This is a genomic window from Glutamicibacter sp. NPDC087831 (assembly GCF_044742845.1).
Taxonomy (GTDB): domain Bacteria; phylum Actinomycetota; class Actinomycetes; order Actinomycetales; family Micrococcaceae; genus Glutamicibacter.
Map to the genome: position 1 here is coordinate 510232 of NZ_JBIUVH010000002.1, position 225823 is coordinate 736054.

Consider the following 225823-nt stretch of genomic DNA (forward strand, 5'->3'; position numbering starts at 1 on the left):
CAAGACGCGGGATGACCAAGCCAGCAGCATCAGTGCCGACCAGTACCACCGTTTGCTCATCCAACACATCCATGATGGCGCCGGTCCACGCGATGTGCCGGCGGGCAGAGTGCTTCCTGAGTTTTGCAGCGATCCGGGCTTTGCCCGCATGCTTCAGCGCTGCTGGACTAGGCCAGGTTGCGAGGACTTCCAACACCGCATCATACGCCAGCCAAGGACCGAGGATTCGTTCCAGTGGTGGGTGGATCTGAGTGAATAGCCTGCGGATCCTATTGCTGGTCTGGGTGCCGAATAGCCCGAAATGGTACTTCTGTTCCTACGAAATGGTGTGTAATCTCGCAACATCGTGGACACCTAATCTCATCACATCGTTGACAACCGATCTCATGACTTTGTGTGTCCTGTCTCATCACTTTGTGGACACATGAACTCATGACTTCGTGGACACTATGTCTCAACAGTTCGAGAACATGACAAGTGCCCTTCCACCACACGTACGATCCATGCTCATCAACTTCGCCTCCACACAACCAGATGCCCTGAGCATCAGCGAATTCTGCAAGACTCAGAAAATCTCCCGGAGTATTTTCTATCGACTTCGACAAAGGGCAATCAACGAATCGGTTGCAGCACTCCACCCCCAATCCAGAGCACCGAGAGAGCCAGCCATGAAATACGGTCCAGAGGTGATCAACGAGTTGGTGAAGATCCGCCAGAAACTCAAAAAGGATGGTTGGGACTACGGTCCCAAAACCATTCATTACGAAGCAACGATTAACGAAGACAATTTCCCAGGCGGCAAGATTCCGTCAATTGCTACGATAGGCCGCTTGCTGGCCGGTGTCGGCCACGTGGACCGTAACCCTCGCAAGCGACCAAAATCTTCCTATGTTCCCTTCGCTAGGTCAACGGCCATGGCCCTGTGGCAGCTCGACGCTCTTGAATACCGAACCACCAAAAATCAGCTCATCACCGTGTATCAACTCATCGATGATGTCAGCAGATTCGATGTTGACTCCCGAGCTTTCCAACGTCACGAAAACAGCCAGGACGCTCACGAAGTTCTCGTGTGAGCCATCGCTGAATGCGGTGCACCACAAGAGGTGCTCAGTGATAATTCCAAAGCGTTCAACCAGTTGCGTAGAGGGACGTTCGGTGCGGTAGAAATGTTTCTCGCATCCAAGGGCAGCATGCCGATCACTGGGCTACCTGGAAGGCCTACTACTCAGGGAAAGAACGAACGGTCACACCGCACTTTGTAAGGTTCTTGATAGAGAACAAGCCACAGGATCTGGCCGATGTGCAGAGGTTGCTGAAACGGTATAGGGAACATTACAACAAACGCAGACCGCATCAATCCTTGAACCAGGTTACCCCACAGGCTGCCTGGGAACTGCTGGAGCATACACCTGCCACAGAACCGATTCACTTATCAGTATTAGAAGCAAAAGCTGCCCAATATCTTAGTAAGCATCGCTTGGTCCAACCTACGGCCAGCAGGTTGGACGTTGTCGTGTCGAAGTCGGGTGAAATCATGAAAAGAGCTCATGATGAATCGGATCCAGTGCCCTTGTTGGAATCAAACCAGATGATTGTGGAAGTCACTAAGGAAAACCGCAGAACGTTCTATCAAGGGTTCTATATTTCGTTGCCCACATCGTTCGCTCGCCGTCAGTTCATCAGGACGATTACCGACACAGATTATTGGTGTCTGACCCTGAGACTAGTGAAATTGTCATGTCGTTCCCGTTACCGATGGTGGCCTTGAAAGTTGAGGGCAAGTTCGTATCGTTGTATTCAATCAGAGGAATTCAAATGACTCTGACGACACGTCAATGGGAGAAGAAAGCTGAACAGTACCGTGCCATGATCCAGGCTCGTGAGGATCAATTGCCGACGTTCTTCGAGCATAACTAGGTGGTTTAAAGTTACCAACTGCTCAACTCGGTTGGTAGTTGGTAACTGTGTACAAAGTATTGAGGTCCAGTGTCCACGAAGTGATGAGTTTCGGTGTCTACGAAGTCCCCAGATTTCACACCAGGTAGTCGGACGTCCGGTACCAACAAACCCTATTCAGCAGCCGAGCTTCTATGTAAATGACAATCAGTAGCCTCGATTATCGGCCCCGTTAGAATCTCTAGAAATTTTCATGATCTTAAGGTCTTATGCAGAGACAATTCATCGAACCACGTGCTCCCAGTATGGACTAGGGCTTGTGAGTTGCCAAATATTGCACAATGTCTTGCTGTATATCTAGTGGCGTCTCTGGGCGCTTGGCCAATTTTGGAGCCCACGAACGACCAGGATGGAGCGTATCCCAACGCGGTCGCATACCTTTATAACGGCCTGCCCCGGGATCGTGATTGCCCAAGCCATCCACGATTACATTCCAAACTGGATTATGCATTCGAATAGCTACGACTTCGGCAAGGGGAATCCAAGTCGGGGCAACAGCCAAAGCCCTTACCTGGAAGTCCCGAACGTCTAAGTTTTCAGCGGCATCGATGGACGCGAAATGTTTTTTGATTCTCAAAAACAGTTTCGAACCTACGGGTTTGTTGGTTTGTTCAGGGTCGCCTTTCCTAGCATTTTCCGCATCAGCTTTTCCGATGTAGATTGCCCATGTGCCGGGGGCAGTAGAATTTGCGGCAGCCAGAAGCTTGTAGGCGGGATGGTCGCCGGTGTAGTAAAGCGCGTAAATGCCCGCACCATCGAATCTTTGTAATTGTTCAAGGGGTTCTACGGGACGCTCGTCGAGGGCTCGGGCGATTGATGCTCCGAGATTGTCGTAATCAAGAGGGTCAAAATGTTTGATCATATTGATAAAAACTCACGTGCGATTTTACGCTGCGCTGATTCTGCAGCGCTTTTCTTGGCGTTGTCCAACTCCAGATGTTCGACAACGCTACCCATTACGGTTTCAGCTAGCTTTACGGGCACTGCATTCCCTATCTGACGCATGGCTTCTGACCAGGCGCCGTGTAGCGCGTAGCGATCGGGGAAAGTTTGAATGCGCGCTGCTTCACGAGTCGAGTAATAGCGAACTGTTCCATCAGGAAAACGAATCATATTCTCACCACCAGGCACACCGTGCACGCCGGCTTTGAGCGCCTTACTTGGTTCGTCCAGAGGAGAGCCTGTGTGACCAGCGTAGGCACGTGCACCTAGCTGAAGACGATGATCTAACCATCCACGCGCAGTCCCCTTAGATCCCGGATGTGGAAGACCTCGTAGCGCATCTCTGACCGTGAGCCACGGTTTCTTACCATCTTCTGCTCTAAGCGCCGCTCGGACTGGGATACGGTCCATTTCGCGTACGCCATGACGCTCCCAGTAAGTACCTGAATTCTGGGCACGAAGAAGAGAAGACGCTGAATGAGTGGGTTGTGGGAAGGCCCATTCCGCGTCTACATCAGATCGGAACCCAACCATGAATATTCGATGTCGACGCTGAGGAACGCCGAAATCAGCGGCGTCTACTAACGCGGTCACCAAATGGTAGCGTAGGTCCGATCGAACTGCAGTGTGTTCTCGTTGAAGCCTCGTAAAATGTTCGATCCAGCTCTCGCCATCACGTGAACGGAGTTCAGGATGCTGGAGGCGGAGTTTGGTGAATTCAAAATAGTCTGAGAAGGATGACCGGGTTAGTCCTTTGACGTTTTCGATGACAAACGCTCGCGGGCGTAGTTTCTCAATGACTGCCGTAGTCGCCGGAAACATGTCGCGCGGGTCGTCAGCGTTACGAGCTACGCCACCGAGGGAAAATGGTTGGCATGGCGGGCCGCCGGTGACGACGTCAACTTGATCAGCACCGGGAATTGTCGACCAGTCTATGGATCGGACGTCGCCTTCGAATACCTCGATACCCCTTGTGAGGGGGTAATCGTTTGCAGCATTCTCTCGAATGGTTGTACAAGCCCAGCGGTTCCACTCCGCGGCGGCAATATGCTTAACACCTGCTAGTGAAGATCCGAGCAGCAGTCCGCCACCGCCGGCAAATAGCTCAACGCCTGTGACTGTCAAAAAAACTCCTCATTAGGTTAGAACTAACGGACAATTATACCTCCCGAACCATCCGTCGACTCCGTGCTCAAGGTCGCATCTGAAAATCGTGATGCTTTGGACCAATGTGAGATTTCTATGCTATGGCTCTTCACTCTCGTCTTGGTCGGGTAAGTGTCCATCATTGATGTTTTCGATGCCCCCAAGCGGAGTTACTACGTCGTAGCCTGACACATACGCATGGAGGATTTCGGTACGCCTCTTGAGCGCTTGACCGTCGTTGCTCGATTGTACGAGTCCGTTATATTCGCGCAATCGCACATTGTGTGGGGCAACGTAAAGAGGATCATCTTCGTTTATTTTCGCAGCTTCTCGTCTGAGATCTTCAAACTGTACAAGAATATTTCGGTTCACATTGTTTGCGAACATTTCATCCCTGAAAGCAATGTAATAGACGACCACCGTTCCAATGGATGCCAGAAGAGGATCGTCCTCCTTAAAAATTGTCGCCATTCGATCAAGGGTTTTGGTGGCATTAATCGTCAATTGCCGCATGGTTGACTCGCTAATGCGCGCTGGTTTATTGTTTTGGGGGCGTGTAGCGATAAAAAGGTCATACAGAGTCGCAGATTTAGTGTCTTGGATCTTATTCTTTGTTGAGATCTGGTGTTCTATGGCAAGGAATTTAGCGCCCAGTTCTCTGTATTTGTAGCGCGCGCTGCGAATCGGTGAGCAATTTACGAGTAGTCTATGTTCCGCTAATATATTTGCCGCATCCCTAGTCGGTACATTGAGTGAATTACGTCGTTCAGCGGCATTTAGCGATGAAGAGGCATTGAGACGCTGGAACATCTCTTCAATGAGATCTCCGCTGTCCGTAACAACTCGAACTATGGGAAGTTCGAAGTCGCGGAATTTACGAGCTAGAGAAGGATAATTCGTCTCCAACTGGCTAATGGTCATGCCCTTTGCATTGACGCCATCATCTTCGAAATAGATAAAGTCTTGCGGCAGTGCAAGGTCGCCGTGGAGGAATGCAGAGATGGCACCTAGTCGCTGTTTCCCATCGATGACTGCATATTGATATGCAAGACCCTCATCGTTTAATCGTCGTGAATTTTGCGCTTCAAAATAGAGCTTTGGAACGTCGAGACCGTTGATAATCGAATCAATTAGTAAAGCCTGGGTGCTGACTTTCCAAACGTTGCCTTCACGTTGGTATGCCGGGTTCATGTCTATCACACTCTCCATGCGGCGAAAACGCGAAATACTAATCTCTGGGAGGAGTTGCGTTTGAATTTTCACAGTGCACCCCTTTCACTCCGAATGCGTTTAGCGATACGATCTAGATCGCGGTAAATGGATACCTCATTGAAACCAAGTATGTCCAGCTGTTCGCGGAGACCTTCTTTGGCATTTCCTGGAACGATGAATGATTGCAATGCTCGAGAAGCTCTAAGCGGTTCCGCTACGTCGTCATTAGGCGATGGTAATTGAGAAACGGTAAATGTTCCGCTCTGAAACCGAATACGATCAAAAACCATTGGAGCTACTACAGACATTGGATTTCCACGATTTTCCGCGTCTTTTCCTGGTAGGTAATCGGCTAGTTTGGAGTCAGCATTCGTAAGAAGACGCGGGTGCCCGCCACCACTATCTCCTGCATCCTTATTTAGCTGATTAGGGTCAAGTGCGAAGATTTCTCCGTCTTCTTCCATATCTTGCTCACTGGCACTCGCATTTTTCTCGCACGCGAAATATAGGGCCACCAAAGGTGTTTGAGACCAGTCTAGAAGCCGGGTGGGAAGAGAATGGTGTTGAGCGAACGTGATCCACCCCCAGTCATCGAAAGCGAATTGTAAGCCTGCCGCGGCAGCTTCCTGGCGAAAGCGCGCAAGCATCGGCCTTTCTTGGCCTCTGTGACGTGGGCTGCGAAAGACAGATGGCTCTAAAGTCCAGGAGTGATCTCGATGCCCGCGGTACCACATTTCTCTTCCATCGGCAGTTATTGGAGAGAGGATATTAATTAAGTCTCCGACGGACTTGATTTGCGGCTTCGACTCTATCGACGTGGCTTCGTTCATGGAGAGAGTGTATCAATCTTGAGTCGATTTGCGTTTCATAGGATGGTTTGATTTTCTTTATTACGCGCCAAGAGTTTCTTGACAGTTTTAAAGTGTTCGGAAAACGTTCTTAAATAATCCTGCGTCCGACCATTTTCTAATTCGCGTTTAAATAATTACTGGCAAACAACTTTGAAGCGAGTCCCGTCACTTTTGTCGGCCTTAGAAGGTTCGCAATAAAATTAGATTTAATCGGTTGAATAGAGCTGTAAGTCCAAGGTGTTTCAATAAGTAATGCGCAAGCATGGGGTCTCGATATTACGGTGATTCTATAGGTTTTATCGAATGAGGGATAGTAGTTGCGGATGACATCCGGTAGCGTTGTTTGCATGGTTGGATGGGATATTTCGAGGCATCCTGAGTGGGATCTTATGTATGCTGCCGGGTGGACGGCGAGAGAAATCGCTGACCGCTGCCACAAGAATCTAGCCACGGTTCATCTGCATGTTCGAAAACGGGAAAAATACGAGCCAGGCTTCGAAGCCAAGCACAAGGCCGCGCTGGCGGCTAGGGGAATGAACCGCCCATCTACCGCATGGCGCAGACGAGCTAACGAGGCTATAGCATTTCAAACGGAACACGGGAGGCTCCCGGGTAGTAGCGGGGGTCCCGCCGAACGGTCCTTATATACGTGGATTGCGGAGCAGCGTAGGTTGTTCGAGAAAGGTCTGCTTCCCGCCAGCAAGGTTTTCCTGCTGGAAGCGATAGAGGGCTGGGAGGTGAATCTTAGACAACGAGAGATAAACGAAACTTGGCGCGGAAATCTGGCGGCTGTCGTTGAATTCCATGTCCTTTATGGCCGTCTTCCTCGATATAGAACCTATTTATCTGAGCCAGAACGTTCGATTGGGGTCTGGCTGCACAATCAACATCAACGTAGATCCAAGGATAAACTTTTGAGCTGGCGCCTTGAAGCACTAAATGAGGCTTTGCCTGGGTGGCGTAGCCGAAGATAACGGTTCAGGGGCAGTTTCTTCGAGGTGAGTGGCACCAAGTACCGTCTATAAGAGGCTGCAGGGGGCCACGGTGTAGGTCAAAGTTCAAGGACTCTCTTCGTCTCTTTTTGAACTCAATTCCAATCCGGCTCGCACTTTCAAGAGGAAACTGGATTCAGGACACAGGTTCAAGCGTTCCAGTCGTGTCTATCGGAACATTTATGATCTCTCCGTTTGCTTAGATAATTTAGTTTTATGCCAAACTCGACGGTAGCCATAATAAGCCCTGATGAGTAGCGCTGGAAAAGAACGGGGTGTGAATGTGGGCTCAACTGAGAATGCTTCACGGAAAATAGTGGAGAGGCAACAAGTACGTCTCCTGGCCGACAACGACACTGGGATCGACGACGCACTCGCCTTGGCGTACCTTAGCTCTCTCGACCATGTGCAGATAGTAGCTGTCACAAGCACCCCAGGCAATGTCGGTGTCGAGCAGGTCGCTGCGAACAATCGGGCGCTGCTCAAGCTCTGCGGAAGATCGAATGTTCCTGTCCTTAACGGTGCACATGAGCCACTCGAGATTCCTCTGGTGACTACACCAGAAACTCATGGTCCTCAAGGAGTCGGATACGCGACGCTGCCCGATTTCGAACCGGCTTCATTTGCTGCCATGGACGGCGTCAATTACTGGATTGAAGCAGCGCGTGCCAGCCCGGGGGGATTGACGGTGCTGCTCAGCGCGCCGCTGACAAACTTCGCTCTGGCACTTCGCCGTGAACCGAAGCTACCCTGGCTGCTTCGCAAAGTAGTGATCATGGGCGGTGCCTTCTACTACCAAGGCAACACCACTCCTACCGCAGAGTGGAACACTCACGTGGACCCGCACGCCGCAAAGGAAGTCTTTGCTGCCTACACTGCTGCCGCTGAACAAGGGTTGGATTCCTCGAAGCTGCCGATTGTCTGCTCTCTGGACACCACGGAACGCTTCGAAATGCAGCCCGACTTTCTGACCAAGCTCTCCATTGAAGCTGGATGCGATGAACCGGAAATAGTCCAGGCCAGCGACCCGGAAGGGAGCTTGAGCAAGTCGTCGAATCCGCTGGTGCGTTATCTCTCCGATGCCCTACGGTTCTACTTCGAATTCCATCGGCAATACGACCAGGGGTACATTGCCCACGTGCACGACTACTTTGCCGCCGGTGTTGCCGCAGGGACTCTGGACTACGAGACCCGTCCTGCAACGGTGGACGTTGAGACAGAATCACAATTGCTCTTTGGCACTACCGTGGCCGATTTCCGCAGGTTGTGGGGCAAACCCGCGAATGCCCAGGTGGTCGTGGCAAATGATCCCGAGGCAGGGTTTGCCGAGCTGGTCCAACGCCTTGGTGCGCTGGCAAGGAAACTCAACGAAAATTCCTGAGCGCAGGCAGGTGGGCTAGAATCGTCTACCGGGTCGAGGTGACATAGACCCGCCATTCGCGCGTTGCGGGAGCAATCCTGCGCGCAGCCAAACTCGTATCCCCAGGATTGCCTCATCATGTCACCGAACCTTCTCTTGCCCGAAGCATCAGCGACCCAGCTCCTGCGCCGCAGGGTGCTCGGCGCAGCTGGAACCCTGCTGCTCGTTGGAACCTACCTGTTCCTGGTCGCCACCCAACCCGCGGGAATCGTCGAAGGACTGGGCCAGGGAGTTGCCTTGGCAACTTTCGCTGCCTACCTGATTGCAGCCGTCCTGCTGCTGCTCGCTGTGCTGCCGGATCTGCCGGTCTCCGCCCTGACACTGATCCCGGTCGCGCTGGCACTGAACATCATCCTGGGCCAATTCGTCGGGTCCGTCATGGTCCCGCTCTACCTGGATTCCATCGGTACTGTTCTCGTTGGCTTTTTGGCCGGCCGCCGTGCTGGTGCCGCCACCGGTGTGCTCAGCACGCTGATCTGGTCGCTGTTTGCCCCCACCGTCTTGCCATTCGCTGCCGGAGCCGCACTGGTCGGTTTCCTTGCGGGAACCGCCGCTCGCTACGGCGCTTTGCGCCGGCCATACCTTGCCCCAATCGCGGGCCTGGTTGCCGGTGTACTGGTTGGCGTAGTCTCCTCCCCGGTGGCTGCCTTCGTCTACGGCGGCACCTCGGGTGTCGGTACCGGCGCAGTGGTTGCGGCCTTCCGCTCCATGGGCGATTCACTGCTCTCCGCGGTCACCAAGCAGGCCCTGATCTCCGACCCGGGAGACAAAGCAATTGTCTTCCTCATCGCGGCGTTGCTGGTCTTCGCCTTGCCGAAGCGCTTGAGCGGTTCTTTCGAATTCATCCGCCGCTACAAGGTGCTGGGCAAGAGCGGAAACAAGTAGGCCACCTATGAAGCGCCGCATCGCTGAGTTGCATCCTTTTACCGTGCTTTGCCTAGCCGTGTTCACCATTGCGGTAGCCACGGCTGCGAGCCGATGGTGGCTGAGCTGTGCGGTGATAGCACTTTGCTTGGCCATTGGCGCGGTTGCGGGCAAGGCCCGCAAACTCGCGACGCTCAGCGGTGCCATCATGCTCCCGACTCTCCTGTCCTTGCTGATGATCCATGGACTGGCTTCACAGGATTCCTCGGCGGTGATCGCCGCATGGGGACCAGTCAGACTGACGCTTGGGGGGATGGAGATCGCCATGGCCCTGGCCTTGCGCACCGCCGTGCTGGTGGTGGCGGGTTTGCTTTGCGGTTTGCTGATCGACAAGCACCAGCTGGTGGCAGCTATCGACTTGTCTCCGGCTCCGCCGCAGGCGGGATACCTGTTGGCATCCACGCTGTTTCTTCTTCCGCAGATGATGGAAAAGCAGCATGCCATTGGCCAAGCCCAGGCCTTGCGGAAAGCAGGAACCGGCCGGGGCTTGGCCGGCTGGCTGCAGCGCCTGAGGCTGCGAGCAGTACCGCTGGTGCTCTCCTCGGTGCAAGATGCCCATGACCGTTCGGTGCATCTGGCCGCGCGCGGTTTCCCCGCCCGCGGTGAGCACAGCAGATTGCGCCACGTCGCGGACTCGCAGATCCAAAGGGGCGTCCGCTGGGTTGCCCTGCTGTGTTCCGTGCTGGTGCCGGTAGCGATTCTGTTGCCACTCGGGGGAGCCTCATGATGGATATGGAACACCGTGCACCTGCCGGAACCACCGCGGCGCTGCACCTCAGGCTGGGAAGCTTCCGCTACTCCGAGGCGCACGCCGAGGCCTTGCGCGAGATCGAGTTGGAATTCTCCCCGGGTTCCCTGACTGTCATTGCCGGCGACTCTGGATCCGGAAAGTCCACGCTGGGCGGAGTACTCGCTGGCATGCTTCCGCGGCCAGGAGCGGACCAATGCGAGGGAACGGTCACCCTGGCGGGGCAACGGATCGATTATTCTCCGGAGCATTCGCCACGAATCGACGTCGCAGGCTGGGCCAAGCACGTGGGACTGCTGCCCCAAGATGCCGGGCTCTACCTCTCGGGGATTCGCCAGACGGTTGCAGAAGAGCTGGTCTTCGCGCGGGAGAACGAAGGAATGCCCCGTGAAGAGATGGCAGAGCTCATCGCCGAGCTATCCACGCGGCTGTCCCTGGAACATCTGCTTGAACGCGATCCCGCCAAGCTTTCAGGAGGCCAAGAACGCCTGGTCGCACTGGCCGCGTTGTCCGCAGCCAAACCTTCCATCATTGTGCTCGATGAACCGTTGGCCGGGTTGGATTCCAAGGCAACTCAGGCCGTGACCTCGATGATCACCAGGTTGCGTGCCGAGGGCACTGCACTTGTGGTGCTGAGCCGGACGGCAGAAGCATGGGACGCAGAAGCGGATTCACTGTGGAACTTGGCGGACGGTACTTTGCAGCGGGCAACTGCAGGCGCTGCAACCACTGCGTTGCTTTCCAAGTCAAAAAGACCATCTGTCCCCGCTGCATCTGCAAAGCCCTTGGTGGGCTTTTCCGGCGTGCAACTCGGATACAAAGGCGCCAGCGCCCCGGTCCTCTCCAGCCTTGACCTCGAAGTCAGTGCCGGAGAATGCGTGGGGCTGGCCGGCGCTAACGGAACGGGCAAGACGACACTGCTCAAAGCCGCCGCAGGGCTAATCAAGCCAGCTGCCGGAAAAGTGCGGGTGGCAGGTGATGCTGGGATGCTCCTGCAGAACCCTTCGGACCAGCTCTTCGAACGTACCGTAGCCCGGGAGGTCGCCTTCGGCCTTCCCAAGAAGAGCATCCAACGTGTCCGCGTGCCGTTGGTGCTTGCACAGCTGGGCCTGGAATCCTACGCGCAGACCCACCCTTATGAGCTGCCGGCTTCGGCCCGCCGGCTCGTTGCCTTGGCCACCGTGCTGGTGCGCGAACCGCAGCTGCTCCTCCTCGACGAACCAACCGAGGCGCTGGATTCGGCTGGGCTTCATTGCCTGCACGGGGCCATCGATTCGGTACTCGAACGCGGGGGAGCGGTGCTGTTCTCCTCCCACGATGAGCGGTTCATGTCGTCCACCGCGCACAGGGTGCGCCAGCTGTCGTAGCAATTTTTCTGCTGCGGGATAGGCGCCCGCGTCTGGGCCAAGCCTATTCCCGGTGCGCTCCAAGGTAATCAAGTCTCTGCGCCATGCACGCCGTACGGTGAATTCACACCCTTCTGCCCCGGTGGATTGTGGGTACTCGTCTATTCGGTCAGCCATTATTGCACCTCGCGAGCTGAGTCATCATTCCGGCCGTGCAAGGAATTGGTCCCCAAACCAAGGTAAAAACGCAGTCGTAGGTCAGCTCATCGAGAGAACTGCGCCGGCTGCTCCGCTGGTTCCTCCTCGCACCAACATTCTCTTGGCGTCACCAGATTTCATGCCTTCAACCCACGCGTACGCGAAGTGACGTGGAGGAATCGGAAGCGGCTGGCTGTTGCCGCAAAGCCCGCCTGCCCGCTTGCTTGTCACAATTGCCGACCCATGTGAAATAGAACTCCTTTACCGCTTGACGGTGTGGCCTTCGACACCCTAGTCTGTGATCACTGAATAAACACATAGTTCACCTAGTGAACGCATTGAAGGGATTCAACATGACAAAGGAGATGCGCGTTTTCGCGTTCGACTTCAACGGCCCGGCGCATCTTTCCGCTGGCACTTGGCGCCACCCGAAGGACCGGGGTGGTGAATACAAGTCGCTTGGCTACTGGGTCGAGTATGCGAAGCTCCTCGAAGCTGCCTGCTTTGACGGGATTTTCTTTGCCGACAACGATGGCTACCACGAGACCTACAAGGGCTCGGTGAACGATTCCCTGAAGGACGCCGCGCAGATCCCGGCCAATGATCCTTCGTACTTGATCCCGGCCATGGCCGCGGTAACCAAGCACCTGAGCTTCGGCGTCACCTCCTCTACCGCCTACGACGCCCCGTACAAGCTGGCCCGCAAGTTCTCCACGCTGGATCACCTGACCGATGGCCGGGTGGGATGGAACGTAGTCACCTCTTACACCAACAGCGCAGCGCGGAACATCGCCGGGCTCGAAGCCGCCGAAGCCCACGACGACCGCTACGCCCGCGCCGAGGAATTCATCACCGTGGCCATGAAGCTCTGGGAGACTTCGTGGGACGAGGACGCAGTGCTGCGCGACGCTTCGACCTCCACCTACGTGGACCCCAGCCGCGTGCACAATATCGAGCACCAGGGCGAGCACTTCAGCGTTCCGGGCATCCACTTGTGCGAACCCTCGCCGCAGCGCACCCCGGTAATCTTCCAGGCCGGCGGATCCCCGCGCGGCGTGGCCTTGGCCGCCAAGACGGCCGAGGCTGTCTTCCTGAACGCGATGACCAAGGAAACGCTGAAGAAGCAGGTCGACGGGCTGAAGGCCAAGGCGCTGGAATTCGGGCGCAACCCGGAGAACATCGCCACCTTGCAGATGATCACCGTCATCAGCGCTGCCACCGATGAAGAAGCGCAGGCCAAATACGAGGAGTACCTCAAGCTGGTCTCCTACGACGGGGCCATGGCCCGCTACAGCAGCTGGGCCGGGGTGGACCTGTCGGCCTTCGACCCGGATGTCCCGCTGAAGGAAATCGATACGAACGCCGGGCAGACCATGCTGAACTTCTTCCTGAAGATGGACCCGTCCAAGGACTGGACCACCCGCGACATCGCCGAGTACATCGGCATCGGCGGCACCTCGCCGGTCATCGTGGGCGGACCGGAAACCTGCGCGGATGAGCTGATTTCCTGGATGGACCAGACCGGAGCCAGCGGCTTCAACCTGGCCAATGCCATCAAGTTCCAGGACATCAAGGACTTCGCCGAATTCGTCGTTCCCGAGCTGCAACGCCGAGGCGCCATGCGCACCTCCTTCGAAGGATCCACCCTGCGCGAGACGCTCTTCGGAGAAGGCAACGCCCGGCTGCCCCTGGACCACCCAGGCGCAGCACTGAACCAGCAGACCACCGCACAAGCCAGCTAGGAGTTCCCCATGTCCATCATTGTGACCCCGCAGAACACGGGGATTGATCCGGCCGAATACCGCAAGGTCTTCGGCGCCCTGCCCACCGGCGTCACCGCCATCACCGGCATGACCGCCGCCGGCAAGCCCATGGGCTTCGTCGTGGGAACCTTCATGTCCCTGTCGCTGGAACCGCCACTGGTCACCTTCTGCGTCGACAAGGGCTCGAGCACCTGGCCGACTCTGCGCTCCCTGGGCCGCTTCACCGCGAACATCCTGTCCACCGAGCAGCTTCCGGTCAGCCGGGCGCTTTCCCGCAAGGGCGTGGACAAGTTCGAGGGCATCGACTACGAGATCGGTGCCAACGGCACCCCGCGCATCGCCGGCGCCTCGGCCTGGATCGACTGCGAAGTGCTCTCGGAAGTCGTTGCCGGAGACCACTACATGATTGTCGGTGGAGTGGAAACCATGGAAGCCACAGAGCGCGAAGCGCTGCTCTTCCGCGGCGGAAAATTCGGAGATTTCAACCTTTGGCCGGCACCGGCCCCAACTGCAAAGGCCTAGCATCATGGCATCAATCCTGGAACGCATCACCTCCGCCTGGACCGAGGCGTGGAGCAAGGGCAATACCGCGGCTTTCGCGGATCTGGTATCCGAAGACTACGTGCGCTACTCCAAGACCGGCGAAGAGCGCATCGATGACCTGTTGAACCAGATCACCGAATCCCACCAGGCCTTCAGCGACTTCAACATGGAAATCCTGCGGGCTATCGAGGATGACAACCTGGCAGCAATCCACTGGCGCAGCACCGGGGTGCACACCGGCGAATTCATGGGCGTCCCGCCGACCGGCCGCACGGTGACCGTGACCGGCGCGACCTTCATCAGCCACTGCGATGGCAAGGTCACCGAAGAATCGGTGGTCTGGGATCCACGCGAAATGCTTTCGGCCATGAGCATCTGGCACCTGGGCGACCAGCGGATCAAGAAGTAGCAAGCAGCAGCGACGGGGCGGCAGGCAAGCCGCCGCCCCGTCTGCCCAAGACATTCCGGCGGCCCGTGCCGCCCGAGGTGAGGATGGAGATCCCTTTGCCAATCAACATTACCCAGACTGCCCAGCGCCTGATTTCCGCCAAGGAATCACGCCAGCCATTGGAAAGCCTGATCGATCATTCCGCAGGCCCCACGGTGGCCGATGCCTTCCGCGTGCAGCAGGAGATCATCCGGCTGAATGTCGAAGCGGGAGACAGCATCTCCGGCTTCAAGCTGGGCAACATCGCCAAGGCCATGCAGAGCAAGTTCGGGGTGGATGAACCGGACTACGGCTACCTGCTGGCCAGCCAGTTCTACCCGGAGAACCTGCCGATCAGCGCCGCCGACTTCATCGAGCCTTTCATTGAGCTTGAACCTGGCTTCGTGCTGAAGAAGGACCTGGGCGGCAAGCATGTCACCGCAGCGGACGTCATGGCCGCCACCGACTTCGTGGTGCCCGCACTGGAAATCATCGACTCCCGGATTAAGGACTGGAAGATTGGCCTGTTCGACACCCTGGCCGATAACGGTTCGGTGGGAGGGGTGATTCTCGGCGGGCAGCCGCGCAAGCTCTCCGAGGTCAATCTCGCGAACCAGCCCGGTTGCATTGAATTCGACGGCCAAGAAGTGGCCCGCGGGAACACCAACGCCATCCACGGCAATCCTGTATCGGCCATCGCCTGGCTATGCCGGCGCATCGCCGAATACGGCGTGACCCTGAAGGCCGGCCAATTCATCCTGCCCGGCAGCTGCCTGGCCGCCGAGAAGATGGTCCCCGGCACGGCGGTCACCGGCCGCTTCGAAGGCTGGGGAGAAATCTCCTTCGACTACACGCCGGAACCTAGTTCCGCCACGCATTCCTGAACCGCTCCACAGAGCAGAAAAGAGCTTGAAAATGTCCCTGAGCATTGCGCCAACTACCGAAAACACCACCACCGGGCAGCTGGAAGCCTATCTTGCCGCCGCGCAGGACAGCTTCGGCACCTGGGCCGCTACCAGCCCGGCCCAGCGAGCCGGAATCCTGGACGTCGTGGGCGATGCGCTGGATGCCGCCGCGGACCAGCTGGTTCCGGTAGCCATGGCCGAGACCAACCTGCCCGAGCTGCGCCTTCGCGGGGAACTGAAGCGCACCACCTTCCAGCTGCGCTTCTTCGGGGAACTGCTGCGCGATGGCGGATACCTCGACGCGCGCATCGACCATGCCGATGCGCAGTGGCCCATGGGAGCCGCCCGCCCGGATCTGCGGCGCACCCGCATTCCGCTCGGTCCGGTCGTGGTCTTCGCGGCCAGCAACTTCCCCTTCGCCTTCTCGGTGGCCGGCGGCGACAGCGCCTCGGCGCTGGCGGCGGGCAACCCGGTCATCGTCAAGGCGCACCATGGGCATCTGGAACTCTCGCGGCTCACCGCCCAGGTGGTCAACGATGCCTTGGCTGGGGCTGGCGCGCCAGACGGGCTATTCCAGGTCGTCTTCGGAACCGAAGCCGGGCGCACCGTCCTGCTGGATCCGCGGATCAAGGCCGCAGGATTCACCGGTTCCATCCCCGGGGGCCGGGCCCTGATGGACCTGGCTGTTTCCCGCGATGAACCAATTCCCTTCTACGGGGAGCTGGGCAGCAACAACCCGGTGTTCGTCACCGAGCAGGCTGCCAGCGTGCGCGGCGAGCAGATCGTCGCCGATTTCATCGGCTCCTTCACCACCAGCGCCGGGCAGCTGTGCACCAAGCCCGGAACGCTGTTCATCCCGCGCGGCTCGGGCTTGCGCCCGTTGCTGTCAGCGGCCGTGCTCCCGGCCGGGGCCGGGCTGCTGAACCAGCGTATCCACGAAGGCTACGGGCAGGTGCTGGACCAGCTGTCCGCGCACCCCGGTGTCGAGGTGCTCTCGCAGGGCGGCGAACCGCTGGGCGAGCAGCCATCGCCCACCTTGCTGATCACCGGCATCGACGAGCTGCTGGCAGATCCGCGGGCCTTGCAGGCCGAGTGCTTCGGACCGACCGCACTGGTCGTGGAATACGACTCCGAGCAGCAGCTGGTGGCTGCGGCGCGCACCTTCGAGGGCCAGCTGACCGCAACCATCCACGGCGAAGAAGGCGACCGCGTCCAAGAGCTGGTCGCGGTGCTGGCGAACAAGGCCGGACGCGTGCTGTGGAACCAGTGGCCCACCGGGGTTTCGGTGACCTACGCCCAGCAGCATGGCGGCCCCTACCCGGCCACCACCGCGGTGGGGACCACCTCGGTCGGTGCCGCCGCCATCGAGCGGTTCGTGCGCCCGGTGGCCTACCAGAACTTCCCGCAGCATCTGCTCCCGGCACAGCTGCAGGATGCCAACCCGGATAGCGTTCCGCAGCTGGTCAACGGCCAGCCGCGCGGCCGCTGAGCGGAACCGCGAAGTACCAACACGAGGGAATAGCCCATGCATGCCATTGAAGGAATCGTCGAGCACGGAGACGCCCGCGGGCGAGAACTCGGCTTCCGCACCGCGAATATCCCCATGCTGCAAGATGACCAGCTCGATGGCGTGTGGGGTGCCGAAGTGCTGCTGCCCGATGGGCGCCAGGTGCCTGCCTGCGTGTCCATCGGCCGGCGCGCCACGTTCTACCGCACCGGCGGGCAGGTGCTGCTCGAAGCGCATCTGCTCGACTTCTCCGGGGACCTCTACGGCCAGCACCTGGTGGTGCGCCTACTGGAATTCCAGCGCCCGCAAGTTGAATATGCGGATGCTGGAACCCTGGTGGAGCAGCTGCATCGGGATGTGGCCGAGACGCGACGCGCGGCACAGCTGCGGGAAAGCGTCCTTGCATGAGCGGGATCGCAATGGCGCCCCCGGCTGCGCCGCCGTCCTGGGCGGTGCAGCGGGTGGCGACCGTCATTGAACGCCAGGGCATCCCGGTGCCGATCCGCGATGCCAAGCGCATCGCGCAAAAAGCCGGGGTGAGCAAGAGCCTGGCCCGCCGTTGCATCCACTACATGGACAGCGGGAAGTAGCTTCCTGCAGCGACCGGGCGTGCTGGAGTGGGCCCCTGGCTCCCGGGCGCTGGACGCCGCGGGCCTGAGGCGCCACCGGTAAAATTCCTGGTACCTTCTCCAACTAAGCCGCGCGAATCTCCGCGGGATCATCCCGCTATCTCGCGCGGCTTTGTGGCGCTGCCTTGGTGCCCTCGTGCCGCTATGGGCCCGGTCATATGGGCAATGCTCCTGCGCCGTCGCGGGTTTAATCCGGGACATTTCTGCGCAACGCCCAGGGCGGCAAAAATCACCTCAGTCTCCTTGTCAGCTCCATTCGTGCAGCTGAACTCCTTGAATTTCCGGGCCCCGGAGCTGGGTCCGACGATGAAATGTTTTGCTGAATGTGTTGTGCATCACCGGAGTGTCGTGTTCACTAGATAACTAGCATGATCATCTGGTGAACGTTATGAAGTTCTTGTTTCGCTATTGCAAGTGAAAATTCCACAGCAGTTCATGCGCAGCGAGAGCATCAGATCTCGAAACCAATTCCCGGCAGGAAAGAGAATACGATGAGCGAATCATCGAGAATGCAGCGTCCCGCGTTGCCCAAGGTATCGCGCAGGCTCCGCGCCGATGACTGCATTGTCGTCGACAAGAAGGAATTGCGCCGCGCACAGATCGGCGCGGGCATTGGCAATTTCATCGAATGGTATGACATCGGGGTCTACGGCTATCTGGCAGTGACCATGACCGCGGTCTTCACCGAAGGCATGGACCAGAGCATGGGCCTGCTGGTGACGCTGTTCGGTTTCGCCGTGTCCTTCATCGTCCGCCCGCTGGGCGGAATGATCCTGGGCCCGCTCGGGGACAAGATCGGCCGGCGCAAGGTCATGTTCTTCACCATCGCCCTGATGGCCGGAGCCACCACGCTGATTGGCTTGCTTCCCACCGCTGGGCAGGTCGGCCTGTGGGTGATCGTCCCGCTGTACCTGCTCAAGATGCTGCAGGGCTTCTCCACCGGCGGCGAATACTCCGGCGCCGCAACCTACGTGGCCGAGTTCTCCCCGGATGACCGCCGCGGATTCATGACCTCCCTGCTGAACTCGGGATCGATGCTCGGCTTCGCTGCCGGTGCGGCAGTTGTCGCTGCCACCTCCGCGATCACCACCTCGGCGTGGGGCGAGAATGCGATGCTCGCCGGCGGCTGGCGCATTCCGTTCCTGGTGGCACTGCCGCTGGGCATCGTGGCGATTTCGCTGCGCAGCAAGATCCCGGAATCCCCGACCTTCGAAGCGGCCCGCGAGGCTGCCGAGGTCGGCGAGGTCCATCCAATGTTCGTCCGCCACAATCTGCCGAACATCTTCCGCCACTACTGGCCGCAGATCCTCATCGGCTGCGCCTTGATCGCCGCGGACGGCACCTCCGGATATATGCTCACCAGCTACATGCCCACCTATCTCGAAGCGGAGATCGGCTCGCCAGCGGTGCATACCGCGGTGGCAGCTGTGGTGGTGCTGGTCCTCCAGGCGGTGCTGATCCCCGTGATAGCCAACTGGTCGGACAAGATCGGTCGGCGGCCGATCTACATGATGGCTACCATCGGCAACCTGGTCCTGCTGGTGCCCGCCTTTGCGCTGATGCACGTGGGAACCATGTGGTCGCTGTACCTCTCGCTGTTCATGGTGGCCCTGCCCAGCGCCTTCTTCCTGGCCCTGACCGGCTCGGTCATGTCCGAGCTGTTCCCCACCGCTTCGCGGTACGGCGGAATGGGAGTCACACACAACCTGTCGATCTCCATTTTCGGCGGAACCACGCCGCTGGTCAGCCAGATCCTGGTGAACACCACCGGCAACCACTTCGCACCGGCCTACTACATCATGTTCTTCTCGGTTATTGCGCTCTGTGCCACCTTCAAGCTGCGCGAGACGGCATCCCGTCCGCTGCTCGGTTCGGCGCCCGTGGTGCGCACGCGCGAAGAAGCGCTCGCCTTGGCCAAGGGGCAGGATGAAAATGAGCTGCTGGATACCTCCACCATGCTTCTCGCCCCAGTGCCAGCGCGTGCTCCGGAAACAAGTAGCTAGCTTCGATATGCCTCGCAGCAACCGCCCGGTGGGCGTTCCCGACGGAGGGAACGCGTATCGGGCGGTTCGCGTTGCGGGGGCCTATCCGCTGTAGTTGGTGCGTGCTGATCCGGTCTGTGTGATGGGCCAGGCCTTGCGCGCGAGGTAGAAGTCCGAGATATCCACTACTTTGCGTACGCTGCGCCCGGTCAGCAATTCGGCCTGCTTGATCCGGTAGGCCAAGGTCTGCCGGTGGATGCCCAAGAAATTCGCGGTGTGCTGCCATTGCAGGTCGCGGTCCAGCAAGGCGAAAAGGGAATCCCGGTACACGGCTACCTGGTTGCTGGAGCCTGCCAGCGGGCCGAGCACCATGCTGACGATTCGCTCGGCTTCCGAGGCGGATCGGGCCAGCAGTGACACCTGCAGTCCGGAGAATTCAACGAGTTCTCCGGGCCGGGGTTCAGAAGGAATCGCCCCCTGCGCTTCTTGCGCCGCGCCTTCGAGGTCCGCGAAGCGCTGCTGCGGTGAGCTTAGTCCGAAAGTGGCCTGCAATTCGCTGGCGATCGTCCGTAGCACCGGAAGATCCTTCTCGCGCACTACGGCGATGGAGTTGTTCTTCCACGACGTGGCTAGCGGCATCAACCCGTGCAAGGACAGGGACATCGCCACGGCATCGAGCAGCTTTCCCGGGGCGCAGGCGACCCGGAATCCGGGCTCCCCAGCGATCCATGCACCGCCATCGATATCGTGTTCGCCCAGCTTGCCGGCCAGGCCCAGTCGCAGGGAAGTTTCGGCCGCGGCGACGGCATTGCCGGCATCCTGGAGCAGCGAATTGGCATCGACCGCGAGGATCTGCTTGAGGTGCACCAGCAGCAGGGCATCCAGTTGCGCGTCGGCCGGGACGAGCAATTGGGTGGGGCGGATGGTGGACAGGGAGTGGCGGCGATGCGCATTCGTGGGCAGTGTGCCGATCACTGGGCATCCGGTCATCGTGTCCTGGACAGCAATGTCCACCGAGCACAGCTTTTCCACCCAGTCGCCGCTGCGCTTGCCCTTCCGGTTCTGCGATCCGGCTTCCTGGTACATCCGGGAAAGCAGCAGGACCGAGCGGTTCAGCTGGTTGGTGGTCACGGCGGCCACTGTCCGGGCGATCACCACGAAGGGGGTTTGCGGTCCGGTGGACAGCACCGGGAAGGTCAGTTCATCGGCCGCCTGCAGCATCTCGCGTGTGAGCTCGGGTGCGAGCCCATCCTGGCCAATGATCAGCCCTGCAATCCCCGCAGCATCCGCCTTGCGGACGAAATCGGCCTGCTCTTGGGCTTCCGCGGGGATATTCAGGCCCAGGGACATCAATAGTTCCTCGTTACCCAGCCAGCGCCACGGCTCAGCGGATTCGCTGGTCTGCGCCCAGCGCACGATGCGTCCAAGGCCTGACTGGCCGGCGATCACCTTGGTATCCAAGGCCGGATCAGAAATGAGTTTGGCGATCGTGAGCAGTTCCGCCATCTTTTCTCCAGGGTTTTGTGCGCAGTGATGAAAATAGTATGAATATCATACATCCGCATAAGTGATCTCCGGGATGCCGCACCATACAGTGGCTACCAGTACACGACTGGCACATGAAAAGGACCGGAAAACCATGGACAACACTTACGACTCAGATGTCATCATCATCGGCGCCGGCCTGGCCGGACTGACCGCCGCCCGCGAACTGGGCGCAGCCGACTACTCGGTCACCGTGCTCGAAGCGCGCGACCGCATGGGCGGCCGCCTCTACACCGAGGACCGCCTGGGCAAGCACCTGGAGCTGGGCGGAAACTGGCTGCACTGGACCCAGCCGCACGTGTGGGCCGAGGTCACCCGCTACGGACTGCGCGCGGGCCGCGGCCCGAAGTCCGAGGAGACCTTCTGGTATGCCGATGGCAAGGTGCAGCGCGGGGACCTGGCCGGCTTCATGGACCTGATCGACCACGGCATGCACGCCCTGGTAGGCGAAAGCGGAAAGCTCCTGCCGCGCCCCGACTTGGTCTCCAATGACGATCATTTCGCGCAGGCCGATCAGCTGACCTTGCAGCAGGCCCTTGACCGCCTGGATCTGAGCGATGACGAGCGGCAGGCCAATGAAGCGGCCTGGGTGGGGCATTGCAATGGGCCGCTGGACCAGGTCGGCTTCAGCGCAGCGATCCGCTGGACCGCGGCCACCTCCGGAGCATGGCGCGTCATGCATGAGGCCAGCGCCGTTTACCGGCTGGAAGATGGCAATGACCAGCTGGTCAAGGCCATTGCATCCGACGTTCCCGGAGAGATCCGCCTGAATGCGCCAGTGGCCTCGATTGCCCACGATGAGCAGGGCGCCACCGTGGTACTGGCAAGCGGCGAGAGCTTGCGCGCTCGCCGGGTCATTGTCACCGTTCCGCTGAACATCCTGCACGAGCTGGATATCCAGCCTGCGCTGTCGCCGGTCAAGCGCGAGGTGAGCCAGGCAGGTACCGCATCACAGGGGCTCAAGCTCTGGATCCGGGTGAAGGGTCCGATCAAGCCATTCTTCGCGTACTCCACCCAGGAGCACCCGCTCTCGGTGGTACGCACGGAATTCGTGGGCGAAGAGGATGCAGTACTGGTCTCCTTCGGCGCCGACGCCTCACGCTTGGACATCACCAGTATCGAGGACGTGCAGGAAGCGCTGCGTGCCTGGCGCGATGACCTGGAAGTCCTGGAAATCGCGGCCCACGACTGGAACGCGGATCCCTACGCCAAGGAAACCTGGCTCATCCACCGGCCGCAGGCCTACACCACAGGCCAAGCCGAGCTGCAGCGTGCCGAAGGGGCAGTGCACCTGGCCGGCAGCGACCTGGCCAACCTTTGGGCCGGCTTCTTCGACGGTGCCATCGAGAGCGGGTTGCGGGTATCCCGCGAGGTGCGCGCCGCACTCGAAGGGTAATCGGGCCTTGGCTCGATTTATGGGCAGAGTGTTCACCCTGCGGTCAACCGGCTAGGCTGAATAGAAGACTATTCGAAAGGCTGGTTCCCCTCCATGGGAGAAACAAGTGGAAAATCCTCTGGCGGCATGGCGGCAAACCGGTCGGTTTCACGGGCAATCGCGGTGCTGCGCGCCCTTGCCGCCAGGGGGGAACCCCTGACGGTCACGGAGATCGCCAAGCAGATCGGCTTGGCCCGGGCCACGGTCTTCCGCCTGCTGCTGACCCTGGAAGAAGAAGGGTTCGTCGACCGCCAGGACACGCACTACACCCTTGGGTGGGATCTGGCCCGCATTTCCCAGGACGTTGATCCCACCCCTGGACTGCTATCCCGAGTCAGCGACGTGGTGGTGGAGATCGCCGAGATGCTCAACGAAACGGTAACGCTGAGCGTGCGCCACGGGAAGTACGACCTGGATCTCGTGCAGCAAGCGTCTCCGCGCGCCATTGGCATGTCGATGACCGAGCTGCAGGGCCAGCGCTGGCCATTGCACGCCTCGGCTACCGGAAAGCTGCTCCTCTCCGAATTGGATAAGGAATCGATCCGCATTGCTACCGGCAGCAAGCTGGAAAAGCTGACGAGCCAAACGATCACCACATGGAAAGCCTTGGACGCCGAGCTGGATCAGATTCGCGAACGCGGCTGGGCAAGCACCATTGATGAATTGGAAGTGGGAATCATTTCCGTGGCCGTCCCGATCCGCGGCGCTGGCAACGATCTCATCGGAATGCTCGCCTACATGGCGCCGCGCCACCGCGTGGACACTGAAAAGCTGGAAGTGCAGAAGATCGAGGGCCTGCTCGAAGGCGCCAAGATGGTGCGCCGGCGCATCGTTTCGATGACCGGGGAATAGGTCCGGGCAATGCTGGCGTGCAGCAACCTGAGTCGCCTGGTTGGCTCTGCGGAGCAGTGACTGAGCTCATAGACCTTTGATTGACACGTCATCGACTTTCGAGATGGTTCGGAGTAGCGTCCAAGGTATGAGGCCAACGGAAATCCCGTGACCATCTTGAAACGGAAAGTGGGTCCATCATGGCTCAGTATGATGTAGCAGATCGTTCGGCAGTAGTCACCGGCGCCGGTTCGGGCATCGGCCAGGCTATCGCCATCCTCTTAGCCGCCAACGGAACCAAAGTGGTGGTCCAGGACCTCAATGCACAGGCCGCTGGCGCTACCGTGGAAACCATCAAGGCCGCAGGCGGAGAAGCAGTAGCTGTTGCAGGAGATGCCAGCTCTTCGGCTGTCATCGACGAAACCATCAAGGCCGCCAACGCCATGGCTCCATTGAAGATCGGCGTCAACAACGCAGGCATCGGCGGCCGCGCCGCCAAGGTGGGTGAGCTGACCGACGAGGACTGGGACAAGGTCATCTCCGTGAACCTCAACGCCGTCTTCCGCGGAACCCGCGCCCAGGCCAACGCCATGAGCGAGAACGGGGGAGGGTCCATCGTGAACATGGCCTCGATCCTCGGCTCGGTGGGCTTCGCCGGCAGCTCCGCCTACGTTTCCACGAAGCATGCCGTGGTGGGCCTGAGCAAGACGGCCGCCGTGGAGTATGCCACCTCAGGGGTACGCGTGAACAGCGTGGCCCCGGGCTTCATCGACACCCCGCTGCTGCAGCAGATGCCCAAGAAAGCCTATGACGCGCTGGTCGACAAGCACCCGATTGCCCGCTTGGGCAAGCCGGAAGAAGTGGCGGCGCTCGTGGCCTTCCTGGCCAGCGATGCCGCGTCCTTCGTGACCGGCAGCTACCACCTGGTCGACGGCGGCTACACCGCCGTATAGCCCGTCGGATCAAGCGGATGCGGTGCGGAGCTGTGCCGCATCCGCTGGTTTATTGCTCCTGGCGAGCCCGCGAATCCAAGCAATGAGCCTCAGGCGATTCCAATGCCTTGGAGCCGTTAGCCAGCTCATGTTCTTAGCCGAAACGGAATAAGTTGCTTGCGGAGGTAGTTACGCTGTGCAACTACAATTTCCAATTCAGGAGTCCCGCCCCATGGATCTGTTTTCCCCTCTCGCCCTCGGCGACCTCAAGCTCTCCAACCGCCTGGTCATGGCACCGCTCACCCGCTCCCGCTCTGGCAAGGACGGCGTGCCCAACGCAGATGTCGTCGAGTACTACCGCCAGCGCGCGTCCCTGGGCCTGATCGTCAGCGAGGGCACCTACCCGAGCTTCGCCGGCCAGGGCTTCGTCCGCCAGCCGGGCCTGGTTACCGAGGAGCAGATTGCCGGCTGGAAGAAGGTCACCGACGCGGTGCACGCCGAAGGTGGCCTCATCGTTGCCCAGGTCATGCACGCCGGACGGGTCACCCACCCGGAAACCACCGGTGCAGACTACGTCGAGGCACCAAGCGCCATCGCGGTTGAAGGCGAGTCACGCACCTATACCGGAAAGCATGCGTACCCGGTTCCGCATGCCCTGGACACCGAAGAACTCCCAAGGATCATCGAGGAATTTGTTGCCGCTTCGCGCAACGCCATCGCCGCCGGATTCGACGGCGTGGAGCTTCACGGGGCCAACGGCTACCTGCTGCACGAGTTCCTGGCGCCTTCGGCCAACACCCGCAACGACAACTACGGTGGTTCCCCGGAGAACCGGGCCAGCTTTGTCATCGAAGTCGTGACCGCAGTAGCCAACGCCATTGGCGCTGGCAAGACCGGCCTGCGCATTTCGCCGGAACACAATGTCCAGGGTGCGGTAGAAAATGATCGTGCGGATGTGCTGGCTACCTACACCGCGCTGGTCCAGGGCATCGCCCCACTGTCACTGGCCAACCTGAGCATCCTGCACCATGACCCAGCTGGCGAGCTGGTCCAGTCGCTGCGTCAGGCCTTTGGCGGACCGGTGCTGCTGAACACCGGCTTCGCGGAGATCACCACCTATGAGGAAGCCGCACGCGTGGCTGCCGAAGGCTGGGGCGAAGCGGTAGTCGTGGGACGCCCTGCGATTGCCAACCCGGACCTGGTGCGCCGGTGGAAGGAACAGCTGCCGCTGAATGAACCAGATTTTGCGACCTTCTACACTGAAGGTCCAAAGGGCTACATCGACTACCCATTCTGGGAGAACTAGCCTCTAAAACTTCTGACTTAGTTTAGATGAAGCCACCGCTTCCGTTCGTAAACGGAAGCGGTGGCTTCTCCAGATCCAGCGAGCTACACGTCATGCTCTAGAAGAGTTTGAGTTGTCGCACAGAGATGTTCGACCTTTGGATAAAGCTTGCTCGGTAGTTCGCTGTTGCCTATGGCCTCGGATTCGTTTTCGAAAACTTCTGCCATGGCGATAGGCAGAGCGTACGTCATCGCACTCACTGTCATCCGCAACCACTCTTCATCTATTTTTGCTTCACGAGCAAATCTTGACCAATGCTTTGATGAGACTCTCCCGAACTGTCGCTCGCCCCCGATGGACATGGCGGCCTTCCGCAATCCATCGTTTTTCTTCGGAAAACCGTCGTTACTAACGTGTTCGTAGGGCAAGCCAGATGCGATGTCATAAAATGGCGCAAGCTGCACACGGCCATCAGGGAGATGGAGTATCGAGTAGTTCTTGCCGTGTGCGTCGGGAGCTCCCAAAAGGTAATTTCCTATTAGGCCTTCAATGAATTTTTGAACTTCAGTTTCAGGAGCACGAGCTTCTCGAAGGGTCTTAATGATCTTGAGTGCGCTGGGTCCTCGGTTCGACTCGTACTTGTTTGTAGGTAAGGTCGAAGTGGCCTGGCAGAAGTCTTCTTGATGGACCCGATAGACGTTGTTTCCCTCAATAAGCCGATCGTACCGTTTCACCACGATTGTCGATTGCCCGTCAAACTGCGTGAAGTTGGTTTCGGCAACTTGTAATCCCATGCGTCCCAAAGTCTTCAGGCATAGGTGCTCATTGAGTGCTTGATCTCGAAAATCTTGGATGCCGGGCTTGAAAATGTGGGTTGTCGGTTCGCTGCCAGTGGCTTCATGCCATCCGTCCTGCCATCTCAAAGCGAATTTGCTTTGAGCTCCAGCTAGTGACCAGCGTTCACGACCGACAGTCCACGATCCTTTCGGAGACGAAGATAAAACCCTGATGCGTTGACCGATTTCATTGTCGTTGCAAGCCACGAGTTCACCTGCGGAACGCGTTAACTCGTCAATTTCATCCGGCCGTACGAACTGCACTGCTCCTGCACATTCAAACCCAATATGCTCAAGTAAGGCGAAGGGATTCTTTGCCGAAATGCCAAAGTCATCAGCGAACGACTGGCGGACAGCTTCGCCTTCCGGAATTAGCCCCTCGATGAACGGATCAGTAATAGAGCGCTGGTAAGGGGTCTCTCGATAGGGCATTGCCAGGGATAATCTGGCTTGTCTAGAATCTTGTGGGACGAATTGAAATTTTCTGTTACCGGAATGATCTTGTTGAAGGATTCCGACAGGCTGCCCGTATAAAAAGGTCACGAGTTCTTTCATCGCGGGCCCTGTTCGTTGTTCTCATCTTTATTGTCCGGTTCATTGCATTCGTCATTATCAAGAAGTGCTTGATCCTGCTCGCTTTCTACGTCGTTCGCGGTGCTTGAGTTGCGATCGAAAGTCGAAGCATCTGAACTAGGCAACCCTTTTCTAAGGGACTGTTGCAACGCCGATTGACCGAGATCGGAGGCGGCTAGGTTTCGGATGCCTGTTTGGTTGCGCAGTTCTTTGGCGAACTTTTGGAATGAGGATTCGCCGAGCCCCGATGCGGCTAGTTTTCGGAAGGCCGATTGACCTATGTTCGAGGGTGCCAATCTTGGGAAAGAGGACTGATCCAAACTCGAGGCTTTTCTAATTGCTTCCGACGCGGCCGGAGAGATACGAGCTATCGAATGGTAGCGGTCTTCATCTGATGACTCGATTTCGGGTTCAGCATTGAAAGAAAGATTTATTGATATCCCGAGTGCTTCAAAGGTATCTAACACCTTGCCGAGTTCAGCTCTCGTGCGTACACCCTGCTCCAGGCCTATAAGCCATTTGCGCGAAACGCCTGCGCGGTCGGCTAGGGCTTCTTGAGTGAGGCCGAGTTTCATCCGGGCATCATGCACGAATGCTCCGAGTTCCTTTTGGGTCGAAACGTCGCGATTCATGAAACCTCCTGTTGTGCACGTATATACACATTATTATAAGTGAACGTACGTGCACAATCAAGAAGGTGAATATACGTACACTTTTACGAAAGTATACGTTTGTTCACATTGATTAATGTGAATGAACGTGCGCGTAGGCTTAGGTCACTGGGCAACAGGGAGGTTTCAATAGCGAAAGCTTTTGCGTCAAATCGATCTTGATGAGCTTTTTCATTTGCGCAAAGTCCAGGTCATCTCGATCGCCGAACTTCAGCACCGGAAAAGAGTATGAGGATTTTCGGCAGTCAGAAGTGCTCTTGGTACCTCAAAATAGGGGAGCTGAACGCAGGCCAGGCGTAAAGGGAGCCGGCTATGGGTCCCTCCAAAGCGATGGTATGAATTCCCCTTACTATCACTTTCTTAGAAAATGATAGTAAGGATCCGTGTTGCTATCACTATCCGCTTGGTGGTTCGTGGTGGCGACGTAACCAGTCGAGGAGCAGCACGTGGAAAAAGGAGCGGATCAACGATCCCGTCCGGCACCATTGTCAGGGGCGACTGAACGCTTTGTTCGATGAACGTCCGGCTTTCCAGACCGTATTACCGTAACCGGTACAAGTCCGGTTGGGCCCCGCCGCATCGAGGCATAGCACAAACACCTCGAGGAGCGAGATGGGCAGACCGCAGAAGAGTCCTATGAGCCCATCAGGGTTTCGGCGGCAATGCGCATATGCTCGGAGATTTCCGCGCTGACCGCGGCCCTGTCGCCAGCTTCGATGGTGTCCACCAGCTTGAAATGCCGTGCGACATCCATATTGCGCACCCCGCGTTCGTAGCCGCCGAACATGATGGACATGCGGATGGAGCCCTCAAGCTGCTCCCAGGCATGCAGCAAGGTGTCATTCTCGGACAGCCGGCACAGAGTGCGGTGGAACTCGAGATCCGCTTCGATCCGCTCCTCGATTTCATGGCCCTCGAGTTGCTCCATGGTGCTGACCGCGGAGCGCAGTTGCGCGAGAGCGTCTGAAAGGTCTTCGCGCTGCAGCAACGTCGTTGCCGCCAGGGTTTCCAGCGAGGCACGCACCGCGAAGATGTCCTGGATTTCCTTGTTGTCCAGGTGGCGAACTGACAACCGGCCGCGTTCGCCTGCGGAGACCAAGCCTTCCTGCTCCAGCTGGCGCAAGGCTTCGCGCAAGGTGCCGCGGCTGATCTGCATGGAGGCAGACAGCTCTGTTTCCACCAGATGGGTGCCTTGCTCCAGTTCACCGGTCGTGATGGCGCGGCGCAGGGCGATCAGAGCCTGCTCGCGCAGGCTCTTTTTCCGAAGCCCCACCAAGGAAGAATCGGCCATAGCCATAAAGCGCCCCTCAATCTTGGAGATCAACTGTTGATTGTTAACTGTTGATTTTAGCGCCTTTGGCGGGTGCGTCGAGAGCAACGCACCCGCCAAAGGCGATCGTTCTGGTGGATTACCCGGCGAGCTAGCCGAGTTCGGAGAGGACCTTGGACACAATCGCGCTGATCGACAACCCATAGCGGTCATGGAGTGTTGGCAATGCGCCCGCATCCAAGAACTCATCGGGCAGGCCGATGGGAACGACCTTAGAGGAAACACCGCCGCGGATCATGGTGGAAGCCAGAGTTTCGAACAACCCGCCGATGACCGAGTGGTTTTCCAGCGTGACTACCAGACGGTCCCCGGCCACCTCCTTCAGAACTGTTTCCGAGTCGAAGGGCTTGATGGTGGGGGAGTGGACCACGGAAACGTCCACGTTGTGCTTGGCCAGTTCCTTCGCGGCATCCAGTGCGCGCATGGTCATCAGGCCGCTGGAGACGAAGACGACGTCACGTCCACCGCGTAGTACTTTTGCCTTGCCCAATTCGAAGCTGTAGTCGTATTCATCCAGGACAGTAGGCACCTTGCCGCGCAGCAGGCGCAGGTAGGTTGGCCCTTCAGAAGCCGCTAGCTGCGGCACCGATTGCTCGATGTCCACCGAATCGCAGGGATCCACGATGGTCAGGTTCGGCATCCCGCGGAAGATGGCAATGTCCTCGGTGGCCTGGTGGCTCGGGCCATAGCCGGTGGTCAGCCCGGGCAGGCCGCCCACGATATTCACATTGAGGTTCGGCTCGGCGATATCCAGGCACAGGAAGTCATAGGCCCGCCGGGCCGCGAACACCGAATAGGTGGAAGCAAAGGGGATCATGCCGGTTTCGGCGAAGCCCGCGGCGGCCCCGAACAGCAGCTGCTCGGCCATGCCCATCTGGAAGAAGCGCTCGGGATGCTGCTGGGCGAAGATGTGCATATCCGTGTACTTGCCCAGATCGGCAGTCAGGCCCACAATGCGCGGATCCTGCTCGGCCGCCTTGGCCAGGGCATGGCCGAAAGGCGCTGGCGCGGTCTTCTGGCCGGGCTCCGCGAAGGAGGCAATCATGGCCGAGGTTTTCAGTCGTGGTTTAGCGGTGGCAGACATTTAGGAGTTGCTCCCTTCGAAGCCTTCGGTGAGTTGGTCGCGGCAGATCTGCCATTCGTTGTCTTCAATGCGCATGAAGTGGGCTTTCTCGCGGTTTTCCAGCAGCGGAACGCCGCGGCCTACCTTGGTGTCGCACAGGATGACCGAGGGGCGCGAGGCGAGGGCCGCTTGGGCCGCGATGTTGTCGAAGGCCTGCAGCAGCGCTCGCGGGTCATTGCCGTTGATCCGCTGGGCATACCAGCCGAAGGCTTCCCATTTCTCGGTGACCGGTTCGGTGCGCAGCACGCCGGCGGTCGCGCCATCGGCTTGCAGGGCATTGATGTCCACCATGGCCGTCAGATGGCCCAGCTGGTGGTGTGCGGCACCCATGGCCGCTTCCCAAGTGGAGCCTTCATCGAGTTCGCCGTCGGAGAGGAAATTGATCACCCGCTGGGTCCTGTTCTGGTGGCGCAGGCCCAGGGCCATGCCCACCGCGATGGACAGGCCGTGCCCCAGCGAGCCGCCGGAGATTTCCATGCCCGGGGTGTAGGTGGACATCCCGGACATCGGAAGCCTCGAATCGTCCGACCCGTAGGTTTCCAGCTCTTCCACCGGGATGATGCCCGCTTCGGCCAATGCGGCATAGAAGCCGATGGCGTAGTGGCCGGTGGAAAGCAGGAAGCGGTCGCGGTCTTCCCAGTCCGGTTCTGCCGGACGGAAGTCCAGCTGGTCCGCGTAGACGGCCGCGAACATGTCCGCGGCGCCCAATGCTTGACCTACATATCCTTGGCCCTGCACCTCGCCCATGTTCAGCGAGTGGTGGCGGATGCGGTAGGCGGCGTCGCGGACCCTTTCGGTGCGCTGGCCCAAATTCAGCGTCTGGTTGTCGGTGGCTGCAATTGCCATGGGAAGTCCTTTCAGGTATTCAACGGGTCGGGGTTCGGGTTGGCTCACGGGGTCAGACGCAACTTGCCTGCGGATTCTCGGCGATGGCTTGGTCAGCAAGGTGGCGTTCGCGAGGGCCCCAGGTTTCCTTGGTCACCAGAGCCGCCCACAGGCCGATTAGCGCGTAGCCGATGAAGAGCGCGGCCGGGCCCATCCAGCCGAACTGCATGAAAAGCAAAGTGGTGATGAACGGGGTGAAACCGGAAACCATGGCCGAAATCTGGTAAGCCAGTGAGGCGCCGGAGGAGCGGGTCTTGGCCTGGAAGAGCTCCGGGAACCAGGCCCCCTGGGCACCTGCCATGGAGTTCTGGCAGATGGCATAGGAGATCACGATCGTGGCAATGATCATCAGGAACGAGCCGGTGTTGACCATGAGGAACATCGGAATGCCGAAGAGCGCGGCAAAGGCGCAAGCGAAGAGGTAGACGGAGCGACGTCCAACGCGGTCGGTGAGCCGGCCCCAGCGGTAGGTCGCGTAGATGCCGATGGCCGAGGCGATGCTCAAGGCGGTCAGCGTCTGCCAGTTCGCGGCCAAGCCAGTGGTGTGCAGGTAGGAAATCATGTAGGTGATGGAGACCGCGTAGCCCGCGGTCTCGGCAATGCGAAGCCCGATGCCGCGCAGGATATTGCGCCAGTCGGTGCGAATGACATCCTTGATCGGCGACTTGACGATCTGCCCTGATTTCTTCACATCATCGAAGACCGGGGACTCCGGGACCTTCGAACGGATGACCAGTCCCACGATCACCAGCAGCAGGCTGGCCAGGAACGGAACACGCCATCCCCAGTCGCCAGGCAACTGCACGCTGACCAGGAACACCAGATTGGCCAGCAGCAGCCCTACCGGGAATCCGGACTGGACAATCCCGGTGAACCTGCCCTTTTGCTTCCATGGCGCGTGTTCGTAGGTCATCAGGATTGCCCCGCCCCATTCGGCGCCGAAGGCCAGGCCCTGGACGATGCGCACGAAGACCAGAAGCGCTGGAGCCAGCACGCCGACCTGCTCGTAGGTGGGCAGCACGCCGATGAAGAATGTGGCAAGACCCATGACGATCAGCGAAGTGACAAGCACCGGCTTGCGCCCGATCTTGTCACCGAGATGGCCGCCGATGATCCCGCCCAAGGGACGGGCAGCGAAACCTACGCCCAAGGTGGCGAAGGATGCAAGCGTTCCCGTGAGCGGGTCAGCGCCGGGGAAGAATACGTGTCCGAAATACAGGGCGGCCGCGGTGCCGAAGCCGATGAAATCGTAGGTTTCAATGGTGGCTCCAACGCTGGAGCCTATCGCGACGCGCTTGGCGTCCTTGGTGCCGTGGATCGGGCCACGCATTTCTAGAGCTTCGCTGCTCATGAGTGGCTCCCTTCGTGAGTTGTGGGATGCGGGCAATTTTCATTGTTGACAGTCAACACTAATAGAAGTGTGAGCGACGGCACAAGTTCTGTCAAGAGAAAATTTAACAGTTGACTGTCAACAGTAAACAAAACTATCGTGGTGTGCACCACAAACTTCTGGTGCGTTTGTCCAGAGCAGAGCACCGCAACCACCAAGTTCGCCTCATCGTTGTTCGGGCGGGCCGTATTGAAAGCAGGAATCCGATGAATCAAACCCAGCGCACTGCAGTACTAACCGGTGCCACCTCGCCACAGGGGATCGGCATCGAAACCGCCCGGCACCTGGCCCGGGAAGGCTGGGGCATAGCGATTCTGGATCTGGACCACTCCGCATCCGAGCGCGTAGCCACGGAGATTGCAGAGGAATTTGGCGTGCCGGCATTCGGCCACCAGATCGACGTTGCCGACGAATCCTCGGTCGCCGCGGCCCAGGCGGCGGTGGCAGCCCGCGTCGCCGCGGGGGAACTGCCTCCTACCGGTGCCGTCGTGAACATCGCGGGGATTACCTCCCCGGTGGATTTCCTGGATACGACTTTGGAGATCTGGAACAAGATCATGAACGTCAACGCCACGGGCACGTACCTGGTGACTAAGGCATTCCTGCCGGAAATGATCGAGAGCGGATGGGGACGTGTGATCAACATGTCCTCTGTCTCTGCCCAGCGGGGCGGCGGAGTCTTCGGCAAAGTCCCCTATTCCTCGGCGAAAGCGGCAATCCTCGGGTTCACCAAGGCGCTGGCCCGCGAAATCTCGGCCAGCGGCGTCACCGTCAATGCGATTGCGCCGGGCGCTGTGGATACCAACATCCGTGTTGGCAGCACCGACGAGCAGGAGGCGGCCATTGCCGCGGGCATCCCCATTGGGCGCACCGCAGCCACTGGGGAAGTCGCATCGGTCATTGGCTTCTTAGCCTCAGAAGGTGCTTCCTACCTGACCGGCACCACCATTGACATCAACGGTGGCAGCCACATGCATTAGCAGTTCCTGGCTTGTGCCAGTACAAGGAAAAGAAGAAGCCAGCGGCCACGCCCCGAGAAAGTTCGGGGCGTGGCCGCTGGCCTATTGTCATGTTCTGGCGGCGGCTATCCGAACCAGGGCTTCTCGGCAGCCGCGAGAGTCCCATCGTTCTTGGCCATGTTCAGCCACTGGTTCACGTATTCCTGGAACTCGTCATCGCCCAGCGGCAGCAGGTACGCCTTCTGGGAGAAATTGAATGGCTGATCCGGGTGCACCGCGCACAGCTCGGGGTGCTCGTTGGCCACCCAGCGGGTCTCCGAGGCGTCGGTGGTCATCACGTCGGCACGCCCGGCAATGATCTCATCGAAGATCTTGTTGTTGTCCTCGAAACGGATGATCTCGCCCTTCGGGTAGTTCGCGTCGGCGAACTTCTCGTTGGTCCCGCCAATCGGAGTGATGGAACGGACCCCGGGCTGGTTGATTTCCTTGACCGTGTCGTACTTCTGCACGTTCTCGCACAAGGTGATGGGCGTCTTGCCCTCGTCCAGGGTGGCTTCGCTGTAGTAGGCCTGCTGGGCGCGTTCCATAGAAATGGATACCCCGCCCACGGCGATATCGCATTCGGAGAGGAAGTCCGGCATCAAGTCCTTCCAGGAGGTCTGGATGAACTCGGGCTCTGCGCCCATCGACTCGGCAAGATTCTTGGCCATCGTGATGTCGATTCCCGACCATTGCCCGGTGTCCGGGTCAAGATAGGTGAACGGCCGGTAGTCCCCGGTGGTGCAGACCTTCAGCGTTCCGGCTTCAGCTACGCTGGCCAGCCGGGTGCTCTCGGAAGCTGGCTCCTGGGCGTCGCCGGAATCCGGGGCTGGAGCGGAACAGCCTGCAAGGAACAAGGCTGCGCATAGGGCCAGCAATGGCAAGCGGCGGGTGATGGACGGATTCTTCTGCGAACTGTCGGTCATAGTCCATCAATCTATAAGCGGTCCAAGTCAGGGCACAAGAGTTCCGGGTTTTCTTACGCGAGCAGAAATCAGCCGGCGGAAGGAACCGCTGCGGTGAGGTCCAGCGCGGCCACGAGATCCTTGCTGTGCTGATGTTCCGCATTGCCCAGGAACTCGTTGAGCGGACGATGCTCCACCAGCTTGCCCTCGTAGAACACTGCCACGTCGTCACTCACGTAGCGGATCACGTCCATGTCGTGGGAGATGACCACCAGGCTCAGCCCCATGTGCTCGCGCAAATCAAGCAGCAGGTCTAGGACGTGGCGCTGGGCTACCGAATCCAGTGCCGAGGTGGACTCATCGCAGATCAATACCTGGGGTTCGGTCAGCAGCGCCCGCGCGATAGCCAGGCGCTGGAGCTGGCCGCCGGAGCACTGGCCGGGCCGGCGATCCAGTAATTGCTCGGCCAATCCCACCTGGGCCATGGCTTGCGTCATGCGTTCGCCGGCCTGGATTGCCGGCAGCCGGTGCACCGCCGCGCTCATCGACGTGCGGATCGAAAGCCGGGGATCGAAGGACGAGTACGGTTCCTGGGCGATCACCTGCACCCGCGTCGCTTCGCCATTGTGGTGCGTATCGATGATCTGTCCGGTCGTCGGCTCTTCCAACCCGGCCAGCAGCCTGGCGAAGGTGCTCTTGCCCGAACCGGAGCGGCCCACCACTCCCAGGACCTGGCCGCCGTGCAGGCGCAAGCTTGTGGGCTTCAATGCTGCCGGTCCCTTCGCGCGGCGCGTGTAGTTCTTGCCCGCATCCACCGCTTCCAGCAAGCATGCGGAATCCATAACGCGTGGCGTGCGCAGGGGAGGCAAGCTGGCTTCCACCAGCTCGCGTGTCTTGGCGTGACGGTCCCTGGAAAAGATCTGCGCGGTGGGGCACTGGTCCACAATTTGCCCGTCGCTGACTACTACGACGCGGTCGGCGATGTGCTGGATGCTGGCGATGTCGTGGGTGATGAACAGGACGCCCACGCCACGTTCCTGCTGCTTGCGGCGCAACAATTGCAGCACTTCGGCCTTGAGAATCGAGTCCAAGGATGACGTTGGTTCATCAGCCAAAATGAACTCCGGGTCAGCGGCCAAGGCGATGGCCAGCATGGCGCGTTGGGCCATCCCGCCGGAAAGCTGGTCCGGGCGCTGGCCGGCAATCTGCTGGGCAGGGGACAGGCCTACTTCTTCGAGCAAGGACAGCACCTGCTGCTCGTGCTGGCGGGCTTTGCCCCAGCCGTGGGCTCCCAGGGCTTCAAGCAGATGCGCGCGGATGGTCAGCCGCGGGTTCATCACGCGCTTGGGCTGCTGGAACAGCATGCTGATGCGCCGTCCGCGCACCGAGTCCATGGCCTTCTCGCCCAGCTGGTCAAGGCGCTGGCCGTCAAGCAGGATCTGGCCCTCTGCACGCAGCTGCTGGGGCAGCAGGCCGATGATCGCCTTGGTGAGCAGCGTCTTGCCGGAACCGGAACGTCCGACAACCGCCACCAATTCGCCGGCTCGCAGGGCGCCGCGTGCTTCGGAAAGCAATCGCTGATCGCCGGAGCTGACCGAAAGATCAATGAATTCAAGTTCTCTAGTCATGGGCTTCCGCCTTGGCTTCGGTGGCCAGCACGTCCTGCCCGCCCAGCACGTGGGTGATTCGATTGCCCAGCAAGGTGACGCAGAAGCTGACCAGGAAGATGGCCGCGCCCGGCGCAATCAGGCCCCAAGGGGAGCGGATGGCATGAGGCTGGGCTTCGGCCAGCATTGAACCCCAGTCGGACTGCGGCGGTTGGACGCCGATGCCCAGATAGGACAATGAGCCGAGCAATACCAGCAGCAGCCCGAAGCGCAATGCCGCCTGGGCCAGCACCGGTCCAGCCACGAAGGGCAGGACGTGGTGGCGCAGGATGAACCAGCGCGAAGCGCCGACATGCCTGGAGGCTTCGACATGGTGGGTGGATAACGCCTGGGCCGCCATGGAACGCACCAACCGTGCGGTGGGAGTCCATGCCACGACGCCCACGGAAAGCACCATGGTGAAGAATCCGGGACCCATGACCGCGATGATCAGCAGCGCAATCACGATTTCGGGCAGCGCGAGCAGCAAGTCGTTCACGCGCAGGAAGAGCTCATCCAGCCACCCGCCGCGCACCGCGCTGAGCAGGCCCAGTGCGGTGCCAACCAGCAGTGCGAACAGCGTGGTGATCAGTGCTACCGATAGCGAGAACCGGCCACCGTGCAGCACCCTGCTCAAGGTGTCGCGGCCCAGGGCATCGGTGCCCAGCAGGTGGGACAGGCTGGGACCTTGCAACCGGTCCGCCAGGTTCTGGGCGTCGGGGTTGTAGGGGGAAATCCACGGAGCGGCGATGGTCAGGACGACCACCGCCAGCAAGATGAACGCGGGAGGGAAAAGCAGGATTTCCCTGGAATGATTCCTAGCCATGTCGTACACCAATCCTCACATTGGGATCACTGATCTTGTGCACCAAGTCAACGATTCCGGTCACCACCACGGCACAGGTCACTACCACCACCACGCCGCCCTGGGCTACCGGGATATCGGCATCAACAATGGAGTCGAAGATCAGCCGGCCCATTCCGGGAATGGCAAAGATGACTTCCACGATGACCGACCCGCCCAGCAACCCGGCAAACCAGACACCCACCATGGTCCACAACGGCAGCAATCCATGGGGAACCACATGGCGAACCAAAGCTTGGGTGCTGCTCAGCCCGCGGGCACGGGCCGCCAGCACATGCTCGGAGTCCAAAGCTTGGCACACCCCCGAACGCACCGCTACGGTGAAGAAGCTGATGGGGCGCAAGGCCAGAATGAAGACCGGGAGCACCAACGAGGCAGGGGAATCGAAACCGGCAGAGGGAAGCAATGACCAACGCACCGCGAAGAGCAGGACTAACAGGGGAGCCAGCGCGTATTCGGGGATCGCGATCAGTGCATGGGTCGCAGAGGTGATCAGCCTATCGGGCCACCTCCCGGCACGGGTGGCCGAAAGCACTCCCAGGACAATGGACACGGCGATGGCCACCACCAGGGCGCTGCCGGCCAAGGACAGGGTGACGCCAATAGCCGGCAGCACCTGGTCGGCTACCGGGGTGCCGCTGATATGCGAGATGCCCATGTCTCCAGTGGCGAAGCGGCCCAGCCACCGTCCGAACTGCACCAGCATCGGGTCGTGCAGGCCGAATTGCTGTGCGTAGGCCTGCACCGTTGCCTCGTCGGCGGCCCCGATGTCCATGCGGGCGCGCAGCAAGGACCGCACGGGGTCCCCGGGGGAAACGAAGGGGACCAGGAATACCGCGAAGGATGAGAGCAGAACTGCTGCGCCGAGTCCAATGGCCCGGCGCAGCATGATGGCTAGAGGAGACACGCTAGCTGGTCTTCGCCAGATCCTTGGTCAGCACGTAGCGGGTCAGCGGGTCCTGGACATAGCCCTGGACCTTGGCTCCCACGCCGTCGATAGCCTGCTCGTTGACCAGCCAGAGGTTCGCGGCGTCGTCGGCGAGCAGATCCCCTGCCTGGCGGTACAGGTCGTGGCGCTGGGCCTCGTCCTTCTCTGCCAGTGCCTGGCCGATCAGCTGGTCGTAGTCCTTGTTGCAGTAGTGGCTCAGGTTGTAGCCGCCCTCGCAGGTGTAGTCGGACTGCAGGAAACCGATCGGATCGGCAATGTCGATCATCCGGTTGCGCTGGCTGAGGATCATGTCGTAGTTGCCGGCCAGCACATCGGGTTCTGCGGCGCCGTAGGACTTGGTCACCACATTGGCCTGCAAGCCGATCTGCTTGAGCTGCTCCTGGATGATGGCCCCCACGCCGGCGAACTCCGCGCGTTCGGTGATCGCAATGATTTCCAGCGGCTTGTCCTGCTGGTATCCGGAAGCTTCCACCAGCTTCTTGGCTTCTTCGATATTCACCTGCGGTACGGCCAGATCCGGGTTGGCCCAGGGCTCGCTCGGGGCGAAGGGGCCGGTGGCAGGCTGCGCTGCGCCTTCGTAGATGCTGGCGGCCATGGCCGGCAGATCCAGGGCCATGGTGGCGGCCTTGCGTAGCTCCCTGCTCTCGAATGGAGCGCGCGAGTTGTTCAGGTACAAGGTCGAGGTGCGAGGCGAGTCGGCCTTGAGCACGCTGATCTTGCTATCGGCTTCCAGCGCCGCCAGGCTGGTGGTCGGGATGGACATGGAAATGTCCGCTTCTCCGGTCTGGACCTGGGTGGCGCGGGTGGCGCCTTCGGTGATGTAGCGGATTTCGCCGCCGGCCAGCTTCACCTCTCCGTCCCAGTAATTCGCGTTGCGGTCCAAGGTCAGGGACTGCCCGGCTTTTTCGGAGACCGGGGCAAATGGTCCGGTGCAGTGCTTCATCGGGTCGATGCCCTTGCCGGTGTACGCGGCAGGGGAAAGCACTCCGGCGTTCACGCTGGCCATGCGGTAGGGCAGCAACGGATCCGCGGCGGGTGTGGTGACGCGCACGGTATCAGCGTCGAGGGCCTGGACCTTCTTGATGGTCTTGGGGTTCACCGCACGGGCTGGAGCGGTGGCCTCAAGGACGTGGTTCAGCGAGCCGGCAACGGCCTTGGCATCCATGGCGGTGCCATCCTGGAACAGTACGTTCTTGCGCAGCTCGAAATCCCATTCGGTATCCGAGGACTGCTTCCAGGAAGCAGCGAGCATCGGTTCAACGGTTTTGGTGCTCTGGTTGTATTTGGCCAGGGTTTCCAAGCAACCGGCGATGGAGAGCACATAGGCGTCGTCGCTTTCCAACGCCCAGTTGGATACCGGGGCGCGGAAATTGGCCACGACCACGCGGGCTTCCGAGTCCGCGGCTTGTTCCGGGGCGGAGCTCGCAGAGGTGGAGCTGCAGGCGGTCAGCGCCAGGGCAATGGCCGCAAAACCTGCGGCAACGCTCAATCGTCCAAGTTTCATGGAAATCCTTCGGTATTACGTGATGGATTGGCATCTAATGCAATAGAGCCTCGGTAAGCGTACCCTAATTAGTTGCCTCGTTTTGCTGATTATGACCCGGCAGGGAAAGCGGAGGAAAAGCCCCCGCAGAGAGCCTGGAAAGAGTGGAAGCTGAGTAGTGCAAACTTGGGGTGCCCCGTGGAAATTCTGCGAGGGCAGCGCGTCATGTGTCGCAGTTCACGCACCCTGGGTCTGCAGGCCTGAGCGCCTCACGAGCGATGCGCCAAGCCAAGAAGCAACGACCAGCGGAATGATGAGAACCAGCCACGGCAGGAATCCGGGGACGTGGCCCTGGCCGGCCTGGGACAAGAGCCAGCCCACCAGCAAATTCCCCAGTAGCACCGCCAGGCCGCCGCAACTGGACAGCAAGCCGAAGTAGGATCCGGTACCCCGGTGTCCGGCGAATCCGGGAACGAGCGAAAGAGCTGCAGGGTGCACGCTCATATGCCCCAAGGCCAGCAGGGTGACCGCGCACAAGATGCGTACCGCCGCGGTATTCTCGCCAAAAGCCGTGGCGGGGAGAAAGGCGAGTACGCCGAAACCCAGGGCGCTGGAGACATATCCGCAACGCAGGGTCGCTGCCGCGCCGATCCGTGCGGCGAGCCATGCGATGGGCAATTGCAAGCCCAGGGTCAGCACGGAGATCCACGCGAAAACCAGTCCCAGCCACTGGGTGGGCAGACCCGTGCGTTCCAATTCCAGGGGAATGGCCAAATAGAGCTGGTTGTATGCCAGCAGGTCAGAGGCATGCAAGGCGCAGAAGGCCACGAATTTCCGGTCCGCCAGGCATCGGCGCAGGCTGCCAGGCCGGGCCTGCCGCTTGGCTCGTGGCCCGGCATGATCCGGTGAAGTGCCTTCCGGAGCGTAGCGGCGCAATGCCGCAGCCAGGAACAGTCCGATGGCGATGAAGAAGATTGCCCCGAAACCTGCAACGGCCGCGAACCCCCAGTCCCACAGTGCCGCTCCCACCAACGGTCCGGCCACCGCGCCGATTTCTCCGGTGACGCTCAGCCAGGCAAAGAGCGTGGCCCGCTTGGCTCCCGTGGGTTGGCCCCTGTCGCGCGCGCTCTGGGCAGCGCCCACCAGAATGCTCAGGCCCGGAGAGAAAAGCGCCCCGCCGAATCCGGTGAGCAATGTACCAAGGATGAACAACCAGAGCTTCGGGTCGCCCAAGGACAGCGAGGCGGCCAGCGTGAGGAACCCGGCGGCGCGCACTGCGCAGCCAATAAGGATCATGCGCCGGGCACCGAAGCGATCGGCCAGGCTGCCTCCGGCCAGGAAGAGGCCCTGCTGGGCGAAGGTCCGGATGCCCAGGATCAGGCCCACCGCGGCGCCTGCCAACAGGAAGTCGTTGGCCAGCACTACGGCAAGAAAGGGAACCACGGCGTAGAAGCCGATATTGAACAGCGTCTGGGTTCCCAGCAGTACCGGGACTTCGAAGCGGGACGTGCTGGTTTTCATGGACCTCGGGGAACGGGCAGGTGCGCTGCGGGCAGATCGGGCGGACTCTTTGATCTTAGCCAACTCCGGTGCCCTGGGACGGGTCCTGCCCGCCGGGGCTGCCCGGCAGGATCCGTACCGGTCCGAGGAAACTTGCTGCCCTGTCCAAGACGCCATCCATCGCCTTCAGCTCGCATTCCCAGAGCGTCAGCGATTCCCAGCCAAGTGCCGCCAGGCTATCGCGATTGCGCTGGTCCCGGGCGATGTTGGCATCCAGCTTGGGGTTCCAGTACCCGGTATTGGATGCGGGGCGCCGCTGGCCCACCGGGCAGTCGTGGCCGTGCCAGAAGCAGCCGTTGACGAAGATGGCCTTGCGCCGGGCGCTGAAGACTAGATCCGGGGATCCGGGAAGCTTTCCGCCCCGCAGCGGGATGCCGGGATGCGCAGCACGCAGCTGGGCAACTTGCCGTGCGGGCAGGACGCCGTGCACGCTGTAGCGGTACCCGGCGGCATGCAGCAACCGGCGCAGGACCAGTTCCGGTCCGGTGTTCTTGCTGGAGATGCGCGACATGAGCGCCGAACGCTGCTCCGCCGACATGATGTCCATAGTCCATTGTGCGCCGCGAACAGGCCGCGCACTGCTGGCTGGGCTTTGGCTGGATGGCTTGCCGGTGCCATCGGATGAAACCTCTTGCAACGGTTCCCAAACCTTGGCTGCCGCAGTAGCTTGGAGCTGGAATGGCCGGCCGGGATCGGTCCGGTCAACAACAGGCAGAAGAATCGAGGGGGAGCCATGCGCGCAGCACGGTACTACGGCCAGAAGGACATCCGGATCGAGGACATCGATGAGCCGGTGCTGAAGCCCGGAACGGTGGCCATCGACGTGGCCTGGTGCGGCATCTGCGGCACCGATCTGCACGAATACCTGGAGGGCCCGATCTTCATCCCGCCGGCCGGGCATCCGCACCCGATCTCGGGAGAGAGCGCGCCGGTGACCATGGGCCATGAGTTCTCCGGAACCATTACCGCCCTGGGCGAGGGCGTCACCGGACTTGAAGTCGGCGAGCACGTCGTGGTGGAACCGTACATCATCCATGAAGATGTGGACACCGGCAAGGGCCAGCAGTACCAGCTCTCCGAGGACATGAACTTCATCGGCCTGGGCGGTCGCGGCGGAGGGCTATCGGAGAAAATTGTCGTGGAACGCCGCTGGGTGCATCCGATCGGCAAGATTCCCCTGGATGAGGCCGCGCTGATCGAGCCGCTGTCGGTGGCCCACCACGCCTTCGTCCGCTCCGGCGTCCAGGCAGGGCAGATAGCCATCGTGGGCGGTGCCGGCCCGATCGGCCTCCTGACCGCAGCGGTGCTTAAGGCCAAAGGGCTGACGGTCTACATCTCGGAACTCTCCGAGGCCCGCAAGGCCAAGGCGCGGGAAACCGGGGTTGCCGACGAGGTCTTTGATCCGAGGGACGGGGACGTGGCGGACAAGGTGCGCGAGGCGACCGGAGGACGCGGGGCCGATGCCGGATTCGAGTGCTCCTCGGTCCCGGTGGTGCTGGATATGCTCCTGGACGCGGTGGCTCCCGGCGGGGTGATCGTCAACGTTTCGATTTGGGGGCATAAGCCGCAAGTGGACATGCCCAAGCTGGTCTTGAAGGAAATCGACCTGCGCGGCACCATCGGCTACGCCAATGACCATCCGGACACCATTGCCCTGGTGCAAAGCGGCAAACTGGACCTGGCCCCGTTCATCACCGGGCGCATCGGGCTCGACGAGCTGGTTTCCGAAGGGTTCGACCAGCTGATCAACAACAATGAGGAACACGTGAAGATCATTGTTGATCCGCGGGCCTAGCCTGCAGCTATCGGGGCCAGTTGGATCACTGGCACTGGCCCCCTGGCTGCGGCTAGTGGTGGTGTTCTGCCTGTTTCATTTTCCCAATGATTCCCGGGTCGATGTCTCCCGAATGATGAGTGCCGTGCTCGGAATGCGGTACCGCCAGTTCTCCGGCGGACGAAGCTGCCAACCCCAAACTGGCAACCGCCGCAACCGCAACTGAACCGGCAAACATGCTCCCGAGGACAACTAGGCTGCTGGAACGCACTGCCCGGTGCGGATAGTTCTTCCGCCGCTTGCGCTGCCACACGAAGACCGCCAGCACCGACAGTTCAAGCAGCAGCAAGGAAGCAATAGTGAGATCCAGATTCTTCGCTCCCTCCGGGAACCCCCAAAGACCGGCAACAATGCTGGCTAAATGCACGGAGGAGACGAGCGCCAGGCAGGGGACCGCAAGCTTCACGGCAGGGGCCGCTGCCTTCAGCAGGCTGGCAACGGCGTACACCAGCGCCACCCCGGCCCAGGCCGCGGATGCTATCGCGCCGAGCCACGCCCACCACGGTGCTGAGGCGGACCCGTCGCCGAATGCCGATGCCAGGCTGGCGGAGGAGGCCGCGGCCAGCGCCGCGACTCCCAGTCCAGCGATCCCGGCATAGAGGCCGCCGAAGGTAACGGAGCCCGCAACTGCATCTCGCCCTTGCGTGGCAGGTTCGGTGGCAGGCTCCATGGCCTCGTGGGAAATCATGACCGTGCAGTATGGGCTGCTGACGTCCGGTCCTGGGACAGGCCTACCGACAGCAGGACAATCGCGCTGGCTAGGTGCAGGACGTTATCCGCACCGTTCAGGGCAATGATGTTCAGTGCTGTAGAGGCCAAGAAGAGGCCGAGGATGCCAACCAGGAGGTAGACGGCGCCCACCGTGGTGTTGGCGAGCTTGGAAGCACGCACGGATCCGAGCCCAGCGATGAGCAGTGCTGCGCCGATGGCCAGGTGGATGACGTTGTGAAGTGGATTGACCTCGAAAATGATCAGCTTCCCGCCCTCTGTTGCGAAGAAATCCACGCCGGCAGTGACAAGGAACCCGAGCAGGCCGACAAGGAGGTACACGGCCCCGAAAATCGTTGCGAGCAAGCGGTTAGGCGATGTGCGCATGGCAATCAGTCCTTCCTGGGACACGGATTCTAGTCCGTGTCGAGTTCTGCGGGTTCCGGAAGGAACCCTGTAGAAGTTCTTCGGAGAAGGACGGAAGGCGGATTGGTCTTGATTGGACTTATTTGCCGGCACCGGAGGCACCCAAGGATGCGGTAGGCGTTTTCGCATTGGTGTTCGGTTGGGGAGGCTCTGGATCCCTCGGCAAGGAAGCTGATGCGTTGAGAGAGCGAGCCGAAGATGCGTTGGGCCGAAACAGCGAATAGCAGGTCATCGTGGATCTGCGGGCTTCATCTTCGCGCTGCCAGACGCTTCGCGACTATGAGCTGAGTTTCATCTGCTCGTAAGCATCCAATGCAGCCTGCCGCGATTGCTTCAGGTCCACAATGGGCTCCGCGGCCAGCGGCGCGAATCGAGCCGTGTAGCTTCCCTGGGGATCGAATTTCTTGGCCTGCAGTTCCGGGTTGAACACCCTGAAGTACGGTGCCGCGTCGGCGCCGCTTCCAGCGACCCACTGCCAATTGGCAGTATTGCTGGCGAGATCCGCATCTACCAAGGTGTCCCAGAACCAGCGCTCGCCGACCTTCCAATGCACTTGCAGGTTCTTGACCAGCAGGCTGGCTGCCACCATCCGCACCCGGTTATGCATCCATCCGGTCTGCCAAAGCTGCTGCATGCCGGCGTCCACTAGACCGAAACCGGTGCGTCCTTGTTGCCAACAGCTCATATATTCCGCGGCCTGCGGGTCTGCCTCAGGCCAGGCCCAGTCGAAATGATCGAACTGCGCACGCAGATTCCGCTCCGGAAGCTGCGGGTGATGGTAGTACAGGTGCCAGCAGAAATCCCGCCAGGCGAGCTGGCGGCGCATCGCGGTGGCACCGTCGGAAGCCTCGGGATTTACGGCGGCCAGACGGCCCAGCGCCTCCCACATCTGGCTTGCGCTGACATGCCCCCAGCGCAAGGCGGGGGAGAGGGCAGACGTTCCGTCCAGATCGGGGCGGTCATGGTGCTCCGGGTAGTCTTCGGCGATCGATTCCAGCACCTGCTCCAGGCGCTGGCGCGCAGATGCTTCTCCGGGTTCCCATTGCGCGGCGAGCCCGTCAATCCAGTCCAAAGCCGGCAATAATTCCAAGCTCTCCAACTCGTCGCTGGCGGGAAGATTAGTGTCCGGGAGGGGTTCTTGTGCCTGTGGCGCGGGCAACGGAGGCCGGATCTCGCTGTCGCGCAACGCGTTGTAGAAGGGCGTGAAGACCTTGTAGCCGGTGTTGTTCTTGGTCAGCAGCTCCCAGGGCTCATGTAGGAGCGTCCCGCTGTAGCTGTGGGCGTGGACGCCTCGCGCGTGGAGGTCCTGCTTGATCTGCATGTCGACGGCGCGTTCGGCGTGGCCGTAGCGGCGGTTCCAGTGCACGGTCTCCACGTTGCCATCGTGCACGAGTTCGCTGATGATCCCGGCGGATGGGCCTTGGCGCAGGATGAGCGGGATTCCCAGTTTTTCCAGCGATCTGCGAAGGTCCTCCAGCGCCTGATGCAGCCACCATTTGGCCGCGCCGCCCAGCGGGCGGATGCCGGCAGATTCCTGGTCCAGGACATAGACCGCGATCACCGGACCGGAAGAAAGCGCGGCATCCAACGCGGGGTGATCGCTGGTGCGCAGATCATCGCGGAACCATACCAGATGCGTAGGCAAAGCAGACTGAGTCATTTGGGATTCTCCATGGACTCATCCTAGTGGTTATTTAGCTTAGCTAGCTAAATCACGGTGGATTCCCCGACTGGTTCAGCGCCTACCGGGCAGAGCAAGAGGCTGGTGGTTCCAATCAGAGATTGCACGCACCAGCCTCTTGCCGCGCCTAGGGATCAGGAGCCGTGATCCATCTCCTTGGCCGTGTCCTTCGCTTCGCCGTGCAGATGCTCGGCTTCGGAGTTGGCTTCGGATTTCACGGTCTGCACGGATTCCTGGGCGGAATCCCGCAGGTCCTCGGCGGCCTGCCGCGCAGGCTCCCGCAGGTCTTCGGCAATCTGCTTCGCCGCATCCTTGGCCTCTTCGGCCAGCGGTTCTGCCTTGTCCTTGACCCGCTGGACCAGCTCGGCTTCTTTCTGGGTCCCCGGAAGCAGCGACGAGGCCAGCAGTCCTGCCCCGAAGGCGATGATTCCGGCGGCCAGCGGATTGCCCTTGGTCTGCTCCACCACCCTGTGCGGTGCGTCCCTGACGGCTTCCGCGGCATCTTCACTGTAGTGGTGCAGCTGGTCACTTGTTGATTCACTGGTTCCCATGACGGAGTCCTTCACCTTCCTGAATGAGTCCTTGACCTTTTCGGATTGTCGGTGGGCAATGTGGCTGGGACTGACCCTGTCGGCAATCGCATCCACATCCTGTTGCATGTCGCCTCGTGTCTGGGCGATTTCCGCGCGGAGTTCTTCTGAATTCTTGCTCATGGTGCATCATCCTTCGGAGTAAAAGCTGATGGAATCCTCTTGACTGTCTCGGCCGTATTAGGCAGTCCCTTGATCTCTTGCATCTTCTTCTTGGCTGCGCTTGCCAAGACCAGACCGATCACCGCCCAGAGGGCGGCGACCACCAAGGCCGAGAAGCCGTAGCCAATCCAGAGCGACAATCCGAAGAAAGCCGCAACGGAAAGAAATAGCAAGACGAAATGGCCGGCAACACCGGCACCGGCATACATGCCTGCACCCTTGCCGGCGGAGCTGGCCGACTCCTTCAACTCCGTCTTTGCCAGCTCGATCTCTTGGCGAACCAGCAGCGATACGTTCTGGGTCAGGTCATTGAACAGGGCGCCGAGGGAACTGCGTTCATGTTCTGCGGAATCGGGATCTGGCGTCGTGTGAGTCATCGAATGCTCCTAGCGGTAGTCGGTGCTGCGCGGATCCCCAGGAGGGTAGGAGCGCAGCGGGTCAACATCCACCGAATCGTCATGCAGCGGGTTGCCTGCCGAATCCACGCGGGTGGTTCCCTGGAAGGACGGGGCAACCCGAACCGGACCTGGCCCGTCAACGCCCGAGGCGTTCGGTGCGCTGGTGGTGCCGGGGCGTGGTTCCTGGTCGCGGTGCCCTGTGGTGTTTTTCGGCTCGCTGGCATTCCGGGTCATACGTCCTGCCAGCAGCCCAGCGCCCAGCGCCAGCCCCAAGAAGGCGGCAGGGCGTTTGCGTGCAAATCCCTTGACCTCATCCAGCAAGTCGTGCGGCTCGCGCTGTTCGAGCCAATCGGCGGCCTGTCCGCTGTGATGCGAAGCCTGGTCCACCAGCATGGAGGCGGTTCCGCTCGCGCTGGACTGGTCGAGCATGGCGCGGAACTCATCGCTGATGTCGCGCAGGTTGGCCGCGACCTTCCGCTGCTGCGCGGAGGTCTGCTCCTTCAGGTCGGAGCCGAGTTCATCCCACAGGTGGGTGGCCTGGTCCTTGGCCTGCTCAGCGAGCATCGAGGCTTCCTGCTTGGCGCTGTCAAGCACGTGGGTGGCGGATTCCTGGCCCTCGCGCGCCAGATCCTGGGCTGCCTGCGCTTTGCCCGACGTACTGCCGCTTCCTGCGGACTGCCGGTCATCGGAATCATGCGCGTCGGCCGGTACCGGTTCGACAGTGCCCGACGGGAACAGGTCGGTTTGCGGCTCGGTCAACGGATCCGGATCTTTCAAGCCGTGGCGGACGGTTCCGGGTTGCGGGGTGCTGCGCGGGTCATCGGGGAATGGATTCGAACTGGTGTGATCGTTGGTGCTCATGTCTTCCCTTCCTCTGCTGCTGTCGTCAGCTGCGGGTGGCGCGGCAGGTGGCCGCGCATCCGGCTCCGCAGTCCGTGCGGAGCGCTGCTGGTTGCCTACGACGCTAGGCAAGAGCGCGCCGCAGGTCACAGATCGCGGCCAATCCGCAGGAAGCATTCAGGTTCGATGGCGATAGCTCGGAGCTTCCAGGAAAGCAGGAGGCAAGCGAGTAGGATCGAGCCGGATCCCGAGCGTCCAGCGCACCACCCGGCGCAGCTGCGAGGAGTCCAGCAGTACTGCAATCCCTGCTGCGGCCCAGTTCGCAGCTTTGGAGGAGCAGCGGCAGTTTCCGTGGCGAACACGCCAATACCCGACGAGTCCGGGGCATTGGCGACGGGAGCTGGAAGACTGGGCGCTAAGTGTCCAACAAGCGAATCTTCGAAGGAGCACCATGTCCACTTATGCCGTTACCAATCCCGCCACCGGCGTAGTCGAAGCAACCTACCCGACTGCCACCGATGCGCAGATCCAGGATGCCATCGCCGAGGCGCACAACGCCTACACCCAGTGGTCGGTCTCCGCACTGGAGGAACGCGTCGCCCTGCTGGAGCGGGTGGCTGACATCTACGAGGCACGCGCCGATCAGCTGGCCGCGATCATCACCCGCGAGATGGGCAAGCCCATCAAGCAGTCGCTGGGGGAAATCGGCATCGTGGCGGCGATCTACCGCTACTATGCCAAGAACGGTCCGGGGTACCTGGCCGACGAGGAGCTGGAGATCGCTTCGGGCGGCAAGGCGCTGGTGCGCAAGGAAGCGGTCGGCGCGCTGCTGGGCATCATGCCGTGGAATTTCCCGTACTACCAGGTGGCACGCTTCGCCGGGCCGAACCTGATGAACGGCAACACCATCCTGCTCAAGCACGCGCCGCAGTGCCCGGAGTCGGCGCTGGCCATGGAAGAGATCTTCAAGGAAGCAGGAGCCCCGCAAGGCGCGTATGTGAACATCTTCGCCACCAATGACCAGGTCGCGGACATCATCGCCGACCGCCGGGTGCAGGGAGTATCCCTGACCGGTTCCGAGCGCGCCGGAGCGGCCGTGGCAGAGATTGCCGGGCGCAACCTGAAGAAGGTGGTGCTGGAACTGGGCGGCTCGGATCCATTCGTGGTCTTCGACGACGCGGACGTGGCGCGCACTGCCAAGCTGGGCATGCGCGCCCGCTTCGGGAACACCGGCCAAGCCTGCAACGCGGCCAAGCGCTTCATCATCGATTCCTCGGTCTACGAGGACTTCTCCCAGGCGCTAGTGGAGCAGGTGGCCGGAATCAAGGTGGGCGACCCGGCCCAGCCGGAGAACTTCCTCGGCCCGCTGTCCTCGGCCGCGGCCCGCGACGGCTTGGCCGCACAGGTGCAGGACGCCATCGACAAGGGTGCCCAGGTCCTGGCCGGAGGCAAGCCGATCCAGGGCGAGGGCGCATTCTACGAGCCGACCATCCTTGCCGGGGTGACCCCCGAGATGCGTGCCTTCTCCGAGGAGCTCTTCGGCCCGGTCGCCGTGCTCTACAAGGTAGATGGCGAAGAAGAAGCCGTGGCCCTGGCCAACAACACCGACTACGGGCTGGGAGCTTCCATCCACACCCAGGACATGGAACGCGCAGAGCGCGTTTCCGTGCAGCTGCAAAGCGGCATGGTGGCCGTCAACGAGCCTTCGGCTTCCTACCCTGAGCTGCCATTTGGCGGCGTGAAGCGCTCGGGCATCGGCCGCGAGCTGGGCAAGTACGGCATGGACGAATTCATCAACCACAAGCTGGTGAAGATCGCTGGGCGCTAAGACAGGGGATTGCGGCAGCGGTCCTGGCTTCCCCGGAGAATTCCGGGTAAGCCAGGACCGTCAGTCGAAAATGGCCTATATGCGGTTAGCAGCGAGCCGTTGAATCAGCGGCACCTGGGCGGGGCCTCCAGTGCCCCGGCAGCTAGCTGCGCGTCATCGCCAGCGGCCACTGTTCTTCCGGGGTGAAGACTGGCAGGGCGTTGGCAATTGCCGTGTGGGTCCAATACCGAACTCGGAAGGCCAGCATGCCGCTTTCCTCCGCTTGCTCGAAGAGCGTGCAGATCCGGGTATTCGCAGGAGTCTCATCGACGATCCGGAGAGCACCGTTGGGAGGCGAGACATGGATGAAACGAAGCTGCTCGCCCTGGGCGTCCAGTATCGCCACGAGAACAGCGCAATTGTGAACGGAAGCGAGGCCCATGACGTCGTCTACCGGCTCGTTGAGTTGTGCAATGATCACGGGCATTCCTTGGATCCACCCGTACTCGCTCAGATGGGAGCGTCCTTCGCGCGACCCCAGGAGTTCGGCGACACGTTCAGCAGTCTTGGACCTGACTATACGTCCTGGCATTAGTACTACCTCCACTTTGTTCGTAACTCTCGAGTGCACCCCATAAGTCACGCCACTTCGCAGATTGCGGATTAGCCTGCCGGCAGGCAAGGCTCGCCGTCGTTGAGAAGCGGAGTGTGTTTCAAACCTAGGCCACTTGATCTGCGACCGGGAGGGGTGGCCCTGGGTTCTCAGCTAATTTTCAGGCTCAGAGGAGAGCTTTTTGAACTTAGCTTCCGGCCTAGTCAGTAGTTTGTTTGGTCTGCCGCGGACTGCCCGTCGCTAGGCTTCGTATGTACGCCGGAACGGACCGCATTTCCAACGTCCACAGCCGTGCTTGCTGTTCGCCGCAGCTGCGGGCAGATCGTTGCCGCTTCCAGAGCCAGTTGTGATGTCCAGGGACAGTGTTCTGCCCCCGCGCGCAACGACGTCGTGCCGATTAGGGACGTTTCTATCCACGCCACGCGCAGTCGAGCGCTGTAGAGTTCGGGATATGTCGAGTCCCGAGTCAGACAAGTCCGGGGTTGTCGGTCACACCGCCAGCCCCTTCAACCAGTAGTTACGACGCCCACGATCTGTGTTGGCGTATGTCTGGCGTACCCGGGGTGCTGGCCGTGGTGACAAGAAGAACCATTTCTTGATTTCTCACCTCGGAGTACTCGATGCCTTTTGCTCTCTACATGCTTGCCTTGGCGGTTTTCGTCATGGGCACTTCAGAATTCATGCTCGCGGGATTGCTCCCCGCGATCGCGACCGAGCTTGACGTCTCGGTCGGCACGGCGGGCCTGCTGACTTCGGCCTTCGCGATCGGTATGGTCATCGGCGCGCCAGTGATGGCGGCATTCGCTCGCCGTTGGCCACCGCGGCTCACGTTGATCGTCTGCCTTCTCGTGTTCGCGGGAAGCCACGTCATCGGAGCGATGACACCCGTGTTCGCTCTCCTCCTCATCACCCGGGTGCTCAGCGCTCTTGCAAACGCAGGATTCCTCGCGGTAGCACTGAGCACGGCCACTACTCTCGTGCCAGCGAACCAGAAGGGGCGTGCACTGTCGATCCTGCTCTCCGGCACGACGATCGCAACCGTCGCGGGTGTCCCCGCTGGGTCTCTGCTCGGCACAGCGTTGGGCTGGCGAACGACGTTCTGGGCAGTCGCCATCCTCTGTATTCCGGCGGTCTTCGGAGTCGTTCGAGGGATCACGAACAATGCCGGTCAGACCGCAACTGCCGGGTCCTCGCCAAGGCTTCGTGCCGAGCTCAGCCAGTTGGCGACGCCGCGGCTCATCCTGGCCATGGCACTTGGAGCGCTGATCAACGGAGGGACCTTTGCGGCGTTCACCTTCCTCGCCCCCGTAGTGACCGAGACTGCGGGGATGGCTGATGGGTGGGTGTCCTTCGCACTGGTGATGTTCGGCGTCGGATCATTCCTTGGCGTCACGATCGCTGGGCGACTGTCAGATCAACGCCCCGGCGTCGTGCTTGCAGTCGGCGGCCCGCTGCTGCTGACAGGATGGATCGGATTGGCATTGGTCGCGTCGCATCCCGTTGCGCTTATCGTCCTCGTCTTCGTTCAGGGCTTCCTGTCGTTCGGCATTGGCAGCACCTTGATCACGCGTGTGCTGTATGCAGCGTCGGCTGCTCCAACGATGGGCGGTTCGTACGCAACCGCGGCATTGAACCTCGGTGCCGCGGCGGGTCCTGTGCTTGGCGCGTTCGGGCTCGCGGCAGGGTTGGGGGTGCTCGCGCCGGTCTGGGTGGCCGCGGCATTGGCGGCGGCCGCGCTCTTGACCATGGTGCTGAGCCGGCGCACGCTTTTGGAAACCACTGCGGAGGCCAATCGATGACTGATCCAAATGCGCTGCTCACGCCTCGTACCCGTCTCCGGATAGCCCGTCTGATCGTTGAAGACGGCTATCCGGCCACGATGGCAGCGAAGATGTATATGCTCTCTCCGATCACTGCCCGGAAGGGGGCCGGTCGTTGACGGGAAGAGGGTGGGCATGGGATGCAGCATCGCTCCAGCAGGCCGCATTGCAATCCAGGCAGGACGCCCGAGCATGCCAAGAAGAAGCAGATCATCAATCTGCGCTTGCGACTTCGGCTGGTCCAGCCCAGATCGCTGCGTGACTTGGTCTCCCGGCGTCCAGGGTTCACGCGGTCCTCGCCCGTTGCCGCGTGAACCGCCTCTCCCGTATCGATCGTGTCACTGGTGAGCCCTTGCGGCGACATGGGCACCCTTATCCGGGATCGTTGATCCATGTCGATGTCACGAAGTTCGGGAATATCCCCGTCGGTGGTGGACATCGTTACGTTGGTCGGCAGCAAGGCGCACGGAACAGAACCGCCACTCCGGGACTGCCCAGAGGCAAAGACCACAAGCCGCGGACCGGAACGGCGTTCGTTCACACAGTGATCGACGACCACCCCCGAGCCGCTTATGCAGAGATCTGCATGGACGAGCGGGCAAGCACAGCGGTGGGAGTTCTCGAACGCGCTGTGGCCTGGTTCGCTGAACGGGGCGTGACCGTCGAGCGAGTCCTATCCGGCAACGGGTCGGCCTACAGATCCCACCTTTGGAGGGACTTCTGCGCTCGGCTTGGCATCAGACACAAGCGAGCACCTCCCTACCAGCCGCAGACGAACGGGACGATCGAGCGGTTCCACCGCACACTCGGGGGCGGGTGGGCTTATGCCAAGTTTTACGGTTCAAACGCCGAGCGATGCCTGGCTCTGCCCGGCTGGCTCCACTTCTACAACCACCACCGACACCACTCAGCGATTGGCTGCGCACCCTTCGCCCGACTAAACAATGTCCCTGGACCTCACAGCTAGTTCAGATTTCATGTCCGATTCATTCTGGGTTGATGGGAAAACCATGAGAATCCATCGGGCAAGCAGATGCAGCCAGGCTACGGGATCTACTGTTTCAGAATCCGCTTACGCAGAACGCAAGCCGCCGAGGCGGATGAAGCTGCGGCCATCCGGATATTCGCAGCCTAGCTGAAAGGGGATTGATCATGCGGCAATCCGTTCCGCGCAAGAAGAAAGATGAGCAGTTCCCCGCTAGTTCGCATCAGGCAGACCAGGTTAGCCAGCAGTAAGTCAACACAGGCCGGTTGCTGGTCCGACGCCCTAGCAGCCATGTTCCGGGAGGCACGAAATGAGCACCTTTGGCATTGAAGAAGAATTCTTCATGTTCGACGCAGAAACAGGGTTGCCGGCCAGCACGGATAAAGAAGCGTTACGGCAAGCGCTGGATTCGCAACGCAATGGCGAAGTGCAGAACGAACTGCTTGCTTGCCAAATAGAACATGCCAGCGCCATCTGCGAAGACCGGGATCAGGCCCTGCATGAGCTGGGAAGTTTCCGCAGTGCTCTGGCAAGCGAAGCGGCCTCCCGCGGCCTGCTGGTCGCGGGTTTGGGCGCGGCGCCGATGATTGCCCAGCAGGCTCCGGAGCTGACCGATAATGCAAGGTATCGGGAAATCGGCAACTTCGTTTCCGGAATAGCGTCAGAGCATTACATGTGCGGTTTGCACGTCCATGTGTCCATCCCTGATTCCGAAGCGGGAATTCGTGCGCTGAACTTCTTGCGCGGATGGCTGCCATTTCTTTGCGCCCTGGGCGCCAATTCTCCGTATTGGAAAGGGGGCGACAGCAACTTTTCATCGTGGAGAACCATTCACTATCGAAAGTGGTCCGTCCAGGGAATTCCGCCGTACTTCAAGGATTCGAAAGACTATGGGACTCGGCTTGCGCGAATCAATGGAACCGATGCAGTTCCCGACCCAGGCCACATCGGATGGTCCGCCCGGTTGTCGGAAAAGTACCCGACACTCGAAATTCGGGTCGCGGACTCGCAGTTGAGAGCGCAGGATTCGGTATTGCTGGCCGTGCTCATGCGAGGGCTGGTCGAGACTGCGGTGGCCGGCGAATTCGATGCGATCGAGTATCTGCCCGAAGTCCTGGACCTCTCATTGTGGCAAGCGGCCAAGAACGGAATCACCGGAGTGCACGTGGACACGCGAACCGGAGAGCAGGTCGCTGTGGAGGAACTGGCCCGCAGAATGCTCCGACTCATTGAGGGCGCACTGAAGGAACATGGAGATTACGACTATGCTGTGATTTCACTCAGGAACATGCTGGAGACAGGCAATGGAGCGGTCCGCCAGCGGGCTGCATTCGAGCGCGGTGCTTTCACGCATCTGTTGGCCAATGCCCATTCCGAGATGCAGATGTAGCTTGCCGTCCAGAGATCCTCAACGCAGTCTGCAGGATGTGGCCGGGGCCGGTTAAAGTTGGCCCCGGCTCGAAGCGTCCGGGCTGGCACCGGAAAGATCCGGGTGCGGAATCCTCTAGACTCCGAGGGAATCGCGAAGTCGCGCCACATGCCCTTGGGCGTCCACAGAATATTCAATTTGGCGGATGCTGCCGTCTTCATCGATGACTGCGGTGGAGCGCAGCGTGCCCACGACGGTCTTTCCACCGATGTTCTTTTCACCGTAGGAGCCGTAGGCTTTGGCAACTTCGTTGCCCGGGTCGGAAAGCAGCGGGAAATTCAGCGATTCATCGCTAGCGAAGGCAGCCAGCTCTTCCGGAGCGTCCGGAGAAATGCCCAGAACGGAGAATCCTGCGGCCTGCAGCGAATTGAGGTTGTCGCGGAAATCGCAGGCCTCGGTGGTGCAGCCGGGAGTCGCGGCCTTGGGGTAGAAATACACGATCACTTTCTGCCCTGAATAATCCGAAAGCGAGATGGTCTCTCCCTTGGCATCTTGCAGGGAGAAGGCTGGCGCTGGCTGGCCGGCGGTGAGCGGAGAAGAATGGGCGGTCATCGATTCAACTTTCATATAGTGATATTTTGTTTTCATTCTAATTCAGTGGATGCACTCAATGCCAGAGACTTCTGGGATATATTTCCGACGGACTTCTGGAAGGCAATAACCTCGCCATGGACCGTGTCGCACACTTCCAAGGCATCAAGGAAGGCTTGAATGCTGCAAAAGCCTGCAATCCCGTTGGCAGTTCTGCCTGCTGGAGAAGCTGTCGACCGGCCAATTGGTCACCATGCGATTCCCGCAGGCCGTCAGCCATCCGCGATGCACCAGGGCAGTGCACACCGGGCAGAAAGCTGCCCGGCACCAACGAAAACACCGAGCCGTGCAACTGGGCAGCAGCTGCGCGACCCGGTGCATCCGGTTACCGGCCAGAATGCGGCCTGCTAGCGGTTGGCGGCCTTGGCTTCGAGGGAACGCGTCCACCGTTTGGCCATGGCCTGGATGGCAGAAGCGCTTGCCCCCGAGATCACGGCGAACGCCAGCACCTTGCCTACGGCGGCCTGCTGCTGCTTTTCGGGGTTGGCCAGGGATGGCGGTTCTTCACCCATGGCTTTATGCCAGACCCCGGAGACGAGCTTGGCTCCGAGCCAGCCTGCGCCGAGCGAAATCAGGGTTCCGAAGATCTTTACCAGCAATTTCATGTTCTGCTCCTCTGTTAGTGGTTAGTTGGAGTTTGGTTCCCGGCCGGATCTGCCGGTTCCCAGCGGACCTCATCCGGTTGCTTCTCTTCGCGCCAGCCGCGCCACACCGGATGGCGCAGAAGGCGGTCCGAGGTCAGTTCGCTGTATCGGACTTCTGCCACGTATTTCGGACTCACCCAGTGGGCATCGCTTTGATGCGCTGCCGGGATGTTCTTGGCCGGGGGAGTCTTGCGTTCGATCTTTTCAAGCCGCTCGCGGATTTCGGCCAGTTGCGCGTCGCTGAATCCGGTGCCCACCCGGCCGGCGTATTCCAAGCCGCCATTTCCCGGAATGGCCAGCAGCAGCGAGGCCAGGCTGCGGCTACGCGACCCCTGTCCAGACCGCCAGCCAATCACCACAGCTTCCTGGTGCCGCTGGTGCTTGAGCTTCACCCAGCTGGTGCTGCGCCGGCCCAGCTCGTAGACGGAGTCGCGTTCCTTGGCCACCACGCCTTCCAGGCCCAGCGCACGGCTGGTCTCGATGGCCTGCTCCAAGGTCCCGGTGTGGGCCGGTGGCACCTGCACGTACTGGTGGTCGAGATCCAGGCCCGCAAGCCGTTGGCGGCGTTGCTCGTAGGGCAGAGCCGTCAGATCCACCAGTCCTGCATCCTTGTCATATGGCAGCTGCAGCACGTCGAAGACCAGGTACTGGATCCTGATGGCCGAGGCCTGCTTCGTGCGTTTCTTCCGCTGGTGGGCCACCCGTTGCTGGAGCAGCGAGAAGTCAGGGCGGCCCGAAGAATCCAGGGCGACGATTTCCCCGTCCACCACACAGCGTTCCGGCAGCAGCGAACCGAGGATTTCGAGTTCCGGGAAGTCTCCGGTCAGGTCGTGGCCGTTGCGGCTGATCAGCTTGGTTTTGGCGCCATCGACTACTGCCAACGCGCGGTAGCCGTCCCATTTCATTTCAAAGCTCCAACCCCGCTCGCCGGAGATCTCCCGAGCAGTGCCGGCAGTGGCCAGCATGGGGCGCAACGCTTGGCCCGACAGATCAGCCACGGCCTGCTTGGCGCTAGGCTCGCGAGCAGCCTCCGGTTCTCCGCCACCGGAATCAGCGGACGTTCCCGCCTCGCCTCCGCCCGGCTGTTCCTTGGCCAGCTGCAGCAGCCAATTGTCCTTGCCGCCCATCCCTGCGGCCTGGATCAGCACGAACCGCCGGTCCACTCCACCCAGCCCGCCCTCGCGGGAGCCGGTGAGCACTGCGATGACTTCTTTGCCTTCGCGCCACTTCTCGATGGTGCAACTTCCCGAATCCCAGATCGATACTTCCCCGGCACCGTATTGGCCCTTGGGGATGCTGCCTTCGAAGCTTGCGTAGGAGAGCGGATGGTCTTCGGTCATGACCGCCAAGCGCTGGATTCCTGGTTCCAGGGGTGGACCTTTGGGCACCGCCCAGGAGACCAGCACTCCGTCGTGCTCCAGGCGAAAATCCCAATGCAGCGCGCGGGCATGATGTTCCTGGATGACAAAGGAGAGGCCGGTGCCGTCCTTTCCGCCCGGCTGCATGGACTGGGAATTCCCGGATTGCTCCGGCACCGGTTCAGGTGTCAGCGCCGCATCGCGCTTGGAGCGGTAGACCGCCAGGCGATCGGGATCCTGCTGTTGTCCCGAGGCCAGCTGCGCCAGCGGATCGATTCCATCAGCAATGCGGTCCAGCACCTCGTGGAAGTCCAGCTGCTCCAACCCCGGCGCTTCGATTTCCTCCCAGGTCCGCGGGGCCGCGACAGTGGGCCGTGCGCGGCCGCGCAGAGAATACGGGCACACGGTAGTCTTCGAGGCGTTGTTCTGGCTCCAGTCCACGAACACCTTGTTCTCGCGCAGCGAGCGCTTCATGCTGGCGAGAACCAGTTGCGGATGCTCCTTCTGCAAGGTGGAGGCCAATTCCTTGGCCACCTCGTTGACTTGCTCCGAGGTGTATTTGCCATCCAGTCCGGCATAGAGGTGGATGCCCTTGGAACCGGAGGTCACTGGAAAGCTGGGCAGGTCCATGCCGTCGAGAATCTCCCGGCAGATCAAGGCGACTTCAGCGCACTGCTCCAAGCCGGCGCCCGGACCGGGATCCAGGTCCAGCACCAGCCGGTCCGGATTGGCAGGTTCCAGCGAGGAATCGAAGCGCCACTGGGGAACATGGATTTCCAGCGCAGCCACCTGGGCCATCCAGGCCAGCACCGCCTCGTTGTTGACTAGCGGATAGATATTGGAGTGGGTCTTGTGCTGCAGCTTGGCCGAGGGAATCCAGCCTGGGGCAGAGTCCTCGAGATCCTTGCGGAAAAACACCTTGCCCGGTTCTTCGGGGGTCCCCACGCCGTCCACCCAGCGCTTGCGGGTGGCCGGGCGCCACGCGGCATGCGGAATCAGCACCGGGGCCACCTGCTGGAAGTAGTCCATGACTTCGCCCTTGGTGGTCCCGGTCTGCGGGTACAGGACCTTATCCAGATTGCTGACCTTCAGCGTGTTCCCCGCGACGGTGACGGTTTGCTCCCTGCGTGCCATGCGCTGTCCTTTGCTTTGCCTTATGAGGACCAATCTTCCCGAGCGGCGCCGGGGAATCCAGCGTTCCAAGCAAGCTTTGCGTTTCGCGCTGCCGAACCTCAGCGCCGCCTGCCAGAATCACTAGGGCAGTGACACACTGGCTGGAAAGATGCTTCACTATGCCCATGCGAGCTATCTGGACTGGATCAATTGCCTTCGGCCTGGTGAACGTGCCGGTCAAGGCCTACGGCGCCACCGAGGACCACGACATCGACCTGCACCAGGTCCATGACAAGGACGGCGGACGGATCCGCTACGAGCGCCGATGCGAAGTGTGCGGGAAGAAAATCGCCTACAAGGATCTGGACAAGGCCTATGAGGACGGAGAACGGACCATTGTGCTCACCGATGAGGACATGGACGCGTTGCCTGCGGAGAAGAGCCGCGAAATCGAGGTGGTCCAGTTCGTCCCGGCCAGCCAAGTAGATCCCCTGATGCTGGAGAAGAGCTACTATCTCCAGGCGGACTCCAAATCGCCCAAGGCCTACGAGCTGTTGCGCCGAACGCTTCAGGACACCGAGAAGCTGGCAGTGGTGCGCTTCGCCCTGCGCCAGAAGACCCGGCTGGGCATCTTGCGTGTCCGATCCAAGGTGATGGTGCTGCAAACGGTCATGTGGGCGGACGAGCTGCGCGATGCCGAGGCAGTGGCACCGGAGAAATCACCGCGGATCAGCGAGCAGGAACTGAAGATGTCTGCCTCCCTGGTAGACCAGTACAGCAGTGATTTCACGCCGCACGAGTTCCAGGATGACTACCAAGCCCAGCTGCAGGCGCTGATCGAAGCGAAAATCGAGCAGGGCGAGGACCTGGATACCGAGGCGACCTTCGGTTCCCCGGACCAGAGCAGCGAGTCCGGGGAGGTCATCGATCTGATGGAGGCGCTCAAGCGCAGCATCGACGGGCGCAATGCCAAGGCCCCGGCCAAGGCAGCCAAGGATGGGAAGGCCGCGGCGGCGAAGAAACCCGCGGCGAAGAAACCTGCGAAGAAAACCGCAGCCAAGAAGCCGGCCGCGAAGAAACCAGCCACGAAGAAGGCAACGGCAAAGGAGGCCTCCTCCTCGCCACACAAGAAGAAGGCCTCCGGTTCCGGGAAGAAAAGCGCCTAGCCGCTAGGGCTTGAGCACCACCTTGATGCACGCATCCTGCTTCTTCTGGAAGGTCTCGTACATCTGCGGACCGTTCGAGAGCGGCTGCTCGTGCGTGACCAAGTCGTCCAGGCCCAGCGGATCGGCTGCATCCTCGGCCAGCGGCAGCAGCTTCTGGGTCCATGAGCGCACATTGCATTGGCCCTGTCGGATCTGGATCTGCTTGTCGAACAGCTTCACCATCGGCATCGGGGTGGCGGCCCCGGCATAGACGCCGCTGATCGACAGGGTGCCGCCGCGGCGCACGGCATCGATGGCCGAATCCAGCACGCTGGTGCGGTCCGCGGAGACGTTCTCCATGGCCAGCTGCGCGGCCTTGTCCGGCAGCAACCCGGTGGCTTGCTGGAACATCGAGGAGACCGGGGAACCATGGGCTTCCATGCCCACCGCATCGAGCACGGCATCGGGGCCTCGACCGGTGCGCCCGCGCAATTCGCCCACGGTGTCCTTGGTGAAGTCCAGGGTCTGGATGCCGTGGCGCTCAGCCATGGCGCGGCGTTCTGCCACCGGGTCGATGCCCAGCACCTCATAGCCCAGGTGCCGGCCGATGCGCGCGGCGAGCTGGCCCACCGGCCCGAGCCCGTAGACCGCGAGAGTTCCGCCGTCGGGGACATTGGCATAGTGCACGCCCTGCCACGCGGTGGGCAGGATATCGGAGAGGAAAAGGTAGCGGTGGTCGGGCAGCTGGTCGCCAACTTTCACCGCACCGTAATCGGCATGGGGCACGCGCAGGTATTCGGCTTGGCCGCCGGGCACCTGTCCGTAGAGTTCGGAGTATCCGAAGAATTGGGCGCCCTTGCCGTGCTTGCGCACCTGGGTGGTCTCGCACTGCGACTGCAGGTCGTGCTGGCACATCCAGCAGTGGCCGCAGGAGATGTTGAACGGGATGACTACCCGGTCGCCTACCGACAGCTTGGTTATGCCGCTGCCGACTTCCTGGACGATGCCCATGGTTTCGTGGCCCAGCACGTCGCCGGCATGCATGTAGGGGCCCAGCAGCTCATAGAGATGCAGGTCCGATCCGCAAATCGCGGTGGAAGTGACCTTGATGATGATGTCCCCGGGATCCTGAATCACCGGATCCGGGACATCGCTGAAACCGATCTTTCGCTTGCCTTGCCATGTCAATGCTTTCAAGAGGTTATCTCCTAGTCGTATCGTTGCCGGCGGAATACAAACGCGGATCAGTCGGTATTGAACTGGTCGGTGTCAACCTGGTCCGGGTCCTGCTCCTCGGCTGGCTGCTCGAACGCGTCTTCGTGGTCCCCGACAGAATTCTGTTTTTCCTCCGCGGGCTCATCGGGCGTTGGAGTGATCCCCGCGTGCTGCTCTTCTTCTGGCTGGTTGGATTCCATGGATGGTCCTTTCTTCATCAGATGGGCGATGGCACCGACCATTCCACACCGGGCAGCAGGCAACAAGGCAAGTTTGATGGGCATTGCCTGTGAGTCGGGGATCCCCGGAATTCCGGGGATCCAGCGTGCACTGCCGGTGCTGATTCCTGCAAGGTTGCTGAACGGCACTGCAGACCCGGGCGCGACTTCCTAGTGTGTGCTGTGGGAGCGGGCCAAGCTGCTGCCCTGAGAGCTGCGAGGTGCTGATGAGCGTGCAAGAGCCCGAGAAGCGCACGGTGGGATTAATTGCCGACCCTGGCATAGCCGACGCGATGGCCAATCGGATCGCTGCCCGGCTGGAAGGGGTCATGGAGAAGCTGCAGGAGCACGAACAGCAATGGGACGTGCAGGTAGCTCCCTTTTCCCTGCCCTTGGGGGAGAGCGGACGGGTCGCGTTGAACGACAAGGTGCCCAGGCTGCGGGAAAAGCATGGCTGGGACTTCATCATCTACCTCACCGATGCCCCGCACTATGTGCAGAACCGGCCGGTGCGTTCGGTGATTTCCGTCGAGGATGCCTCGGCCGTGCTTTCCATGCCCAGCCTCGGGATGGCCCGACCGCGCACCGTGGCACGGGAACTGGCCGAACTGGTCAGGGAATTGGCTACCGGCAAGCAGCCGGCTCCGCCTCCGACCCCGCTGGGACGGGTGATGAGCGTGCACGCCAGCCGGCAGGACGGGCAAAACGAGCAGAACCGCATCTCGAGCATCGAGGGTTTGCGCGGGCGGCTGCTGCTGATTGCCGGGATGGTGCGCAGCAACCAGCCGTGGAAACTGGTGCCGCGGCTTTCCTCCGCGATGGCAGGTGCGGCGGCCACCGGTGCTTTCGGCGTGTTCTACACGAGCATCTGGTCCATGGCCGACTACCTGCCTGCCGGGCGGCTTTCGCTGATCACGGTCTCAAGCATCCTGATCCTCACGCTCTGGCTGCTGCTGCACAACCGGTTGTGGGAGAGGCCCAAGGGCAACCGCCGCCGCGAGCGGATGGTCGTCTACAACGCGGCCACCGTGCTGACGGTCGGGTTTGCCGCGACAGTCATGTACCTGCTCCTGTTCCTCGCCCTGCTGGCCGGCTCGCTGATTGTCATTGACCAGGAATATCTCGCCTACCAGCTGCGCCACGATGTCACGATGGCCGAATACATCAACCTTGCCTGGCTGGCATCCTCGCTGGGAACCATGGGCGGGGCCATCGGCTCCAGCTTTGACGAGGTCAAGGAAGTCCAGCGCGCCACCTTCAGCCAGCGCGAATACGAGCGGAGGAATATGGAATTCACCATCAGCAAGGATGACGTGGAATGATCCCCGGGCCCTATCGCCCGGGGACCTTTTCGCCGTTCTACGGCTGGTTCTTGCCGCCGTTCACGTGCACCGTGGAACCGACCACGTAGGAAGCCTCATCGCTGGCCAGGAACACATAGGCCGGGGCCACTTCCACCGGCTGGCCGGCCCGGCCAAGCCAGGTATCGTGGCCGAACTCAGGCAGCGCTTCGATCGGCTGGCCATCCGAAGGCTGCAATGGAGTCCAGATGGGGCCGGGCGCCACGGCATTAACCCTGATGCCCTTCTTCGCTGCTTGGGACGCCAGCGACTTGGTGAAGTTGCTGATCGCGCCCTTGGTGGCGGCATAGTCCATCAGGTGATCCGAGGGATCGAAGGCCTGGATGGAGGTGGTGTTGATGATGGAGCCGCCTTCGGGAAGCACCTGCAGGGCTGCGCGGCTCAAGGCGAACATCGCGAAGATGTTCACATCGAAGGTGGCTTCGACCTGCTCGTCGCTCAGCTCTTCCAGGGACTCGACGCTGATCTGCTTGCCGGCGTTGTTCACCAGGATGTCCAAGCCATCCAGCGCGGTCACCGCCTCATCGATCAATGAATCGCGGTAATTGCGGTCCCGCAGGTCCCCGGGCAGCAGGTGAACTTCGACTCCCGCATCTTCCAGGACCCCGGCGATGGCATCGGCATCAGGCTGTTCGGCGGGCAGATAGGCCAAGGCGACCTTGGCTCCCTCGCGGGCAAAGGCGATAGCCACCGCCGCGCCAATGCCGGAGTCGCCGCCGGTGACCAGGGCGCGTTTTCCGGCCAGCCGGTCCCGGCCCTTGTAGCTGCGCTCGCCATGATCCGCCTTGGGCTTCAGATCCCGGTCCAGGCCGGGTTCCTCCTGGCGCTGTTCGGGCGGGCTGATCTTTTCCTTGCCGGCGCGGCCTTCGCTTCCGGTACCGAGCGGCTCAGTGCGGTCCTGGGGATTCTTCTCGGGCATGGGATCTCCTCCTGCTGTTGCGGCAGGACGCCGGCGCGGTGCGCTCAGCGGCGTCCGGGTTCAATTCCAGTTTGCTCCGGGCCTTCCGCTGTGCGAGGATCACCTCCACCTTCGGCGGCAACAGCCAGACTTTTTTCTGCGAAGATCCAGTTTCGCACCCCGCTGCATGAATTGTGCTACCGCTGAAGTCTGGGATTCAGCGCAAAGTCCGGCAGGGGCACTGTCCCCTGATCAGTGAAGTGGCTAGCGTGGAACGCACAGTGCTGGCACTGCAAGGAGCCAGCTGGCGAAGCGTACGAGGGAGGAAACCCATGGCAGGCAAGAGCCGGATCAAGGATGAAGAACTCTACGAGGAGCTGCGCGAGGAGGGGAACTCCAAGCAGAAGTCGGCGCGCATCGCCAACGCCGCCGCCCGCGACGGCCGGTCAGCAGTGGGCCAGCGCGGAGGCAAAGCCGGGGACTACGAGGACTGGACGGTCCGGGAACTGCAGGACCGGGCCAAGGAAATCGGGATTAATGGCCGTTCGAAAATGCGCAAGGCCGAACTCATCGAAGCCCTGCGCAATTCATAGCAGACCGCCATGGAAGGAGAAGCAATGAGTGAACGCGAGAAGCCTGAAAATCCGGCTCGCACCACCCAACCGGATGAGGATGCCCAGCCAGGGGACGAGCGCGTGGTTCGCCGCGGCAGCATCAACGAGAACACCGAAGATGAATCCGAGGAAAGGGAAGAACGCTATGACGCGGGCTGAACTTTCCCTCCAGCGAAGGGAAAAGCCATGACTGGCAAACCAGTGGACAGCACCCGCAGGCGCCGGCCAGGCCTGTGGCTGGCGATTGTGGGCGGACTGGTGGCCGTAGGATTCGCCATCTATGCGCTGCTCGCAGCGCCGGACAGCACCTCGGGGCCGCTATGGATCGTGGCCGGCTGGGGCGCATTGGTCTTCATCTACGGCCTGTACCGCATCATTCGCGGACCGAGCTCACTGGATGATCCACGCGCCGGCACCGACGCCAACGGACGGTGACGGCGATCCCTTGAGGAGAATCGCAGCAGAACAAGGGCAGAGCGTCCGGGAAAACCATGGTTTTCCCGGACGCTCTGCCCTTGCGATCCTGCTGGGCTGGGAGATCCTAGTCCTGGGAAATCCCTTCGACCAGGTTGCCGGTGCTCTGCTCGTCGTAATAGCGGGCAATATCCGCCTGGGCGAGCATTCCGACCAGCGAATGCCCGTCGATGACCGGAAGCCTGCGCACCTGGTGCTCCTGCATGGTGCGGATGGCTTCTTCGACCGAATCATCGGCTCCGATGGTGACCGGCTTGCCCTGGGCGTAATCGGCGACGTTGGTGCTGGAAGTGACCACACCGTCGGCCACGGCGTTGATGACGATGTCCCGGTCGGTGATCGTGCCGGCCAGGCGGTTGTCCTTGCCGCAGATGGGCAGCATGCCGACCTGCAAGTCCTTCATCATCTGGGCGGCCACTTGAATCGAGTCCTGCTCCTTGACGCATTTGGCAGGCGAGGTCATTAGTTCCTTGGCTGCAACCATGATCGTGCTCCTTTCGCGTATTTTTGTGGGACACCCTCCACGCTCCAGCACAGCAAGCACGTCTTCAACCATTGCCAGCGAGCTTGCAGATGCGCCCCCTCGACTCTGGCAACAGCCGATTAATCATGTACTTGTGCCGCCAATAGCTGGTAGTTGGTAGAGAACCGGGAAACGCAACGTGAGGAGAATGACCATGGGATTCATCGACAAAGCCAAAGATGCCATTTCGCATGCTGCCGACAGATTCAAGGATCCTGACAAGGACCTGGTTGAGAATCTCTGGCCGCTGGGGCAACCCGACGATGAGCACCTGCCAGCCGACTCCGGGGAACCATCAGAAGAGGACCTGGAGCAGCCCGGCAATCACCTGCCTCCTGTCCAAGGAGCCGACCCCGACCTTGACGATTCCCCGGAAGACCAGTATTCCGAAGGCGACGGGGACCGCTAGCTGTCCCATGGCCAAACCGAGTTCAGGAGGCAAACCATGCAGACCTGCGATATCTGCGGCAATGCGAGCGAAACGGTGTTCACGCTCAGCCGGAACGGGCATTCGGGCCGCTTCGACAGTTTCGAATGCGCCATCCACGCCATGGCCGAAAGATGCACGCACTGCGGTTGCGCCATTCTGGGCCACGCCGTCCACCACGGCCAGGAGGCGTACTGCTGCCAGCACTGCGCCGAACACGCTGAGCCATGAGCGCGACAAGCGACTTCAGCCATCCCGCGCTGCTGCTCATTGACCTGCAAGAAGGATTCTTCGAGGACCCGGCACTGGCGCTGGCCCGCCAGGATCTGGCAGCCCGCTGCAACCAGCTGGCCGTAGCGGCGAGGGCCTGCGGGTACCCGGTGATCAGCGTGCGCACCGTGCACAAGGAAGACAAATCCACCTGGACGCTGAAGATGCTCGAAGACGACCAGGGCTACCTGTTCGAAGGAACGGAGCAGGCCGCGTACCTGGCGGAGTTGGAACTGGACGGGGCCATCGAAGTGGTTAAGCGCCGGGACAGCGCGTTCTGGGATACGGAGCTCAAGGACCTGCTGCTGCAGCACCGCGCTAGTTCGCTGGTACTCGCCGGGGTTTCCTCCGAGACGTGCATCTCCGCCACCGCGGCCGATGCCTTCGCTGCGAACTTGCCGGTGGCGGTGGCCACCGACGCCACCGCATCGGCCGACCCGGATTTCGAAGGGACTACCTTGGAATTCATGCGCAAGCAGCATCGGCAGAAGCTGAAGACCACCTTGGAAATCATTTCCGATTGGAAACACGAGAAGGAGCTGGAATGTCACTGAATAATTCTGAATTCGACGACGTGCGCAAGGACTCGGACACGGACGAGCCGTTGGATGGGCGCGATAGCCAGCCGGCGGCTGGGTCATCGGATGCACCCCAAGCCCAGGACGCCGAGGATCCATTGCGCGGAGCAGACCGGGTGCTGGAGGAAAACGACGGCGATCCCTTGGCGCTCAATCCCGAAACGCTGCTTCCCGAACCGATTGACGGGCAGCGTCCGGTCGACGATACGCTGCTGGACTACCCCGACCAGGATGACGAGCAAGGCCTGGACGCCGAGCGGACCGCCAACCTGCCGGACCAGCGCGAAACACCCGATCAGCAGTAGCGCACCGGTGGGCTGAGAACCGCAGAAGGGGCATCCCGTGCAGGGATGCCCCTTCTGCCCTTGCCAAACCGTGGTCACGGGCGGGATTCGGCTTCCTGGGTGAAAAAGGAAATCTTGCCGCTGGCTTCCAGGATCGCCAGCCGGATGCTGCTGTAGTTCTCGATGCCAGCCTGGCGGGCGAGCATGCTCAATTCGTCCAGCCCAATGCGCTCGTTGTGCAGGGCCTTGCGGTCCAGGACCCCGTCGCGGACCAGCACAATCGGGCGGCCCTGCATCAGCTTGCCCAGCTTGGGCCAGCGCATATTGGCGAAGTTCAGCGCAGCGGCCAGGACCACCATGGTGAATACTGCCAGCAGGCTGCCGGTGAGCGAACGGTCCTCCATGGTGATCCCCTGCTGCACCAGGTCGCCCAGGACGACGAACAGCACCAGCTCGAAGGAACTGAGCTCGCCCAGGGTCGATCTGCCGGCGGCGCGCGTAACCAGCCACAGGATGATGAAGGCGGTGGCTGCGCGGATGACTATTTCCATCAGGGGATCCTCCAAGTTCTGATCTTCAGGTCGGTGCTTTCGCCGTTGGCAGTAATTCCGAGCACGCCCTTGGCGCTCGGCGACCATTCGTCCGAAGCCCGACCCGTGAGGGTGGCAACCATGTGCCGCGACCCCGGTGCCGGGGCCACCTCGAATTCAATGGTTCCATCAGCTCGGCTCGACTCGGACTCCGGTTCGGGAAAGGCCGAGAAGTCCTCGAAGAGCATGAGATAGTCCTCGCTCAGGTCCAGTGTGATGGTCTCGGTCAAAGGGTCGGCAGAGCTGATCCCAACCCTCAGCTGGATTTCATTGCCGGCACGGACCACCGCGGGAAACTGCAGCTGGACCGCGAAGCCGTCGGCCTGTCGTTCCATGCTCTTCTTCTGGTCGAATGCGCCGAGCAGAGCCGCCAGCACGAAGGCTGCAATCACGAGCAGGGCGGCGAGGCTCAGCAGCCGGCGTCTGCGATTGCTGTCCTCCGAGGTGATGTCATCCAGCGTCGAGTCGCTGATCTTGGCCTGGAAGATATTCAGCATGGGATGGGGCCCTCCTTGCGCTCTTGCTATCGAGGCTAAGCCGATTCGCCTGCGCCAGGACCAGCCGAGTTCCGGTTCACAGGCGGCATCCAGTTCGCAGCAGCTGGCGCTGGCGCCAACCTGTGCATTGCGGCCGACCGCTTGAGCCGGCCCGGAAGTGGTGCCACAGTTGCACCAGGAGGAGGAGATCATGACCGTAAACGACCGCATTGAAAGCACCGAATTGGCCTCCAGGCTGGAGGCTCTGCCGCAGTGGCGCAAGCTGGCCGGGAAGCTCTGCGCGGTGTATGAGGCCAAGAGCTCGGCAGAAGCCATCGAATTGTTCAGCGACATCGCTGCCGCAGCGCAGATGGCCAACCACCATCCTGATGTGGACTGGCGCTACAACCTCTTGTTCGTTTCGACCGTGTCCCACGACGCCGGTGGCGACATCACCGAAAGGGACCTCGCGCTGGCCTCGGAAATCACGCAGCGGGCCGCCGCCTTGCATGCCAAAGCGCGCCTGGATTTGATCAAGGTGGTGGAAATCGGCATCGACACCGACGACGCCTAAGCCATAACCGGGGATTGGGCCGCCGGCCTGGGCTACCGCGAGCAGCCCGACGGCAGCCTCGCCGATCCTGCGGGCAGGTTGCCGGCCATCTGGTTCCAGCACACCCCGACGCCTCATCCCTCCCGGCTGCATCTGGATGTGTGGGTTCCCCACACCGAAAGCGCTGGCGTGCTTTCGCAGCTGGAGAGCCAGGGTGCGGTGCTCGATGAGCGCAGCGCTCCGGGTTTCACCATAGCCAGCGACCACCAGGGCAACCGCTTCTGCATCTGCACCGAGCAGGACCGCTAGCGGCCTTGGCCTGAGCCGGCGATTTCTCCCGGTGCAATCGACCGGATTCTGGACTGTGCTGCCGGCCAGGGGATAGATTGACAGCGGATAAGCCAGCGGGGCCTTGGGGGCTCGGATGCTGGGCGCGATGGAAGGAACCCGATGGGCACTGCACAGGAAATCACCGCCTCGATCTCGCAGCAGCTGCCCTGGCAGGAGGAGCTCTATAAGCATTTCCACCGGCATCCGGAACTGGGCCTGGCCGAGCACGAGACCTCGGCGCGAATCTGCGAGGAACTGGAGGATCTGGGCTATGAAACCTGCCTGATCGGCGGTACCGGAATCGTCGGAATCCTGCGCAATGGCGAGGGGCCGGTGGTACTGGCCCGGGCCGACATGGATGCCCTGCCGGTCGCCGAGGACACCGGGCTGGAATATTCCTCCACGGTCCCCGGGGCCATGCACGCCTGCGGCCATGACATGCACATGGCCACCTTGCTGGGAGCGGCCAGGTTCCTGGCCGGGAACCGCGAGCGCTGGTCCGGCACCTATCTGGCGTTGTTCCAGCCAGCCGAGGAGACCGCCGCAGGGGCCAAGGCCATGGTGGCCGATGGGCTGGTGGAGAGGATCCCGAAGCCCGATGTGGCGCTGGCCCAGCACGTGATGCCCGTCGAAGCGGGGAGGATCGGCACCACCGCGGGACCGATCCTTTCCGCCGGCGACAGCCTGCGCATCACCGTCTACGGGCGCGGTGCGCACGGCTCGATGCCGCATAATTCGGTGGACCCGGTAGTCCTGGCCTCGTCCATCGTGCTCAAGCTGCAGACCATTGTTTCGCGTGAAACCCGGCCCGGGCAGTTCGCAGTATTGACCGTCGGCGCGTTGAATGCCGGTAGCGCCGCGAACATCATCCCGGACCGGGCCCAGCTGCTGCTGAACATTCGCACCTATGATCTCCAGCTGCGCCAGCACGTCATCGACTCCATCGAACGCATCGTGCGCGGCGAATGCGCCGCGGCCGGCTCGCCCAAGGAACCGGACTTCGAGTTCTACGACCAGTTCCCGCTGACCAGCAATGACGCGGTGGCCAACGACCGGATCACCAAGGCTTTCGAAGCCCACTTCGACCAGGGCCAGGTCTACCAGGCCGAACCGGCCACCGCCTCGGAGGACTTCAGCATCATCCCCGATTCCTTCGGCATCCCGTACACCTACTGGACGGTGGGCTGCGCGGATCCGGACGCCTATCGGGCGGCGGTCGCCGAGGGCACCGTTGCCTCGAAGATCCCGGCGAACCACTCGCCATTCTTCGCCCCGGTGATCCATCCGACCCTGGAAACCGGAACCCGCACCCAGGTGGTGGCCGCTTTGGCCTATCTGGGCCACGGGGCACCGGACTAGGCAGTACGGTGATGTCCGCCGTCCGGGGCAACTAGTGACGCCAATAGGCGAGCTGCCCGGCAAACCGATCGGTTCGCCGGGCAGCTCGCCCATCCAGTGCCACCGGCGCGTATTCAACGCCCGCGGGTATTGTGCCTATGCCACCAATGCGTAGAGCAGCCAGCACAGCGCGAAGCTCATCACGCCGATGGCGGTGGCAATCACGGTCCACGTCGACAGTGCAGTCTTCGTGGAGATGCCCAGGAAACGGCTCACCAGCCAGAAGCCCGAGTCGTTCACATGGGACAGGGTAATTGCGCCAGCGACGATCGCCACGACGATGCAGGCCAGCGCGAGCGGGGAATGGTCGCCGGAAGCGGCAACGGCCGGAGCCATCAGCCCGGCGGCCGTCGTGCCGGCCACAGTGGCGGAGCCCTGGGCGACGCGCATGATCACGGCGATCAGGAAGCCAGCCAGGATCAGCGGCATGCCCACGGCCTGGAGGCTCGAAGCCATCGCCCCGCCGATGCCGGTGGCGGTGAGGACACCACCGAAGATGCCGCCGGCGCCGGTGATCAGGATGATCGAGCAGACCGGAGCGAGCGCGTCGTCGACAACTTTCTCCAGGGCCCCGCCGATCGGGCCCCCATGTCCCCGGATGATCAGCAGGTACATGGCCAGCAAGGTGGAGATCAGCAGGGCGATGGGGGTATTGCCGATGAATACCAGGATTTGGGCCCACAGCGCATCTTCCGGTACCGACCCCGTAGCCTGCAGGGTCTTGATGCCGGTATTCATGAAAATCAGGATCAGCGGCAAGAGCAGCAGGCTGAGCACTATCCCGAAGCTTGGCGGATTCTCCTGGTCTTCTTTGGGCTTGCCCATCAGCTCGGGGACGGAAACCATCTGGGTGCGGGCGGCGAGCACCAGCGCCAGCCGGTATCCGGCAAAATACCAGGTAGGCAGGCCAACGAGCAGTCCGACCATGAGCACCAGGCCGACGTCGGCGCCGACGATTCCGGCAGCTGCCACGGGTCCCGGGTGCGGTGGCACCAGTGCGTGCATGACCAGGAATGCGCCCGCCGAGGGCAGCGCGTAGCGCAGCAGTCCGCCGCCCACCCGGCGCGCCACCGTGTAGATGATGGGCAGCATGACGATGAAGCCGGCATCGAGGAAGATGGGGAAGCCGAAGAGCAGGGAAGCAACGGACAACGCCAGCGGGGCGCGCTTCTCGCCGAACAGGCCGATCAGCTTCGCGGAGATCACCTGGGCGCCGCCGGAGGTTTCGATAATGCGTCCCAGCACCGCGCCGAATCCCACCAGCATCGCCACGGTGCCCAGCGTCTTGCCGAAGGGCCCGACGATGGTGTCGAGCAGATCCTGTGCGCCCACTCCGGCGGCGACCGCGGTCAGCAAGCTGACGATGATCAATGAGAAGAACGCATGCATGCGCACCTTCATGATCAGGAACAGCAGCAAGGCTATGGCCAGCACCGCGATCAGCAGCAGGACGGGAATGGGCAGCGTCGCCTCGGGTGCCGTAGCTGCTGCCACCCTGAGGGAGGTCAGTTGAATCATGGGGTCTCCAGTTGAATTTGGCGGGCGCGCGCTTCATCGAGCACGAGGCCGAAGTTGGCTGGGTCATGGGCGAATCGGCCCAGGAAGAGGCCATCGGCCTCGGGAAGGCGGGGGAGCAGGCCCGGGCCTGCGCTGCCACCGTAAATCAGCGCTACGGGTTTCTCGCTGAGGGTCAGTTTTTTGCGGATAATCCTCAATACGGCATTGATGTGCTCGGCGGATGCCGGTTGGGCGGCGCCAATCGCCCAGACCGGTTCATAGGCGAAGAGCACCGAGGCCGGATCGACCGCTTCTTGGGTCCCGCTGCCCAGCGCTGCGGCGATCTGCTGCAGGCATTGGCGTGCTGCGCTTGGCGCGTCGCCGTGTTCCAGCTCTCCGATGCACAGCAGGGGGCGCAGGCCGGCCGCGGCGGCAGCGCGTACCTTGGCTGCCACCACATGGTCGTCTTCACCGAAGTCTGCACGTCGTTCGGCATGCCCCAGCTCCACGATCTGCACCCCGAGTTCTGCGAGCATCCCGGCACTGACCTCACCGGTGATGGCACCCTCGGAGGCCGCACAGTTCTGTGCGGCCAATTGGCACCCTGTACCGCGCAGTATCCGCGCCGCTGATTCGAGCACCGGGAAGGACGGAGCAACAAAGGCAACGACTTCTGAGGTTGCTGTCCCTGGCGCATCGTGCGCAAGCAGTTGCTCGCGGATCCCTTCGAGCCAAGCCAGGGACCGTGCGTAGCCCAGATACATTTTTGTGCTGACGCCAATGTATTGGGATTCGGAGCGAATGATCGTGGACATGGACCGCTACTGGGCGTTCTGCGTCGCCAGGGGCGCCGGGCCGAGTTCCTTGAGCAGCTTGCCCATCTTCACGTACGCCTCGTTGCGGTAGGCGATCAGCTCCGGCAGCTGGTCCGCAGGCACATCCAAGAAGCCCCCGCCGGACTTGGTGCCCAGTTTGCCTGCCTCGATCTTTTCGGTGAGAATCCCTGGGGTGGCGAAGCGTTCAGGGAAGTCGGACTGCAGGGAGGTGTAGCAGAAGTTGTATACATCCAGCCCGGCCATGTCGGCAATCGCGAAGGGACCGAAGAACGGCAGGCGGAAGCCGAAGGTGGTGCGGACCAAGGTGTCGATGGCCTCGGCCGAGGCAACGCCGTCCTCCACCAGCTGGGTAGCTTCGTGGAAGAGCGCGTACTGCAGGCGATTCAGGACGAAACCGGTGACGTCCTTGACCACCGCTGTCTCCTTGCCGGTGGCCTCGACGTATCCGACGGCCGTGTTGATTGTTGCCTGGGAGGTTCCCTCATGGGGAATGATCTCGACGCCTGGAATGAAGGGCGAGGGATTGGAGAAATGCACGCCCAGGAAGCGCTCCGGATTAGCTACGGCACTGGCCATGTCGCCAATCGAGATGGTCGAGGTATTGGAACCGATGACGGCTTCCGGATCCGCGGCGGCGCTGATCTGCCGGAGGATGTCGTGCTTGATGGACAGGATTTCGGGGACTGCTTCCTCGATGAACTGCGCCCCGGCAACCGCTTCCTCCAAGGATGGCGCCGCCGACAGGTTCTGCTTCAGGATTTCGGTGGCGCCTTCCGGGAACAGGCCGCGGGATTCGAAATCAACAGATTCGGCCAGCAGGCGTTCCAGGTTCTTCTGCGCAACCTCTGCCGAGGTATCGGCCAAGGCTACGCGTGCACCAGCCAAGGCCAGCACCTGGCCAATGCCGCCGCCCATGTAACCCGAACCGATGATTGCTACTTTGATATCCATAATGTGTGTCTTTCTGGGAAGTTGATGAGTTGGCCTTGCAGCGGGCTTAGTTTGCTTCGGGCTCGTATGAGCAAATTGCGTCGACCTTGGCAGCGGATCCGCTGGTGGCGTCGAATTCATACCCTAGCCATTCGGTGGCCAGCTTCTTAGCCAGCTCCAATCCGATGACGCGCTGGCCGAAGGTGAGCACCTGGGCGTTGTTGCTGAGCACCGAACGCTCCACCGAGTAGGAGTCATGGGCGGTGACGGCACGGATGCCGGGAACCTTGTTGGCGGCGATCGCGACACCCAAGCCGGTGCCGCAGATCAGCAGCGCGCGGTCCGCTTCGCCCGCGGCCACCCGCCGTGCGGCGGCGACAGCAACATGCGGGTACGCCGTTGAGTCGTTGGATCCCACGCCGGCATCCACCACGGATTCTACGCGGTCATCGGCTTCGAACAGGGCTTTCAGTGCGAGCTTGTAGTCCACTCCGGCTTCGTCGTTGCCGATGATGATTTTCAGTTTCTTTTCCATAGCTTTCCTCGTTCTGCTGTGCTTCGTGGGGTCAGGCCAGGGTGCTGCTGGCGTGCTGCGTGGCGAGGCCGGCAACGATCAGGGCAAAGGAATACGCGCCCGGGTCCTGGTGGCCCAGCGATTTCTCCGACAGGGGGCGGGCCCGGCCTTTCTTCGGCCGCAAGTTCGCCGTGGCCGCCGCCGCTGCCACGGCGTTGCCGGCCGCGTCTTCCAGGACCTGGTCCACCGGATTGCCGGCGTCAATGCCTTCGCGGATGGCCTGCGCGTAGGGGAGCAGCGCATCGACCATGGTCTTGTCGCCCAGATCCGTTTTGCCCAGGGTGATGACCGCAGCGCCGAAGGACTCGACAGCGTGGGCCAGATCGGGGGCGCTGTATTGCTCGCGGTTGCCCAGCGACACTCCGATGGCGGTGATTCCGGCTCCCCAGAGGGCGCCCGAGGTTCCTCCGGCTTTCTCGCTCCATGCCTCGCCGGCGGCAGCCAGGACATCGCGCACGCTGCGGTTTCCGGCCGCGGCCTTCGCGGCACCGACCGCCGCTTCGATGCCGCGGCGCATGCCGATCCCGTGGTCGCCGTCCCCGGCGATGGCGTCGAGATCCCCGAGTTCCGCTTCGTGGCGCACGATGATTTCCCGTGTGGTTTCCAGCAGCCCGGCGGCCTGCTGGCCCAGCTGCGCCGAAGCTCCGGTGGCCACCTCGTGGGCCGATTCCTCGGTGTCGTCCACCGTGAAGTTGCGGCGCTCGGCGGTCGTGAGGTTGCCGCGCCGGAAGGCCGGAGTATCGGCCGGGGCGCTCCAGAGCCGTTCGAGTTCCTCGTCCACCCAGAACAGGGTCAGCGAGGCACCGGACATGTCCAGGCTGGTGACCAATTCACCGCATTCTGGCTCAACTACTTGCAGGCCGGCGGCGCTCAGCAGCCGCTCCACGTGGCCGAAGAGCACGAAGAGCTCCTCGTATTTGACCGTGCCCAAGCCGTTGACAAGAGGCACGACCCGGTTACCTGACTCGGCTGGACGGTCTGCCAGCAGCCGGGTGACCAGCAGCTCGGCTAGCTCGCGGGAGGTAGGCAACTGGTGCTCGGAGATCCCCGGTTCGCCGTGGATGCCCAGGCCCAGGGACATGCCCTGTTCCGGAACGTGGAATAGCGGGGCGTCGGCACCGGGCAGGGTGCAGCCGTCAAAGGCCACGCCAAGGCTCCGGGTCCGCTCGTTGGCCTTCTGCGCCAAGCGGACGGTTTCGTCGAGGTCCGCACCTTCTTCCGAAGCGGCCCCGGCGATCTTGAAGACGGTCAGGTCCCCGGCGATTCCGCGGCGTTCATGCTTGCGTTCCGGAGGGGCGCTGGCAATATCGTCAGTGACCACCACGGTGCGGGTTTCGATTCCGTCCACGGCCAGCCGTTCAGCGGCCTGGCCGAAATGCAGTACATCTCCGGCGTAGTTTCCGTAGCTGAGCAGTACCCCGCCGCCGGTGGAGGCGGCCTTGGCCACCCGGTAGATCTGCCCGGCGGAAGGCGAAGCGAAGAGATTGCCGCAGGCGGAGCCGGCAGCCAGGCCGGGCCCGACCAGGCCGGCGAAGGCCGGGTAGTGCCCCGAGCCGCCGCCGATGACGACGGCAACCTGGTTCTGCTTCATTTCGCTGGCACGAACCACGCCGCCGTCAACCCGTTCCAGGCGGTTGCGGTGCGCCGCGACCAGGCCGTCGATGGCTGCATCAGCGAATCCTGTGGGATCGTCAAAGATTTTTGTCATGTCTTCTGGAACCTGCTTGTGCTTGTCGGGAAACGGACTAGGACGCCTGGAGCTGCTGGCGGCCCTGGGCAACCAAGGGGGTGCCGAGCTGGTAGTCGGCGGTCTTGGGCAGGATCTGCTCGCGCAGGTAGCGCTGGTTGGTGGCGCTGACGCTTAGTCCGTCTCCGCCGTAGTGCTCGGTGCAGATGATGCCCTGGAAACCGTGCTCGAGGGCCACCTTGAAAGCTTCGCGGTAGCTGATCACGCCTGTTTCCAGCGGGGCCGGCATGGCGGAGAACTGCCCGCGCGCCACATTCTCATCGCGCAGGTAATTCTTCACATGCCAGTAGTTGGCGTAGGGCATGGTCTTGGCGATGAGCTCGTGGATGTCTTCGATGGGGCGGTGCACCCTCACCAGATTGCCCAGGTCCGGGTTCAGCCCGACGTTGTGCAGGTCGATGTCCTGGAGCAGGCGCACGGCCGAGTCGCCGGTGCCGATGTAGGTGTCTTCGTACATTTCCAGGGAGACCAGGAGCCCCAGCTCGGCGGCATGGGTGCCCAGCTCGCGGATTCTCGTTACCGCCTTCTCCCAGGTTTCGCTGTCGCCCACAGGATCCTGGTGGCCTTCAACTGTCCAGAACCACAGCTGCTCGCGCTGTGCGGCAGTCAGGGCCTGGTGCAAACCGAAGGAAACGACTTCGCAACCCAATTGGGCGGCGGCCTCCAGGGTGCGGTGGCTGTAGGCCAGATTCTCCTCCCAGTTCTGCGCATCGATGACGCTGCGGCGGATGGCCGAGATGGCTGGTGCGCCGACGCCGGCCGCTTGCGCGGTGGCCTTGAGCTCATCCAAGCGCTGCGTGCTGAGATCGCCGGGACGGACCCAGCCGTCGAAAAGATCGACGTTGGCGAAGCCGGCTTCGCGCACTTCGGTGAATACGTCGAGCCACACTGAGGCATCGGCGTCTTGGACGGTGCCTCCGGAGCGCAGTTCGTGGGGGAACTGCAGCAGGGCTGCGGTGATCGGCCAGTCGGCTGCGGTATAGGTCATTCTACCTCCAATATTTGAATCCAATATCCTATAGGATCTATGAAAGTGTGATCTGTGTCAATAGCTTGATCTGGAAGGTAGACCCAATGCGTGCCGACGAATATATGATGGTTTGATGGCTTCCGTCTTTTCCCAAACCTCGCTGCCCTCACGCCAGGTACTGGCTGATCGCGTGCATGAGGAGCTCCTCGCCGCCCTGATCGATGGGCGGTTTGAGGCTGACGCCGCGTTGAGCATCGACGGAATTGCCCGCGACTTGGGAGTCTCGCCGACCCCGGTGAGAGAAGCCTTGGCGCGCTTGGAACACACCGGAATGGTGCGGCGAGCGGCCCTCAAGGGCTATCGGGTGGCGCCGCTGATGACGGCAGAAGAACATGGCCAGCTGGTGGCCGTTCGGAAACTCATCGAAGCCGAGAATGCGGAACTGGCCTGCGCCCGGGCCGATGGGGACATGGTGGCACAGCTCGCCGACACCATCGAGCGGCTGCGCACCGCCCCGACCGGCGGGTCCTACAGCGAATTCCGCGACTATTGGAAAGCCGATGAGGACTTCCACCGGCTTATCGCGGAATTCACCGGCAACCCCTTCCTGCTTACCGCCTTCCAGGCCCTCGGCGGCCAGGTGCAGCGTTTCCGGCTCTTCGCCGGACGCGGCGTCACCGACGCCGATTGCGCCATCTCCGAGCACACCAGAATCCTCCAGGCCTTCGAAGCCGGGGATCCGCACGCCGCCCGAGCAGCCATGGAGAAGCATCTCGAAGGTGTCGGTCGGCGAGCGGTGGAAGACAGCAGCGAATAGCTATTGGACAGCCCCGCTAGGCTCCGCTGGGCGCAGCTTCCTGGAGCCGCTGCGAAGCCACTGCGCTCACCTTCACCGGCGTATCCATGACTCGTCCCTCCGGGACCTCGCGCACTTCACCGGTGATCGCGAAGGAACCGGCCAACGGCAGATCCTCGCTGCTGGTGCCCAGCTGGACGGCAAAGCTGCCAGGTTCCACGATGCGCCGGTTCTCCAGCCCGGTGAAGGAGGTGCGATCCGCGTGCACCAAGAAGCTCACGCGCTTGGACTCGCCTGCTTCCAGCGCCACCTTGGCAAAGCCGGCCAGCCAGCGGCGCGGCCGGACCACCGAGGAAAAATCATCGCCCAGGTAGAGCTGGATGACCTCGGCTCCCGAGCGCTCTCCGATGTTCGCGACCGTCGCCGAGATCTCCACGGTGCCGTCATTGGCGATTTCTGCAGCCGAGATCTGCAGTTCCGACAGCTCGAATCCGGTGTAGGACAATCCGTAGCCGAAGGGATACAGCGGCCGCGGATCAAGGTTGGACACGCCATCGGAGTACCAGCCTAGCGGGGGCTGGAGGTAGGTGCCGGGCTGCCCGCCGATATGATCGGGAATCTGCACCGGCAGCTTGCCCGAGGGATTGACCGCTCCGGTCAGCACCGAGGCCAGGGCCGGTCCGCCTTCCTCGCCGGGCATGAATGCCTGCACGATTCCGGCGGCCCGCTGGGCGAAGGCGCCCAGGGAGTACGGACGACCAGTCACCAGCACCAGGATGGTCGGCGTGCCGGTAGCCAGCACGGCTTCAACCAGGTCAGCCTGCCGGCCCGGCAGCGAGAGGTCCACCACATCGCACCCTTCCCCGGAGGTGCCGCGGCCAAAGAGGCCCGCGAGGTCGCCGACGGTCACAATGGCCACCTCGGCCGCGCGGGCGGCGTCCGCCGCAGCAGCGATGCCGCTGCCATCCGGATCGGTGAAATCGACACCGCGCTCGTAGCTGATCTGGGTTCCGGCAAGACCTGGCGCCGCGCGCAGCGAATCAAGAATGGACGGCAACTCAATGCCGTGGGCATCCTCGCCGAAGAAGCGCGAGAGCACGTGGTTGGTGAAGGAGTAGCAGCCCAGGTGGGCTCGCGGCTGGGAGGCCGAAGGGCCCACCACGGCGATGGATGCGGGAGCCGTCTGGGCGTCTAGCGGCAGGATCCCGGTGTTCTTGAGCAGGATGATGGATTCTTCGGCCATCTTTCGCGCATGGGCGCGGTTGGCGGGCGAGTCGAAGTCCACCTGCTCACCTTCCCAATCCGCTTCCGGCGACCATCCTGCGTCCAGCAGCCCGAGCTCGGCCTTTTGCACCAGCACGCGGCGGACCGCAGTGTCCAGCACCTGGGCATTGAGCCGGCCGTCGGACACGGCCTGGGCCAGGTTGCGGAAGGCATTGGTTTCGGGCAGCTCGACGTCCATCCCGGCGGCCAGCGAGATGATGCCGGCCTCGTCCTGGTCCTTGGCAATGCGGTGCATGGTTTCCAGGAAGCTGATGGCCCAATAATCAGAGACCACGGTTCCGGTGAAGCCCCAGCGTTCGCGCAGCACCTCGGTGAGCAGCCGGTGGCTGGCCGCGGGGGTCTCGCCGTCGATATCCGAATAGGAGTTCATCACCGACTTCACGCCGGCTTCGCGCACAGCACGTTCGAAGGGAGGAAGGATGACATCCTCGAATTCACGATGCCCGATGGTCACCGGGGCGTGGTTGCGTCCGGCGCGCGAGGCGGAGTACCCCGCGAAGTGCTTCAAGGTGGCGTGGACCCCGGAGCCCTGGATGCCGCGCACATAGGCTGTGGACAGCTCCGAGACCAGATGGGGATCTTCGCCCAGGGTTTCTTCCACTCGGCCCCAGCGGTAATCCCGTACCACGTCGAGCACCGGGGACAGTCCCAGGTGCACGCCGGCCCTCTTCATATCCGCGCCAATGCGCGTGGCCATCTCGCCCACCAGCTGCGGATCCCAGCTGGCGCCCCACGCGATCGAGGCGGGGTAGCAGGTGGCGCCCAGGGTGGTGAAACCGGTCAGGCATTCTTCATGCGCCAGGGCAGGAATGCCAAAGCGATTGGCCGCCATGACCTTGCGCTGCAGCTCGGCCAGCCGGGCCCTGCCCTCGGAGGGTTCCAGCGGTGCAGACCCGAAGGCGCGAGTGATCTGCCCCAAGCCATCAACAATTTCGGCGTCGAAACTAGCATGATCCTTGGAGAAGGTGTTTTCCATGGGGGCCACGTTGCCCTCGCCATTGCTGTTGCGCTCTGCCGGGCGAATCCAGAATGAACCGAGCTGGGAGACCTTTTCTTCGATGGTCATCTCGGCCATCAAGGCCTCGACGCGGGAGGCAATTGGCTTGCTAGCGTCATGCCAGGGGGAAATATTGGAGTTCACAATGTTCCTTTGCAGAAGTTCTTGGGGATTACTTGCTGAAGCCAGCGGTCAGGCCTGCCACTAGCTGGCGGCGGCCGAGAATGTAGGCCGCGAGGATCGGGACGCAGGAGAGGACCACGGCGGCGAGTACCGCCGGGATATCCACTGCGAATTCGCCCTGGTAGGTCCACAGGGACAAGGGCAATACGCGCACTTCCGAACTCTGGGTCAGGACCAGCGGGAAGAGGAAGCTGTTCCATACCTGCAATGCGTTGTAGATGCCCACGGCCATAATGGCTGGCTTGGATAAGGGAAGTACCAGCAACCGGAACATCTGCCAGTGGCTGGCACCATCTATCGTCATGGCCTCGTAGAGCGAGGAAGGAACATCGCGCAGGAAGTTGGTCAGGATCAGGACGCTGATCGGAATGGCGAAGGCGATGCTCGGCAGGATCAATGCCAGCAATGAGTCGTAGAGGCCCATTTTCACGATCATGTAGTAGACCGGGATGATGGTCGCCTGGATGGGGATCGCAATGCCCAGCAGGAACAGCCGGTGGCTGAACTTCGCGAAAGCTCCGCGGTTGCGCACTATCACGTAGCTTGCCAGCAGCGAAATCATCAGCACTACCGCGACCGACACCACGGTGACTAGAGCGGAATTGAAGAAGTACAGTGCAAAGTCGTTTTCCAGGACCCGGCCGTAGGCCTCGAAGCTGAGTTCCTTCGGCCATGCCAGCGGGTTGGAGCTGAAATACTCCTGGCGTGGCTTCAGGCTGGTGACCACGATGTAGTAGATCGGCACCACGGTGACCAGCAGCCAGAAGGTTGCAGCGAGACCGCCGGGAACGTTCGGAGCGTAGCCGCTCTTGGTTTGCAGTTTCATCAGGCGCCCTCCTGCTGGCTTTCCATCTTGTTGGTGTCGCTGAATTTGTTCAGCAGCAGCGAGACCAGCAGGCCCACGACCACCAGGATCACTGCAATGGCGCTGGCCGCACCCATTTGGTAGCTGCGGAACCCGGTGAGGTACATATCCAGCGGCAGGATGCGCGTGGCATTTCCCGGACCGCCGTTGGTCATCACGAACACCAGATCGAAGTAGGTCAGGGACCCGACAATCATCAGCGTGGAGCTGGTGATGACTGTGTACTTGATCTGCGGGAGCGTGACCGAGAAGAAGGTGCGCACGCGTCCCGCCCCGTCGAGCATGGCCGCCTCATTCATGGAGGTGGGGATCTGCCTGACCGCTGCTTGGTAGAGCAACGAGTGGAAGGGAACGAAGCACCACGAGATCACGAAAATCAGGACGTAGAAGACCAGGTCGGTGCTGCCGAGCCAGTCCTGGCTCAGCAGACCGATATTGAAGGCCTTGGACAATCCGAAATTCGGGTCCAGCAGCGCTTTGAAAGCGATGCCCACGGCGGCTGCGGAGAAGAGCAGCGGCAGGAAATAGAGCACCGAGTACACGGCACGATATTTCTGCTCGCCAGCCATGAACACGCCAATCAGTATGGAGATCGGCGCCTGGGTGAGGTAGCACAGCACGGTCATGGCAAAAGTGAGCCACATGGCGTTCAGCGTGACCGGGTTGGAGAAGGTCTGCTGCCAGTTGGCCATGCCCGCGAAGGACGGGGTGCCCAGCCCGTCCCAGTGCATGAACGAGAGTACGGCCACGCCCAGCAGCGGAACCAGGGCAAAGACGGCGAAGAACACTAGTGCCGGTGCCAGCAGCCAATTGCTCGGGCCGATGCTGGTGGCGCGCCGTTGGCGCGACCGCACCGGCGCAGTATGGGATTTCATCAGCATCAGGGCTACTTAATGGTCGAGTTCATGGTTTTCACAAACTGCTCCGGGGTAATGGAACCCTGGAAAATTTGCGACAGATTCGTCAGCAGGACCTGTGCCTGGTCGGGGGCCAGTGCTTGGTCCCAGGACAACTGGAAGTTCGGAGCGTCCTGCACAGACTTGTAGGCGTAGCCAAGGAAGTCCGAGTCCTCGCTAGCGGCGATGGCTTCCTCGGCACCGTCAACGGAAGGCACCAGGCCCAGGCCGATGAAGCTCTTCACCGATTCCTCATTGAGCGTGTAGTCGTTGAGGTACTCGAAAGCAGCCTGCTGGGCTTCCTCGGAGGCATCAGCCGACACCGACCAGAAGTTCGCCGGGTTGCCCACGATATTCGAGGGATCGCCCTTGCCTCCCTCGATAGTCGGGAATGGGGCGAAGCCCAGGTTCTCTTCCTCATACCACTGCGGAGCATCGGCCTTGAACCCGGCGTAGAGCCAGGATCCCTGCAGCAGCATGGCGGCCTTGTCGGTGTGAACCAGGGCGGCGTCGGCGTTCGCGTCGGCAACCACGGAGCCGAAGGAATCGCCGAAGCCGCCGGCATCGACCAGTTCCTGGATCTTGGTTAATGCCTCGGTGACCGCTGGGTGGCTCCAGGCGTCGGGCTCGTTATTCTGGATGGCTTGGAAGACCTCCGGGCCGCCGATGCGGTCGGTCAGGTAGGCGATCCACATCAGGTAGGGCCACTGGCTCTGTCCGGCGACAGCGAAGGGAGTGATGCCCTCGGCCTTGAAGGCCTTGACCACGTCGAGGGTTTCCTGCCAGGTGGTGGGGGCTTCGACGCCTACCTGCTCGAAGAGCTTCTTGTTGGTGTAGAGCACCACCGGCTGGGTGCTGTTGTTCGGGACGGCATACTGCACGCCGTTGACTTCACCGGTCTTCTCGATGGCCTCGATGGCACGTTCCTCCAGCGCATCGACCTTGCCGGTCAGATCCACGACATTGCCGTTGGCCACGTAGTCCGCTAGCGTGCCGCCGGACCAGTTGAAGATCAGTGTTGGTGCATTGCCGGCACCGACTGCGGTGCGGACCTTTTCCTTGTAGGCATCGTTGGCGAAAAAATCGGCCGCGATGGGCTGCTCCGGATTTCCCTCATTCCATTGGGCGAAGGAATCCTTGAACGCGTTCTGCTGGGTACCGGTCAGCGCCCAAGCGGAGAATTCGCCGTTGGCTTCTCCGCCCGGTTGCGCGCCGCCACAGGCGGACAGCGCCAGTGGGGCAATCATGGCTGCCGAAACCAGCAGCCGCCGCGGGGTGCTGAACTTCCGCGGAGATAAGGAGGGCGAGTTCTTGGCGTTGCGCATTGCGGGATTCCTTTGCTTGGCAGGGACGTGACAACAATCAACCGACGCATGCGAACGAAAGTTTCGGAAAGTTCGCGGCGGTGGAGAAAGGTTATAGTGTGGCGCAGGTCTCGTCAAGGATGAATTCCGAAAGTAGGAGTTTCTGAATTCCCGCTATAAATCAGCGCTAATGCAGCATTCCAGGATCGAATGTGGCGACGGTCGACGTGCGGAAATCTCCCATTAATTCGTTTTGGTCGTGAGAATGTTTCGAAAGTTTCGTAGTGGCGCTGGAAGATTTGCGATATATTATGTCGTGCATCACATGTGGTGCGAGTCGAGAGCTGGGCGATCGGCAGAACGCATGATTAGGAGGTGGCTCTGTGGTTATTCGACTTCAGGACGTTGCCGCGGCCGCGGGCGTGTCAATGTCAACGGCTTCGAAGGCGCTCAATGATCGCGGGGACGTCAGCGAGTCGGTGCGCCGGAAAATCGCGGCTATTGCCGAAGACATGGAATATGCGCCCCGCCGCCGTTCGAAAGAGAGCAATAGCCGCCAGCCAGTGGTTATCGTCTTCGACCACTTCAATAGCCCGTATGCGGCAACGGTGCTCAATGGGGCAATCCGAGCTGCGAAACGCGCGGGGGTTGAACTGGTCAATACCTGCATCGAGGGCGAGGCCCGGGGGCATGACGTGCTATCGATGGCCTGGCTGCGAGAGCAGGTGAAGAACGGCGTCGCCGGGCTGGTTCTTGTCACGACCTTCCTGGAAGACAGCAAGGTCCGCTGGTGCAGGAGCCATGAGCTGCCGGTGATCGTCATTGATCCCTCCGCGCCCAATGCGGAGCACATGGTTTCCATCGGGGCTACCAACTGGCAAGGGGGAAAGCAGGCAACTGAGCATCTCCTTGCCCTAGGGCACCGGAGAATCGGCTTCGCCAGCGGGCCGCGCCATTCGGTGCCGGCTGGGGAGAGGCTGCAGGGCTTCCGCACCGCAATGCAGGAAGCTGGCGTCCGGGTTGAAGAATCCCTTGTTGCAGGAGATAGCTTTACGCCTGAATCCGGTCGTGCGGCAGCGTTGAAAATGCTCCATGCAGAGAATCCGCCGACCGCGATCTTCGCGGTTTCCGATGATGTGGCGCTGGGCGTGCTGCGTGCGGCGGAGGAGCTGGGCATCGGGATTCCGCAGAAGCTCAGCGTGGTTGGCTTTGACGATGCGTCTGCGGCGTCGTGGATGTCGCCGCCGTTGACCACAGTGCGCCAGCCCCTGGACTCCATGGGGCAAATCGCCGTGGAGAGGCTGCTGGCGCTGGCTGATGATCCGGGCAGATTCGCCCATCCTTTCCAGTTGGAGACCAGGCTCGTGGTCCGCGAATCAACAGCCGCCTTGAAGTAGCGGCGCAAGCTGCAGGCGGGCGGTCTTCGCCGCCCCGGTGCGGTCACGCGGATTGAGCGGCTTACTGGCGTTTCAGGAATCCCGGGCGATTGTCCTGCCGGTATGTACACGGTTTATGATTAACGCCACCATGCCCGGGATCCTGCGGGAATGCGGGTACTTGCCAGTGATTGACAGAAATCAATCGCAAGGATGATTCAAAGTGTCCAAGGCGAGCGCTAGACTGGCAATCGCTCTTCAATCACGCTGCCCTTAATCCGAAGGTCCAGCATGCCGGAGAGCTTGATGCCAGCGAGGATTTCCCACATGCTTCTCAAGCTCATCTTGAAACACTCCAAGCCGTACACGGGGTGGATCATTGCCGTAGTCATTTTGCAGCTGGCCACCACCGTGGCCACTCTTTATCTCCCTAGCCTGAACGCCAGGATCATCGACGTCGGCGTGGTCGAAGCCGATATCGACTACATCTGGCGCACCGGCGGACTGATGCTGGTGGTGGCCCTCATCCAGGTAGCCACCGCGGTGGCAGCCGTCTATTTCGGGGCCAAGACCTCCATGAGCGTGGGCCGCGACATCCGCCAGTCGGTCTTCGAGAAGGTCTCGACCTTCTCGGCCCAGGACGTCAACAAATTCGGCGCCGCCACCTTGATCACGCGCGGCACCAACGACGTGCAGCAGATCCAGATGCTCACCTTGATGGCGTTGAACTTCATGATCACCGCGCCGATCATGTCCATCGGCGGCGTGATCATGGCGATCCGCGAAGATCCCGGACTGTCCTGGCTCGTTTGGGTTTCGGTACCGCTGGTGCTCATTGTCGTGGGCCTGCTGGTCATCAAGCTCATGCCGCTGTTCCGCGATATGCAGACCCGCATCGACGGGATCAACGGCGTGCTGCGCGAGCAGATCACCGGCATCCGCGTGGTGCGCGCCTTCGTGCGCGAAGAGCATGAGACGCAGCGCTATGCCGATGCCAACCAGAAGCTGACCGACCTCGGTGTCAAGGTCGGCAACCTGTTCGTGCTGATGTTCCCGGCGATCACCATGATCCTGCACCTGTCCACCGCCGCCGTGCTGTGGTTCGGCGGGCACCGGGTGGATAACAACCAGGTGGAGGTCGGCGCGCTAACCGCCTTCCTGCAGTACCTGCTGCAGATCCTGATGGCGGTCATGATGGGTACCTTCATGGCCATGATGATTCCCCGTGCCATGGTCTCGGCCGACCGCATCTCCGAGGTACTCGACAGCGAGCCGAGCATGCTCGACGCCGCCGAACGGCAAATCGCGCTGCCCACCCCGGGCACCGTGGAATTCAAGAACGTCAGCTTCGGATACCCCGGCGCCGAGGCGCCGGTGCTCAACGATATTTCCTTCACCGCCAAGCCGGGGCAGACCACTGCCATCATCGGCTCCACCGGTGCGGGCAAGACCACCTTGCTGAACCTGATCCCGCGGCTCTACGACGCCACCGAAGGCGAGATCCTGATCGGCGGGGTGCCGCTGAGGGAACTGGGACGCGACACCATTTCGCGGAACATCTCCGCGGTGCCGCAGCGCCCCTACCTGTTCTCCGGGACCATCGCCAGCAACCTGCGCTTCGGCGCCCAGGACGCTACCGAAGATGACCTGTGGGATGCGCTGAGGGTGGCCCAGGCCGACGGTTTCGTCGCCGAACGCGAAGGCCAGCTGGATTCGAAGATCTCCCAGGGCGGCACCAACGTGTCCGGCGGCCAGCGCCAGCGCCTGTGCATTGCCCGGGCCCTGGCCGCGAAGCCGAGCACCTACCTGTTCGATGATTCCTTCTCGGCACTGGATGTGAACACCGATGCCAGGCTGCGTGCGGCCCTGGCCGAACCGACCAAGGACGCCGCGGTGATCATCGTGGCCCAGCGCGTATCGACCATTACCGGTGCGGACCAGATCCTGGTCCTGGACCATGGCGAAATCGTGGCCCGGGGTACCCACGAGCAACTGCTCGAAACCTCGGAAACCTATCAGGAAATCGTGGCATCCCAGCTGAGCGTGGAGGAGGTGGCCTAAATGGCGAAGAAGCAGAAGAATATCGATCCGGAACAGCTCGAAAGCGAGCTTGCGGACGTCAATGAATTCGATGCCGCGGCGGGAGCCGACGACTGGAGCGGCGGCGCCCCGGTGCGCAAGGCCGAGCATTTCTGGCCATCGGCCAAGCGCCTGGTCGGGCTGATGTCCCCGTACAAGCTGGGCATGGTCCTGGTGTTCGCGCTGATCACCGTGTACGTGGTGCTCTCGGTGATCGCACCGCGGATCCTGGGCAAGGCCATGGACGTGATCTTCGCCGGGCTGATCGGCAAGAACATCCCGGCCGGCACGCCCGCGGAGCTGGTGATCCAGCAGCTGCGCGACTCCGGGCAGGGAACCCAGGCCGACATGCTCTCCAAGGTGGACTTCGTCCCCGGGCAGGGCATCGACTTCACCCAGCTTTCGCAGTACATCCTGATCGTGCTCTCCATGTACTTCGTCGCTTCGCTCTTCTCGTGGGCCTCGGGCTGGCTGCTGAACAAGCTGGTCATGCGCGTGGTCTACAACCTGCGCAAGGACGTCGAGGACAAGATCAACAAGCTGCCGCTGAACTACTTCGACACGCGCCAGCGGGGCGATCTGCTCTCGCGCGTGACCAACGACGTGGACAACATCCAGAATGCGCTGCAGCAGGCGCTGAGCCAGCTGGTCTCCTCGGCCATGACCGTTATCGGCATCGTGATCATGATGTTCGTGGTCTCCTGGCAGATGGCGCTGATCGCGCTGGTGGCCCTGCCGCTGTCGGCAGCTGCCGCGGGCATTATCGGCACCCGGGCGCAGAAGCTGTTCACCGCGCAGTGGAAGAACACCGGGGCGCTGAACGGGCAGATCGAGGAATCCTTCTCCGGCCACGAGCTGATGAAGGTCTTCGGCCGCGAAGCGGACATGGTGGACCGCTTCACCGCGCGCAACGAGGAACTGTACAAGGCCAGCTTCGGCGCCCAGTTCGTCTCGGGCATGATCATGCCGGTGATGAACTTCGTGTCCTACCTGGCCTACGTGGGCATCGCCGTGGTGGGCGGGCTGCGCGTGGCTTCGGGCACGATGAGCCTGGGCGACGCGACCGCGTTCATCCAGTACAGCCGCGAGTTCACCCAGCCGCTGGGCCAGATTGCCGGCGTGGCGAACATGCTGCAGTCCGGCGTGGCTTCGGCTGAACGCACCTTCGAGCTGCTGGACGCCGAGGAACAGGAACCGGACGACGCGCAGGACAGCCTTCCTGCCCGTGCCGACGGGCATGTCTCCTTCAAGAACGTGTCCTTCTCCTACTCCCCGGACAAGCCGCTGATTGAGGACCTGTCCTTCGACGCGGATCCGGGGCACACGGTGGCGATTGTCGGCCCGACCGGCGCGGGCAAGACCACGCTGGTGAACCTGGTGATGCGCTTCTACGAGCTGAATTCCGGGAAGATCATGCTCGATAACCGCGATATCACCGATCTTTCCCGCGCTGATCTGCGCTCGAAGGTGGGCATGGTGCTGCAGGACGCATGGCTGTTCGGCGGAAGCATCATGGAGAACATCCGCTACGGCCGGCTGGATGCGACCGATGAGGAAGTGATCGCGGCCGCGAAGGCGACCTTCGTGGACCGTTTCGTGCGCGCGCTGCCCGATGGCTACGACACCATCATCGACGAGGAAGGCACCAACGTGTCGGCCGGCGAGAAGCAGCTGATCACCATCGCCCGCGCGTTCGTGGCCAACCCGTCGCTGCTGATCCTGGACGAGGCGACCAGCTCGGTGGATACCCGTACCGAATTGCTGGTGCAGCAGGCGATGGCCGCGCTGCGCAGCGACCGCACCAGCTTCGTGATTGCCCACCGGCTGTCCACGATCCGCGACGCGGACACCATCTTGGTGATGGAGTCCGGCCGGATCGTGGAGCAGGGCAACCACGAGCACCTGCTGGGGACCCAGGGCGCCTACTACCGGCTGTACCAGTCGCAGTTCGCCGGCCCGGCCGAGGATGTGGATGCGAATCCGGATACGGCTGCGGTGCCCGCGGTAGCGGCCGGAGCCACGGTGGCCAGTGACATGGCACCGGAAGCAAAGGAAGAAACCGAGTAGGACCTTGAGTCGCGAAGACCCCGGCATCTGGCAGATTTTCACTGCCGGTGCCGGGGTCTTTTTGCATTGCCAGGCCTGCTTCTGATCGAACCGCTGCGGCACGCCCCCAGGCCATCGATAGCACTTGTTCCTGCAGGAAATGATGCAATATGAACATGATGCTTAGACAGTTGGAATATCTGGTGGCACTGGCCAATGAGGGACATTTTGCCCGGGCAGCTGAAGAATGCGCGGTCTCCCAGCCAGCATTATCAGAGGGCATTCGAAAACTCGAAAAGGAACTGGGCGCGCCATTGGTCCGCCGGGGCCATGCCTTCCAAGGGCTGACCGTTGAAGGCGAGACGGTTCTCAAATGGGCTCGGAAAATCCTGAAAGACCATGCCTCGCTGAGACAGGAAATCTCCCATTACGAGAATGGCCTGAATGGAACACTTCGATTGGGAACGGTTCCTGCTGCCTCTTCAACTGTTGCAACCCTCACCGACAAGTTTGCCCGTGCGCATCCGCAAGTGGGCATCAACGTCCAGGCGAGTCTCCATTCGGCGGACATCGTCCGTCAGATCAGGAACTACGAGCTTGACGCGGGCCTTATCTACGCGGAGCCGCAGGACCTAGCTGGACTGCTGGTCTATCCGCTCTATGCCGAGGAACATGTGCTGCTCACTGCGCCGGGGATGCTCCCCGAGGGCGCAACGACGGCTTGGGCGACGGCGTTGGAGTTGCCCTTATGCCTCCTCGACTCATCTCTTCGAGGGCGCCAGGTCCTCGACCAGACGCTCAGCCGGCACGATCTGGTAGTCTCGCCGCGAATCGAATGCGACTCGATAGTCACGTTGCTCGCGCATGTGTCCACCGGGAACTGGGCCAGCATAGTTCCGCGCCAGTGGTTGCCACCCTTGGGAGCTCTGCCTGGTATTGAGCTTTACAGGCTGGATGATCCGCAAGTTACCTCGCAAATTTCTCTTGTAATGGAAGACAGCAGTCCATTAACCCTGATGTCGCAGGCGCTCGAAAAGATAATTTCTAGCACATTCCCTGCGGTCGATATGCATCTCAGCAGGAATCATAAGTAGCACTTACTGAATCATCGGATCTAATTATTGGATCTGATCAATGGTAATCCCTGAACCTAGAACCAGACCCCAAGTCGCTTAGGAATTGGGCCGTGCAACTGGGAGCGGAGAGAACAGTGGAACCTGACCATCTTGAGGCACCATGGGATCCGAGGGATGCAGGCAATCAGATAATTGCCAGGACGACTCGGGATTCCATGATGACGGCAGGCAGAGCAGCTCCGGTCCCACAGTCATTGGTAAGTTCAAATTCACGCGCGGTTCGCTCGTGAATTGGCAGCTCTTCGCCATTTCGTACAGCCCAGAGATCCGCCCGGCCCTGCGCGTAGGCCTCGGATTGGGACTTCCGGGGATTGCACTGCTGCTGATTGGCAGAACGGACCTCCTTGCCTACGCTGTTTTCGGCTCCATTGTCGGGATGTACGGCCGAAATCCGCATCGCTCGCAGCGACTGAAGGACCAGGTGCTCGGAGCTGCACTGATGCTGTGTGCGGGATTTTGCGGGATCGCCATGGCCCCCTTGGGTATGCGCGGGTGGACGCTGCTTGCCGGAGGCATGTTCTGGGCGGCCTTCAGCTCATTGATCGCTGATCGATATGGGCTCAAGCCCGGCGGTGCCTTCTTTCCGCTCTTTGCGTTTGGTGCGTTGGGAACTTTGCCGGTGGGGGAACGTCCCGCCCTTGATGGCCTGGCCGCGTTCGTCGCCACCGCTCTGTTCAGCATCCTGCTCGGCCAAGCCGCACGCTTCGGACGAGTGGAAGAGTGCGGCTCGGAAGGCCTCGCGATTCCATGGCCCCGCATCCTGCGCAGGGCATGCACCTACCTGATAGTTGTTTTCCTAGCTGGAGCTGTCGGGATTACTCTGCAGGTCGAGCATCTCCAATGGACCATGGCCGGGGCGGCCGTTCCGCTTGCCGTCGGCAATGCCCGGGGCCGGTTGCGACGTGGGGCTCACCGCATCGGGGGAACCCTGGCCGGTACAGGCGTGTTGTTTGGGATCACGGCCCTGACTCCCAGCGAACTGATGATCGGCTGCTGCATCATCTTGCTGATGTTCCCAACCGAGGCCTATATGGTCCGGAACTACGGCCTTGCCCTCAGCTTTTTCACGCCGCTGATTATCCTGATGCTTCAGCTGGCTAATCCGAAGAGCGGATCCCAGATGGTGTGGGACTGCGCTATGGGAAATCTTCTCGGTGTCGTTGTCGGCATTGCGGCCGCTTCAATTTTCGAACGGCAGCCCCGAACCACGATCTAGAAACGCCGCAACTGCGGCGCGGCAGATCAGAAGCATGAACCCAGAAGAAAAATAAGACGAACGAGATCTATTAAGTAGCCGCAGGCCTACCGCAGCCCCATCGGCAGGACATAAGCTGGCCTTGAACTCGCATAATTCATCGAGGATAAGGAAAAAGCATGTCAGATGCAGCTGTGCCAACTGTTGGCGCAAAACTATCGGCAGAATTCTTGGGCACATTCGTGCTGGTCTTCGGTGGCTGTGGTTCAGCGATCTTCGCAGCCAAGGTCATCGCAGATGAAACCGTGAACATGGGCATCGGATTCCTGGGCGTAGCTCTGGCTTTCGGTTTCACTGTGCTGATCATGGCGTACGCAGTAGGGCATATCTCCGGCGGCCATTTCAACCCTGCCGTCACCCTGGGCACGGCCTTTGCCGGGCGCACCCCGTGGAAGGATGTCCTCCCGTACATCGTCACGCAGATCGTCGCTGCTTCGGTGGCGGGTGCCGTGCTGTTCTGGATCGCTTCGGGCAAGGACGGATTCAACGCAGTCGAATCCGGTTTCGCTTCCAATGGCTATGGGGAGCGATCGCCAGATGGCTATTCGCTGGTTGCGGCACTGGTCGCAGAGATCGTTTTGACTGCGATCTTCCTGTACGTGATCCTCGGCTCCACCGACAAGCGCGCGCCGCAGGGTTTCGCGCCGATCGCTATCGGCCTGTCATTGACCCTGATCCACCTGGTGTCCATTCCCATCACCAATACCTCGGTCAACCCGGCACGTTCCCTGGGCGTCGCATGGTTCGCCGGCCCTGAAGCCTTGGGCCAGGTATGGCTGTTTATCCTGGCACCGGTTATCGCTGCGGCCATTGCCGGTGTCAGCTACAAGGTGCTCTTCCCGGCCTTCGTGGACAAGGGTCGCGAAGGTTTCGACAAGAACTAGCAGATGATGGGAGCTCGCGGTTACCGCAGCTCGCTGAACCCAGTCCAGCAGACTTCGACGTCGGCTGGACTGGGTTCGTCCTTTCACGTGGAACGATGAACTTGGGAAATCCACATGGAAGGCGATTAGGCTTGTCTTATGCAACAACGGCCAGAGTACATGAACCCCTATTCGGCTCCGCGGCCCAAGCAACGCGTCTTCAACGCCGGGCAATTCACCAAGGGCGACTTCTGGACAGTTCTTGCCTACCTCGTCTTCTTTGTCGGGGGCGCAGCAGGCCTCGTCGGCTTGATCCCTGGCTACATGGGCGCCTTCTCCACCCAGGAACAGGCGCTGTTCGGGATCAACCTGATCCTGTATGTCACCTTCTTCATTCTCGCGATGATCCAGTGCGGTCCGCAGTTCTTCGAGTCGTTCAAGACCATGCGCTACCACCCCTGGGCCAAATGGCTGATGCTGCCCGGTGGCTGGTTCCTGACCATCATGGCCAACGGAATCATCGCCGCCTTGACGGGCCAAGCGGCCACCAGCGAGAACCAGGCGGCCCTGGAATCCATGGCCGGAACGGTGCCGCTGCCGGTCATGCTGGTGGTCACTGCGCTCTTCGGCCCATTCGTAGAGGAATACCTGTTCCGCCATCTGCTCATTGGCAAGCTTTCACGCAAGCTCAACGTCTGGATTTGCGCACTGATCTCCACGGTGCTGTTCGCCAGCATCCACTTCATTGGCGCGGGCATCGGCTCTTGGCTGGAAGTCGTGCCGTACTTCATGCTGGGCGTCATGATGGGTGTTGCCTACATCCTCAGCGGCAAGTCGCTGGCCTACTCCTACATGCTGCATGTCATTAACAATGCAGTAGCGTTGCTGGTGGTGTACCTGATCTACCCGCTGCTTCCTGTGGGAGCCTAGGCAGTGGCATTTACCGGACTCGAACCGAACACCCCCGCCTATCGGGGCATGCTGCTGGCGCTTTTTGCCGGCGGCGTTGCCACGTTCTCCCAGCTCTATGCGGCGCAGGGGCTGCTGCCGGTGATCGCCGGCTATTTCCACATCACCTCTTCGCACACGGCACTTGCCGTTTCATCAGCGACCCTGGGGCTGGCGTTGGCCGTGACTCCATGGGCCATCATTTCCGACCGCGTCGGGCGCCGCAAGGTCATCAGCATCGCCCTGATCTCTTCGGTTGCCCTGGGACTGCTCAGCTGCCTGTCGCCAAGCTTCGAGTTCCTGGTGGCGATCCGGTTCTTCGAGGGAATTGCCTTGGCAGGTGTTCCCGGCTCTGCACTGGCCTTCCTCGTTGACGAGGTCAATCCGCGAGCCGTTGCCGTGGCCAGCGGCACCTATATCTCCGGCACCACCCTTGGCGGGCTGGCCGGACGCTTGGTCGCCAGCTTTGTCGCAGACCCCGCCGGTTGGCGCTGGGGGGTCGCGGCAGTGAGCATCATGGCCGGCCTGGCGACGCTCTTCTTCCTGTTCAAGGCGCCCAGCGCCCAGGGCTTCGACCCCATCCACGGCCAGGACCTGCGCAGCATCGCCAAGAAGTTCGCACATGCATTGCACGGCAAGATGGCACTGGTCTACGCCCAGGGATTCTTGCTCATGGGCGGATTCGTGGCCGTCTACAACTACCTGGCTTTCCGGCTGGAAGCACCGCCCTACCTGATTCCGGCTTCGTGGGCGGCACTGGTCTTCTTGGCCTACCTTTCTGGAACCTATACCTCGGTGGCCAGCAGCAAACTCGTCGCCAAGGCTGGACGGCGAAATACCCTGCGCATCAGCATTCTCACCAGCGCCCTGGGCTTGCTGCTGACCCTGGCCGGGAACCTGGTCGTGATCATCAGCGGGTTGCTGATCTTCACCGCTGGCTTCTTCGCGGCCCACGCGGTCGCCAGCGGGTGGGTGCCGGTGCTGGCCACCGGAGCCAGGGCACAGGCCTCCAGCCTGTACAACTTGTTCTACTACGTGGGCTCGTCACTGCTTGGCTGGCTCATCGGCATCCCCTTCATGCACTACGGCTGGGCCAGCGTCGTGCTCTGCGTTGGCGCGTTGCAGGTGGTTGCCCTGATCCTGGCTTCCTTGCTCTCCAAAAGGGACCCATCCCTTCGCGGATAATTCATATTCCGCATTCGGAATACTCAACTTTGCGCGGAATATCAGGTCAGATGGTCGAATTCTCCTGATACCCACCTGGCATAGCGTTCCGCAGAGAACTGGACCACCCGGTGGGCATCGGCCTGGATGCGGGCCGCGAAGTTGTTGTAGAGGCGGTCGAACTTCACCGGCTCCAGATCCTTGGCCATGCGCCGCACCACGGCAGCCGAGAGCGGGATGCGGTTGGGGTAGCTGCGCAAGAAGGTCGCATTGCCATCGGCCACGGGGAAAACCGCGTCGCCAGCCAGCAGGACTCCGCGGCCATCGGCCCCTGCTTCCCAAACAGCCGCAGTGCTGCCCGGGAAGTGGCCGCCGAGCTGCATCAGCCTGATCCCGGGCAGCACCTCAAAAGGCTGGGACCAGGTCCTGACGGCGGCTGAGGAATACTGGACCCACTGCGCATCTTTCTCGGCGACAAGGATCGGCGCATTACCCAGCGCCTGGCTGTATTGCTGCTGCACCCCGTACATGTGCGGATGGCTCGCCACAATGGCCGCCAGCTTTCCGCGGCTATCCAGCCAATCAATGATTTCTCCGGTAATCAGCCCGGGCACGTCGAAGAGCAGGTTGCCCGCGGTGGTCTCCACGAGCAAGGAGCTTTGGCCTATGCCGATTTCGGGAGAAGCAATCGCATTCAGTCCCGGCTCCAGCGAAGTGATCGTCAGCTGGTGGCCGGCTGCTGCCAGGTCTTCGGTGCGCACCCAACGCTGGATTCCGCCCGGAATGTACTGGCGTTCATCGGCGCAGATGGGGCAGGTGCCGGTGGGTTGCGGGCCAGGCGGGAACTCCACGGCGCAACCCGCGCATTGCCAATGGCCAATATGTTCTTGTCCCATGGGAAACCTGTTTTCTGGTGGCGGTGCTGGCTGTGCCCTGCTTGCTTCCAAACCTAGTACTCGCTCCGGACGCAGGAAAGAGGACTGCACCGGGAATCCTCCTGCGCGCAAGCAAATGGTGAAAGTCCACTCTGCTTCGTAGAGTTGAGGTTGTGAATCCTTCAACCCCCACCGAATCCCCGCGGAGCTTGGCCTGGCAGATCCTTGCCTTGGCCGTTCCCGCCTTGGGCGCTTTGATCGCCGAGCCGCTGTTCTTGATGGCCGATTCGGCCATCGTGGGCCACCTTGGCGTGGCCGAGCTGGCCGGCGCCGCACTGGGCACCACGGTGCTGCACACAGCGGTGGGGTTGATGATCTTCTTGGCCTATGCCACCACGCCAGCTGTAGCCAGAGCCCTGGGTGCTGGCAATCCCGGCAAGGCCATGGCGGCGGGCCGTGATGGCATGTGGTTTGCCGTAGTCCTCGGGGTGGTGCTGTCGCTGCTCGGATACTTCAGTGCCGATCGGCTTGTGGGCTTGATGGGCGGCGAAGGGGAAACCGCTGGATTCGCCGTCGATTACATCCGCTACTCGATGCCTGGCCTGACCGCGATGCTGCTGGTCCTGGCAGCCACCGGCGTGCTGCGTGGCATGCAGGACACGAAAACACCGTTGATCGTGGCCACCGCTGGCTTCGGATTGAATATCGTCCTGAACTTCGTGCTGGTCTACTGGGCCGATATGTCCGTAGCCGGTGCCGCGCTTGGCACATCGATCGCCCAGTGGATGATGGCGGTGGTGTATTTGTGGATGATCTTGCCAAGAATCCGCAAGCAAGGAATTTCCATGGCGCCGAGCTGGTCCGGGTTCATTTCCACCGGGCAAGTCGGTTCCTGGTTGATGCTGCGCAACCTGAGCATGCGCGCGGCGTTGCTCCTCACGGTTCTTGTCGCCACCAACGCCGGCACCCAGACACTGGCAGCGCACCAGCTGGTCTTCACGATCTTCAGTTTCCTGGCCTTTGCACTGGATGCGTTGGCTATTGCGGCCCAGGCCATGATTGGCCAGGAGCTGGGCCGCGGGGATGCAGAGCAGGTCCGCAAGCTCACCGGGATCATGAGCCGCTGGGGCATCTGCTTCGGCGTGGTAACCGGGATCCTGCTGCTTGCCACCTCGTGGGTCTTCCCGATGATCTTCACCCCGGATGAGCAGATCCGCCAGCTGACCACCGTTGGGCTGTGGGTGCTGGCATTGTCCCAGCCGTTGTGCGGTTTGGTGTTCGTGCTGGACGGCGTGCTCATCGGTGCGGGGGATGCCCGCTATCTCGGGTTGGTGGGCATAGCCAACCTTGTTCTCTACGTGCCGATGCTCTGGGCGGTTCAGGTCTTTGCCAAGGATTCCACGTCAGCGATTTTGTGGATCTGGGTTGCTTTCGCCATCGGCTACATGGCAGCTCGCGGCGTGAGCCTGTCCCTGCGTGCCAGGAACAGCGCTTGGATGCGGTTGGGCAGCTGAACCCAGGCCACCGGGCCGCTCGCCAGCGATTACCCTGGAGCTTCATCGCTTGGGCGGCAATCTCATGGGCGACCGCATGGGTGCAGTGAACTGGTCGTGCCTCGGCCACCCGGATCCGGGCTGGGCAACGACTAGTGCGTTGGACTGAGGGTGCGGCCGATACCGGTACGGGTCATTGCCGTTTCCCGGACGAGGGTCTCGCGTTCGGTGCCTTCGAAGATGTTCTCGCGGACCACGAAGAAGTCCACGTCCCCTGGCTGGCGGAATTGTAGGAGGTTGCCCCACTGCGCCGAAGAAGATCGCGTCGTGCCCGCCAAGCTTCTCACTCCGGTTATCGGGCATCATCTACCGGCGAGCACGGCGATGCTGTGTGCCTGCCCATGATGCATCAATGGTTGGCCGCTAGTGATGTCCCAGCATGGCTCGGCGGATGGATTCCAGATGCAGCGTCATGGCCTCGGCGGCCGCTGAAGGATCTGAATTCTGTATGGCGGCAAAGATCGACTGGTGCTCGGCCAGCTCGTCCGATTGGGACATGTATGGCTGCATGGAAGGCAACACGTAGTGGGCTCGGGCGGTTTGCGTGAAGCAGTTCTCCAAGCTGTCCACAATGCGGGAGTTGCGCGATGCCGCGGCCAGTTCGCTATGGAAGCACTGGGCGGCATGCATGGAGGCAATGGGGTCGGAGACCGCCAGCTTTTGCTGGGCTTCAAGGTGCCCGGCCAGGGAAACTACAAGCGCTGCCGAATGCATGCTGGCTACCTGCCCCGCCACATGCGGTTCGAGCAAGCTGCGCAGTTCCAGGACTTCATAGACATCATTCATCGAGATGGCGCGAACCAGATAGCCCTTCTTGGGCAGCACCTGCAGCAGGCCCTCGCTGGTGAGCTGGCGCAGGGACTCGCGCACCGGGGTCTTGGAGACCTCGAACTCCTGGGCCAGTGCCGGTTCGATGATCAGGCTTCCCGGGGCAAGTTCCCCGCGGTTGATGCGTTCGCGCAAGGTGAGCGTGAGCTGTTCGGAGAGCGAGCTGGCCATGGTTTTCCGATTCCTAAGGGGCGTAACTTGGCGACCTGATCTAGCTATCGCTCTGGGCAACACTCTAGTCTGGGATGAAATATATTTCAGGTATCTTACGGAACACCACTTTATCGCAAGGACTACGACTGTGCCGATCACCCAGAACTCTGCCAGCACGCAGCAAGCGCGCAACCGGCGCCGGGCCCTGTTCGCCTCTGTCTTCGGCACGGCCATTGAATGGTACGACTACGCGCTGTATGGCGCGGCCGCATCGGTGGTGATCGGTCCGCTGTTCTTCGCCGGAGCCGGAGAAGCGGCGGCCTCGATCGCGTCCTTTGCGACCTTCGCGGTGGGCTTCGTGGCCCGCCCGCTGGGCGGTGTGCTCATCGGCCACCTGGGGGACCGGTTCGGGCGCCGCCCGGCCATGCTGCTCTCGGTCATCCTGATGGGCATCGCCACCGTGGGCATCGGCCTGCTGCCGACCGCGCAGACCTGGGGCGTGTGGTCCGTGGGCCTGCTGGTGCTGCTGCGCCTGATCCAGGGATTCGGCGCTGGCGCGGAACTGACCGGTGCCATGACGCTGGTGGCCGAATACGTGGAGCCGAGAAAACGCGGGTTCTACACCTCGCTGGTGCTCTCCACCCCGCCGCTGGGCATCGCCCTGGCCACCGTGTGCTTCTTCCTGGTCTCGCTGGCCGGTGACGAGGTACTGCTCGGGTGGGCCTGGCGCATCCCATTCCTGGTCTCGGCACTGCTGTTCGTCGTGGCCATCTACATCCGCAACAAGCTGGAAGAGACCCCTGACTATGCCGCCGCCATGGCCTCGGCCCGTGCCGAGCAGCAGCAGGCCAAGCTCCCCATCGTGCAGGTTTTCGCCGCGCACTGGCGCCGCGTGGCCCTGGGCTTCCTGGCCATCACCGGGCATAACGCGGTGAACTACATCCTTGCGGTCTTCGCGCTGAGCCTGATGGTCACCAGCGGCATGGAACGCAGCCATGCGTTGCTGGCGGTCACCCTGGGCTCCTTGGTCTCCGTACTGCTCACGCCGGTGGGCGGCTGGCTGGCCGATCGGTTCGGCGCTTCCAAGGTGCTGGCGGCGGGAAACATTTCAGGCTTGGTCCTGGCTTTCCCGATCTTCGCACTGATCTCCACCGGCGAGTTCGCCTTCGGATTCCTGGGCATCGCCGCCGGCTACGCGCTGGTGATCCCGTGCACTTCCGGTGCCCAAGGGGCCTTCCTCACCGAGCTGTTCCCCGTCTCGGTGCGCTTCTCCGGGATTGCCATCGCGCGCGAACTGAACGGCGCCATCGTCGCTGGGCTCTCGCCGCTGATTGCCGCTGCGCTCTTGCAGACGGGCAACGGCTCCATCGCGATGCCAGCGGGATACCTGGCGCTGTGCTGCCTGTCCTCGGCCATTGCAATCTTCATCGGCACCCGCGCAAGCTCGCGCACCCTGTACTAGACCGGCAATTTCTACCGAAGTAAAGGAACAATCCATGGGTAATCTCAAGCGCCAACTGCCCGACGTGGCCGAACTGGTCAGCCTGATGAAGTTCAAGCTCCCCTCCACTAGCCCTCGCGCCGCCCGCCTGGCCGGTGCCGCCGACATCTGGGATCTGCGCAAGATCGCCAAGCGCCGCACGCCCGCCGCGGCCTTCGACTATGTAGATGGCGCTGCCGGGCGAGAAATCACAGCGACCCGCGCCCGAGCGGTGTTCGACAACGTTGAGCTGTTGCCGCGAATCCTGCACGGAACCGCGCAGTCGGATCTTTCCACCACCATTGCCGGTGCCCCATCGGCATTGCCCTTCGGCATCGCCCCCACCGGTTTCACCCGCTTCATGCACTCCGAGGGCGAAATCGGCGGCTCGCGGGCTGCCCAGAAAGCAGGGATTCCCTTCAGCCTGTCCACCATGGGCACCCGATCCATCGAGGAGGTCGCCGAGGCGGCACCCGAGGGCCGAAAATGGTTCCAGCTCTATCTGTGGAAGGACCGGGAAAAGTCCAGGGCGCTGGTGGAACGTGCCGCTGCAGCGGGCTATGACACCTTGCTGGTCACCGTGGACACCCCGGTGGCCGGCCAACGCCACCGCGATACCCGCAACGGCATGAAGATCCCGCCGGAATTGACCGTGAAGACCGTGCTCGATGCGTCGTACCGACCCGAATGGTGGTACAACTTCTTGACCACCGATTCGCTGAAGTTCGCATCGCTGTCGGATACGTCGGCAGACCTGCCAACGATCATCAACTCCATGTTCGATTCCTCCCTGGACTTCGAGGATCTGAAATGGATCCGCGAGCTGTGGAAGGGCAAGCTCTTCGTCAAGGGCGTGCTCACCAGCGAAGACGCTGCCAAGGCCCAGGCCGCCGGTGCTGACGGACTGGTGGTCTCCAATCATGGCGGCCGGCAGCTGGACCGCGCGCCGATCGCCTTCGAGGCCTTGGGCGAAGTGCGTGCCGAAGTCGGTGAGGACATGGAAATCATCATGGATTCGGGCATCATGTCCGGCGCGGACATTGTCGCCGCGCTGTGTGCCGGAGCGGACTTCGTGCTGATTGGCCGCGCCTACCTCTACGGCCTGATGGCTGGGGGAGAGGAAGGCGTCAGCCGTGCCATCGAATTGCTGGCCAAGGAAGTGGAAGTGACTATGCAGCTGATGGGCGCGGCGAGCATCGGGGATCTGGACCAGTCTCTGATTCGCCGCCGTGGCTGATGTGATTAACCCCGGGCGAAGTGGCGGTTAGTTCTATGAGCGGTAGAATAGAAATTGTGCCTGCACCAAAAACCACCCCAGTTCAAGCTTCAGATGTTTTCCGCCCGGTCTTCCTGCGCGGCCTGACGGCCCTGGCCTATGCCCTGATGTCGATTTTCTGGATCGGCGCAGATGACAAGGTTGTCACCTACTCGACGGCAGCGTTCCTCGTTGTCACTGGCGTGTTCATGTGGCAGTACGTATCTGTGGAAAGCGCGCCGGAGAAGTCGCGCGCCCCCTACGCGCTGGGTGCGGGACTGATGCTTCTGGCTGGTATTGCTACCATCTTCGTCAGCTCGATTGCCTGGGTCGGCTATGTGGGTGCCTTTGCATTCCTGGCCGGAGGCATTGCCGAGCTCATCGTCTTTGCCAAGCATCGCGAGGCCTTCCCGCCGTTCAGGAACCAGCTGGTTACCGGCGCGGTGGGCGTGATCTTGGCCATTTCGCTGTGCTTCAGCGGTGGCATGGATGCGCACGCATTGTTCGGCCTGATTGGCGGCGGAACTATCGTTCTGGCCGTTTTCGCGCTGATTGCCGCCTTCGGCCATCGCCATGAAATGAAGGCAGCCGCCCCGACCACGATCAATTCGCCGGACCAGGAAAGCAACTAGTCTTTAGGTCTGCAGTAAAAGTAGAAACGGAGTTCCTGGTGGGAAACAACAAGAAGAAGCAACCGTGGAGCCAGTCAATCAAGGGCCCACTGAGCTTCTCGCTGATCCTGGCCATCGTCGCCGGCGTGGTCGGCCTGGTTAGCTCCACCGGCGGATCGCAGAATCCCTTGCGCTTCGATATCGGTTTGGCCTGTTTCGGCATCGCCTTTGTCGCAAGCCTGCTGGTCATCTCGGTGATGACCATGGCCGCCAAGGACAATGATCCTGACCTGGGAAAGGGGACCGGGGTAAACCGATCCTCATCCAACCCGGACAAGAAGTTTGAAGACTGATAATAAAGCTTAGCCACGCGGCATGACGCGCTGGGACTGTCCATCCACAGATAGTCCCAGCGCGTTGTCGTTTGCCGGGCCAATTGATCGAGGCAGGACGCCTCAAGCACGCACCAAGGATTTCAAGTGAGTAGCACGAGTATCTCTGATCAGCATGGCCGCACCCCACTGGGCAAGCAGCTGCGACGGCGCAAGTCCATCCAGGCGATGGCCAACGACGCCGCGAACAACGCCGGGCTCGGGACGCTCAAGCGCTCGCTGGGCGTCACCCAGCTAGTCATGATCTCCGTCGGAGCCACCCTGGGCACCGGCATCCTGGTGATCCTCGGATCTGCCGTTCCGGTCGCCGGACCGGCGATCTGGATCGCCTTCGTGCTGGCCGGCATCACCGCGCTGCTTTCGGCGGTCTCCTATGCCGAAATGGCGGGCATGGTCCCGGTCTCCGGCTCCAGCTATTCCTATTCCTACGCCACGCTGGGCGAAGGCATGGCCTGGGTGTGCGGTTGGTGCCTGGTCTTGGAATACGCAGTTTCCGCGGCAGCGGTGGCGGTGGGTGCCGGCGCCTACGTGAACCAGACGCTGGAGATCTTCGGCCTGGCTTTGCCCCAAGCCCTGGCCGCCGGCCCGGGCGACGGCGGCGTCATCAACCTCTCGGCATTGATCGTGGTCATCTTGGCGACCCTGCTGCTCGTTCGCGGTGCCCGCGAATCGGCACTGGCCAACACCGTTATGGTGATCGTGAAGATCGCCATCCTCGTCTTCTTCGTGGTGGTCGCCTTCACCGCTTTCAATGCCGGGAACTTCGCTCCGCTGCTGCCCATGGGCGCCGCGGGCGTGACCGGGGCAGCGTCCATGGTCTTCTTCTCCTACATCGGCTTCGACGCGGCCTCGACCGCCGGCGAGGAAGCCAAGAATCCGCAGAAGGACCTGCCGCGGGCGATCATGATCGCCATGGTGCTGGTAACCACCATTTACGTGCTGGTTGCCGTAGCTGCCATTGGCGCCCGGGAGTGGAACTGGTTCGCCGAGTCGGAAGCCGCCCTGGTGCAGATTGTTTCCGAAATCACCGGACAGAAGTGGATGGTCTTGGCTTTCGCCCTGGCCTCGGTGATCGCGATCGTCTCGGTGGTGCTGACCACCTTGTACGGGCAGACCCGCATCCTGCTCTCCATGGGCCGCGACGGCTTGATCCCTCGCTTCTTCGCCAAGGTTTCGCCCAGCACCCGTACCCCGGTCATCGGCACCTACGTCACCGGTGCGGTCGTGGCCATTGCCGCCTCGCTGATTCCCCTGGGCCAACTGGCCGAAGCGACCAGCATCGGCACCCTGTTCGCCTTCTCGTTGGTAGGTGTCTCGGTAATGTACCTGCGCAAAACCCAGCCGGATACCCCGCGGACCTTCCGCGTCCCGCTGTATCCGGTGACCCCGATTCTGGGCATCGCTGCCTGCCTGTTCCTGATGTTCAACCTGGCTGGCATCACCTGGCTGGTCTTCGCCATCTGGATGGCTGTGGGAGCTGCGATCTATCTGGGCTTCGGCCGCCGCAATTCGCGCCTCGGCGCCTTGGACGCCAAGGCCTATGAAGCGGAACTGAATCTCTGACACTTTCGTCATGCGCTGGGGTTGCGGGCACTGCGGGCTAAGCTGTGTGGTGGACCACTATCGCAGCTCATGAAGGAAACACCATGCACCAGGAACCGATCAGCACCGCCGACCTCTACGACCAGCATGGGGATGCACTGCAGTCCGTCTCGGCTCAATTCCAGGACTTCGGCGGGCGGCTGTCCTTCCACGGGCCGGCACGTACCGTGAAGTGCCATGAGGACAACGGCCTGGTCAAGGAGATCCTGAGCTTCCCGGGCAATGGCGCAGTGCTCGTGGTCGATGGGGGAGCATCCCTGCGTTACGCCCTGATGGGTGACATGATTGCCGCGAATGCCGAAGCTAATGGCTGGGCCGGGGTCATCATCAGCGGCGCCGTACGCGACCGTGCGGCACTGGCTGAAATGGAACTCGGGATCAAGGCACTAGGCAGCAACCCGCGCAAAACCGTCAAGCGCTCGCACGGTTCGGTGGATGAAGTGATCAGCATCTGGGATGTGAAGGTCCGGCCGGGCGCGATGGTGTACGCGGATATCGACGGGATTCTTGTCGAGAACTAGCCGCTAGCCCATCTAGCTAGGGCTTGTCGCCTGCGCCTTCCCACTCCGCCTTGAATTCCTCGGTGCCCAAAGCCTCCAAGTCCGCGCGGATCTGGACGATTAGCCGCTCAGCTTCTTCGAGGCTGGAGGTTGTCATGCGCAGAAGCACCGAATCATCTTGGCGGGAATGCACGACTACCTGGGGCTCGTTCGCTTCGTACTCTGCATCGCCCAGCGTGGCAGAAGCCAGAGCTACAACCCAACGGGCCGCGGCTTTCAATGGTCCGCTCTCAGCTGCTTCTATCCGTGCCTCGTAATCATCCGAAGCGTGGGTTTCCTGAGTCATGACCTGCCCCTTCCACTACTGCAACTGCCGGTATCCCGGTTGTGTGTTCATCATATGGCCCGGGCAAGGTAAAAGGCGAGGGGCATCGCCCAACGCCATTTTGGCCACGTGCTGGCCACCCATGCAGGAAACCTGATAGCCATGACAGGCGCTCCGCGCTGGTCACGGGCATGGGCGGTGGGCCCGAGGCCACAGCGAGCTACTCGGCCACGCTGCGGCGATGAAGTGCGCAGGGGCGCTGGCCGATCACGGACGAAACTAGACTTGGTGTGCTCAGTGTCGGGGTTCTGGCTAGTCGATACGTTTTCCGGCTTTGCGCGCACGGTAGGCGCGTACGTGCTCGCGGTTGGCGCAGTTGCCGGTATCGCAGTACAGCTTGGAGCGGTTGCGCGACAGATCCAGCAGGGCCGCCTCGCAGTCCTCCGAGGCGCAGATCCGCAGACGCTGCAATCCGCCGGAGCGGATCACTTCCGCCAGTGCCATCGCGGCGTCCACGGCCATGCGGTCGTAGAGCGGGGTGCTGTTGGTGGTGGCGTGCAGGTGGTAACCCAGCGATTCGCTCTTGATCAATTGAGGCTGGGCGTTGGCGTTGCGCAGGATCGCATTGACCCGGAAGACGGATTCTTCTTCGGTACCTATCCAGATGTTCTTCAGCTGGGAACGCAACTGGCGAATGGAGCGAAGCTCTGCCTGGTTGTGCGCGCGGGAGCCTTCGAAATTCTCGGCATCAAGGAACTCATCGAGATCAGCGACGGTGGAGAGCATATCCACGATTTGCACCTCGGTATTCAGAAGGTTCACCACGGACTTCAATGAAGCTTCGATATCTGGGGCAAAGGTCATAATTCGTTCCTGGAAGCTGGGTAGATTGACTGCCACTCAAGCCTAACCGTATCGTCATGCTCATACCCCCATTTGCCCCTGAACGGCGGCATGAAATTCTCCGCGAAAGACTTCAAAGATCCTCATGAGCGACCTGTCTGATTCCGGCCTTCCGGCCGCCACTGCCGGCAGTCCAGTACTGCGTCAAAGCCAGTCCCGGGGGATCTGGATTGCGCTGGCATCCTCCGCGGCCTTCGGGATTTCCGGCTCCTTCGCCAAGGGGCTTTTCGAAGCAGGGTGGAGTCCCACTGCGGCAGTGGCCGCACGCATGGCCGGCGCCGCGCTGGTCCTGGCGATCCCTGCGGTCCTGGCGATGCGCGGCCGCTGGACGTTGCTGCGCACCAACTGGGTGTCGATTGTGCTCTTCGGATTGTTTGGAGTGGGGGCCTGCCAGCTGTGCTATTTCTTGGCGGTGCAGCGCTTGGATGTCGGGGTGGCTTTGCTGCTGGAGTATCTGGCTCCGGTGCTCATCGTGCTGGTGCTCTGGGCCAAGCACCAGAAGCGCCCGTCGGCGGCAACGATCGCTGGCACCCTATTGTCATTGGCGGGCCTGGTGGCGGTGCTGGATCTGACCGGCGCCACGCGGATTGATCCTATCGGCGTGCTCTGGGGCTTGGGGGCAGCGGTGGGCCTGACGGTCTACTTCTTCATTAGCGCCAAGGTCGATGGCGCGCTGCCACCCATCATGCTGTCGGCTGGTGGCATGGCCGTTGGCGCGCTAACCATGCTGCTGGTTGGCGGCTTGGGAATCCTTCCAATGCAGTGGGCCGCCGGCAGCGGATCATTTGCTGGATATGAAACCCCGTGGTGGTTGGCCTTGACCGGGCTGATCCTGATCGCCACCGTGTTCTCCTACACCACCGGGGTGATGGCCGCCCGGGAACTGGGGTCCAAGGTGGCCAGCTTCATCTCGTTGACCGAGGTGCTTTTCGCGGTGCTGTGGGCTTGGCTGCTGCTCTCCGAGCTGCCGGGTGCGGTGCAGCTGTTCGGCGGCCTGCTGATTGTGTGCGGCGTGGTGCTGGTGCGTGTCGATGAACTGCGTGCGGCACGCAAGGGGATCTAAGCGGCCCGTAGGGTAAAACACGCACGCGATGCCAATTGTTGTGCGCCGGATGCCAAGGGAAAACCCGCTGACCTGTACAGGCTGGGAGAAACAAGTTTCGCAGGCATCCTAGCTGGAGGAAAACCCATGGGCAGCAAGTCGGTCATAGTCGTAGGCGCAGGTTCGGCTGGCTCGGTGGTCGCGCGCCGGCTCGTGGATGCCGGGGCGCGGGTGACCTTGTTCGAAGCTGGCTCCGAGGACACCAACCCTGCCATCCACGACCTCTCGCGCATGGGCGAGCTGTGGCATAGCAAGGACGACTGGGATTACCACACCGTCCCGATGGCCGGGGCAGCGAACAAGCCGATGCACCTGCCACGGGGCAAGGTGCTCGGCGGTTCCCACGCGCTGAATGCGACCATCTGGGTGCGCTGCGCCCCGCAGGATTTCGATGACTGGGCCAAGGACTGCGGCGAGCAGTGGGCCTGGAAGAATGTCCTGCCGATCTACAAGGAAATCGAGAACTTCTCTGGCGGCGCCAGCGAATTCCACGGCAGCGATGGGCTGGTGCCGGTGGACAACGACTACGAGCTGGATGAGATCCACCAGTCGATTATCGACGCCGCGGTGCAGTCCGGAATCGGATTCAATCCCGACTACAACGGCGAGCAGCTGGAAGGCGTTTCCAAGGAGCAGATCAACGTTGCTGGCGGCGAACGCATCAACACCTGGAAGGCCTATCTGAAGCCGGTGCGCGAGCGCATGGAAATCATCACGGATGCCGAAGTGCATTCGGTGATCCTCGAATCTGGATCCGCGGTAGGCGTGCGCTACCGGATCGGCGGGCAGCTGCAGGAGCTGCGCGCAGATGAGGTGGTGCTCAGCGCCGGTGCCCTGGGATCCCCGCAAATCCTGTTGCGCTCAGGGATCGGCCCGGCGGCCGAGCTCGAAGCCGCGGGCGTCATGCCGCTGCATGAGCTGGACCAGGTGGGAAAGAACCTGCATGACCACCTGCTGGCGCCGGTGATTGCCGAAACCACCACCCGCGCGATACCCGCCCCGCGTGCCGGGGTCTCCGTCTCGCAATCGCACATGTTCACCCGATCCCGCGAGGGCCTGGATCGCCCGGACACCCAGCCGATCTTCTTCGCCGTGCCCATGTACTCCCCGGGCATGGAACCGGTCGACGGCACTGCCTTCACCTTGCACTCCGGGATCGTCACCCCGCACAGCCGCGGCGAAATCACCCTGGGCGGGCCCGGCCTGGATGACCCGGTGAACATCGATTTGAATGTGCTGGATGATCCGCGGGATATGCAGGCATTCCTGGTATCGATGAAGCAATGCCGCGCGATGGTGGAGCAAGATGCCTTGGCCGGGGACTGGGGAGCGAGGGAAATCTACCCGGGCGAAGAAATACGCGGCGATGAGCAGCTGGAGGATTACATTCGGAACAACGTCGTGACCTACCACCACCAGGTGGGTACCTGCCGCATGGGCACGGATGCGCAGGCCGTGGTGGATCCGCAGCTGCGGGTACGCGGCTTGGAAGGGCTGCGCGTCATCGATGCCTCGATCATGCCCAAGATCACCACCGGCAACACCAATGCCCCGGCCATCCTCATCGGCGAACTGGGCGCCAAATTCCTCTTGGCTGATCTTCGGCTCTGACAGGCGGCGCACTATGGCCGTGGCCAAGGAGAACGAGCCCTCACCTTCCAAAAGACGACGATTCCGCGGACCGCAGCTGGCGATGGAACGCGCGCCAGCTGCGTGTGAGATACATCGAATAAACTGCTTCAGGGCGAAATCGTTTCAAGCTGAAATGCTATTTTGAAGGGATGAACGAACACCGGATTCCGCAGTTCCAATGGAACTCGCTGAGCTATCTCACCGCCCGAGCCGGACGCATCGGCACCCAGGAGCTCACCGAGCTGATGGAATCCGAGTCCTTGTCCCGGCATCATTTCACCATCATCTGCGCGCTGGAGGAGTTCGGCGGCATCTCCCAGAACGACTTGGCAGATCGCTCGAATGTGAACCGCGGCCATCTGGTGGCCTACCTCGATCAGCTGTCGAGCCGTGGGATCCTGGAACGCGAAGTTGATCCGGAGGACCGCCGCCGCAACGTCATCACGCTGACTCCCGAGGGCCGGAAATTCGCTGCCCGGGCGATGGAGGCTGCCTCGCATAACGAAGCCAAGGTCTTCGGCGCATTGGATGAGCCGCAGCGGGAGCAGCTGCGCGCCTTGCTGCAGCTGGTCGCTACGCAGGACGGCGAGGCACGCCAGTGAAGCGCCACTTAGAAGAAATAGTGCAGCGCAGCGTCGTCGTGGCCCCGCACCGCCCGTCGCTCATCCCGGCAGCCAAGGCGACGATCAGCCTGGCCGCGCCGCTGATCCTGTTGGCCGGCCTTGGCCGCCTTGACTGGGCAATGTATGCAGCGTTCGGCGCCTTCTGCGCGGTCTTCGGCCGTTTCGACGCGTACGCGCCGCGTTTCTGGCAGCAGCTCTCGGCAGGTATCGTGCAACTGGCCGCAATGCTGCTGGGCACCTATTTTTCGCTCATCGAGGCACCGTTCCCGGTACGCGTGCTCGTGCTGGCATTCATTGGTTTTGGCGCCAACTACGTCTCCCATGCCACGCGCTGGATGCCGCCGGGACCGGTCTTCGCGGTCTTCGCCGGCGGCGCCTGCCTGGGCATCCCGGCCACTTCGCAAAGCTTCACCGGGGTGCTGCTGGCCGGCGGCGGAACAATGGCCTTCAGCATGCTGCTGATGCTTGGCCTGTCGATGCGCAAAGCCAACCTGCTTCATACCCTGCGCTCCGGATACGCCTGGTCGCCCTCGCGCCGGGCCATGGCCCAATCGCTCCAAATGGGCACGGGCGTGCTGCTGGCGGGAATAGCAGGGCATCTGCTCAGCGACGGCCACTGGTACTGGGCCAGTCTCGGCGCGATCGCCGCAGTCACCGGCGCTGATGCCTATGCGCGGGTAGCCCGCGGGCTGCAGCGCTGCGCAGGCACCTGCATTGGCGTAGCGCTGACCGCAATAGTTTTCGCCTTCGATTCCCCGGTCTGGGTAATCCTGGCCGCTGCGCTGGCCTCGCAGTTCGTCATCGAGCTGGTGATTCTGCGCAACTATGCGGTGGGGATGGTATTCATGACGGTCACCGCACTGCTCATGGTCCACCTGGTCAGCCCTGAACCGGCCGCGTCCCTGCTCATCGACCGCATTTCCATGACGGCGCTGGGCGCTTTGGTGGGTGCGGTGCAGAGCATTGCCATTTCGCTGCTGGTGGCCCGCCGCCGCCAAGGCCGAACACCGGGGGCTACCAGTGCTCGGTGACCACCTGCGCTTCGAGCTTGCCGGCCTCGATGGAGATATGGCGGGCTAATTCAAGGTCCAGTGTTCCCAGATGCTCGGGCTGGTTGTGCGTTAGGCGCAGCTCGACGATGGTAACCCGCCACTCCAGGTGCGGATGCCGGTTGTCCTGCTCGGCGCGCAGGCCTACCTGGACAATGAACTGCAAGGCCGTGCTCGCGCAATCGAAACGGTAAGCGGCCCGCAAACCCAAGTCATCACGCTTCCAATCAGGCAAGGCGCCCAGCCTCTGATCGAATTCGAAGCGCGGTAACGGACCGGTTGATGCCATGGTTCTCTCCTCCAAGCGGCAGCGGGTCGGACTATGCAAGTGGTTGCTGCCTGCCATCATGATCGCATCGACCCCGGCTATTGCGTTAGCGATCCCAGCGACTATGCAGTTAGGCCCCGGCATCTGGTGATGCCGGGGCCTGATCGAGAGACCTGTCAAGTGCTCGGGCTACTGGCGGATGTCCTCGGCAACCTGTGCGGCGGTTTCCGCTTCGCGCTTGGCGAACGATTCCGCATCACGGTAGGTGGAGGCCTCATAGCGTTCGTGCGCCACCTTGGCCAGGTGCGCGGCGCGCAGTGCCTGGTGCTGGGGGTTGCGGCGGATGTACAGGTAGCCTGCGCCCAGGATCAGGAACCATGCCGGGGTGATCAGCAGGGCGCTGAAGGTATCGGCCTGGGTGGTTAGTGCCCACAGGATGAAGCCGAAGAAGCCGAGTACCACGTAGGGCATGACAACCCCGCCGGGCACCTTGAACTTCGAAGCATCATGAAGATGCGGGCGGCGTGCGCGGAAGACCAGGTAGCTGAGCAGGATGATGGTCCACACGAACATGAAGCACAGGGCCGAGACGGTGGTGACCAGGGTGAAGGCGCCCATCACCGAGTCGCCGCTGTAGAGCAATGCGACGCCTGCCAGCAGGAACATGCAGGAGAACATCAGTGCGTTCTTCGGCACCTTGCGGCTGGAAAGCTTGGCGAAGCCCTGCGGCGCATCGCCTTCCATGGACAGGCCGCGCAGCATCCGCGAGGTCGAATAGATCCCCGAGTTGGCGCTGGAGGTCGCGGAGGTGAGCACCACGAAGTTGATGATGCCTGCCGCACCGGCCAAGCCGGCCAGGGCGAACATGCCCACGAACGGGGACTGCTCGGCGGAGAACAGGTTCCACGGTTCCACGGTCATCAAGATGATCAAGGCTCCGACGTAGAAGAACAGGATGCGGATGGGGATCGAATTGATCGCCTTGGGCAGCGTCTTTTCCGGGTCCTTGGTTTCCGCTGCGGTCGTGCCGACCAGCTCGATGCCCACGAACGCGAACACCGCAATCTGGAAGCCGGCGACGAAGCCCATGAAGCCGGTGGGGAACATGCCGCCTTCGGTCCACAGGTTGGAGAAGGAAGCGGTGGCCGAGTCGTGCTCGAAGCCAGTGATGACCATGACCAGGCCGACCACGATCAGCGCGCCGATGGCCACGATCTTGATCAGCGCGAACCAGAATTCGGTTTCGCCGAAGGCCTTCACGGTGGCCAGGTTCAGCACCAGCAGCAGTGCGATGCAGCCCAGCGCCGGGATCCACAGCGGAAGGTCGCCCCACCAGAAGGCGACGTAGTGGGCGATGGCCACCACGTCGGCAATGCCGGTGACTACCCAGCAGAACCAGTAGGTCCAGCCGGTGAAGAACGCCGCCCACGGGCCCAGCAGATCCCCGGCGAAGTCGGCGAAGGTCTTGTATTCGAGGTTGCTCAGCAGCAGCTCGCCCATAGCGCGCATGACGAAGAAGAGCATGAAGCCAATGATCATGTAGACGAAGATGACCGACGGGCCGGCGACCGAGATGGTCTTGCCGGAGCCCATGAACAAGCCGGTGCCGATGGCGCCGCCAATGGCGATCAGCTGGATGTGACGATTGGAGAGCCCTCGTTCGAGTGCGGGGCCAGAACTGGTGGTACTCATGCTGATTGCCTTCCAGGAGTGTGGTGTGACGCCTCGAAGCGCTCCTGCCCCCAAGCCCTGAAGGCTTGGAGAGCAGCTGCTCGCTTTGAAGAACGCATCCGACTAGGAAGGATTCCAGTTGGGCATTGCGCTGCATGCTGCGCTCAGAGCAGTTGCTGCGAATGCCACGGTGAGTCCCTCGAAACTGGTGCGCTCGGTGCGGCACGGTTCTTGGTCCCTCCCCAATCTGTATTACAACCTGAGAGTTTTCACTTCCACCCGAATACTGGGTGAAGCTTGCTCCTTCGGTGAGCCCGGACGAACCTGGGCTGCTTTCCAGAGGTGCCTGTTCGTAGCGGTACAGGTGCCTGAGAGTTTCCCGGGGAGGAAATTGCTCCTACGGCGCCCGCCCATGGTGTGAGCGGATCTCTCCCGCCACGCATCAACGGCATATGTGGTGATTGCCATCACAGTATGCGCAGAAAAATGAACGTGGTGCAAGTCGCAATTTCACACTTCGGGCCCCGGATAACCGCTTGGCCACGCCAATCGTGGAAAGTGGCTGGCGAAATGGGGGATTCTCCGCTTCGTAATGATTCGGGAAGCAAGGGCATGGATGCGGCAAAGCGGGGCATCGGTTCAACCGATGCCCCGCGTGGGGAGGTACGGAGGGCTACTTCCCGAACCGTCGCAGCCGCAGCGAGTTCAGTACCACCAGCACCGAGCTGGCTGCCATGGCCGCTCCGGCGATCATCGGGTTCAGCAAGCCCAGGGCCGCAATCGGAATGCCGGCAGTGTTGTAGGCGAAAGCCCAGAACAGGTTCATCTTGATGGTGGACAGGGTTCGGGCCGACAGGTCGATGGCCTGCGTGACCTGATGCAGGTCGTTACCCATCAGGGTGATGTCCGCGGCTTCGATGGCCACATCGGTGCCCGAGCCCATGGCGATGCCGAGGTCGGCCTGCGCCAGTGCTGGCGCGTCATTCACGCCATCGCCCACCATGGCCACGACCTTGCCCTGCTCTTGCAATGAGGTGATCGCCTGGGCCTTGCCGGCAGGGAAGACCCCGGCGAATACGTCCTCGGCCTTGATGCCTACCTGGGCGGCAACCTCGGTAGCCACCGACTGGTTGTCGCCGGTCAGCAGCACCACGCGCAGGCCGCGCTCCTGGAGTTCGGCAATAGCTTTTGCGGAGCTGTCCTTGATCTTGTCCGCCACCGAGATCACTGCCTGGAACTGCTGGTCCACCGCGACCAGGATGGCGGTCGCGCCGGCCTGCTCGGCTTCCGCGAGCATGGCCTTGGCGGAGTCATCCAAGGACGCGCCCTGGGCTTCGAGCCAGCTGAAGCGGCCTACGGCAACGCGATGCCCGTTGACCGTGCCGACCACGCCGCCGCCCGGATCGGAATCGAAGTCGCTGGCTTCGGGCAGCGGGCCCAAGCCGGCTGCGGCCTTGGCGATGGCCTGGGCGATCGGATGCTCGGAATGGTGTTCCACGGCACCGGCCAAGGCCAGGACCTCATCGGGATCGACTCCGTCGATGGCCCGGGTGCCCTGATGGGCCATGACCCCGGTGGTCACGGTGCCGGTCTTGTCCAGCACGATGGTGTCCAGCTTGCGGGTATCTTCCAGGACCTGCGGCCCGCGGATCAGGATGCCCAGCTGCGCGCCGCGTCCGGTGCCGACCAGCAAGCCGATCGGGGTCGCCAGGCCCAATGCGCAGGGGCAGGCGATGACCAGCACGGCGACCGCAGCGGTGAACGCCTGGTAGGGATCGCCGCTGGCAAAGAACCAGGTCACGAACGTGAGCAGCGCAATGGCCAGTACGATCGGCACGAAGACGGAGGATATCCGGTCAGCCAGGCGGGCAATGGGCGCCTTGCCCGATTGGGCTTCGGAGACCAGCTTGCCCATCTGGGCCAAGGTGGTGTCCGCGCCAACGCGGGTAGCTTCGATCACCAGCCGGCCCGAGGCATTCAAGGTCGCGCCGGTGACTTCATCGCCGGGCCCGGCCTTCTGCGGGACCGATTCGCCCGTAAGCAGCGAGGTGTCTACCGCGCTGGCGCCGTCAATGACCACGCCGTCAGTAGCGATCTTCTCGCCGGGGCGCACCACGAAATGGTCCCCGACCTGCACCTGCCCGGCCGGGATTTTCACTTCCGCGCCGTCGCGAAGCACCACTGCATCCTTGGCGCCCAGGTTCAGCAAGGACTTCAGCGCATCGGATGCCGAGGACTTGGCGCGGTGCTCCAGGAAACGGCCCAGCAGCAGCAAGGTGGCCACGACGCCGGCAGTTTCAAAGTAGAGCGCATGCTCGGACATGGACATGCCGATATGGGCGGTCAGCTGCGGATCGAGGATCAGCTGCACTGCAGAGAAGAAGTAGGCCGCGAGCACACCGAGGGAAACCAGAGTGTCCATGGTCGAGGCCAGGTGCCGTGCGTTGACGGCCGCTGCCTTGTGGAAAGGCCAGGCGCCGTAAAAGACCACGGGAGTGGCCAGCGCGAAGGCGACCCAACCCCAATGCGGGAACTGCGCTGCGGGAATCATGGAAATGATGAACAGCGGAATGGTGAAGATCGCGGAGACCAGCAGGCGGCGCAGCAGGTGGTTGGGCACCATGTGCTCGTGCCCGCCGTGATCATGCTCCCCGTGTCCCTGGTGATCCGAACCGGCGGGTTTGGGCGGGTGCTTGAGGGAAGCGGTATAGCCGGCGGCTTGCACCGTATCGATCAGTGCCTCATCGGTGACATCGGCTGGGACCTGGACCTTGGCGGTTTCCAGGGGCAGGTTCACCGTCGCGCTGACACCGGGCAGCTTGCCGAGTTTGCGTTCCACCCGATTCACGCACGAGGCGCAGGTCATTCCCTGGATGTCCAGATCGACGGTGCGCAATTCGGGGATTGTTTCATGCGGGGCATGGGAAGTCATGATTTACGACCTTGCACTTTCTTGCCGTTGTGGCTTGGTGCCTGGCTTTTTTGCGGCTAGGCGTTAATTGCTTCGACGGTGTAACCAGCCTCGTCGATGGCATTGCGAATGCTCTCTTCGCTTACGGTTGCGCTGGTGGTGACGTTGGCGGTGGACACGCCCTTCGCATCGAGGAACACTTCCACCTCTTGCACCCCATCAAGCTCCTTGAGCTCCTCGGTGACAGAGGATACGCAGTGGCCGCAGGTCATGCCGGAGATCTTGATTTCCACATGGCTAGTCAGCGGGGTGCTCTGCTCGCGGGGAATGATCTGCAGGCCCTGGTTGGAGTTCTTTTCCGAGGAGCATCCGCAATTGCAGTTGTGGCTCATGATCTTGCTCTCTTTCGATGAATTCTGTGTGAATTGGAAATGGGTCCGTTGGGGCGCGCTCAGCGCACCAAACGGGAGATGGCGGCCGTGGCCTCGGCGATTTTGTCTTGCACGATGGATGGATCACCCGTCTCGATGGATGACTTGGCCGCATCAACCACGCAATGGCCGATATGGTCATCGATCAGCTGCACGCTGACCTTGTGCAATGCCGCGTTGATAGCGGAGATCTGGGTCAGGATGTCGATGCAGTACTTGTCTTCATCTACCATCTTGGCCACTCCGCGCACCTGGCCTTCAATGCGCTTCAGACGTCGTTCCAAGGCGCTTTTATCCGCGTGATAGCCGTGGTGCTCAGCTGTTTCATGTGGCGTGTGGTTGGTATCCATATAACGATCATACCCCCTAGGGGTATTAAGTCAAGTACCCCCTGGGGGTATCCAGCATCCCCCAGCCGGAGAGGGAAGCACGGTAGGATTTCACCCGTGAGCCACAACGAACTTCATGTGCGTCCGATTTCCGGCACCGAGCACTCATCATTCCTTGAGACCGCCCAAGACGTCAGCTTCCTGCAGCGTCCCGAATGGGCCCAGGTCAAGGGCGGCTGGCGCGGTGAATCCCTCGGCTGGTTCGAGGAAGACGAGCTGGTAGGCGCGGCACTGGTGCTGCATCGTGCAGCCCCGGTCATCAAGAAGACCCTCGCCTACATCCCCGATGGCCCGGTCATCGACTTCGGCACCTATGCTCCTGGACAGGTAATCCAGCCGCTGGCCGCCTACCTGAAGAATCGTGGCGCATTCCAGCTGAAGATGGGCCCGGGACTGGCCGTGCGCACCTGGGGTGCCGCCGCGGTGCGCAAGAACCTGGGCAAGGAAGGGTTCACCCAGCTCGCTGACCTTGAAACCCAGAGCACCTCAGGCACCGCGCTAGCGCTGAATGACGCCTTGCTGGAAATGGGCTTCTCCAAAGAAGATGTGGGACTGGACTTCGCTGCGGGCCAGCCGGAATTCGTGGCCCGCGTGGCGTTGCAAGATGATGACGGCAACCAGCTGGACGTGGACCAGGTCATGGCCAGCTACTCGGCGACCACCCGCAACGAGACCCGCAAGGCGCTGAAGAGCACCCTGGAAATCGAAGTCGGCCAGACCAAGGACATGGCCCGCTTCCATGCCCTGTACAACCACACCGCGGATCGCCAGGACTTCACCGGCCGCCCGCTGGGCTACTTCGAGAAGATGCACACCGTGCTCAACGAAGCGGTGCCGGGCTCCTGCACCCTGTACATCGCCAGCAATGAAGGCGTGGACCTGGCCGCATCCATTGTCATCCGTTCCTCGAACCTGGCCTGGTACCTGTACGGCGCTTCCTCCTCGGAGCAGCGCAAGCTGTTCGCGCCGAAGGCGATCATGCAGCACATGGTCATCGATTCCATCGAGGCAGGTTGCCGCTATCTGGACCAGGGCGGCGTGAGCGCGACCCTGGACAAGGAGCACCACCTCTCGGGGCTGACCAAGTTCAAGACCAACACCGGCTGCGACATCGTGCAGACCAACGGCGAGTGGGACCTGGCGCTGAACAAGCCCCTGGCGTGGGCCTTCGAAAAATACATGAACTGGCGCAAGAAGTAGGGAAAACACCACTTTGGCAATCGATCCAACCCAGCCATTTGTCCCGGTCATCCTCGGCGGGGACATCGGCACCTACACCTTGGCGCGCGAATTCTACGAGGCCTACGGGGTGCGCTCGGTGGTTCTGCCGGCTGCCGGCAACGGCGTCATCGAGCACTCGGTAGCCATCGAACTGCGCCCCATCGGCTCCATGGCCGACGAGGGACGCGTAGTCGCGGCCCTGGTCGAGCTGGCCGATGAGCTGAAGGCCGCGGCGGATCGGCCGCTGATGCTTTTCGGCTCCCTGGACTTCCACATCATGCTGATCGCCAAGAACCGTGAGCAGCTTGAGGAACAGTACGTCATCCCGTACCCCCAGCTGGAAACCATCGAGGGTGCGGCACTGAAAGAGAACTTCTACGCGCTCGCCGAAAAATTGGGCATCGCCCATCCGCGCACCGCCGTGTATTACCCGGGAACCCCGCTGGATTCGCTTGTAGGTTCCTTCGACTACCCGGTCATCGGCAAGCCATCGAGCTCCGCGGATTGGATCGCCGCCAAGTTCGAGGGCAAGCAGAAGATCCACACTATCGACAGCCGCGCCGACCTCGAAGCCCTGGTTTCCAGAATCGATGGCAGCGGCTACGACTCGGGGTACATCTTCCAGGAGTACATTCCGGGTGGAGATGACGCGATGCGCCTGTGCACCTACTTCGCCACCCAGGAAGAAAAGGTCATCTTCGCCGGCTACGGCGAAGTGGTGATCGAGGAGCATGCCCCGCTGGTGCTGGGCAATTCGGCCGCCATTGTCACCGGTCGCAACGATGCGATGGCCGCCGATGGCGCGCGCATGCTCGAAGAACTGGGCTGGCGCGGAATTGCCATGATCGATGCCAAATACGATCACCGCGATGGCCAGATCAAATTCTTCGAGATCAACCCGCGCCTGGGCCGCAACCACTTCTACCTGACCGCAGCCGGGGTGAACCCGGCCCGTTTCTATGTCACCGAGTTCCTCGGCGCGCAGTTCGATCAGTCGAACCCGGAAACCGACGCGGTGGTGGACACCGGCACAGGTGTCTTGCAGCTGTCGCGCCAGCGGCTATTCACCGTGCTGCCGCACCACTTGCTGCGCCGCTTCCTGGACAGCGGAACCGGCCGCAAGGCAGAAGCACTGCTCAAGGCAGGCAAGGTCTCGAACCCGTTGAAGTTCGCAGCCGAGAAGAACCCTCGCCGCAAGCTCTATCTGCTGTTGAATGCGGCCAACCACTACCGCAAGTTCAAGGCGTTCCCGCCGCGCACCCAGTAGGATTGCCCAGGCCTAGGGCCTAGGAGTGGCCGGTGGTTGCGGTTTGAAGGCGTCTCCAGGAATTGCCCACCCGTCGCGCGCCTGGACCCAGGGGCTTTGGGCGACCTGCGCCCCGTCGAGGATGTCAAGGGACGTCGGCTGGCCATCGTATTGGGGTGCGAGCTGGACCGGTTTCATCCCCTTGGCTGCGGCGATGACCAGGGCAACGGTTTCATCCGGATCCTGGGACGTTGACATGGCATTCCAATCCAGCGTCGAAATCACCGCTTCGCCGGAAGGGATGGCAACGCGTTCAAGGAGGATATCCGGTTCGGGCTGCAGCTCGATATCCGGCTGGGCATCGCCGGCCTCGTTGAGGAAATCGATCTGCGGGTAGGACTGCAACGCGCACGAGCGAGCAGAAATGTTCTTGGCGTAGACCGCCATGTACCGTGAACCGGCAGCTGCATCGGGTGCGCCGAGGGCTATTTCCAAGTCCCCCTCTGCGCACAACGGAGCTGGCTGATTCGCTGGCCAGCTTTTGACCTTGTCGGGAAGAACCACAGGCTTGGGAATCAGCCATTGTGGTTTCTTGTTTCCAACCCAGCCTTCAGCAAGGACCTCGTATCGAGGCGATGCCAGCTTGTAGGGCATGGGCTCGCCAAAGGGACCATGCCGCTCCAGCCATAAGCGGGTTTCCTTTTCCGCCTCTGCTGGCGCCTCGTTGCCGAGGACCAGGTTCAATCCGGAATGGTCAATGCTGGCGCTCTCGAAGACACCTCGCTTGGCCGCCTCGATAAGAAGCTGGAGCTCGGGAATATCAGTGCGATTCGCGGGCGAATAGCGCACGGATCGATCTGCTAGTGCCAAATCGGTGGGGTGCTTGGCCTGTGCAGCGAATTTTCCCAGCGCCAGCAGCTGCTCCAAATTAAACGCCGTGGCCGAGTAGTTAGCCGCACTTGCCGCGCCGAGCCCGCGTAGGCGGAATGCGAATGAAGCCCTCTCACCGAGAAGACCAGGCTTCGCTTGCTCTTCGCCTCCAAAGTGCGAAAAATTGTCGGAGACTTCCAGTGGGTAGGTTTTCGTCTTTGAGCCTGGGATATTCTGGGGTTCACCGGCGACAAAGGCCAGGTCGATGTTCCGCAAGCTCAGGGCATGGGCCCCAGCCTGGATCTGTTGTGCCATCTCCCGCACGATTACTTCCGCTTGTGCAGGATCGAGCTGATCCGATAGCACGAATTGCAGGTCAACTGACAGATCCGGTGCGGCCAAGACATCGTGATCCATGACCTCGGAGGACATCTGGACGCCAAGGACCCCGTCCCGGTCCTCGACGGCTGCAACGAAATCGCAAACTTCATCGGGCGCGTCGCAGGAATTCCATGGCTGCCAGATCACCAGGATGGCTGCGATAAGAGCCAGTGCGATGACGCTAGCTCCAGCGCGCAGTGAATTCATCTGGCTACTGTATCAAATGCGACCTCATGCTTGACCGCTGGTACTCCGGAAAACGATAACCGGATAATGCGAGTAAAATTTCAAGCACACGTATTGAAAGCGAGTTCCCATGAGTTTGAAAGATCGCCTGCGCGATGACAGCATCGCCCATCTGAAGGCCGGCAACGAGCTGGAGAAGACGACCCTGCGCAATATCCTCAGTGCCATCGGCACCAAGGAAAAGTCCGGAAAGAACCCCAGCGAGCTCAACGACCAGGATGTCGAGAACCTGCTTCGCAAGGAAGTCGGCAACCGCGAGGAAACTGCTGGCCTGGCCGCCAAGGACGGCCGCACCGAATTGGCTGAACGCGAATTGGCCGAAGCCGCCTTCATCTCCACGTACCTGCCCAAGATGCTTGACGAAGCGCAAGCCCAGGACATTGTCGAGAGGATCATGGCCGAACTTGCAGCCGATCACGACCTGACCATGAAGGACATGGGCCAGGCCATGAAGCTGGTCGGCGCCGAAATCGCTGGCCGCTTCGATGGCAAGGCTGTCTCCCAGATGGTGCGCGCCAAACTGGGCTAGCCAACACTGGACTTTTCATTCGGCACGGGCCGTCCAACTTTTGGGGCGGCCCGTTGCCGTAGTCCAGGCAACGGGGATGGGATCCGGGTTTTGAAGCAGATAGTCTGTGGATACCATGCCTGACTTCCCGAAAAACCGCGCCACCCTGTCCAAGGGCTCTGGCGCACTGCTGATCCTTGCCATCATCCTGGCCTCGCTGAACCTGCGTCCTGCCGTCACCTCCTTGGGGTCCCTGCTTGATCTGGTGATTGGCGACCTGCAGATGAATGGCTTCGTGGCCGGAATGATCACCGGCATCCCTCCACTGTGCTTCGCGCTGCTGGGTCCCTTGGCGCCACGGCTGGCCGGGAAGCGCGGACCGGAACTAGTGGTGGCCTCAGCCATGGGTGCTGTCCTGTTGGGCATTGCCCTGCGCGCGGTGGCTCCGGGGACCGGATTCTTCCTGCTGTGCACCGCATTGGCCCTTGCGGGCATCGCGGTGGGCAACATTCTCATGCCGGTACTGGTCAAGCGCTGGTTCCCGGGAAAGATCGGGATTGTCACCGGCGCCTACACTACGGCGGTTGCCTTGGGTGCTTCCGGAGTTGCGGGGGTCGCCGTGCCGGTGAATCAGATGCTCGGCGGAAACTGGCGCGTGGGCTTGGGATTCTGGGCAATTCTGGCCTTGCTGGCGCTGGTGCTGTGGCTTTTGGTGTACTTCGGGATGCGCAACCAAATCGCAGCCCAGCAGCAGCATCTTGCCAGTAACTCAAATGATGCGGCCGGCATCGGGCCGATGAGCAAGAACGCCACCGCATGGTGGGTGGCGTTGTTCTTCGGCGGGCAGTCCGCCGTGGCTTATATCTTCATGGGGTGGCTGCCCAAGATCTTCATCGACTTGGGAGTCTCGCCGGCATTCGCTGGATCCCTGCTGGCGATCCTGCTGGGTGTGGGCGTGCCTTTGTCCTTCGTGATGCCGGCGCTCGCTGCCAAATTCTCGAACCAGGCGCCATTGGTGATCTTCAACGGTGCCGTGGGCATCATCGCCATCATCGGCATGCTGCTTGCTCCGGTCCAGGGAGCGGTGCTGTGGGCGGTGCTGCTGGGCATTTGCGGGTCGAACTTCCCGCTGGCCTTGACCATGATCGGCTTGAAGGCCCGCACCGCCGCGGGTGTCTCGAAGCTCTCCACCTTCGGCCAGTCTGCGGGCTATCTGCTGGCGTTCCCCGGTCCGTTCCTGGTCGGGGTGCTGCACGAAACTTCGGGTTCATGGGTTGCGCCAATGTGGCTTATTGCCGGCTTGATCGTTTTCCAGACCCTGGTCGGCATCATGGCCGGGCGTCCGCGCTACATCGAGGACACGCAACTAGAGCAAGTGCGCTAGCTGGCGACTTCGCCGGTCGCGGCTGAGTCGACGTGCTTGTCGAAACCGAGATCTGCCTGGCTTCCTGCGACCCGTCCGGCCAATGAGGCATTGGCGCTTCCGGCTGCGGCGCGGTTCCTGCTGCGGCGCAGGAACGGATATTGGTTGCTGACGAATTCGTCGACCTGTTCCTTGCGGCTGGCCAGGACCAGTTCGGTCCCGCTGCCGCTGTGCACGCTTTCTTCCTGGTAGAGGATGGCGATGCGCGAAGCGACTTGCAGGTAGAAGCTGCGCTGGAATTCGCGGCGTTCAATGGTTTTCTCGGAATCGGTGTACCAGTTCGCGTAGAGCTTGCCCTCCTGTGCCCACCAGTGGGCCATGGCGGCAGTCGCCTGGACAACCAAGGAGGCGAAGAGATTCTTGACGGTAGCTACATCCGATTCATGGCCGATGATGTACAGCCTGCACGAGGTCGAGTAGTTGCTTTGCAGCATGGACACCGTGCGGAAGGCCCGGCCCACAGCGGACAGGCCATCGCGCTGTCCCAGGCGGTAGACGCCGCGCATATCGAAGTGCTCCTCGATAATGGCTTCCTTCTTCTTGCCCCGGTGGGCCGAGTCGGCATCCAGTTCCGCACGGCCGATGCCATAGCGCACCATGAGCCGTTCGGCATGTTCCTGGAAGGCCTGCGCTTCGTGCGGGAAAGTGGTGTTCTCGGCCTTGTTCAGCAATAGGGCAATGCGTTCTTTCAAGCGTTGCAGCTTTTGCTCAGAGGTGCTCATGGCTTCTTCCTTGCTAGCGGTCCGGCGGTGGCGAAGCGGTCATATCCGGTTCTCTGCATTAGTTTGCCACGAGGTGCAGAGCCCTGCTTGAGGGGCTGTGGGTAACTGCCGCCAGTGGACCCTAGCCGGTTGTGCAAACCGCGCGTAGAGTGAAGGCACCAAGCAGGTCCAGCAGGCCCGCGAACTTCGCTTCGCGGCTGGTCATCGGAGGTTGTGATGGGTGATTTTCGTGCATACACCATGGAAGAGCGGGCCACGTACCTGGCTCCTTCATGCGATCGCTGCGGGCAGCACCGCCACATAGTGTGGGAGAAGGTTGAAGGAACCCAGACCTACCGTCCGCGTGATGCGGGGTGCTCCAATGAGGCCTGCACCGCCTAGCTAGCGCAGCGTGCGGGCAGGTACCGCTCACGAGCGGATGCCCAGGCTTGCCGAGATGCGTGCCGAGGCGGCCGTAAGCACGGCTGCAATGTGGTTGCGATCGCGTTCCAGTGGCGGGTAGATGACGGCGATGGCCGCGGGCTTGCCCTGCGGGAGCACCAGCGGAACGGCAATCGAGGTTAGTCCCGGGATCACTTCGTCATGGCTGAATTCGAAGTCCTTGGCCGGGTGCTCCTGGGGATTGAGCATGGAACGGATGACCCGTCCCGGTGCGCCGTTGTCGATCGGATGGCGGGTGCCCGGGCGCTGGGCTACGGTGGCATCGGCGAGCCGGGGTTCTGCGGTGCTCAGGGTAACGGCTGCCTCGCCATCGAAGACGACAAGCAGCGCCGTCATCTGCAGCTCATCGGAGACGGTGGCCAGATGCGGTGCGGACGCGGCCTGCAGGGACTTGGCGACGTTGCGCGCCAGCGCGCCCAGGCGGGCTCCCAACTCGAGCTCGCCTGCAGGATTGCGTTCCACGAAACCGTACTGCTCGAAGGTCTTGACCAGCCGGTAGGCCATGGAGCGGTGCACGCCCAGCAGTCCGGCGAGTTCCGAGACGCTCAGCGGCGTCGCGGATTCCCCGATCAGGGTCAGTGCCTCTAGCCCGCGGCCCAGGGTCTGCGAACCGCCTTCGGTGGTTTTGCTCATGTTCCAATCATTCCATCTGGCCTGCGCAGATGCCTGCCGTGCTGTTCCCGGTGTGATCCACGTCTTGCCTACAGCCTACGTGAAAGCTACGATTGTTTCTATAGTTAGAACAGTGTCGCAATTATAGAGACAATGAAGTTCAGCGGCACAGCGATAGGGGAGCCACATTATGCAGATTCACCACAGGGGATACGTTTCCGGGGATCCACGGGTCAAGGAAGCGGCCGGCTACGGCATCGACCGCGCCGAGCAAATTCCCGATGAAATGGATGTGCTGATCGTTGGAACCGGTCCGGCGGCCGCCGTGGTGACCGCGCAGCTCTCGCGCTTCCCGAGCATCAACGCCCGCGCCATCGAGATGCGCCCGGGCCGGCTCGACGTCGGCCAGGCCGACGGCATCCAGGCCCGCTCGGTGGAAACCTTCCAGGCTTTCGGCTTCGCCAACGAGGTTGTCGAAGAGGCCTACCGCAATGTCGAAATGTGCTTCTGGACCCCGGACCCCGAGAACCCGGCGAACATCAAGCGCCATTCGCGTGCTGCCGACGACTCCACCGGAATGAGCGAATTCCCGCACATCTACGTGAACCAGTCGCGCATCCTGGACTACTTCCTGCGTGACGCCGAACGCGCGCCGGGCAAAATCACCCCGGACTACGGCGTGGAATACCTCGGCTGCGAGATCGACCCGGACGCCGAATACCCGGTGTCCGCGCGCATCAAGTACGTGGCGGGGCCGCGTACTGGCGAAGAGCGCATCGTGAAGGCCAAGTACCTGGTTGGCGGCGACGGTGCGCGCAGCCAGGTGCGCCGCTCGCTGGGCCACAAGCTGCACGGCGATGCGGCCCTGCATGCCTGGGGCGTCATGGACGTCATGGTCAACACCGACTTCCCGGACATCCAGGTCAAATGCTCCATCCAGTCCCACGTCGCGGGCAATATCCTGCTCATCCCGCGCGAGGGCGGCTACCTGGTCCGCTTCTACGTGGACCTGGGCGAGCTGACCGCCGAGGATGCCGGGGCCATCCGCAACACCCCGGTCGAGGAAATCGTGGCCACGGCCAACCGCATCATCCACCCGTACACCATGGACGTGAAGAACGTCGCCTGGTTCTCGGTCTACGAGGTGGCCCACCGCATCACCGACGGCTTCGACGACGTTTCCGATGAGGAGCGCGGCACCCGTTGCGCGCGTGCCTTCATCATGGGCGATGCCTGCCACACCCACTCGGCCAAGGCCGGGCAGGGCATGAACGTGTCCATCCAGGACGGCTTCAACCTGGGCTGGAAGCTGGCCGCCGTGCTCGAAGGCCGCGCCCCGGATGCGCTGCTGGATACCTACGCCGGGGAACGCAAGGTCATCGCGCAGAACCTGATCGACTTCGACAAGGAATGGTCCACCCTGATGGCCAAGTCGGTGGACGATTGGGAAGACCCTGACGAGCTGGAGAAGTACTACACCAAGACCCAGGAATTCCCTGCCGGGTTCATGACGCAGTACACCCAATCGCCGATCACCGCCGGCCTGGAGCACCAGGATCTGGCCCCGGGCTTCCCGGTGGGCAAGCGCTTCAAGTCCGCCGAGGTCATCCGCCGTTCTGATAACCGCTGGCGCCACTTGGGCCACTTCCACGAGGCTGACGGACGCTGGCGCATCTACGCCTTCGCCGATGCGGCAGCACCGGCACTGGAGGGCACCGCAATGGCCGACTTCGCCGCTTGGTGGAGCGCCGATCCGGCATCGCCGCGCAACCTGTACACCCCGGCGGGCGGGGACGAGGATGCCGTTTTCGATACCAAGGCCATCTACCAGCAGGACTATACGCAGGTCGAGCTGCATGATGTGCCCAAGGCCTTCCAGCCGTTGAAGGTCCCGTACGGCCTGCACGACATCAACCAGGTATTCGCAGCCGGCCACGGCCGCGACATCTTCCGCGACCGCGAAATCAGCAAGAACGGCGCCATCGTGGTGGTCCGCCCGGACCAGTACGTCGCCGGGATCTTCCCGCTGGATGCGCGTGAGGAGATCGCCGCGTTCTTCGCCGGGAACATGCTTCCGGCCAACGGCTAGAAAACCCTCTTGGCTCTTTGGCCGCACCCGACTGAACCATGGGTGCGGCCAAGGGGCCAAGCCTGCATAACTGCCGCCAAGCTGTCGCGCGCTGCTGGTAGCCTCGGGTGCATGAGCGCACTTTTCGACACGCTGCCGGTTCGCCGCGTCACCGAACATCCCAAGGCACCCATGGATCGTTCCGACTGGGCCGCCCAGATCCCGGCGGTGCAGCAACTGCTTGACGAGGGCCTTGAACTGGGCCAGCTGACTGTGCTGGTGGGGGAAAATGGCGCGGGAAAATCAACGCTCGTCGAGGCGATTGCAGCGGCCTTTGGGCTGAATGCCGAGGGCGGAACCCGCAACAGCATGCACCAGACCCAACCCACCGAATCCGGGTTGTCCTCGCACCTGCAATTGGAACGCGGAGCCGGTGCGTCCAAGGCCGGAGTGTTCTTGCGCGCAGAAACCATGCACGGGCACTTCGCCTATCTGGGCTCCATCGGCTCGCGCGGAAAGCACAATTTCCAGAGCCATGGCGAATCCTTCGTCGAGTTCTTCACCGAGCGATCGTATGTCAATGGGTTGTGGGTCTTCGACGAAGCCGAGTCAGCGCTGTCCTTCAATGGCTGCCTCATGCTGCTCTCGCATATTGCAGATCTGCTGCGTTCCGGTTCCCAGGTGATTCTCTCCACCCACTCGCCAATTCTTGCTTCCTTGCCGGAGGCGAGAATCTATGAAATTGGCGAGTGGGGAATCCGCGAATCGGACTACGACGAGTTGGACATGGTGCGGAACTGGCGGCTTTTCCTGGATGCCCCGGGACGGTACCTGCGCCATTTCAATGACTAGATTGCCGACGCAGCGTGGTCTTCGGTTAGAGCGGCGCTGCTAATTCCCCTAAGCTTTAAGCAACGGAAGACGAAGGGACGCACTATGGCCAAGAAGCGCTCAATTTGGGCTCGAATGTTCGGTATCGGCAAGGCTAACGCCAACGCCGCTTTGGATGCTCTGGAGGATCCGAAGAAGATGCTGGACCAGTCGGTTCGCGAATACACCAACAACATTGCCCAGGCCGAGCAGGCGGTTGCCCAGACCATCGGCAACCTGCGCATGGCCGAGGACGACCACGCCAAGTTCCAGCAGGAAGCCAAGGACTGGGGCAACAAGGCGCTGGCCGCGTCGAACAAGGCTGACGAATATTCTGCCGCCGGTGACAGCACCAACCAGCAGAAGTTCAACCAGCTGGCCACGGTGGCCATCCAGCGCCAGATGGACGCCGAGAAGCGCGCCAAGAACCTGGGATCCACGATCACCACCCAGCGTGATGTCGTGGCCAAGCTGAAGACCGGTCTGAACACCATGCAGACCAAGCGCCAGGAACTGGTGGCCAAGCGCGATGAGCTGGTGGCCCGCGCGCGCAATGCCAAGACCCAGAACCAGATGATGGACACCCTCAAGGCCCTGGACATCAACGACCCGACCAGCGAGATCAGCCGCTTCGAGCAGCAGATCCGCCAGGACGAAGCCAAGGTCCGCGGTGCGCAGGAACTGGCGGCCTCTTCCCTGGATGCGCAGTTCGCGCAGCTGGAAGACCTCGGTGCCGAGACCGAAGTTGATGCGCGCTTGGCAGCCTTGAAGGCCAGCAACGCCCCACAGGACATCCTCGAGGAAGCCGACGGCGCAGCGCAGATCGAAGCCGGCGCACCGCAGGTTTCCGAGATCGAAGCACGCCTGGCTGCCTTGAAGAAGAACCAGGCCTAGGTCCTAGCCACAAGCGCCAAAGCGTCCCTTCCCGGATCACTACTGATCCGGGAAGGGACGCTTTGCCTTTTTCGTGGGAACCGGGTCTAGCGGCCAACCGATTCCTGGGCGGTGCCTGCTGGATGCAAGGTGGCACTGCCTGCGGAGACATCGATCGTGATCTTGTTAGGGGAGTTCGGATCGGTGGCGAGCAGGTTCTCGACGGATCCGGCGGCCGTATTCTGCCGCAGGTCGTAGGTGGCCTCGGGCAGTTCCAGCTCCAGCGAGCCGGCGCTGACACTGCCCTCGATGCTCTTGGGCGCCGTGCCCGAGAGTTCGCCAATGAGTTCGCCGGCCGAGATATCAAACCGGGCGCTTCGGACATTGTCCAGGCGCACCGTTGCTTCCCCTGCGCCCAAGTCGATATCGGCGGTGTGCGCGCTGCCGGTGAGGTTCAGCTCCCCGGCACCGACTTCAACCACCAGGTCCTTGTAGGCGCCGACTGCGTTGAAGGATCCGGCGGACAGCTCGAAGTCCGCATCCAGCGTTCCGTTGTCCATGGATTGCGGAAGCACCAGCGTTGCCTCGTTGTCGTCGAATCCGCAGCCGAAGAAGCAGAAGTTGTCCCAGGCATTCGGGGCTTCGACGATGAGCCGATTGCGCTCCCGATGCAGCTTCCAGCTCGCGGCCTTGGCGCTTTTGACTTCAAGTGTTGCCTTGTCGGTGTCCGCAAAGACCAGATCGAAGCGTCCCGAGCTCGCCGAAACTTCCAAGGCGGTCACCCCGGAGACCTCTGCTTCGTGGACCGAATGCTCCCGGGAGACCGAAGCAAAGGCGCTGCGTGCCGTGGCGATGACCAAGGTGAGAATGACCAGCCCGCCGAGCACCGCGAGGATGATATTCAGCGGCTTGCCGTTGTTGGGTGGCGCCGGTGGGTTTGGCGGTAGCGGCATGGTTTGCGTGGTAGTCATGATCCTGTCCTGTCTGTGCGGTTGGTGCCCAGGGTTTCAATATGAGCCAGGGCTGCCAGCACGCGCCGGTTGCCCGTTCCGTCGGCTTCCAAGCCGAGTTTCTGGAAGATGGAAGTGATGTACTTTTCTACGCTGGCCTCCGAGAGGAAGAGCAGCGCGGCGATCGCCTGGTTGGATTTTCCTTCGGCCAGTGCGGCCAGGACTGTGCGTTCCCGGTCGGTCAGCTTCTGCATGCGGTCATCGTGATTGCGTCGAGTCAACAGCTGTGCCACCACTTCCTGGTCCAAGACGGTTCCACCACCTGCAATCTGCTCCAGCGAGGCAATGAACTCGCTGACATCCGCAACGCGGTCCTTGAGCAGGTAGCCGATCGCTCCGGACTGGGTGGAAATCAGTTCCGAGGCGTAGCGCTCCTCGACGTACTGGGAGAGCACCAGCACCGGCAGGTCTGGATACTTCTTGCGCAGTTCCAGCGCCGCACGGATGCCTTCATCCGTGTAGGTCGGCGGGAGGCGGACATCCAGGATGCAGACCTGCGGGAAATCATCGGCGGACGAGTTGTCCAGGAAATCCATCAGCCCGCTGGTTTCGGGCAAATCCGCGACAACATGGTGGCCGCTGTGGGCCAGCAACCTGACCAGCCCTTCACGCAGAAGGACCGAATCCTCGCAAATCAGTACGCGCATGGCACGTTCACCTCCACTGCAGTTGGCCCGCCCTGGGGGCTGTCCAGGTTGAAGGTGCCGCCGGCGGCGAGCACCCGATTATTGATTCCATCCAGGCCGCCGCCGGGGGTGATGAGCGCCCCGCCGGTGCCGTTGTCCTCGATGCGGGCCCACAGGCTTTGCTGGCCCTCATGCTCCCGGACCCTCACGGTGATCTGGCAGCGCTGGGCCCGCGAATGCTTGGCAGCATTGGTCAGCGCCTCGGCAATGGCGAAGTACACCGCCGCTTCGGCCACGCGCGGATAGCGCCCATTGAGCTGGATATCCAGGCCCACCGGGATATGCGAGCGGCCTGCGATAGCCGAGAGTGCCGCATCCAGTCCGCGGTCATCGAGTACCGACGCGTAGATTCCGCGGGTGAGCTGGCGCAGTTCGGTAATCGCGGACTTGGTTGAAGCGTGGGCTTCGGCCACCAGTTCCTTGGCCTGGCGCGGATCGCTGTCGATCTGCTGGTGCGCAAGCCCCAAGGTCATGGCCACGGAGACCAGCCGGGGCTGGACCCCATCGTGCAGGTCGCGTTCGATGCGGGTGCGCTCCACCTCTGCGGCGCGCACCGCTCCTTCGCGCTGCACCGCGGTGGTGCGCACGCGTTCGACCAGTGCACTCTCGCGGGCAATAGAGCCGACGATTCCCACGGTGACCATCCGGTGCAAGAAAACCAAGCCGATAACCACTGCTATTCCCAGCAGCGCCGCCAGCACCAGCCAAGGTGCCTGGCTTACCGGGGTCTGGAAGCCCCACAGCCCGGGAACGGTTGCCAGCGGGTCGGCACTATCTGCCTGCAAGACCGGGGCGAAGGCAACGATGGACGAACGCACGGCCATTTGCAGGGCAGTGAGCATCAGCGAGCCGGCCAGGCAGGAGAAGAGCAAGCTTCCCAGCAGCGCCCACATGCGTCCGTTGGACACATTGCGTCCGAGCGAACGGACGTATTCGCCAAAGCCTTCACGGCGGCGTGGCCGCCAGGTCAGCGGAGCGACGTCCATGTCGTAGAGGTTGCTGATTCGAGTCAGCTCGAAGCGGGCCAGGCCGAAGAGCGCATAGACCATTCCGGCCAAGACGACCAGGCCCAAACCGAGGATCGGGGTCAGCGCGACGCCTACCGAGAGCCAGGCCAGCAGCAGCGAAAACAGGATCAGGCCGGCAGACCCGAACAATGCCATATGCAGCAGCGTCATGCCCAATCTCAGCGGGGGACGGGCAGGTGCGGTGCCCGGTAGAACCTTAGGTGTCGAAGTCATACCTCAACACTAGAGCGCGCAGGTCAGCGCCAACACCGAGGGAACCGGAGTTCTTCATTATGGAAAACCCGAAGAATTTGCCTCCCAGGGTGCCCTTTGGGCTTTTCGGAGCGCAGGATGGACAGATGGACACGAACCAGGATCCGCAGGCGGCAGGAACAGCGCCCCTCGAGATCAGGCCGCTGGCCGAAGAACGCATGGACGACTTCGCGACGGTAGTGAATCCGAGCCGGAGGCAGAAGCATTGCTGGTGCTTGTCGCACCGGATCGGTGCCGTCGAGATCAGGGAACGAGGCGCAGGGGACCGGTTCGCCGCCATGCGCTCACTGAGCACCGAGCCGATTGCCCCGGGAGTGATCGCTTATCGCGCAGGGGAACCGGTGGGCTGGTGCAGCATCGCTCCGCGATCGAGGATCCCACTGCTGGAAAAGTCCAAGCTCATCAGGCCCGTGGATGATCTGGAGGCTTGGAGCATCACCTGCATGGTGGTGCGCAGCGGCTACCGCCGCCAGGGCGTGAATCGGGAAATGGTCCAAGGCGCAGTGCAGTATGCGCGGGACCTCGGGGCGCCAGCGGTCGAAGCCTACCCCGTGGATCCGGCAGGGCGGATGGACCTGACCATGGCCTTCGTCGGAACCAGGAAGATGTTCGAGCAGGCCGGGTTCGAGGTCGTCGGGGTCAGCGACGCCCAGGCCAGCAGGATGCCCCGGCTGATCATGCGCAAACTGCTCTGACCCGGTGACGCTGTGTTGCATTTGCTCCGCTTTGGCACCGGGATAAGGAACCGGCGTGAATTAGCGAGGTTCCGTCAGCGCTTCAACGCCGCGCACCCCTTCATCATCCAGACGAGGTTTGAAATACGTGGAAATGGCCGTCTTGGCTGCGTTTCCGGCGGTGACTGGCTCTCTGGCTTCAATTGCATCGAAGATAGCTCGGTCCAATGCCACCACTTTTTTCATTTCTAGGGACTCGTTGTCCGCGTGGCTCATCTGGTCATTCATGACGCTCAAGATGGCACCGGATACCGCCTCGCCACAGATCCGCAACAGGCTGTTGTGGCTGGCTTCCCATACGGCCGCGTGGAAATCGAGGTCGGCTCGGTTGAAGGATCCGGAGCCCGCAGCCGCCTCAGATTCCATGCGTTCAACTGCATCGCGCATGACCGATAATTGCTCGGAACTATGCATTACGGCCGCTAGCTGGCAGGCGGAACTCTCCAGAACGATTCTGAATTGAACCAATTCCGAGAGTGAGAGGGTAGCTATGCGCGCCATATTGGCAAAGGATCTGCCCAGATTATCCGTGGAAACCGGCAAGACAACTGGACCGCTGCGGCTACCGGGACGCGACGCAATGAGGCCTTGGCTCTGTAATACTCGCAATGCCTCGCGGACCGTTGGCCGGCTGACGGAGAACTGCACCATGAGCTCGCGTTCACTGGGAAGGTGCTGGCCAGGTTCAATTTCCTTGGACAGAATCGCTTCCTCGATTTGTTGCACTACTCGCTCGTAGGTCAATGTTGGCACGGCCGGCGTGAAAGTTAGCTTGCTCAATTGGGGCCTTCCTTTAGCTGCGAGTGGAAACGGTTAGCGGACAAGGTATTGCAGTTCTCCGGGGCGGCACCGCCCCAGTCAAATATTTCGACAACTGGTAAGACCAGAAAACTTAGTAGAAATATCAGCATATATGGTGTTGTATGGATCACATCACTCAATGGACATGTTGACCGATGGAGATCCCATGAAAGAGAAAAAGAACTACAGTCGGCTTGCGGCGACAGTGCTGGTTGGCTCTCTGGCGCTAACCGCGTGCTCTGCAGGATCAGGCGGGACTTCGTCGGAAGGCTCGGCCGAAAACACTTCAGTGACCGTCGCGCTAACTGGTGAACCGGTCAATCTGGACTTCACCACGACTGCAGGCGCTGCTATTCCGCAAGCGCTCATGTCCAATGTCTATGAAGGATTGGTCGAGATCGACCAAGAAGGAAAGATCCAGCCGTTGCTCGCCGAATCGTGGGAGCTGAGCAACGGGAACAAGACTTATACGTTCAAGCTTCGCGAAGGCGCAACCTTTTCCAATGGCGAAGCGTTCACTGCCGATGACGTCAAATTCAGTATCGAACGAGTCCAATCCGATGACTGGGTCTCTAGCTTGAAGACGAAAATGGAAATCGTGGACTCTGTCGATGTCCTCAGTGATTCCGAAGTCGCCATTACCCTGAAGCAGCCGAGTAATGCCTGGCTTTTCGACATGGGCACCTTGGTCGGAGCCATGTTCGATCCAAGCGGCGTTGACGAACTAGCTTCGACCGCCATTGGGACTGGGCCATACGAAATTGATGCGTGGAACCGCGGGCAGTCCATCGAACTCGCGACACGCGATGACTACTGGGGCGAGAAACCGCAGGTTGAAAAGGTCTCACTGCGCTACTTCGCCGATGCGGTAGCCACGACCAATGCACTTCAATCCGGCGACGTGGATGTCGTCTACAACATGCAGTCCCCGGAACTGCTGTCCCGTTTCGAATCAAATGACAAGTACCAGGTCCTTGACGGCACCTCCAATGGCGAGATCGTCTTGTCCATGAATAACAAAAAAGCTCCGTTCGATGACAAGCGCGTGCGCCAAGCCGTCATGTATGCCATCGACCGCCAAGCTGTAGTCGACACCGCATGGAACGGCTACGGCACGGTGGTGGGCGGACCGGTTCCGACCACCGACCCGTACTACGAGGATCTGAACGATATCTACCCGTACGACCCGGAGAAGGCCAAGGCGTTACTCAAGGAAGCTGGAGCCGAGAACCTGCAGATCACTTTCAAGGTTCCAACTCGCCCTTACGCAACCGCAGTCTCTGAAATAGTCGTCTCGCAACTGGCTGATGTCGGAATCGACGCTAAGATCGAGTCCTCCGAATTCCCCGCGGTCTGGCTCGACGAGGTCTTCACCAAGCACGATTACCAGATGTCGGTCGTCCTGGCAGTGGAGAGCCGAGATGTTTTGGCAATGTTCAACAACCCGGACTACTACCTGGGCTACGACAATTCAGGCATTGAGGAGCTTGCCGCAAAAGCCGATGCTGCCGACGAAGCCGGATACGTGGATGGCATGAAAAAGGTGGTTCGCACCATCGTTGATGATGCAGCTGCAGATACCCTGTTCATCTTCCCGAACATCGTGGTAGCCAAGGCAGAGGTGACCGGCATTCCGGCCAACTCCGTGACCGAAGCATTGGATATGACCAATATCGGCTGGAAATAGCTTCCATAGCCGCACCGACAAAGGGAAAATCACGTGGGTATTAGATTACTGATCAACTTGGCAAGATTCGTTGTCACTTATGTGATTGCAACGGTTGCAGTGTTCCTTTTCATGCGAGCAATTCCCGGAGATCCTGCCCAGATTGCCCTGGGTGTGAACGCCACCCCGGAGCTATTGGCCAAAACGCGAGCCGAGTTCGGGACCGATCGGCCGCTGATCGTCCAGTACTTTGACTGGGCGCTGGGGTTGCCCACCGGCAACTTCGGCACATCCTACGTCACGCGGCAAGATATCAGTCCGCTGATTGTCGACCGGGTGCAAGTCAGCCTGATCCTGGTACTGCTGGCAATGGTCCTCGCCCTGGCGATTGCGATTCCTTTCGGCACCTACGCGGCGGTCAAGCACCGCAATCCGAGCGGCATCATTGTCAGCGGAATCAGCCAGGTAGGCGTGGCCATTCCCAACTTCCTCGCCGGCATTCTGCTGGTGGTCGTCTTTGCCGTGGGCCTGGGTTGGCTTCCGGCCAACGGGTGGACACCGCCCGGCGAGGACTTCGGAGATTTCATTTCCCGCGTCGTCCTGCCGGTGCTCGCTCTGGCATCCGTGCAGGGAGCTATCCTGACTCGCTATGTCCGTTCGGCGGTGATGGAAGTGATGAACGAGGATTACTTGCGGACCGCACGGTCCAAGGGCCTCGGGAAGCTTGAATCGCTGATCAAGCATGGTCTGCGCAACGCCTCCATCCCGGTTCTGACAGTTACCAGCGTGCAGTTGGCGGCATTGATCATTGGCGCGGTGGTCATTGAACGGGTGTTTGTGATCCCAGGCCTTGGGTCCATGCTGCTCGACGCGGTGGGCAACCGCGATCTTCTTACCGTGCAATCGGTGGTCATGGTGCTCGTCGCGATTACCTTGATCATCAACTTGGTCGTGGACGTGCTCTACACAATCCTGGATCCACGCATTCGAAAGGGCGCGTAATGTCTGCAGAACCAGTTACCGCTTCAAGCACCCGTCGCAAACTCTCCGTGACGCTGCTGGTAGGCAGCATCCTCGTAGCTCTCGTGGTGCTCGCTGCACTCGTCTCCTTTGTCTGGACCCCCTTCGATCCGGTACAAGCAGTTCCCCAGGATCGCTTGCAAGGATCCAGCGTCACCCATCTGATGGGTACCGACAGGTACGGACGCGACGTCTTTTCGGGAATCCTGTACGGAGCGCGCATTACCTTGCTGGTGGGTTTGGTTGCGGTAGGCATCGCCCTGATCATAGGGACGCCGCTAGGTATTCTGGCTGGCATGCGAGGCGGCATCACCGAGGAAGTTACCATGCGTGGCGCTGATATTCTCCTCGCTTTTCCCGCGTTGCTGGTAGCGATCATGTTCGGCGCCGTATTTGGAGCCAGCACATTCACGGCCATGCTTGCAATCGGCATTGGCTCGATACCCGGCTTTGCGCGTGTTGCGCGAAGCGGCACCCTGCAGGTGATGAGCACCGAATACATCATGGCTGCCAAGGCATCCAGCCAGAGCAGCTGGCGTATCGCCCGGCGCCATGTGTTGCCCAATATCATCGGCATGGTCGTGGTGCAGTGCTCGGTATCGTTCGCAATTGCGGTACTTGCCGAAGCTGCGCTGTCCTTCCTTGGCTTGGGCACTCCACCACCGGTCCCATCCTGGGGCCGCATGCTGCAAGAATCCCAGCAATTCCTGGGGACCTTCCCGATGCTCGCCGTTTGGCCGGGCGCCGCCATTGCCGTTGCAGTGTTGGGCTTCACCTTGCTTGGTGACGGTCTGCGTGATCGGTTCGATCCGAAACTGAATGGAGATCGGTAATCCATGGATAAGAAAACAACTACCGGCGCTCTGATAGATGTCAGGGGCCTGACAATCAGCACCAAGCACCGCACGCTTGTCTCGAACTTTAATCTGCGCATGAATCCGGGGGATCGTGTAGGGCTGATTGGCGAATCTGGTTCCGGAAAGTCCATGACCACATCCGCCCTTATGGGGTTGCTCCCGGAAGGTGTCAGCGCCAGTGGCTCCATCCAGCTTGCGGGTCACCCACGGAATCTGGTCGAGGCAACTGACAGGGAACTGCAGAAAATCCGTGGCAAGGATATGAGCATGGTCTTCCAGGAGCCGCTGACCGCATTGAATCCGCTGATGAAAGTCGGTCCGCAGGTCGCGGAAATTATGACCAGTCATAAGACCGTCGCTTCAAAATCAGCGGCTCAGGCTCGTGCGGTGGAACTGCTCGGATCGGTTAAGCTCCCGGATCCGGCACGGGCCGCCCGCTCTTATCCGCACCAGCTTTCTGGAGGCCAGCGACAGCGCGCCATGCTGGCGATGGCCTTGGCGAATAACCCGGGTCTCTTGCTCTGCGATGAACCGACCACGGCTTTGGACGTTACGGTTCAACGCCAAGTTCTGGATCTGATCTTGGAATCGGTCCAAGAACGCGGCACCGGGTTGCTGTTCATCACCCATGACCTTTCGGTGGTCGCCAACGTCTGCGACCGGGTGCTGGTGATGAACAACGGCCAAGTGGTTGAAGAAGGCGATACCGGCGAGGTATTCAGCAATCCGCAACACCCTTACACCCGAGGACTGCTGGCTGCCTCGGACCTGAATGCCACAGATGCCGACGGCAGGTTATTCACCGTGGCTTCGGCCGCTTCCTACATCCCGCCTTTGGCCGAAGCGCAGCCAGTCGTGGAAGCAGCAAACGCGGAAATAAGCGATCTCCGGGAACACGACCAGGCCGCGGGGGACACTGCTCCCGAAGTGCCCTCGTTGATCAGTGTCAAGGACCTGACGCGAATCTATCCTGTCGGACGCTCGTCGCTCTTCGGGAAGCGGTCGGAGGTGCATGCGTTGAAAGGCGTTTCCTTTGACGTTGCTGCCGGGCAACGTTTCGGTGTGGTCGGTGAATCCGGTTCCGGAAAATCCACCCTCTTGCGCATCTTGGCAGGTCTGGACCAACCCACCTCAGGCAGTGTTCGTGTGGCAGGAAGCGAGGTTGCAGGGGCCAAGGAGCGGGATCTGGTCCAATTGCGCCAGCAGCTGCAGATCGTTTTCCAGGATCCCATGGGATCGCTGGATCCGCGGATGCGTGTCCGCGACATTATCGCTGAGCCTTTGCTTGTTCCGGGGCAAAAGGTGGATAGCGCCAAGCACCGGAAGATGGTCGCAGAGATGCTCGGATCGGTGGGACTGCCGGCCGATGCCGCGGAGCGCTTCCCGCATCAATTCTCCGGTGGACAGCGCCAGCGAATCTCCATTGCTCGTGCGCTGATCTGCGAGCCTCGGGTGCTGGTGGCTGATGAACCGGTCAGCGCTCTTGATGTCTCCGTCCGGGCCCAAGTACTGAACCTGCTTTCGGACTTGGTCGACGACTACCATCTGACCCTCGTCTTCGTCTCCCACGATCTTGGCGTGGTGCGGCATATCTGCGACAACGTCGTGGTGATGAATGAAGGGCGGATCGTCGAAAGCGGAACCACCGAACAGATCTATGACAGTCCGCAGCATGCGTATACGCGGACTTTGGTGAATTCATCCATGTCCCTGCGCAACGAACTGGCCCTGCGCTAGTAATGCTCATTTTCCTTGAGAGGCCATCATGTCCCAGCTTTCTGAACACACCACCGCACTGCACCAGCTGTCCGCGCAGGAACTTCACGCGTCCTATGCTGCGAAGGACATCTCGCCGGTGGATGTAGCAGAGTCGGTCATCAAACGGGTTCAGGAACGTGAACCGGTACTCAACGCGATGTACCAGTTCGATCCGGAAGACGTGCTGAGCCAGGCACGCGAAAGCGAGCAACGCTGGGCCAGCGGAACAGCGCTCGGTCCACTAGACGGGGTGCCGGCAACGGTCAAGGAGAACATAGCACGCAAGGGCATCCCGATGCCTTCGGGAACGGCCCTATCCAACCCCAAGGTGCCCACGCAGAACGCGCCGATCACCGATCGGATTCTTGAAGCCGGCGGCATCCTGGCTGGCTCGACTACGATGCCGGACTGGGGCATGCTCTCTTCGGGTGTTTCCAGCCTTCACGGAATATCGCGTAGCGCTTGGAACCCTGGATGGACCACCGGTGGCTCCAGTGCGGGTGCGGGATCGGCGGCTGCTGCTGGATACGGGCCACTGCATGTCGGCACCGACATCGGTGGATCCATTCGCCTGCCCGGCGGCTGGCAGGGGTTGGCAACACTGAAACCCAGTGCAGGATTGATTCCCCTGGATGTCCCGTACATTGGCCGGGCGGCCGGCCCGATGGGACGTACCGTGGATGACATTGCCCTTTTCATGTCAGTGCTCGGACAACCAGATATCCGTGACTATTCGGCACGGGCCTATCCGGCCATGCAATGGCAGTCAAAGCTTGGCAGCGTCCGCGGGATGAGAATCGGGTTGCAGCTTGAAGCTAACGCTGGGGTCGCTGTCGACCCCGAAATCCGATCGGCGGTGCAGTCGGTAGCGGACACTTTTGCGCAGGACGGTGCCAGGGTGGAAGAGTTGCAGCCCTTCATCGACCAAGGCATGCTTGACCAGCTTGACCGCTTTTGGCGTACCCGGTCCTGGGCCGATTTCCGTGAACTGAGCGAAAGCGAGCAGGCGAAGGTCCTGGATTACATCGTGCGCTGGTGCGAAGGAGGAGCCAAGTTCGATGGCGCCGACACGATCAGGAATTTCGGTGCGATCGACCAGATGCAGAAGGTGACCATCGCGGCTACCGCCGGGTATGACCTCATCATCTCTCCGGTCTCCCCGATGGCTGCTTTTCCTGCGGAACAACCGATGCCAGTGGTGGATCCTGACGCCACCATGGGCCATATTGCCTTCACCGTCCCGTACAACATGTCCGGTCAGCCAGCGGCTACCGTCAATTGCGGTTTCACGTCCGAGGGCAAGCCCATTGGCGTGCAGCTGGCCGGAGCAGTTGGAACCGATGACGATGTGCTTCGCGCAGCCAGCTGGTATGAGGCAGCTCGGCCAGATAGCGCCAAACCGCAGTGGTCGAACTTGGACTGAAAATCCCGTATAAGCAGGGCACAGCAACCACCGCAGTTGCTGTGTCCTGCTTGTTGTTCTGATCTGCAGTATCGGGAAATCAGCTGGTTTGCGTGGCCTGTCCGAAGGACGCCAGCGCGGCAAGAGCTGTCCGGTCATCGGCAGGTACCAGATGACCGTAGTATTCGAACAGGCTGCTGCGGGCAAGATGCTCAGCCAGATGCGCATCTTGCTTCTGGATGGCCATGAAGACCTCGTGATGATGGTCGAGGGTGCGTTGCATCAAAGCCTCGCCATCGGAACTTTGTTCAATGCTGGACGTGATGAGCTGCTCGATGGACTGGCGGACTGCTTCGCCGGTAATCTGCAGCAGTGCATGGCCGCTGGCCTGCGCGATCACGTCATGGAAATCGAGGTCTGCCTGGCTGAAAGCGCTTTGGCTCTGCGAACGCGCCGCCCGCATCCGCGCCATCGCCTTCTCGAGCTTCAATAAGTCCGCATCGGAACGTCGCGTTGCGGCCAGCGAATTGGCCGAAGATTCCATGGTCATGCGATAAATGAGCAGATCCGCGAGGCTCGACGAAGAGGTCGTGGCCAAACGGCTTATCATTTTGCGCAAAGGCGCTGACGTGGGAGAGAGGACAACCGCTCCGCGCGGATCACCCGGCCTAGAGGCAACTATCCCGTTGCTTTCCAAGACCCGCATCGCTTCACGCACCGATGAACGACTCACCTCAAACTGGGTTACAAGTTCACGCTCTCCGGGCAGATGATCCCCGATTTTCAGTTCGCCGCTAAGTACCTGGCTTTCAATGGAACTGACGATGGCTTCAAAAGCGCGCGTCTTAGTTGCAGCTGGCACCTCTGGTGTCTGTGACATCTTAAGTCGCTTTCGTGGTGGTCTGTCTGAAGAATCCTTGGCACCACCGCCTAGTTCGGTGGGGTGAAACGACCATCGATGGCGGTCCAACCGCCATCGACGGTGAGCACCGAACCAGTCACGAAGCTCGATGCCGGCGATGCAAGATAGACAATGGCTCCAGCCATTTCCTCTGGCCTGGCCCAGCGGCCCAAGGCGCTCTTCTGGGCGTAGGCGTTGTACCAGCCGGGGTTGGCCTTGATCTGTGCGGTCAGAGGGGTTTCAACAACCCCTGGGGCAACAACATTGACCCTGACACCCTGCGGGCCGAATTCGGCGGCCGCGGTACGGGCCAGCTGGACCAGTGCAGCCTTGGTGGCCGCATAGACACTTTGCCCGGGCTCGACAACTGATGCGCGAATGGACGAGATGCCAATGATGGATCCGCCGCCATTGGCTGCCAGCCGAGGTGCGAAGGCCTGGATCAGTCCGAATGAAGCCCTCAGGTTCAAATTCACCACGCGGTCGAATTCTTCCATCGTGTAGTCGACGATGCGCTTTCGGACATTCGTGGCAGCGGTGAACACCAGGGCAGCGATGTCATTGAATTCATTGGAAGCGGCCTGAACAGATTGAATATCCAGAACGTCGAGCTCGATAACCGTGGAACCGCTGCTGAGCATGTCGGCGGTCTCCTGCGCGGTTTCGACATCGCGGTCGGCGCAAATCACGTGGGCGCCGTGGGCGTCGAGGGCCAGAGCCGCTTCACGGCCAATGCCGCTGCCTGCACCGATGACCATGACGCGCTGGCCGGCAAATTGGAAGAGCTGCGTGTAATCCATTGTGTTGTCCTTCGTTTATGTTGCCTCGGGCTACGGGCGGATGATGGCCATCCGGGTGACAGTGAATTCTTCCATTGCGAAGCGGGGGCCTTCACGGCCGATCCCGGAGTCCTTGACTCCTCCATAGGGCATGATGTCTGACCGGAATCCCGGGATTTCATTCACTACGACACCGCCAACTTCCAGTTCATCGATGGCGCGGAAGGCCGTCTTCAGCGACTTGCTGTAAATGGCTGCCTGCAGTCCGTATCGTGAATCGTTCACCAGCTCAAAAGCTGCATCGAGGTCAGGCACCGTGCGCAAGCAGATGACAGGACCGAATATTTCCTCGCACCATAGTTCTGCATCGGACGGGACGCCGCTCAGAATCGTGGGCTGGATGGATTCTCCTAGCAAGCCTCCGCCGGTCAGCACCTGTGCTCCGCGTTCTTTTGCCTTCTCGATCCATGACAGCACGCGTCCGGTGGATGCCTTATTGATCAGCGGAGCCACCCGGGTCTGTTCCGAGCGGGGGTCGCCAACCGCTATTTCGCCGATGCGCGCCAGCAGCTCCCGCTGGAAGTCGCCAGCGATTTTCTCATCGAGCAGAACGCGCTGAACAGAGATGCAGGCTTGCCCGTTGGCATAGAACCCCCCGCGTAGCACGGCATCGACTGCTGCATGGATGTCGGCGTCCTCGGCGACAATGAAACCGGTGTTAGACCCCAGCTCCAGCACTGCCTTGCGTGGTGCCGCATTCTTGGCGATCTGGTGGCCGACGGCCGCGGACCCGGTGAAGGAAACCACCGCTGAGCGAGGGTCTGCGACCAATGTCTCGCCAACGTCAATGCCGCCGGTAACCAGCTGCACCGCTGCGGTGCTGACCTGATGGGCGGCGAGGGCTTCGCGGATCAAGTGCACAGCCCACAACGTGGACAGAGGAGTATTCGGTGCTGGCTTGATGATGATCGGGCACCCAGCCGCCAGCGCTGGCGCAAGCTTATGGCTGGCCAAGAGCAAAGGGTAATTGAAACCGGCGATGCCGATCACGATTCCTGCCGGTTTACGGGTCCAGTACCCAATCATGCCATCGCCGCTGGCCTGCAGATCCAGGGGTACTGTTTCGCCGCGCAGGTTCGCAACTTCTTCGGCTGCCGCGGCCCATGTGGTCAGGGTGCGCGCAACTTCTACCCGGCAGTCCACCAGGGGTTTGCCGGTTTCGAGGACCAGGAGATTCTCGAGCTCTTCGCGGTGCTCGGAAATCTTGTGATGGACCGCCAAGAGGATTGACCGCTTGGTGCCGGTGCTCAGCCTCTCAACTTCCTTGGCGACGCTTTGGGCGGCGTCCAATGCCTGGCTGGCTAGTGCCGCGGAGCCTACAGGCGCGTGCGCAACTACTGAACCATCGAAAGGGAAAATAACGGGGGCTGTTTCCGCGCAGTGCACCCACCGATCGCCGATGGGCAATCCCGCAGGGTAAGCATCTGAGTGAGAAGTCATCGTTCCTACTTTCGAATTGGCGCCATGGAAGTCCTACTGGTCTGACCAGTAGATGACCAAAGCTAATCAGTGATCTAGCTCGCAGTCAACGGGTTTGAGGAAAATGACCCTTTCACACTTCTAAAACGTTGAATTCATTGACATTAAGCGAAACTCCGGGAACAGTAATGCTCACAATTCCACTTCGGGATACCGAGAAATTCGGATGTGCGAGTACAGGCGGTGGCGGTGGCTTTTGACTGGAGGAGCAACGTTTCGCTGGCTCGGGAAACTGCTGGCGTCATCAGTGAGCGAGTCTTCTCGGGACGGTATGCGCCAGGACAAGTCTTGGCGCAGCAGCGGCTCTCCGAAGAGCTTGGCGTCAGTCGGACACCCTTGCGTGAAGCCTTTGCCTTGCTAGAGCATGAAGGCGTGGTTCAGCTCGATTCCTACGGGCGAGCCACGGTTACGAAGATGGACATAACGAATCTGCGTGAAGCACTGAAATTCCGCGAACTATTGGAATCGGCAGCCTGCGGCATGGCAGTCGATAAGATATCGAGGCCCTTGCTCGCCGACCTGCTTCAAGCGTTGCGCAACTCGGGAACCGCCACGCCACATAATGCTTCCAAGGTGCACCTATTGCTGCTGGGATCATCGGGCAATCGCTATCTTCAAGGATTCTCGACCCTTGTGCGGATAACCGAGGAAGTGCATTTGCCAGCTACCGCGTGGTTCCCGACGAATACCGGAAAACTGCGGAACCTCCAGGTAGGCATCCTGGAGTGTTTAGCCGAATCAGACGGTAAGGCTGCACAACGCCGAGTACGCGAATACTTCAACGAACTTCAAAACCACCTAGCCGCTAGTGAAAGGCCTATCCAATGAAAACCTACAGCGTTGCCGTCATCCCCGGAGACGGGATCGGCCCGGAAGTCATGGGGGGAACACTTGACGTTTTGGCTGCAGCTGAGAAGAAATTCGGCTTCGCGCTGGATCTGACTACTTATGACGCAGGTGCTAAGCATTATCTGCAGACCGGCGAGCTATGGAACCCGCAGTTGACTCGAAAGCTGCGGGGCCATGATGCCATACTCTTCGGCGCGATGGGGGATCCAGCAGTGCAGCCAGGCATACTTGAGCGCGGATTTATCCTAGCGATGCGCCAGGAATTCGAGCAGGCGGTGAACCTGCGCCCGGTCAAGCTCTACCCGGGCGTCGCCACCCCCATTGCCGGGCTGACACCTGAACGTTGCGATCTGGTGATCGTCCGTGAGAATACCGAAGGTGCCTACATTGGCCAAGGTTCGACAGTCCACGCAAATACACCTCACACTGTGGCGCTCCAAGAATCGGTCAACACCCGGCAGGGGATCTCGCGAGTAGTGGAGTATTCCTTCAAGCTGGCTATGAGCCGGCGTAAGAAACTTACCTTGTGCCATAAGAAGAACATACTTATCGAAGCTGGGAAGCTTTGGCAGGAAGTCGTGGACCACGTTTCTGGGCGCTATCCCGAAGTTGAAGTCGACTACGTTCATGTCGATGCCATGTGTTTCCATCTCCCTGTTGCCCCGGAAAGATTCGATGTAGTAGTTACCGACAATCTCTTCGGAGACATCATCACGGACCTTGGAGCCGTCATCCAGGGTGGCCTGGGCGTTGCAGCAAGCGCGAATCTCAATCTGGATGGAAACTCACCTAGCATGTTCGAAGCCATCCACGGCTCGGCTCCCGACATTGCCGGAAAGGGCTGGGCCAATCCTGTCGGTGCGATCCTGTCTGGTGCGATGATGCTCGCGCATCTAGGAGAAGAGCGGGCCGCAATGGCCATTGAATCTGCTGCCGTCAGCGTGGTGCGCGAGCTTCCCGAACTAGCCGGACCGAACATGGGGAAGGACACCTCTGGCATTGCAGACGATATTGCTCGGCTTGTATCCGAGGATTTCGTTATGGTTCCGGGTTTATCGGTGATGAAGAGCTTGTCTGCGGCACGATGAGCTTATGCCAATAGACCGACTGCACGCCATTGTCATCTAAAAGAGTGGTGGAGTTCGTTTTCCCGTCATTGCTTAGTCAACTGTTCCTTGTAGATTAGCCAATCATGGGACGGCTGTTTATGGCGATCGGGGATTCCTTTACCGAAGGCGTGGGGGACTGGGAACCGAGGCTGCCCAACGGGGTACGCGGATGGGCCGATCGCGTGGCCAAGCAGCTATCCAAAGCGGATCCCGAGTGGCAGTACGTGAACCTGGGAATCCGCAGCCGACGGCTCCAGTCGATTATCGACGAGCAGATCCCCATAGCCCTGGAACTCAGGCCGGAGGTGATCACCTTTTATGCCGGCGGCAACGACATCCTTGAATTCCGCAAGGACATGAAGGAATTCCTTGCCCGATACTCGCAAGCTGTCGAAGCCCTGGTTTCCACGGGTGCCAAGGTCCTGCTGTTCACCGGGTTCGATATCCCCGTGCACCCGGTGCTCGCCCCGTTCAAGCGGCGCAACTGGCGCTTCAATGACCACGTGCGCCGGCTCGCTGAACGCTATCCGGACTCAGTAGTGCTCGTTGACTACTGGAATTGGGAGGCGTACCGGGATAAGCGCATGTGGGATATCGACAAGCTGCACATGAATCGTGCCGGCCATCGCTACATGGCCATCAGGATCCTGGAGATCCTCGGGTATCCACACCAGCTGGTTTTCGATCCCTTTGGCGCCGCGGACCGGGTCGGATTCTGGCAGGCCACGCAGCGCGACGTGGAGTGGCTGAGGCAGTGGGTGCTGCCGATGTTCGGGCGGCGCATGCGCGGCATTACCCTGGGGGACCAGCTGCGTCCCCGCTGGCCGGAGCCGATGCATCCGGCCAAGGGGATGAAGAAGCAGTTCCGCAAGCGCCGCAAAGCAGAAGAGCTGCGGCACCTGCGGAATTCCGAGGTCGGCTAGCTGCCTAGCTGCCTGGGTTTTCCATTGCTTCTGGACTCATCCACGCGATTTCCCAGACGTGGCCATCCGGGTCCTGGACGGCTGCCTGGTACATGCCCGGGAATGGCTCATCTGCCGGGCGGTAGATGCTGCCGCCACCGGCCTCGGCCCGTGCGACGAAGTCGTCGACGCCTTCGCGGGTTTCTGCCGACAGGGCATTGAGGGTTTCGCGCAGGCCGCTTCCGAGCGCCGGCTTATCGCCGTTGACCAGGAAGCTTGCGAAGAACTCCTGGCGCAGCACCATCACGAGAATATTCTCGGCGATGATCCATGAGGTGGCATTTTCATCGGAGAACGTCGTGTTCTTGGTGAAGCCCATGGCCTCGTAGAACTTGTCGGCTCTGGCTAGATCAGCGGTCGGTAGGTTGACGAAAATCATCTGGCCCATGGGTTTCTCGCTTCTGCGTCGGGGGAATTCCTCAGTGCAAAAACAACTTTGCTGGACGCATGAACCGAGCGCAAGAGCTATGCGGGATTAACCTTGAAATGAAACAAGGCCCCGCTAGAGCACGCAGTTAAGCGCGGCCGTGCGGGGCCTTGAACCAAACCCTTGAATTCTTGAGGGCTTCGGGCATTCAAGCGGGGACTAGATCAGTGCCTTGGTGATTTCCAGCGGGATGCGATCGCGGGTGTAGGTGATGTGGTCGTAGCCGTGCGGTGCCGGCTTGCCGTCTTCGCCGATGTTCACGAAGACGATCTTCTCGATGGTCAGGATCGATTCCTGGGTGAAGATGTTGCGCACCTCTGCGCGCAGGGTGACCGAAGTCCGGCCGAAGTCGATAGCGGTCAGGCCCATCTCGATCAGGTCGCCTTCCTTTGCGGAGGCGATGAAGTTGATCTCGGACATGAACTTGGTGACAACGTGCTTGTTGCCCAGCTGGATGATCGAGTAGATCGCAGCTTCTTCGTCGATCCAGCGCAGCAGGCTGCCGCCGAACAGCGTGCCGTTTGCGTTCAAGTCTTCTGGGCGAACCCACTTGCGCGTATGAAAAGTAATACCCTTAGCCATACACGAAATGCTAAGTCAGATCGGGTGCATTGCGCTGTAAGGTGCTCCACAATGTAGGGGAAAACACATGCGATTCATGCATTGAATACCAAGTGGACGCGTGATTGGGGCGGGTGCCGGGAGAACTGGCCCAATGCTTCCTGTCTGCTCACGGCTGTTCCAAGGTGCTAAGCGGCAATGCTGTTGATAAGGTCAAATCAAGCAGCATGAATCAACGGACCCAGGACTAAAAGGCAGGTGAAGATGACCTATCCTTCGGAAGGGAATAACGAAACTATTCCCACCGATTTCGACGACGTCGTTCAGCAAGTTTCTACCGGTGAGCTGGAACATGATCGCATCGATTCCCTGCTCAAGGAAGCCCATGAGCGATACGCGGATGCAGACGACGGGCTCCTTGCCCACTACATTCCGATCCTGGGCCAAGCGGACCCCAATCTCTTTGGCATCGCCATGTCCCACGTCGGCGGCTCTGTCCACATGGTTGGCGATTGCGATCATCTGTTCTCGATCCAGTCGATCTCCAAGATGTTCGTCTACGCGCTAGTGGTGCAAGAGCACGGGCGCGAGGTCGTTCGCGAACGCATCGGCGTGAACAATACGGGCATGTCTTTCAACTCTGTGATGGCCGTGGAATTGAACAACGGCTTGCCGATGAACCCCATGGTCAATGCCGGCGCCATCGCCACGACAGCAATGATGCCCGGCAAGACCGCTGCCAAGAAGTGGGAGAACGTCCGGGAAGGGCTATCCGCCTTTGCCGGCCGGGCGCTGAGCCTGGATGACGAGGTCTACCACTCAGAATCGCTGGCCAACGAGCGCAACAAGGCCTTGGGGCATTTGCTCAAGAGCTATGGGCGGCTGGAGAACGAACCTGCGGATGCCGTTGATGTGTACACCAAGCAGTGCTCGCTGAATATCAGCGCGCATGATCTTGCCGTCATGGGCGCGACGCTGGCCGATGGCGGAGTGAACCCGGTGACCGGAAAGCGCGTCGTCGATGCAGACGTTTGCCGCGATACCCTGGCGACCGTGGCCTCCAACGGCTTGTACGAGCGTTCTGGCGAGTGGCTATTCGAGATCGGGATCCCGGCGAAGTCCGGGGTTTCTGGCGGTATTGTCGCGGTAGCTCCGGGCAAGGGTGCCATCGGCGCGTTCTCGCCGCCCTTGGATATGGCCGGGAACTCGGTGCGCGCGCAGCTGGCCATCGGGCAGCTTTCGCGTGCCATGGGCCTGAATCTGTTTGCGTCGGCGCCAGATCGGGAAAGCTGATCCCGGGCGTTTCGCGCATTATCCAAAAGGCGGATTGATTCGCTAACTAGCTAAACTTTTATGGACAGGTGGATGGCCTTTGCCGTCCATCTTTCGCCATCTGGCGCCGGATCGTTTCGAGAGTTGAAATCCTCGCGCAAAGGAACTGGTCAGCTGCTGGTTAGCAAGAATTTTCGATGGCATGAGAATACGTTTTCACGGCGGTTGTCTTGTTTCCTTTAGCGGTGCAAGCCGGCGGCATTGTCATGTGACGTCCGGGGGTTGTAAAACCTACTAAACAAGCTTTACTTAAAGTGTGTGTCACTGGGGGCACCTAAACTTTGAGGATGCGTAATTCATGAAGAAAGTAACCAAGGCAACCATTGCTGCTGTTGCAGCCGGAGCGCTGTTGCTCGGCGGCGCTGGAACGATCGCGCGCTGGCAGGCGCAGCAGACTATTGACGCGGGCACCGTGGAAACCGGCCACCTGAACTTGACGACCAACGGGGAGGGCAACTGGCAGGACATCAGCAATCCGGAAGCGCCCGAGCCGTTCGACCCGGCAACCCAGCAGCTCGTTCCCGGCGACGTCGTTGCGTTCAGCCAGACCGCCACCATCGATGCCGAAGGCAAGAACATTGCTGGATCCCTGAGCGTCGACCAGGCGGCTACGGCGCTGGGAGCGTTGGAAGGATACGTGACCGTCGCTCTGCAGGTCGACGCATCGGCGCCGGGGATTACGGAGGAAGCTGACGGCACACTGAGCTTTGCCGATCCGGGCACCTATTCAGTTCCATTCCTGATCACCGTCACCTTTGCCGAAGGAGCGGTAGGGGACACCCCGCCGTCGACCTACGACCAGCCGCTGGATCTTGAAGCGCTGACGCTGACCTTGGACCAAGTCCGCGCTTAGTCATGGATCGTGGATTGGCTGGTGCATGCCCAAACCCTTGAAGTTCGCCATAGTCGCGGTTGTGCTCTTGATGCTGGGTATCAGCGCGCAAGGCACGGCCGCAACTTGGCGCGCCGAAAGCACGGTGGATCCGCCAGCCTTGAAAACCGGTTCGCTGGCATTGCTGGCCGGTGGCGAAACCGAGCACCAGTTCGCGAAGCTGTCCGGCAGCGAGCTGATCCCCGGGGCGTTTACGCAAGCATCACTGGTGATCAGCAATGCTGGCACTGTGGACTTGACCTATCAGCTGGATGGGGCGGTCAATGCGACCGCTTCGCCGACTGCCGCTGATCGTGCCCTGTCCAGCGTTTTGCAACTGAGCATCTATTCCGGCATGGACCAAGCGGCCTGCGAAGCCGACCAGCCGTTGGCCGGGGAACGGCTGTATGCCGGGCCGCTGGGATCCACCGCCTCCTTCGCAGCTGCCAGGGTGCTGCGCGCCGCGCCGGCGATGGCGAATGAGGCCTTGTGCATTCGTGTTTCGGTTCCCTCCGGGGCACCTCAAACGGCTTCCGGCGGGAAAGTAGCGCTCAAGCTGGGGTTCGCGGGGCAGCAACGATGACAATTGGGAATCGCGTCCGGCGCAGGGAACAGCAGGAACGCACAGGGATCCGGTGGTGGTGCGGTCAGGTGCTTTCCTGGCTCGTGCTGTTCATCGTCCTTGCCCTGATTGCCGTCATGATCGTGGTTCCGAAATTGGGCGGGGCGACGGCGTATACCGTGCTCACCGGATCCATGCGGCCGCATTTGCCGCCCGGTACTTTGGTGGTGGTGAAGCCGATTGACCCACAGCACCTTCGCATTGGCGAGGTTGCCACCTACCAGCTGGAATCAGGTGAGCCTGAAGTCGTTACGCACCGTGTTTCCGCTATCGGCGCGAGCCTGGGCGGGGAAGAACAATTCATTTTCCGCGGGGATGCAAACAATGCCGATGACGAGCCGGTGCAACCCGAACAGATCCGGGGCAAGCTCTGGTATTCCGTCCCGCTCCTGGGATACGTGAACAGCGCTCTGTCACTCCAGCAGAGAACGTGGCTGACCTGGATCGCAACGAGCGGATTGATCGTGTATTCGCTGGTGATGTTCGGCGGGGCATGGCGTGAACGGCAGGGGAAAGGGCATCGATGAAGCTCCGTTTTCTTGCAGCCCGCGCGGCCATGACGGCCGTGATTCCCTGCGCGGCACTCGGTCTGGCACTGCCCGCATCAGCCGCGGAAACTGACCAGGGCCTAAGCTACAGCTTGGACGGCCGGGTCTATTCCGATGCCCCACCGCAGGTATTTGGAGGAGCCCCGGTCTTGGCGCCGGGCGTTGAATCCACAGGATCCTTGTGGATTCGCAATGACCGGGAGTCGGATATCGAAGTCCGCATCCGGACGATCGAGCCCGCTGCGTCAACCAGGATCTATTTCGAAACAGCCGGAGCCACGGTAGTCCGGTTGGAACCGGACAAAGCCGCGGAATTCGGACTGAGGGTCGGACTGCCCTGGTCGGCGAAAAATGAGTCGGAGGACCAGCAGGTGCCTTCGTTGCAGGTGCGCATCGACGCCGTCGAATTAGCAGGCGGAGATGGGCAAGCTCCGGATTCTTCGCGGCCGCCTGACGAAGGGTATTCGCCCGACAGTGATGCGCCGAGGGAAGAGCTGCCCCAATCGGATCCTCCCGAGCGGCATGATGGGCTCGGAGATACCGGGTTCCGCGGTGCGGCGCTGCTTGCGGCGGCAGGCATCGCGGGTATCGGGGGATTATCGTTGCTTGCTGCGCAACGAAGGAAACAAAAGGAACTTGAAACGGACGGAGTGGAAGAATGAGCGACCGTTCAATGCGCATCAAGGCAATTCTGTCCTTGGGCGTCCTCGTAGGATTCGGCACCGTCTCGACGCTGGCCTCATGGACCGGACAAGCGACAGCTACCTCGAACGTCAGCACGGCCACCGTTGCCCTGGGAGTTGGAGCTACTGCGACCAGCGCAACCTCGGCCAGCTACCAGATGCCCATCAGCGGCAATAACCTGTTTCCGGGCTCGACATCGGCATCCGTCGTGACAGTGAAGAACACCGGTTCCATCTCGGCGCCCTATGTTTTCGGCGGAAGAATCACCGAATCGGGCAACGCTGCGCTGGGGGCGGCACTCAATATCGTTGTAAAAACAGGCGCCACGGTCAGCGGCACCGGCTCCAGCGTTACTTGCTCGGGCGGAACCACGCTGCTGTCGAAGAACGCTGGATCCCAGTTCGGCAGTGCCTCGGCCGCCAGGCCCTTGGCCGCCGGCAGCAGCGAAACCCTGTGCGTGCAGTACTCGCTGCCAGTAACCGCGGCCAATACCCTGCAGGGCGCCACGACGGCAATCACCCTGGACTTCACCTCGACGGTGGGTTCATGAGATGAAGTTGAATCGAACTGGACCCCGCACAGGATCTTCGCTGACGCTGTTCCAGCGCCTCGTGCTGAACGCCTGCGCCGCGGCCGGGACCCTGTGCCTGGTCATGGCGGTGCTGGCGTTGGCTTTCGGGATCAAGCCCCTGGTTTTCGCCTCGGGATCAATGGGACCGGGCATCCCCACCGGTTCCCTGGGGCTGGCTGTTCCGACCGCGGTAGAGGACGTCGCCGTGGGCGACGTGGTTTCGGTGGTGATCAGTGACGAAGTGCGGGTGACGCACCGGGTTGTCGAAAAGACGGACGCGGGGCTGGTCCTCAAGGGTGATGCCAATCCCGTCGCGGACCTGCAACCGTATGCGGTGGACAGCGTCGACAAACTGCTGGCCAGTGTACCGGTCCTGGGCTACGTCGTATCGTGGCTGTCCCAGCCATGGGCCTATTTTCTCGGCGGACTGCTGTGCGCCTACCTGCTCTATGTCGCGTTCATCAAGAGGGATGGTGGAAGCGGCCGACTTTCATCCGGGCAGGGCATGAATGAGGCCGAAATGGACCCAGGCCCTTTTGCTGGTCGCGAGCATCAAGCCACTGAATTTCGGGTATCCGGAGCTAGTCGGGAATCCATGTCGCAACGATCTCGGCGACGGACCCTGATTCAGATGGCTGGCATGTTTTCAATGCTCACGTTGTGCCTTTTGCCGATTCAAATCGAACAAACCCAGGCAGCTTTCTCCAGCCAAGCGGCGGCTTCCGCCACGGCTACTGCGCTCACGGCTCTGCCCCCAGCCAACGCTAAATGCACAGGCAATGTCGGGGACCAGCAAACCATCCGATTCGATTGGTCAGTTTCCGGACCAGAACCAACGTCCTATACCATCACCGGACAACTCAATGGCAGCTCGACGGTAAAGACAGAGTCGCTTGCTGGCAACACGCGAAGCTACACGACATCCCTGTCTTCGAGCCAGGGTCTACTGGGTGCCCTGCTGGATTTGCTCGTAGGCTTCGACAGAAAATTCACGGTGGCGATCAGGGCGAATTACGGATCATGGAGTTCAGCCCCGGTGAGCTTTACTCAAATTCATGGCAGCGCTGGACTTCTGGGCAGCAACAAGCGTTTAACCTGCCAACCGCACTAGCCTGGCAGCGAATATAGACCATTGATAATCAGATCAAGGCCCACCGCAAAGGTCTTTGACGCCCGGTCCTCGTCGCCCAGGGCAGTGGCCAGTGTCTCGCTGAAAGCGCGTGTCGACTCTCCGTCGATTTCCCATACATTCTCAGGTGCCGCCGCATCCAAGGCGGATCCGAGCACAAAGGAGTCGACGATCGTGATGGCCTGTAGCCGCCGCTTCGGTTCGAACCCGGCCATAGCGAAGGCCTCGGCCAGTGCATCGTAGACGCGCAGCGTGGTGCTGTCGCGGACTGTGTGGCTGGTGAGCAGCGGGATCAGCCGTGGGTGCCTTGAATACGACTCCCAGTAGGACGTGGCAATTTGCTGTACGATCTCCTGCCAGTCGCTGGAAACGCTATCTGGCAGGCTGATCGCCGACATGGCCCGGCCTCTCATTAGCTCGATGATCTCATCCTTGCCGGACACGTGGTTGTACAGGGACGAAGCGGAGACCGAGAGGGCCTTGGCCAATTGCGGAAGCGTGAACTCGCCATGGGCGTCGACGAGCTTGAGTGCGGCATCGGCGATCGCGGCGGTGCTGAGCTTCGGCTTGGAAGGCCTGGCCATGAATTCTCCCGTTGTTGAAGGTTCTGGGTAGAGCTTACACAAATAAACGAAAGTCATTCGTTAAATCTCTTGCGCCGAGGCCGTCGCTGGACCTAATCTGTAAACGAATACCATTCGTTTAATATCTGAAGGGGAGCCCAATGCAAGAGATCCTGGCCCTTGAACCACCCGTTTCCCCAGCGCGTGCCGAAGCCAAGTCGCGCGGCGAGATCACCATTGCGCTGGTGCAGCACCGCTGGCGTGAAGACCCGCGGGAACTGCGCGGGGAACTGGAGGACGGCATTGCCCGCGCGGCCAAGCATAGCGCGCGCATCGTCTTCCTCCCGGAATTGACCCTGGGCAAATATCCGGCCTTCGAGATCCCGGACGCCGACGCCGCGGACGAGACCGCCGAGGATCTGGAGAACGGGCCGACCGTGGCCTTCGCCCGCGAGATGGCCGCGAAGTACAACCTGCACGTGCACATCTCGCTGTTCCGCAAGGCTCCGGCCGCCGACGGGTTGGGACTGAACACCGCAGTGGTTCTTTCCCCGCAGGGCCGGATCGTCGCGCTGACCAACAAGCTGCATATTCCGCGGACCGCAGGCTACTACGAGGACAAATACTTCCGCGAAGGGCCCAATGACGAGCCCTATCCGGTGCACCGCATCGCGGCGCTCGGGGACCTGGCCATGGGCCTGCCCACCTGCTGGGATGAATGGTTCAGCGAGCCGCCGCGCATCTATTCGCTGGCCGGAGCGGACCTGCTGGCCTATCCCACCGCAATCGGTTCCGAGCCGGACCACCCGGACTTCGACACCGAGCCGCTGTGGCGCCAGACCATCATCGGCAACGGCATTGCCAACGGGCTGTTCATGGTTGTCCCCAACCGGTGGGGCGACGAGGGAGCACTGGACTTCTACGGTTCGTCATTCATCTCGGACCCCTACGGCCGCATCCTGGCCCGCGCCCCGCGCGATGCCTCAGCGGTGCTCGTGGCCACCTTGGACCTGGACGCCCGGCGTGACTGGCTGGAGCTCTTCCCCTTCCTGCGCACCCGCCGTCCCGATACCTACGCGGCGCTGGCGGCGCCGCGCGAAGACGCCCAGCTGGGAGAACGGACGCAGACCCATGCCTGAGTTGCGCATGCCGGCAGAAACCGAAGCCCATGAGCGCATCTTCATGGCATTTCCCTCCGGCGGCTACACGCTGGGAGAAACCGAAGCGCAGGCCGAAGCGGCCCGCGCCGCCTGGAGCGCCGTGGCCCGGGCGGTCAGCGCTTTCACCCCGGTCACGATGGTGGTGGACCCGGCCAGCGAAGCCGCAGCCCGGCGCCATCTGGGTGATGCGGTCAGCTACTGCCTGCACCCGCTGGACGATGCCTGGATGCGTGATTCCGGCCCGAGCTTCGTGCGCACCGCACAGGGCCAGCTCAAGGCGGTGAACTGGAATTTCAACGGCTGGGGCGCGCAGAGCTGGGCGTCCTGGGACAAGGACCGACTGGTGGCGGGCCATGTCGCGCGCCTTGCTGGCGCAGAGGAGATTCGGGCGTCGATCACCAACGAGGGCGGCGGGATCCACGTGGACGGCGAGGGCACGGTACTGGCCACGCGCAGCGTCCAGCTGGATCCGGGCCGCAACCCGGGCAAGACCGAGAAGGACATAGAGGACGAGTTCGCCCGGCTGCTCGGAACCCGGAAGACCATTTGGCTCGATCGCGGGCTGAGCCGCGACAACGAGGAATTCGGCACGCGCGGCCACGTGGACATCGTCGCCTGCTTCGCCCGGCCCGGCGTGGTGCTCTACCACGACCAGCAGGATCCGCGGCACCCGGACTACGCGATTTCGCAGGCGGTGCGCGAACGGCTGGAGCAATCAACCGACGCGCAGGGACGGGCGCTGGAGCTCATTGCCGTTCCGGCGCCGACGGTGCTGCGCGATGCCGAGGACTGGGTGGACTATTCCTATATCAACCACCTGGTGACCAACGGCGGGGTCATCGCCTGCAGCTTCGATGATCCCAACGACCACCAGGCCGCGAGCATCCTGGAGGCGGCCTATCCCGGACGGGAAGTGGCCAGCGTGGATGCGCGCGAGCTGTTCGCCCGCGGCGGCGGCATCCACTGCATCACCCAGCAGCTGCCCGCCACCGAACGGGAATAGGCCCCTAGCCCAGGCCGACCGCGCGGCGGCGTTCCAGGAAGACCGGTTTCGCCGCCGTGCGAGTCGCGGAAAACAGGGGGTCGGCCGCACGCCGGCCCAGGGCCAGGTCGGCCAGGTATTCGCCGATGGCGGGCACGAATTTGAAGCCGTGGCCGCTGAATCCCGCGCCGACGGTGACCGGCCCCAGCGAATCGAGGATGAAGTGCTCGTCGGCGGTGTTGGCGTAGGTGCAGGACACCGTTTCGTAGCGCGAAGGATCCGCTCCCGGAAGCCAGCGTGCCGCGTAGTCCTGCAGTCCGCGCAGCTGCTCGTCGCTGGCCTGGTGCGGCCGGTGCTCCGGATCGATGATCCGTCCGGAACCATGCCAGCCCACCTTGATGCCTTCCCCCGGGGTGCGCATGCCGTAGATGGGCCCGAAGACGCGTGATCCGATATCCCGTGCCGGATCCAGGGTGTGGTTGAACCCCGGCCAGTGCGCCGGCAGGTCCTTCTGCGCGAAATGCACCGGGTGCTCTTCGGTGACGTGGATGGCAGGAAGCTTGAGCGCATCGCCCAGCAGCAGCGCGGTCCAAGCCCCCGCGGTGACGATGGCATGGCGGGCCCGGATAGCCGAAACGGTGCCCTGGTGCTGGACTTGCACCTCGACACGGTCATCGGCAAGCACCTGCAGAGCGGTCACCCGGTGCCCGTATTCCACGGCAGCTCCGTGCGCTACGGCCAGCTTCTGCAGCGAAGCTACCGCAAGATCGGCATTGATCTGGCCGCCGGCGGGGATATGCAGGACTTCGGTCTCGAACTTCATTCCCGCGAAACGCTCTTCTGCCGCAGCGATGCTCAGCAGCTCGCTGCCGAATCCTGCGTGGGCGAGGCTCTGCTGCATTGCCCGTTGTTCGGCAACGATTCCGTGATTGACCAATCCGGTGCGTTCCAGCAGCAGAGTGCCGGCTTGCTCGGAAAGCGAATCCCACAAAGCGTCGGAACGCTGCAGCAGGCGAAGATACTCCAGTTCGGTGTAAGCAGGATTGAAGTTGCGGGTTGCTCCGTGCGAGGCGCCCTCCATATGCCCCGGGGCAAAGCGTTCCAGCAGCAGGACCTCGTGCCCGGCAGAGGCCAGGGACCACGCGGCCGCCGAGCCCATCGCGCCGCCGCCGATAATCAGGAAATCTACGTCATTGCTCACCTCTACAGCGTAAAACTCCAACTGAAGCGGGCTCCATTCAATTGACTCATTGGCCGTGGACTAACGTAATAGAGGATGGGAATCGGGAAAGCGGAGGCAGCGTGCAACTAGTGGCGGTAATCGGCTTGGCAGCTGCGGTTTTCGTGGGCGCCTCCACGCAACGGATCTCTGGAATGGGGTTCGCGCTGGTCTCCTCGCCCTTCCTGGTCATGGTCTTGGGACCCCATGAGGGGGTCATGCTGGTCAACCTGCTCGGCGCCTGCAGCAGTTTGCTGATCTTTGCGCAGGTCTTCCGTCAGGTCGAGTACCGGAAGGTCGCCTTCATGCTCATACCGGCCATGCTCATGACCGTTCCGGGGGTTTGGCTGGCGAACTCGCTGGAGGGTCCATGGCTTTCCATCGGCATTTCGTTCATGGTGATCCTGGCACTGGTTTCGAGTTTCATGATTCGAAATCTAGCGCTGGCCCAAAGCAAGGGATTGGCCGTCGGTGCCGGGGCAGTTTCCGGTTTCATGTCGGTGACGGCCGGTGTCTCCGGCCCGGCCATCGCGGGATACGCTGTGGCCAGCCGCTGGCCGCAGGCGCAATTCGCCATCTCCGTGCAGCTCTACTTCCTGGTGCTGTCGCTGACGTCCCTGGCCGCCAAGGGCGGCATGCCTCAACTGGATTGGCAGCAGTGGGGTGCCTGTCTTGGTGCGATGGTGCTGGGCATCTTGCTGGGCAATTACCTGGCTCCGAGGATCCCGCAAAAATTCAGTCGCGCATTCGTGATACTGATTGCCTTCGGCGGTGCCTTGAGCCTCATGGCAAGCGGCTTGGTCGACTTGGCCTCCCACTAGCGCAGTGCGCTGCTGCGCGGTGTGCGGCGGCGCCGCGAGCGGTACACGTTCTTCAATGAAAATGAGAGAATGTACTCCGTGCATTCCCAATATCCCGATGTAACTCTCAGCAAACGAGTCAGCGAACTAGACATTGAGCGCCGTGCCCTGTGGGCTGGCCTGTTCTGTTCCCTATTCGGGTTGGTTGTGGGGCTCATTGTCTTTGCCGGCGAGCGTCCGCCGCTCTTTGGCGATCAGTCCGTGGGCATCGTCTCCGCCGCTTGCGGTGCTGTCTCGGCCGGAACCAGCAGCGCCTATGCTTTCCGTTCGATGCTGCGGGCACGTGAACCGTGGCTGAAGAAGATCCCCAAATGGCGCCAGATCATCACGGCCCTGGGCCTCGTATTGGTGCACGTAGCCAGTTCTGTCATGATCCTGCTGGTTGTGTTCCATTTGTTCCAACAGGCCTTCTACGGGCTGCATCTGGATGTGCTGGCAGGCGCGTTGGCGGTCAGCGTCGCCACGGGCATCTCCGCCTACCTGTCCTTGGAAGCAACCGCGCGGATCAACGCGGAATCACTTTCCGTGGTGCTGGGCATCTTCATGGGCGCTGGCGTGCTGATCAGCATGCTGCTGGCTGAAGACCAAGGCTGGTGGCAGAGCATGTTCTCTTCGCTGGGAACAACGCAGGCCGGCATGGGCTCCTTCTGGACCTTCAACCTCACCCTGGTGATTTCCGGTTTGGTGCTGGCGGCCTTCACCGAGTTCCTGACCCGCGACCTGGTCCGCCTGGCGCAGTCCTACCGTTGCCGCCCGGCGCTGGAAAGATACAGGATTGCACGAATGGTGCGTCCGCGGCCGTGGCTCGTGCGCTGGTGCCTGCTGATTGTCTCGGTCGGCATTATCGGCATTGGCTTGGTTCCCTTCGACGTGGCCATGGAAGTGCATTCGGCCTTCGTGCAGATGGTCTCGGCAGCCATGATCTTCTTGCTGCTGGGCACCGTCGTGCTGCTGCCTGGCTACCCTGCGGTGTTCCATATGCTGTCCTACGCGGCCATTGGCGCGATCTGGGCGGCCTTCCAGCTGTGGAGCGAATGGTCCTACTACAACCTGACCGGTTTCGAGCTCTCGGTCGTGGCCATCATGTTCAGCTGGATCTCGGTGTTCATCCGCACGACTTCGGCGATGACCCAGGACCGTTCAGAACCCCGAACCACCCACTCGCCTTCCGAAGTAGCCAAGGCGAAGAAGTCCGCGGCCAAGGGCGGCTGAACTTGAATATCCGTCGGAAGGCTGAAGCATTTCGCCTCTGCGGGCCGGTAGCCTGAAAATATGTTGATTGCGGAAAAGCTCTACTTGCTAATGGCCGATGACTCCGAAAAGCCGGAGACAGTTGTATCAGCTACGGGATACGGCATGAATGCTGCCATCATCACCGACTTGATGATCGCTGGGCGTGTGGCGTTGAGCGAGGATCAGCATCGGCAGATCCACCTCATCGGTGCCGGCCCCTGCCCGGATCCAGTTCTCGCCGCGCCTTTGGAAAAGCTGGAAAAGAGAGGCAATCTGAGCCTCGACGAAGCGGTGAAGATCAATTCCTTGTGCGATGCCCGCTCGCTGACCGATTCCTTGGCCAAGGCCGGGATTATCGAATACGGCGAACGCACACTGCTGGGCTTGGGCAAGCAACGGGTCCGCCTCATCAACCAGCAGATCCAGCGCCAGATCCGGACCGATTTACAAGGCGCCCTGCACGGACAGAAGATCCCGGGAACCAGCGATACCACCGTGCTCGCGATCTTGCAGGCGATAGGCCTGGTGAACCATGTGCTGGAAGACGAGCTGGCACCCATGTCGGGAAGCCAAGCGCAGTCCCGGATTGCGGAACTCGCACAGGATTCACCGGCAGCCGATTCAGCGCAACGGGCAGTGGCAGCGATGAACGCCGCCATCGTTACCCAGCGCGTCATTCCGCCCGCGCCCGGAAAGAAATAGCTGGACGGCGCCCGCAAGGAAAGACTACTGCGCGATGATTCAGCGCAGGGTGCTCAATCCCGCATCCATGACCACCTGGATAGTGGAGCGGTAATGGCTATTGAGCAGCTCGCCGAGCAGGGCTGCATTACGATCCAAGGCGGCATCCAGGATTTCCTGGTGCTCCTTCTCAACGTTGCGCTTGCCTGCGGCCTTCGACGGGGCAGCCCAGCGGCGGTACAGCTCGGTGAAGTTCGAAAGGTCGGCAGAGAGCTTGAGCATCGGCTGGCAATCGCACGGTACCAGCAATGCATGGTGGAATTCGCGGTGCGCCTCGGACCATGCGGGGTTGACGGTGCCAGGTTCCTCCGGCAAACGCCGCGGGGTGCGCGAAAGCTTGTGGTGGGCTGCGATCAAGTTCGATTCCCACGCGACATCTCCGCGCTCCACCGCCAAGCGGGCGGCCAGTGCCTCGGTGGAACACCGCAGTTCGGTGATATCCGCCAGTTCGCGCAGGTTCAGATCCGGCACGAAGAAGCCGCGGTTTGGGCGGATGACCACCAGGTTTTCCCCCGCTAGCCGTGTCAGCGATTCGCGGATCACGGTGGTGCTGGTCTCGAACTGTTCTGCCAAAGTGGTCGGCTGAAGGCGGTCGCCGGGGGACCAGAAGCCATCAAGGATGGTTCGGCGGATACCCTCCAGGGAATGAACTGATGCCTTTGCCAAGCTGACCTCTTCATGCGTGATCGATTGAATCTGATGTTAATAACAATAATCATATTCTTCGCAGGGGATAGATAATCCACGCGCACGGCGGAACAGAATACCCGGGCTATTGCTGGTAATTCGCCAAAACTGTTTACCTTCCGCCGCGTCGGTCCTAGGCTCGGGTCATGTCAGTGAAGATCCGCACGATTCAAACCGCAGTTCCCGCGACGACCCTGGCCCAGGAAGAGATCCGCGATGTCTTCGCCAGCCAGCCGAACCTGAGCCGGCTGGGTGAACGGCTCATCGCCACCTCGTTCAACTCCGCCGCGATCAGCACCAGGTACAGCTGCGTCGATGAATTCGACCTCTCCCTGCCCGAACCCGAAACTCCGCTGTTCTACGACCGGGTTGAAGGCCGGTTGCTCTCCCCGAGCACCGCCGAACGCAACGGCATCTATGCGAAGCAGGCCAGCGCGCTGTTCACGAACGCCGCGAAAAAGGCCCTCGACGCCTGCCCGGACCTTGCCCCGGAAGATATCACCCACGTCATAACCGTCTCCTGCACCGGGTTCTACAACCCGGGCCCGGACTACCAGATCGTGCGGGCGCTGGGGCTGGCACCGAGCACCGTGCGCCACCACCTTGGTTTCATGGGATGCTACGCGGCGTTCCCCGCCCTGCGCGCGGCCCGCGACTTCTGCCTGGCCGATCCTCAAGCCACCGTGCTGGTGGTCTGCGCCGAGCTGTGCACGTTGCATGTGCACAGCTCCAATGACCCGGACACCATCATGGGTTCGGCCATCTTCGCCGACGGGGCCGCGGCGGTGATCGTCTCGGCGCAGGGCAGCGGGCTGCTGCAAATGGACGGCTTCGAAACCGTGCTCACCCCGGTGGGCGAGGAGGCCATGGCCTGGAATATCGGCGACCATGGATTCGAGATGGTGCTGGGCACCTACGTTCCGCACATCATCGACGAGCACATCACCGGGGCGCTGCAGCCGCTCTTGGCCAAGGACGCCGACCCGGAACTCTCCGTGGACCGGATCCAGTATTGGGGTCTGCACCCCGGGGGCCGGGCCATCCTGGACCGGGTGCAAAACCGGCTGGGCCTGGATGACCAGCAGCTGGTGCCAGCCCGCGCGATCCTGGATCGCTACGGGAACATGTCCAGCGCCACGGTGCTATTCGTACTCAAGGAAATCCTGGAAGCGGCCTCTGCGGACCAGGGCGAAAGGGTCTGCTCCATGGCATTCGGTCCGGGGCTGACCGTGGAATCCGGGCTGTTCACCATATGCCGGCAAGGATAATGCTCCGGCTGGCGCGGGCAGCGGAAGCCATCGAGGAAATGGACCGCCCGGATTGCGACCCGGTGCTGCTGCGCCGCACCTACGCCCAGTTCCCTCTGGTGAACCGGATAGTAGCCGGCTGGCGGGGCAATTACGTGCAGTGCATCCGCCCGTTGCTGGCGCGCCGGGTCCGGGCCAGGATACTGGACGTGGGCTGCGGGGGAGGAGACATTGCGGCGAATCTGGCGCGCTGGGCGCTCGCCGACGGGTTCGAGGTGGCAGTGTGCGGTATCGACCCGGATCCCCGGGCCATCTCCTACGCCCGGCAAGCGCTGCAACGCTGCAAGCTGCCGCGCGGGGTGCTGGAATTCCGGGAAACGACCAGCACCCGGCTAGCGGCCGACGGCGAGCAGTTCGACCTGGTGCTCTCCAACCACCTGCTGCACCATCTGGGTACGGACCAGCTGCGCCAGTTGCAGGACGAGACCGAGCAATTGTGCACCGGGATCGGGTTGCACAGCGATATCCGGCGTTCCCCGGTGGCGCTGGGCCTGTTCGGGCTGGCGACCCTGCCGCTGGCAGGCAGTTCGCTGATCCGGCGCGATGGCCTGACCTCCATTCGGCGCAGCTTCGTGCCGGGGGAACTGGGGCCATTGCTCCGCCCTGGTTGGGAGGTGCGCACGCAGCGGCCCTACCGCAACCTGCTGCTCTGGGAAGCTGGCGGCCATGGATGACGCCGCGATCATCGGCGCCGGGCCGGTGGGCCTGGCGCTGGCCATAGAGCTCGCCCAAAGCGGGCATGCCGTTCGGGTTTTCGAGCAGCGCGGCGCACCGGTAGCCCACTCGCGCGCCATCGGCCTGCATCCTCCAGCGCAAGAGGTCCTGGCGCGGCTCGGCGTGGGACCGGCGGTGCAGCGCGGCGGCGTGCAGATCCGCGGCGGACTGGGGATCTCGCGCGGGCGGAGTATCGCTTCGATGGATTTCTCCACTATTGGCGGCCAATACCCGTATGTGCTGTCCTTGCCGCAGCAGGACACCGAGCAATTGCTGCGCGAGCGCTTGGAACAGCTGGCACCGGGGTCATTGATGATGGACTGCGCTTTCGAGCAGGTTCTTAAGCAGTCAGAGCAGGCGGTGGAATTTGCCGCTGGCGGCGTGGTTCACCGGGCCCTGTGGCTGGCCGGAGCCGACGGGGTCCGTTCCGCGGTCCGCAGGGATCTCGGCGTGGGCTTTGCCGGAAGGGACCATCGGGACCGCTACCTGATGGGGGACTTCCCGGAGACCACTGGGCTGGCGCACACTGCCGCGCTTTTCCTGCATCAGCAGGGGATTGTCGAATCCTTCCCGCTGCCCGCTGCGCGGCGGCGCTGGGTGGTGCGCATCGAGCAAACGCAGGTCGATGATTCGCCGGGCATGCTGGCCGAGACCATCTTGGACCGCACCGGATACCTTCTTGACGCCGAGGCCTGCACGATGACCAGCAATTTCGGCACTGCCACCCGGATGGTGCCCTCGATGCTCCATGGGCGCGTGGTGCTGCTGGGCGATGCGGCCCACCAGATCAGCCCGATCGGTGGGCAGGGGCTGAGCTTGGGGCTGGCTGATGCGCAGGCGGTGGTGCAGCTCATTGCCGCCAGGGCACCCCTTGAAGCCTTGGACGACCTGCGGCTCGGGGCCGCCCGCAGTGCGGCCCGGCGTGCGCAGGCGAACATGCTGCTGGGCCGTGCACTGCCGCGCTGGGCCGTCCCTTTGCGGGATTCGGCGTTTTCCCGGCTGGCCTCCAGTGCCTGGCTGCATGAGAAGGTGGCGCGCGACTTCACGATGACCGGTCCCGGACAGCGTTCGGTTCCCGTCGCATGACGAAATGGCAACGTTTCGAAGACTGATTGCGAATGGAGCATCTATCCGGATGGCGCCCAACGGCGCAGGAAATGCACATCGACAAGCAGCTCGCCAACGGCTCGGTCAGCGGAGAAGTCAGGGCTTACCTGGGTGAAACCGACCATGGCGAGCCCCTCTGGGGCGAAACCTTCCAGCTGGAGGCGGTCATGGCCGGCACCGGTGATACGGTGGTCACCCGCGAGCATCAAGATGGATTCCGGCACTGGAGCAAAGACCGACCGGCCTCTGCCACCAGCGGGCATCTGGGGGACATGGACCTTGCCGGTGCCGTGGGCAACCTCGGCCACCTGAAGGAATCCTTCAAGTACTGAACACTCGAATGCAGCAGTGCCGCGCCGCCGGTAGATTGGCGGTGCGGCACTGTTTTTGCGTGCCCAAACTCACCGCCAAATACTCGCGGATACATGAAACAATAGGTAGCAATGACTTCCATCGATTCCACCCCACTTTCCGCCGAAGAACGCAAGGCACTGCGCAATGAGCAGGCCGCGGCCCAGCGCGCCCAGCAGATGCGCATCTCCAAGTCCCGAGCCGAAGCCGAAGGCCGCGCCCAGGTCGTTCCAACCGCCGAAGGCTGGAAGCAGGAGATGGGTGCCGATGGTCGTCCAGAGCTGCAGTTCGCCACCAAGCGCCGTGTCTCCCAGCCGCCAACGCACCTGGCTGACCTGTCCCTGGCCGAGCGCCAGGCCAAGCTGAAGGAACTGGGACTGCCGGCCTTCCGCGCCAAGCAGCTCTCAGTGCACTACTTCCAGCACTACACCACCGACCCGGAGAAGATGAGCGATCTTCCCAAGGAGCGCCGTGCGGAACTGGCCGAGGCCATGTTCCCGAAGCTGCTCACCGAGGTCAAGCGCCTGGAAACCGATGATGGCAAGACCATCAAGTTCCTCTGGCGCCTGTTCGACGGCTCGCTGGTCGAGTCCGTGCTGATGCGCTATCCGGGCCGCATCACCCTGTGCATTTCCTCGCAGTGCGGCTGTGGCATGAACTGCCCGTTCTGCGCCACCGGCCAGGCGGGCTTGACCCGCAACATGTCCACCGCTGAAATCCTGGACCAGATCGTCCAGGCCAACCGCGTGATCGCCGAAGGCGGACTGGGCGGACGCCAGCACCCCGAGGAGCGCGTGGGCAACATCGTGTTCATGGGCATGGGCGAGCCGCTGGCCAACTACAAGCGCGTGATGAACGCCGTGCACCGCATGGTCGCCGATGCCCCTGAGGGCTTGGGCATGGCCGCCCGCGGCATCACCGTCTCCACCGTTGGCCTGGTTCCGGCGATCCGCAAGCTGACCGAGGAGAATGTCCAGGTCACCTTCGCGCTGTCGCTGCATGCGCCGGATGACGAGCTGCGCGACGAGCTGATCCCGGTCAACTCGCGCTGGAAGGTCGACGAGGCACTGGATGCCGCGTACGACTACTACGTGAAGACCGGTCGCCGCGTCTCCATCGAGTACGCGCTGATCAAGGACATGAACGACCACGAATGGCGTGCAGAAATGCTGGCCAAGAAGCTGAACGCGCGCGGCCGCGGCTGGGTGCACGTGAACCCGATTCCGCTGAACCCGGTGCCGGGCTCCATTTGGACCCGCAGCGAACCGGATATCACATCCAAGTTCGTTCGCCGCCTCGATGAGCTCGGCGTGCCAACCACGCTGCGCGATACCCGAGGCAAGGAAATCGACGGCGCCTGCGGCCAGCTCGCAGCCGACGGCGACAAGTAGCATTTACCGTGGAGACCAGCTTTCGCTGGTCTCCACGGTGCGTTAACGACCCCTCTTCGTGCAGGAGGTCTACGACTGCATGTATGGTTCTGATATGGCCGTTTCAGACCCGCTTTTCCTTGATAAGACCAATCCAGAGCTATGGAACTCGATTGGCAGATTTTCCAAAGATGTCGCCAAGTCCTACCGCGCAGCCGGAATCAGCGACCGCACCGCCGAGCTGATCAACCTGCGCGTCTCGCAGATCAATGGGTGTGCCTACTGCTTGGACCTTCACGCCCGCAAGGCACTGGACGCAGGGGAGAGTCTGCAACGCATCAACCTGCTGAGCACTTGGGATGAATGCGGCGGCCTGTTTAGCGAAGAAGAATGCGCAGCGTTGGCCATCGCAGAAGCCGCCACGGACCTGCCTAATCCCGATGAGCGCATAGCAGCGGTGGCTTCGGCCCGGCTGGTGCTCAGCGATGAGCAAGTGGCAGCCATCCAATGGATCGCCGTCGCCATGAATGCCTTCAACAGGATTTCCATCCTTTCGCGCCACCCGGTCAAGGAACGCGAACTGGAAAAGGCGGACAAATAGCAAAAGGCCGCCGTTTGCCCGGGTGGGGGTAAACGGCGGCCAATACGAACTCAGGCGTTGGCTTTGCGTACGGCTTCGGTGTAGCGGCGTTCGAATTCCTCGGCGCTGACCACTTCTCGTTCCACGCGGAATGAAGACTCGTCAATCCCCAGAACCGCAGCGATCAGTGAGCGGGTGTAAAGGGCGATCTTGCGTGATTTCCGGGTGGACGTCACATGGTCCAATTCCGGAACCCAGATGTTCCACCAGCCGCCTTCCTTGCCGACTACTGCCTTGAAAACGCGTTGCTCACTCATCTGCTGCCTTACTCTCTACGATGCTCTGACCAGCGTCTTGCCGTCTGCTTCAATACTCCACTACGTGCAGCCGTGGCGACAAGTCGTCGCTGCCGTGGGCACTACTTCGCCAGCGGCACGCCATCCTTGCCTACCGCGAAGCTCACGACGTCGTCATAGGCGCGTCGCTCGGTCTTTTCCAACTGGTATTCCGAATCCTGCTGGGGGAAAATGTGAACCGGGGTCAAGGTCGGTTTCCGTGCCGTAGCCGCCGTTCAGCGCCGCATAGGTTTCCCAATTGCCCAAAGCTGGAAGCAGCGGAACGCTGGAGGCCAAGTCCGAATGCTCGCCGGCCACATGGCCGAAGAACTCATCCCACGCCGGCTGGTATCCCGAACCCTGGGTGAGATCGCCTGCCATCATGACCAGGTCCGGATCGGCAGCTTCGATGTGCTTGAGGTTCTCGTTGAATGCGGTGGACTGGTCCAGCGGGTAGCGCAGGGTCGGTTCGCCGTTGCGGGTGGTCATGCCGAACTGCTGGTCCCATTTGGACCCCGCGCCCGGACGCTGGATGGAATCTGCGGTGTAGCCGTTGACCGGGGAGAGCTCCCACTCGCGGTGTTCGGTGCGTCCGCGTGGTTCGGTTTCAGAATCTGAGAACGCAATGATGCGCACGTTTTTCCACGCCCCGCCCTTGGGAGCTGTTTTGAAAGCCGCGCTGTGGGTTTCTCCTGATTGGGTCACGGTGTAGTTGTAGGACTTTCCGGGCAGCAGGCCCTGGAGGGTCACCGAGTGCTTGTAGTTCGAATTCGACTTCAACCACGAGCCCTGTTCCAAGCCCTCGATCTGCTGATCAAGTTCGGCCCGGGTGTATTCCATGAGATCCAGGTACTGTGGTGCGCTGCTCTGCTTCCCGGACTTTCCCAGTCCCGGTCCCGAGAGGCTTATCGTGCCCGGCTCATCGGTTTCGCTGATCCAGTTGATGGTCATCGACGTGGCAGCAGGAGCTTGGAGGTAGGGCAGTACGCGGAAACCCGGTTCTGGGGACTAGGCCGTTACCGCTGGAAGCGCGGAAGCAGCGGTTCCTGGCAGAGCAGCGGCGCTGGCTGCCGGCGCCAAGACCAACGGGATCAATACAGCGGCGGCAAGTGCGGCCGAGAGGGGCTTGTTGTTCATAGTGCGTTCTCCTGTGCGAGGTGTCGCCTGCAAAAGGCGGGTACCTTGAGGATGCCCGGGGCGCGTGCCCCAAGGGTGGATATGAGGCAAACGAAGGGTGAACTGGGTCGGTGAGCCTGCTCACCGGCTGTCTCGCGCACTAATACCAAGCTGGAGCCGATAGCCTTGAAGCAGATAGCTGAGAAGACCAAAGCGAGGGCGCTTCGGTTTTCCACGCCTGCGAAAAGAAGGACAAACAGTGCAAGCCTCCCAGCGTTCCAAGGTAGCTCCCTTTGAAGTGATGCAAATTGTTGATCAGGTCGCCACGATGCGGACCTCCGGCCACGACGTGATCTCGTTGTGCGTGGGAGAACCTGGCGGCGGTGCTCCAGCGGCCGTGAATGACCTGGCCGCGAAGCTGCATGCCGAGCATGCCGACTTCGGGTACACCTCAACTGCGGGACTGCTCGAAACCCGACAGGCCTTATCGAAGCACTACCTCGATACCTATGGCTTACAGATCCCCGCAAAGAACTTCGTGATGACCACAGGTTCCTCCGGTGCATTCCAGCTTTCGTTCTTGGCAGCCTTCGATGCTGGAGACGTGGTGGCGCTGGCCCGTCCCGGCTACCCGGCCTACGCCAATATTCTGGGTGCCCTGGGGCTGGAAGTTGTCGACCTGCCCACCGGTGCAGCGCAGCGTTACCAGCCCACCGTGCAGCTGCTTGAGGCGGCCAAGAAGGAGCATGGACGCCTCGATGGGCTGGTTGTTGCGTCGCCGAATAATCCCACCGGAACCATGTTCAGCGCAGGCGAGCTCTCGGACTTGGCCACCTGGTGCGAAGCAAATGATGTGCGGCTGATTAGCGATGAAATCTATCACGGCATTGAATTCGTCCCAGACCGCAAGGCACATACCTCGTGGGAGTTCTCCCGCTCGTCCATCGTTGTCTCCTCCTTCTCCAAATACTGGGGGATGACCGGCTGGCGCCTGGGCTGGATGATCGTGCCCGATGAGCTAGTGCCAACGGTGGACGCACTGGCTTCGAACCTCGCCTTGTGCGCTCCAGCGCCAGCACAGCGCGCGGTGGTAGCTGCCTTTGAACAGCGGAGCCTCGATGAAGCCAATGAGCGCGTGGACGAGTTCGCCCGCACCCGAGCCCACGTGTTGGAGCACTTCAGCAGCTTGGGCATCAGCGAGGCAGCTCCCGCCGATGGGGCTTTCTACCTCTACGGCCGGTTGGCCCCCGAAGTCTTGGAGCATTTCGGTTCTGCGGGCAAGTACTGCCAAGCGGTTTTGGAGCATGCGCATGTTGCGCTGACCCCTGGCGGCGACTTTGATCCGTTCGAAGGCCACCTGTTTATCCGCTTGTCCTTCGCGGCCGGATATGAGCGTGTGGCAGAAGCCCTGGAACGCGTTGCGGCTTTCCTACGGCAGAGCTTGGCAGGAAGCTAGTTTTCCACATTAGGTGAGCAATGCGCTGCGCGCGGCGCTTCAAAATGGACAGTGGATGGCAGTAACGCTTCGTTACTGCCATCCACTGTTTCAAGGAGCCACCAATGCCTGCAGTACTCGAACCTGTCGAACATGAATGCCTTGCGTGCTATTTGTATCGTGCGGTCTGCGCGCAAGGATGCGACGGGACCCATCTCTTCCTCTTGTCTTATCGCGATGCGAGCGCTCCGCGAGCTACCGCGATTGACCGGAAAATGCAGCTGCTGGGCGGATTCTGCGACTGCGAAGTGCTGGCCAATGCCATCCGCCCGATCACGCGTGAAGCGATTCAAGCCGTGGACAATGACGAAAATCTTGTCTGCAAAGGAGTACGCCGCGGCACAATCCAACCATGTGAACATTGGTTGATGCGCCGCGGCGTACAGTGGGGCGGCGGTCAGTTCCGCCGCCGAAGTGCTTGAAGATCAGTTTTCGGGGGTCTTGCTCTTCGGCTTGCGGGCCTTGAGCAGTTCAACACCAATAGGGATCACCGAGATGAGGACGATCAGGATGAAGATCAGGTCGATGTTCTCTTCGATCCAGGTGAATTGGCCCAGCCAATAACCCAGCAATGTGACGCCGATACCCCACAGGGCGGCACCGATCAGGTTGTAGAGGATGAAGGTCTTGTGGTTCATCCTCGCTACGCCAGCGATTACCGGGACGAAGGTGCGGACCACTGGAACGAAGCGTGCCAGGATCACCGCGCGGCCGCCGAACTTCTCGAAGAACTCGTGGGCCCGCTCAACGTTCTTCTGCGAGAAGAAGCGGGAATCCGGTTTCTTGAAGATGGCAGGTCCGGATTTCTTGCCAATGATGTAGCCGGTCTGGTCACCTGCGAAGGCGCAGACAAAGATCGCGGCGGCGAAGAGCCACAACGGAATTTGGATGGTGCCGGTGGCAATGAGCATGCCAACGGTGAAGAGCATCGAGTCGCCTGGCAGGAAGAAGCCCACCAGCAAGCCGGTCTCGGCGAAGACAATGGCGCAAACCAGCAGCAAGACCCATGGGCCAAGCGCGGGGTTGTTCAGGAAGACGACTGGGTTCAACCAGTCGGGCAGGAAAGCCGCGCCCATGGTTGGAGCCGCATAATCGGTCACAAGGGAAAGAAACGAAGAATGATCTAGCACAGCAAAAATCCTACGTGAGTACGCTGTGAGTTTCCCAGAGTGCCATCCGTAATCTCTGATGGGGGACAACCCGGCCACAAGGGCGAAAATCTCCAAGTTGTTCGTTGACCCGTAGTGATCATGGCTTTTCACGGGGCCAGCAACGAGAGCCGAGGGAGCATTGGGAAGCGGCAAGTTGCCAAGCTCACAGCGGGATTCGACGTAAAAGTCGGCGAGGTTGCATCGAGCCACCTGGATTCGGTCCATGACAACGGTCATGGGCAACGCATGACTTTCTGCTCTTCTGCACACCCGGCAAAGGGGGAAGACTAAGAAGCATGGAAACGCTGATTAGAACGAATGCAGTTTCGCTCAGCGGCTTGAAGAAGACCTTCTCAACGCCGCGCAGCAAAGTTGAAGCAGTCAAGGGCATTGACCTGCAGATCCAGACCGGACAGATCGTGGCCTTCCTAGGACCCAACGGAGCTGGCAAGACGACAACCGTGGACATGATCCTGGGCCTGACCCAACCCACAGGAGGGTCGGTGGAAATCCTCGGCTTGGATCCGCGCCAAGCCATCTCCGCTGGAAGGGTCTCTGCCGTCTTGCAAACCGGTGGGTTGCTGCGCGATATGACCGTCAAGGAGACAGTGTCAGTCATCGCCCACATGCATGAGCAAGCAGATCGCATTGGGCCGGTCATGGAACGCACGGGGCTGGATAAAATCGCCAAGCGGCGCGTGGGCAAATGCTCTGGCGGCGAGCAGCAGCGCATCAAGTTCGCTTTGGCTCTGCTGCCCGACCCGGATGTACTGATCCTCGATGAGCCAACTGCCGGAATGGACGTGATGGCCCGCCGGGATTTCTGGGCCACGATGCGAGAAGAAGCTACCGAAGGGCGCACCGTCATTTTCGCCACGCACTATCTGGAAGAAGCCCAGAACTTCGCAGAACGCACCGTGCTGATGAGCCAAGGCCGCATTGTCGCCGACGGCGCCACCGAAGAGCTGCGCAAGCTCATCTCCGGACGCACCGTCAGCGCTTCCTTCCCCTCGGCGGAGCATGCCGAACGAGCCGGAGCTTTTGATAATTCGGTGCAGGTAGCCGAACGCAACGGATTGCGCTTCGCTTTCCACAGCGTCGATTCGGACCGCTTCGCGGCCGCCCTGCTCGCCGACTACCAGGGCTACGACCTGGAAATTTCCTCGCCGAGCCTGGAAGAGGCCTTCATCCAGCTGACCAAGGACGCATCATGATGAGCACCTACATCCGCGTGGAATTCGCACGGCACTTCCGCGATGGGTACAACCTGATCTTCGCCCTGCTGCTGCCCGCCGCCATGTACATCCTGTTCGGCAACATCCCCAGCTACACCGAGTTCGAGCTGGGCGCAGGCAACGTGAAGTTCTATCTGATGATTTCCATGGCAGCCTACGGGGCGGCGGTCAGCACTGTGGCAATCGCCGGGACCGTGGCCACCGAAACCATGCAGGGATGGGGCAGGCAAATAGCCTTGACCAAAATGCCGCCGGCCATGTTCGTCAGCAGCAAGATGATCGTCGCGGCCACCGTAGCCGGTGCCTCGGCAGCAGTAGTCTTCGCCCTGGGCGCCGCGACTGGAGCCGAAGTGCAAGAAGGCTGGATCTGGGGAGCGAGCTACCTGATCATCCTGCTCGGCGCCATGGTCTTCGCCTGCTACGGCATCGGGGTGGGCATGGTGTTCAAATCCGAATCGGCCCTGGGCCTGGCCTCAGGCTTGATGGTGTTCTTCGCCTTCTTCGGCAATGTCTTCATGCCCCTGGAAGGAGGCATGCTCGACGCGGCCCGCTTCACCCCGATGTACGGCTACGTAGCACTGGCCCGCTACCCATTGCTCAAGGACATGCCCGCCGGAGTCGAAATGGCCCCGGACGCATTGTGGATCCCAACCGCTAACCTAGTGGCATGGGCACTCATCTTCGTTCTCTTCGCGGTACTCGCCACCAGGAAGGCCAAGGCACGCCAGTGAGCCGCAACCTGCCCGGCGCCGCGCCAGCGGACGATCCGCTCTGCGAGATCGACGAGGACCAGAAATTCTGGGATCGCCGAGGCTGGCTGATCGCCGGCGTCTGGGTGATCTTCCTGGTCTTCCCGGTGCTGGACCTTCTCGTGGAAGACTACACGCTGCCCACCCGGATCATCGGCCTGGCGCTGATCGCCCTCTTCGCCGCCGTCTACCTGCAGTCGTACGCCAAATTCTCCCAGAACATCGGGCAAGGCGGAACCAGCGCTCGCAGGGCGCATGCGAACTTCCTGGTCCTCTGCGCGATTATCGCCCTGGGCATCCCGGTCATCGGGCTGACCACCATGGGGCTCTTCCCCTTCATCACCTCCTTCGCGATCTTCTTGCTCAGCAGGAAGTGGGCCATCGCGGCCTACGCCGCGGTGCTGGTGCTCAGTTTCGCGCTGCCGATCGTCTACGGGCAGTTCATGGACGCGATCTTCCTGATCGGCCTGAACCTCGTGCTGATGGTGGTGTACGCGATTACCGTGGCCGCCATTCGGCGCTCGGCCGCAGCAGAAAAGATCCGCAGCGACTACCTGCTGGTCGCCGAGCAGGAACGCGTGGCCAGGGACGTGCATGATGGCATCGGGCATTCGCTGACCGCATTGAATTTGAAGGCGCAGCTGGCCCTGCGCCTGATGGACCAGGAACAGTACGCCCAGGCCCGCGGGGAACTGGAACAACTCAGCGCCCTGGCCGTGGACGCGCTGGACTCCGTGCGCACGACGGTGCAGGGGCTCAGCCGCCAGGACCTGGCCGGGGAACTGGCCGAGCTGCAGCAGGCGTGCGACGACAACAACCTCGAATTCACGGTGGCAGGAACCGCCGAGCAAGTCCCGATGCAGCTGCGTTCGCATGTGGCATGGATCCTGCGCGAAGCGGTCACCAATGTGCTGCGCCACGCGCACGCCAGCACCATCGTGCTGCATCTGGAACCCGGAAAAGTCAGCGTCGATGACGACGGGGATGGCCTGCAAGCCAGCACGCCAGGCCACGGCATCCGGGGAATGCAGGAACGCGCCAAGCAATTCGGTGCCAGTTGTACAGTAGGGGCATCGCGGCTGGGCGGAACCAGCGTGCAAGTGGCCTTCGAGGCAGAGGGGAGTGCAGCGTGATCCGGATTCTCATCGCCGATGACCAGCACCTGGTCCGGGGCGCACTGGCAGCCTTGCTGAACCTCGAAGAAGACATCCACGTCGTTGCGCAATGCGCCGACGGTGACGAGGTCGCCGCCGCACTGGATGCGCACCCCGCCGACATCGCGTTGCTGGATGTGCAGATGCCGCGGCACGACGGGCTGCGCACCGCAGCAGAACTCAAGGCCAGCCACGCCGAGGTGAAGGTGCTGATCCTGACCACCTTTGACCGTCCCGGATATTTCCGCCAGGCCTTCGAAGCCGGAGCGCACGGCTTCCTGGTCAAGGATTCTCCGCCGGCCGAGCTGATTGCCGCCATCCGCAGGGTCTATTGCGGGGACAAGGTAGTGGATCCGCAGCGTGCCATGCTCAGCGTGGAGAGCCGCAGCAACCCGCTAACCGGGCGTGAGCGCGAGATCCTTTCACTGGCCGCCTCAGGCTCGCCGGTATCGCAGATTGCCTCGGCGGTGCACCTGTCGGTGGGAACTGTGCGCAACCACCTGTCCAATGCGATCGGCAAAACCAGCACTGCCAACCGCATTGAGGCCGCGCGCTACGCCCGCGAGATGGGCTGGATCTAGCGCGTTACGAAGTGGGTAATCAGGCCTATGACCCAAATTGAGGAGGCCAGCAGCACGCAGCCGAATTCCACGACGATGCCCAGGCCCATGGCCTTCAACGCGGCCCAGGATGAGCCGAGCGCGCCGGAGACTTCGCGCCGGCGCACGCTTTCACCGGCGAATAGGCCCACTGCGAAACCGACGAACATGCCGATCACGGGAATGAGGAAAGCACCGGCGATGGCACCCACGACCGCAAAGAGAATGGAACCCTTGGGGATTTGATGTTCCTTGAGTTTCTTGCCGGTCAGGATCGCAGAGGCGGACCAGCCCAGCAGGGCGATCGCCATGCCCAGGCCGGCCGCCCACCAGGAAGCGCCGGAACCCAGCAGCCAGCCCCAGCCCAAGAGCGTGCCGATCGTCAGCAACGAGCCGGGCAGCACCGGGAAGATGGTGCCCAATGCCGATACAACTAGCAGCAGCCCGGCGATAATCGTGTAAATAATTTGTGCATCCACATGCCCAGTTTCGCACACTGCATCCTTGCATGAGGCGCACCGTCAAGCAGGACAAGAATTCAGGGATATTTGTTCCGAATGCCGAGCTGACGAACAAACAATTGATTAAATCCGGATAATTTCCCTTCTCTCATTGATTCCTTTTTACCTAGTCGGATATCGATTTAGATTGAAAAGCGTCGCCCGTTGGCAATGGAAAAAGAAATCAAAAGCCGGAAGGCTCTTCACACCCTAAATTGTTAGCGCTAACATTGTGACCATCGACACATTGTTCTGGTGCCGGAGACCATTCACTCCACCATTATCCGGCGGGGACCTACGAGGAGGAACTCACGATGAAACGACAGACCTTTTTGCGCACTGGCTTGGCAACGCTCAGCATCGCAGCTATGGCAGCCATGAGCGCATGCGCCGGCTCGGATTCCAGTGGCAGCGAAGGCGGAGGATCCGGTTCTGAGACCATTACCATCGGTTTCTCGCAGGTTGGCGCCGAGTCCGGGTGGCGCGCGGCGAATACCAAGGACATCCAAGACACCCTGACCGAAGAAAACGGCTTCAAGCTCAGCTTCTCTGATGCCCAGCAGAAGCAGGAGAACCAGATCCAGGCTCTGCGTTCGTACATCGCGCAGGGCGTTGACGTCCTGGCGTTTTCCCCAGTGGTAGAAACGGGCTGGGATGCTGTGCTGCAAGAAGCCAAGAGCGCCAATATCCCGGTGATCCTCACGGACCGCGCCGTTGACACCACCGATGACACGCTCTTTGCCTCGTTCATCGGCTCCGACTTCATTGAAGAAGGACAGCGGGCCGGGGATTGGGTTGTAGAGAATCTGGACAAGGACCTGAAGGTTGTCGAACTGCAGGGAACTACCGGCTCAGCACCGGCCATCGACCGCAAGGAAGGCTTCGGAAAGGCCATTGAGGGCACGGACATCGAGATTATCGACTCGCAGACCGGTGACTTCACCCGTGCAGGCGGCAAGCAGGTCATGGAAGGTTTCTTGAACTCCCATGACGATATCGATCTGGTCTTCGCCCATAACGATGACATGGGCTTGGGCGCCATTGAAGCCATCGAGGCAGCAGGCAAGAAGCCAGGCGAGGACATCAAGATTGTCACCATTGACGCGGTCAAGGACGGCATGCAGGCATTGGTTGATGGCAAGATCAACTACATCGTCGAATGCAACCCGCTGCTGGGCGAGGATTTGGCAGAAATCGCCAAGAAGGTTGTAGCCGGCGAATCTGTGGAGAAGCGCATCGTCGTTGAAGACGCCGCCTTCACCCAGGATGAAGCGGCCGAGGTCCTGGCCGATCGCACCTACTAGAAACGCAGGCAAGAGCACGAACCGGCGGGCCACAAGCTGGCCCGCCGGTTCACCACCAGGTGGCAGGACAAGCAACTCGCAGAGGCAAGTTAATGATTGATTCAACACCCATGTCACGGACTGAGGAAATCACCGTGCAGCATTCTCCTACAACGAAGCCCATCGTTCAAATGGCTGGAATTTCCGTGGAGTTCCCCGGGGTCAAAGCATTGGACAACGTTGGCTTCCGGCTTTTTCCCGGTGAAGTCCACGCCCTGATGGGGGAGAACGGCGCTGGAAAGTCTACCCTGATCAAGGCTCTGACTGGAGTGAATCCGATCGCTTCCGGAACCATCACGGTTAACGGCAACGACACCCGCTTCACAGGCCCCGCCGATGCCCGCGAACGCGGCATCTCTACGGTGTACCAAGAGGTGAATCTCTGCACCAATCTCACCGTGGCCGAAAACATCATGCTCGGCAGCGAGTCTCGCCGTTTCGGTGGTCTTGACTGGCGAACCATGCGGCGCCAGGCCCAAACCTATCTGGAGCGGATGGGGCTGAAGATAGACCCGGCCAGCTCGCTGGGGTCCCATTCATTGGCCGTCCAGCAGCTGGTGGCCATCAGCCGCGCCATGGTGGTCGACGCCAAGGTGCTGATTCTCGATGAACCGACCTCGAGCCTGGATACCGACGAGGTGGCCCAGCTCTTCGAGGTCATGCGGAAGTTGCGTGATGATGGTGTGGCGATCCTCTTCGTGTCGCACTTCCTGGACCAGATCTACGCCATTGCCGACCGCATTACCGTGCTGCGCAACGGGCAATTGGTGGAAGAACGAGAGAAGGACCAGCTGCCGCAACGTGAACTGGTCTCGCTGATGATCGCTGGCACCTCCGATGCCCAAGTGGGCGGCGCCAATGAACGCACCGCCGCAACCGAACGCGCGGCCGACGCCGAACCGTTGCTGCAGGCAGTGGGACTCGGGCGCAAGGGAGCGGTGCAGCCTTTCGATCTGGACCTCTATCCCGGGGAAGTCATCGGCTTGGCCGGCCTGCTGGGCTCAGGCCGTACCGAACTCGCGCGCCTGTTTTACGGAGCGGACAAGGCAGATGACGGGGTGATCAAGCTGGGCGGGAAACCGGTGAAGCTGCGAACTCCCCGGCAGGCCCTGGGCCGCAAAATCGCCTACACATCCGAAGACCGCAAGGGTGAAGGGGTTGTGGGGGAGCTGACCGTGGCCGAGAACATCATCCTCGGCCTGCAGGCAGCGCGCGGATGGATCCGCCCGCTGCCCAAGACCAAAGCCACCCAAATCGTGGACGCCTATATCAAGGCACTGGGCGTCCGTCCGGCCAATCCGAACGCCCTGCTCAAGAACCTCTCGGGCGGGAATCAGCAGAAAGTTCTGCTGGCCCGCTGGCTCGCCACCGCTCCGAAGCTGTTGCTCCTCGATGAGCCCACCCGCGGAATCGACATCGGCGCGAAGACCGAAATCATGAACCTGGTCTCCGAACTAGCTGAACAGGGCATGTCGGTGGTCTTCATCTCCGCTGAGCTAGAAGAAGTCCTGCGCCTCTCGGATCGCATCGTTGTGATGCGCGATCACGCCAAGGTTGCCGAAATTCCAAGCACTCCAGATGTGGATGTGCCACGCCTGATCGAAATCATCGCCACCGGGGAAGAAAACAAATGACCCGTATTTACAAGCATCGCCTGTTTTGGCCAGCGATTGCGCTGCTCGCGCTGCTGCTAGCCTGCACCATCAAGCGCCCGGACATCCTGGGCATCAGCGTGCTGGACGGGCACCTGTTCGGTGCCCCCATAGACATCCTGCGCAATAGCTCGCCGCTGCTGCTGGTTGCCGTGGGCATGACTCTGGTGATCGCCACCCGCGGCATCGACCTGTCGGTGGGTGCCACCGTCGCGATCTCCGGAGCCGTGGCGCTGACATTCATCGCCAGCTCGGCCAATCCGGGATCCGCAGGTACAGCCGTCGGCGCCGTCATCGTGGCCTTGGGGCTGTGCCTGATCCTCGGCGCATTCAACGGCGTGCTGGTGGCGAACTTCGGCATCCAGCCGATCGTCGCCACGCTGATCCTGATGACTGCCGGCCGCGGTGTGGCCATGCTGATTACCAACGGCCAGATCACCACGGTCAATAGCGCACCTTTCAGCAAACTGGCCTCGGGCTATGTGCTGGGCCTGCCGGTGGCCGCGATCATCGCTTACGGCGTGTTTGCGGTGGTGGCCCTCGTGGTACGGCGTACTGCGCTGGGCATGCTGCTCGAAGCGGTAGGCATCAACCCGGAAGCCAGCCGGCTTTCAGGGGTGAAATCAAGAACTCTGGTATTCACCGTCTATGTGTTGTGCGGCCTGCTATCGGGCCTGGCCGGACTGATCTTCGCCGGCAACACCATGGCCGCTGATGCCAACAATGCGGGACTGTTCATAGAGCTGGATGCCATTCTCGCCGTGGTTATCGGCGGCACGTCCCTGGCCGGCGGCAAGTTCAACCTCGCGGGCACCATGATTGGCGTGCTGATCATTACCACCCTGAGCCTGGCTGTGACCGTTCTGGGCGTTTCACCGCTGGTCACTTCGCTATTCAAAGCCATCGTGGTCATTGCCGTGACCTTGATGATGTCAACCCGGCTGCGCGCCATGCTCGGTTCCTTGCGCGAACGCCGCCGCTACCAGGAGGTGGGAGCATGAGCATCCTCAGTGTTCCGCGCAAGTCCGTATCCAAATTGAATGTGGACCGGCGCTACCTGCCGGTTCTGGGCACTGTGGTCGTCTTCGGGCTGATGCTCGTCATCGGCGGAGTGCGCTACGAGAATTTCCTTTCGCCCGCTGTACTATCCAACCTGTTCATCAACAATGCCCACTTGATCGTGCTGGCAGCAGGAATGACGTTCGTGATTCTCACCGGCGGCATCGACCTGTCGGTCGGTGCGGTGCTGGCCCTGTCCTCGGTCATCACCGCAACCATGCTCAATGCCGGGATCCCGTTGTCCCTGGTGCTGCCTATCGCGATTCTCAGCGGGTCGATCATCGGCCTGGGCATGGGAGTGATGATCCAGTACTTCGAGGTGCAGCCCTTCGTGGCTACCTTGGCCGGCATGTTCTTGGCCCGCGGCCTGTGCTTCATCTTCGCCCCGGAATCCGTGCCGATCCGCGATGAGGGTTTTGTCGCCCTGTCGAGCTGGGGTGTTTCTGCGGGGCGCTGGCGGTTGACCGCGGCCGTGGTCATCGCCGTGCTGGTGATTGCCGGGTCCTGGTGGGTGCTGCACCGCACCCGTTTCGGCCGCACCGTTTACGCGGTGGGCGGCGGCGAGCAATCAGCCACCCTGATGGGATTGCGTGTGGCACGCACCAAGGTGGTTGTCTACGTCATCTCCGGCACCTGTGCGGCGCTGGGCGGAATCCTCTTCGCCATGTTCTCGCGCTCGGGCTATGCGCTGACCGGTGTGGGCATGGAGCTCGACGCGATCGCCGCAGTGGTTATCGGTGGAACCCTGCTTGTCGGCGGCATGGGCTTCATTCTCGGCTCGGTGGTTGGCGTGATGGTGCTCGGACTGATCCAAACCATCATCACCTTCGAGGGAACCTTGAGTTCCTGGTGGACCAAGATCGTGATCGGCGGATTGCTGCTGATCTTCGTGGTCTTGCAACGAATTCTTACCTTGCGGCGAAATTAAGCCCGGAAGGGAAGGGCCCAGGGCCCGGTATTAGCGTACCGGGCCCTGGGTCGTATCCAGCCACCTAGCTCCAATTCGCGTACAACGAACCGGGAAGTAATAATTTCCAGCCTGGACAACAGCTTGCCCCCATTTCGCGATAGATTGCGAAGTGGGGGCATTGCTATTGCCTCTAAAACTTCTGCGGCTTGCACGCGACTGGGAGGAACCTGATGGGCAAGGACAATGAAGCACGGGTCAGCGTAGAAATAGCCGGGTCCACTGCCGTGGTGCTGCTGGATAACCCGGGCCAACTCAACGCGCTCACCAAGGACATGTGCCTGCAGCTGGTGGGCGCCTTTGCCGGCCTTTCGACCGACGACGAGGTCAGTTCCATTGTGGTTCGCGGCGCGGAAGGGAACTTCTGCGCTGGAATTGCCATCGACGAGATGGACCAGGTGCTCTTCGACCGGGACGCCGACGGGGAGCTGATCAACCATTTCGACCTGCTCGACAAGATCATCGTGGGCTGCCCGAAAACCACCATCGCGGTGGTGGAAGGCCATTGCTTTGGCGGGGCCTGGCAGCTGGCCTCGGCCTGCGATATCCAGTTGGCCTCGGATAACGTGCGACTCGCGATCACCCCAGCAAGAATCGGGCTGGTTTTCCCGCGGCCGGGCATCGAACGGCTGGTGCGTACCGTGGGGGAGCACCGGGCCAAGTACCTGCTGTTTTCCGGCGCGGAGATTTCCATTGCCGAGGCGGAACGCTGGGGCATGTTCACCCGCGTGATTGCCCATGGGCAGCTCGAAGAAGAGCTGGCCGCACTGCTGGGCAAGCTGTCCGCGAACTCGCCATATTCCATTGCGCGCACCAATGAGGCCATCAACTTGGTGCGCCAGGGAGAAGCCACCGAGGGCTGGTGGGAAGCGATGTGGGAAGAGAACGGGGCGAACGCGGACCTGGCCGAAGGCAGATCCGCGTTCTGCTCGCGCCGCACACCGGATTACGGTGGACGGCCCCAGTAGTGTTCGCTAGTCCTGCTCGGCAGTGAACTGCGCAACCAGTTCGCGCTTGAGGATCTTCCCGCTGGGACCCAGCGGGAATTCCTGGACGATCTCGATCAGCCGCGGATACTTGTACGCGGCCATCTGCTTGCTGGCCCACGCCACCAGCTCCTGCGCGCCCAGCGTGGAGCCGGCCTCCAAGGTCACCGATGCGGCAATCTCCTGTCCGTGGGTTTCGTGCGGCACCCCGTACACGGCGGCATTGGAAATCTCCGGATGGGAAACCAGTACCTCTTCGATTTCGCGCGGGTACACGTTGTAGCCGTTGCGCAGGATCATGTCCTTGGTCCGGTCCAGGATGCGCAGGTAGCCATCCTCGTCCTTGGTCCCCAGATCCCCGGTGCGGAACCAGCCATCAACCACCGCTTCGGCCGTGGCCTCGGGCCGGTTCAGGTAGCCGGAGAACAAGTTGTGCCCGCGCACCACCAGCTCGCCCAGCTCCCCGCGCGGCAGCAGCCGGATTTCATCGGGGCAGGCAGGATCGGCGATTTCCACGTCCACGCCCCAAACCGGGGTGCCCACGGTCCCGGGCCGCGGGTCGACGCCCACATGGTTGAAGCAAGCCACCGGCGAGGTCTCGGTCAGCCCGTAGCCCTCGTGGATCCGCGCGCCGAAGCGCTGCTCGAAGGCGGTGAGGATGGAAACCGGAAGCGAGGCCCCTCCGGAAATGGCGTAGCGCAGTTTTTCCGGCATCCCTTCGCGCTGCTTGCCCGCTTCGAGCAGGGCCACATACATCGTGGGCACCCCGAAGAAGACGTCGATGCCAGCCTCCAACAACAGTTCCAGGGCCCCTTCGGCGGTGAATTTGGGTAACAGCATGACCTCGGCCCCCACCCGCAGCCCGGTATTGAGCACGCAGGTCTGGCCGAAGGTGTGGAACAGCGGCAACCCGCCGAAGAGCTTGTCGCCGCGGCGCAATTCCATGGTGTTCAGCAATGTGGTGTGGGTCTGCTCGATTAACGCCAGATGCGTGCCCAGCGCACCCTTGGGCTTGCCGGTGGTGCCCGAGGTGTACAGGATCGTGGCCAGGTCTTCGGGGCGGCGCGGCAGGTAGGTGCCAATCGGCGCGGCGTGCCGGGCCAGGTCTTCTAACCGGATGGCGCCCGATTCCTCCGGAGCCAGCACGCTGAGCACCGGCACCCCGGAAGCGGCGGCCCCCGCTGCTCCTTCTGCGAGCAGGGGTGCGGCGCAGATCATCAGCTTGGCTTCGGAATCCTCCAGGATGTAGGAGATCTCGCGCGCCTTGAGCAGCGCGTGGACCGGTACCGCTACGGCGCCCAGGGCCAGAACCGCGTAGTAGGCGCGGGCGAAGTCCGTGACGTTGGGAATGAGCAAGGCCACCCGGTCGCCCGCCTCGATGCCTTGGGCTTGCAGAGCTCCGGCGTATTGCCGGGCCTGCTCCCACAGCTGCTCATAGGTGGTGCTGCGGCCATCGACGGTGATGGCGTTCAGCTCGCCGTAGCGGGCAGCCCCTTCTGCGAGGATGGCCGCCACTGAAACAGTGAGATTGGATGTGGAAACGCTCATGGTGAACTCCTCGGGTTGCCCAGCAGTGCATTGTGTGCCGTGTCACATTAAACCATATTGGAACTGCGGTTCAGTGCGAGGTATTGAGTTTCGCAATATCCTGACCGATGGAAAATTTCCATTGCTGATCTGGATAAAAAGGACATAGACTCAGCCCAAACGAGCTGGATGAATTGTGGAATGGGGAAGCGATGCCGGCACCAAGGGATCCTCGAGCCGAGCCGTGCTGGGTCGATTTGCTCACCAGCGACATGGAAGGCTCCACGCAGTTCTACGGGCAGCTTTTCGGTTGGGAAGTCCGCCATGACGAGGAAACCCGCGACGAGGGATATGCCGAGGTCTACCTCAACGGGGAAATGGTCACCGGCTTCATTGCCAATGACCCGGATTCCGAGGTGCAAGATGCCTGGACCACCTACCTGAATGTGACCGATGTGCACGCCGCCGCCTATGCCACCAAGATGCACGGCGGCAAGGTCTACCTCAAGCCCATCGACATTCCCGGCCAGGGAACCATGGCCATCATCGGGGACCCAGCGGGAACCGGCGTTGGACTCTTCCAGGCATTCCAATCAGCAGACACAACCGCCAGCCGCGCACCGGGCACCCGCATCTGGAACGAGCTGCACACCAGGCACTTCGAGGCGGTGGCCCGCTTCTACCGTGTAGCACTGGGCTGGTGCCTGTCCCCGGTCTCGGACACGGACGAATTCCGCTACCACACCTACGGCCAAGGTTCCGAGGCGGTGGCCGGAATCTTCGACATCTCCAGCTATCCGGATTCCAAGGCCGGTTGGCGCGCCTACTTCGCGGTGGCGGATGCCGAACAGACCGTGGCGCTCGCCGAGAAGCTCGGCGGCACGATCATCCATGAGCCCCATGATTCCTACTTTGGCCGCATGGCCGTGCTCAGCGACGTCACCGGCGCAGAGTTCGCGATCATCGCCCCGTCGCGCAAACAGGAATCTGAAGCCTGATGGCAAAGGCCGCCGGCACCGAAAAATCGGATGCACGGCGGCCTCGGTTCGGGCTGGTTCTTCGCAGCCTACTTCACGAAATTCGGCACAACTTCGTCAATGAACAACTTCAGCGAGCGTTTCTTTTCCTCGTGGCTCAGGGCGTTGTCGCTCCAGAAGCTGTATTCGCTGACGCCCAGATCTTCGTAGTGGCGCAGGCGCTCAACAACCACGTCCGGTGTGCCGATCATTGCGGTGCGGTGCAGGGACTCAGGGGTGAATTCCTCGCGTTCGGAGAACTTCTCCTCCGGGCTGGGATCGATGAAGCCCTTGACCGGCTCCGCCTTGTTGCCGAAGACCGCATCGAAGGTGCGGTAGAACTTGTTGATGCCTTCGGCGGCCGGGCGCCAGGCCTCTGGCTCGTTGGCGGAGTGCAGATAGGTGTGGCGAAGCACCATGATGTCGGGGCGCTGTTGCACCTCCGGGTGGGCGGCAATGGCGGCTTCGTACTTCTGGACCAATGATTCGACTTCTTCGTCGCCCTTCATCAGCGGGGTCACCATGACGTGGCACCCGTTGGCCACAGCGTACTCGTGTGACTCGGGGCTGCGGGCGGCAACCCAGACAGGGATCTGCTTTTGCGCGGGCTTGGGCACCGAAGTGGACGTCGGGAACTGCCAGACTTCTCCGTCGTGGGCGTAATCGCCCTCCCAAAGCTTCTTGACTGCCGGGATGAGCTCCTGCATGGAGGCTCCGCCGTCGGTGGCCTTCATGCCATCGGTCATGCGATCGAATTCGAATTGGTAGGCACCGCGTGCCACGCCTAATTCGGCACGGCCATTGCTGATGACATCGAGCAGCGCGAGTTCGCCGGCTGCTCGGATCGGGTTCCAAAATGGTGCGATGATGGTGCCGGCTCCGAGCCGGATCGTGGAGGTCCGAGCCGCGAGGTAAGCAAGCTGCGGGATCGGGTTCGGGGAGACGGTGTATTCCATCGAGTGGTGTTCGCCGATCCAGACTGTGGAGAAGCCACCGGCTTCGGCCATTTGAGTCAGTTCGACGAGGTTCTCGAAATGCTGTGCGTGGCTGATCGAGTCGTCATAGCGTTCCATGTGGATGAACAGTGAAAAGCGCATATCTGTCCTTCTTTCGTTGCTCTGCTGCCCTTAGGCAGTTGCCTGGGTGCGGTTGCGTTCGGCGATGGTTTGGTTGGTCCGGGACCAATGTTCATGGTCGACTTCGCGCACGATGACTGTGATGTTCTCGGGGGCCGCATCAACGGTTTCTTCGGCGGCCCGGTGCAAGGCGTCGATCAGGGCGCGCAGCTGCCGGGGGCTGCGGCCCTTGGCAATGGATACATCGATCAGTGGCATGGGGTTCCCTTTCCTTAGCCGCGCATCACAAACGGATCTGCGACGGGGGACTCGTCGGTGTTGATCCATACGCTCTTGAGGCGGGTGTATTCGTTCATGGATTCCAGGCCGTGCTCGATGCCAACGCCCGAGTTCTTGAAGCCCTGGCGCGGGGACATCGGGGACATCGCCCGGTAGGTGTTCACCCAGATCGTGCCGGCATCCAGCCTCCGGGCCATGCGGTGGGCGCGGGCAAGGTTCTGCGTCCACACGCCGGCGGCCAGCCCGTACTCGGTGTCATTGGCCATGGACAGCAGCTCGTCTTCGTGCTCGAAGGGCATGATCGCAGCCACCGGGCCGAAGATCTCCTCGCGGACCACGCGCATGTCGTTGTTGACGTCGGTGAGCACGGTGGGGGAGAAGTAGTAGCCCGGCAGGTCCAGGCCTTCGGGGCGGATGCCGCCGGCCAGCACTTTGGCGCCCTCGTCTGCGCCGATCTTCACATAGGAAGCGACCTTTTCCAACTGGTCGGCAAAGGCCAGCGGGCCCAGCTCGGTGGCATCCAAGAGCGGGTCTCCGATGACGATGGACTTGGCGCGTTCGGTGACCCGTTCCAGCAGCTCGTCGTAGACCGATTTGTGGGCGAAGACCCGGCTGCCGGCAATGCAGGTCTGGCCGGCCGCGGCGTAGATTCCGGCCACCACGCCCATGGCCGCATTGGCGACGTTGGCGTCATCGAAGACGATGTTCGGGCTCTTGCCGCCCAGTTCCAGGGTGCAGCCGATGAAGCGGCTGGCGGCCTCGGCGGCGATTTTCGAGCCGGTGGCAGTTGAACCGGTGAAGGAGATCTTGGCCAGCAGCGGGTGGCTGACCAGCGCGGCGCCGGCCTCGGCTCCAAAGCCGGTGACAACGTTGATGACGCCCGGAGGGAATCCGGCCTGGTCTGCCAGCTCTGCCAGCAGCAGCACGGTCCGCGAGGTGTACTCGCTCGGCTTGATTACCACGGTATTGCCAGCAGCCAGCGCCGGGGCGATTTTCGAGGTGGTCAGCGTTAGCGGCGAGTTCCAGGGGGTAATGGCTCCGACCACGCCCAATGCTTCGCGCTGGGTGTAGTTCAAGATCGCCGGGTTCATGCTCGGGATCTGGGCGCCCTGCACCTTGTCAGCCAGTCCCGCATAGTAGTAGAGGTACTCGGGCAGGGTGGCCAGCTGGCCGCGCATTTCGCGCAGCAGCTTGCCATTGTCCAGGGATTCGAAGCGGGCCAGCTTCTCGGCGTTCTCGCCGATCAGATCGCCCAGGCGGCGCAGCAGATGCCCGCGGGCGGTAGCGCTCAGGGTGCTCCACGAGGGTGCGGAGAATGCCTTGTGGGCGGCCTTGACGGCGCGATCCACATCTTCGGCATTGCCACGGGCGGCCTCGTAAAGCTCATCGAGGGTCGCAGGGTTGGTGCTGGTGAAGAAACGGTCTTCGCTGGGAGCAATGTGCTCGCCGTTGATGAAATGCATGTAACGCTCGCTCATGCCTGTTTCCCTTCGTTATCGCTGAAAAAACTGTTTAATTCCGCGGCCAAAGCTCGCGGATTCTCGACCGGAAGCATGTGCCGTGCTCCGGGGATGATGCGCAGCCGCCCATGAGGCACGGCGGCAACCAACCGGCGGGACATCTGCGGGGTCGATCCGGGATCCAGCTCGCCGGTGATGGCCAGTGTCGGCTGCTTGATCGCATCGAGTTCGCCGGCAATCTCCTGGTCACCGCGGGCAAAAACCGCGTAGGCGTGCAGATAGGATTCGAGATCGTTGCCCGCCATAGTTTGGCGCGTAGCCTCGATGAGCTGCGCGTCCACCGTGGTGGCCGCGGCCGGGAACCAGCGTTCGATGGCGCGGTCCACTCCCTGGGAGAAGTTCGTGCCGGCGGTAGCCAGGCGCTCTTCCACCGCGGCCGACTCTTCGGCGGTGCGCCGGCATACGGAGTTCACCGCAGACAAGGTCAGCACGCGCCCGGGAGCGAAGCGCGCAAGGTACTGGGCAACCAAGGCACCGAGCGAGAATCCCACGAGATGCACAGGCTCGCGAGTTTCAAGGCGTTCGAGCACATCGGCGGCCAAGCTCGCCAGATTCTGCTCGCTGCGCAGGGGCGGGCGTAACCCGTGCCCAGGCAGGTCCAGGGCCACTGATTCGTGCGCCAGCTGCTCGCGCAGCGGCTTCCACATGGTCCGGTCCAATCCGACTCCATGCAGGAGGACAACCAATGGCTGCTTCGTGCTTGTCATGCGTGCTTCGCTCCGTTCCGGCTGATGCGCTCTGCTACTGTTCGGTGGACAGCGGGGCCAGGCGTTCCTGCGGCCGGCCACGGGTTGCGCCGGCCAGGGCGATCAGGATTTCGCCAGGATGCGGAGCATCGGCGATCCTGGCCTCGACGCTCTGGTGGTGCGAGCGGATCGTGGCATCGGTGAAATGCTTGAGCGGGATGTCGAACTGCACTCCGGCCTGTCCGCGCTTTTCCACGGCCGGCAGCAAGGTGGTGGCCTTGGCTGCGTCGCGGAAGTGGTTGCCGAATTTCAGGGTGTGGATCAGGGCCGAGCCGTGCTCGACTTCACCGTCAAGGCCGACGATTGCAGCCTTGCCATAGGCCTGGAGCGGGGCGCCCAGCGCTTCGATGACCCGCGGTGCCAGCAGCGCTCCGAGGTCCGAGGCGACCGAGTCGATTCCCGGGTTCAAGTCCTCGACGAATCCTTGCCCTGCCCACGGGTTGTCGAATACGGCGGCGACAATGACCACGCGGGCTACCGGATCCACCGGGCGTCCGCCCTCTGTGGCAATTTCCTCGACGATGGTTACCAGTTTGCGGTAGTTCATAGTTGTATTCCCTTCAGTATTTCGGAAGTGACCGTTCGGTCGGTGGTTCGATCGCCGATGCGTGCATGTGGCCGGGGGCCGCTTGATGCCGCGGCAATGACCGCGATCTCGCCAGCATGCGGGGCATCGGGCAAGGACAGCTCCAGGGTCTGGTAGTGGGTTCGGGTGGCAGCTGCGGTCTTATGCCACATCGGTACTCGCAGGGATTCACCAGGAACGCCGCGGCCGTCGACAAAGCAGATGATCGAGGTGCCGCCGAGGGCTTCGCGCAGCAGGTTGCCGAAGAACGGGGTGTGGATCAGCGCTCCGGCATGCTCCAATTCCCCATCGCTGCCAACCAATGCGGCCTTGCCGAAAGCTTCAACTTGTTCGGCTCCGCCCAGGGCATTGAGCAGGCGATCCGACAGCAGCTTGGCCAGCAATGGGGCGATGGCCTCGGTCCGCTCGGATAAATCTTGCGACGTTCCGGTGCCGAGCCAAGGATTGGGGATGACTGCGGTGGCGGTCGCGCGGGTGATGCTGCCTAATTCGTGGTGGGGAACTTCTTCCACCATGCACGAGATTTTGCGCAAACCAATGGCCTGGGCCAAATCCTGGTAGTCTTCGAGCGTTGATCGGGTGCTCAAATCAATGAGCTGAGGCGGCTGGGCCAGTGGAGAATTCATCTGGTATTCCTTTGCATGGCTATTTTGGGGCTAACCCGGTTGTTCTTCGTCTTCTTCTTTCATTGCGGCCAGGGCCGCCGACTGGCTTGATGCGGCAACATGCCTGCGCATCACAAGTTCTGCGGCCAACGGATCTTTGGAGCTGATGGCGTCGATGATTGCCTGGTGCTCGTCCTTCGAATTCTGCAAGCGCCCGGGCAAGCTCAGGGTCTGCGAAACGATGCGATGGTAGGCCAGCTGGTTCATCAACAGGTCATAGTGCTCGGTGAGCTTCCTGTTGTCAGCCCCGGCAACCAACGTGCTGTGGAATTCATGGACCAGTTGCGAATAGAGTTCCGCGTCGCCGCGCTCGACGGCCCGTTGGCTGCGTGCAACGTTTTCCTTGAGCTGCTCCAATTCAGGTACGGCTCCACGTCTGGCCAGCAGGCCAGCGGCTAGTCCCTCGAAGGCCTCCTTCAGGGAAAACATCTCGTGAATTTCGCGCTGGGTGGGCTTCCTGACGAATGTTCCAACCCGCGAACGCACCTCAACTAGGCCCTCGCGCTCCAGCTGCTTCAATGCTTCTCGAATTGGAGTACGGCTGACCTCGAAGTCTTGCGCCAGGGCTGTCTCTGCCAATAGGTCTCCGGGTTGAACAACTCCAGTGACGATCATTTGACGGAGCCGGCCCAGCAACGGCGTCTCCGGGGTGCTCCTGGTTTTTGATTCCACGCTTGAACTCTCTTGCATACAAGAACTCTATCCATAGATTCTCTTGTATGCAACAGAAATTCAAGGAATCGCCTTGAATCCGCTAAATTTAAGAGAATTTCCTGAAACATGTTGACTCCGTCACAACCTTTGCTAGCATTTCTTGCATGCAACAAATTGTAAATTCACTCCAGCCTGTCAAAGAATCACTCGTCAACGCCTGGGAAGCGGCATGGGATCGGGGCCAGGTCGATGCACTGGACGAGATCTTCCACGCGGACTTCCGGCGAATCAGCAAGAAATCCAAAAACGTCACCACCATCCGAGAGCTGAAGCAAGAGATTTTGTCCGTGCGGGAGGCCTTCCCTGATCTGGTGACAAAAATCGACCATCTGCTCGTGGATGAGCAGGAGCAGTCCATCGCGATTTTCTGGCACACCACCGGAACGTTCACCAACGATCTGCAGGGTGTGCCGGCCACGGGCAACACCGTGGAAACCCGCGGTTCCAACCTGATGGAAGTCCAGGACGGGAAAATCATCTCGGAGCAGGTGACTTGGGACCAGAGCGAGCTGCTCGAAGACGTGGGGGTCCCATCGCTCAAGTCCGCCTTCGAGTCCACGGATGATGGCGTGGTAGTGGACGATTTGAGCGGCGTGCCGAATCTCGATGCGCTCAAGGGGTTCAACCGCCAATTCATTACCGGCGTGACTGTCGTGACCACCATGGATGAACATGGCAAGCCTCGCGGGCTAGCCGCAAATTCATATGTGTCAGTTTCGCTCGAGCCGCCTCTGGTGCTGGTGTGCGTGCAGAAGACCACCAGCACCTATGCATCGCTGTTCAAGTCCACCCATCTGGGCATCAACATCATGAGCAACGGGCAGCGCGACACCGTGGGCACCTTCGCTTCCAAGGGTGATGACAAGTTCGCCGAGCTCGAATGGCATCAGGGGCCGAACGGCAGCCCGCTGATCGATGGCTCGGCCGCTTCCATCGAAGCAGAAATCAAGGAGCGCTTCCAAGCCAAGACCCATACCGTGTTCATCGCCAAGGTAAAGCATTCCGAAGTCGCCCAGCTTGAGCCGATGGTCTACAAGGCCGGCCGGTTCTACGACGGCGCCGAACTGACCGCGCTATAGCCCGGCGTCGGCAGATTCCTCCAATACAACGAAGTGTGAGAGCCATGAAAACCGAAACCAACGAAAAGCAGGGCAAGGGGCCACGCGGAGGGCCCACGCTCACCGGCGGCAAATTGCGCCGGGCCGCGGACAAGAACGAATCGAAACAGGTCTACAAGCAACTCCAGCGTCCGGGCAGTGTCCTTTTCGTTTCGCTGGCGCTGGTCGTGGTGTTCGTGCTCTGGGCGGCTATTGCACCGGGCCGGCTCAATGAACTGATGTCCGGGGCATCCACCTGGTCAGCGCAGTACATTGGCTGGAGCTACCTGTTGGTGACTCTCGGCTGCATCGTGCTGATGCTGTTCCTGGCCTTTTCGCGCTACGGAGGCATCAGGCTGGGCAAGGACGCGGACCGGCCCGAGTTCTCCACATGGGCCTGGATCGCGATGATTCTCGGTGCCGTGATGGGCATCGGGTTGATCAGCTATGGCGCGGCCGAACCTATGAGCCACTTCATGGTCCCTCCGCACGGACGGGCGGAGCCGGAAAGCATGGATGCGGCAGTGCTGGCCTTGCAGTTCTCGTACTTCGACTGGGGTCCGAACGCCTGGGCCTTGTTCGGCGTGTTCGGCCTGGCCATTGCCTACTCGACGCACCGCCGGGGCAACTCGGGACTCGTCTCGGTGATGCTCAGGCCAGTTCTTGGAAAATCCATGGACGGATGGCTCGGGAAGACCATTGACGTGTTCACCGTGCTGGCCACCCTCTTCGGCACGACCACTTCCCTGGGCTTGGGCGCTTCGCAAATCGCCGAGGGGCTGAACAGCCTGTTCGGGATTCCCACGGATCTGTTCGTCAAGATCGTGATCATTGCAGGCGTTACCATCGTATTCACTCTCTCGGCGCTTTCCGGCGTTGGCAAGGGCATCAAATGGCTCAGCCAGGGCACCATGATCGGTGCCGCCGCCATCGGGGTTTTCGTCCTGGTTTCCGGTCCCACCGGATTTATTTCCAACATCTATTTCCGTTCCATGGGGCAGTTCCTGGGCGAGTTCCCGGCCGTGGCGCTGCTGACTCCCTCTGGAGCCGAAGACTTGCAGTGGATGCAATGGTGGACGTACTTCATGATGGCCTGGTGGTTGAGCTGGGGCGCCTTCGTCGGCATCTTCCTGGCGCGGATTTCCAAGGGCCGGACCATTCGCGAATTCGTTATTGCGGTGATGGGTGTCCCGTCTCTGGTCTTCAGCATCTGGTTCAGCATTTTCGGTGGCACCTCGATCCACCAGGAGATGACCGGCAGTTCTGGGATCGGCCAGGCAACGTTGGAAGACACCAACAGCACCTTCTTCGCGATGCTGGCCGAACTGCCGATACCGGAAGTGACCTCGGCATTCACAGTAATTCTCGTGGTGCTGTTCTTCATTACCGGCGCGGATTCCAATACCTATGTTCTGGGCACGCTGACCTCCGGCGGAAATATGTACCCCAAGAGGCCGGTCCTAGTGGTCTGGGGACTTCTCACCGGCGTCTGCGCGATCGTGTTGCTGCTGGTGGGCGGGCTCGAGGCCCTGCAACAGGCAGCCATCCTCTCGGCGGTGCCGTTCACGGTGATTGTGACGCTGCTGGGGATGTCGCTTATGAGGGAGCTGCGCTGCGACACGCGCCTGCAGGCACCTTTGCTGGAAGCTGCAGCGCCGAGTGGAGACGGCAACGAAGCAGGCTAGGCAGCACCGCGAAATAGTTGGGCCCAGCGAATTGCGGCCCCGGTGGAGCCTTGGATTTGCCTCAATCCAGCATGGGGGTTGGCCGAGCCGGGGTCTGTAAACGTAGAGTGTCCTCTAGCAGTATGCGGCAAGCGGCGGAAGCCGCAAGATGTAGCACAAGGAGCGTTTAAATGGGTCGCAAGATCGTGCGCCGCCGCGTGGTCAGGGCAACGCTGGAGGGCTCCCGCGTCCGCGAGGAGAAGCTGGCTGGCGAGGAGCCGCTGGAGATCCGCTTCGGCCATACCTCCTACACCACCTCCATGCGCACCCCGGGCGACGACTTCGACATGGTCACCGGATTCCTGGTGGGCGAGGGAATCATTTCCGCGCCCGAGCATCTGGCCTCCCTGCGCTACTGCGCCGGCACCGATGAAGCAGGCAACCAGACCTATAACGTCATCGAGGTGCAGCTGGGCGCGGGGGCGAAGCATCCTGATCTCCTGGCTGCCCGCAATGTGGTCACCAGTTCAGCATGCGGGATCTGCGGCACCAACTCCATTGACGAAGTGCGCAAGAAAGCCGCCTTCGCACCCTCCCCGGAATCGGGGCGGGTTGGGCTGGAAACGCTGCTGGGCATGCCTGACACCTTGCGCGAATCGCAGCAGCTGTTCTCCGCTACCGGGGGAGTGCACGCGGCCGGGTTGTTCTCCACCGCCGGGGAATTGCTGATCCTGCGCGAAGACGTCGGGCGTCATAATGCGGTGGACAAGGTCATCGGAGCGGCCCTGCGCGACGGGTTGCTGCCGCTGGGCGACACCGTCCTGCAGGTCTCCGGACGCGCCTCCTTCGAGCTGGTGCAGAAGGCCGCGATGGCTGGAATTCCGGTGCTCGCAGCGGTCAGTGCGCCCTCGTCGCTGGCCGCTGACCTGGCCGAGGAATCGGGTCTGACGCTGGCAGCTTTTTCCCGCAGGCACAGCGTGAACATTTATACACATGCGGATCGGGTGATCAGGGCGTAGCCTTGTAATATGTGAGCTGGATATCAGTACCGGCCGCGCTACCAATAGGAGGGTCTCATGCATCGTTCGGCACCCAAAAAGGACATCAACGAAGATGAACTGAAGGTCAGCGAACCCAAGCACGCCGCCGCCGGCTTGAAGGCCGTGATGGTATCCATGGAGCGCGGCTTCGCCGAAGCCGGCCCGTCGCGTACCCTGCGTTCGATGCTGCGCGTCAACCAGCACGACGGCTTCGACTGCCCGGGCTGCGCGTGGCCTGAATCCATCACCGGCAAGCGCAAGCCCGCCGAGTTCTGCGAGAACGGCGCCAAGGCCATCGCCGAGGAAGCCAGCGCCCGCACCGTCACCCCGGAGTGGTTTGCGCAGCACTCCATCGAGGACCTGCGCGACAAGACCGAATACTGGCTGGGCTCGCAGGGCCGGATCACCGCTCCGATGATCATTCGCGAGGGGGAGACCCACTACTCCCCGATCAGTTGGGCGCAGGCCTTCTCGACCATCGCCGAGCACGTGAACGCGACCACCCCGGACAAGTGCGTGTTCTACACCTCCGGGCGCACCGCGAACGAGACCGCGTTCATGTACCAGCTGCTCGCCCGCTCGCTGGGCACCAACAACCTGCCCGACTGCTCGAACATGTGCCACGAATCCTCGGGCAGCGCGCTGAACCCGACCATCGGCATCGGCAAGGGCACCGTGTCATTGGAAGACTTCGATCATGCGGACCTGATCTTCGTGGTGGGCCAGAACCCCGGCACCAACCATCCGCGCATGCTCTCCGCGCTGGCCGATGCGCGCAAGCGCGGCGCCCGCATCGTTGCCGTGAACCCGCTGCCGGAGGCAGGCTTCTTCGGGTTCAAGGACCCGCAGACCGTGGGCGGCATGCTGGGCAAGGCCGACCCGATTTCCAGCGACTTCCTGCAGATCAAGGTCGGCGGCGACCTGGCCCTGTTCCAGGCCTTCGGCCACCTGCTGCTCGAAGAAGAGAAGAAGCATCCGGGCACCGTGGTGGACCACGAGTTCATCGCCGCGGTCACCGACGGGTTCGAGGCCTACCAGGCCGCGCGCGCCACCTTGGACTGGGAAGCTACCGAGAAGGCCACCGGACTGACCCGCACCCAGATCACCGAGATCGCTATGCTGCTGGCCAACTCCAAGGCCACCATCATCTGCTGGGCACTGGGCCTGACCCAGCAGCCGCACTCGGTGCCGACGCTGAAGGAAATCATCAACCTGCTGCTTTTGCAGGGCAACTTCGGCAAGCCAGGTGCTGGCGCCTGCCCGGTGCGCGGGCACTCCAATGTGCAGGGCGATCGCACCATGGGCATCTGGGAGAAGCCCGGCGAGCAGTTGCTCGAAGCGCTGGACGCCGAATTCGGCATCGAATCCCCGCGCGCCCACGGCTACGATTCCACCGAGGCCCTGCATGCCTTCGAGAAGGACGAAGTGGACGTGTTCGTCTCCATGGGCGGCAACTTCGCCCTGGCCAATTCGGACACCGAAGCGCTGGAGGCGGGCATGCAGCGTGCCAAGCTGACCGTGCACATCTCCACCAAGCCCAACCGCTCGCATGTGGTGCACGGCAAGACCTCGCTGATCCTGCCGACCCTGGGCCGCACCGACAAGGACGACAAGCACCCCACCGGTGCGCAGTTCCTTTCGGTGGAGGACTCCATGTCGGTGATCAAGTCCACCCGCGGCCGGCTCACCCCGGTCTCCGAGCACCTGCTGGCCGAGCCGGTCATCGTTGCCCGCATGGCCCAGGCCATCCTGGGCGATGGGCACCCGGTCAACTGGCGTGCCATGGCCGAGGACTACGACGTGATCCGCGACCACATCGAAAAGGTGCTGCCCGGCTTCGAGGACTTCAACTCCCGGGTGCGGGAGAAGAACGGCTTCGTGCTGCCCAACCCGCCGCGCGATACCCGCTCCTTCGCCACGGACATCGGCAAGGGCCGCTTCACCGTCTCGGACTTCGAAGCGCTGGAAGCTCCCGAGGGCCACCTGATCCTGCAGACCATGCGCAGCCACGACCAGTACAACACCACCTTCTACGGGCTCGATGACCGCTACCGCGGGATCAAGGACGGCCGCCGCGTCATCCTGATCAACCCGGAGGACCTGGCTGAGACCGGGTACAGCGACCGGGATCTGGTGGACGTGATTTCCACTTTCGCCGGTTCCGAGCGCCGCGCGAACCGCTTCCGCCTGGTGTCCTATCCGACGGCCAAGGGCTGCGTGGCGGCCTACTACCCGGAGGCCAACGCGCTGGTGCACCGCGATCTGGTGGCCCGCGAGTCCAACACCCCGGGTTTCAAGGCGATGATGGTGCGTTTCGTCGAGCACACCCAGCAGCCTGGACGCACGCTGGATAGCTGACCTGGAGCAGTGCTAAGCGCTTGACGTAATGCACCTCGCAGCCATTTGCGCTTCACCAGCTGTCAACCTGGCGGGCTGGTGCGGGAGAATTGACGGCGGGGCGCATCCCGAACGCATGGGGTGCGCCAATCCGCAGTCCACCGAAGAGGAAATTCCCCATGAGTGCTGCCCGCAGCCAATCCGCTGAGAGCATCAGACCCGAAGACGAACGCCTGCCTGCGCCGAAAACCGTGGCCTACGGTTTCCAGCATGTGCTGACCATGTACGGCGGCATCATCGCTCCGCCGCTGGTGATGGGCGGGGCTGCGGGAATGGACACGGCCGAAATGGGCGTGCTCGTCGCCAGCTGCCTGTTCATCGGCGGCCTGGCCACCATCCTGCAAACCCTGGGCGTGCCATTCTTCGGCGCCCAGCTGCCGCTGGTCCAGGGCACGTCCTTCTCCGGGGTGGCCACCATGATCGCCATCCTCAACGGCGGGGGAGGCATGCCGGCAGTCTTCGGCGCGGTGCTCGCCTCGGGCGCCATAGGCATCGTCATTGCCCCGTTCTTCGCCAAGCTGCTGCGCTTCTTCCCGCCGGTGGTCACCGGCGTGGTGATCACGATTATCGGCGTCTCGCTCTTCCCGGTCACCGCCGACTGGGCCATGGGCGGGGCGGGCGCAGGGGATTCCTATGGCTCGATCAAGAACATCGCCCTGGCCGCCATTACCCTGCTGATCCTGCTGGTGCTGTCCAAGTCCGGCATCCCTGCGCTCTCGCGGCTGTCGATCCTGCTATCCATTGCCTTGGGCACCCTAGTGGCGGTGTTCATGGGCATGGCCGATTTCTCGCAGGTGCTCACCGGCGACATTTTCGCGGTTCCCACTCCGTTCGCCTTCGGCGCCCCGGTCTTCGAGATCGGCGCCATCATCTCGATGATGATCGTCATCCTGGTGACCTATACCGAAACCACCGCCGACATGCTCGCCGTGGCCGAGGTGACCGGATCCAAGGTGGATTCGCGGCGCATCGCCAACGGCCTGCGCGCCGACATGCTCTCCTCCACCGTCGCCCCGATCTTCAACACCTTCACCCAGTCGGCCTTCGCGCAGAACGTCGGGCTGGTGGCCATTACCGGTGTGAAGAGCCGCTTCGTGGTGGCCGCCGGTGGCGGCATCCTGGTGGTCCTCGGCCTGCTGCCAGTGCTTGGCCGCGTCGTCGCCTCCATTCCCTCCCCGGTACTGGGAGGCGCCGGCGTGGTGCTGTTCGGCTCGGTAGCGGCCGCAGGCATCCGCACCTTGGCCAAGGCCAAGGATGACAACATGAACATGCTGATCATCGCGACCTCGCTGGCCTTCGGCTGCATTCCCATGGTCAAGCCCGACTTCTACGCCGAATTCCCTGCCTGGGTTGGCACCATCTTCCAGTCCAGCATCTCCTCGGCCACCATCATGGCGGTGCTGCTGAACATCATCTTCAACGAGCTGAACTGGGGCAAGAAGGAAACGTCGCTGCGCACCGTCTACAAGTACCAGCTGGCCGGCCTTGAAGACGGCGACCGCCTGATCGATGGCAAGCTGTACGACTCCAAGGGCCTGGAAATCCGGGTCATCTCGGAGCAGCCAGGCCACGCCGGTGATCGTCCGATGCCGCAGGGCTAGCTCCGCGGAAGTATTCGTCTACCGAGCCCAATCTGAATCGAGGATTGAGCGCATGGCCGTTCATCCTGACCTTGAGTATGAACAGTTTTCAAGCCGTTCATCGGTCGGATTCTGGTAGATTCTGAGGGTTTCAGACGCGTTGGCGCTCGCCTAGAATGTGGGACATTTCAGCCACGTTTAAAATTCGACAAGAACATGACTTTAATCAAAGATAAATCGCGTGCGGTCATCGCGATTGGCCGGCGCAGAATCCCGGTAGCATTAGCTCAAATGATGATACGTAAGATCTATTCAGGTTGTCTTGCTTTAGCAACTATTTGTGCCCTTTCCGCTTGCGGCGGGGTTCAAGCCACGCAGACTGGGGCATTGGCCCTAGGCGCTCCTGAAGGCGACGTCGAAAACACTTTGTGCGGAATATTTCACGAGCAGAACTTCGTCGGGGATGTAGCATCCAGCACCTCAGGGGATCCGCTATGGATCACCGACGTGCAAGCTGTAGAGGCCACGGGCTGGGAATCAAAGCGATCCGTGGCAGCACTGCCACCCGAAGGTGAGACTAGCTTGTTGGCGTGGACTAATGAGAGCCTCAAAGAGGCAGAATTCAAAGAAATCGCTGAGAGATTAGCACCTTTAGAAAGTCCCATCGAAGTCCCTGCCGGGGAAAATGTGCAGGTAGGTCTCGAGGGTGCCGTGAAGAATGGTGTGGAAAACGCTGAAGTTTCACAGCTTCGGGTCATTTATAAGACAGATTTGAAATCGTCGAAAAGCTTTTCTGCTGTCGGAAATATCCGCTACGAATGGCGAGCTCAAAGCTGCGAGTGACCGTTGTGTGACCAAGGTTTCTTGGGCTATCACGTGGTTGAGAACAACAGAATCCGCCAGCCAATACGGTTAGGGGTTCTGTTGCTCCTATTGGAAGCTGACTAGATCAGTGCAGTATTTGTGTAGTCAAATTCGAAGCGCGCCCGCACGCTTATTGACCGTTCAGTTTCAGATGCAAACACATAGGAGTCACGCCGATTTTTGGCGTCGTAGAAACTTGGCGCTGGGGCGTGCTCAAATTCATTGACCTCATCGGCTGCCACCTGCTCCGGCGTGCGGAGAGCAGGTCTTCCTCCAGATCAAATACTGAGTTCTTGTAGAGAGCAGTCTTGATGATCCCTTTCAGCGCTTTCACGCGAGATGGATCTGAACCATGCCTGCACTCGCGCGAAGCCAGTCAGATGAACTGTGTAGGACTTCCAACCAATTGATAGAAAGAGACTCGGAAAAACACGACATGACCTTCTAAGACGACCCGGCTGAACAGCCAGTGGAAAACGCCTCAGACATCGCCGACAGGTTCGCGGCTTGAGAGTATTTAGGGATCATCAACGACTTTGTTTCAGAAACTTGACCCGCTCATCTCATTAGCAAGTAGCGATTCATAGAACTTTTCCCCACGAGTCACCCCGTAAACACCAGCGCAACGAAGTTCATTAGTGCAGGTCCAAAGTTAAGCTAGTCATCGCCCCTGTCCTGTGGACGGGGGCGATGACCAAAGGGGGACTATTTGCTGTCTTTGTCGCCAGTCATCGTAATGGGCTGGACCCCGGAATTCGGGAAGCAGCCGATAGGGCTCTGGCCGGACTCCGCGACAATGTCCAGGCACTTGGACGTCAAGGTTTCCGGGGTCAGCGAGCGTTCCAGGATCTTGTTGGCTTCTGCTTCAGCGGTGCTGGTCTGCTTGCGTTGCTGGGCCACGCGGGTCTTGGCGGTTTCCGCCTGCAGCTCGTTGATGCGGTTCTGCGTCGGCTCGTCGAAGTTGATGATCGGCAAGGTAACCGAGCGGATCTCGATCTGGGTCTTGACCTTGGCCTGCATCTTTTCCTGGACGGACGTCGCCAGGCCTTCCAGGTCCTGGCCGCCGCTGGCCGGTTCGCCGTATTCCAGCGGATCATAGGTGGCCATGACCTCGTTCAAAGCGGCGCGGAAGTTGCGGTCGACGAGGTTGGACTGGATGCCCTCGAAGGTGCGGTAATCCAGGAACACGTCCATCGCATCGTCGGTCTTCAGCTGCCACTGGATCGAGGCGTCAACGTCGGCTCGGCCGTTGTTGCCCAGGCGAACCGGGATGGCGCTGCTGGCGGAGTAGACGTCGTTCTGCACCGAGCCATCCAGCTTCTCGACCTTTTCCCATGGCCACTTCAGGTGGAAGCCGTTGCTCACCACGGAGGTCGGCTTGCCCAGCGCGACCTTCACGCCGACAGTGCGTGGCTGCACGATGGTGGTTGACATGATGGCCAACACGATCAGCGAGACGATGAAGATGCTGATTCCGGTGAAGCGCGTGGAAGAGCGGTTCTTGTTTTCTGGCTTCATGGATTTGCTGGCAAGCATGACGAGCAATCCTACGACGGCGCAAATGACCGCAAGAATAGTGGGGAACATGATCTCCTCGATGGTGTGACGGTAATTTATATTCTATCGTTTAGATAATTGAGAACAAATTCAGACACCGCAACACAGCAGAATGATCTGCCATCGACCGGAAATATGCACTGCGGGCACTAGACTCGGAGGCATGCAAAAACGAGAACTTGGACGTACCCACCGCACCGTGTCGGCCATTGGCCTGGGCACCTGGCAGCTAGGCGCTGACTGGGGCTCGGTAGACGAGACCGACGCGCTAGCCGTACTCGATGCCGCCTACGAAGCCGGCGTGAGCTTCTTCGACACCGCCGATGTCTACGGCGATGGCCGCAGCGAGCAGCTGATCGGCACTTGGCTGAAGGTCAACCCGGACGCCGGGGTCACCGTGGCCACCAAGATGGGCCGCCGTGTCGAGCAGCTGCCGGAGAACTACAACCTGGATGCCTTCCGCGCGTGGAATGACCGCTCCCGCAAGAACCTGGGCGTGGACACCTTGGACCTGGTCCAACTGCACTGCCCGCCAACCCCTGTGTACTCCACCGATGCGATCTACGATGCGCTGGACACCATGGTGGATGAAGGCCGGATGGCCAACTACGGCGTTTCGGTGGAAACCGTGGACGAGGCGCTGGCGGCTATTGCCCGCCCGAACATCGCCACCGTGCAGATCATCATCAACGCCTTCCGCCACAAGCCGCTGGAAACCGTGCTTCCGGCAGCCCGCGAGGCAGGGGTGGGGATCATCGCCCGGGTGCCGCTGGCCAGCGGATTGCTGACTAACCGCTACACCCTGCAGACCGAGTTCGCCAAGGACGACCACCGCAACTTCAACCGCGACGGCTCCTCCTTCGACGTCGGGGAGACCTTCTCCGGCGTGGACTACGCCACCGGTCTTCAAGCCGCTGGCGAGTTCGCCAAGCTGGCTGCCGCAGAGGCGCCCGAAGCCACCAGTGCCCAGGTGGCTTTGGCTTGGCTGGCCGCCCAGGACGGGGTGAGCACCATCATCCCCGGAGCCCGCAATGCGCAGCAGGCCCGCGCCAACGCGGCCGCCGGTTCGCTGCAGATTTCCGAGGGATTAAACGCCTCGGTCCGCGACCTCTACGACGCCAAGCTGCGCGAACAGATCCACCCGCGCTGGTAGGCAGCACGGGTGGGATGCCGTTCCTAGCCTTGCGGCGCCCCGACCGGGATGCTGGCACCTAGTGCCACCGGCTCGGCGGGGCGCTGCTGTCCGCGCTCGGAAACATATTCCAGCTCGGTATCCGGTGCGGCGGTGTTCACGAAGGAACGGAAGCGCTTGAGCTTCACCGGGTCGGCCAAGGTGGCGGCCCATTCATCCTCGTAGTTGGCCACGTGGGTTTCCATGGCCGCTTCCAACTCGTCGGCCAGGCCCAGCGAATCCTCGATCACCACCTGCTTGGCCCGTTCCAATCCGCCATCCAGGTCCTGCAGCCAATGCGCGGTGCGCTGCAGCTTGTCAGCGGTGCGGATGTAGTACATCAGGTAGCGGTCGATGTACTTGAACAGCGTTTGATCATCCAGCCCGCCGGCCAGCAGTTGGGCATGGGCCGGGTTGGCGCCGCCGTTGCCGCTCACATACAGGTTCCAGCCATCGGTGGTGGCGATTACGCCGATGTCCTTGGCCCGGGCTTCGGCGCACTCGCGGGCACAGCCCGAAACGCCCATCTTCAGCTTGTGCGGTGCCCGCAGGCCCCTGTAGCGCAGCTCCATTTCGATGCCTAGCGCGGTGGAGTCGAGCATGCCGTATCGGCACCAGGATGAACCGACGCAGGTCTTCACATTGCGCAGCGACTTGCCGTAGGCCTGGCCCGATTCGAAGCCGGCGTCCACCAGCTCACGCCAGATCTCGGGCAGCTGCTCCAAGCGGGCGCCGAACATGTCGATGCGCAGGCCGCCGGTGAGCTTGGTGTACAGGCCGTATTTCTGCGCCACCGCGGCAATCACGCCGAGCTTCTCGGGGGTGATCTCCCCGCCCGGGATGCGCGGCACCACCGAATAGGTGCCGTCCTTCTGCATATTGGCCAGCACGCGGTCGTTGGTGTCCTGGGCGCCGGCAAGACCTGCATCCATCGGGTGGGCGCTGGTCTGCGAGGAGAGGATATTGGCGATCACCGGCTTGCAGATATCGCAACCCTGGCCGCTGCCGAAACGTTCCATCACCTCGCCGAAGGCCTGCAACCCGGCCACGCGGATGGCTTCGTAGAGTTCCGGACGGGAGAAGGAAATATGCTCGCACAGGGCGGTGGACACTTCCGCGCCGTCCTTGAGCATCTGCGCTTCCATGAGCTTCTTGAGCATCGGCACGCATGACCCGCACTGGGTGCCGGCACGGGTGCACCCCTTCAGCCCGGAGACGGTGGTGACCGGCGCTTCGCCCTCGAAGCAGCCGCAACCCGAGACTGCATCGCGGATGGTGCCGGCGGTGACCGAATTGCAGGAGCACAGCACCGCATCATCGGGCAGTTCGCCTTCTGGCGCCTCGCCGCCCAGGGCGCTGAGGTACGCTCCCGGCTCGCCGGGCAGTTCCCGGCCGAGCAGCGGGCGCAACGACTGGTACGGGGTGGCATCGCCAACGAAAATGCCGCCGAGCAGTGTCTTGGCATCGGAGGAAACCACGAGCTTCTGGTACAGGCCGCGCGGGGCATCGGCATAGACCACTTCAAGCGCCCCCTCGGCGCGGGCGAAGCCATCGCCGAAGCTGGCCACATCCACACCGGAGAGCTTGAGCTTGGTGGCGGTGTCGAAGCCGGCGAATTCGGCTTCGCCCCCGGCCAGCTGTTCGGCCACGATTTCCGCCATGGCGTTGGCCGGAGCGACCAGGCCAATGCAGAAACCCTCGTAGTTCGCGACCTCGCCGATAGCCCAGATGTGCTCGATATCGGTGGCGCAATGCGCGTCGATGACCACGCCGCCGCGGGGGCCCATGCCGAAACGGGGTGCCGGGCTGCCTGCTTCGTCAAGGGCCGCGTTGTAATTGCGGATCAGTTCATCGCGGGGACGAACACCGATCGAAACGACCACCATATCCGCATCGATGGTGCGTTCATCAGCCATCAGCACGCCGGTGACAGCCGTGCTGCCGGACTCCTGGCTGGTCAGGATTTCCTGCGGGAAAACGCCGTTGTGGACGGTGAATCCGGTTTGCTCGATGAGCCGGCCCATGGCTTGGCCAGCGCCTTCATCCAGCTGGGTGCCCATCAGCCATTTGCCGCCATCAATGACCACTGCCTCCGCACCCAGTGCTTGGGCACCCGCGGCAGCTTCCAAACCGAGCAGCCCGCCACCGATGGTAGCTACCACCGGGGTGCGGCCCAGGGAAGCTGAAAGTTCCTTGACCTTCTGCGCGATGGACCAGACATCTTCCAGCGTGCGGTACACAAAGGTGTGCTCGTTGCCGGCAATGGGCAACGTGGCCGCGTTGGAACCGGTGGCCAGCACCAATTCGTCGTAGCTGAAAATGCGTCCGTCTTCCGTGGTGACCGTGCGCTTGGTGCTGTCGATAGCGATGGCCTTGGCGTTGGTTTCCAAGGTGACATGCTCGGCTTCCCAGAGCTTCGGATCGCCGAGGGTGAGATCGACTCCGGGGTTGGTCAACGCCTGGGAGAGCGCCACGCGATCATAGGGAAGGTGGGTTTCTTCGGTCAATACCGTGATGCTCAGATCCTGCGGTGCGCGGCTGGCCAGGGCTTCGGTGAAGCGGTGGGCTGCGGGACCGCCGCCGATAACCAGGATGTTGCGTGCATTGTGTGGAGTACCCATGATCAATTTCGACTTTCGCTGGGAAACGGTGAGTTTCAGGCTGATGAGTCCACTGTAGAAAGCATGCTTTGCGCCGCAATTACCCTTGTGTTTCGGCCGGAGCAATTCTCTCCACCATCAGACGAAAGCCAGGTGAAGCGGCTGAAACATATTCGAATCATTCGCAATGGGCAATCGCTGTACAAAGGGAAAAGGACAGGATAAACCAGCGGATTTCCGGGAGAATCCAGGATTCACGGTGCCCATTTTTGCTGTTAGGCATGCTTTACGGACTGGCAACGGCTGGAAGCATCGGGCGAAACATGCGGCTTCTAAGCTCGGTATGTCAGCAGATGCCAACCACGAAGGGCTTACGTTCATGAGCACGCAAATTGCAGAAGACACCCGTGAAGCTACTTTGAGCTTGGCTCCGCTTTGCCGCAGTGCAGAGCTGGAGCGTGGATGGGGAGAAGCGCTGTGGCTTGAGGCCACACAGCTAGCCCTGTTCCGTACCGAAGAAGATGCCTTCTACGCAACCTCGCATCACTGCCCGAACAGCGGCGCGAAGGTCATGGCCCGCGGCATTCTGGGCGACACCATGGTCGAAGGAACCAGCGTGGCCACAGTTGCCTGCCCGCTGCACAAGGAAGTGTACCGACTGGATACCGGCGAATGCCTGAACGCCGATTCGCTGCCGTTGCCAGTGCAGCGGCTCATGGAAATCGAGGGACAGCTATGGATGGAGCAGAGCAAATGAGCATCAAATCAGATCGCAGCCTGAATGTCGAGCATTCGGCCTGGCAAGGCTGGTACGAACTGAACGACGAGACGGATTCGCTTGCAACCAACTAGCTCCGGCTATCGCGTTTTCCAGCGGTGGCGTGCAAGAATAAGGCAACTCGCATCATCATCCAAACGCAGGGACGAAAGCTCATGGCTTTCGTCCCTGCGTCTTTGCGTTCCGGCCGGGCATAGGCAAGGGCGGCCAGCTCGCTGGGAGCCGACCGCCCATTGGAGTTATTGCGCCAGGGCAGGCGCCTTGGCCAGCAACTCTTCGATCTTCGCTTTGCACCCGCCGCATCCGGTGCCCGCACGGCAGTTCTCGCCGACCTCGGCGAGGGTGGTGCAACCAGCGCCTACAGCATGGGCTACCTGGCCGTAGGTAGCGCCCGAGCAGCGGCACAGCTGATCATCATCGCTGGGGATAGCAGCGATTTGATCCGTTGCCGGATCATCCAGCCGCAACAGGTTGGAGCGGTCTTCAGGCAAGGCGGTGGCCCGTTCATACGCCAGCACGAGTTCGGCACTGGTTTGCGGCAATCCCATGGCCAGGAATCCGGTGACCGTATCCTGCCGGGTGACGATCTTCAGATAGCGTCCGCGCGCAGGGTCCGCATAGATTGTCGCCTGCAGATCGGTATCGTCCCAATAACCGGCGCTGATATCGCCGGCGGCGGTCAGCTCGATGCCTTGCCCCTTGAGCATCAATACATCAGAAGCAGAGAAGTCCGGGGCAACAAACGGATCGGATGCCCCAGAACCAGTCAGCCGCAACAATTGCTGGGACAACCATGCGGCTTGGGCCCAGCCCGGGGCCAGCAATCCGACCGGTGGCTGTCCTGCAACTTCGGCACAGTCACCGACGGCGAAAATTCGCTGCTCGGTATCGGCGCAAAGGAATTCATCAGTCTTAATACCGCGGCCCACCGGTAATCCGCAGCCCGAGGCCAGCTCTGTTCTGGCTCTCACACCCGTGGAAATGAGCAGGGCATCAGCCTGGATCAGTCCGTGGGTGGAAGTCATCAGGCCGGTGAAACCCTGTGCATCCTTCTGAATGCCACTGGCCTTCGCACCGGGGATCACCTCGACACCTGCTTCACGCAGATTACGTGTCAGCAGCGCCCCTCCATCCGCATCCACGACGCGTCCCAAGGGAGCCGGACCATGATGCACCAGCACCGGTTGCGCGCCGGTGCGCGCAATGGCCAAGGCCGCCTCGATACCCAGAACTCCGCCGCCGAGAATCAAAATGCGCTGGCCAAGATCGATTGATTTGCGCAGCTGGTGGGCGTCATCCACCGTGCGCAGGGCGAAGACTCCGGCTGGCAGTGAAGCATCAGCGTGCGGATCGAAATTCAGGCCGTTGAGCGTGGGGATCACCGCCCGGGCGCCGGTGGCGAACACAAGCCGGTCGTAGGACACATAGTCATTGCCGCCCAGATGGATCCGGCGCCGTGAGCGATCGATGCCGGTAGCCTGCACGCCCAAGCGCACGTCGACTCCGGCATCGGCCAAGCGCTGCGGATCCACCATGCCCAGGTGTTCGAACTCGGCGGCTCCGGCTGCCAGTTCAGCGAGCAGCACACGGTTGTAGGCCAGGTGGTCTTCGGCGCTGATGATGGTGATGGCGCAGTGGCCGGCCGCCGTTGCCGGGAGCAGCCCTTCGACAAGGGACGCGGCGACGGGGCCGAAGCCAATGATGATAATGCGTTGCGGGCGTTGCTCGTTCATTGTTCCTCTTTCACAGCGCTCAGCGAAACATGGGCGTGCTTGAATTCCGGCATCTTGCTGTGCGGGTCGACCTTCGCCTCGGTCAGCAGGTTTGCGGTACCGGAATCCGGGTAGTGGAAGGGCAGGAAGACCGTGTCCAGCCGGGCATCAGCGGTCAGCAGCGCGCGGGCGGTGACTTCCCCGCGTTCATTGCTGATCACGACCTTTTGTCCTTGGGCAATCTGGTGGGCTAGGGCTGTGGCCGGATGGATTTCCAGCAGCGGTTCCGGAGCGGCCTGGGCCAGCTCGGGGACCCGGCGCGTCTGGGCGCCAGACTGGTAGTGCTCCAGCAGCCGGCCGGTCACCAGGGACACGGCCGCGTTGTTCTTCCGGGGTCCCGGTTGGAAAGCAACTGGCACCAGCACTGCACGCCGATCCGCATGCGCAAAACCGTCAAGGAATAGCCGAGGGGTTCCATTGCGGATGCCGCGCCCGGCCTTCACTTCGGTGCCTGCAGGGCACGGCCAGTAGATGGCCGCCCCGGCATCGAGGTCATCCCAAGGCACCCCCGAGTAGTCCGCCAGGCCACCGGCCGAAGCCAATTTGAGTTCTTCGAAAACTTCCCGCGGATCGGGGGAGAAGTGGCCGGGAGCATCCAGCCGCTGGGCGAGCTGGGCGAGGATCCACAGTTCGCCGCGCGCATGTTCCGGTGCCGCCAAGGCAGCGCGGCGGCGCAGGATCCGCCCCTCCAAGTTGGTCATGCTGCCTTCTTCTTCAGCCCATTGCAGCACCGGCAAGACCAGGTCCGCTCGGGCTGCGGTCTCCGAGAGGAAAAAGTCGCAGACCACCAGGAAATCCAGCCTGGACAGTGCGTGGATCACGCGCGACGCATCGGGTGCGGAGATCACCGGGTTGGCCCCGTGGACCATCAGCATGCGCGGACCGGTGGGGGTACCTAGCGCGTCGAGGAGTTCAACGGCGGGAAGCCCGGGACCGGGAATGGTTTCGGGGTCAACACCCCAGACGCGGGCTACCTGCGCACGGTGTTCCGGGTCGGTGATCTTGCGGTAGCCGGGAAGCTGGTCGCACTTTTGCCCGTGTTCCCGACCGCCCTGCCCGTTGCCCTGGCCGGTGATGGTGCCGTAGCCGCCGGCCAAGGTTCCGGGCAAGCCGAGCAGCAGCGCGAGGTTGAGCGCGGCGGTTACCGTATCGGTGCCGTTGGAATGCTGCTCGATGCCGCGGCCGGTGAGGATGTAGACGGGCTTGCCGCCGGCCTTCGCTTCGCTGGCCGCCTGCGCCAAGGCCCGGGCGGTGTGCCGGATCTGCTCGGCAGGAACGCCGGTGACCTGGGCGGTGCGTTCTGGCCACCAGCTGGCCAAGGACGCTTTCACTGCATCGAAACCGTTAGTGCGGGCGGCCACGTAGCTGGTATCGGCCAGGGACTCGGCCACCAGCACGTGGGCCAAGCCCAGCAGCAGCGGAAGGTCGGTGGCGGGGGTCGGCTGCAGGTGCCAGCCAGCATTATCGGCGCAGAGCTCGGCTGTAGCTGAACGGCGCGGATCAACCACGATCAGCCCGCCGTTCTCACGGGCCCCGGCCAGATGCCGGACAAAGGGCGGCATGGTATCGGCCACGTTGGAACCGAGCATCAGGATCATCCCGGCCGAATCCAGATCAGCCAGCGGGAAAGGCAATCCCCGGTCCAAGCCGAAGGCGCGGTTGGTGCCGGCGGCCGCCGAGGACATGCAGAACCGTCCGTTGTAGTCGATCCGCGAGGTACCTAGGGCCAGCCGCGCGAACTTGCCCAGCTGGTAGGCCTTTTCATTGGTCAGCGACCCGGAACCGAAGACCGCGAGTGCGTCGGCTCCGGAGTCGGCCCGGATGCCTAGCGCCTTTTCGGCAACCAGATCCAGCGCATGCTCCCAGCTAACCGGGGCAAAGCTTCCATCGGGCTGGCGGAGCAGGGGTGATTGCAGGCGTTCTGGGTGATCGAGCAGCGTGGCGGCGCTATAGCCTTTGCGGCACAGCGCCCCGCCGTTGGTCTCGAAGTCCCGTCCCCTCAGGCTCACCGGTTCGGTGCCGTGATCCTGCTGGTTGGGTTCCAAGGTGATGCCGCACTGCAGGGCGCAATAGGGGCAATGAGTGTCGGTCATCCTAGACTCCGTGCTGGGCGAAACGGGTGCCTGAGCGTGCATAGGCGAACCATGCGGTGGCCATGAGCAGCAGGTAGACCGCGATGAAGATGATGAACGCCGTGGTGTAGGCGCCGGTGCTGGATACGGACAGGCCCAAGGCCTGGGGAATCAGGAAGCCGCCGTAGGCGCCAATGGCCGAGATCAAACCGAGAGCGGCGGCCGCCTTGCGCGAAGAATCCACCTGGCTTGCCTGTTTTCCCTCGTCGCTCAGGGCAAAGACTGCCGGGATCATGCGGTAGGTCGAGCCATTGCCGATGCCGCTTGCGGTGAAGAGCAGCAAGAACAGGAAGAGGAACATCCAGAAGTTGGCCCGTGGCAGGCTGAGCACTAGCGCAGCGGTAATCAAGGCCATGGCTCCGAAAGTCGCCACGGTGATGCGTGCGCCGCCGAGCTTGTCAGCGATCTTGCCTCCGTATGGACGGGCCAGGGACGCGACCAGCGGACCAAGGAAAGCCAAGGTGATGGTTGCGGTGCCCAACGGCAAGGCCGCGTATTCGGGGAAAGTGTCAACGATCAGCTTGGGGAATACTGCCGAGAATCCAATGAAGGAGCCGAAGGTTCCCACATACAGGGCGGAGATGATCCACAGGTGCTTTACCTTCAGGCAGGCAATGGCGCCGCGGATATCTGAGCGGGCCGACGACAGATTGTGCATGTATTTCCAGGCACCCCATGCGGAGAGCAGAATCAACGGGATCCAGAGCATGCCTGCCAGCGGAAGCTGCAACGCCCCGGCGGCGAAGACCGTGACAATGACCGGTACAAGCAGCTGGGCGACCGCCGCGCCGAGGTTGCCGCCGGCGGCGTTGAGGCCCAACGCCCATCCCTTGCGGGAAGCGGGGTAGAAATAGGTGATATTAGCCATCGAGGAAGCGAAATTTCCGCCGCCGAAGCCGGTCAGCGCCGCAAGGCTGAGCATCACCCAGAATGGCGTGGACGGATCAGCCAGGGCCAGCGAAATGCCGCCGGCCGGAATCAGCAGGAGCAGCGCGGAAATGACCGTCCAGTTGCGCCCGCCGAAACGGGCCACCATGAACGTGTAGGGGATGCGCAGTGTGGCACCGACGAGGCTCGGGATGGAGATCAGCCAGAACAGCTGCGTGGTGCTGTAGCTGAATCCCGCTGCTGGAAGATAGACCACGACAATGGCGAAAAGCTGCCAAACGCTGAATCCGAGGAACTCGGCGAAGATGGACCACTTGAGGTTTTGGCTGGCTACCGCAGATCCGGTGCGCTTCCAGAATTCTGGATCCTCCGGGGTCCAGTTGCTGACCCAGCGTCCCGGTTGCACTTGCAGTGCCTGCGATGTGTCAGATGCTTCTAGCTGTGCGCTCACGTTATCCGGTCCCTTCTCTAGCACTTGATGCATCTGAGCTTCTCAAAGAGGTATTTCGCCTAGGTGCTCAGGTTGTTGCGCCGAAGGGAACTTAAATTCACCCGCCGGATCGGTGCGCCGATAGGCGGCTGTAATGTGTTGGAAACCCGAGCGCCGGGGCAACGATCCAGCTTAGGGATTCGCGGTGCTGGAGGGAGGGGCCAGTCCCGTCGGATCGCTGCTAGTGGGAGAGGGGATGAGCGGCAAGACGGCAAGTTTTTGTTCATGATGCGAAAAAGAGATTTCAAAAGAAGTGTTGCGCGCGTCACAATCCGCTGATAATCTCGTAGCTGTCTATGGCGGGCACCCACCTGATGGGTCGCTATCTACCGGGCATGCAACTGATCGATTTCAGGTGACAAGCGCAACCGGTAGCTAGCGCCAAGCAGCGCGCTGCGGTTCTCTTGTCCAAAGCATGAGGAGCCACGCGATGAGCGTTACTACCACTGGCCAAGACTATCTTTCGATGGCCATCGATATTGCCACCACAAATGTCCACAACGCCGGCGGGCCTTTCGGCGCCGTCGTGGTCGCCCCCGACGGCCAGGTCTTCGAAGGGGTCAACCGCGTCACGGCCAACAATGATCCATCGGCGCACGCCGAAGTGGTGGCCATCCGCACCGCGGCCGCCGCCTTGGGGACCTTCGACTTGAGCGGCTGCGTGCTCTACAGCAGCTGCGAACCCTGCCCAATGTGCCTGGCCACCTCGCTGTGGGCCCGCATCGGCAAGGTCTTCTTCGCGGCCAACAGGCATGATGCGGCTGCCGCCGGATTCGACGACGCGGTGTTCTACGACTACTTCGAAGCAAAATCCAACCGCTCGCTGATGCCGGTGAACTGCTTCCAGTCCGAAGGCGGCGAGCACCTGTTGCCGTTCAAGGCATGGGATTCGCAAGAATCCCGGACCGACTACTAAATGTCCAGGACCATGACCACGACAAGTCGCTTGCCAGCTGGCCCCCAGGGCGCGCAGCGCGGCAGCAAGCCGCGCCGGCCGGGTGGGCCGGGCGGCATCCTGGATGCGTTCTTCAGCATCACCGAACGCGGGTCCACGCTGGCGCGGGAATTGCGCGGCGGGATCGTCACCTTCTTCACGATGGCCTACATCGTGATCCTCAACCCGCTGATCCTCGGCGGATTCAGCGCCGAGGCCGCACCCGTGGATGTGGCCGGCAACTGGCTTCCGGCCGCGCAGGTCGGGGCCATGACCTCGCTGACTGCCGGGGCCATGACCATCCTGTTCGGGCTGATCGCCAACCTGCCCTTCGGCCTGGCCGCCGGGCTGGGCATCAACTCCTTCCTGGCCGTCTCGGTGATCCAGGACGTCACCTGGCCCGAGGCCATGGGACTGGTGGTGGTCAACGGCGTGCTGATCGTCCTGTTCGGGATGACCGGGGTGCGTACCGCGATCTTCCGGGCCATCCCCAAGGACCTGAAGGCCGCCATTACGGTGGGCATCGGGCTGTTCATCACCTTCATCGGGTTCGTGGACTCCGGCTTCGTTACCCGTACCGCCGCCGGGCCTCCGGTGCAGCTGGGCGATGGCGGGTCGATCGTCTCGATCCCGACCATGGTCTTCGTGGTGGGGTTGCTGATCATGGGTGCGCTGGTGGCCCGCGGGGTGCAGGGCGCGATCCTGATCGGCATCGTGATCTCCACGGTGCTGGCGATGATCGCCGAGCTGGTGTTCAGGATCGGGCCAGCCGGCGCGGATAACCCGCATGGCTGGCACCTGAACATGCCGGTGCTGCAGGGAAATATCGTCTCGTTGCCGGATTTGTCGCTGGCCGGGGAGTTCGACCTGTTCGGATCCTTCGGGCGGATCGGCGCGCTGGCGGCGACGATGCTGGTGTTCACCTTGGTGTTCACGAACTTCTTCGACGCCATGGGCACCATGACCGGACTGGCCAAGAATGCCGGTCTGGCGCGCAAGGACGGCACCTTCCCGCGGCTGAAGGCCGCATTCGTGGTCGAGGGCCTGGGCGCGGTGGCTGGAGGCATGGGCTCGTCCTCCTCGAATACCGTCTACGTGGATTCGGCGGCCGGCATCGGGGAAGGGGCGCGCACCGGGCTGGCTTCGGTCATCACCGGGGTGCTGTTCCTGGGTTCGATGTTCTTCACGCCGCTGACCTCGGTGGTTCCCATCGAGGTGGCTGCCGCGGCACTGGTTCTGGTGGGCACCTTGATGTGCGCGCAGATCCGCGAGATCAACTTCAAGCGGTTCTCCAGCGCCATGCCGGCGTTCCTCACCCTGATCACCATGCCGCTGACCTACTCCATTGCCAATGGCATTGGCGCAGGGTTCATCGCCTGGGTGGTGGTGAACGCCGCGGCCGGGCGGTACGCCAAGATCCACCCGCTGCTGTGGGTGGTGGCGCTGGGCTTCCTGGTGTACTTCGCACGGGGCCCGATCACGGCCCTACTGGCCTGAGCTGATACGGGCTATAGTAAGGATCCACTGAGGTGAGGTGGCTCACCTTGATGGTTTGCGTGGATGTGAATGATCCGAATTCTGGAGGGTAATCATGGGCGGATGCCTCGCCTGGTCCAAGGGCCAGATCGCGCACGGAAACTGATCCCGCCGCAGCACGCGGCGGCGCCCTGGACGAGCCTGGAACCTCCGGCAGGGCGCCAGATCCCACCCATCATCCAATTCATTCATGGTGCGCCGGGCGATACCCGGGCGCAGGAGGTGTCAACGGCATGAGCGCCGAGGCAACGCAAGAGACAAAATGCCAGGTTACGGTCAACGGAAAGGTCCGGGAATTCGACGGGCCGCCGCATACCAACGCGCTGGATTTCCTGCGCGGGCAGCAATTGATCGGATGCAAGGAAGGCTGTGCCGAGGGCGAGTGCGGCGCCTGCTCGATCCTGGTGGCCCGCAGCGATGGGGAAGGCAGCAGGTGGACGGCGGCCAACGCCTGCCTGCTGCCGGCCGCGGCGCTCGACGGCCAGGAAATCATCACCTCCGAAGGGCTGGGCAGCGTCGCGGCGCTGCATCCGGTGCAGGAAGAGATGGCCAACCGCGGCGGATCCCAGTGCGGTTATTGCACCCCCGGATTCGTCTGCTCCATGGCCGCCGAATACTACCGCCCCGAGCGGACCGCCAATCCCGCAGTCAGCGCGGGTGATGGCGGGGAGCACGAGTGCGGACCGAATGGATTCGACCTGCACGCACTGTCGGGCAATCTCTGCCGCTGCACCGGATACCGCCCGATCCGCGACGCCGCCTACGCGCTGGGCGAGCCCGAGCCGGATGACCCGCTGACTGCCCGGACCCAGCACCGGGCCCCGGCACCGGTGGCCACCGACATCCAGCGCGCCGATACCCCTACCGGGGACCTGGGCCGCTTCCGCCGGCCGGCGGACCTGGACCAGGCACTGCAGATCCTGTCAACCGAACCGCAGACCGTACTGGTGTCCGGTGCCACCGACTGGGGCGTGGAGGTCAACATCAAGGGCGCCCGCGCCCGCTCGGTGCTGGCCATCGACCGGCTGCCCGAGCTGCGCCAGATCCACTGGAACGAGCAGTACCTTGAATTGGGTGCAGGCTGCACCCTGAGCGAACTGGAACGCAAGCTCGCCGGGCAGGTTCCGCTGCTCTCCCAGCTCTTCGGGCAGTTCGCGTCAAGGCTGATCCGCAATAGCGCGACCATCGGCGGCAATCTGGGGACCGGCTCGCCCATTGGCGACACCCCGCCGGCGCTGCTGGCGCTGGAGGCCGAACTGGTCCTTTCCAGCATCCGCGGCAACCGGATGGTGGCGCTTTCGGACTACTTCACCGGCTACCGGCAGACCGTGCGCGAGCCGGGAGAGATGATCACCGCGATCCGCATCCCGTTGCCGCTGGCGCCGCTGACCAGCTTCCAGAAGATTTCCAAGCGGCGCTTCGATGACATCTCCTCGGTAGCCATCGGCTATGCGCTCACGGTGTCGGACGGCATGATTACCACGGCGAGGATCGGGCTGGGCGGCGTGGCCGCAACCCCGCTGCGCGCCGTGGCCACCGAAGCACTGTTGGAAGGCCAGCCGTGGAACCTGGAAACCATCCGGGCCGCGGCACGCACCATGGGCACCGAAGGAACCCCGATGGATGACCACCGGGCCAGCGCCAACTACCGCAAGGCCATGCTGGCCTCCTCGCTTGAACGGTTCTATGCCCAGCAGCTTGAACGCAGCTTGGAAGCAGGACAGGAGCAGAACTCATGAGCCAGCTATCCCAACGCCCCGACGCTCCGGTAGTCGGCCAGCGCCACCGCCACGAATCCGCCGCCGCGCACGTCACCGGTACCGCGCTGTATACCGACGACCTGGCCGCGCGCCTGGCCGGGGTTCTGCATGCCTACCCGGTGCAGTCCACCTGCGCCCATGGAAAAATCCTGGGCCTGGATGCCAGCGCGGCACAGCAGGTACCCGGGGTGGTCCGGGTCATCACCGCGAAAGACATCCCCGGGGTCAATGACCAGGGCGCCAAGCACGACGAGCCGCTGCTCCCGGTTCACGAGGTCATGTTCTTCGGCCAACCGGTGGCGTGGGTCCTGGGTGAAGACCTGGAAGCTGCCAAGGCCGGGGCCAAGGCGGTGCGCGTGGAGTACGAACCGCTGGACTCGCTGATCACCATCAAGGACGCGATCGCGGCCAACAGCTTCCACGGCATCCAGCCCGAGATCTCCAAGGGCGATCCGGAGGCCGCATTCGCGCAGGCGGCCCACGTTTTCGAGGGTGATTTCGAGTTCGCCGGCCAGGAGCACTTCTATCTGGAAACCCAGAACTCGCTGGCGATGGTGGATGAGAGCGGGCAGATCATGATCCACTGCTCCACCCAGCATCCCACCGAAACCCAGGACATCGTCTCGCATGTGCTGGGCATCGGCGCCCACGAGGTCACCGTGCAGGTATTGCGCATGGGAGGCGGCTTCGGCGGCAAGGAAATGCAGCCCCATGGCTATGCCGCGGTGGCGGCCCTCGGTGCGGTGCTCACCGGACGGCCGGTGCGGGTGCGGCTGGACCGCACCCTGGACATGACCATGACCGGCAAGCGCCACGGATTCCATGCAACCTGGAAAATCGGCTTCGACGGGCAGGGCAAGATCCTGGCCCTGCAGGCCCAGCTGACCGCTGACGGCGGGTGGAGCCTGGATCTGTCCGAACCGGTGCTGACCCGCGCGATGTGCCATATCGACAATTCCTATTGGATCCCGAATATCAGGGTCAACGGGCGCATCGCCAAATGCCATAAGACCTCGCAGACCGCGTTCCGCGGCTTCGGCGGTCCGCAGGGCATGCTGGTCATGGAAGACATCCTGGGCCGGGTGGCCCCGCAGCTGGGATTGGACGCCCGGGAACTGCGCCGCCGCAATTTCTACACTCAGGGACAGGACACCCCGTACTACCAGCCGGTCCGGCATCCCGAGCGCTTGGAGGCTGCTTGGACCCAGCTGCTCGGCTCGGCAGATATCGCCGCGCGCGAGGAGCAGATCGCAGAATTCAATGCCGGGCACGAGCACGCCAAAAGGGCGCTGGCGATGACGCCGGTGAAATTCGGCATCTCCTTCAACCTCACCGCCTTCAACCAGGGCGGCGCGTTGGTGCTGGTCTACAAGGACGGTTCGGTGCTGGTCAACCACGGCGGCACCGAAATGGGACAGGGCCTGCATACCAAGATGCTGCAGGTGGCCGCCACCGCCTTGGGCTTGCCGCTATCCAAGGTGCGCATTGCCCCCACACGCACCGACAAAGTGCCCAATACCTCGGCCACCGCAGCCAGCTCGGGCAGCGACCTGAACGGCGGCGCGGTCAAGGATGCGTGCGAGCAGATCCGCGGCCGGCTCGCGCAGGTGGCCGCCGGAAAATTGGGGGTTCCGGCGCAAGACCTGCGCTTCAGCGGCGGCAGGGTCACCGCGCTGGGCAAGAGCGAATCGCTGGGGTGGGAAGACGTGGTCAACGCCGCGTACTTCCAGCGGGTCCAGCTTTCGGCCGCCGGCTTCTACCGGACCGAAGGGCTGCATTGGGACCTGTCGCGGATGACGGGCAGCCCGTTCAAGTACTTCTCCTACGGGGTGGCGGCCAGCGAGGTGGAAGTCAGCGGCTTTGACGGCTCCTATGTGCTGCGCCGCGTGGATATCGTCCATGATGTGGGCGATTCGCTCTCGCCGCTGGTGGATCTGGGGCAGATCGAGGGAGGGTTCGTGCAGGGGGCTGGCTGGCTGACCCTGGAGGATTTGCGCTGGGACACCTCCGATGGCCCGGGCCGCGGACGGGTGGCCACCCAAGCCGCGAGCACCTACAAGATCCCGAGCTTCTCCGAGATGCCTGACGTCTTCAACGTCAGCTTGCTGGACAAGGCGCATGAGGAAGGCGCGGTCTACGGTTCCAAGGCCGTGGGAGAACCGCCGCTGATGCTCGCCTTCTCGGTGCGCGAGGCACTGCGGCAGGCCATTGCCTCCTTCGGCCGCTCCGGGCGTCCGGTGCCGCTGGCGTCCCCGGCGACTCCGGAAGCGGTGTTCTGGGCGATCGAAGCGGCGCGGGAGGAGCGGTAGCCATGCTGTCGTGGATTGAAGCTGTCACCGCGCTGCGCAATGAACGGCGTCCCGCGGTGCTGGCCACCATCACCGCGGTGCGCGGGCATGCCCCACGCGAGGCCGGCGCGAAAATGGTGATTGCCAGCCAGGAGATCTTCGGAACCATCGGCGGGGGCAACCTGGAAATGGCGGCCATGGAACGGGCCCGGCAGATGATCAGCGCGGGCGGGAACCAGCCGCAGAGCATCACCATGAAGCTCAGCGACAAGGCCCCGGCCAAGTACGGCAGGCAATGCTGCGGCGGCGAGATCACGGTGCTGCTAGAGCCCTTGCCGGTTCCTGCCACGGTGGCGATCTTCGGGGTGGGAAATGTGGGCATGGAATTGGCCCGCATTCTCGCCCGCCATGACCTGGAGCTGCATCTGGTTGATTCGCGCCCGGAATTCCTGGAGGACCTGCCGGCCCTTGAACCGAGCGTGGCGCGGATCCATTCGGCGGTGGCGGTGCTCGGGGAGCAGGTGCTCAGCTGCCTGCCGGAGGGAACGCACGTGCTGATCATGACGCACGATCATGCCGAGGATTTCCACCTGTGCGATGCCGCGTTGCGCCACCCGGGCTTGGGATCGATTGGATTGATCGGGTCGAGTGCCAAGTGGGCCCGCTTCCAGAAGAATCTGCGTGCCAGCGGCTTCAGCGACGAACAGATCGCGGCGATCCAGTGCCCCATTGGGATCGAGCAGGTGCGGGGCAAGCAGCCGGCGGTGATTGCGGTGTCCGTGGCTGCCGACTTGCTGGCGAGGATCACGTCCGGGGCAAAGCAGCCGGTGCGCAGCGCCTAGATGCGGGGCCGACGGGCGATTATGAGAATTGTCTAACGTGGGGAACAAGGAGCAATGCCGGGGAGTTTAAACAGGGGAGAGCGGTGCTTCGTGCACCGCGCCCGCAACGTCTAGGAGGCCAATTCCATGTCCATGTTCGACAAGCTGCTGCTCAAGGGCAAGCAAATGGCCGGCGAGTACGTCCGGGAACAGCTCAACCAGCGCGGCTCCAATAGCAATCAGCGCGGCTCCAATAACCAGCAACGCGGCTACCAGCAGAATCCCGGCGGCTACCAGCAGCAGCCGCAGCACCAGAACTACGGCGAGCGCGGCTACGGCAACCAGCCGGCCTCGGCACCGTCGCGCGAGGATCAGGCCGCGATCGAGAAGTACCGCTACATGCTCCGTACCGCTCCGCCGCAGGATATGGAACGCGCCCACGCCGAGGCTTTCGCCCGGCTGACCCCGCAGCAACGCGAACTGCTGCATCATGAACTCTCCGAGCAGTTGCCGCCGGCAGAACGCCCGATGAGCCAGGACCCAAGGGACCTGGCCCGTTCGGCAACCCGCGCGGAGATGTCGCGTCCCGGGTTCATGGACAAGATCTTGGGTTCCGGCGGCAAGGGACGGGGCATGGGCATGGCTGCCGGCGCGGCCGGCGGCTTGGGTGTCGGCCTGCTCGGCGGCGTGGCAGGTGCGTTCATCGGCACCGCCATTGCCGGACCGCTGCTTGATGGTTTCGCCGGTATCGGCGAAGAGTTCGGTTCCATGGCCGAGGGCCTGGGTGATACCGTATCCGGTGCCGGGGAACAGCTCTCCGCGGCCGGTGAAGGCCTGGGCGGCCAGGCCGAAGGCATGTTCGGGGACTTCCTCGGCGGTGCCGGTGGGGACTTCGGCGACTTCGAGTTCTAGTAACTGGTCTCAAGCCGGCAGCAACTGCGTGTTGCTGCCGGCTTTTTCGCGCACTGTCCAGGCCTGCGGACAAGCCGCTGGCTCAGCGGAACCCGAAGTGCCGGGACGGGCCTCAGCCGAGCTGGATGGCTTCGCGGACCCGGGTGATCTGTCCCGGGGTGACCTGGCAGCAACCGCCAATCAGGCGAGCACCCGCGGCCACGAGTTCAGGAACCGCTCCGGGCAAATCATTGCCTTCAGTTCCTGGGACCCACACACGAGCTTCGTGGTCCCAAATTTCTCCGCTATTCGGGTAGGCCGACAGCGGCAAGCCGGTTTCTTCTCCCAGGATCTGCAACGCGGCCACCGCTTGGGGTACCGGGCAGCAGTTCACGCCGACTGCGTCCCACACGCCGGATTCCTGAACGATTCCGGCTACGACTCGAAGATCGGTGCCATCGCCCAGAACCACTCGGCCTTGGTCATCGGCGCGCACCGCAAGGCTGAGCAACGCCGGGAGCTGCAGCTCACGAGCCAATACGGTCAATGCTTCTGCTTCTGCCAGGCTTGGCACGGTTTCAAAGATGACCAGATCGGCACCGGCGTCAGCCAGGATTTCCAAGCGCTTGCGGTGCCAGTTGGCCAGCTCGGAGGCCGTCTTGCGATAGGCGCCGTCGTATTCGGTCCCGGCGCCCGGTCCGGCACCGTAGGGACCCACCGAGGCGGCCACCCAGCGTGCTGCGTCCGCGCTCCCAGCGCTGGAGGCTTCTCGCGCCAGGCGCACGCTGGTGCGCAGCATTTGTTCCATCTTCTGCTCGGAGCCCACCTGAGCCAGGCCGTCATAGCTGACCTGGTAGGAGCAGGTCGTGGCAACTTGGGCGCCGGCAGCGAAAAAGTCCTGGTGTGCCGCGCGGACCTCTTCGGGGCGGTCCATGAGGATCTGCGCTGACCACAGGTGCCCGGTCACGTCATTGCCGCGATCGGCCAGATGGGTGCCGAGACCGCCGTCGAGGATGATTGGCGGGCTGCCTTCGGCGCGCAATGCGTCACGGAAATTGCTGGGGTGGTTTGGGATATGCACGTCATCGAGGGTACACGGCGAGTGCTTGGATGACCGACCTTGACGCCGTGTGACCACAGATGACATGCCCGTCCGGGACTGCCGTCCAAGCTCGATATCCTGCAAGCGCATTCATTCCACAAGGAGCCCCATGACCGAGAGCATCGTCAGCACCAACGAGACTGCACCAGCCGATTCCGGACTGCTAAGAACCATGACCTCGCGTCATCTGGTGATGATCGCTTTGGGCGGGGTGATCGGCTCGGGCCTGTTCGTTTCCTCCGGATACACCATTGCCCAAGCCGGGCCGCTGGGCGCGGTGCTGGCCTATGCAGTCGGAGCCTTGGTGGCCTACATGGTGATGAGCGGGCTGGGAGAGCTATCGGCGCGGCATCCGGTGGCAGGAGGATTCCATGCACACGCCACCCGTGATCTTGGACCAGCGTGGGGTTTTGCCACGGCGTGGCTCTACTGGCTGTGCTGGGCGGTAGCCCTGGCCAGCGAATTCACCGCAGCCGGGCTGCTGATGCAACGTTGGTTCCCCTCGATTTCCGTCTGGGTCTTCTCACTGGTTTTCGCTGCTTTGCTGTTTGCGCTGAATGCGACTTCATCCCGGGTCTTCGGCGAAACCGAATTCTGGTTTGCGCTGATCAAGGTGGCGGCGGTGCTGCTGGTGATTGTCGTTGGCGCCGCCACGATCATCGGCATCAACCCGGCCAGTGACGCCGGCGTGATTGGCCTGTCCAACTTCAGCACCGAAGGGGGACTGTTCCCTGCGGGGATTACCGGAGTACTGGTCACCGTCCTCTCGGTGTTCTACGCATTCAGCGGTACCGAGCTGATCGGCGTAGCTGCCGGCGAGGCGAAGAACCCGCAGCTGAGCATTCCGCGGGCCATCCGCACCGCCGTGGTTCGCTTGGCGGTGTTCTTCATCGGTGCCATCGTGGTCGTAGCCGCAATCATCCCGTTTGCCGAGGCGGGCGCGAATGAGAGTCCGTTCGTCACGGTCCTGGATGTCGCCGGCCTGCCAGCCGGTGCGGACATCATGAACTTCGTGATCATCACCGCCCTGCTCTCGGCAGGCAACTCCGGACTGTACTCATGCGCTCGCATGCTGCATTCCATGGGAGCCGCGGGTCAGGCGCCCAAAGCCCTGTCCAAGACCAACAGCAGGGGCATTCCGATGCTGGCCCTGAGCCTGTCGATCCTCGGCGGACTGGTATCGCTGTTCTCCAGCTTCATCGCGGCGCAGTCGCTCTTCATGGCTTTGGTATCCATTGCCGGGTTTGCGGTAGTAGCGGTGTGGATCGTGATCTGTGCATCGCATCTGTCGTTCCGCCGGCACTACGTAGCCCTGCATGGATCCACCGATTCCCTGCCCTATCGGGCACCATTGTTCCCGATTCTGCCGATCATCGCCTTGGTGCTGCTTGGCGCTTCACTGGTGGGCGTGGCTTTTGATCCAGTGCAGCGTCCAGCACTGTACTTCGGTGTCCCGTTCACCCTTGCCTGCTTGGCCTATTACCGCTGGCGCCATGGCGCTGGGGTGTTCAGCCCGCAGCGTGAAGCCGAAAGTGCGGGATCGTTCGCTGGAAACTGAACCGGCGCAGAGTCCTGCGGCCCTACTGTTCCACGAGTGGAAGGTGGACCAGGGTGCGTTGCCCGTTTTGCACCATGAATCCGCGGCCCGGCGGGAATTCGTGGCGCTTGACGCGCGGGAAGGGCACCTTGAACAGCGAGTCCCCGTCGTAGGCGTCGGGCTTGAGCGCGATGCCGTGGCGGTTGGACTTCAGTTCGCCGAGCAGTCCGAAGCTGGAGGAGAACGCGTTGATGTCTCCGTCGGCGATCAGGAAGTGGTCGGAGCGGTTGATGGCCTTGAGCAGTTCCTTGAGCGGGCGCTCGGCATCCGAATCGGCGAACTCGGTGAAGTTCTCCACAACGAACACGATCTTGCCCGGCATGGAATCGTCGGCGACTAGATCCAGCATGTCCTTGGCGAACTGCCGGGTCTGAGCCGGGCCCGAGGCCGCGCCGTTCCAAGTCCGCCAGCCGCGCAGCTCGGCGCGCCGGCCGCCAATGTGGAAGAACTGGGTGGCCGGGTTGGCGCGTTCCAGCGCGGTGACCATGGCGCGCATGGTGTTGGTCTTCCCGCTTTGCGGCGGCCCGGCGATGACGAAGGTGCCGATGGGCTCGAAGCCGCAGGGTGCGAGGGTGGCATCCGACAGGCCGATGGCCGGCTGCCCGTTGACCGTGTCGGGCAGCGCCGCCGCGGAGAATTCCTGCGGCAGCGACTCGACTCCGGCCGCCTGCGGGGCACCGGAAGCTGCCAGCTCTTGGGCCCAGCTGGTGGCCAGCGCGGTCTGCTCGGCCACGTTCGCGGTGCCGCCCAGCACGGCGATCTGCGCCTCGTGGCCCTTGATGATGGCGCGACCCGGGGCACTGCGTTCGCCCAGCACATCCTTGGCCACGCCCAGCACGTTGTAGGCCTGCTCGTCGGCCATGCGCAGCACCACGCGCTGGGTGATGTTCGCGCTGATCGCGGTGGGCACCGCGCCGAAGCGGTCGGCGGTGGTGACCACGTGCACGCCCAGCGGGCGGCCTTCGCCCACGATGCGCATGAACACCTGGTAGTACTCGCCGCGGCCGTGGCCCAGCTCCCAGTCGCTGCGGAACTGGCCGAAGCCGTCAATCAGCAAGAAGATGCGCGGCTCGGACAAGTCGCCGTTGACCTGGCGGTATTCGCTCAAGGAGGCGGCGTTCGCGGCCGCGTACCGGGCCGAGCGCTCATCGAGGTGCTCGGCCAGGATGCGGAAGACGCGCTGGATGCGCTCCACGTCATCGCCGCCGATCACCGCGCCGACATGCGGCAGCGGATCGAGCGACCGCAGCGAGCTGGTGCCGAATTCCAGCGCGTACACCGCCGCGGTGCCGGCCGAAGGGTTGGCTCCCGCGGCGATCGCGATGCTGCGCAGGGCCGCCGACTTGCCCGCGCCGGAGGTGCCGTAGACCAGCAGGTGGCCGTCGGTATCGGGTTCGAACCAGGCGGTTTCCTGGGCCTGGTGCTCGGGGATGTCGGCCAGGGCCAGCGGGATCCGGCTGTCCGAATCCGGGGCGAGCTCGCGCAAGTCCACAGTGGCCGAGAGATCATCGAGCCATGGCCGGCGCGGTGCCGGGATCCCGGCCCCGTTGGATGCCGCGATGAAGCTGGAGACCAGGCGCTTCTGGTCGTTCGGGCCGCTGTTCTCCTCGATGTCCGGTGTCCCCGATTCGGGCTGCTCCCAGACGCGCGCGCCGCCGAAGCGCAGGTCCTCCACCCGCACTTCGGCCGCTTCGGGCTCGTCGGTGGTCCAGCCTCCGGCGTAGCCGGACTGGAAGGGCACCAGCCGGCCCGGGCCGGTCTTGGCGATGCCGCGGCCGGGCAGCGACGGATCGAAGCCGGCGGCGATGGGGTCCTCCACCACGTCATTGGAGTCGGCGGCGTCGGCCATGCGCAGGGCCACGCGCAGGTTGGTATTGGCGCGCAGGTTGTCCTTGATCACCCCGGCCGGGCGCTGGGTGGCCAGGATCAGGTGGATTCCCAATGAACGGCCGCGCTGGGCGATGTCCACTACGCCGTCCACGAATTCCGGGACCTCCCCGGCCAGGGCGGCGAACTCGTCGACCACCAGGACCAGGGCCGGAGGGGTCTCCGGGTCCTGGCGCTTTTCCAGCTCCAGCAGGTCCTTGGCCTTCTTGCGGTGGAAGAGCTTCTCGCGGTGGTGAAGCTCGGCACGCAGGCTGGTCAGCGCGCGGCGGACCAGGTGCGGGGAGAGGTCGGTGACCAGCCCGACGCAGTGCGGCAGCTCCACGCAGTCGGCGAAGGCCGAGCCGCCCTTGTAATCCACGAAGAGGAAGGTGACCCGGTCGGGGCTGTATTCGGCGGCCATCGCCAGTACCCAGGCCTGCAGGAATTCGGACTTGCCCGAGCCGGTGGTGCCGCCTACCAGGGCGTGCGGGCCCTGGGTGCGCAGATCCAGGCTCATCGCATCCGGGGTGCTCTGGCCGATGTAGGCGCGCAGGGTTCCGGCGCGCTTGAGCCGCGGCCGGGGCCCGGTGGAGGCGCGGTCGATCACCGAGTTGTTCTGCTTCCAGCGCTCGAGCACCGCGTCCGGTGCTTCGGCCAGATCGGTGCCCAGGATGCGCAGCAGCGACACCGAGTCCGGGATATCCGAAGAGTCCGGGACCAGCGAGCTGGAGTCCACGATCGGGGCCAGCCGTCGGGCGAAGTGCTCGGCATGCTCGCGCGAGACCCCTTCCACGGTCACCTTGCGGGCTTCTTCGCCGGCGCGTACCCAACCCACGCGGGCATCCTCCAGGCCCCGGGTGACATCCACGAAGGTGCGGCAGGCCGCGGGCAGGGACTGGACGGTGGGGGCCACGAAAATCGTGTAGATGCCCACGGCCGGTCCCCGCTCGATGATCTGCGAGAGCCGGGCGCGGTCCACCGGGGCGTCATTGCTGACGAACAGCACCAGCGAGAGGTCCTTGGCTACCGGCAGGCTGGTGTTCTGCTCGCCGGCTTCCTTGCCCAGCTCCATGGAGGAATTGCGGGTGGACAGCGGGCCCAGCCGGTAGGAGGCCGGGTCGTTGCGCCGGGCGATGAGCTCTTCCAGGGCGTTGAGCAGCACGGTGCCCGAGGTCTGCGTATCGGCCAGCGCCAGCTGGGCCAGCGGGGAGCGCGGCCCGGTGGTGTGCGGCAGCCACTTGAACCATTCGAGGTCCCCGGTCCAGGCCGGGTCGATGATCGCGGCGGTGCACAGGTCGTTGGGGGCGTGCAGGCCGAAAAGCTGCACGGCCAGCGAACGCAGGACATCAGCGGACTGCAGCCGGGGCCCGGCAATGCCGATGGCGCCGGCAGAGGGCAACAGCTCGATGATCGGCACATCGTCGATCATCCGGTATTGCTCGGTGAGCTCTTCGACCCGTTCCACGTATTCCTGCAGCCCGGCCCGGTCAGCCAGCGGGGCCACGGTGGTACGGCTGCGGGCGGTTCCCGAGCCTAGCCGCAGGGAGAGGAAGTTCCAGTGCTCCGGGCGCCGGGTCCAGAGCAGCTGGCCCAGGGACTCGGCCTGCTCGAAGACCGTTGCGGTGGCAGGGGCTTCGCTGCGCCGGTGGGCGCGTTCGGCTTCCTCCCCGGCCAGCAGGCCATCTTCCAATGCCTCGAATTGCCGTTCGAAGGTCTCGATTTCCAGGCGCAGCTTGTTGTTGTTCTGGGTGCGCTGGCCGATCAGGTTGCCCAGCATCATCAGCGGCGAGACCAGCACCACGATTAGCGACAGCGCGCGCTGGGTCAGCGAGAAAATGGTCAAGCCCATGATCAGCGGTGCGAAGATCATCGGCCAGGGGAAGAGCTTGGGGCTGGCTTCCTGCGGGATCGCCGGGCGAGGCAGTTCCTCGCCGGGGTAGCGGATCTCCACCCGCGGGGAGCGGTTGAAGAGGATCGAGCCGCCCATCTCGTAGACCGGGGACTGCCCCGTGGCGGTCCCGTGCAGCAGCTCGAAGTAGACATCCGTGGCGCCCAGGGTGATCAGCTGGCCGGGGATCACCGAGACGCGCTGGGCCAACCCGCCATCCACTAGGATGCCGTTGGCGGAGTTCAGGTCCACCAGCTCGATCTTGCTGCCCACCTCGATGCGCGCATGCCGGGTGGAGACCATGCGGTCGTTGAGCACCACGGTGGCCTTCTCCGAGCGCCCCACATAGGAGGTGCCGGCGGGCAGCGCGAAGGCCATGCCGGCATCCGGGCCGTTGGCTACTCGCAGCACCGCGGCCGCCGAGCCGCCCGAGACGAAGGCATCGGTAGTCGGCACGACTTCGATGGTGAAGCCCGAACCCAGTTCCGCCTCGGCCAGCGGGGTGTGCGGATCGAGCTGCACCGGCGCGGTGCCGGTGGCCGTGACCAGCAGCGTGGGATGCTCGGGAACCTGCTCCCCGGCCAGGGCGCGGGCGGCATCTCCCACGGTGGCGGTCGCATCGCAGGTCAGGATGACGTCCACGGTGCTGGTGTCCGGTTGCCTGAGCGTGGCCTTGATTTTCACTTGGCGGTCTCCTGGAAGGTAATGCGGAAGGTGCGGCTGCCGACTTGGACGACGTCACCGTCATTCAGATGCAGGCGGACATGGGGCGGTGCATTGTGCGGGGCGCGGGAGGCGACGATGACCTGGGTGCCATTGCTGGATCCCAGGTCCATGATCCAGGCATTCGCCCCGTCGCAGCCGAAGGCCAGGTGCGTTTTGGACATCAGACGTTCCGGGTCCTTCAGCGCGACCAGCAGTTCATTGCCGGTGCCCGCGGTGGCCTGGGGCGCACGCCCGATCAGCCCGGATTCGGGAACCGGGATGTAGGACCCGTCGTCGAAGGCGAAGGCCGCGCGGCGGACGATTCCCAGACCTTGCTCCGAAGGCGAATGCCAGTCGCTGTTTTGCGCCCCGACAATGCCCGCGGTGGACCGGGCACGCGAAGGCACGGCGGCCTCTTCGCGCCCGGCGTCATCTTCGATCGTGCCCAGCGGCGGCAGATGCTCGGAAATGTCCCGGTCCGGGCGCGAGAGCAGGTATTCGGCACGGGCCAGCGCCCGCGGGTTGGTGGGGTCCAGTCCATTGCGGATATCGACCACATAGGTCTGGGCAATCTTGTCCAGCCAGCCGCGGCCGTGCTCCTTGTCGAACAGGCAGGAGACCAGTAGCAGGACGGGGCCGATGAGCGGGATGAGATGGCTGAGCAGGAAGGCGAAAGACGCGACCATAACGCGGGGGAAACCCGGTGCGGCGAAGCGGCCCAGTCCGGTGGCGCGCAGTCGCATCGCGGACTTGCCGGGCGAAGAGCCCTTGCGGCTGTTCATCGTGAGCAAGACAATCAGGTAGACCAGCAATAGCAGGGCGCTGACCGCGGACAGGACCAGCGGAACGGTGGAGTACTGCCCAGTCACCCGGAAAATCACGTAACCGATGCCGGCGGGCAGCAATGCAGCCAGCGAAATAGCGTAGTCGATAAGGTAGGACCAAATGCGCAGGCGTGCTTCGGCCGGCCGCATTCCGAGGGTGGAGGATTTGGCGAGGGCTGCTGCTGAAACGACGTCCATGGGACCTTTCTACTTCAGTTCAATGCCGGACTGCCACGGGGAGTTCTCCCCATTGAACGGAGGCCATCTGCCACATTATTCTAGACTGTGAACGAACTAGAGTGGCCCGGCAAGCGGGCCAGTCGACGAGTTGAGGAGCATTGTTGTGACTGATTTCAAGGCCAATTACGGCGAAATGGAAGCCATGGCATCGAAGCTTGATACCGGGCGCGAAGACCTGGATGGCGTTCTTGAGCAGCTACAGTCCGGCGTGGACAAGCTGCTGGGCGAAGACTTCACCACCGAGCACGCTTCGGGCCAGTTCGGCGAAGGCTACAAGGACCTGAACGATGGCTTGAAGAAGGCTTTCGACGGCATCAATGACATGGCCATCGCCCTGCGCGACATGATGGAGCAGATCCAGGACACCGACCGTTCCATGGCTGGCAAGTAGGACCATTTTTTACGGGGTAATGTGGCCGCCTTGGGAAATTACGGGCGGCCACATTTTTCTTGCACCGCCTGATCCTTGAATACCGAATTGTCTTGCAGCGTCGTCGCTGGATACCTGAGGAGTCGTTTGCACTATGGCCGATGAAATCTATTTGGCGCGCCTGGAAGAAATTGTCACGGAGCTAGGCAATAGTATTAAGGATTTCGAGAATGCGTCTGACTTTGCCAAGGGCATGGCCGGCTCAGTGGGAGACCCGATGGGCAAAGGCGATCTGAAAGACCGAGTCAAGGACTTCGAAGACAACTGGAACGATACCCGAGATGACCTCCTCAAGAATCTTGAAGGAGTGCATACCGGCTTGAAGGACATCAAGGATGGATTCGAAGAGTGGGATCTGGAAACGAAGAAGGCCTTCTTGAATTCACGTGCTTCCGATGCCCCCAAAGAAGCTAAGTAAACTGAGAGAGTTGACGACATGACCTTGGAATCGCCAAAGGGTACAACCCTGCAGCTCATCGACGGAAATCCTGATGACCTGCTCCGGAGCGCCAAGGACTTGATCACCTCGGGCGAGGAGATGGAACGCTCTGCGGCCAGGCTGGAAGACATCAGTAACGGGACGTCGGATCTGAAGTCTGAAGCTATCGCCAAGCTGCGTGAGAACGCTGGAGACGTATTTCCCGAGTTGCGCAAGGCGGCCATCCGATACGACGGCACAGGCCAGGCCCTGAAGAAATATTCCTATGCTTTGGACCGGGTCCAAGGCGCGCTCCAAATGTGCACCGCTGAGGGCGGAGTGGATTCGTACACGACCTTGAACGCGCTGATCACGGACATCGAGGATGTGCACCAGAGCGTGCAAACCAAGAGAAGCCAAGAAGACACCGCCGAAGGCGCGGTAGATGATGCCGACGGATTCCTCGGCTTCAGCGAAGGGACCGACGAGGAAAAAGCGGAAGCCAAAAGCGACCTGACAGAAGCAACCGCTGCGCGCGAAGAAGCCGAAGAAGAACTGCGTGAGCTGTGGGGCAAATTCGACGGTCGCGTTTCCTATTGGGAAGATGCCTACGATGAGGCAGTCGGCGAAATCGAGGATGCCTTCAAAGCCGCGGACAACGATGACAAGTTCCTCTCCACCCTGGGTTCGGTTCTAGGCTGGATTGCCTTGGGCGTGGGTATTGCGGCCTTGTTCATCACTTCGCCGGTGTGGGGACCGATCGCATCAGCAATTGCGGTGATCGCTGCCGTTGCCGTGGTGGCAATCGAGGTCATCAAGATGGTCCAAGGCGATGGCGACTGGACCAGTTTGCTGATAGCGGTAGTCGGAATTATCCCCTTCGGCCGTTTTGCTGGAAAAGCCTTCTCCGGCTTAAGCAAGGCATTTCCCTCGGGGATCAAGGCAGGATCCAAAGCGGGACCTCGGAACATCATCAAGGCCTTTAGCAAAACGCGTTCCAGCACGGGGCGCGGCATTGTCAGGTCTTCCATCAAGTCGGGCACTAAGCGCCCACCGAAAACTACGATCCGTGGAAACCGTCCGACCAAAGCCAAGATCCGGCGAAATAACCGCAAGATCGAGCAAAAGTACCAGCAGACCGTTTCCGGCAAGACCAACAAGTATTTGGATGGCTTCAACAAGGAATTCAAAGGCGACTGGAAGACATACGTTAAGTACATCTCGGAGGGAAGCGCAACAAAGCATCGCGAAATGGCTGCCTACATACTGAAGAACCCTGATGACATGGGTCCTCAGGCCAGAGCCTGGGCGGAAAAGATTGCGAAGCACGGGAACTGGGAAGACCGGGGCAACGTCATAGTAACCGCGCCTCCTAGCCTCTGGGACCTGACTCGCGAGAAGTAGCTTCGGCGCGGAGCAATCCGTAAAGTGAACATCCGAGCTACACATTGAATTGGCGGGAGAAACGATGAGCGCAACACCACCAGCGTCGATGGCGCGTCCCCGAGGCATCGGATACAGCTTGCTGTATCCGGCAGGTTGGCGCGAATTCAACAGCAGTGTGGAGCACGAGCAGGCTTTGACGAAGCTGGTGACTGCTGAGCCCAAGGCACTTGGGCGCGCAGACCTGGTATTGATGCTTCGACGGCAAATGCACCAGACATTCGAGTACTTGAGGCGCCGTGGATCACTTGGCTTCGCAATGCCGGTAGAGAAACTTGCCGAGGGGGGAATGCCGGTTTCCGTGATCATGACCCCACTCAAGGTGGGATCCTCCGGCACTCTGCTGGAAGCTGCGCGAAAGGCCGCAGGCGGCAACCAGATCGAAATCGAAGACGCCGACGGAGCAGACTGGTACCTCTGGTCTTCCGTAGAGCAAGCCGCCGAATCCCCAGAGCTCAAGAACAATGGCCTGAACATGGTTGTTCCTCGTCCGTTGCCAGATGGAACCATCGATCCGGATCCAAAAGCCGGATTGTGGCTGCTTTATTCCTACGCGCACGTTGAGTCGGAGAATGGTGAGGCATTCTCCGAAGGATTAAAGTCGTTGGGCTTGTCGATACTGGGAACTTTCAAGTGGGTGCCAATTCAGTGACAACATACGAGATTGAACCGGATCTGGAAATTTGGATTCCGGTACCTCGCTCATTTCCTGAAGATAGTTGGGATACGGCAGAGCAATGGGCACAAGACCTTGCGGAATTGGCCATCCCGGAAGATCTTGAGCTGCGGAAGGTCTATGAGCAGCTTGCTTTGGACGTGGCGAACAACCAAATAGCCGAAGCCGAGCATACGCTCTGGTATTCGCCTGAAGATGGACACGCACTGGGCACTGCCCATTTGATAGTTCTGGATGACGACCCTGCCTTGAGTTTGGAGGAACTGGCCCAGCCGGACTACGAATCGGCGGCACCGGTCCAGATGAGCGAATACCACTCGGAGTCACTTGGACAGATCATCCAATTGGCGTCCGTCATCGCGCTGGATGGGCAGCAGGAAGGAAACGGATCAGCAGTGCTGCCGGCCATCGGGCATGTCAGAACCGTAGCGCGGGGACATGGACTGCTCTTCCTGCTCGAGGCGTTCGACTCCGACCTCTCGACTTTGAATTTCATGATGGACCCGATGATCGATCTTTTCGATGCGGTGATCTTCGACAACGTTGACCATGAAAGCGAATTAGGCAGCATATGAAGACCTCTAGATCCAGATTGCCCGAGCACAATGAATTCGTGGCGTCCTCGCTGTATTTCTATCCGCGGATTGACAAGGGCTTCAGCCTGTTGGCTATTGGAATGATCCTCTTATTGATGGGCATCTACCTGATTGCCAACGACTTGCCGGAAACCTCAAGCTATCTTGCTCAAATTGTCCTTCAGGGTATCCCCACCGTAGTGGGCTCCATACTGCTGATCTTCGGCGCCGTCGCACTTGCCAGCGCAGTGAAGGGTGCCGGTAGAAAAGCGGCCGATGCCATCGATCTGAAGGTCAAGGCCAGTGGCCTAACAGTTCGCGGTGGGCACAAGATCGCTTGGGCTTCGATTGCTTCGGTCATGGGCGTCGAGCACGTCAACAATGCGAAGGTCCAAGTCCTATGGGATCGAGCGGACCTGAACCGGACATTAGAGATTTATTTGCACGAACCCGTGGAGGGTCAACCAGGAAAATTCAGGGAAGGAAAGCCCTATATTCAGGTGTCCCTCCGCCATTATCCTGCCGTAGAGTACCGCGCCCTTTACGAAAAGATAATAGACCAATTCGAGAATCGTGGCATCCCTCTCGCATTCGAGGCTAAACCTACTCAGTTCTGATTCAAGCGGCTACGCCAAATGACGTGCAAGAGGCGCCGCCTCCCCGGGAATTCATGCGGGGTGGCGGCGCCTCTATTCGTGTACGCCCAGTATGGGTATTTGCTTCCGGGGCTAATGTCCACTGGAAGAGAAGGTTCAACTCCTATTTGGAGCAACTGCGTCGCTGAAAGGCGGGGTGGGAAGGAAGCCGGAGACAAGACCACGCACTGAGGAACATGAATCACATGAGCGGCATGCTTGCCGGCGGTAAGCCAGCAGGCGGTGGTGAAGCCAGTTCCGCCAGATTTGTTCCATTGCCAATCGACGGGGATGACTATTAGCCGGAAGCTCCCTGGTCTTGGCGACTAGGGGTAGGCGACGGTTGCGTCAGATTCGTTGGGTAGTGCCAGAGCGTTCCCGGACCCAGGTGACGAACCTTCGCCGTTCGGTTGATGCGGAGGATAAAGCCCCCCAGTGGGGGGAATCGTTGGTTCGAGTACTGGCGTAACCCGAAATTTCCGGTCTTGCATCGTGATTGCCAACCCGGTATTGGGAAGGTTTGGGCATGGTGTTCTTTTGACGTGCTCGGGGTCGTTTTCAGCGACTTGGCGAAGCGCCGGATGCGTGCCCGCATGCCCGGTGGTGCGAGAGGCGGAGGCCAGGCATCCCCGCCTGCTCGATGGCCTGTGGCCTATTGCTCTGCGAACGCAGGGAAGGGCAAGGTTCACGGGATTTAGCAGGCGATGGAACTTTCCTGGTGCACCTGAGCATGGAAGTATCGAACTGTATCCGTCGGTACCATCTAGATGGCACGTGCGACTCAGCTGATCTGCTTGCTTTCAGGCGTTTGGCAGGATATGAAGCGACAGCGAAGTCGGGTGCTCGGCAGAGAAAT

212 protein-coding genes, 3 pseudogenes and 1 riboswitch (2 of these 216 running past the window's edge) are annotated in these 225823 nt (G+C 61.8%); of the genes and pseudogenes, 122 read left to right on the forward strand and 93 right to left on the reverse strand.

The annotated features are described in order from the left end of the window. Positions 1-286: pseudogene (locus ACIOJF_RS08850) on the reverse strand (transposase); its annotated part reaches 467 nt to the left of the window's first position; the annotation flags it as partial. A 184-nt stretch (positions 287-470) separates the two neighbouring features. On the opposite strand from ACIOJF_RS08850, the pseudogene ACIOJF_RS08855 reads away from it, so the two are divergent. Beyond that, a pseudogene (locus ACIOJF_RS08855) lies at positions 471-1917 on the forward strand (integrase core domain-containing protein). A gap of 289 nt (positions 1918-2206) precedes the next feature. Here the strand turns inward: ACIOJF_RS08855 and ACIOJF_RS08860 are convergent. From ACIOJF_RS08860 to ACIOJF_RS08875, 4 genes are all read right to left on the reverse strand, one after another. Further along, on the reverse strand, positions 2207-2818 hold the full coding sequence (locus tag ACIOJF_RS08860) for an Eco29kI family restriction endonuclease (protein ID WP_402741517.1): 612 nt from the start codon (positions 2816-2818) through the stop codon (positions 2207-2209). Further along, positions 2815-4023, reverse strand: a complete 1209-nt coding sequence (locus ACIOJF_RS08865; protein ID WP_402741518.1) for a DNA cytosine methyltransferase — start codon at positions 4021-4023, stop codon at positions 2815-2817. The genes ACIOJF_RS08860 and ACIOJF_RS08865 overlap by 4 nt, the downstream gene beginning before the upstream one ends. A 120-nt stretch (positions 4024-4143) precedes the next feature. After that, positions 4144-5307: a DUF262 domain-containing protein gene (locus tag ACIOJF_RS08870; protein ID WP_402741519.1), complete on the reverse strand. Its 1164-nt coding sequence runs from the start codon at positions 5305-5307 to the stop codon at positions 4144-4146. Further along, on the reverse strand, positions 5304-6086 hold the full coding sequence (locus ACIOJF_RS08875) for an FRG domain-containing protein (RefSeq protein ID WP_402741520.1): 783 nt from the start codon (positions 6084-6086) through the stop codon (positions 5304-5306). Before ACIOJF_RS08875 ends, ACIOJF_RS08870 begins: the two co-directional genes overlap by 4 nt. A 554-nt stretch (positions 6087-6640) precedes the next feature. Between ACIOJF_RS08875 and ACIOJF_RS08880 the strand changes: the two genes are divergently transcribed. The 13 genes from ACIOJF_RS08880 (at position 6641) to ACIOJF_RS08940 (ending at position 19512) form a co-directional block, all read left to right on the forward strand. Beyond that, positions 6641-7081, forward strand: a complete 441-nt coding sequence (locus ACIOJF_RS08880; protein ID WP_402741643.1) for a helicase associated domain-containing protein — start codon at positions 6641-6643, stop codon at positions 7079-7081. 268 nt (positions 7082-7349) lie between these two features. Continuing rightward, a complete protein-coding gene (locus tag ACIOJF_RS08885) occupies positions 7350-8480 on the forward strand; it encodes a nucleoside hydrolase (protein ID WP_402741521.1) in 1131 nt (376 codons plus the stop codon). Between the two features lie 117 nt (positions 8481-8597). Then, a complete protein-coding gene (locus tag ACIOJF_RS08890) occupies positions 8598-9404 on the forward strand; it encodes an ECF transporter S component (protein WP_402741522.1) in 807 nt (268 codons plus the stop codon). A gap of 7 nt (positions 9405-9411) precedes the next feature. After that, complete coding sequence (locus tag ACIOJF_RS08895) at positions 9412-10170, forward strand: energy-coupling factor transporter transmembrane component T family protein (RefSeq protein WP_402741523.1); 759 nt, start codon at positions 9412-9414, stop codon at positions 10168-10170. Next, positions 10167-11558 (forward strand): ATP-binding cassette domain-containing protein, encoded by a 1392-nt coding sequence (locus tag ACIOJF_RS08900; protein ID WP_402741524.1) that lies wholly within the window; start codon positions 10167-10169, stop codon positions 11556-11558. The genes ACIOJF_RS08895 and ACIOJF_RS08900 overlap by 4 nt, the downstream gene beginning before the upstream one ends. A 530-nt stretch (positions 11559-12088) precedes the next feature. Next, on the forward strand, positions 12089-13477 hold the full coding sequence (locus tag ACIOJF_RS08905; protein ID WP_402741525.1) for an LLM class flavin-dependent oxidoreductase: 1389 nt from the start codon (positions 12089-12091) through the stop codon (positions 13475-13477). Between the two features lie 9 nt (positions 13478-13486). Then, positions 13487-14020 carry a flavin reductase family protein gene (locus ACIOJF_RS08910; protein WP_208294291.1) on the forward strand — a complete coding sequence of 178 codons (534 nt, stop codon included), beginning with the start codon at positions 13487-13489 and terminating at the stop codon, positions 14018-14020. A 4-nt stretch (positions 14021-14024) separates the two neighbouring features. Beyond that, positions 14025-14450: an ester cyclase gene (locus ACIOJF_RS08915; RefSeq protein WP_332489374.1), complete on the forward strand. Its 426-nt coding sequence runs from the start codon at positions 14025-14027 to the stop codon at positions 14448-14450. Between the two features lie 95 nt (positions 14451-14545). Further along, complete coding sequence (locus tag ACIOJF_RS08920; protein WP_402696736.1) at positions 14546-15352, forward strand: 2-keto-4-pentenoate hydratase; 807 nt, start codon at positions 14546-14548, stop codon at positions 15350-15352. A gap of 31 nt (positions 15353-15383) precedes the next feature. Further along, on the forward strand, positions 15384-16862 hold the full coding sequence (locus ACIOJF_RS08925) for an aldehyde dehydrogenase (NADP(+)) (RefSeq protein ID WP_402741526.1): 1479 nt from the start codon (positions 15384-15386) through the stop codon (positions 16860-16862). A gap of 36 nt (positions 16863-16898) precedes the next feature. After that, a complete protein-coding gene (locus tag ACIOJF_RS08930) occupies positions 16899-17288 on the forward strand; it encodes a riboflavin kinase (RefSeq protein ID WP_359185037.1) in 390 nt (129 codons plus the stop codon). Beyond that, the gene (locus ACIOJF_RS08935; protein WP_105659169.1) at positions 17285-17470 is read left to right on the forward strand and encodes a hypothetical protein; all 186 of its coding nucleotides are present in this window, start codon (positions 17285-17287) and stop codon (positions 17468-17470) included. Before ACIOJF_RS08930 ends, ACIOJF_RS08935 begins: the two co-directional genes overlap by 4 nt. A gap of 530 nt (positions 17471-18000) precedes the next feature. Next, a complete protein-coding gene (locus ACIOJF_RS08940) occupies positions 18001-19512 on the forward strand; it encodes an MFS transporter (RefSeq protein WP_402741527.1) in 1512 nt (503 codons plus the stop codon). A gap of 81 nt (positions 19513-19593) precedes the next feature. Here ACIOJF_RS08940 and ACIOJF_RS08945 read toward each other — a convergent pair whose 3' ends face one another. Continuing rightward, on the reverse strand, positions 19594-20997 hold the full coding sequence (locus ACIOJF_RS08945; RefSeq protein ID WP_400341462.1) for a PucR family transcriptional regulator: 1404 nt from the start codon (positions 20995-20997) through the stop codon (positions 19594-19596). 73 nt (positions 20998-21070) lie between these two features. Here ACIOJF_RS08945 and ACIOJF_RS08950 point away from each other — a divergent pair, with 73 nt between their 5' ends. The 4 genes from ACIOJF_RS08950 (at position 21071) to ACIOJF_RS08965 (ending at position 25540) form a co-directional block, all read left to right on the forward strand. Then, on the forward strand, positions 21071-22432 hold the full coding sequence (locus tag ACIOJF_RS08950; protein ID WP_402741528.1) for a flavin monoamine oxidase family protein: 1362 nt from the start codon (positions 21071-21073) through the stop codon (positions 22430-22432). Between the two features lie 93 nt (positions 22433-22525). Continuing rightward, positions 22526-23323, forward strand: coding sequence for an IclR family transcriptional regulator (locus ACIOJF_RS08955; RefSeq protein WP_402741529.1), 798 nt, complete (start codon positions 22526-22528; stop codon positions 23321-23323). Between the two features lie 179 nt (positions 23324-23502). Then, complete coding sequence (locus tag ACIOJF_RS08960) at positions 23503-24255, forward strand: SDR family NAD(P)-dependent oxidoreductase (RefSeq protein ID WP_105659174.1); 753 nt, start codon at positions 23503-23505, stop codon at positions 24253-24255. A gap of 211 nt (positions 24256-24466) precedes the next feature. Further along, positions 24467-25540, forward strand: a complete 1074-nt coding sequence (locus tag ACIOJF_RS08965; RefSeq protein WP_402741530.1) for an alkene reductase — start codon at positions 24467-24469, stop codon at positions 25538-25540. An 83-nt stretch (positions 25541-25623) separates the two neighbouring features. Here ACIOJF_RS08965 and ACIOJF_RS08970 read toward each other — a convergent pair whose 3' ends face one another. The 6 genes from ACIOJF_RS08970 to ACIOJF_RS08995 form a co-directional block, all read right to left on the reverse strand. Beyond that, positions 25624-26910, reverse strand: coding sequence for a type II toxin-antitoxin system HipA family toxin (locus ACIOJF_RS08970; RefSeq protein ID WP_332489288.1), 1287 nt, complete (start codon positions 26908-26910; stop codon positions 25624-25626). Next, positions 26907-27560, reverse strand: coding sequence for a helix-turn-helix domain-containing protein (locus ACIOJF_RS08975; RefSeq protein ID WP_105656052.1), 654 nt, complete (start codon positions 27558-27560; stop codon positions 26907-26909). The genes ACIOJF_RS08970 and ACIOJF_RS08975 overlap by 4 nt, the downstream gene beginning before the upstream one ends. Positions 27561-28233: 673 nt before the next feature. Further along, the gene (locus tag ACIOJF_RS08980) at positions 28234-28896 is read right to left on the reverse strand and encodes a GntR family transcriptional regulator (protein WP_105656053.1); all 663 of its coding nucleotides are present in this window, start codon (positions 28894-28896) and stop codon (positions 28234-28236) included. Positions 28897-29020: 124 nt separating this feature from the next. Further along, on the reverse strand, positions 29021-30013 hold the full coding sequence (locus ACIOJF_RS08985) for a transketolase C-terminal domain-containing protein (RefSeq protein ID WP_332489287.1): 993 nt from the start codon (positions 30011-30013) through the stop codon (positions 29021-29023). Next, positions 30014-30898 (reverse strand): transketolase, encoded by an 885-nt coding sequence (locus tag ACIOJF_RS08990; protein WP_402741531.1) that lies wholly within the window; start codon positions 30896-30898, stop codon positions 30014-30016. 52 nt (positions 30899-30950) lie between these two features. Beyond that, positions 30951-32288: an MFS transporter gene (locus tag ACIOJF_RS08995; RefSeq protein ID WP_105656056.1), complete on the reverse strand. Its 1338-nt coding sequence runs from the start codon at positions 32286-32288 to the stop codon at positions 30951-30953. A 245-nt stretch (positions 32289-32533) separates the two neighbouring features. On the opposite strand from ACIOJF_RS08995, the gene ACIOJF_RS09000 reads away from it, so the two are divergent. Beyond that, positions 32534-33307, forward strand: coding sequence for an SDR family NAD(P)-dependent oxidoreductase (locus ACIOJF_RS09000; protein ID WP_105656057.1), 774 nt, complete (start codon positions 32534-32536; stop codon positions 33305-33307). Positions 33308-33411: 104 nt separating this feature from the next. Here the strand turns inward: ACIOJF_RS09000 and ACIOJF_RS09005 are convergent, their stop codons facing one another. The 7 genes from ACIOJF_RS09005 to ACIOJF_RS09035 form a co-directional block, all read right to left on the reverse strand. Further along, positions 33412-34251, reverse strand: a complete 840-nt coding sequence (locus tag ACIOJF_RS09005) for a transporter substrate-binding domain-containing protein (RefSeq protein ID WP_181148756.1) — start codon at positions 34249-34251, stop codon at positions 33412-33414. Between the two features lie 68 nt (positions 34252-34319). Further along, positions 34320-35858 carry an ABC transporter ATP-binding protein gene (locus ACIOJF_RS09010; protein WP_105656058.1) on the reverse strand — a complete coding sequence of 513 codons (1539 nt, stop codon included), beginning with the start codon at positions 35856-35858 and terminating at the stop codon, positions 34320-34322. Continuing rightward, positions 35851-36702, reverse strand: a complete 852-nt coding sequence (locus ACIOJF_RS09015; protein WP_286134034.1) for an ABC transporter permease — start codon at positions 36700-36702, stop codon at positions 35851-35853. Before ACIOJF_RS09015 ends, ACIOJF_RS09010 begins: the two co-directional genes overlap by 8 nt. Beyond that, positions 36695-37648 (reverse strand): ABC transporter permease, encoded by a 954-nt coding sequence (locus tag ACIOJF_RS09020; protein WP_286134035.1) that lies wholly within the window; start codon positions 37646-37648, stop codon positions 36695-36697. Before ACIOJF_RS09020 ends, ACIOJF_RS09015 begins: the two co-directional genes overlap by 8 nt. Before the next feature lies 1 nt (position 37649). After that, the gene (locus ACIOJF_RS09025; protein WP_105656060.1) at positions 37650-39194 is read right to left on the reverse strand and encodes an ABC transporter substrate-binding protein; all 1545 of its coding nucleotides are present in this window, start codon (positions 39192-39194) and stop codon (positions 37650-37652) included. A 216-nt stretch (positions 39195-39410) separates the two neighbouring features. Beyond that, positions 39411-40694: an MFS transporter gene (locus ACIOJF_RS09030; RefSeq protein ID WP_181148757.1), complete on the reverse strand. Its 1284-nt coding sequence runs from the start codon at positions 40692-40694 to the stop codon at positions 39411-39413. Between the two features lie 55 nt (positions 40695-40749). After that, positions 40750-41280 (reverse strand): very short patch repair endonuclease, encoded by a 531-nt coding sequence (locus ACIOJF_RS09035; RefSeq protein WP_402741532.1) that lies wholly within the window; start codon positions 41278-41280, stop codon positions 40750-40752. Between the two features lie 186 nt (positions 41281-41466). On the opposite strand from ACIOJF_RS09035, the gene ACIOJF_RS09040 reads away from it, so the two are divergent. Then, complete coding sequence (locus ACIOJF_RS09040; RefSeq protein ID WP_105656062.1) at positions 41467-42528, forward strand: 2,3-butanediol dehydrogenase; 1062 nt, start codon at positions 41467-41469, stop codon at positions 42526-42528. A 52-nt stretch (positions 42529-42580) separates the two neighbouring features. On the opposite strand, the gene ACIOJF_RS09045 is transcribed toward ACIOJF_RS09040, so the two are convergent. From ACIOJF_RS09045 to ACIOJF_RS09070, 6 genes are all read right to left on the reverse strand, one after another. Continuing rightward, positions 42581-43255 carry a hypothetical protein gene (locus tag ACIOJF_RS09045; protein ID WP_105656063.1) on the reverse strand — a complete coding sequence of 225 codons (675 nt, stop codon included), beginning with the start codon at positions 43253-43255 and terminating at the stop codon, positions 42581-42583. After that, a complete protein-coding gene (locus ACIOJF_RS09050; protein ID WP_402741533.1) occupies positions 43252-43662 on the reverse strand; it encodes a DUF4383 domain-containing protein in 411 nt (136 codons plus the stop codon). Before ACIOJF_RS09050 ends, ACIOJF_RS09045 begins: the two co-directional genes overlap by 4 nt. 316 nt (positions 43663-43978) lie before the next feature. Next, positions 43979-45361: a cryptochrome/photolyase family protein gene (locus ACIOJF_RS09055; protein ID WP_402741534.1), complete on the reverse strand. Its 1383-nt coding sequence runs from the start codon at positions 45359-45361 to the stop codon at positions 43979-43981. A gap of 155 nt (positions 45362-45516) precedes the next feature. Beyond that, positions 45517-46095: a DUF3618 domain-containing protein gene (locus ACIOJF_RS09060; RefSeq protein WP_402741535.1), complete on the reverse strand. Its 579-nt coding sequence runs from the start codon at positions 46093-46095 to the stop codon at positions 45517-45519. Beyond that, positions 46092-46511, reverse strand: coding sequence for a phage holin family protein (locus ACIOJF_RS09065; protein ID WP_066142299.1), 420 nt, complete (start codon positions 46509-46511; stop codon positions 46092-46094). Before ACIOJF_RS09065 ends, ACIOJF_RS09060 begins: the two co-directional genes overlap by 4 nt. Before the next feature lie 9 nt (positions 46512-46520). Next, complete coding sequence (locus ACIOJF_RS09070) at positions 46521-47393, reverse strand: hypothetical protein (RefSeq protein WP_402741536.1); 873 nt, start codon at positions 47391-47393, stop codon at positions 46521-46523. A gap of 430 nt (positions 47394-47823) precedes the next feature. Between ACIOJF_RS09070 and ACIOJF_RS09075 the strand changes: the two genes are divergently transcribed. After that, positions 47824-49200, forward strand: coding sequence for an NAD-dependent succinate-semialdehyde dehydrogenase (locus ACIOJF_RS09075; protein WP_105656067.1), 1377 nt, complete (start codon positions 47824-47826; stop codon positions 49198-49200). Between the two features lie 142 nt (positions 49201-49342). Here the strand turns inward: ACIOJF_RS09075 and ACIOJF_RS09080 are convergent, their stop codons facing one another. Continuing rightward, complete coding sequence (locus ACIOJF_RS09080; RefSeq protein WP_286134036.1) at positions 49343-49660, reverse strand: hypothetical protein; 318 nt, start codon at positions 49658-49660, stop codon at positions 49343-49345. A 677-nt stretch (positions 49661-50337) separates the two neighbouring features. On the opposite strand from ACIOJF_RS09080, the gene ACIOJF_RS09085 reads away from it, so the two are divergent. From ACIOJF_RS09085 to ACIOJF_RS09100, 4 genes and pseudogenes are all read left to right on the forward strand, one after another. After that, complete coding sequence (locus ACIOJF_RS09085; protein ID WP_124770126.1) at positions 50338-50391, forward strand: chloramphenicol resistance leader peptide; 54 nt, start codon at positions 50338-50340, stop codon at positions 50389-50391. Positions 50392-50412: 21 nt separating this feature from the next. Beyond that, positions 50413-51591, forward strand: coding sequence for a Cmx/CmrA family chloramphenicol efflux MFS transporter (locus ACIOJF_RS09090; RefSeq protein ID WP_332595015.1), 1179 nt, complete (start codon positions 50413-50415; stop codon positions 51589-51591). Further along, a pseudogene (locus tag ACIOJF_RS09095) lies at positions 51588-52579 on the forward strand (IS481 family transposase). Before ACIOJF_RS09090 ends, ACIOJF_RS09095 begins: the two are co-directional and overlap by 4 nt. 328 nt (positions 52580-52907) lie before the next feature. After that, the gene (locus tag ACIOJF_RS09100) at positions 52908-53987 is read left to right on the forward strand and encodes a YbdK family carboxylate-amine ligase (protein ID WP_400341429.1); all 1080 of its coding nucleotides are present in this window, start codon (positions 52908-52910) and stop codon (positions 53985-53987) included. 114 nt (positions 53988-54101) lie between these two features. Here the strand turns inward: ACIOJF_RS09100 and bcp are convergent, their stop codons facing one another. The 3 genes from bcp to ACIOJF_RS09115 all read right to left on the reverse strand — a co-directional run bounded on the left by bcp (position 54102) and on the right by ACIOJF_RS09115 (position 57753). After that, positions 54102-54593: a thioredoxin-dependent thiol peroxidase gene (bcp, locus tag ACIOJF_RS09105; RefSeq protein ID WP_402741537.1), complete on the reverse strand. Its 492-nt coding sequence runs from the start codon at positions 54591-54593 to the stop codon at positions 54102-54104. A 371-nt stretch (positions 54594-54964) separates the two neighbouring features. Beyond that, entirely contained in the window at positions 54965-55222 is a 258-nt protein-coding gene (locus tag ACIOJF_RS09110; RefSeq protein WP_105656071.1) for a DUF4235 domain-containing protein, read from the reverse strand. Positions 55223-55236: 14 nt separating this feature from the next. Beyond that, complete coding sequence (locus ACIOJF_RS09115; protein ID WP_402741538.1) at positions 55237-57753, reverse strand: ATP-dependent DNA ligase; 2517 nt, start codon at positions 57751-57753, stop codon at positions 55237-55239. 164 nt (positions 57754-57917) lie between these two features. Between ACIOJF_RS09115 and ACIOJF_RS09120 the strand changes: the two genes are divergently transcribed. Then, positions 57918-58898 (forward strand): Ku protein, encoded by a 981-nt coding sequence (locus tag ACIOJF_RS09120; protein ID WP_402741539.1) that lies wholly within the window; start codon positions 57918-57920, stop codon positions 58896-58898. A 3-nt stretch (positions 58899-58901) separates the two neighbouring features. Here ACIOJF_RS09120 and ACIOJF_RS09125 read toward each other — a convergent pair whose 3' ends face one another. Then, positions 58902-60074: an alcohol dehydrogenase catalytic domain-containing protein gene (locus tag ACIOJF_RS09125; RefSeq protein ID WP_105656074.1), complete on the reverse strand. Its 1173-nt coding sequence runs from the start codon at positions 60072-60074 to the stop codon at positions 58902-58904. Between the two features lie 47 nt (positions 60075-60121). After that, positions 60122-60292 carry a hypothetical protein gene (locus tag ACIOJF_RS09130; protein WP_402741540.1) on the reverse strand — a complete coding sequence of 57 codons (171 nt, stop codon included), beginning with the start codon at positions 60290-60292 and terminating at the stop codon, positions 60122-60124. 245 nt (positions 60293-60537) lie between these two features. Here ACIOJF_RS09130 and ACIOJF_RS09135 point away from each other — a divergent pair, with 245 nt between their 5' ends. Next, positions 60538-61632, forward strand: a complete 1095-nt coding sequence (locus ACIOJF_RS09135; protein WP_402741541.1) for a hypothetical protein — start codon at positions 60538-60540, stop codon at positions 61630-61632. Positions 61633-61669: 37 nt separating this feature from the next. On the opposite strand, the gene ACIOJF_RS09140 is transcribed toward ACIOJF_RS09135, so the two are convergent. Continuing rightward, on the reverse strand, positions 61670-62590 hold the full coding sequence (locus tag ACIOJF_RS09140) for an SDR family oxidoreductase (RefSeq protein WP_105662081.1): 921 nt from the start codon (positions 62588-62590) through the stop codon (positions 61670-61672). Between the two features lie 311 nt (positions 62591-62901). Between ACIOJF_RS09140 and ACIOJF_RS09145 the strand changes: the two genes are divergently transcribed. The 3 genes from ACIOJF_RS09145 to ACIOJF_RS09155 are packed head-to-tail and all read left to right on the forward strand — an operon-like array spanning position 62902 to position 63618. Then, positions 62902-63162, forward strand: coding sequence for a Rho termination factor N-terminal domain-containing protein (locus ACIOJF_RS09145; protein WP_105662080.1), 261 nt, complete (start codon positions 62902-62904; stop codon positions 63160-63162). 24 nt (positions 63163-63186) lie between these two features. Continuing rightward, a complete protein-coding gene (locus tag ACIOJF_RS09150) occupies positions 63187-63342 on the forward strand; it encodes a hypothetical protein (protein WP_181149051.1) in 156 nt (51 codons plus the stop codon). Between the two features lie 27 nt (positions 63343-63369). Continuing rightward, positions 63370-63618 carry a hypothetical protein gene (locus tag ACIOJF_RS09155; protein ID WP_146112949.1) on the forward strand — a complete coding sequence of 83 codons (249 nt, stop codon included), beginning with the start codon at positions 63370-63372 and terminating at the stop codon, positions 63616-63618. Between the two features lie 106 nt (positions 63619-63724). Here ACIOJF_RS09155 and ACIOJF_RS09160 read toward each other — a convergent pair whose 3' ends face one another. Together ACIOJF_RS09160 and ACIOJF_RS09165 are read right to left on the reverse strand one after the other, a co-directional pair. After that, positions 63725-64141, reverse strand: coding sequence for a CBS domain-containing protein (locus ACIOJF_RS09160; RefSeq protein WP_402741542.1), 417 nt, complete (start codon positions 64139-64141; stop codon positions 63725-63727). A 334-nt stretch (positions 64142-64475) separates the two neighbouring features. Continuing rightward, positions 64476-64847, reverse strand: coding sequence for a hypothetical protein (locus tag ACIOJF_RS09165; protein ID WP_402741543.1), 372 nt, complete (start codon positions 64845-64847; stop codon positions 64476-64478). Here ACIOJF_RS09165 and ACIOJF_RS09170 point away from each other — a divergent pair. Further along, positions 64835-65431 carry a cysteine hydrolase gene (locus tag ACIOJF_RS09170; protein WP_332727878.1) on the forward strand — a complete coding sequence of 199 codons (597 nt, stop codon included), beginning with the start codon at positions 64835-64837 and terminating at the stop codon, positions 65429-65431. The genes ACIOJF_RS09165 and ACIOJF_RS09170 overlap by 13 nt on opposite strands. After that, the gene (locus tag ACIOJF_RS09175) at positions 65422-65760 is read left to right on the forward strand and encodes a hypothetical protein (protein WP_105656083.1); all 339 of its coding nucleotides are present in this window, start codon (positions 65422-65424) and stop codon (positions 65758-65760) included. Before ACIOJF_RS09170 ends, ACIOJF_RS09175 begins: the two co-directional genes overlap by 10 nt. A gap of 74 nt (positions 65761-65834) precedes the next feature. Here the strand turns inward: ACIOJF_RS09175 and ACIOJF_RS09180 are convergent, their stop codons facing one another. Together ACIOJF_RS09180 and ACIOJF_RS09185 are read right to left on the reverse strand one after the other, a co-directional pair. Next, positions 65835-66290, reverse strand: a complete 456-nt coding sequence (locus ACIOJF_RS09180; protein WP_105656084.1) for a DUF421 domain-containing protein — start codon at positions 66288-66290, stop codon at positions 65835-65837. Then, complete coding sequence (locus tag ACIOJF_RS09185; RefSeq protein ID WP_402741544.1) at positions 66290-66826, reverse strand: hypothetical protein; 537 nt, start codon at positions 66824-66826, stop codon at positions 66290-66292. Before ACIOJF_RS09185 ends, ACIOJF_RS09180 begins: the two co-directional genes overlap by 1 nt. 190 nt (positions 66827-67016) lie before the next feature. Here ACIOJF_RS09185 and ACIOJF_RS09190 point away from each other — a divergent pair, with 190 nt between their 5' ends. The 3 genes from ACIOJF_RS09190 (at position 67017) to ACIOJF_RS09200 (ending at position 69047) form a co-directional block, all read left to right on the forward strand. After that, positions 67017-67379 (forward strand): 4a-hydroxytetrahydrobiopterin dehydratase, encoded by a 363-nt coding sequence (locus ACIOJF_RS09190; RefSeq protein ID WP_402741545.1) that lies wholly within the window; start codon positions 67017-67019, stop codon positions 67377-67379. A 27-nt stretch (positions 67380-67406) separates the two neighbouring features. Then, positions 67407-67667 (forward strand): VOC family protein, encoded by a 261-nt coding sequence (locus ACIOJF_RS09195; protein WP_402741644.1) that lies wholly within the window; start codon positions 67407-67409, stop codon positions 67665-67667. Between the two features lie 141 nt (positions 67668-67808). Beyond that, a complete protein-coding gene (locus ACIOJF_RS09200) occupies positions 67809-69047 on the forward strand; it encodes a M20 family metallopeptidase (protein WP_402741546.1) in 1239 nt (412 codons plus the stop codon). A 135-nt stretch (positions 69048-69182) separates the two neighbouring features. On the opposite strand, the gene ACIOJF_RS09205 is transcribed toward ACIOJF_RS09200, so the two are convergent. The 6 genes from ACIOJF_RS09205 to ACIOJF_RS09230 are packed head-to-tail and all read right to left on the reverse strand — an operon-like array spanning position 69183 to position 75658. Next, a complete protein-coding gene (locus ACIOJF_RS09205) occupies positions 69183-70604 on the reverse strand; it encodes a GntP family permease (protein WP_402741547.1) in 1422 nt (473 codons plus the stop codon). Beyond that, positions 70601-71398 (reverse strand): triose-phosphate isomerase family protein, encoded by a 798-nt coding sequence (locus tag ACIOJF_RS09210; RefSeq protein WP_402741548.1) that lies wholly within the window; start codon positions 71396-71398, stop codon positions 70601-70603. The genes ACIOJF_RS09205 and ACIOJF_RS09210 overlap by 4 nt, the downstream gene beginning before the upstream one ends. Before the next feature lie 6 nt (positions 71399-71404). Further along, the gene (locus ACIOJF_RS09215) at positions 71405-72370 is read right to left on the reverse strand and encodes a 3-hydroxyacyl-CoA dehydrogenase family protein (RefSeq protein ID WP_402741549.1); all 966 of its coding nucleotides are present in this window, start codon (positions 72368-72370) and stop codon (positions 71405-71407) included. Positions 72371-72416: 46 nt separating this feature from the next. Continuing rightward, positions 72417-72884, reverse strand: a complete 468-nt coding sequence (locus ACIOJF_RS09220) for a ribose-5-phosphate isomerase (protein ID WP_402741550.1) — start codon at positions 72882-72884, stop codon at positions 72417-72419. Positions 72885-72915: 31 nt separating this feature from the next. Further along, entirely contained in the window at positions 72916-74631 is a 1716-nt protein-coding gene (gene dhaL / locus ACIOJF_RS09225) for a dihydroxyacetone kinase subunit DhaL (protein WP_402741551.1), read from the reverse strand. 37 nt (positions 74632-74668) lie between these two features. Beyond that, positions 74669-75658 carry a sugar phosphate isomerase/epimerase family protein gene (locus tag ACIOJF_RS09230; RefSeq protein WP_402741552.1) on the reverse strand — a complete coding sequence of 330 codons (990 nt, stop codon included), beginning with the start codon at positions 75656-75658 and terminating at the stop codon, positions 74669-74671. 115 nt (positions 75659-75773) lie between these two features. Here ACIOJF_RS09230 and ACIOJF_RS09235 point away from each other — a divergent pair, with 115 nt between their 5' ends. Further along, complete coding sequence (locus ACIOJF_RS09235) at positions 75774-76457, forward strand: GntR family transcriptional regulator (RefSeq protein WP_402741553.1); 684 nt, start codon at positions 75774-75776, stop codon at positions 76455-76457. A 16-nt stretch (positions 76458-76473) separates the two neighbouring features. Here the strand turns inward: ACIOJF_RS09235 and ACIOJF_RS09240 are convergent, their stop codons facing one another. From ACIOJF_RS09240 to ACIOJF_RS09255, 4 genes are read right to left on the reverse strand one after another with little or no spacing between them, the layout of a single operon-like run. Beyond that, complete coding sequence (locus tag ACIOJF_RS09240; RefSeq protein ID WP_402741554.1) at positions 76474-78861, reverse strand: glycoside hydrolase family 3 N-terminal domain-containing protein; 2388 nt, start codon at positions 78859-78861, stop codon at positions 76474-76476. A 28-nt stretch (positions 78862-78889) separates the two neighbouring features. Next, the gene (locus ACIOJF_RS09245; RefSeq protein WP_402741555.1) at positions 78890-79726 is read right to left on the reverse strand and encodes a carbohydrate ABC transporter permease; all 837 of its coding nucleotides are present in this window, start codon (positions 79724-79726) and stop codon (positions 78890-78892) included. After that, a complete protein-coding gene (locus tag ACIOJF_RS09250; protein WP_402741556.1) occupies positions 79726-80646 on the reverse strand; it encodes a carbohydrate ABC transporter permease in 921 nt (306 codons plus the stop codon). The genes ACIOJF_RS09245 and ACIOJF_RS09250 overlap by 1 nt, the downstream gene beginning before the upstream one ends. A gap of 5 nt (positions 80647-80651) precedes the next feature. Next, entirely contained in the window at positions 80652-81986 is a 1335-nt protein-coding gene (locus ACIOJF_RS09255) for an ABC transporter substrate-binding protein (protein WP_022875664.1), read from the reverse strand. 362 nt (positions 81987-82348) lie between these two features. Here ACIOJF_RS09255 and ACIOJF_RS09260 point away from each other — a divergent pair, with 362 nt between their 5' ends. The 8 genes from ACIOJF_RS09260 to ACIOJF_RS09295 all read left to right on the forward strand — a co-directional run bounded on the left by ACIOJF_RS09260 (position 82349) and on the right by ACIOJF_RS09295 (position 92853). Continuing rightward, the gene (locus tag ACIOJF_RS09260) at positions 82349-83362 is read left to right on the forward strand and encodes a LacI family DNA-binding transcriptional regulator (protein ID WP_402741557.1); all 1014 of its coding nucleotides are present in this window, start codon (positions 82349-82351) and stop codon (positions 83360-83362) included. A 306-nt stretch (positions 83363-83668) separates the two neighbouring features. Beyond that, entirely contained in the window at positions 83669-85402 is a 1734-nt protein-coding gene (locus ACIOJF_RS09265) for an ABC transporter ATP-binding protein (RefSeq protein ID WP_105656088.1), read from the forward strand. Beyond that, positions 85403-87487 carry an ABC transporter ATP-binding protein gene (locus tag ACIOJF_RS09270; RefSeq protein WP_105656089.1) on the forward strand — a complete coding sequence of 695 codons (2085 nt, stop codon included), beginning with the start codon at positions 85403-85405 and terminating at the stop codon, positions 87485-87487. It abuts the gene before it with no gap. 149 nt (positions 87488-87636) lie between these two features. Then, complete coding sequence (locus ACIOJF_RS09275) at positions 87637-88560, forward strand: LysR family transcriptional regulator (RefSeq protein WP_208294295.1); 924 nt, start codon at positions 87637-87639, stop codon at positions 88558-88560. 142 nt (positions 88561-88702) lie between these two features. Beyond that, positions 88703-89818: an FUSC family protein gene (locus ACIOJF_RS09280; protein WP_402741558.1), complete on the forward strand. Its 1116-nt coding sequence runs from the start codon at positions 88703-88705 to the stop codon at positions 89816-89818. Between the two features lie 158 nt (positions 89819-89976). Beyond that, positions 89977-90741: an aquaporin Z gene (gene aqpZ, locus ACIOJF_RS09285; protein WP_402741559.1), complete on the forward strand. Its 765-nt coding sequence runs from the start codon at positions 89977-89979 to the stop codon at positions 90739-90741. A 138-nt stretch (positions 90742-90879) separates the two neighbouring features. After that, on the forward strand, positions 90880-91650 hold the full coding sequence (locus ACIOJF_RS09290) for a lysostaphin resistance A-like protein (RefSeq protein ID WP_402741560.1): 771 nt from the start codon (positions 90880-90882) through the stop codon (positions 91648-91650). Positions 91651-91653: 3 nt separating this feature from the next. Beyond that, positions 91654-92853: an MFS transporter gene (locus tag ACIOJF_RS09295; RefSeq protein WP_402741561.1), complete on the forward strand. Its 1200-nt coding sequence runs from the start codon at positions 91654-91656 to the stop codon at positions 92851-92853. 41 nt (positions 92854-92894) lie between these two features. Here the strand turns inward: ACIOJF_RS09295 and ACIOJF_RS09300 are convergent, their stop codons facing one another. After that, the gene (locus tag ACIOJF_RS09300; RefSeq protein WP_402741562.1) at positions 92895-93728 is read right to left on the reverse strand and encodes a hydrolase; all 834 of its coding nucleotides are present in this window, start codon (positions 93726-93728) and stop codon (positions 92895-92897) included. A gap of 152 nt (positions 93729-93880) precedes the next feature. On the opposite strand from ACIOJF_RS09300, the gene ACIOJF_RS09305 reads away from it, so the two are divergent. Beyond that, entirely contained in the window at positions 93881-95221 is a 1341-nt protein-coding gene (locus ACIOJF_RS09305) for an MATE family efflux transporter (RefSeq protein ID WP_332489050.1), read from the forward strand. Between the two features lie 131 nt (positions 95222-95352). On the opposite strand, the gene ACIOJF_RS09310 is transcribed toward ACIOJF_RS09305, so the two are convergent. Continuing rightward, entirely contained in the window at positions 95353-95538 is a 186-nt protein-coding gene (locus tag ACIOJF_RS09310; protein WP_332489049.1) for a hypothetical protein, read from the reverse strand. Positions 95539-95623: 85 nt separating this feature from the next. Next, positions 95624-96259 (reverse strand): GntR family transcriptional regulator, encoded by a 636-nt coding sequence (locus tag ACIOJF_RS09315; RefSeq protein WP_105656097.1) that lies wholly within the window; start codon positions 96257-96259, stop codon positions 95624-95626. A gap of 130 nt (positions 96260-96389) precedes the next feature. Between ACIOJF_RS09315 and ACIOJF_RS09320 the strand changes: the two genes are divergently transcribed. From ACIOJF_RS09320 to rraA, 6 genes are all read left to right on the forward strand, one after another. Beyond that, entirely contained in the window at positions 96390-97703 is a 1314-nt protein-coding gene (locus ACIOJF_RS09320; RefSeq protein ID WP_402741563.1) for an MFS transporter, read from the forward strand. Between the two features lie 34 nt (positions 97704-97737). Beyond that, positions 97738-98958, forward strand: coding sequence for an alpha-hydroxy-acid oxidizing protein (locus tag ACIOJF_RS09325; protein ID WP_402741564.1), 1221 nt, complete (start codon positions 97738-97740; stop codon positions 98956-98958). 56 nt (positions 98959-99014) lie between these two features. Then, a complete protein-coding gene (locus ACIOJF_RS09330) occupies positions 99015-99608 on the forward strand; it encodes a DUF308 domain-containing protein (protein WP_166650860.1) in 594 nt (197 codons plus the stop codon). Between the two features lie 38 nt (positions 99609-99646). Next, on the forward strand, positions 99647-99940 hold the full coding sequence (locus ACIOJF_RS09335) for a hypothetical protein (protein WP_286134039.1): 294 nt from the start codon (positions 99647-99649) through the stop codon (positions 99938-99940). Between the two features lie 207 nt (positions 99941-100147). Then, on the forward strand, positions 100148-101542 hold the full coding sequence (locus ACIOJF_RS09340; RefSeq protein ID WP_286134064.1) for an amino acid permease: 1395 nt from the start codon (positions 100148-100150) through the stop codon (positions 101540-101542). Between the two features lie 83 nt (positions 101543-101625). Then, positions 101626-102102 carry a ribonuclease E activity regulator RraA gene (rraA, locus tag ACIOJF_RS09345; RefSeq protein ID WP_402741565.1) on the forward strand — a complete coding sequence of 159 codons (477 nt, stop codon included), beginning with the start codon at positions 101626-101628 and terminating at the stop codon, positions 102100-102102. A 16-nt stretch (positions 102103-102118) separates the two neighbouring features. Here rraA and ACIOJF_RS09350 read toward each other — a convergent pair whose 3' ends face one another. Both ACIOJF_RS09350 and ACIOJF_RS09355 read right to left on the reverse strand, forming a co-directional pair. Then, positions 102119-102427: a hypothetical protein gene (locus tag ACIOJF_RS09350; protein WP_105656103.1), complete on the reverse strand. Its 309-nt coding sequence runs from the start codon at positions 102425-102427 to the stop codon at positions 102119-102121. 291 nt (positions 102428-102718) lie between these two features. After that, on the reverse strand, positions 102719-103270 hold the full coding sequence (locus ACIOJF_RS09355; RefSeq protein WP_105656104.1) for a CGNR zinc finger domain-containing protein: 552 nt from the start codon (positions 103268-103270) through the stop codon (positions 102719-102721). Positions 103271-103394: 124 nt separating this feature from the next. Between ACIOJF_RS09355 and ACIOJF_RS09360 the strand changes: the two genes are divergently transcribed. From ACIOJF_RS09360 to ACIOJF_RS09375, 4 genes are all read left to right on the forward strand, one after another. Further along, entirely contained in the window at positions 103395-104372 is a 978-nt protein-coding gene (locus ACIOJF_RS09360) for an EamA family transporter (protein ID WP_332595217.1), read from the forward strand. A 126-nt stretch (positions 104373-104498) separates the two neighbouring features. Continuing rightward, positions 104499-106022 (forward strand): GMC family oxidoreductase, encoded by a 1524-nt coding sequence (locus ACIOJF_RS09365; RefSeq protein WP_402741566.1) that lies wholly within the window; start codon positions 104499-104501, stop codon positions 106020-106022. Positions 106023-106192: 170 nt separating this feature from the next. Next, positions 106193-106645, forward strand: a complete 453-nt coding sequence (locus tag ACIOJF_RS09370; protein WP_105662061.1) for a MarR family winged helix-turn-helix transcriptional regulator — start codon at positions 106193-106195, stop codon at positions 106643-106645. After that, positions 106642-107697, forward strand: a complete 1056-nt coding sequence (locus tag ACIOJF_RS09375) for an FUSC family protein (RefSeq protein WP_332502702.1) — start codon at positions 106642-106644, stop codon at positions 107695-107697. The genes ACIOJF_RS09370 and ACIOJF_RS09375 overlap by 4 nt, the downstream gene beginning before the upstream one ends. Here ACIOJF_RS09375 and ACIOJF_RS09380 read toward each other — a convergent pair. The 5 genes from ACIOJF_RS09380 to ACIOJF_RS09400 all read right to left on the reverse strand — a co-directional run bounded on the left by ACIOJF_RS09380 (position 107681) and on the right by ACIOJF_RS09400 (position 113346). After that, entirely contained in the window at positions 107681-108004 is a 324-nt protein-coding gene (locus ACIOJF_RS09380) for a 4a-hydroxytetrahydrobiopterin dehydratase (protein ID WP_166650861.1), read from the reverse strand. The genes ACIOJF_RS09375 and ACIOJF_RS09380 overlap by 17 nt on opposite strands. A 168-nt stretch (positions 108005-108172) precedes the next feature. Then, positions 108173-109675: a D-serine/D-alanine/glycine transporter gene (gene cycA, locus ACIOJF_RS09385; protein WP_402741567.1), complete on the reverse strand. Its 1503-nt coding sequence runs from the start codon at positions 109673-109675 to the stop codon at positions 108173-108175. Between the two features lie 325 nt (positions 109676-110000). Beyond that, positions 110001-110099: riboswitch (glycine riboswitch) on the reverse strand. Between the two features lie 228 nt (positions 110100-110327). Further along, the gene (locus ACIOJF_RS09390) at positions 110328-112586 is read right to left on the reverse strand and encodes a heavy metal translocating P-type ATPase (protein WP_402741568.1); all 2259 of its coding nucleotides are present in this window, start codon (positions 112584-112586) and stop codon (positions 110328-110330) included. Positions 112587-112642: 56 nt separating this feature from the next. Further along, entirely contained in the window at positions 112643-112957 is a 315-nt protein-coding gene (locus ACIOJF_RS09395) for a heavy-metal-associated domain-containing protein (RefSeq protein WP_105656112.1), read from the reverse strand. Between the two features lie 59 nt (positions 112958-113016). Then, entirely contained in the window at positions 113017-113346 is a 330-nt protein-coding gene (locus tag ACIOJF_RS09400; protein ID WP_105656113.1) for a metal-sensitive transcriptional regulator, read from the reverse strand. Between the two features lie 96 nt (positions 113347-113442). On the opposite strand from ACIOJF_RS09400, the gene ACIOJF_RS09405 reads away from it, so the two are divergent. After that, a complete protein-coding gene (locus ACIOJF_RS09405; RefSeq protein ID WP_105656114.1) occupies positions 113443-114585 on the forward strand; it encodes a peptidoglycan bridge formation glycyltransferase FemA/FemB family protein in 1143 nt (380 codons plus the stop codon). A gap of 13 nt (positions 114586-114598) precedes the next feature. After that, positions 114599-115873, forward strand: coding sequence for a carbamoyl-phosphate synthase (locus tag ACIOJF_RS09410; protein WP_332595279.1), 1275 nt, complete (start codon positions 114599-114601; stop codon positions 115871-115873). Between the two features lie 12 nt (positions 115874-115885). Here ACIOJF_RS09410 and ACIOJF_RS09415 read toward each other — a convergent pair whose 3' ends face one another. After that, complete coding sequence (locus ACIOJF_RS09415) at positions 115886-117310, reverse strand: DUF4232 domain-containing protein (RefSeq protein WP_402741569.1); 1425 nt, start codon at positions 117308-117310, stop codon at positions 115886-115888. 109 nt (positions 117311-117419) lie between these two features. Between ACIOJF_RS09415 and ACIOJF_RS09420 the strand changes: the two genes are divergently transcribed. Together ACIOJF_RS09420 and ACIOJF_RS09425 are read left to right on the forward strand one after the other, a co-directional pair. Continuing rightward, positions 117420-117878, forward strand: a complete 459-nt coding sequence (locus ACIOJF_RS09420) for a GatB/YqeY domain-containing protein (protein WP_105662056.1) — start codon at positions 117420-117422, stop codon at positions 117876-117878. Between the two features lie 115 nt (positions 117879-117993). Next, positions 117994-119241, forward strand: coding sequence for an MFS transporter (locus tag ACIOJF_RS09425; RefSeq protein WP_286134065.1), 1248 nt, complete (start codon positions 117994-117996; stop codon positions 119239-119241). On the opposite strand, the gene ACIOJF_RS09430 is transcribed toward ACIOJF_RS09425, so the two are convergent. Together ACIOJF_RS09430 and ACIOJF_RS09435 are read right to left on the reverse strand one after the other, a co-directional pair. Then, positions 119238-120002, reverse strand: a complete 765-nt coding sequence (locus ACIOJF_RS09430) for a DUF2786 domain-containing protein (RefSeq protein WP_105662055.1) — start codon at positions 120000-120002, stop codon at positions 119238-119240. The genes ACIOJF_RS09425 and ACIOJF_RS09430 overlap by 4 nt on opposite strands. A 408-nt stretch (positions 120003-120410) precedes the next feature. Continuing rightward, positions 120411-121076 carry an IclR family transcriptional regulator gene (locus tag ACIOJF_RS09435; protein WP_402741570.1) on the reverse strand — a complete coding sequence of 222 codons (666 nt, stop codon included), beginning with the start codon at positions 121074-121076 and terminating at the stop codon, positions 120411-120413. 169 nt (positions 121077-121245) lie between these two features. On the opposite strand from ACIOJF_RS09435, the gene ACIOJF_RS09440 reads away from it, so the two are divergent. From ACIOJF_RS09440 to ACIOJF_RS09450, 3 genes are all read left to right on the forward strand, one after another. After that, the gene (locus tag ACIOJF_RS09440) at positions 121246-123144 is read left to right on the forward strand and encodes an FAD-dependent monooxygenase (RefSeq protein WP_402741571.1); all 1899 of its coding nucleotides are present in this window, start codon (positions 121246-121248) and stop codon (positions 123142-123144) included. A 111-nt stretch (positions 123145-123255) separates the two neighbouring features. After that, positions 123256-123975 (forward strand): AAA family ATPase, encoded by a 720-nt coding sequence (locus ACIOJF_RS09445; protein ID WP_105656122.1) that lies wholly within the window; start codon positions 123256-123258, stop codon positions 123973-123975. Positions 123976-124059: 84 nt separating this feature from the next. Then, complete coding sequence (locus ACIOJF_RS09450; RefSeq protein WP_105656123.1) at positions 124060-124887, forward strand: PspA/IM30 family protein; 828 nt, start codon at positions 124060-124062, stop codon at positions 124885-124887. An 86-nt stretch (positions 124888-124973) separates the two neighbouring features. Here the strand turns inward: ACIOJF_RS09450 and ACIOJF_RS09455 are convergent, their stop codons facing one another. From ACIOJF_RS09455 to ACIOJF_RS09465, 3 genes are read right to left on the reverse strand one after another with little or no spacing between them, the layout of a single operon-like run. After that, on the reverse strand, positions 124974-125837 hold the full coding sequence (locus ACIOJF_RS09455; protein WP_388023505.1) for a hypothetical protein: 864 nt from the start codon (positions 125835-125837) through the stop codon (positions 124974-124976). Beyond that, positions 125834-126523, reverse strand: a complete 690-nt coding sequence (locus ACIOJF_RS09460; RefSeq protein ID WP_105656125.1) for a response regulator transcription factor — start codon at positions 126521-126523, stop codon at positions 125834-125836. The genes ACIOJF_RS09455 and ACIOJF_RS09460 overlap by 4 nt, the downstream gene beginning before the upstream one ends. Next, positions 126511-127803 carry a sensor histidine kinase gene (locus ACIOJF_RS09465; protein WP_105662052.1) on the reverse strand — a complete coding sequence of 431 codons (1293 nt, stop codon included), beginning with the start codon at positions 127801-127803 and terminating at the stop codon, positions 126511-126513. The genes ACIOJF_RS09460 and ACIOJF_RS09465 overlap by 13 nt, the downstream gene beginning before the upstream one ends. A gap of 125 nt (positions 127804-127928) precedes the next feature. On the opposite strand from ACIOJF_RS09465, the gene ACIOJF_RS09470 reads away from it, so the two are divergent. Beyond that, on the forward strand, positions 127929-128537 hold the full coding sequence (locus tag ACIOJF_RS09470; RefSeq protein ID WP_105662051.1) for a GNAT family N-acetyltransferase: 609 nt from the start codon (positions 127929-127931) through the stop codon (positions 128535-128537). Between the two features lie 60 nt (positions 128538-128597). Here ACIOJF_RS09470 and ACIOJF_RS09475 read toward each other — a convergent pair whose 3' ends face one another. Then, positions 128598-129356 (reverse strand): FadR/GntR family transcriptional regulator, encoded by a 759-nt coding sequence (locus ACIOJF_RS09475; RefSeq protein WP_105656128.1) that lies wholly within the window; start codon positions 129354-129356, stop codon positions 128598-128600. Between the two features lie 187 nt (positions 129357-129543). Between ACIOJF_RS09475 and ACIOJF_RS09480 the strand changes: the two genes are divergently transcribed. From ACIOJF_RS09480 to ACIOJF_RS09500, 5 genes are read left to right on the forward strand one after another with little or no spacing between them, the layout of a single operon-like run. Then, complete coding sequence (locus ACIOJF_RS09480) at positions 129544-131064, forward strand: ABC transporter substrate-binding protein (RefSeq protein ID WP_105656377.1); 1521 nt, start codon at positions 129544-129546, stop codon at positions 131062-131064. Between the two features lie 33 nt (positions 131065-131097). Next, positions 131098-132045 carry an ABC transporter permease gene (locus ACIOJF_RS09485; protein WP_105656129.1) on the forward strand — a complete coding sequence of 316 codons (948 nt, stop codon included), beginning with the start codon at positions 131098-131100 and terminating at the stop codon, positions 132043-132045. Further along, entirely contained in the window at positions 132045-132896 is an 852-nt protein-coding gene (locus tag ACIOJF_RS09490) for an ABC transporter permease (protein WP_105656130.1), read from the forward strand. The genes ACIOJF_RS09485 and ACIOJF_RS09490 overlap by 1 nt, the downstream gene beginning before the upstream one ends. 3 nt (positions 132897-132899) lie before the next feature. Beyond that, on the forward strand, positions 132900-134657 hold the full coding sequence (locus tag ACIOJF_RS09495) for an ABC transporter ATP-binding protein (RefSeq protein WP_105656131.1): 1758 nt from the start codon (positions 132900-132902) through the stop codon (positions 134655-134657). Positions 134658-134685: 28 nt separating this feature from the next. After that, entirely contained in the window at positions 134686-136101 is a 1416-nt protein-coding gene (locus ACIOJF_RS09500; RefSeq protein WP_402741572.1) for an amidase, read from the forward strand. A gap of 79 nt (positions 136102-136180) precedes the next feature. Here ACIOJF_RS09500 and ACIOJF_RS09505 read toward each other — a convergent pair whose 3' ends face one another. Genes ACIOJF_RS09505 through ACIOJF_RS09515 form a run of 3 tightly spaced genes read right to left on the reverse strand, consistent with a single transcriptional unit; the run spans position 136181 to position 139260 of the window. After that, positions 136181-136960: a FadR/GntR family transcriptional regulator gene (locus ACIOJF_RS09505; RefSeq protein ID WP_402741573.1), complete on the reverse strand. Its 780-nt coding sequence runs from the start codon at positions 136958-136960 to the stop codon at positions 136181-136183. A gap of 50 nt (positions 136961-137010) precedes the next feature. Continuing rightward, positions 137011-137781, reverse strand: coding sequence for an SDR family NAD(P)-dependent oxidoreductase (locus ACIOJF_RS09510; RefSeq protein ID WP_105656134.1), 771 nt, complete (start codon positions 137779-137781; stop codon positions 137011-137013). A 30-nt stretch (positions 137782-137811) separates the two neighbouring features. After that, positions 137812-139260 (reverse strand): aldehyde dehydrogenase family protein, encoded by a 1449-nt coding sequence (locus ACIOJF_RS09515; protein ID WP_105656135.1) that lies wholly within the window; start codon positions 139258-139260, stop codon positions 137812-137814. 228 nt (positions 139261-139488) lie between these two features. On the opposite strand from ACIOJF_RS09515, the gene ACIOJF_RS09520 reads away from it, so the two are divergent. From ACIOJF_RS09520 to ACIOJF_RS09530, 3 genes are all read left to right on the forward strand, one after another. Next, positions 139489-140127 (forward strand): GntR family transcriptional regulator, encoded by a 639-nt coding sequence (locus ACIOJF_RS09520; RefSeq protein WP_286134066.1) that lies wholly within the window; start codon positions 139489-139491, stop codon positions 140125-140127. Further along, positions 140124-141236: a 3-isopropylmalate dehydrogenase gene (locus ACIOJF_RS09525; RefSeq protein WP_105656137.1), complete on the forward strand. Its 1113-nt coding sequence runs from the start codon at positions 140124-140126 to the stop codon at positions 141234-141236. The genes ACIOJF_RS09520 and ACIOJF_RS09525 overlap by 4 nt, the downstream gene beginning before the upstream one ends. 104 nt (positions 141237-141340) lie before the next feature. Continuing rightward, positions 141341-142180 (forward strand): SGNH/GDSL hydrolase family protein, encoded by an 840-nt coding sequence (locus ACIOJF_RS09530; RefSeq protein WP_105656138.1) that lies wholly within the window; start codon positions 141341-141343, stop codon positions 142178-142180. 4 nt (positions 142181-142184) lie between these two features. Here the strand turns inward: ACIOJF_RS09530 and ACIOJF_RS09535 are convergent, their stop codons facing one another. Then, the gene (locus ACIOJF_RS09535) at positions 142185-142607 is read right to left on the reverse strand and encodes a VOC family protein (protein WP_105656139.1); all 423 of its coding nucleotides are present in this window, start codon (positions 142605-142607) and stop codon (positions 142185-142187) included. Between the two features lie 198 nt (positions 142608-142805). Further along, positions 142806-143228, reverse strand: a complete 423-nt coding sequence (locus ACIOJF_RS09540) for an acyl-CoA thioesterase (RefSeq protein ID WP_105656140.1) — start codon at positions 143226-143228, stop codon at positions 142806-142808. Between the two features lie 243 nt (positions 143229-143471). On the opposite strand from ACIOJF_RS09540, the gene glsA reads away from it, so the two are divergent. The 7 genes from glsA (at position 143472) to ACIOJF_RS09575 (ending at position 148946) form a co-directional block, all read left to right on the forward strand. Then, entirely contained in the window at positions 143472-144500 is a 1029-nt protein-coding gene (glsA, locus tag ACIOJF_RS09545) for a glutaminase A (RefSeq protein ID WP_105656141.1), read from the forward strand. Positions 144501-144837: 337 nt separating this feature from the next. Continuing rightward, entirely contained in the window at positions 144838-145392 is a 555-nt protein-coding gene (locus ACIOJF_RS09550) for an alternate-type signal peptide domain-containing protein (RefSeq protein ID WP_105656142.1), read from the forward strand. A gap of 25 nt (positions 145393-145417) precedes the next feature. Further along, entirely contained in the window at positions 145418-145993 is a 576-nt protein-coding gene (locus ACIOJF_RS09555) for a hypothetical protein (RefSeq protein ID WP_146112207.1), read from the forward strand. Next, a complete protein-coding gene (locus ACIOJF_RS09560; protein ID WP_105656144.1) occupies positions 145990-146559 on the forward strand; it encodes a signal peptidase I in 570 nt (189 codons plus the stop codon). Before ACIOJF_RS09555 ends, ACIOJF_RS09560 begins: the two co-directional genes overlap by 4 nt. Before the next feature lie 170 nt (positions 146560-146729). Then, positions 146730-147242: a hypothetical protein gene (locus ACIOJF_RS09565; RefSeq protein WP_146112208.1), complete on the forward strand. Its 513-nt coding sequence runs from the start codon at positions 146730-146732 to the stop codon at positions 147240-147242. After that, positions 147239-147814, forward strand: a complete 576-nt coding sequence (locus ACIOJF_RS09570) for a hypothetical protein (protein WP_105656146.1) — start codon at positions 147239-147241, stop codon at positions 147812-147814. Before ACIOJF_RS09565 ends, ACIOJF_RS09570 begins: the two co-directional genes overlap by 4 nt. Before the next feature lies 1 nt (position 147815). Next, positions 147816-148946: a signal peptidase I gene (locus ACIOJF_RS09575; RefSeq protein WP_105656147.1), complete on the forward strand. Its 1131-nt coding sequence runs from the start codon at positions 147816-147818 to the stop codon at positions 148944-148946. Here ACIOJF_RS09575 and ACIOJF_RS09580 read toward each other — a convergent pair. Next, on the reverse strand, positions 148943-149548 hold the full coding sequence (locus ACIOJF_RS09580) for a TetR/AcrR family transcriptional regulator (protein WP_105656148.1): 606 nt from the start codon (positions 149546-149548) through the stop codon (positions 148943-148945). The two genes, ACIOJF_RS09575 and ACIOJF_RS09580, sit on opposite strands and share 4 nt — an antisense overlap. A 140-nt stretch (positions 149549-149688) precedes the next feature. Between ACIOJF_RS09580 and ACIOJF_RS09585 the strand changes: the two genes are divergently transcribed. Both ACIOJF_RS09585 and ACIOJF_RS09590 read left to right on the forward strand, forming a co-directional pair. Continuing rightward, positions 149689-150666, forward strand: coding sequence for a nitrilase-related carbon-nitrogen hydrolase (locus ACIOJF_RS09585; RefSeq protein WP_105656149.1), 978 nt, complete (start codon positions 149689-149691; stop codon positions 150664-150666). Continuing rightward, positions 150659-151690, forward strand: a complete 1032-nt coding sequence (locus ACIOJF_RS09590; protein ID WP_219844106.1) for an agmatine/peptidylarginine deiminase — start codon at positions 150659-150661, stop codon at positions 151688-151690. The genes ACIOJF_RS09585 and ACIOJF_RS09590 overlap by 8 nt, the downstream gene beginning before the upstream one ends. A 4-nt stretch (positions 151691-151694) precedes the next feature. Here the strand turns inward: ACIOJF_RS09590 and ACIOJF_RS09595 are convergent, their stop codons facing one another. Continuing rightward, positions 151695-152870, reverse strand: a complete 1176-nt coding sequence (locus ACIOJF_RS09595) for an FAD-dependent oxidoreductase (RefSeq protein ID WP_105656150.1) — start codon at positions 152868-152870, stop codon at positions 151695-151697. A 110-nt stretch (positions 152871-152980) separates the two neighbouring features. Here ACIOJF_RS09595 and ACIOJF_RS09600 point away from each other — a divergent pair, with 110 nt between their 5' ends. The 3 genes from ACIOJF_RS09600 to ACIOJF_RS09610 all read left to right on the forward strand — a co-directional run bounded on the left by ACIOJF_RS09600 (position 152981) and on the right by ACIOJF_RS09610 (position 155683). Next, positions 152981-153709, forward strand: a complete 729-nt coding sequence (locus ACIOJF_RS09600; protein WP_402741574.1) for a sulfite exporter TauE/SafE family protein — start codon at positions 152981-152983, stop codon at positions 153707-153709. 78 nt (positions 153710-153787) lie between these two features. After that, positions 153788-154960, forward strand: coding sequence for a hypothetical protein (locus ACIOJF_RS09605; protein WP_402741575.1), 1173 nt, complete (start codon positions 153788-153790; stop codon positions 154958-154960). A 60-nt stretch (positions 154961-155020) separates the two neighbouring features. Continuing rightward, positions 155021-155683 carry a GPP34 family phosphoprotein gene (locus tag ACIOJF_RS09610; protein ID WP_105656153.1) on the forward strand — a complete coding sequence of 221 codons (663 nt, stop codon included), beginning with the start codon at positions 155021-155023 and terminating at the stop codon, positions 155681-155683. A 39-nt stretch (positions 155684-155722) separates the two neighbouring features. Here ACIOJF_RS09610 and ACIOJF_RS09615 read toward each other — a convergent pair whose 3' ends face one another. After that, positions 155723-156388, reverse strand: coding sequence for a GntR family transcriptional regulator (locus tag ACIOJF_RS09615; RefSeq protein ID WP_105656154.1), 666 nt, complete (start codon positions 156386-156388; stop codon positions 155723-155725). Between the two features lie 167 nt (positions 156389-156555). On the opposite strand from ACIOJF_RS09615, the gene ACIOJF_RS09620 reads away from it, so the two are divergent. From ACIOJF_RS09620 to ACIOJF_RS09645, 6 genes are all read left to right on the forward strand, one after another. Then, positions 156556-157677 carry a type III polyketide synthase gene (locus tag ACIOJF_RS09620; RefSeq protein WP_105656155.1) on the forward strand — a complete coding sequence of 374 codons (1122 nt, stop codon included), beginning with the start codon at positions 156556-156558 and terminating at the stop codon, positions 157675-157677. Next, positions 157662-158390 (forward strand): methyltransferase domain-containing protein, encoded by a 729-nt coding sequence (locus ACIOJF_RS09625; protein ID WP_286134635.1) that lies wholly within the window; start codon positions 157662-157664, stop codon positions 158388-158390. Before ACIOJF_RS09620 ends, ACIOJF_RS09625 begins: the two co-directional genes overlap by 16 nt. Next, positions 158383-159516 (forward strand): NAD(P)/FAD-dependent oxidoreductase, encoded by a 1134-nt coding sequence (locus tag ACIOJF_RS09630; protein ID WP_105656157.1) that lies wholly within the window; start codon positions 158383-158385, stop codon positions 159514-159516. Before ACIOJF_RS09625 ends, ACIOJF_RS09630 begins: the two co-directional genes overlap by 8 nt. A 32-nt stretch (positions 159517-159548) precedes the next feature. Then, positions 159549-159869, forward strand: a complete 321-nt coding sequence (locus tag ACIOJF_RS09635) for a hypothetical protein (RefSeq protein WP_146112211.1) — start codon at positions 159549-159551, stop codon at positions 159867-159869. Positions 159870-160067: 198 nt separating this feature from the next. Next, positions 160068-161279 carry a 23S rRNA (adenine(2503)-C(2))-methyltransferase RlmN gene (gene rlmN / locus ACIOJF_RS09640; protein ID WP_166650787.1) on the forward strand — a complete coding sequence of 404 codons (1212 nt, stop codon included), beginning with the start codon at positions 160068-160070 and terminating at the stop codon, positions 161277-161279. Positions 161280-161373: 94 nt separating this feature from the next. Further along, complete coding sequence (locus ACIOJF_RS09645) at positions 161374-161859, forward strand: carboxymuconolactone decarboxylase family protein (protein WP_286134043.1); 486 nt, start codon at positions 161374-161376, stop codon at positions 161857-161859. Positions 161860-161909: 50 nt separating this feature from the next. Here the strand turns inward: ACIOJF_RS09645 and ACIOJF_RS09650 are convergent, their stop codons facing one another. The 3 genes from ACIOJF_RS09650 to ACIOJF_RS09660 form a co-directional block, all read right to left on the reverse strand. Further along, positions 161910-162155, reverse strand: coding sequence for a hypothetical protein (locus tag ACIOJF_RS09650; protein ID WP_105656161.1), 246 nt, complete (start codon positions 162153-162155; stop codon positions 161910-161912). 153 nt (positions 162156-162308) lie between these two features. After that, positions 162309-163157, reverse strand: coding sequence for a fibronectin type III domain-containing protein (locus tag ACIOJF_RS09655; RefSeq protein ID WP_286134067.1), 849 nt, complete (start codon positions 163155-163157; stop codon positions 162309-162311). A gap of 24 nt (positions 163158-163181) precedes the next feature. Then, entirely contained in the window at positions 163182-163310 is a 129-nt protein-coding gene (locus ACIOJF_RS09660) for a hypothetical protein (protein WP_286134044.1), read from the reverse strand. A 238-nt stretch (positions 163311-163548) separates the two neighbouring features. On the opposite strand from ACIOJF_RS09660, the gene ACIOJF_RS09665 reads away from it, so the two are divergent. Beyond that, positions 163549-164745, forward strand: coding sequence for a pyridoxal phosphate-dependent aminotransferase (locus ACIOJF_RS09665; protein ID WP_105656163.1), 1197 nt, complete (start codon positions 163549-163551; stop codon positions 164743-164745). A 104-nt stretch (positions 164746-164849) separates the two neighbouring features. Then, positions 164850-165206, forward strand: coding sequence for a DUF2695 domain-containing protein (locus ACIOJF_RS09670; protein WP_105656164.1), 357 nt, complete (start codon positions 164850-164852; stop codon positions 165204-165206). 3 nt (positions 165207-165209) lie between these two features. Here the strand turns inward: ACIOJF_RS09670 and ACIOJF_RS09675 are convergent, their stop codons facing one another. Next, positions 165210-165884: a DedA family protein gene (locus ACIOJF_RS09675; protein WP_388023432.1), complete on the reverse strand. Its 675-nt coding sequence runs from the start codon at positions 165882-165884 to the stop codon at positions 165210-165212. 347 nt (positions 165885-166231) lie between these two features. On the opposite strand from ACIOJF_RS09675, the gene ACIOJF_RS09680 reads away from it, so the two are divergent. From ACIOJF_RS09680 to ACIOJF_RS09695, 4 genes are read left to right on the forward strand one after another with little or no spacing between them, the layout of a single operon-like run. Next, positions 166232-167149, forward strand: a complete 918-nt coding sequence (locus ACIOJF_RS09680) for an ABC transporter ATP-binding protein (RefSeq protein ID WP_105656166.1) — start codon at positions 166232-166234, stop codon at positions 167147-167149. Then, entirely contained in the window at positions 167146-167901 is a 756-nt protein-coding gene (locus ACIOJF_RS09685) for an ABC transporter permease (RefSeq protein ID WP_105656167.1), read from the forward strand. The genes ACIOJF_RS09680 and ACIOJF_RS09685 overlap by 4 nt, the downstream gene beginning before the upstream one ends. Then, a complete protein-coding gene (locus ACIOJF_RS09690; RefSeq protein ID WP_181148762.1) occupies positions 167898-169052 on the forward strand; it encodes a sensor histidine kinase in 1155 nt (384 codons plus the stop codon). Before ACIOJF_RS09685 ends, ACIOJF_RS09690 begins: the two co-directional genes overlap by 4 nt. Continuing rightward, positions 169049-169654 (forward strand): response regulator transcription factor, encoded by a 606-nt coding sequence (locus tag ACIOJF_RS09695; protein WP_105656169.1) that lies wholly within the window; start codon positions 169049-169051, stop codon positions 169652-169654. The genes ACIOJF_RS09690 and ACIOJF_RS09695 overlap by 4 nt, the downstream gene beginning before the upstream one ends. Here the strand turns inward: ACIOJF_RS09695 and ACIOJF_RS09700 are convergent. After that, on the reverse strand, positions 169651-170151 hold the full coding sequence (locus ACIOJF_RS09700) for a DUF456 domain-containing protein (RefSeq protein ID WP_208294262.1): 501 nt from the start codon (positions 170149-170151) through the stop codon (positions 169651-169653). The two genes, ACIOJF_RS09695 and ACIOJF_RS09700, sit on opposite strands and share 4 nt — an antisense overlap. Before the next feature lie 335 nt (positions 170152-170486). Here ACIOJF_RS09700 and ACIOJF_RS09705 point away from each other — a divergent pair, with 335 nt between their 5' ends. The 5 genes from ACIOJF_RS09705 (at position 170487) to ACIOJF_RS09725 (ending at position 176161) form a co-directional block, all read left to right on the forward strand. Continuing rightward, entirely contained in the window at positions 170487-171476 is a 990-nt protein-coding gene (locus ACIOJF_RS09705) for an ABC transporter substrate-binding protein (RefSeq protein WP_105656171.1), read from the forward strand. Positions 171477-171646: 170 nt separating this feature from the next. Further along, a complete protein-coding gene (locus tag ACIOJF_RS09710; RefSeq protein WP_402741576.1) occupies positions 171647-173149 on the forward strand; it encodes a sugar ABC transporter ATP-binding protein in 1503 nt (500 codons plus the stop codon). Beyond that, positions 173146-174168 carry an ABC transporter permease gene (locus ACIOJF_RS09715; protein ID WP_105656173.1) on the forward strand — a complete coding sequence of 341 codons (1023 nt, stop codon included), beginning with the start codon at positions 173146-173148 and terminating at the stop codon, positions 174166-174168. The genes ACIOJF_RS09710 and ACIOJF_RS09715 overlap by 4 nt, the downstream gene beginning before the upstream one ends. Next, entirely contained in the window at positions 174165-175154 is a 990-nt protein-coding gene (gene yjfF / locus ACIOJF_RS09720; protein ID WP_105656174.1) for a galactofuranose ABC transporter, permease protein YjfF, read from the forward strand. Before ACIOJF_RS09715 ends, yjfF begins: the two co-directional genes overlap by 4 nt. 212 nt (positions 175155-175366) lie before the next feature. Then, on the forward strand, positions 175367-176161 hold the full coding sequence (locus ACIOJF_RS09725; protein WP_105656175.1) for an enoyl-CoA hydratase/isomerase family protein: 795 nt from the start codon (positions 175367-175369) through the stop codon (positions 176159-176161). A 6-nt stretch (positions 176162-176167) separates the two neighbouring features. On the opposite strand, the gene ACIOJF_RS09730 is transcribed toward ACIOJF_RS09725, so the two are convergent. Continuing rightward, positions 176168-177727, reverse strand: coding sequence for a long-chain fatty acid--CoA ligase (locus tag ACIOJF_RS09730; RefSeq protein ID WP_105656176.1), 1560 nt, complete (start codon positions 177725-177727; stop codon positions 176168-176170). 191 nt (positions 177728-177918) lie between these two features. Between ACIOJF_RS09730 and ACIOJF_RS09735 the strand changes: the two genes are divergently transcribed. Next, a complete protein-coding gene (locus tag ACIOJF_RS09735; protein ID WP_402735074.1) occupies positions 177919-178704 on the forward strand; it encodes a VOC family protein in 786 nt (261 codons plus the stop codon). Positions 178705-178772: 68 nt separating this feature from the next. Here the strand turns inward: ACIOJF_RS09735 and ACIOJF_RS09740 are convergent, their stop codons facing one another. From ACIOJF_RS09740 to ACIOJF_RS09770, 7 genes are read right to left on the reverse strand one after another with little or no spacing between them, the layout of a single operon-like run. Further along, positions 178773-179819: an LLM class flavin-dependent oxidoreductase gene (locus tag ACIOJF_RS09740; RefSeq protein ID WP_402735075.1), complete on the reverse strand. Its 1047-nt coding sequence runs from the start codon at positions 179817-179819 to the stop codon at positions 178773-178775. Positions 179820-179849: 30 nt separating this feature from the next. After that, positions 179850-180056, reverse strand: a complete 207-nt coding sequence (locus ACIOJF_RS09745; RefSeq protein ID WP_286134045.1) for a tautomerase family protein — start codon at positions 180054-180056, stop codon at positions 179850-179852. A gap of 14 nt (positions 180057-180070) precedes the next feature. Next, positions 180071-181555, reverse strand: a complete 1485-nt coding sequence (locus ACIOJF_RS09750; RefSeq protein WP_402741577.1) for an aldehyde dehydrogenase — start codon at positions 181553-181555, stop codon at positions 180071-180073. Further along, complete coding sequence (locus ACIOJF_RS09755) at positions 181552-182304, reverse strand: alpha/beta fold hydrolase (protein WP_402741578.1); 753 nt, start codon at positions 182302-182304, stop codon at positions 181552-181554. The genes ACIOJF_RS09750 and ACIOJF_RS09755 overlap by 4 nt, the downstream gene beginning before the upstream one ends. Before the next feature lie 34 nt (positions 182305-182338). After that, positions 182339-182890, reverse strand: a complete 552-nt coding sequence (locus ACIOJF_RS09760; RefSeq protein ID WP_133834116.1) for an amino acid synthesis family protein — start codon at positions 182888-182890, stop codon at positions 182339-182341. Then, positions 182887-183555: an amino acid synthesis family protein gene (locus ACIOJF_RS09765; protein WP_402741579.1), complete on the reverse strand. Its 669-nt coding sequence runs from the start codon at positions 183553-183555 to the stop codon at positions 182887-182889. The genes ACIOJF_RS09760 and ACIOJF_RS09765 overlap by 4 nt, the downstream gene beginning before the upstream one ends. Positions 183556-183585: 30 nt before the next feature. After that, a complete protein-coding gene (locus ACIOJF_RS09770; RefSeq protein ID WP_105656184.1) occupies positions 183586-184284 on the reverse strand; it encodes a GntR family transcriptional regulator in 699 nt (232 codons plus the stop codon). A 128-nt stretch (positions 184285-184412) separates the two neighbouring features. Here ACIOJF_RS09770 and ACIOJF_RS09775 point away from each other — a divergent pair, with 128 nt between their 5' ends. The 6 genes from ACIOJF_RS09775 to ACIOJF_RS09800 all read left to right on the forward strand — a co-directional run bounded on the left by ACIOJF_RS09775 (position 184413) and on the right by ACIOJF_RS09800 (position 192929). Then, positions 184413-185387, forward strand: a complete 975-nt coding sequence (locus tag ACIOJF_RS09775; RefSeq protein ID WP_105656185.1) for a flavin reductase — start codon at positions 184413-184415, stop codon at positions 185385-185387. Positions 185388-185431: 44 nt separating this feature from the next. Further along, on the forward strand, positions 185432-187090 hold the full coding sequence (locus tag ACIOJF_RS09780; RefSeq protein WP_105656186.1) for a BCCT family transporter: 1659 nt from the start codon (positions 185432-185434) through the stop codon (positions 187088-187090). A 170-nt stretch (positions 187091-187260) separates the two neighbouring features. Beyond that, positions 187261-188088, forward strand: a complete 828-nt coding sequence (fdhD, locus tag ACIOJF_RS09785) for a formate dehydrogenase accessory sulfurtransferase FdhD (protein ID WP_105662044.1) — start codon at positions 187261-187263, stop codon at positions 188086-188088. Positions 188089-188145: 57 nt separating this feature from the next. Continuing rightward, complete coding sequence (locus ACIOJF_RS09790; protein ID WP_402741580.1) at positions 188146-190467, forward strand: FdhF/YdeP family oxidoreductase; 2322 nt, start codon at positions 188146-188148, stop codon at positions 190465-190467. Positions 190468-190625: 158 nt separating this feature from the next. Then, entirely contained in the window at positions 190626-192107 is a 1482-nt protein-coding gene (locus ACIOJF_RS09795; RefSeq protein ID WP_402741581.1) for a nucleobase:cation symporter-2 family protein, read from the forward strand. A gap of 195 nt (positions 192108-192302) precedes the next feature. After that, a complete protein-coding gene (locus ACIOJF_RS09800) occupies positions 192303-192929 on the forward strand; it encodes a hypothetical protein (protein WP_402741582.1) in 627 nt (208 codons plus the stop codon). 726 nt (positions 192930-193655) lie between these two features. On the opposite strand, the gene ACIOJF_RS09805 is transcribed toward ACIOJF_RS09800, so the two are convergent. Next, entirely contained in the window at positions 193656-194537 is an 882-nt protein-coding gene (locus ACIOJF_RS09805; RefSeq protein WP_402741583.1) for an SPFH domain-containing protein, read from the reverse strand. A 133-nt stretch (positions 194538-194670) separates the two neighbouring features. Between ACIOJF_RS09805 and ACIOJF_RS09810 the strand changes: the two genes are divergently transcribed. Continuing rightward, positions 194671-195660 carry an aldo/keto reductase gene (locus ACIOJF_RS09810; protein ID WP_402741584.1) on the forward strand — a complete coding sequence of 330 codons (990 nt, stop codon included), beginning with the start codon at positions 194671-194673 and terminating at the stop codon, positions 195658-195660. 23 nt (positions 195661-195683) lie between these two features. Here ACIOJF_RS09810 and nirB read toward each other — a convergent pair whose 3' ends face one another. After that, the gene (gene nirB / locus ACIOJF_RS09815; RefSeq protein ID WP_402741585.1) at positions 195684-198299 is read right to left on the reverse strand and encodes a nitrite reductase large subunit NirB; all 2616 of its coding nucleotides are present in this window, start codon (positions 198297-198299) and stop codon (positions 195684-195686) included. 358 nt (positions 198300-198657) lie between these two features. On the opposite strand from nirB, the gene nirD reads away from it, so the two are divergent. Then, entirely contained in the window at positions 198658-199035 is a 378-nt protein-coding gene (nirD, locus tag ACIOJF_RS09820) for a nitrite reductase small subunit NirD (RefSeq protein WP_105662151.1), read from the forward strand. 260 nt (positions 199036-199295) lie between these two features. Here nirD and ACIOJF_RS09825 read toward each other — a convergent pair whose 3' ends face one another. From ACIOJF_RS09825 to ACIOJF_RS09835, 3 genes are read right to left on the reverse strand one after another with little or no spacing between them, the layout of a single operon-like run. Continuing rightward, positions 199296-200789, reverse strand: coding sequence for an FAD-dependent oxidoreductase (locus ACIOJF_RS09825; RefSeq protein ID WP_402741586.1), 1494 nt, complete (start codon positions 200787-200789; stop codon positions 199296-199298). Continuing rightward, on the reverse strand, positions 200786-202921 hold the full coding sequence (locus ACIOJF_RS09830; protein ID WP_402741587.1) for a molybdopterin oxidoreductase family protein: 2136 nt from the start codon (positions 202919-202921) through the stop codon (positions 200786-200788). Before ACIOJF_RS09830 ends, ACIOJF_RS09825 begins: the two co-directional genes overlap by 4 nt. Before the next feature lies 1 nt (position 202922). Next, on the reverse strand, positions 202923-204332 hold the full coding sequence (locus tag ACIOJF_RS09835) for an MFS transporter (RefSeq protein ID WP_402741588.1): 1410 nt from the start codon (positions 204330-204332) through the stop codon (positions 202923-202925). 436 nt (positions 204333-204768) lie between these two features. Here ACIOJF_RS09835 and ACIOJF_RS09840 point away from each other — a divergent pair, with 436 nt between their 5' ends. The 6 genes from ACIOJF_RS09840 (at position 204769) to ACIOJF_RS09865 (ending at position 212589) form a co-directional block, all read left to right on the forward strand. Continuing rightward, on the forward strand, positions 204769-205254 hold the full coding sequence (locus ACIOJF_RS09840; RefSeq protein WP_105656196.1) for a nucleoside deaminase: 486 nt from the start codon (positions 204769-204771) through the stop codon (positions 205252-205254). 12 nt (positions 205255-205266) lie between these two features. After that, positions 205267-206769, forward strand: coding sequence for an NCS2 family permease (locus tag ACIOJF_RS09845; RefSeq protein ID WP_402735085.1), 1503 nt, complete (start codon positions 205267-205269; stop codon positions 206767-206769). A gap of 272 nt (positions 206770-207041) precedes the next feature. Further along, on the forward strand, positions 207042-208547 hold the full coding sequence (locus tag ACIOJF_RS09850) for a xanthine dehydrogenase small subunit (RefSeq protein ID WP_105662033.1): 1506 nt from the start codon (positions 207042-207044) through the stop codon (positions 208545-208547). After that, positions 208544-210877 (forward strand): xanthine dehydrogenase molybdopterin binding subunit, encoded by a 2334-nt coding sequence (xdhB, locus tag ACIOJF_RS09855; RefSeq protein WP_402741589.1) that lies wholly within the window; start codon positions 208544-208546, stop codon positions 210875-210877. The genes ACIOJF_RS09850 and xdhB overlap by 4 nt, the downstream gene beginning before the upstream one ends. Positions 210878-210879: 2 nt before the next feature. After that, a complete protein-coding gene (gene xdhC / locus ACIOJF_RS09860; RefSeq protein WP_388023360.1) occupies positions 210880-211698 on the forward strand; it encodes a xanthine dehydrogenase accessory protein XdhC in 819 nt (272 codons plus the stop codon). A gap of 126 nt (positions 211699-211824) precedes the next feature. After that, the gene (locus ACIOJF_RS09865; protein ID WP_402741590.1) at positions 211825-212589 is read left to right on the forward strand and encodes a hypothetical protein; all 765 of its coding nucleotides are present in this window, start codon (positions 211825-211827) and stop codon (positions 212587-212589) included. 112 nt (positions 212590-212701) lie between these two features. Here the strand turns inward: ACIOJF_RS09865 and mmuM are convergent, their stop codons facing one another. Beyond that, positions 212702-213649, reverse strand: a complete 948-nt coding sequence (gene mmuM / locus ACIOJF_RS09870; RefSeq protein WP_332488561.1) for a homocysteine S-methyltransferase — start codon at positions 213647-213649, stop codon at positions 212702-212704. Between the two features lie 130 nt (positions 213650-213779). Between mmuM and ACIOJF_RS09875 the strand changes: the two genes are divergently transcribed. After that, entirely contained in the window at positions 213780-215228 is a 1449-nt protein-coding gene (locus ACIOJF_RS09875; RefSeq protein WP_105656203.1) for an amino acid permease, read from the forward strand. 22 nt (positions 215229-215250) lie between these two features. Here ACIOJF_RS09875 and ACIOJF_RS09880 read toward each other — a convergent pair whose 3' ends face one another. Both ACIOJF_RS09880 and ACIOJF_RS09885 read right to left on the reverse strand, forming a co-directional pair. Then, positions 215251-219705, reverse strand: a complete 4455-nt coding sequence (locus ACIOJF_RS09880; protein WP_402741591.1) for an FtsK/SpoIIIE domain-containing protein — start codon at positions 219703-219705, stop codon at positions 215251-215253. Then, positions 219702-220748, reverse strand: coding sequence for an RDD family protein (locus ACIOJF_RS09885; RefSeq protein WP_402741592.1), 1047 nt, complete (start codon positions 220746-220748; stop codon positions 219702-219704). Before ACIOJF_RS09885 ends, ACIOJF_RS09880 begins: the two co-directional genes overlap by 4 nt. A 145-nt stretch (positions 220749-220893) precedes the next feature. On the opposite strand from ACIOJF_RS09885, the gene ACIOJF_RS09890 reads away from it, so the two are divergent. The 6 genes from ACIOJF_RS09890 (at position 220894) to ACIOJF_RS09915 (ending at position 224949) form a co-directional block, all read left to right on the forward strand. Continuing rightward, complete coding sequence (locus ACIOJF_RS09890; RefSeq protein WP_066141890.1) at positions 220894-221181, forward strand: WXG100 family type VII secretion target; 288 nt, start codon at positions 220894-220896, stop codon at positions 221179-221181. A 133-nt stretch (positions 221182-221314) separates the two neighbouring features. Then, entirely contained in the window at positions 221315-221638 is a 324-nt protein-coding gene (locus ACIOJF_RS09895; RefSeq protein ID WP_105656206.1) for a hypothetical protein, read from the forward strand. Between the two features lie 18 nt (positions 221639-221656). Further along, positions 221657-223042 (forward strand): hypothetical protein, encoded by a 1386-nt coding sequence (locus ACIOJF_RS09900; protein WP_402741593.1) that lies wholly within the window; start codon positions 221657-221659, stop codon positions 223040-223042. A 64-nt stretch (positions 223043-223106) separates the two neighbouring features. Beyond that, entirely contained in the window at positions 223107-223733 is a 627-nt protein-coding gene (locus ACIOJF_RS09905; RefSeq protein WP_402735092.1) for a hypothetical protein, read from the forward strand. Continuing rightward, positions 223730-224332, forward strand: a complete 603-nt coding sequence (locus tag ACIOJF_RS09910; RefSeq protein ID WP_402735093.1) for a hypothetical protein — start codon at positions 223730-223732, stop codon at positions 224330-224332. The genes ACIOJF_RS09905 and ACIOJF_RS09910 overlap by 4 nt, the downstream gene beginning before the upstream one ends. Positions 224333-224370: 38 nt before the next feature. After that, positions 224371-224949 (forward strand): hypothetical protein, encoded by a 579-nt coding sequence (locus ACIOJF_RS09915; RefSeq protein WP_388023338.1) that lies wholly within the window; start codon positions 224371-224373, stop codon positions 224947-224949. Positions 224950-225767: 818 nt separating this feature from the next. On the opposite strand, the gene ACIOJF_RS09920 is transcribed toward ACIOJF_RS09915, so the two are convergent. After that, positions 225768-225823: the 3' portion of a CocE/NonD family hydrolase gene (locus tag ACIOJF_RS09920; RefSeq protein WP_402741594.1), read on the reverse strand. 1759 nt of this gene lie beyond the right edge of the window; only the last 56 of its 1815 coding nucleotides appear in the window; its start codon lies off the right edge, out of view; the stop codon is at positions 225768-225770.

What these genes read in the sequence shown, in the direction of transcription:
- ACIOJF_RS09575 (WP_105656147.1), top strand. Translation starts at nt 147,816, where the DNA reads ATGAAGTTGAATCGAACTGGACCCCGCACAGGATCTTCGCTGACGCTG.
- ACIOJF_RS09780 (WP_105656186.1), top strand. Translation starts at nt 185,432, where the DNA reads ATGAAAACCGAAACCAACGAAAAGCAGGGCAAGGGGCCACGCGGAGGG.
- ACIOJF_RS08925 (WP_402741526.1), top strand. Translation starts at nt 15,384, where the DNA reads ATGTCCCTGAGCATTGCGCCAACTACCGAAAACACCACCACCGGGCAG.
- ACIOJF_RS09365 (WP_402741566.1), top strand. Translation starts at nt 104,499, where the DNA reads ATGGGCAGCAAGTCGGTCATAGTCGTAGGCGCAGGTTCGGCTGGCTCG.
- ACIOJF_RS09770 (WP_105656184.1), bottom strand. Translation starts at nt 184,284, where the DNA reads ATGCAAGAGAGTTCAAGCGTGGAATCAAAAACCAGGAGCACCCCGGAG.
- ACIOJF_RS08980 (WP_105656053.1), bottom strand. Translation starts at nt 28,896, where the DNA reads ATGGCTATGGCCGATTCTTCCTTGGTGGGGCTTCGGAAAAAGAGCCTG.
- bcp (WP_402741537.1), bottom strand. Translation starts at nt 54,593, where the DNA reads ATGAAAGTTGAATCGATGACCGCCCATTCTTCTCCGCTCACCGCCGGC.
- ACIOJF_RS09450 (WP_105656123.1), top strand. Translation starts at nt 124,060, where the DNA reads ATGGCCAAGAAGCGCTCAATTTGGGCTCGAATGTTCGGTATCGGCAAG.
- ACIOJF_RS09200 (WP_402741546.1), top strand. Translation starts at nt 67,809, where the DNA reads ATGGGCACTGCACAGGAAATCACCGCCTCGATCTCGCAGCAGCTGCCC.
- ACIOJF_RS09635 (WP_146112211.1), top strand. Translation starts at nt 159,549, where the DNA reads ATGGAGCATCTATCCGGATGGCGCCCAACGGCGCAGGAAATGCACATC.
- cycA (WP_402741567.1), bottom strand. Translation starts at nt 109,675, where the DNA reads ATGAGTACCACCAGTTCTGGCCCCGCACTCGAACGAGGGCTCTCCAAT.
- ACIOJF_RS09360 (WP_332595217.1), top strand. Translation starts at nt 103,395, where the DNA reads ATGAGCGACCTGTCTGATTCCGGCCTTCCGGCCGCCACTGCCGGCAGT.
- ACIOJF_RS09755 (WP_402741578.1), bottom strand. Translation starts at nt 182,304, where the DNA reads ATGACAAGCACGAAGCAGCCATTGGTTGTCCTCCTGCATGGAGTCGGA.
- ACIOJF_RS08930 (WP_359185037.1), top strand. Translation starts at nt 16,899, where the DNA reads ATGCATGCCATTGAAGGAATCGTCGAGCACGGAGACGCCCGCGGGCGA.
- ACIOJF_RS09730 (WP_105656176.1), bottom strand. Translation starts at nt 177,727, where the DNA reads ATGAGCGTTTCCACATCCAATCTCACTGTTTCAGTGGCGGCCATCCTC.
- ACIOJF_RS09660 (WP_286134044.1), bottom strand. Translation starts at nt 163,310, where the DNA reads ATGAACAACAAGCCCCTCTCGGCCGCACTTGCCGCCGCTGTATTGATC.
- ACIOJF_RS09075 (WP_105656067.1), top strand. Translation starts at nt 47,824, where the DNA reads ATGTCCACTTATGCCGTTACCAATCCCGCCACCGGCGTAGTCGAAGCA.
- ACIOJF_RS09255 (WP_022875664.1), bottom strand. Translation starts at nt 81,986, where the DNA reads ATGCGCAACGCCAAGAACTCGCCCTCCTTATCTCCGCGGAAGTTCAGC.
- ACIOJF_RS09030 (WP_181148757.1), bottom strand. Translation starts at nt 40,694, where the DNA reads ATGAAAACCAGCACGTCCCGCTTCGAAGTCCCGGTACTGCTGGGAACC.
- ACIOJF_RS09275 (WP_208294295.1), top strand. Translation starts at nt 87,637, where the DNA reads ATGAACATGATGCTTAGACAGTTGGAATATCTGGTGGCACTGGCCAAT.
- ACIOJF_RS09445 (WP_105656122.1), top strand. Translation starts at nt 123,256, where the DNA reads ATGAGCGCACTTTTCGACACGCTGCCGGTTCGCCGCGTCACCGAACAT.
- ACIOJF_RS09510 (WP_105656134.1), bottom strand. Translation starts at nt 137,781, where the DNA reads ATGGATTACACGCAGCTCTTCCAATTTGCCGGCCAGCGCGTCATGGTC.
- yjfF (WP_105656174.1), top strand. Translation starts at nt 174,165, where the DNA reads ATGAGCATCCTCAGTGTTCCGCGCAAGTCCGTATCCAAATTGAATGTG.
- ACIOJF_RS09370 (WP_105662061.1), top strand. Translation starts at nt 106,193, where the DNA reads ATGAACGAACACCGGATTCCGCAGTTCCAATGGAACTCGCTGAGCTAT.
- ACIOJF_RS08940 (WP_402741527.1), top strand. Translation starts at nt 18,001, where the DNA reads ATGAGCGAATCATCGAGAATGCAGCGTCCCGCGTTGCCCAAGGTATCG.
- ACIOJF_RS09180 (WP_105656084.1), bottom strand. Translation starts at nt 66,290, where the DNA reads ATGGAAATAGTCATCCGCGCAGCCACCGCCTTCATCATCCTGTGGCTG.
- ACIOJF_RS09280 (WP_402741558.1), top strand. Translation starts at nt 88,703, where the DNA reads ATGGGATCCGAGGGATGCAGGCAATCAGATAATTGCCAGGACGACTCG.
- ACIOJF_RS09390 (WP_402741568.1), bottom strand. Translation starts at nt 112,586, where the DNA reads ATGACTTCCCATGCCCCGCATGAAACAATCCCCGAATTGCGCACCGTC.
- ACIOJF_RS09620 (WP_105656155.1), top strand. Translation starts at nt 156,556, where the DNA reads ATGTCAGTGAAGATCCGCACGATTCAAACCGCAGTTCCCGCGACGACC.
- ACIOJF_RS09300 (WP_402741562.1), bottom strand. Translation starts at nt 93,728, where the DNA reads ATGGGACAAGAACATATTGGCCATTGGCAATGCGCGGGTTGCGCCGTG.
- ACIOJF_RS09015 (WP_286134034.1), bottom strand. Translation starts at nt 36,702, where the DNA reads ATGGCTAGGAATCATTCCAGGGAAATCCTGCTTTTCCCTCCCGCGTTC.
- ACIOJF_RS09460 (WP_105656125.1), bottom strand. Translation starts at nt 126,523, where the DNA reads ATGCGCGTACTGATTTGCGAGGATTCGGTCCTTCTGCGTGAAGGGCTG.
- ACIOJF_RS09265 (WP_105656088.1), top strand. Translation starts at nt 83,669, where the DNA reads ATGCTTCTCAAGCTCATCTTGAAACACTCCAAGCCGTACACGGGGTGG.
- ACIOJF_RS09570 (WP_105656146.1), top strand. Translation starts at nt 147,239, where the DNA reads ATGAGCGACCGTTCAATGCGCATCAAGGCAATTCTGTCCTTGGGCGTC.
- ACIOJF_RS08990 (WP_402741531.1), bottom strand. Translation starts at nt 30,898, where the DNA reads ATGGCAATTGCAGCCACCGACAACCAGACGCTGAATTTGGGCCAGCGC.
- ACIOJF_RS09205 (WP_402741547.1), bottom strand. Translation starts at nt 70,604, where the DNA reads ATGATTCAACTGACCTCCCTCAGGGTGGCAGCAGCTACGGCACCCGAG.
- ACIOJF_RS09135 (WP_402741541.1), top strand. Translation starts at nt 60,538, where the DNA reads ATGAGCGTGCAAGAGCCCGAGAAGCGCACGGTGGGATTAATTGCCGAC.
- ACIOJF_RS09765 (WP_402741579.1), bottom strand. Translation starts at nt 183,555, where the DNA reads ATGAATTCTCCACTGGCCCAGCCGCCTCAGCTCATTGATTTGAGCACC.
- ACIOJF_RS09760 (WP_133834116.1), bottom strand. Translation starts at nt 182,890, where the DNA reads ATGAACTACCGCAAACTGGTAACCATCGTCGAGGAAATTGCCACAGAG.
- ACIOJF_RS09350 (WP_105656103.1), bottom strand. Translation starts at nt 102,427, where the DNA reads ATGACTCAGGAAACCCACGCTTCGGATGATTACGAGGCACGGATAGAA.
- ACIOJF_RS09290 (WP_402741560.1), top strand. Translation starts at nt 90,880, where the DNA reads ATGCAACAACGGCCAGAGTACATGAACCCCTATTCGGCTCCGCGGCCC.
- ACIOJF_RS08875 (WP_402741520.1), bottom strand. Translation starts at nt 6,086, where the DNA reads ATGAACGAAGCCACGTCGATAGAGTCGAAGCCGCAAATCAAGTCCGTC.
- ACIOJF_RS09175 (WP_105656083.1), top strand. Translation starts at nt 65,422, where the DNA reads ATGTCACTGAATAATTCTGAATTCGACGACGTGCGCAAGGACTCGGAC.
- ACIOJF_RS09090 (WP_332595015.1), top strand. Translation starts at nt 50,413, where the DNA reads ATGCCTTTTGCTCTCTACATGCTTGCCTTGGCGGTTTTCGTCATGGGC.
- ACIOJF_RS09120 (WP_402741539.1), top strand. Translation starts at nt 57,918, where the DNA reads ATGCGAGCTATCTGGACTGGATCAATTGCCTTCGGCCTGGTGAACGTG.
- ACIOJF_RS09610 (WP_105656153.1), top strand. Translation starts at nt 155,021, where the DNA reads ATGTTGATTGCGGAAAAGCTCTACTTGCTAATGGCCGATGACTCCGAA.
- ACIOJF_RS09040 (WP_105656062.1), top strand. Translation starts at nt 41,467, where the DNA reads ATGCGCGCAGCACGGTACTACGGCCAGAAGGACATCCGGATCGAGGAC.
- glsA (WP_105656141.1), top strand. Translation starts at nt 143,472, where the DNA reads ATGACCTATCCTTCGGAAGGGAATAACGAAACTATTCCCACCGATTTC.
- ACIOJF_RS09680 (WP_105656166.1), top strand. Translation starts at nt 166,232, where the DNA reads ATGGAAACGCTGATTAGAACGAATGCAGTTTCGCTCAGCGGCTTGAAG.
- rlmN (WP_166650787.1), top strand. Translation starts at nt 160,068, where the DNA reads ATGCGCATCTCCAAGTCCCGAGCCGAAGCCGAAGGCCGCGCCCAGGTC.
- ACIOJF_RS09115 (WP_402741538.1), bottom strand. Translation starts at nt 57,753, where the DNA reads ATGGCACGCAGGGAGCAAACCGTCACCGTCGCGGGGAACACGCTGAAG.
- ACIOJF_RS09000 (WP_105656057.1), top strand. Translation starts at nt 32,534, where the DNA reads ATGAATCAAACCCAGCGCACTGCAGTACTAACCGGTGCCACCTCGCCA.
- ACIOJF_RS09270 (WP_105656089.1), top strand. Translation starts at nt 85,403, where the DNA reads ATGGCGAAGAAGCAGAAGAATATCGATCCGGAACAGCTCGAAAGCGAG.
- ACIOJF_RS09525 (WP_105656137.1), top strand. Translation starts at nt 140,124, where the DNA reads ATGAAAACCTACAGCGTTGCCGTCATCCCCGGAGACGGGATCGGCCCG.
- ACIOJF_RS09070 (WP_402741536.1), bottom strand. Translation starts at nt 47,393, where the DNA reads ATGAGCACCAACGATCACACCAGTTCGAATCCATTCCCCGATGACCCG.
- aqpZ (WP_402741559.1), top strand. Translation starts at nt 89,977, where the DNA reads ATGTCAGATGCAGCTGTGCCAACTGTTGGCGCAAAACTATCGGCAGAA.
- ACIOJF_RS09065 (WP_066142299.1), bottom strand. Translation starts at nt 46,511, where the DNA reads ATGACTCACACGACGCCAGATCCCGATTCCGCAGAACATGAACGCAGT.
- ACIOJF_RS09670 (WP_105656164.1), top strand. Translation starts at nt 164,850, where the DNA reads ATGCCTGCAGTACTCGAACCTGTCGAACATGAATGCCTTGCGTGCTAT.
- ACIOJF_RS09530 (WP_105656138.1), top strand. Translation starts at nt 141,341, where the DNA reads ATGGGACGGCTGTTTATGGCGATCGGGGATTCCTTTACCGAAGGCGTG.
- ACIOJF_RS09325 (WP_402741564.1), top strand. Translation starts at nt 97,738, where the DNA reads ATGGGTAATCTCAAGCGCCAACTGCCCGACGTGGCCGAACTGGTCAGC.
- ACIOJF_RS09145 (WP_105662080.1), top strand. Translation starts at nt 62,902, where the DNA reads ATGGCAGGCAAGAGCCGGATCAAGGATGAAGAACTCTACGAGGAGCTG.
- ACIOJF_RS09480 (WP_105656377.1), top strand. Translation starts at nt 129,544, where the DNA reads ATGAAAGAGAAAAAGAACTACAGTCGGCTTGCGGCGACAGTGCTGGTT.
- ACIOJF_RS09395 (WP_105656112.1), bottom strand. Translation starts at nt 112,957, where the DNA reads ATGAGCCACAACTGCAATTGCGGATGCTCCTCGGAAAAGAACTCCAAC.
- ACIOJF_RS09825 (WP_402741586.1), bottom strand. Translation starts at nt 200,789, where the DNA reads ATGAACGAGCAACGCCCGCAACGCATTATCATCATTGGCTTCGGCCCC.
- ACIOJF_RS09805 (WP_402741583.1), bottom strand. Translation starts at nt 194,537, where the DNA reads ATGTTCCCCACTATTCTTGCGGTCATTTGCGCCGTCGTAGGATTGCTC.
- ACIOJF_RS09160 (WP_402741542.1), bottom strand. Translation starts at nt 64,141, where the DNA reads ATGGTTGCAGCCAAGGAACTAATGACCTCGCCTGCCAAATGCGTCAAG.
- ACIOJF_RS09795 (WP_402741581.1), top strand. Translation starts at nt 190,626, where the DNA reads ATGAGTGCTGCCCGCAGCCAATCCGCTGAGAGCATCAGACCCGAAGAC.
- ACIOJF_RS09440 (WP_402741571.1), top strand. Translation starts at nt 121,246, where the DNA reads ATGCAGATTCACCACAGGGGATACGTTTCCGGGGATCCACGGGTCAAG.
- ACIOJF_RS09625 (WP_286134635.1), top strand. Translation starts at nt 157,662, where the DNA reads ATGCCGGCAAGGATAATGCTCCGGCTGGCGCGGGCAGCGGAAGCCATC.
- ACIOJF_RS09535 (WP_105656139.1), bottom strand. Translation starts at nt 142,607, where the DNA reads ATGGGCCAGATGATTTTCGTCAACCTACCGACCGCTGATCTAGCCAGA.
- ACIOJF_RS08970 (WP_332489288.1), bottom strand. Translation starts at nt 26,910, where the DNA reads ATGAAAGAACTCGTGACCTTTTTATACGGGCAGCCTGTCGGAATCCTT.
- ACIOJF_RS08915 (WP_332489374.1), top strand. Translation starts at nt 14,025, where the DNA reads ATGGCATCAATCCTGGAACGCATCACCTCCGCCTGGACCGAGGCGTGG.
- ACIOJF_RS08975 (WP_105656052.1), bottom strand. Translation starts at nt 27,560, where the DNA reads ATGAATCGCGACGTTTCGACCCAAAAGGAACTCGGAGCATTCGTGCAT.
- ACIOJF_RS09435 (WP_402741570.1), bottom strand. Translation starts at nt 121,076, where the DNA reads ATGAGCAAAACCACCGAAGGCGGTTCGCAGACCCTGGGCCGCGGGCTA.
- ACIOJF_RS08910 (WP_208294291.1), top strand. Translation starts at nt 13,487, where the DNA reads ATGTCCATCATTGTGACCCCGCAGAACACGGGGATTGATCCGGCCGAA.
- ACIOJF_RS09715 (WP_105656173.1), top strand. Translation starts at nt 173,146, where the DNA reads ATGACCCGTATTTACAAGCATCGCCTGTTTTGGCCAGCGATTGCGCTG.
- ACIOJF_RS09170 (WP_332727878.1), top strand. Translation starts at nt 64,835, where the DNA reads ATGAGCGCGACAAGCGACTTCAGCCATCCCGCGCTGCTGCTCATTGAC.
- ACIOJF_RS09415 (WP_402741569.1), bottom strand. Translation starts at nt 117,310, where the DNA reads ATGAATTCACTGCGCGCTGGAGCTAGCGTCATCGCACTGGCTCTTATC.
- ACIOJF_RS09465 (WP_105662052.1), bottom strand. Translation starts at nt 127,803, where the DNA reads ATGACTTCGACACCTAAGGTTCTACCGGGCACCGCACCTGCCCGTCCC.
- ACIOJF_RS08950 (WP_402741528.1), top strand. Translation starts at nt 21,071, where the DNA reads ATGCCGCACCATACAGTGGCTACCAGTACACGACTGGCACATGAAAAG.
- ACIOJF_RS09830 (WP_402741587.1), bottom strand. Translation starts at nt 202,921, where the DNA reads ATGACCGACACTCATTGCCCCTATTGCGCCCTGCAGTGCGGCATCACC.
- ACIOJF_RS09340 (WP_286134064.1), top strand. Translation starts at nt 100,148, where the DNA reads ATGGCCAACGACGCCGCGAACAACGCCGGGCTCGGGACGCTCAAGCGC.
- nirB (WP_402741585.1), bottom strand. Translation starts at nt 198,299, where the DNA reads ATGGGTACTCCACACAATGCACGCAACATCCTGGTTATCGGCGGCGGT.
- ACIOJF_RS09735 (WP_402735074.1), top strand. Translation starts at nt 177,919, where the DNA reads ATGCCGGCACCAAGGGATCCTCGAGCCGAGCCGTGCTGGGTCGATTTG.
- ACIOJF_RS09585 (WP_105656149.1), top strand. Translation starts at nt 149,689, where the DNA reads ATGCAAGAGATCCTGGCCCTTGAACCACCCGTTTCCCCAGCGCGTGCC.
- ACIOJF_RS08905 (WP_402741525.1), top strand. Translation starts at nt 12,089, where the DNA reads ATGACAAAGGAGATGCGCGTTTTCGCGTTCGACTTCAACGGCCCGGCG.
- ACIOJF_RS09010 (WP_105656058.1), bottom strand. Translation starts at nt 35,858, where the DNA reads ATGACTAGAGAACTTGAATTCATTGATCTTTCGGTCAGCTCCGGCGAT.
- ACIOJF_RS09540 (WP_105656140.1), bottom strand. Translation starts at nt 143,228, where the DNA reads ATGGCTAAGGGTATTACTTTTCATACGCGCAAGTGGGTTCGCCCAGAA.
- ACIOJF_RS09900 (WP_402741593.1), top strand. Translation starts at nt 221,657, where the DNA reads ATGACCTTGGAATCGCCAAAGGGTACAACCCTGCAGCTCATCGACGGA.
- ACIOJF_RS09840 (WP_105656196.1), top strand. Translation starts at nt 204,769, where the DNA reads ATGAGCGTTACTACCACTGGCCAAGACTATCTTTCGATGGCCATCGAT.
- ACIOJF_RS09430 (WP_105662055.1), bottom strand. Translation starts at nt 120,002, where the DNA reads ATGAGCACCTCTGAGCAAAAGCTGCAACGCTTGAAAGAACGCATTGCC.
- ACIOJF_RS08885 (WP_402741521.1), top strand. Translation starts at nt 7,350, where the DNA reads ATGAGTAGCGCTGGAAAAGAACGGGGTGTGAATGTGGGCTCAACTGAG.
- xdhB (WP_402741589.1), top strand. Translation starts at nt 208,544, where the DNA reads ATGAGCCAGCTATCCCAACGCCCCGACGCTCCGGTAGTCGGCCAGCGC.
- ACIOJF_RS09875 (WP_105656203.1), top strand. Translation starts at nt 213,780, where the DNA reads ATGACCGAGAGCATCGTCAGCACCAACGAGACTGCACCAGCCGATTCC.
- ACIOJF_RS09905 (WP_402735092.1), top strand. Translation starts at nt 223,107, where the DNA reads ATGAGCGCAACACCACCAGCGTCGATGGCGCGTCCCCGAGGCATCGGA.
- ACIOJF_RS09130 (WP_402741540.1), bottom strand. Translation starts at nt 60,292, where the DNA reads ATGGAATCCAACCAGCCAGAAGAAGAGCAGCACGCGGGGATCACTCCA.
- ACIOJF_RS09025 (WP_105656060.1), bottom strand. Translation starts at nt 39,194, where the DNA reads ATGAAACTTGGACGATTGAGCGTTGCCGCAGGTTTTGCGGCCATTGCC.
- ACIOJF_RS09500 (WP_402741572.1), top strand. Translation starts at nt 134,686, where the DNA reads ATGTCCCAGCTTTCTGAACACACCACCGCACTGCACCAGCTGTCCGCG.
- ACIOJF_RS09555 (WP_146112207.1), top strand. Translation starts at nt 145,418, where the DNA reads ATGCCCAAACCCTTGAAGTTCGCCATAGTCGCGGTTGTGCTCTTGATG.
- ACIOJF_RS09580 (WP_105656148.1), bottom strand. Translation starts at nt 149,548, where the DNA reads ATGGCCAGGCCTTCCAAGCCGAAGCTCAGCACCGCCGCGATCGCCGAT.
- ACIOJF_RS09110 (WP_105656071.1), bottom strand. Translation starts at nt 55,222, where the DNA reads ATGAAATTGCTGGTAAAGATCTTCGGAACCCTGATTTCGCTCGGCGCA.
- ACIOJF_RS09515 (WP_105656135.1), bottom strand. Translation starts at nt 139,260, where the DNA reads ATGACTTCTCACTCAGATGCTTACCCTGCGGGATTGCCCATCGGCGAT.
- ACIOJF_RS08895 (WP_402741523.1), top strand. Translation starts at nt 9,412, where the DNA reads ATGAAGCGCCGCATCGCTGAGTTGCATCCTTTTACCGTGCTTTGCCTA.
- ACIOJF_RS09055 (WP_402741534.1), bottom strand. Translation starts at nt 45,361, where the DNA reads ATGACTCAGTCTGCTTTGCCTACGCATCTGGTATGGTTCCGCGATGAT.
- ACIOJF_RS09790 (WP_402741580.1), top strand. Translation starts at nt 188,146, where the DNA reads ATGCATCGTTCGGCACCCAAAAAGGACATCAACGAAGATGAACTGAAG.
- ACIOJF_RS09650 (WP_105656161.1), bottom strand. Translation starts at nt 162,155, where the DNA reads ATGAGTGAGCAACGCGTTTTCAAGGCAGTAGTCGGCAAGGAAGGCGGC.
- ACIOJF_RS09210 (WP_402741548.1), bottom strand. Translation starts at nt 71,398, where the DNA reads ATGTCCACGATCATTCGCTCCGAATCCCAATACATTGGCGTCAGCACA.
- ACIOJF_RS09505 (WP_402741573.1), bottom strand. Translation starts at nt 136,960, where the DNA reads ATGTCACAGACACCAGAGGTGCCAGCTGCAACTAAGACGCGCGCTTTT.
- ACIOJF_RS08945 (WP_400341462.1), bottom strand. Translation starts at nt 20,997, where the DNA reads ATGGCGGAACTGCTCACGATCGCCAAACTCATTTCTGATCCGGCCTTG.
- ACIOJF_RS09710 (WP_402741576.1), top strand. Translation starts at nt 171,647, where the DNA reads ATGGCTGGAATTTCCGTGGAGTTCCCCGGGGTCAAAGCATTGGACAAC.
- ACIOJF_RS09250 (WP_402741556.1), bottom strand. Translation starts at nt 80,646, where the DNA reads ATGCTGATGAAATCCCATACTGCGCCGGTGCGGTCGCGCCAACGGCGC.
- ACIOJF_RS09235 (WP_402741553.1), top strand. Translation starts at nt 75,774, where the DNA reads ATGGCTTCCGTCTTTTCCCAAACCTCGCTGCCCTCACGCCAGGTACTG.
- ACIOJF_RS09850 (WP_105662033.1), top strand. Translation starts at nt 207,042, where the DNA reads ATGAGCGCCGAGGCAACGCAAGAGACAAAATGCCAGGTTACGGTCAAC.
- ACIOJF_RS09740 (WP_402735075.1), bottom strand. Translation starts at nt 179,819, where the DNA reads ATGCGCTTTTCACTGTTCATCCACATGGAACGCTATGACGACTCGATC.
- ACIOJF_RS09630 (WP_105656157.1), top strand. Translation starts at nt 158,383, where the DNA reads ATGGATGACGCCGCGATCATCGGCGCCGGGCCGGTGGGCCTGGCGCTG.
- ACIOJF_RS09745 (WP_286134045.1), bottom strand. Translation starts at nt 180,056, where the DNA reads ATGCCACTGATCGATGTATCCATTGCCAAGGGCCGCAGCCCCCGGCAG.
- ACIOJF_RS09315 (WP_105656097.1), bottom strand. Translation starts at nt 96,259, where the DNA reads ATGGCCAGCTCGCTCTCCGAACAGCTCACGCTCACCTTGCGCGAACGC.
- ACIOJF_RS09490 (WP_105656130.1), top strand. Translation starts at nt 132,045, where the DNA reads ATGTCTGCAGAACCAGTTACCGCTTCAAGCACCCGTCGCAAACTCTCC.
- ACIOJF_RS09425 (WP_286134065.1), top strand. Translation starts at nt 117,994, where the DNA reads ATGCCTGACTTCCCGAAAAACCGCGCCACCCTGTCCAAGGGCTCTGGC.
- ACIOJF_RS09895 (WP_105656206.1), top strand. Translation starts at nt 221,315, where the DNA reads ATGGCCGATGAAATCTATTTGGCGCGCCTGGAAGAAATTGTCACGGAG.
- ACIOJF_RS09380 (WP_166650861.1), bottom strand. Translation starts at nt 108,004, where the DNA reads ATGGCATCAACCGGTCCGTTACCGCGCTTCGAATTCGATCAGAGGCTG.
- ACIOJF_RS09590 (WP_219844106.1), top strand. Translation starts at nt 150,659, where the DNA reads ATGCCTGAGTTGCGCATGCCGGCAGAAACCGAAGCCCATGAGCGCATC.
- ACIOJF_RS08960 (WP_105659174.1), top strand. Translation starts at nt 23,503, where the DNA reads ATGGCTCAGTATGATGTAGCAGATCGTTCGGCAGTAGTCACCGGCGCC.
- ACIOJF_RS09220 (WP_402741550.1), bottom strand. Translation starts at nt 72,884, where the DNA reads ATGGAAAAGAAACTGAAAATCATCATCGGCAACGACGAAGCCGGAGTG.
- ACIOJF_RS09140 (WP_105662081.1), bottom strand. Translation starts at nt 62,590, where the DNA reads ATGCCCGAGAAGAATCCCCAGGACCGCACTGAGCCGCTCGGTACCGGA.
- ACIOJF_RS08880 (WP_402741643.1), top strand. Translation starts at nt 6,641, where the DNA reads ATGAACCGCCCATCTACCGCATGGCGCAGACGAGCTAACGAGGCTATA.
- ACIOJF_RS09050 (WP_402741533.1), bottom strand. Translation starts at nt 43,662, where the DNA reads ATGCGCACATCGCCTAACCGCTTGCTCGCAACGATTTTCGGGGCCGTG.
- ACIOJF_RS09185 (WP_402741544.1), bottom strand. Translation starts at nt 66,826, where the DNA reads ATGCTGAATATCTTCCAGGCCAAGATCAGCGACTCGACGCTGGATGAC.
- ACIOJF_RS08985 (WP_332489287.1), bottom strand. Translation starts at nt 30,013, where the DNA reads ATGTCTGCCACCGCTAAACCACGACTGAAAACCTCGGCCATGATTGCC.
- ACIOJF_RS09420 (WP_105662056.1), top strand. Translation starts at nt 117,420, where the DNA reads ATGAGTTTGAAAGATCGCCTGCGCGATGACAGCATCGCCCATCTGAAG.
- ACIOJF_RS09800 (WP_402741582.1), top strand. Translation starts at nt 192,303, where the DNA reads ATGACTTTAATCAAAGATAAATCGCGTGCGGTCATCGCGATTGGCCGG.
- ACIOJF_RS09060 (WP_402741535.1), bottom strand. Translation starts at nt 46,095, where the DNA reads ATGAGCAAGAATTCAGAAGAACTCCGCGCGGAAATCGCCCAGACACGA.
- ACIOJF_RS09215 (WP_402741549.1), bottom strand. Translation starts at nt 72,370, where the DNA reads ATGGATATCAAAGTAGCAATCATCGGTTCGGGTTACATGGGCGGCGGC.
- ACIOJF_RS08935 (WP_105659169.1), top strand. Translation starts at nt 17,285, where the DNA reads ATGAGCGGGATCGCAATGGCGCCCCCGGCTGCGCCGCCGTCCTGGGCG.
- ACIOJF_RS09100 (WP_400341429.1), top strand. Translation starts at nt 52,908, where the DNA reads ATGAGCACCTTTGGCATTGAAGAAGAATTCTTCATGTTCGACGCAGAA.
- ACIOJF_RS09705 (WP_105656171.1), top strand. Translation starts at nt 170,487, where the DNA reads ATGAAACGACAGACCTTTTTGCGCACTGGCTTGGCAACGCTCAGCATC.
- ACIOJF_RS09845 (WP_402735085.1), top strand. Translation starts at nt 205,267, where the DNA reads ATGACCACGACAAGTCGCTTGCCAGCTGGCCCCCAGGGCGCGCAGCGC.
- ACIOJF_RS09150 (WP_181149051.1), top strand. Translation starts at nt 63,187, where the DNA reads ATGAGTGAACGCGAGAAGCCTGAAAATCCGGCTCGCACCACCCAACCG.
- rraA (WP_402741565.1), top strand. Translation starts at nt 101,626, where the DNA reads ATGCACCAGGAACCGATCAGCACCGCCGACCTCTACGACCAGCATGGG.
- ACIOJF_RS09550 (WP_105656142.1), top strand. Translation starts at nt 144,838, where the DNA reads ATGAAGAAAGTAACCAAGGCAACCATTGCTGCTGTTGCAGCCGGAGCG.
- ACIOJF_RS08955 (WP_402741529.1), top strand. Translation starts at nt 22,526, where the DNA reads ATGGGAGAAACAAGTGGAAAATCCTCTGGCGGCATGGCGGCAAACCGG.
- ACIOJF_RS09355 (WP_105656104.1), bottom strand. Translation starts at nt 103,270, where the DNA reads ATGACCTTTGCCCCAGATATCGAAGCTTCATTGAAGTCCGTGGTGAAC.
- nirD (WP_105662151.1), top strand. Translation starts at nt 198,658, where the DNA reads ATGAGCACGCAAATTGCAGAAGACACCCGTGAAGCTACTTTGAGCTTG.
- ACIOJF_RS09685 (WP_105656167.1), top strand. Translation starts at nt 167,146, where the DNA reads ATGATGAGCACCTACATCCGCGTGGAATTCGCACGGCACTTCCGCGAT.
- ACIOJF_RS08890 (WP_402741522.1), top strand. Translation starts at nt 8,598, where the DNA reads ATGTCACCGAACCTTCTCTTGCCCGAAGCATCAGCGACCCAGCTCCTG.
- ACIOJF_RS09750 (WP_402741577.1), bottom strand. Translation starts at nt 181,555, where the DNA reads ATGAGCGAGCGTTACATGCATTTCATCAACGGCGAGCACATTGCTCCC.
- ACIOJF_RS09035 (WP_402741532.1), bottom strand. Translation starts at nt 41,280, where the DNA reads ATGGACATCATGTCGGCGGAGCAGCGTTCGGCGCTCATGTCGCGCATC.
- ACIOJF_RS09470 (WP_105662051.1), top strand. Translation starts at nt 127,929, where the DNA reads ATGGACACGAACCAGGATCCGCAGGCGGCAGGAACAGCGCCCCTCGAG.
- ACIOJF_RS09775 (WP_105656185.1), top strand. Translation starts at nt 184,413, where the DNA reads ATGCAACAAATTGTAAATTCACTCCAGCCTGTCAAAGAATCACTCGTC.
- ACIOJF_RS09045 (WP_105656063.1), bottom strand. Translation starts at nt 43,255, where the DNA reads ATGATTTCCCACGAGGCCATGGAGCCTGCCACCGAACCTGCCACGCAA.
- ACIOJF_RS09455 (WP_388023505.1), bottom strand. Translation starts at nt 125,837, where the DNA reads ATGACTACCACGCAAACCATGCCGCTACCGCCAAACCCACCGGCGCCA.
- ACIOJF_RS09400 (WP_105656113.1), bottom strand. Translation starts at nt 113,346, where the DNA reads ATGGATACCAACCACACGCCACATGAAACAGCTGAGCACCACGGCTAT.
- ACIOJF_RS09560 (WP_105656144.1), top strand. Translation starts at nt 145,990, where the DNA reads ATGACAATTGGGAATCGCGTCCGGCGCAGGGAACAGCAGGAACGCACA.
- ACIOJF_RS09495 (WP_105656131.1), top strand. Translation starts at nt 132,900, where the DNA reads ATGGATAAGAAAACAACTACCGGCGCTCTGATAGATGTCAGGGGCCTG.
- ACIOJF_RS09725 (WP_105656175.1), top strand. Translation starts at nt 175,367, where the DNA reads ATGGGCAAGGACAATGAAGCACGGGTCAGCGTAGAAATAGCCGGGTCC.
- dhaL (WP_402741551.1), bottom strand. Translation starts at nt 74,631, where the DNA reads ATGACAAAAATCTTTGACGATCCCACAGGATTCGCTGATGCAGCCATC.
- ACIOJF_RS09645 (WP_286134043.1), top strand. Translation starts at nt 161,374, where the DNA reads ATGGCCGTTTCAGACCCGCTTTTCCTTGATAAGACCAATCCAGAGCTA.
- xdhC (WP_388023360.1), top strand. Translation starts at nt 210,880, where the DNA reads ATGCTGTCGTGGATTGAAGCTGTCACCGCGCTGCGCAATGAACGGCGT.
- ACIOJF_RS08900 (WP_402741524.1), top strand. Translation starts at nt 10,167, where the DNA reads ATGATGGATATGGAACACCGTGCACCTGCCGGAACCACCGCGGCGCTG.
- ACIOJF_RS08965 (WP_402741530.1), top strand. Translation starts at nt 24,467, where the DNA reads ATGGATCTGTTTTCCCCTCTCGCCCTCGGCGACCTCAAGCTCTCCAAC.
- fdhD (WP_105662044.1), top strand. Translation starts at nt 187,261, where the DNA reads ATGGGTCGCAAGATCGTGCGCCGCCGCGTGGTCAGGGCAACGCTGGAG.
- ACIOJF_RS09885 (WP_402741592.1), bottom strand. Translation starts at nt 220,748, where the DNA reads ATGGACGTCGTTTCAGCAGCAGCCCTCGCCAAATCCTCCACCCTCGGA.
- ACIOJF_RS09810 (WP_402741584.1), top strand. Translation starts at nt 194,671, where the DNA reads ATGCAAAAACGAGAACTTGGACGTACCCACCGCACCGTGTCGGCCATT.
- ACIOJF_RS09245 (WP_402741555.1), bottom strand. Translation starts at nt 79,726, where the DNA reads ATGAAACTGCAAACCAAGAGCGGCTACGCTCCGAACGTTCCCGGCGGT.
- ACIOJF_RS09155 (WP_146112949.1), top strand. Translation starts at nt 63,370, where the DNA reads ATGACTGGCAAACCAGTGGACAGCACCCGCAGGCGCCGGCCAGGCCTG.
- ACIOJF_RS09230 (WP_402741552.1), bottom strand. Translation starts at nt 75,658, where the DNA reads ATGACCTATACCGCAGCCGACTGGCCGATCACCGCAGCCCTGCTGCAG.
- ACIOJF_RS09190 (WP_402741545.1), top strand. Translation starts at nt 67,017, where the DNA reads ATGACCGTAAACGACCGCATTGAAAGCACCGAATTGGCCTCCAGGCTG.
- ACIOJF_RS09865 (WP_402741590.1), top strand. Translation starts at nt 211,825, where the DNA reads ATGTCCATGTTCGACAAGCTGCTGCTCAAGGGCAAGCAAATGGCCGGC.
- ACIOJF_RS08995 (WP_105656056.1), bottom strand. Translation starts at nt 32,288, where the DNA reads ATGAGCAGCGAAGCTCTAGAAATGCGTGGCCCGATCCACGGCACCAAG.
- ACIOJF_RS09835 (WP_402741588.1), bottom strand. Translation starts at nt 204,332, where the DNA reads ATGCATCAAGTGCTAGAGAAGGGACCGGATAACGTGAGCGCACAGCTA.
- ACIOJF_RS09005 (WP_181148756.1), bottom strand. Translation starts at nt 34,251, where the DNA reads ATGACCGACAGTTCGCAGAAGAATCCGTCCATCACCCGCCGCTTGCCA.
- ACIOJF_RS08860 (WP_402741517.1), bottom strand. Translation starts at nt 2,818, where the DNA reads ATGATCAAACATTTTGACCCTCTTGATTACGACAATCTCGGAGCATCA.